This is a genomic window from Halorubrum xinjiangense (assembly GCF_900102375.1).
Classification (GTDB): Archaea; Halobacteriota; Halobacteria; order Halobacteriales; family Haloferacaceae; genus Halorubrum; species Halorubrum xinjiangense.
In genome coordinates, this window is record NZ_FNBO01000001.1 from 224343 (window position 1) to 446319 (window position 221977).

Sequence of the window (221977 nt, forward strand, 5' to 3'; positions counted from 1 at the left end):
GCGACCGGCGCTGACCTCGCGAGCGCGCTCGGCGTTTCGCGGCCGACGATAAGCGCCGCGGCCGCCGACCTAGAGCGCGCCGGCCTCCTCGACCGGACCGACGGCTACGCGCTGACCGAGCCCGAGCGGCTGCTCACGCTCGTCGTTCGCTACGCCGACTCCTTCGACGCCGAGGCCGTCGCGTTCGCGGACGACGCGGCGTCGCTGGTCGCATACGACCCGTAGGCGCGGCCGTCGAGACGATCGCCGGTCAGGCCGTGACCATCCACGTCGTCCCCGACGAATAGCCCCACTTCTCGACGTCGACGTCCGTGGCGGCGTCGGCGACGGCCCCCATGTTCGCGCCGACCTCCTTCGCCGAGAGGCCGAGGTCGTCGGCGATCAGCCGCGACTTGAAGTACGTTCGGTCGGCCGCGTTCTCGCGGAGGTACCGCAGGATACGCGCCTGTTTCGGGGTGAGGGCGGTCGACTCGGCCGCGACCGCGTCCGGGTGGGCAGTGCTCATACCGGTTCCACGTCGGCACGCCGCATAAGGCGGTTGGTAGACGGGGTTAACACGCCGCAGTCAGGCGGTTTTGCCTGTCATCGGGACCGTGAGAACCGGCCCACGGCCGGGTTTGGGTACGGCCTTCGAATCGCAGCGGTGCGGCGGTACGGCGGCACCGACGCGGCGCTGCCGCCGCACGGGGGTCAGTACAGGTCGGAGACGAACGGACCGAGCGCACCGCTCACCGCGGCCGCAAGCGCCTCGGCTCGGTCGACGCGGCCGTCCGTGAGCGCGCCCGCGGCGCCGCCACGCTTCGCGACCCCATCGGTGCCGAGGAGGTCGTCCATCACCGGCCCCAGCTCTTCCCCGTCGTCGATGCGGGCGGCGACGTCCGCCGGGAGTTCGAGGCTGGGACCGGCCGCGCGCCCGACGCGGTCGCCGTCCGTCACCGCCGCCCACATGATCAGGTAGCGGCCGTCGGTCCCGTGGAACTCCGCGACGCCGCCCTCGACGCCGACGCCGAGGTCGTACGTCGGTCCGGTCGCCGATTCCGCTTCGAGGGCCGCAGTCGCTCGGTTCTCGGCGCCGGCGACGGTCTCCGCGTGGCCCGTCGGCTGTTCGCTGACGCCGGAGTCGACCGGAACGGACTCGACCGCGACGCCGGTCGGGTCGCCGGGGAGGTCGGCGGCCGCCGCCGCGCCGAGCGCCAGTTCGACCGCGCGCCGCTTCACCGGGTTGCCGCTGCCGACGCCGACTCGTAGGGTCGTCATGCCCGCGAGTCGTCGCCCGCGGCCGAAAACGCCTCTGGATGGAGCAAGCGCGCCAGCCGCTCGACCCCGTCGAGGAGCGCGGGGCTCGGCTGATTGAGGAGGGAGTCGTCGAGGACGTGGACTGGGGCGTCGACCCAGTCGCGCTCGGCGACGGCCGCGGGGTCGACCCGGTCGCCGTGCCCGCAGACGTGGACGACGACGTGGTCGGGGTCGGCCCGCTCGACCGCGGCGGGGTCGACCTCCCGGGAGCGCTCGCCCGGCTCGACGAACGGGTAGCGGCCGCCCGCGGCGCGGACCGCGTCGGGGACCCAGTTGCCGGCCGCCATCGGCGGGTCGGACCACTCCTCGCAGTAGGCGGTCGGGCGGGGCCGGTCGGCGACGGCGTCGGCGATCCGAGCGAGTCGGTCGCGGGCGTCCGCGGCGAGTCGCTCGCCCGCCTCGGGCCGGCCGACGTCGCTCCCGCGGGCGGCGAAGCCGTCGACGGCGTCGTCAAGGGTCGCCGGCTCGCGGTGCGCGACGTTCAGGCCGCGGTCGCGGCAGTCCTCGGCCAGGTCGGCCTGGAGCCCGTCGCTCGTGAGGACGACGTCGGGATCAAGGGCGGCGACGCGGTCGAGGTCGGGGTTCAGCCAGCCGCCGACGACGGTCGGGGAGTCGGGTCCGTGCGCCGACCCCGCGTCGGCGTCGGCCGGGAGGTCGCAGTGGGCGGTGACGCCGACGAGGCGGTCGGCCGCGCCGAGCGCGGCGACCGTCGCTGTCGCGCTCGGGGCGAGCGAGACGACACGGGGCGCGGTCATGGCGTTCGTTCCGGCCGCGAGCGTGTCAACAGTTTCGGTCCTGGCCACGGGAGGGGGAGCCCGAGCTGAACGAGGCCGGACCCGAACCCGCAGCCACCGATCGGAAGCCCGGCATCGCCAGTGGGAAGTCTGTCGCCGCCGATCGGAAGCCCGACGCCGCAGAGCGGGAGACCGGCGAAAACACGTGATAGATCGTGTCCTTTCGTCGAGATTCGAGCGACACGTTCCGGTCGTTTTAAGTTGTGTTCCGCCGACGGTAGAGTAAGATCGCTTCGGGCGGTTTCAGTTTCCCGGGGCAACCGAGCTATGAGTGAACGACTACACACACGGGGGAGTCGCTCCCGAACAGAGACGAAGGAGGAAGAGTCGGAGAGCACTGACGAAACGCTGAGCTGTCCGGAGTGCGGCGGGCACGTCGTCAACGACGAGGAACACGGCGAGACGGTCTGCAGCGACTGCGGGCTCGTCGTCGAGGCCGACTCGGTCGACCGCGGGCCGGAGTGGCGCGCGTTCGACTCCCGCGAGAAAGACGAGAAGAGCCGCGTCGGCGCCCCGACCACGAACACGATGCACGACAAGGGGCTCTCGACGAACATCGACTGGCGCGACAAGGACGCGTACGGCCGGTCGCTCGGCGCGCGCCAGCGCCAGAAGATGCAGCGGCTCCGCAAGTGGAACGAGCGGTTCCGCACCCGCGACTCCAAGGAGCGCAACCTCAAGCAGGCGCTCGGCGAGATCGACCGCATGGCCAGCGCACAGGGGCTCCCGGACAACGTCCGCGAGACCGCCTCCGTCATCTACCGCCGCGCGCTCGACGAGGACCTGCTCCCCGGCCGCTCCATCGAGGGCGTCTCCACCTCCTGCGTGTACGCCGCCGCGCGGATGGCCGGCGTCCCGCGCAGCCTCGACGAGATCGCCGACGTATCGCGCGTCGAGAAGGCCGAGATCGCGCGGACGTACCGCTACGTCGTTCGCGAGCTCAAGCTGGAAGTGAAGCCGGCCGACCCCGAGCAGTACGTCCCCCGGTTCGCCTCCGACCTGGAGCTCTCCGAGGAGTCCGAGATGCGCGCGAAGAGCCTCCTGCGCAACGCCAAAGAGAAGGGCGTCCACTCGGGCAAATCGCCCGTGGGCCTCGCCGCGGCCGCCGTCTACGCCGCCGCCCTGCTCACGAACGAGAAGACGACGCAGGCCGCGGTCTCGGAGGTCGCCGACATCTCCGAGGTCACCATCCGGAACCGGTACCACGAGCTGTTAGAGGCCGAGGACGGCCTCGTCGCCTGAACGGACGCGCGTTTTCGCAGACTCGTTTCGCCCCCGCGGCCCGCACTAACCCGACCAGCTAAGACCCCGGCGCGGGAACCGCCGCGTATGTTCGAGGAGTTCGTTCTCGCCGCGAGCACGGCCGACCTCTCCGAGGAGCCGGCGGCTCGCGGCCACGCCGACGCGGTGGAGTTCCGGATGGACCTCGCGAGCGATCCGCTCGACCGGCTGGCGGGCTACGACGGCGACCTCCCGCTGCTCGTCACGAACCGAGCGTCGTGGGAGGGCGGCGAGGCGGACGGGCTCGGGCGGTACGACGCGCTCTCGGACGCGATCGGGCACGACGCGGTGGCCGCGGTCGACGTCGAGCTCGCCGCGCTGCGCGGGACGCACCCGGACCCGGTCGAGGAGTCGCACGCGACGGCGCTGCGCGACGCGGCCCGCGAGGAGAACGTCGAGGTTGTCGCCTCCGTCCACGACTTCGAGTCGACGCCCGAGCCCGCGACGCTCGTCGACCTGCTCGCCGACGCCGCGAGCGAGGGCGACGTGGGGAAGCTGGCGACGACCGCGACCGCGCCGGCCGACGCGCTCGCGATGATCGAGGCGACCCACGAGGCGACGGCGGCCGGCCACCGTGTCGCGACGATGTGCATGGGCGAGCCGGGGCGGCACACCCGCGCGGTCACGCCAGTGTACGGCTCGAAGATCGGCTACGCGCCGGTCGACCCCGCGGACGCGACTGCGCCCGGCCAGTACCCGCTCGCAACGCTCAGGGAGCTCGTCGACGGGCTGAGAGAGGACGGAACCCGCGAGTGATTGTTTATAAGTGGTCGGCCACGGTTGCGGCGGCTATTTATAAGTGAATGCGGTGCGGTGGCGCGTGCCTGCGAGCGGCCGCCCTCGGCGGCCGCGAGTCAGCACGCGCGAGGGAGTCGGGCGCGACGAGGGCGACCATAGGGAGCCCGAAGACGCGCCCGACGAGGCTGGGGAGGCGTGAGGCGCGGTGCGGTCGCGGTCGGGTGGGACTCAAAGGGGCAGCCGCGAGGACGAAGCACGCCGACGTAAGCACTGGAAGGAGCGAGCAACGCGAGCGACTGAAGCGCGCAACGAGGCGCGCGAATCGTCGCGGCTGGGGCTTTGGAAGTGATCTTCGCCGATCTGTCAGCACTCAGTTATAAGCGAGCGGCTGGGGCTTTGGCGGTGTTCGCCGCGATACCACCAAACACTATTTATAAACAATCACCGAGACCACCGACCGCCTCACAGGAAACCACGTATAGAGCCAAACCGCTTTACGACCGCCCCCGTAAGTGCCGGCAATGGCGACGTGCGACGTGTGCGGGGAGTACGAGAACCTCCCGTACCAGTGTAAACGGTGCGGCCAGACGTTCTGTGCCGAGCACCGACTGCCCGAGAACCACGACTGCCCGGGCCTCGCTGAGTGGGACGACCCCGGCGGCGTCTTCGACAGCGGCTTCGACGAGAGCGTCGAGGGCGAGTCGGGCGGCGGCCGCACCGGCGGCGGCCGCTCCGGCGGCGCCTCCGCGGGGGTCGTCGATCGTGTCAAGCGGCGGATCGACCGCGAGACGGGCACCGGAGGCGTCGTGGGGTACTTCCGTAACAACGCGACGTACGCCCTGCTGTTGGCGATGTGGGTCACGTTTCTCCTCCAGTGGGCGGTGACGCTGACGCTAGGCGAGGCGGCGCACAGCCAGATATTCGTGCTGCGCTCGGAGGCGGTCGCCAACGTCTGGACGTGGATCACCTCGGTGCTGTCGCACTCGCGGGTCGGGCTCTTCCACATCATCGGTAACAGCATCGTCATCCTGTTCTTCGGCCCCCTGGTCGAGCGCGCGGTGGGCTCGAAGCGGTTCGTCGGGTTCTTCTTCCTCTCGGGGATGCTCGCCGGCCTCGGCCACGTCCTCTTCGCGATCGCGACGAACGCCCCGCCGACGGGCGTCCTCGGCGCCAGCGGCGCCGGCTTCGCGATCTTAGGCGTCCTCACCGTCTGGCGGCCGAACATGCAGGTCCTCCTCTTCTTCGTGATTCCGATGAAGATCAAGTACCTCACGTGGGGGATCGCGCTCGTCTCGGCGGTGTTGGTGATCCAGAGCGGCACCGGCGGCGTCGGCGGTATCGCGCACCTCGCGCACCTGATCGGCTTCGCCATCGGCCTCGCGTTCGGCAAGCGCAACGAGGGCCTCGCGCGCTCCGCGGGCGGCATGGGCGGCGTCTCGATGGGCGGCGCGCGCGGTCCGCGGGGACCGGGCGGCCCCGGCGGTCCCGGCGGGCGGTTCTGATGGACCTCGCGCGGCCCGACCTCCGCCCGGACCCGTCGCTGTCGCGCGACGAGATGGAGGCCCTCCAGCGCGAGATCGCCGCGGCCGCGACGTTCGACGACGAGCACGCGCTCGACCCGGCCGCCGTCGCGGTCGAGGAGGCGGCCTCGCTCGCGGACGGCCTCCCGCCGGCGCGCGACGACGCGCAGGAGCAGCTGGGAACCGGCGCGGCCGGAGCGTCGACGGGCACGGCGGCCGACGCTGACGCGCCCACCGTCGTCGGCGTCGACCAGGCGTTCCTCACCGACCGCGGCGAGGACCGTCCCGACGCCGCCGTCTCCGCGGCGGTCGCGCTCCGCGGCGGAAGCGTGGTCGAGTACGCGAGCGCGACGACGCCGCTGTCGATCCCGTACATTCCGGGCCTGCTCGCGTTCCGAGAGGGGGAGCCGATCCTGGCCGCGCTCGACACGCTCGACACCGAGCCCGACCTGCTGGTCTGTGACGGCTCCGGCCGGATCCACTTCCGGGAGGCCGGGCTCGCGACCCACGTCGGCGTCCTCCGCGACGTCCCGAGCGTCGGCGTCGCGAAGAGTCTCCTCTGTGGCGAGCCCGACGAGTCGACGGCCGAACGCCCCGAGGGCTGGCGGACGCCGGTCCGCGCCGACGACGCGGTGACGACCGCCGAGCCGGGGACCGCCATCGGCCACGCGTTCCAGTCGCGCCAGTACCCGAACAGCAGACGGGTGAACCCCCTGTACGTCAGTCCCGGCCACCGCGTGTCCGCGGAGCGCGCGGTCGACCTCGTCGAAGCGCTGTGTGCGGGGTACAAGCTCCCTGAGCCGACCCGGCTCGCGGACGCCCACGCAGAGCGCGTGAAGCGGAACGCGGAGTGAGCACAGAGTGCGTGAAGCGGAACGCGGAGTGAGCACAGAGCGCGTGAAGCGGAACGCGGAACGACCGCGGAGACCGGCCGGCCGCGCCCCCGTGCTACTATTTGTCACGGACAGTCGGTTTTTATACGATCGCCCGTGAACGCGATCACATGGGAGACGACGACGCGGAGAGTGCGATGTCCGCAGAGGAGTTCCGGTCGCTGACCGACGGGCTGGTGCGACAGAGTTCGGGCGGGGGAACGACGGTGTATAAGAACGCGGCGGGCGTCGGCTGTCCGAACCCCGACTGCGACCGCGGGGTCTTCCAGACGCTGTTCGTCAGCGACCACGGCTGGCAGCAGATCGGCGCGACCCGCGACGGCATCGACCTCTGTCTGGTCAACACTGAGTCGAAGCGGCTGGTCTTCATCCACGACGACTGAACCGCGCCGCGGAGGCGGTGTCGGACCCTCAGTCGTCGTCGGCCGCGGAGCCGGCGTCCGGCTCGGCCGCGCAGCGGTTCGGCCCGAGTTCGAGTTCGATGGCGGCCGTCTCGTCCGCCGGCGACTCGACGCCGCGGTTGGCCGCGATCACCGACTCGTAGTTCGGCGGCTTCTCCGGCAGCGTCCGGGTGATCCGCTCGACGAAACCCTCCGCGTCGAGGCCGAGTATCTCGATCTGCCGGCGGGCGCTGCCGACCGTCGTGAAGACGGGCTCGCCGGGCTCGACGTCGCCGGTCGTCCCGTCGTTCGCGACCGCGAAGTGGCCGGGACAGACGACGACGGCGTCCGGCTGCGCGAGTAGGGTTCCGTGGAGCGAGTTGTACAGCCGGCGGGCCGCGCCCGCGGCGTCGGACTCTGACTTGTTTTTTTCGCCCTCGCCCGCCGAGAACTGGAGCTCCGTCCGTCCGACGCTGTCGGTGAACAGCGTGTCGCCCGTGAGGACCGTGGCGCCGCCGACGAGGTAGCTCGCGCCGTCGTCTGTGTGGCCGGGCGTCGCGAGCGCCTTCACGTCGACGCCGCCGACGTCGACCGTCTCGTTGCGCCCAACCGGCTCGAAGGCGTGCGCCACGTCGCGCCCGGCGGCCGCGGCTGGCAGGTAGTACGGGACGTCAAGATCGTCCGCGAGGGCTCGCCCGCCCGAGAGGTGGTCTGCGTGGACGTGCGTGTCGAGGACGGCCGCGATCGACGCGTCTCGCTCGGCGGCCGCCTCGATCCACTCGTCGCCGTGTCTGGAGACGTCGATAGCGACGGCGACGCGGTCGGAGCCGTCGGAATCAGCGACGGCGACGCGGTCGGAGCCGTCGGACGTAGCAGGAGCGTGATCCGCGTTGTCCGCCGCGCCCGGCTCGCGCCCGCCGACCACGAGGTAGCCCAGACAGCCCTTCGCGCGGCGCTGGATCTGGACCACGTCGAGCGGCTGGGCGGCGTCAGGCGCGTCAGGGAGGGGAACTTCGGTGCGGTCGTACACCGCCGACCAGCCGCGCATGCCGTCGTCGACGACGGTCACGTCGTCGTACCCGGCCGCGTCGAGTTTGGCGGCAAAGTCGTCGGAGGCCTTCCCTTTCGCACAGAGGGTGATAACGCTGTCAGCTGGCGAGAGCCCCGTCTCGCGCTCGAAGTCGTCGACGTCGAACTCGTGGAACGGCTTGTAGAAGTAGTGGACCGCGTCCGCCACGCGCCACCCTTCGAAGCTCTCCTCGGGCCGCGTGTCGACCACGGCGAAGGAGCGGTCGCCGCGCCGCCGCGCGTCGATCCTGTCGCGGAACTCGTCGGCGGAGATGGTCTCGACCATACTCGTGTCTCGGTCCGCTGGATCAAAAGCTCTCGGTGGACAGAAGTACGAGGGAATCTCCGGCGGCGAATCAGCGGTGAACGTTTCCGAAGCCCCAGCCGCTCGGTTATAAATGACTGATGGTAGCTCGGCGGCGAACGCCTCCAAAGCCCCAGCCGCTCGGTTATAAATGACTGATGGTAGCTCGGCGGCGAACGCCTCCAAAGCCCCAGCCGCTCGGTTATAAATGACTGATGGTAGCTCGGCGGCGAACGCCTCCAAAGCCCCAGCCGCGACGACTCGCGCGGCTTGCTGCGCTCCTCAGTCGCTCGTTCCACTCGCTCCCTGCGGTGCTTACTGCGCCGGGCTTCGTCCTCGCGGCTGCCCCTTTGAGTCCCGCCCCGCCCAGTACCGCACAGCACAGCACAGCACCTCACGCCTCCCCAGCCTCGCCGTTCGCTCCGGGCTCTCTTCGGTCGCCCGTCGCTCACGGCGTCCCTCGCGCGTGCTCCTCGCGGCCGCCTTCGGCGGCCACTCGGAGGCACGCGCCACCGCAACGAGTGATGATCGGTGTCGTCATAGCCGCGATGAATAGCTTTTATTCGGACCGCCGGGTGAGCGGGCGTATGGTCGAGGCGTTCGCGGTCGCCAGCGGGAAGGGCGGCACGGGGAAGACGACGAGCACGCTCGCGCTCGGGATGGCGCTCGCGGCCGACCACGACGTGACCGTCGTGGACGCCGACACGGGCATGGCGAACCTCCTCTTTCACGCCGGGCTCGACGACGCGGCGGTCACCCTCCACGACCTGCTCGTCGAGGGCACCGCGACGGACGTGAGCGAGGCCACCTACGAGCGGTTCGGGCTCTCAGTCGTCCCCTGCGGCACCTCGCTCGCCGGCTTCGAGGCCGCAGAGCCGGAGCGGCTCCGCGACGTGGTGGCCGAGCTCGCGCGCGACACCGACGTGCTCCTGCTCGACTCGCCGGCCGCGCTGGGCTCGAAGTCCGCCGTGCTGCCGGTCGTGCTCGCCGACCGCGTCGTGGTCGTCGTCGAGCCGACCATCCCCGCGCTCTCTGACGGCCTGAAGGTCCAGGAGTACGCGCGCTCGTACGGCACGGAGACGGCCGGCGTCCTGTTCAACAAGGTCCGGGACGAGGCCGACGACGTCGCCGCGCAGGCGGAGCGCCACTTCGGCGGTCCCGTCCTCGCGAACGTCCCCGAGAGCGACGCGGTCCGGGCGGCGCGCCGCGCGGGAAAACCCCTGCTCGCGCACGCCCCGGAAAGCGAGGCCGCCGCGCGCTTCCGGCGGGCCGCCGACCGGCTCGACGTGCGCGACGGCGACGGCGACGCGGTCGCCGACCGGTTCCGCAGCGCGGTTGTTCCCGACACGCCATGAGCGGGCGCCCGAAGGGCGACGGCGCCGAGTCGCCGGAGCTCACCATCCCGCGGGGGACGCTCCTGCGCTCGCGCGTGGTCTCCGACGTGGGGACGACCCTCTCTCGCGCGCTCGACCGCGAGCTTACCGGCTACGCGACGCTCGTGCCCCAGGAGACGCTGCTGCTGTCCGGCGAGGCCCGCGGCGTGATCACGTTCGAGGACGGCGTCCCCGTGCTGGCGTACAACACCGTGACGGACAACGGCGGTCCGGACGCGCTCGCGGAGCTGGCGGTCCCCGGCCCGTACCGCGTCGAGCTGTACGCCGTCGACGCCGGCGGGCTGGCGGCGGCTCACGAAGAGGAGGCGGTACGCGTCGCGCCCGACGCGGCCGCGACCGAGCTGGCCGACGACGTCGACCTCGCGGAGCGGACCCGCGAGGCGGCGCCCGAGGAACGCCTGCGGGATACCGCCGACGAGGACGACGCCGTCGCCGCGTTCCTCGCAGACGACGAGCGAATCGACGCAATCCGCGAGCAGGCCCGGTCCGAGGCGCGCGACCGCGCCGCGGAGTGGGGGCTCGACGACGCGCTCGACGAGCCGGAGGAAGTGGGAGAGCGCGACGCCGGGAGCTTGATCGAGCGCGACGCCGGCGGCTCCGTCGACGGCTGACGACCGAACGGTTATTTCGACTCGGCCCCTCCGATCGGTATCACGGTCCTCCGACTCCTCCGGCTGACGACCGCCACTGACTTCGCGGACTGGTACGAGGCCGGCCGCGCGTACACGACCGAGGTGGCCGAGGGCATGGGATTCGACGGCGTCGACGAGCTCGACACCGACCGAATCGCCCGTCGCCTCCGGACGGCGCCCGACGAGCTGACGCCCGACGAGGCGCGCTCCGTCGCGGCGACCCTGCTCGCGGACGGGGCGTTCTCGGAGCCGTACTGCGAGTGGCTGCCGACCTGGTACGAGCTCACGCTGATCGCGCCGGTCCGGTACGCCGACTGGCGGCTGCGACGGGTCGCCGGCGCGGTGGCCGAGCGCGCGGCCGTCACCGCCACCGCGCCGCGGTTCTCTCGCCCGACCGACGTCCGGATCGACGGCGCGCCGGCGCTGTCGCGGGTGTCCGGCTTCCGCGAGCGGTTCCTCCTCGCCGACTCGCTGCTCCACCTGGAGTGGTTCGACCACGTCGCCGCAGCCGACGGGATCGAGGTGCCCGACGGCCTCGTCGCGCGGACCCGCGAGGAGTCGCTGTCGTACTACGGCGGGGAGCGGGACCGCCTCTCGCCCGAGGTACGTCGGTTCCAGCGACACCTGTTCGCCGACGACCGCTGGGTCCGTCGCGTCGACGACGCCTACAGCCTCGACAGCACCCTGTTCGGACTCTGGGAGCGACTGCTGTGCGACGAGCGGCGGCGCCTCGACCGCGACTGATCAGCGCGGGGGATCAATCGCGACAGATCGGCAGCGACGGTCGACCGAGTCGGGACGCGCTCGGGTAGACACAAGTGTTACAACTTCTGTAACTAGTTACGGAGTCCGTTCGCGAAACCGGAGATAAGTATAGGCCGTCCTGTCCGTTACGAGGTGGTACGAACCGCGGTTCGGTTCGCTGTTCCCGACCTTCGGCCCTCTTTCGTTTGCGGCCGCGGCGCTCTCGTCGCGGCCGGGGTTTCACGCCGCTCCGTGATAGAAACGCGTGCGCACCACGATCCGGCTTGCGCGGCGGTCGCCGCGATCGGTAACGCGTCAGTGCCGCAGAAACGACGCGAAACACCGAATTTGGGGCCCGTCCCGACATCGATAGCCGCGCACGGACACAACTCGGCGGCGAGTAATCTTTTATTCAGCGTTGCGTACGCCGGAACCTTCATAGGTCGCCTCGCGGATCCTCCGAGTACACGAATGGCAGTACTCTTGCTGGAGGACGTCGACGCCGACGACGTCGGGACCGTCGGCGGAAAGGCCGCGTCGCTCGGTGAACTCATCGGTGCGGGGCTCCCGGTTCCGCCGGGATTCGCCGTCACCGCGGGCACGTATCGGACCTTCATCGAGGAGGCCGGGATCGACGCCGAGCTGTTCGACGCCGTCGACGTCGACCCCGAGGACTCCGCGGCGCTCCGCGAGGCGGAGGCGCGCGCGGAGGAACTCATCCTCGAGACGCCGTTCCCCGAGGAGGTGCGCGAGGAGATCCTCGAACAGTACCGGGAGATGGGCGAGGACGGCGAGGAGGCGTTCGTCGCCGTCCGCTCGTCCGCGACCGCCGAGGACCTGCCCGACTCCTCGTTCGCCGGCCAGCAGGAGACGTTCCTCAACGTCCGCGAGGACGACCTCCTCCGGCGCGTGAAGGAGTGCTGGGCCTCGCTTTTCACCCAGCGCGCGATCTACTACCGACAGCAGCGCGGGTTCCCCCACTCCGAGGTCGACATCGCGGTCGTCGTCCAGCGGATGGTCGACGCCGATAAGTCCGGCGTGATGTTCACCAGCCACCCCTCGACGGGCGAGCCGCAGGTCACCATCGAGGCCGCGTGGGGCCTCGGCGAGGCGGTCGTCTCCGGCACCGTCTCCCCCGACAACTACGTGTACGACCGCGGACGCGCCGAGGTCGACGACGTCACCGTCGCGGACAAGAAGGTGGAGATGGTGAAAGACGAGGAGACCGGCGAGACGGTCCAGCTCGACCTCGACGAGGACCGCCGACACGAGCGGGTGCTCTCCGACGCGGAGATCGGCGACCTCGTCGCGCTCGGCGAGCGGGTCGAGGACCACTACGGGTCTCCTCAAGACGTCGAGTGGGCTATCTACGACGGCGAGATATACATGCTCCAGTCGCGCCCGATCACGACGATCCGGGAAGACGCCGGCGAGGAAGACGGGACGGACGCAGGCGGAACCGGCGGCGAGACCCCGCGGAAGTCCGCTGTCGGGGACGCGGCGTCGGGCCAGCCCGGCGCGGCCGGCGGCGGATCCACCGGAGACGACGCCGACGTCCTCGTCGACGGGCTCGGCGCGAGCCCGGGGGTCGTCTCCGGCGCCGTCCGGATCGTCCACAAGCTCGACCACCTCGATCAGGTCCAGGAGGGCGACGTGATGGTGACGGAGATGACGATGCCCGACATGGTGCCCGCGATGAAGCGCGCCGCCGGCATCGTCACCGACGAGGGCGGGATGACGAGTCACGCGGCGATCATCTCCCGCGAGCTCGGCGTCCCCGCGGTCGTCGGCACCGGTAAGGGGACCCGCGTCCTCGAAGACGGCCAGCAGGTCACCCTCGACGGCGACAAGGGGACGATCCGAGCGGGCGAGTCCGAGTCCGCCGAGCCCGGCGAGGAGTTCGAGCCGGTGGAGGCCGCACGCCCCGAGACCCCCGTCAAGCCGATGACGGCGACGGAGGTGAAGGTGAACGTCTCGATCCCGGAGGCGGCCGAGCGCGCCGCGGCGACGGGCGCCGACGGCGTCGGCCTGCTCCGGATCGAACACATGGTGCTGTCGCTCGGGAAGACCCCCGAGAAGTACATCGCCGACCACGGCGCCCGCGCCTATCAGGACGAACTCATCGAGGGCGTCCGACGGGTCGCCGACGAGTTCTATCCCCGGCCGGTCCGGGTGCGGACCATCGACGCGCCGACCGACGAGTTCCGCGAGCTGGAGGGCGGGGGCGGCGAGCCCGCCGAACACAACCCGATGCTCGGCTGGCGCGGGATCCGCCGGAGCCTCGACAAGCCCGAGCCGTTCCGCCAGGAGCTGGCCGCGTTCGCGCGCCTCTACGAGATGGGGTACGACAACCTGGAGGTGATGTTCCCCTTAGTCAACGACGCGAGCGACGTCGAGGGGATCACGCGACACATGCGCGACGTCGGGATCGACCCCGAGACTCACCGCTGGGGCGTGATGATCGAGACGCCGGCGAGCGCGCTCCAGATCGAGGAGCTCGCCGAGGCGGGTATCGACTTCGCCTCCTTCGGCACGAACGACCTCACGCAGTACACGCTCGCGGTCGACCGCAACAACGAGCACGTCGCCGACCGGTTCGACGAGCTCCACCCGGCGGTGTTGCGGCTCATCGGCGACACGATCGAGACGTGCCGCGAGCTCGACGTCGACACCAGCATCTGCGGGCAGGCCGGCTCGAAGCCCGAGATGGTCGAGTTCCTCGTCGAGAAGGGGGTCTCCTCCATCTCCGCGAACATCGACGCGGTCCGCGACGTCCAACACGAGGTGAAGCGGACCGAACAGCGGCTCCTGCTCGACTCGGTCCGCTGAGGCCGTCCGAAGCGATTCGGCCCCGACGCGCCCCAGAGCGGAACGAGTAAGAGCCGTCCCCGGCAACAGGAGAGCAGATGCGACAGCCGGAACCGGAGCCGCAGTCGTTCGATCGGGTCCTCTCCTCGATGTGCACGGAGCCGCACCCGGACGCCCGCGCGGCCGCCGAGCGCTTCCTCGCGACGAACCCCGGCGACCCCGCGACCTACGACGCGGTGGCGGAGTTAGAGGCACGCGCGGTCGAGGGGCTCGCGGCGCTCGCAGCCCATCCGACACCGGCCGACGCCGCCGGGTACGTCACCTCCGGGGGCACCGAGGCGAACGTCCAGGCGGTGCGATCGGCGCGGAACCGGCACGGCGGGAGCGACGGCTCGCGCGGCGGGAGCGGCGGCGCGCGCAGCGAGCGCGACGTCAACGTCGTCGCGCCGGCGAGCGCGCACTTCTCGTTCACCAAGGCAGCGGCGCTGCTCGACGTGGAGCTACGGACGGTCCCCCTCGACGACGACTACCGGGCGGACGCGGAGGCGGTCGCGGCCGCGGTCGACGACGCGACGGCGCTCGTCGTCGGCGTCGCCGGCAGCACCGAGTACGGTCGGGTCGACCCGATTTCGGAGCTGGCGGCGATCGCCGAGGAGGCCGGCGCGCGGTTCCACGTCGACGCCGCGTGGGGCGGGTTCGTCCTCCCGTTCACCGACCGCGACTGGTCGTTCGCCGACGCGCCGGTCGACACGCTGACGATCGACCCCCACAAGTTCGGGCAGGCCCCGGTCCCGGCGGGCGGCCTGCTGGCCCGCGAGGACGCCGCGCTCGACGCGCTCGCCGTCGAGACCCCCTACCTGGAATCCCGGTCGCAGGCGACGCTCACCGGGACCCGGAGCGGCGCGGGCGTCGCCGGCGCCGTCGCGGCGATGGACGCGCTCTGGCCCGACGGCTACCGCGAGGCCGCGGAGCGCGCGGCCGACAACGCCGAGTGGCTCGCCGGCGAACTCGCGGCCCGCGGGTACGACGTCGTCGAGCCCGAACTGCCGCTCGTCGCGGCCGACGTGCCCGAGTCCGAGTTTCAGGCGCTCCGCGACGCCGGCTGGAAGGTGTCGCGGACCGGCTCCGGAGAACTCCGCGTGGTGTGTATGCCGCACGTGACGCGGGCGGCGCTGCGGGCGTTCCTCGACGACCTCGACGGGATCCGGCGGTAGGTCGTATTTAAATACGCGACCGCGGCGGCGACGCTCCGTTATAAATAGACGAGGCGGTGGCGCGTGCCTGCGAGCGGCCGGAGCGAAGCGGAGGCCGCGAGGAGCCCGCGCGAGGGAGTCGGTCGCCGAGCGAAGCGACGGCGACCGACGAGGCTGGGGAGGCGTGAGGTGCTGTCGCGGTGCTGTGGGCGGGACTCAAAGGGGCAGTCACGAGGCGGACGCAGGCGACGCAAGCACCGCAGGGAGCGAGTGAAACGAGCGACCGAGGAGCACAGCGAGCGTGCGTCCGCCTCGCGACTGGGGCTTTGGAGGTGTTCGTCGTCTTGTATTCAGCCATTTATAAACGAGCGGCCGGGATTCGGAGAAGTCCGCCGCAGGGCCGCGAACCGTTTATAAACAATCACGGGCACCGGGCGACCGACGATCCCGCGTTCGGATCAACATATTCACTACGGCCCGTTACGAACCGGGTGGTATGAGTTCGGACGACGTCTCTCGGCGCGCGTTCATGCGGACGGCCGGCGGTGCGGCGGCCGCCGCCGGCGCGGCGACGGCGACGGCGGGGACGGCGGCTGCACAGGAAGTGGCGCCCGATTGGCCGAGCGGCGCCGAAGGGAACGTCGGGTCGTACACCGACGCCCGCGGGCAGGACTCGGTGACCATCTCCGTCGGCGCCGGCGACCAGGGGCTCGCGTTCGACCCGACGCTGGTGTGGGTCGACGAGGGGACGACGATCACCTGGGAGTGGACCGGAAACGGCGGCGACCACAACGTCCAGACGGTCGAGGACGGCGGCCCGGCCAGCCTCGACAGCGGCGACCCCGTCGGCGAGGAGGGGTACACCTACGAGTACGAGACGTCGGGCGAGGACGCCGGCATCACCCACTACCACTGCGTGCCCCACACCACGGTCGGCATGCACGGCGGCCTCGCCGTCGGCGAGGACGTCGCCACCGTCGAGACCGGCGGCGGCGGGGAATCGAACGCGGTGTTCGTCCCGGACGCCGCCCGGGCGCTCGGCATCGCGACGTTCATCGCGATGGTGAGCACGCTGGGGCTGGCGTTCGTGTTCATGAAGTACGGCGGCACGATCACCCGGCAGGATCAGGCGTAGTCGCCGGACGCGGAGCGGCTCGGTGGCGGGGTAAGCGGCGGTCCCTCCGCCGGTCCGTTCGGGCGAGTCCGTGGGAGATTTTTATAAATACGCTAACTGTGCCGCAGAAACTGACTCATTCGTCGTGCCCATAGCAACGCGTATGAGTCCCCCGCGGACGGACGACCCCGGCGACGCATCGACCGACGACGCGAGCGACGGAGGGGTCCCCCCGGGGTACCCCGAGCGCGGGGGTATCGACGTCTTCGACTCCCTGCTGCTTCGGCAGCCGATCGCCGACGGGGAGACGGCGGCCGTATGGGAGTTACTCGCGGCTTGGGCCGACGACCACCGCGACGGAGACGTTCGTACCCTGCTGCCGGTCGACGGGGTGACGCTCGTCACGCTGTTCCTCGATGACGGCGGATTCGGGCGGACCGACGGCGCCGACCGCGATCCGGGGCGCGGCGACGCGCTGCTCTGGTACGTGGAGGTCGTCGACGCCGACGCCGACGCGTGGCGGACGCCGGACGCGACCGTCCGGGACGCGTCGCCGCTGTTCGAGGCCGGGCTGGCGGACCTGCTGGCCGGGGAGCCGACGGTCCACGCCGGCGGTCGCGACGGCCACCGGTACGTCACGCACGTGACCAACCCCCGCAGGCGGGAGCGGTACGCCGACGTGGTCGGGCGGTCCCTCGTCGCGCCCGTCGTCGGCGACGAGCTGCCAATCCCGGTCGCGATCGTCTCCCTCGCGCTGAGGCCCGGGGCGACCAGCGCGCTCGTCGCCCGCGCGATCGACCTCGTCAACTGGCTCAAACGGTTCGACCGCGTCCAGTCGTGGGCGCGCGACGAGACGGACACCGTCGAGGCGGAGGCGATGTACACCGAGTCGCTGCTGTTGGAGACCGTCGGAGACCGGCAGGTGGTCCACTACTACATGGAGACCGAGGACATGGACCGCCTCTTCGAGGCCTTCTACGAGTCCGACGACTGGGAGGCGCGCCTCTCGGAACGGCTGTTCCGGCGGGTGCTCGCGGACCCGGCGGCGTTCCTCGAACCCGCGCTTGAGACCGACTGCGAGGTTCTGATCCACGCCGTCGACCCCGAGCGACCGTGACGCGCCCCGTTCACTCCGCGCCGACCAGCTCCTCGTACAGCGCGACGTACCGGTCGATCACCGCGTCGTGGTCGAAGGAGGCGAACTCGCGGTCGACCGCGCGGCGTTCGAGGTCGCCGACCGCGACGAACTCGTCGGCCAACTCCGCCGGGCTCGTCACGAGCCGCCCGCGCTCGCGCCCCTCGACGAGCTCGTGGGCGCTGGAGTCCGCCTGGTACTCGACGAGGGCGACGCAGCCGCACGCGACCGCTCGCAGCAGGTCGATCGCGAACGTCTCCCACGTCGCGGTCGCGACGGCGACGTGGGTTCCCTTAAATATCGGAATCCGCTCTTCGACCGGCAAGTCCCCGAGGAACTCGACCCGGTCGTCGATCCGGAGGTCGCTCGCGGTCGCCTCGATCCGACCGCGCTCGGGACCGTCGCCGATCACCGCCGCGGTCCAGTCGCGGCCGCGCAGCTCCGCCAGCCCGAGGAGGAACGTCTCGACGTTGGCGTGGCGGTCGAGCCGCCGCGAGTACACCGCGTCGAACCGGTCGTCGACGCCCGCCGACTCGACGGCGTCGAAGTCGATGCTCTCGGGCAGGACGCGGACGTCGTCGCCGTCGGCGCCGTGTTCGCGGACGCGCGTCTTGGTGGTCCGCGAGGGGGTCGCGACCGCGTCCGCGCGCCGCGCGAGCGGCCGGTACCAACGGCGGGCGTCGGCGGGGTGGTCGCGCCACCAGTCGACGACGACCGGGACCCGCGAGAGCGACCCCCCGACCGTGGCGGCGAGCGCGGGCGTCGGCGGGCTGTTGACGGCGTGGACCACGTCGGGGGCGAGGCGGCGGAGGGCGGCCGGGAGCTTCGCGGCGAAGGCGGCGGGCGCGGGCTCAACGGTGACCGACCGGTACTCGATCCCGTCCTCGGAGAACGAGTCGTGGTCGCCGCCCCACCACTGCGCGCAGAGCCAGACGACGGCGTGGCCGCGTTCGGCGAGGGCGCGAGCGGTCCGCAGGGTTCGCGTTCGCGCCGGGGTCTCCCCGTGTCCGGGGGCGAAAAGCGAGACGAACGCGACGCGCATACGCCGACCGCACGGGGGGCGCCGGTAAAAAGACACGGCATCGCGGCGGGAGGCGGGGCGGCGACCGTGCGGGGCGGCGACCGTGCGGGGGCCGCCGGCGTCGTCCGCAGCGGGGGTCCGCCACCCGAAACGGTTTCACGACACGCGCGGAATCGGGCCCCATGCGACAGTACGACATCGAACGCTACCTCAACGTGCGGAACGCGGGCGGCGCCGACCTCGGCCCCGACGGCCGGCTCTCCTTCCTGCTCGACACGACCGGCACGGGGCAGGTGTGGTCGGTCCGCGAGCCCGAGTCGTGGCCCGAACAGCACACGTTCTTCGAGGAGTCCGTCTCCTTCGTCGACTCCTCGCCGGAGCGCTCCGAGGCCGTCTTCGGCATGGACGAGGGCGGCAACGAGCGCGCCCAACTGTACCGGCTCGACTACGAGTCGGGAGAGATCACGGACCTCACCGACATGCCCGAGGCGAAACACCGGTGGGGCGGTTGGAACTCGACGGGCGACCGGTTCGCGTTCGCGTCGAACCGCCGCGACGAGGCCGTCTTCGACGTGTACGTTCAGGGCCGCGACGAGACGGGCGACGACGCCGAACTGGCCTACGAGGGCGATGGGTGGCTCTCGGTCGCCGGCTGGTCGCCGAGCGACGACCGGCTGATCGTCCACGAGGCGCACTCCTCGTTCGACCACGACGTGTACACCCTCGATCTGTCGACCGGCGACCTGACCCACCATACGCCCCACGAGGGCGACGTCCGGTACGCCAGTCCGGAGTGGGGCCCCGACGGCGAGGGAGTCTACCTCGTCACCGACCGTGACACGGACACCCTCCGGTTGGAGCGGCTCGAGTTAGAGACCGGCGAGTTCGACGTCGTCGCCGACGGCGGCGAGTGGAACGTCGACGGCGTGGCGATAGACGAGGACTCCCGCCGGCTCGTCTACTCTCGGAACGTCGACGGCTACACCGAGCTCACCGCCGGCGAGCTCGTCGCGCCCGACCGGATCGACGAGTTCCCGACCCCTGACCTCCCGGACGGCGTCGCGGGCGGCGTGAGCTTCGGCCCCGAGGGCGACCGGTTCGCGGTGACCGCGACGGGCAGCACGCACAACGCGAACGTCTACGTCGTCGACGCGACCACGGGCGAGGCGGAGCGCTGGACGCGCGCCTCGACGGCGGGGGTCCCGCCGGACACGTTCGTCGAGCGCGAGCTGGTCCACTACCCGACGTTCGACGGCAGAGAGATCCCCGCGTTCTTCTCCGTGCCGGAGACGGAGCCGCCGGAGTCGGGCTACCCGGTCGTCGTCGACATCCACGGCGGGCCCGAGTCGCAGCGCCGCCCCTCCTTCGCCTCGGTCACGCAGTACCTGCTGAACAACGGGTACGCCGTCTTCGAGCCCAACGTCCGCGGCTCCTCAGGGTACGGGAAGGCGTACTCCGGGCTCGACGACGTGGAGAACCGGATGGACTCGGTGAGAGACATCCGCGAGGCGGTCGGGTGGCTCCACGACCACCCCGAGGTGGACCCCGACCGCGTCGTCGCGATGGGGGGCTCCTACGGCGGCTTCATGGTGTTAGCGTCGCTGACGGAGTACCCCGACCTGTGGGCCGCCGGGGTCGACATCGTCGGCATCGCGAACTTCGTCACGTTCTTAGAGAACACCGGCGACTGGCGGCGCTCGCTGCGCGAGGCCGAGTACGGCTCGCTGGAGGAGGACCGCGAGTTCCTCGAGTCCGTCTCGCCGATCAACAACATCGAGCGGATCGAGGCCCCCCTCTTCGTCCTCCACGGCGAGAACGACCCGCGGGTGCCCGTCGGCGAGGCCGAACAGATCGTCGAGGAGGCCCGCGAGCAGGGCGTCCCGGTCCGGAAGCTGATCTTCGACGACGAGGGGCACGGCTTCGCGAAGCTCGACAACCGGATCGAGGCGTACCGCGAGATCGTCGACTTCCTCGCCGAACACGTGTAGTCGAGGATATATTTTCGGCCGTCGCGGCTCGGCGATTGCCGGACTGACCGGAGCGGCCGTGACGGTTATACACGTACGCGAGGTAAAAGGAGGAGATGAGTCGGTCCGAACCGTACGGGCTGCTGCTCGACCAGGCGCAAGACAAGGTCGCGCTGCTGGACGAACTGGGAACCTACACCTACGTCAACGGGGCCGTCGAGCGGATCTTAGGCTTCGAGCCCGACGAACTCGTCGGGACGAGCGCTTTCGAGTACATCCACCCGGAGGAGCGGGCGGCCGTGCGGGACACCTTCGAGGGGGCAATTCGGGCCGAGGGGTTCACCGAGGTCACGGCCGAGTACCGCCACCGGACCGCGGACGGGTCGTGGGTCTGGCTTGAGAGCCGGATGTCGAACCTCACCGACGGCGCGCTCGACGGGTTCGTCGTCAGCTCGCGGGACGTCAGCGGCCGCGTTCGGGCGGAAGACGAGCGCGCGGAGACCGCCTCCTACCTCGAGGAGCTCGCGTCGGTCTCCAGCGACGTCCTCTGGATGTTCAACGCCGACTGGTCCGAACTGCTCTTCATGAACCCCGCCTACGAGCAGATATACGGCGCGTCGCTCGACGAGCTCGACGGGGACCCGGACGCGTTCCTCGACGCGATCCACCCGGACGACCGCCCCTGCGTCAGGGAGGCGATGGCGCAGCTCTCCGCGGGGACGGCGGTCGACGTCGAGTACCGGGTGAACGCCGACGAGAACTTCAACCGGTGGGTGTGGGTCCAAGGGGAGCCGATCACCCGAGACGGCGAGGTCGTCCGGATCACGGGGTTCACGAAGGACGTCACCGACCGCCGGCGGCGCGAGCGCCAGCTGGTCGTGATGGACAACCTCCTGCGGCACAACCTCCGGAACGACCTCAACGTCGTCCTCGGGACCGTCGAGGAGCTCGAGGCCGACCTGCCGGAGTCGGCCGAACACACCGCGGTGATCCGGCGGGTCGGCGAGGGGCTCCTCGAGACCGCACAGAAGGAGCGGGAGATAATCGAGCTCATCACCGACCACGGCGAACCCGGTCGGATCGACCTCCGGAGCGTGGTCACGGAGTGTGTCGAGACCGTGCGCGACCGGTACCCGAACGGCTCGATAACGGTCGACGAACTCGACGCGGTCGCGGCGGCGGGGCGCGCGGAGCTCCGGTCGGCGGTGATCGAGCTCTTAGAGAACCCGTTCCAGCACAGCGACGACGGGGCGCCGACGGTGACCGTGCGCCTCCGCCGCACCGAGACCGGCGCCGAACTCGTCGTCGAGGACGACCTCCCCGCGATACCCGCCGTCGAGGCCGACGTGCTCACCGGCGACCACGACATGACCCGCGTCTACCACAGCAGCGGTCTCGGGTTCTGGCTCGTCTACTGGAGCGTGGAGCTGTCGGGTGGAGCCGTCGCCGTCGTCGGCGACACGGCGGGCGACGGACGCGGCAACCGGATCACGGTGTCGCTGCCGCTCGCGTCGGAGTGAGACGGGAGTTCGCCGCGCCTACCAGTCCGGCCCGAAGTCGGGGTTGAGCTGGCGGTCGGTGCGCCCGAGCGAGTCGATCGCCTCGACGTCCTCGTCGTCGAGCGTGAGGTCGACGCTCGCGAGGTTGTCGCGGATGTGGTCGATCCCGGTCGCCTTCGGGATGGCGGTCACGCCCTTCTCCCGGAGCCACGCGAGGCTCACCTGCGCGGCGCTGACGCCGTGCTTCTCGGCGATATCGACGATCGCCGGATCGTCAAGGATCTCGCCGCGGGCGAGCGGCGAGTAGGCGACGAGTTCGACGTCGTTGGCGTCGGCGTACTCCCGCAGCGCCTCCTGCCGGAGCAGCGGGTGCATCTCGACCTGGTTCGCGAACGGCGCCTCGCCGAGGGCGTCCGTCGCGGCGTCGAGGTGTTCCGGCTCGAAGTTCGAGACGCCGATCCGGTCGATCAGGCCGTCGTCGCGCAGCTCGGCGAACGCCGGCAGCGTCTCCTCGGGCTCGTACTCCCCAGCCGGCCAATGGACGTACATGAGGTCGACCGCGTCGACGCCGAGTTTGTCGAGGCTCTCGCGGGTCGACGAGGCGACGTCGGCGGGCGAGAGGTTGTCGATCCACACCTTCGACGCGAGGAATATCTCGTCGCGGTCGACGTCGCTCGCGGCGATCCCCTCGCCGACGGCCGCCTCGTTGCCGTAGATCTGGGCGGTGTCGACGTGGCGGTAGCCGGCGTCGAGCGCGTTCGCGACCGACTCGGTGCACTGCGCGGGGTCGTCGTTCTCCCACGTGCCGAGCCCGAGAACGGGCATGCCGTTCCGGGTCGGGACCGCGGGCTGCTGCTGTTGATCTGTCATCGCTTCCGTCTACTCGCGTGAGCCGAAAATCGTTTGCGGTCGGGGCGGGCGCGGCCGCGTCTCGACGGCGACCTCAGTCCGCGGAGAGCAGCGCCCGCGAGGAGTTCGTCACGACGAGGAGGCTCGACGCGCCCATCGCGACCGCGGCGAACAGCGGGTTCAGGAGGCCGGTCGCCGCCAGCGGGATGGCGACCGCGTTGTAACAGAACGCCCAACCGATGTTCCCCTTCACACGTCGGCCCGCCGCCCGCGCGAGTTCGAAGACGGTCGCCACGGATCCGAGCTCGTCGTCGACGATCGCCACGTCGGCCGCGTCGGCCGCCATCGCGGTGCCGCCGCCGAGCGCGATGCCGAGATCAGCCGCGGCGAGCGCCGGCGCGTCGTTGGTGCCGTCGCCGACCATCACGGTGACGCCCCGCTCCTTCAGCCGCCCGACTGCCTCGGCTTTCCCCTCCGGCGGTACGCCCGCGAACACCGACGAGACCGCGTCGTGCTCGGCGAACACCGTCGCGGCCCGCTCGTCGTCACCGGTGAGGACGATCACTTCGACGCCCGACTCGTCGAGCGCCGTCACCGTCTCCTCCCACCCCTCGCGGAGCTCGTCGCCGACCACGACGAACCCCTCCGCAGCGCCGTCGCGGCCGACGGCGACCGGGACCCGCCCCACGTCGCGCGCGTCGGCGACCGCCTCGCGGATCTCGTCGGAGACGGTCCAGCCCCGCTCGTCGAACAGGTCGGGGTGCCCGACGACGACCTCGACGCCGTCGACGAGCCCGGAGACGCCGCGGGCGTGGCTCTCGAAGGACTCGACCGCGGGGGCGTCGCCGTCTGCCGCGGGAGCGTCGACCGCCTCCGCCCCGCCGTCGGCGACCGCCGTCGTCGCGCCGTCGTCGGCCGCCCCCCCGAGACCGGCGTCCGCGCCGTCGAGGTCGTCCCGCGCCGCCGCGACCGCCTGCCCGACCGGGTGCGCGGAGCGCGATTCGAGGGCGGCCGCGAGCCGGAGCAGGTCGTCGTCGACCGCGCGGTCGATCAGCCGCATCTCGCCGGTGGTTAGGGTTCCGGTCTTGTCGAAAACGACGGTGTCGGCGTCGCGGATCCGCTCGAAGACGGTGTCGTCGAAGACGACGATGCTGCGTTCTAAGGCGTCGCGGATCCCCGCGGCGACCGCGAGCGGCGTCGCCAGCCCGAGCGCGCACGGGCAGGAGACGATGAGCACCGTCAGCCCGACGAGCATCGCGTCGGTCGGGGCGCCGCCGAGCGCGAGCGACGCGCCGGCGGCGACGACCGCGATGACGAGGACCGCCGGGACGAAGGCGGTCGCGAGCCGGTCCGCGAGCTTCTGGACGCCGTGGTTCCCACTCTGGAGGTCGTAGACCAGCTCCGCGACGCGGTCGAGGCTGGACGTGGCGTCCGGGCCGACCGCGACCGTGAGCGAGCCGTCCGCGACGACGGAGCCGCCGACGACCGCGTCGCCGGCGACCTTCCGGACCGGGAGCGACTCGCCGGTGACGACCGACTCGTCGACCGCGGCGTCGCCGTCGACCGCCTCGCCGTCGACCGGGACCCGCTCGCCGGCGCGCACGAGCAGCCGGTCGCCCGGTTCGAGCGCCTCGACGGCGACCGACTCGGTCTCGCCCGCGTCGGTCAGCCGGCGCGCGTCGTCGACCTGGACCGCGGTGACCTCCGAGAGCAGCGCCGTCGCGCGGTCTTTCACCGAGTCCTCGTAGTGATTGCCGACCGTGACGATGACGATGATCGCGACGGTCACGTCGTAGTAGATGGAGGGCGACTCGACGAAGATCACCGCCAGCGTGCTGTAGAGGTACGCGCTCACCGCCGCGATGGCGACGAGCAGGTCCATGTTCGGCGAGCGCGTCTTGGCGCTGACGTACGCGCCGCGCAAGATTGGCTTCCCGGTGAAAAAGAGGACGATGGTGGTCAGGACGGCGATGACGATGAAGAAGTACGTTCCGGAGGTGGAGGCCATCGCCTCGTTGAGGTAGTCGAGGGTCCGTTGGTCGTAGAAGGGGAACGCGAAGTACGTCGGGTAGATTAAGACGATGTACTGTAGCATCACGGCCATCCCGACGAGGACGCCCGCCGCGAGCCGCGCGGTCGCCATGTTGCTCGCCTGCCGGCGCGAGAAGGCGTCGTCGCGGGCGTACGCGCTGTAGCCGAGCCCGCTCACCGTCTCGGTGAGCTCGTCGATAGAGACGGCGTCCGGGTCGCGGTCGACGCGCACCGTGTCCGTGACGTAGCTCGCGCTCGCGGCGCTGACGCCGTCGGCGTCGGTCGCGACCGTCTCGATGAACGCCTCGCAGGTCGCGCAGTGCATCCCGTCGACCTCCAGGTACGTCGGCTCGTGGCCGTCGGGGAGGTCGCGGTCGGCGTCGCCGGACCCGCTCGGCTCCTCGCCGCCCCGCTCCCGCCGGCGCTCGCGGACGGCGTCGGCGTCGACGTCGACGTCGCCGAGCGCGCCGTACACGTCGCGGCAGCCGATGCAGCAGAAGCGGTTGCCGTCGTCGTCGGTGACGTCGACGCCGTCGGTCGGGAGCTCGCAGAGGGTACACGCGCCCGGATCGTCGGCCGGCCCCTCGGACGCGTCGCCGCCCGCGCCCGGGTCGGGGGTCCGGCTCATCTCACATTCCCCCCATGCCGGCGTCGAGCGGGTTCCAGAACGGGAGCCGCGGGTGCGGCACGTGGACCCCGACGGACATCAACCCGTGGGCGAACAGCACGTAGCCGAGCGCGACGAACGCGACGCCGAGCAGCCGGTGGACTCGGCGGCGGTGGACGGGGTCGATGCTCTCGATCAGCGTCCCGTAGGCGAAGACCGCGGGGATCGTGCCGAGCCCGAGCGCGCCGAGCGCGACGCCGCCCGCGACCGCCGAGCCGCTCGCGAAGGCGTACAGGTACGCCGGGTAGAGGATCGGACAGGGAAGCAGGCCGTGGACCGCGCCGAGCGCGACGATGCCGGGGCCGTTCGCGAGCCGGTCGACGTACCCCGTGAGCCAGCCGGTGACGCGTTCGAGCCCGGGGAGGTGGACGCCGCCGGTCGCGCCGCCGAGGAGATACCGGACGCCGACGGCGATGACCGCCGCGCCGACGAGGAGCCCGACCCCGCCGCGGACGGCATCCGCGGTGCCGGTCAGGGTCGCGGTGGTGACGAACACCGCGCCGCCGAGCGCGCCTAGGAGGGTCCCGATCGTCGCGTAGCTCGCCGCGCGCCCAAGGTTGAACAGCGCGTGCTGGCGCACCTCGTAGGTGGTGAGGTGTCCCTCGCGGCCGGTCGACGCGCTCGCGGTCGAGGCGGCGCCCGCTCCGCCGCCGTCGGTCCGTCCGGCGTCGGCGTCCATCCGGCTCGCGTAGACGGTGACCAGCGGGCCGCACATCCCGATACAGTGGGCGCCGCCGAGCAGCCCGATCGCGGCGAACAACAGGACGTCGGTTCCGAGGAGCGGCGAGAGGTCCATGTCGATCAGTTACCTCCCGTTCGGGGCGCGGGCGGAAACGGATTTCGGCGGGTGGAAACGGCGAGGCGGGTCGCAGTTCGCCGGGCGGAAACGGCAGTGTTGGCCGCGGCTCGTCCGGCGGCGGTCCGGCCCGCGGCTCGTCCGGCGGCAGTCCGGCCCGCGGCTCGTCCGGCGGCTGCGAGGCGGGTCACGCCGGTCACTCCTCCACGACGACGGTCCCGAACATCCCGCCCTCGCGGTGGGGGATACAGACGTACTCGTAGGCGCCGGGCACGGTGAACGTGTGTTCGAAGCGGTCGCCGCTCTCTAAGATACCGCCGAAGTCGTCGTCCCACGCCGCCGCCGCGGTGTCGTAGTCGTCGAAGCCGCCCGACGCGAAGAACTCGGCGCCCTCCGGGATCCCGCCCTCGGTCGCGGTGACGGTGTGCGCCCGCGCGCTCGTGTTCTCCCAGACGACGGTGTCGCCGACCGAGACCGTGATCTCTCGGGGTTGGTAGGCGGACGCGAGCATCCCGACGTCGAAGTCCGGTTCGCCGCCGACGCCCGCACACCCGGCGAGCCCGACGGTCGCCGCCGCGCCCCCGACGGCGCCGGCCTCTCGGAGGAACCGTCTGCGATACATACCCCATCTGAGGGCCTGAGGGGTTTCAATACCGCGGTCGCCCCCGCCGCGTGGGAACAGATTTCTCGTCGCGATCGGGGCGCGACCGGCCCCGACCGATCCCGACTTCGACCCCGACCGATCCCGACTCCGACCCCGACCGATCCCGACTTCGACCCCGACGACCTCACCCGCCGACGAGGTCCTCGAAGACGCGACGCTGCGCCGCTGCGAGGTGTTCCGAGAACGTGGCGCGGGCGATGCCGATGGCGTCGGCCACCTCGGTCGCGCTCGCCCCGCGGGGGTATTCGAAGTAGCCGAGCCGGTGGGCGGTTCGGACGACCTCGCGCTGCCGCTCGGTGAGTCGCCCTCGGTCGACGACGACCGGGTCCGATCGGGTGTCGGCCCCGCCGGAGCTCGTGAGCCGCTCGAGCCGCACCGACCCGCCGGTCGCCTCCAGCGCGTCGATGACGTCGCCGACCGGGTCCGCCGCGGGCAGCGACAGCCGGAGCCGGACCCGGTCGGGCGCCGTCCGGACCGTGACCGACGAGACCGGGTACCCGAGCGACTCGACGGCGTCGGACGGGTACTGCCCCGGCGCCCGGCTCCGACAGCGGTAGACGCGCTCGTCGCCGCCGTCGAAGACGAGCTCGGCGTCGACCGCGCGGTCGGCGCGGAACTGCGAGACGACCGCGTCGTCGACGCGGACGCGGTCGACGTCCTCCGCGACGGCCCCGGGCGGCAGTGCCGCCGCCACCGGCGCGGGCGCCGGGTCGCGGACCACGATCTCGACGCGGACGCCGGCGTCCCCGGAGCGCGCCGTGGCGCGGGCCCGTTCGGCGCCTCGCGGCGCGTCCGAACCGCTCCGAGCCGCGTCTGTGGAGCCGACGACACCGGAATCGGTCGAGCCGGCGCCCCCGGATTCGGGGCGATCGGCGTGACCGGAGTCAGACGACCGCGACCGCTGTCCCATACCTCGATTCTGCGGTCGAAGCCGGAAAAAAAGCGAGCCGAACGAGTACGCGTCGCCGCGACTCCGCGGACAGACTGATAAAGGCCCGTCGAGAGTTGGAAACGACTCACACGGCGCGAGCCCGTACCACGCGCATGAACGAGCAGTCGCTCCGCGGGCGGTCGGTGGGAGTCGTCGGGGCGGGCGTCGGCGGGCTCTCCGCGGCGGCCTACCTCGCGGCCGCCGGCGCGGAGGTGACGGTGTACGAGCGCGCCGAGCGCGTCGGGGGCGTCGCCGGGCGGCTGGAGTTCGACGGGTTCCAGTTCGACACCGGCCCGTCGTGGTACCTGCTCCCGGACCTGTTCGAGCGGTTCTTCGAGGACTTCGACCGGTCGCCGGGGGAGTTCTACGAGCTGACCCGGCTCGACCCGCACTACCGCGTGTTCTGGGACGACGGCGACCGCGCCGACGTGCCCGCCGACCCGGAGTCGGCCGCGGACCTGTTCGAGGCGTACGAGCCGGGCGCGGGCGCGGCGTTCCGCGAGTACCTCGAGGACGCCGAGCGGGCGTACAACGCCGGAATGGAGCGGTTCGTTCTCCCCGGGCGGTCGCGGTTCCGCGACTACCTCTCGCTCGACGTCGTCGCCGGGGGGCGAGAGCTCGACCTGCTCTCCAGCCTCGACGAGACGGTGCGCTCGTACGTCGACCACCCGAAGCTCAGGCAGCTGCTGGAGTACACGCTGGTGTTCCTCGGCGGCTCGCCGCACAACACCCCGGCGCTGTACCAGCTGATGAGCCACGTCGACTACGGGCTCGGCGTCTACTACCCGATGGGCGGGATGTACGAGGTGATCGAGGCCGTCGAGTCGGTTGCGCGCGACGCCGGCGCCGACGTTCACACGGGTGTCGAGGTGACGGGGTTAACACCGGTCGACGGCGGCGTCGAGGTGGCGCTCGGCGGCGACCGCTACGTCCACGATCGGGTGGTCTGTAACGCCCCGCCCGCGCACGTCGAGGGCGAGCTGCTCCCCGACGACGCCGTGCCACGGCTCGGCGACTACTGGGGCCGCCGGACGTACGGCCCCTCGGCGCACCTGCTGTACCTCGGCGTCGAGGGCGAGCTGCCGGATCTGGAACACCACACGCTCGCGCTCCCGACCGATTGGGACCCGCACTTCGAGGCGATATTCGACGAACCGGCCTGGCCGACCGGGGAGACGGAGCCGGTCTTGTACGTGAACGTGCCGTCCCGGACCGACCCGTCGGTCGCGCCCGACGGCCACGAGGCGGTCGTCACGCTCGTGCCGCTCGCGCCCGGGCTCGATGACACGCCGGACCGGCGCGCGGCGCTCAGGGAGCGCGTCCTCGACGCGGTGGCGTCGCGGACCGGCGTCGACCTCCGGGACCGGATTGTCGCCGAGGAGTCGGCGTGCGTCTCCGAGTTCGCGGCGCGGTTCGACCAGCCCGGCGGGAGCGCGCTCGGGCTGGCGCACACGATGCGACAGACCGGCCCGCTCCGCCCCGGGCCGCGCGTCCGCGGCACCGACCGGCTCTACTACGTGGGCGGGAGCAGCAACCCCGGAATCGGCGTGCCGATGTGCCTGCTCGGCGGCGAGCACTGCGCGGCGGCGGTCGAGGCGGACGTCAGCGGGGGGGCCTTCGACCGGCTGCCGATGGTGGGTCAGTGAGCGGCGCCGGAGAACGACACTCGTCCACGGTCATCCGGCAGAGAACAAACATTTCAAAAAACCGGTCCAGATATCGAAAGCGGTCAGAAAACCTTACCAGTTAGGTTGGTACATTTAATAAATACGCGACGTGATCAGCAGTGTCGCATGATTGAAACAGCCGCGGCTGACTTACTCGCAAGCGGAACAGTCCCGCTCGAAATGACCCAGACCGAGATATTCCAATTCATTCAGAGCAACACGCTGTTGAGCGCGTCGCTCTGGGTGAACATCGCCCTCGCGGGCCTGTCGATCCTCCTGTTCGTCTATATGGGACGGAACGTGGAGGACCCCCGGGCACAGCTGATCTTCGTCGCGACCCTGATGGTACCGCTGGTGTCCATCTCCAGTTACACGGGGCTCGTCTCCGGGCTCACAGTGAGCTTCCTGGAGATGCCGGCCGGCCACGCGCTCGCCGGGGCCGGGGCCGGTCCGGAGGGCGGCGTGTTCACCCCGTGGGGCCGGTACCTCACGTGGGCGTTCTCGACGCCGATGATCCTCGTCGCGCTCGGGCTGCTGGCCGGATCGAACATGAGCAAACTGTTCACCGCCGTGGTGGCCGACGTCGGGATGTGTATCACCGGCCTCGCGGCCGCGCTGACCACGTCCTCCCTCCTGCTGCGGTGGGTCTGGTACGCGATCAGCTGCGCGTTCTTCGTCGTCGTCCTCTACATCCTGCTCGCCGAGTGGGCGCAGGACGCGGAGGTCGCCGGCACCGCGGACATCTTCAACACGCTGAAGGTGCTCACCGTGGTCCTCTGGCTCGGCTACCCGATCTTCTGGGCGCTCGGCGCCGAGGGGATCGCGGTGCTGGACATCGCGATCACCTCGTGGGCGTACAGCGGGATGGACATCATCGCGAAGTACCTCTTCGCGTTCCTCCTGCTGCGCTGGGTCGTCAACAACGAGCGGACGGTCGCCGACATGGCGTCCGGGCTCGGCTCGGCATCCCGCAGCGGCGCGGCGCCCGCCGACGACTGATCGACCGCGGCGCGGTCGCAGTCGGACTCTCGCGGATTTCTTTTTAGCCGGTTCCACCCCCGCCGGCCGCAGGTCTGCCGGCCGAGAGAAAAGCGCTAAACCCGCGGCGGCGGTGGAGACAGTATGAAACAGGCCATCGTCGCCCGGACGGACATCGGCATGGGCGAGGGGAAGCTCGCCGCGCAGGTCGCGCACGCGTCGCTGTCGGCGTACCAGGACGCCGGCCGGCGAGCCCGGAAGAAGTGGCAGGGCGAGGGGCAAAAGAAGGTCGTCCTGAAGGGGGACTCGGAGAGCCAGCTGTTCGAACTCGCCGACAAGGCCGACACAGAGGGGCTCCCGTACGCGATCGTCCGCGACGCCGGCCACACGCAGCTGGAGCCCGGCACCGTCACCGCGCTCGCGGTCGGCCCCGCACGCGACGACAGCGTCGACCGGGTCACCGGCGACCTCTCGCTGTACTGAATGACCCCCGAACGCACCCTCCGGGAGGCGCACCCGACCGAGTGCGCGGTCGGAATCGAGTACTACGTCAGCGACGCCGACGGCATCGGCGGGCGGCTTCGCGAGTCGCCGGAGGACTTCCGCGTCCGCGAGCTGGAGGCGTTCGACGCGGAGCCGCTCGACGCCGACCCTGGGAGCTACCCCGAACTGGTCGTCCGGGCGACGCTCCGCGACTGGGACACGAACGACTTCGCGCGTCGGCTCTCGGACGCGCTCGGAATCAGCCGCGAGCGCGTCTCGTGGGCCGGGACGAAAGACAAGCGCGCCGTCACCACGCAGCTGTTCACGGTCCGGGGCGTCGACGCCGACGAGCTCCCCGAGATCCGGGGCGCCGACATCGAGGCGCTCGGTCGGGCGGGGCGGAGCCTCTCGTTCGGCGACCTCGCCGGCAACGCCTTCGAGATCCGAGTCGCCGACGCGGTCGACGACGCCCCCGAGCGCGTCACCGACGCGGTCCGGGACCTGCGGGCGTTCGCGGGCGACGCAGGAGGCCCAGACGACGCCGCTGAGGGCGACAAACTCCCGATCAAGGCGACCGTCGGCGTCCCGAACTACTTCGGCCAGCAGCGGTTCGGCAGCCGGCGGCCGGTGACGCACCTCGTGGGGCTGGCGATCGCCCGGAACGACCCCCGCGAAGCGGTCCGGCTGTACGCGGGCAACCCGGCCGAGACGGAGCCGGACGACACCCGAGCCGCGCGCGACCGAGTGAACGAGGCGTTCGGCGTTAGCGGGGGCGAGTCCGCCGACGCCGACAACGATCCCGCCGCCGACGGCACGGGTGACGGCGACTGGGCCGCCTGCCTCGACGCGATCCCCGGGAAACTCCGGTTCGAGCGCTCGATGGTCCACCGGCTCGCCGACCGCGACGTCGACCCCGGCGCGCCGCCCGACGACGAGGACTGGTGGCACGCGCTGGAGGCGGTGCCCTCGAACCTCCAGCGGCTGTTCGTCAACGCCGCCCAGTCGTCCCTCTTCAACCGGGTCGTGAGCGAGCGGCTGCGCCGCAGGCTCCCCTTCGACCGGCCCGTCGCCGGCGACGTGGTCTGCTTCGCCGACGGCGACGCGCCCGGGGAGCTGTACGCGCCCGACACCGATCGGCTCCAACGGGTCGACGCCGACCGGGTCGACGTGGTCTCGCGGCACTGCGAGCGCGGGCGGGCGTTCATCACCGCGCCGCTCGTCGGCACCGAGACGGCGCTCGGCGACGGCGAACCAGGCGAGATAGAGCGCGAGGTCCTCGCCGACGCCGGGATCGAACCGGGCGACTTCGACCTTCCGGGCGAGTTCGACTCCAAGGGGACTCGGCGGGCGGTCCTCCTGCGCACGGACCTCGACGTGTCGTTCGCGGGCGGCGACCCGCGCTTCGCGTTCGCGCTCCCGAGCGGCTCGTACGCGACCGTGCTGCTCCGCGAGTTCACGAAGCGCGGCCCGCTTGACCTCTGATCGATCCGTATTCATGAATTGCTGAGTGGTTTCAGCGGTCGAAAACACCACGATACTGCGTCACGTTCCGAGTCGTTTTTGTGCGACAGCCCGCAATCGAGGGCATGACCCGGATCGTCGTCATCGACCTCCACGGCCAGTTCACCCACCTCGAGCGGCGGGCGCTCCGCGACCTCGGCGTCGACACCGAGATCGTCTCCGCGGAGACGCCCGCCGACGAGGTCGACGCGGACGGGGTCGTCCTCTCGGGCGGCCCGGACATGGACCGCGTCGGCAACGCGCCCGACTACCTCGACCGCGACGTGCCCGTCCTCGGGATCTGCCTCGGAATGCAGCTGATCGCCGCGGAGCTCGACGGCGCGGTCGGCGCGGGCGACTACGGCGGCTACGCCGACGTCGACGTCGAGATCGTCGACGACGAGGACCCGCTCGTCGGCTCGCTCGCGCCGGAGACGCGCGTCTGGGCCTCGCACGCCGACGAGGTGACCGACCTGCCCGAGGGGTTCGGCCGCACCGCCACCTCCGACGTCTGCGGGATCGAGGCGATGTCGAACCCGGACGCGGACCTGTACGGCGTCCAATGGCACCCCGAGGTCGCCCACACGGAGCGCGGCGAGGAGGTCTTCGAGAACTTCGTCGCGATCTGCGAGTCGGCGTAGGAACGTCGGGAGGGGCGGAAGACGAGCGCGTCAGGAAGGCCGCGGAGGCTACTCGCCGACGTGTGCCGTCAACACCGGGAGCTCGCTGTGTCGCACCACCCGCTCGGCGACCGACCCCGCCGTGACGAACCGGCCGATTCCGGTGCGGCCGTGGGTCCCCATCACGATCAGGTCGACGCCGTAGTCGGTCGCGGCGTCAAGGATCTCCTCGTGCGGGCGGCCGCGGCGGAGGTGGAGTTCGGCCTCGACGCCCTGCGCCGCGGCCGCCTCGGCGACCGCGTCGAGTGCGCGCTCGCCCCGCTCCTCCTCGCGTTCGACGACCAGGTCCCACTCGTCGGCGCCGGCGACGCCCTCGTCGACGACGAACAGCGCATGAACCCGGGCGCCCGTGAGCGCGGCGAGGCCGCAGGCCTGCTCGACCGCGGCGTCGCTCCCGGCGCTCCCGTCGGTCGGACACAGGATCGCGTCGTACATCGGGACGGTCTCGCGCCCCGCCTCAGAGTCGGTACCGCCGGACCGCTGTGTCGCCACAGCCGGGGCACTCGTGGCGGTACTCGACGGTCGCGCCCGTCGTCGCGGCCGCCCACTCGCTCTCCTCGTCGACGAACCCACATTCCTCGCAGGCGTGCGGCCGGCCGTCGAAGCGCGCCCGGAGCCGGTCGAACGCCGTGGTACCGCCGTTACGAGATGACATGTGCTAACGGTACACAAGTACATTATTAATAATTTACTACGAGGCGTGGCCGCTCGCGTCCGACATCGTCATTTGAAAAAACGGATGTGCCGCCCGCCTGACGAACCGGCGGGCGTGCCACCCGGCAGGCGGGCGCGCCGCCTACTCCGCGAACAGCTCGTCGACGGCCTCGCCCGCGGTCTCGACCGCCTCCTGCGCGACCGCCTCGCGGTCGGGCTCGGCGTCGTCGGGCGCGTTGAGGTAGACGTCGACGTCGAGGACGCCCTCCTCGAACGTGACGGTGACGTCGAGGTCCGTGACCGTCGACTGGTCGTAGTGTTTGAACACGATCCCCTCGGCCGCCTCGGCGGCGGTGCGAACGACCTCCTCGTCGCTCGGGTCCGCGTCGGCAGCGGCGGCGCCGGCAGCGTCGTCGGCTGCGTCGGCCTCGGAACCGTCGGCTCCGTCGTCGGTCACGGCCTTACGCGCCGCCGGCGCCCGGGCCGCCCGGTCCCATCGGGCCGCCGCCGCCCGCGCCGCCCTGGAGCATCTGCTGGAGCTCGCTCTGGAGGTCGTCGAACTGCTCTTCGACGCGCTCCTCCTGCTTTTCGAGCTGCTCGACGCGGACCTCGAGCGAGTCGACCTTGTTCTCGAGATCGTCGTAGGCGGACTCGTAGTCCGTCTCGACGAGGACCTCGCCGATCTCGCGGTACATCCCCGCGTCCTCGTCGACGTCTTCGAGGGCGTCGAGGGCGGTCTTGGACTCGTTGAGCGCGGACTGCGCCTGCTCCTTCTGCTCGGCGACCTGCTGTGCGGTCTCCTGAAGCTCCTGCAGTTCCTCGATCTTCTCCTGTGCCTCGGGCGGCATGTTCCCTTGCATGGTCGGACCGAGGCGACCCGGACAGAAAAACCCCCGACTTCTCCGACGAGACCCGATTCGGAGCGTAGCGCCCCGAAACGTCGCGTTATCGATGTTTCCGCGAGAGGCTCAATCGTGCTTCGGACCGACGCGCTCGGCGACCGCGACCAGCCGCGACCAGCTGTTGACGCCGGCGCGGAGCGCCACGAGGTCGTCGGCGAGCACGCGGACGCGGACCGCGTCGCCCTCGCGGTCGACGCTCGCGGTCGAACGGGCGTCGTCGATCTCGCCGACCTCGGGGCCGAGCGCGTCGGCCACGACACGGGCGCGCCGCTCGGTGGGGTAACTGAAAGAGAGGACCGTTTCGTGTGCGCGCGTCGCCGTCACGGTCCGAAATGGAGGGAGTCGCTTACTCGACGTTGACTTCCTTGATACCGCCGCCGCGCTCCTTCAGGAGGACGCGGTGGCCGCAGTACGGGCAGCGCACGCCGCCGTACTCGTCGAGGGTGACGTCGCGCTTACAGCGGGAGCACTTGTAGCTCATCGTCCTATTCCTCGTCGGCGAGCGCGGCGCGGATGGAGCGGCGGACGGTGCGACCGCCGGGCGTCTCGGGGCGGTACGCGCCGCCCGTGAACGTCTCGCCGGTCTCCTCGTTGACCCAGATGCCGGTGCCCTTGCGCGTGACGTCGTCGCCGTCGACGGTCGCGTTGCGCATCTCCGCTTCGATGTCTTGGACCCGCTTGCGGGAGACCCGGCCGTAGCGGGCGCCGAATCGGCCCGCGCTGCCGGTGCTTCGAGCCTTGTCCTCAGCCATAGTAGCCACTTCTACCGCCAGCGTAGGTAAAAAGGCTGCGAGTTGCGGCGGTCGGAAAGTCACACGCGACGATAGAAGACAACCGGACGCGGCGGTGGCGCGTGCCGGTGAGCGGCCGACAGGCCGCGAACCGCACGCGCGAGGTCGCCGGCGCTACGCGCCGGCTGCCAGAGGGACCTTCGGTCCCTCGCTGGAGTCGGTGGTCCGGAGCGAAGCGGAGGACCATCGACGAGGCTGGGGAGGTGTGAGGCGCGGTTGCTGTGCGGGGTGGGACTCAAAGGGGCAGTCGCGAGGTGGCCGCAGGCGACGTAAGCACTGGAAGGAGCGAGCACCGCGAGCGACTGAAGCGCGCAGCGAGCGTGCGGCCACCTCGCGACTGGGGCTTTGGAGGTGTTCGTGTCGGTAGCGTGCGTGCATCACCGAGCGACTGGGGCTTTGGCGGTGTTCGCCGCCATACTGCCGATGAGTGGTATAAATACGACACAGTCTCCACCGTAACAGCTAAAACAACCAAGTAATACTACCAAGTTGTATGGACGGATTCACCGGCTTCGCGGACGTGAGCGAGACCGACGTAACGAAAGCGATCGGCAACGAGTGGACCGACGGGTTCCTCGATTACACGGATTCGGAAGTGATCATCCTCGGCGGCGGTCCCTCCGGGCTGATGGCCGCGAAAGAACTGGCCGAGCGCGGCGTGAAGGTGATGATCGTCGAGAAGAACAACTACCTCGGCGGCGGCTTCTGGCTCGGCGGGTTCCTGATGAACACCGTGACGGTCCGGGACCCGGCCCAGGAGATCCTCGACGACCTCGACGTCGACTACGACCCGGTCGAGGACGTCGACGGCCTCTACACCGCGGCCGGCCCGGAGGCCTGCTCCGGACTTATAAAGGCGGCCTGCGACGCCGGCGCACGCGTCCAGAACATGACCGAGTTCACCGACCTCGTCGTCCGCGACGACCACGAGGTCGGGGGGATCGTGATGAACTGGACGCCGGTCCACGCGCTCCCGCGCGAGATCACCTGCGTGGACCCGATCGCGGTCGAGTCCGACCTCGTCATCGACGCCACCGGCCACGACGCCGTCGCGATCAGCAAGCTCGACGAGCGCGGCGTCCTCTCGGCGCCCGGCATCGAGCACGCGAAGGAGCACAACACCGGGATGGACCAGACGGGCGACGACCAGTACGGCGCCCCCGGCCACGACTCGCCCGGCCACGACTCGATGTGGGTCGGCGAGAGCGAGGACGCCGTCGTCGAGCACACCGGCGTCGTCCACGACGGCCTGATCGCCTCCGGCATGGCGGTCGCGACCGCCCACGGCCTCCCGCGCATGGGGCCGACGTTCGGCGCGATGTTGGTGTCGGGGAAGCGCGCCGCGCAGACCGCGCTGGACGAACTCGGCGTCGACGCCCCCGAGGTGTCGCTGTCGACCGGGAGCGCGCCCGCCCCCGCCGACGACTAATAAATAGATAAGCGGACCACCGGGACCGCAGTCGCTCGGGTATACATCACCGCTGACGCACTGATAACGGAGCCCTCCGACGCCTCAGTCGTTCATTTATAAATGACAAACTGTAGATCGCCGGCGAACACCGCCAAAGCCCCAGCCGGGAGGACTCGATGGGCTCGCTGCGGTCCTCGTCGCTCACTGCGTTCGCTCCTGCGGTCCTTGCGTCGCCCGTCTTCGTCCTCCCGGCTGCCCTTTTGAGTCCCACCCGACCGCGACCGCACCGCAGCCTCACACCTCCCCAGCCTCGCGGTTCGCTCCGGGCTCCCTTCGGTCGCCCGTCGCTCACCGCGTCCCTCGCGCGTGCTGGCTCGCGGCCTGCCGGCCGCTCGCAGGCACGCGCCACCGCGTGTTGATTTATAACCAGTCGCCGGGCTTCAGTGCCTAAACCCGCGTCAGGAGCGTTCTTCACGAACGTTTACTCGGAAGCGACGCAACCGGGTGCCTTTTTCCGCCGCTACGCCGAACCCCGCGGTATGCGAAACGCCAAGATCGTCTGTACGATCGGTCCCGCCTCGGACGACCGGGACACGATCCGCGGCCTCGCCGACGCGGGGATGTCCGTCGTCCGGCTCAACGCCAGCCACGGAACGACCGACCACCGGGAGACGGTGATCGAGCGTGCCCGCGCCGTCGACGACGAGATCGACGACCCCCTCGCGGTGATGGTCGACCTGAAGGGCCCGGAGGTCCGCACCGCCGAGATCGACGAGCCGATCGAACTCGCGACGGGCTCCGAGGTAACCTTCCTCGAGGGCGACGAGGCGACCCCCGACCGCATCGGCCTCACCCACTCGATCGGGGCCGCCGGGCCGGACGACACGATCCTCCTCGACGACGGCCGGATCGAGTGCCGCGTCGAGCGCGTCGACGGCGGGACCGTCGCAGCGACGGTCGTCTCCGGCGGGAAACTCGGCTCCCGGAAGGGCGTGAACCTCCCAGGGGTCGCCATCGACGTCGACCTCATCACCCCGGAGGACGAGGCCGAACTCGACCTCGCGGCCCGAACGGACGCCGACTTCGTCGCCGCCTCCTTCGTCCGCGACGCCGACGACGTCTACCAGATCGCCGACGAACTGGAGGACCGCGGCGGCGACGACATCCCGATCATCGCCAAGATCGAGCGCGCCGGCGCCGTCGAGAACCTCGAGGCGATCGTCGACGCCGCCGACGGCGTGATGGTCGCCCGCGGCGACCTCGGCGTCGAGTGCCCGCTGGAGGACGTGCCGGTGATCCAGAAGCGGATCATCCGGACCTGCGTCAACGAGGGCGTCCCCGTCATCACCGCGACGGAGATGCTCGACTCGATGGTCTCCTCGCGGCGCCCGACCCGCGCGGAGGCCTCGGACGTGGCCAACGCCGTCCTCGACGGCACCGACGCCGTCATGCTCTCGGGCGAGACCGCGGTCGGCGAGGACCCCGTCAACGTCGTTGAGACGATGGACCGGATCGTCCGGCAGGTCGAGGCGAGCGACGAGTACGCGGAGACGCGCGAGCAGCGCGTCCCGACAGCGGAGGAGGGGTCGCGCACCGAGGCGCTGGCGCGCTCGGCGCGCTACCTCGCGCGCGACATCGGCGCCTCGACCGTCGTCGCGGTCTCGGAGTCCGGCTTCACCGCGCGCAAGACCGCCATGTTCCGGCCGGGCGTCCCCGTCGTCGCCACGACGCCGGACGACCGCGTCCGCCGCCAGCTCGCGCTCTCGTGGGGGGTCCGCCCCGTCCTGACGGAGTATGCCCACGACATGGAGACGATCCTCGACAACGCGGTCGACGCCGCGCTCGACCGCGGCGGCGCCAGGTCCGGCGACACCCTCGTGGTCCTCTCCGGCATGCTCACCGAGCTCGAGGGGACGAACACGACGAACACGCTGAAGGTCCACGTCGCCGCCGAGACGCTCGTGACCGGCAAGGCGGTCGTCGCCGGCCGCGTCGCCGCCCCCGTCCACCGGACCACGGACGGCGACCTCGACGCGCTGCCGGACGGCGCAGTCGTCGCGCTCGGCCCGGACTTCGACGGCGAGTTCTCGGGCGATCTCGACCGGATCGCCGGCGTTGTCGACGCCCGCGAGGGGATGACCGGCTACCCCGCCGTCGTCGCCCGCGAGCTCGGCGTCCCGATGGTCTCCGGCGCCGGCCTGCCCGAGTCCGTCGCGGACGGGACCACGGTGACCGTCGACGGCGAGCGCGGCGTCGTCTACGACGGCGACGTCCTCCGGGCGGCCCGCGAGCGGTAGGGCGCTCCGCACCCGACCCGACCGCTGTACCCGGCGCTCCGCGTCGCGCCCGCCAGCCATTTATTACGGAGCCGCGTACATCCGCACATGAGCGACGAATCCGGCGACGACGCCCGCGAGGGGGACTCGCCCGACTCCGCGGAGTCGGCGGAGTTCGGCGACCGGAGCCGGGCCAACGACGCCGGCGACGAGGTGGCGGACGACGAGCGCGAGTGGCGCTTCTCCGTCGACGACGTCGGGCCGGACGGGGTCACCGAGGACACCGCCACGCCGGCCGACGAGCCGATCGAGCCGGGCGACATCACCCTCGAACACGCCGCCTTCGTCGTCCTCGGGGTCGCGCTCACCGTCGGCGTCCTGCTGGTCGGGTTCTGAACGCGACCGCCGGCGATCGGGCGCGAACCGCGCGGCGACGGCCGGCGACCCGAACGGCGCCGCGGCCGCGCCCACCACCACTTATCAGGCCGCGGCCGTAGGACCGAACATGAACGCGCTCGCACAGTCCGGCCTCCTCTCGCCGGACACCCTCCCGCTCCTGTTGTTGACGGCGGGGCTGTTGCTCTCGATGGCGGAGGCGCTCGCCCCGGGAGCGAACTTCATCGTCGTCGGCATCGCGCTCATCGGCGCGGGGCTCGGCGGGCTGGTGTTGGCGTCGCTCGGAGTCGCCGGCGCCCTCCTCACGCTGTTCATGGCGCTCCTCACACTCGTCTTCGGCGCCGCCGCCTTCTACGGCTACCACGAGTTCGACCTCTACGGCGGGAAGGGCCAACAGCAGACGAGCGACAGCGACTCGCTGAAGGGGAAGACGGGCACCGTCACGGAGCGCGTGACCACCACGGGCGGCGAGGTGAAGCTCTCCGGGGGCGGCTTCAACCCCCACTACTCCGCCCGGTCGATCGAGGGGACGATCGACGAGGGCGAGGAGGTGATGGTGGTCGACCCCGGCGGCGGCAACGTCGTCACCGTCGAGTCGATGGGGTACGTCGAGGACGACATCGACCGCGAACTGGCGGCCGACCGCGCCCGCAAGGCCGCCGCGAGCGAGGCGGAGAGAGAGGAGACCGACCCGGAGACCGAACTCGACCGGGAGTGACGGGCCGGCCGGGTGAACCGCGGAGCCGCGGTCCCGATCGGAAGCGAAAAAACACTTGTCCGTCGACGGCGACAGCCCGACGATGCCCTCCCCGTTCGCCGCCCTCGCGAGCCTGCCCGGAAGCCTCCTTGACCACGTCCGCGACGCCTTCGACTCCCCACGCGCCGGCGCGGTCGCGGTCTCGATGGTCGTCGTCGTCTCGATCGGGACCAGCCTCGGAATCGTCGCGCTCGGCGGGGTCTTCGACGCGACCGTCGACCGGCAGATCACCGTCGACAACCCGGACCGGCCCTCGGAGTCGACCTGCGAGACGTTCGGCGACGACGCCGATTCCGTGCTCGCCGACCGGTGCGACGAGCCGGAGCGCGTCGAGGTCGACGCGGGGGAGGAACTGCGGGACGCCGCGACTGGCTACCTCCACTACGGGCTGCTCGGCGTGCCGATCTGGTGGGCGCTGTTCGCGGTCGCGCTCCACGTCGGCACGCGCGTCGCGGGCGGCACCGGCTCCGTCGGCGACTCGTTCGTGATCGCGGGCTGGGCGCTCGGCGCGGAGCTCCTCCGGCTCGCGGCCGGGATCGCCGCGATCTGGTACTCGCTCTCGACCGCGGCGCTCGCGGGGTCGACGTTCGAGGCGCTCTCGACCGATATCGTCGCCGCGATCACGAGCGCGGCGGGCCCGCTGCTGGTCGCGTCCGCGGTCGCGATCGCGGTCCAGTGGGTCGTGGTCGTCGGCGGGCTGGAGGCGGAACACGACCTCGACCGCGGGACCGCGGCGGGGGTGGCGACGGTCTTCGCCGTCATCGCGCTGCTGTTGGCGGCCGTCTGACCCCCCCGAGCCCGGTCCCGTCGCGCTCGCCGGCCCGGCGCCCGCGGCCGCGGATTCGAGAGTTTTTAAGCCGCCGGCGCTCCCCCTGTCGGTATGATCCTGTCCGACGCCGACATCCTCGACCGGCTCGCCGAGGGCGACCTCGCGATCGAGCCGCTCGACGACGTCGACCAGCAGGTCCAGCCCGCGAGCGTGGACCTGCGGCTCGGCGAGCGGTTCTTGGAGTTCCAGCGCACCAACATCCCCTGTATCCACCCGACCGACGCGGGCGAGGTGAGCGAGTACGTGACGGAGACGACCGTCCCGGAGGGCGACGAGTTCATCCTCCACCCCGGCGACTTCGTCCTCGGGACGACCGTCGAGCGCGTCGCGATCCCGGACGACCTCGTCGCGCACGTCGAGGGGCGCTCCTCGCTGGGCCGGCTCGCGATCGTGGTCCACGCGACCGCGGGGCTGTGCGACCCGGGCTACGAGGGGCAGATCACCCTCGAGCTCTCGAACCTCGGCACCGCCCCCGTGGCGCTCTCGCCGGGCATGCGCGTCTCGCAGCTCACCTTTACGGAGCTGAAACGGCCCGCCGACCGCCCGTACGGCGCGGAGCGCGGCTCGAAGTACCAGGGACAGGACGGTCCCCAGGCGTCGCGGATCGGCGCCGACCCCGAGTTCGCGGGCGAGAGCGGCGAGGGCGGCGAGGGCGGCGACGCCGGCGACCGGACCGAGCGACCGGAGGGCGAGGACCGATGAGGTTCATCGAGGAGGTCGTCGTCGACGAGTTCCTCCCGACCGTCCGCTCGATGCTCGCGGAGGACCTCCGCGACCGCGGGTTCACCCAGAGCGAGGTCGCCGACGCGCTCGGCATCTCCCAGTCCGCGGTCTCGAAGTACGCCGCCGGCGACGTGGCGAGACATGAGGACGTCGTGGTCGACGAGCGCGTGCGAGATCTCGTCGAGCGCGTGGGCGAGGGGCTCGCGAGCGGCGACCTCACGCCCGTGGCCGCGCTCGTCGAGATCGAGGTGCTGATCCGCCAACTGGAGGAGGGTGACCTCCTCGCAGACCTCCACGAGGCGGCGATGCCCGCGCTCGCCGACGCCGACGTGGAGTTCTCGGTCCACGACCCCGACAGCGGCCTCCGGGAGCGCGAGCGCGTGCTCACCTCGGTCCGGCGCGGGCTGCGGACCCTGACGAACGCCTCGGGCTTCGCCGGGCTCATCCCGAACGTCGGCGCGAACGTCGCGGAGTGTCTCGCCGACGCCGCCACGGTCGACGACGTCGCCGCGGTCCCGGGCCGCCTCGTCGACGTGAAGGGGCGGGCGATGGTGCCCGGCGAGCCGGAGTTCGGCGTGAGCGAACACGTCGCGACGGTGCTGCTCGCCGCGCGCGAGGCGGGCGCGGACGTCCGCGGCGCCGTGAACCTCCGGTACGACCCGGAGACAGTCGAGGCGCTCGGCGAGTCCCACCCGACCGTCGAGTTCGACGCCGAGCGCCCGACCCGCGAGGCGGTCGCCGACGCGGTCGCGGCCGCCGACGTCCCCGCCGATTCGGAGACGCTCGTCCTGTACCAGACCGGCGCGGTCGGCGTCGAGCCGATCGTCTACGTCCTCGCGCCGACCGCCGCGGAGGCGGCGCGGATGGTCCGCGGGCTGCTGTGAGCGAAGGCGGGTCGACCGGGGCAGCCGCGGACCGACCGTGCCCCGCCGCGAGCCGCCCGGCGGCGACGCTTTTTAGACCGGACCGCACGAACCGAGGGGTGTGACTCGACTCCGGCGGTTCGGGATGCGGATGCGCTCCTTCTAGCGGCGGGCGGACCCGCCGCGGCGTCGCCGGCCGGTAGCGCGGTCGGCGCCGTCGCCGTGGCGAATCCCGTCGCCTCTCCGAAGCGCCCGGGCCGCCGCGCGTCTCGCGGCCGCGACCGCCTCGCGGACCGCACGATACGCGTCGGCCCCGAACCAGCGGGCTTTAGGCCCGTATCCACGACAACTCGATACACACACCACATGAGCCACGACGACTTCCCCACCGACGATCCGGCGGTGGTGACCTGTGGACTGCCATACGCCAACGGCGACCTCCACATCGGTCACCTCCGCACCTACGTCGGCGGCGACGTGTACAGCCGCGCGCTCGAACGACTCGGGCAGGAGACCGCGTTCGTCTCCGGTTCCGACATGCACGGCACCCCCGTCGCGGTCAACGCCGAGCAGGAGGGCGTCTCCCCCGAGCAGTTCGCGCTCGACTGGCACGAACGCTACGCCGAGACGTTCCCGAAGTTCAACGTCGAGTTCGACAACTACGGCCACACCCACGATGAGACGAACACCGAGATCACCCAGCGGCTCGTCCGCGACCTCGACGATGCCGGCCACCTCTACGAGAAGGAGATCATGGTGGCGTACGACCCCGTCGACGACCAGTACCTCCCCGACCGCTACGTCGAGGGGACCTGCCCGTACTGCGGGGCACACGCCCGCGGCGACGAGTGCGACGAGGGGTGTCAGCGCCACCTCGAACCCGGCGAAGTCGAAGAGCCCGAGTCGACGATTACCGGTAACCCGGCGGAGTACCGCGAGCGCACCCACCAGTTCTTCGCGGTCTCCGAGTTCGCCGACTACCTCTCCGACTTCCTCGACCGCCTCGAGGGCACGTCGAACGCCCGGAACCAGCCCCGCGAGTGGATCGAACAGGGGCTTCAAGACTGGTGTATCACCCGCGACATGGACTGGGGGATCGACCTACCCGGTGAGAACCCGCAGGACTTGGTCCTCTACGTCTGGGTCGACGCCCCGATCGAGTACATCTCGTCGACGAAGCAGTACACCGAGCGCGTCGGCGCCGACGCGTTCGACTGGGAGGCCGCCTGGAAGGAGGGCGCCAGCGACGACCACCCCGAGGGCGGCGAGATTGTCCACGTGATCGGCCGCGACATCATCCAGCACCACACGATCTTCTGGCCCGCGATGCTGGAGGCGACCGACCACGCGGAGCCGCGCGCGGTGATGGCGAGCGGGTTCGTCACGCTCGACGGCAAGGGGTTCTCGACCAGCCGCGACCGCGCGGTCTGGGCGGACGAGTACCTCGACGAGGGGTTCCACCCCGACCCGCTCCGTTACTACCTCGCCACCAACGGCGGGTTCCAGCAGGACGTGGACTTCTCGTGGGAGAAGTTCGCCGAGCGCGTCAACACCGAGCTGGTGGGGACCGTCGGCAACTTCCTCTACCGCTCCCTCCTCTTCGCCCACCGAAACTACGAGGACGGCCCCGACGCCGACGCCCCGAGCGACGACGTGGCGGCGCGGATCGACGAGGCGGTCGACGACGTCGCGGCCGCGGTCAACGACTACTCCGTCCGCGCGCTCGGCGATGCCGTCACCGACCTCGCGCGATACGGCAACGAGTACATCCAGCGTAACGAGCCGTGGAAGCTCGTCGACGAGGAGCCCGCGGAAGCGGAGCAGGTCATCTACGACTGCGTCGCGCTCGCGAAGGCGATCGCCGTCCTCTTCGAGCCGCTGGCGCCTGAGAAGAGCGAGCGCCTCTGGGCCCAGCTCGGCGAACCCGGCTCCGTCCACGACGCGACCGTCGAGGCGGCCCGCGAGGGCCCCGCCGGCGACCTGCGCGAGCCGACCGAGCTGTTCGAACAGATCGAAGACGAACGCGTCGAGGCGCTCAACGAGAAGCTCGAAGCGCGCGTCGCCGAGTCGGAGAGCGGCGACGACGGCGACGAGGAGAGCGAAACCGGCGGCGACGGGAGCGACGACGACGAAACTGCCACAACCGATGACACCGACATGACCGACATCGAACCCCTCAGCGACGACCGCATCAGCTTCGACGAGTTCCAGGAACTGGACATCCGCGTCGGGCGGATCGAGGACGCGGTCGGGATCGACGGCGCGGACGACCTGCTGAAGCTCACCGTCGACCTCGGCGCGGAGACCCGGACGATCGTCGCGGGGCTGAAGCAGCTCCACGACGTCGACGACCTCCCCGACACGAAGGTGATCGTGCTCGCGAACATGGAGAAGGCGGAGCTGTTCGGCGTCGAGTCCAACGGCATGGTCCTCGCGGCCGGCGAGGATGCCGACCTCCTCACGACCTACGAGGGCGCCGGACCGGGAACGAAGGTGAAGTAAGGCGACCGGGCGGGCGGCGCAGCGCCGCTCAGGCGTCCAGTACTTCGATCAGGTTCTCCTCCGGATCGCGAACGAACAGCACCGTCGTCCCGCTCTCGGTCGTCCGCGGCGGGCTCAGCGTCTCGACGTCGTCCGCGAGGTCGGCGTAGAACGCGTCGACGTCGTCGACGGTGAGGCCGAGGTGGGTCGCGCCGGGGCGGTTCAGCTCTGGCTCGTCGACCGGGTCGGCGTCCGGATCGTACGCGACGAGCTCGACGATCGCGCCGTCGGCGTCGAGGTGGGCGAACTCGGCCGCGGCGCCCTCGACGGCGACCGCCTCGGCGAAGGCGTCGCCGCCGACGGAGAACTCGGCGACGACGTCGAGGTCGAACGTCTCGGCGTAGAACTGGACGGCGCGGTCGAGGTCGGCGACGGTGATCCCGACGTGGTGTGCGCTCGGATCGGACACGGTCGGTCGGTGGGTCGGCGCTCGGTAAACGGTGTCGGGTGGGACCGACCGCCCCGACCGAAACGACCATTCCGCGTCCGGACGACCGTCGCGTATGCACGTGGTCGTCAACGCGGCCCAGAGCGTCGACGGGAAGCTCGCCACCCGCCGCCGGGAACAGCTCCGGATCTCCGGTTCGGAGGACTTCGACCGGGTCGACCGCGTTAGGGCCGCCGCGGACGCGGTGCTCGTCGGGGTCGGGACCGTCCTCGCGGACGACCCGCACCTCACGCTCGACGAGGAGGACCGTCGCGTCGAGCGCCTGCGGAACGGGCGGCCGGGCGACCCGGCGCGCGTCGTGGTCGACTCCACCGGCCGGACGCCGACCGACGCCCGGATCCTCGACGACGCGGCGACGACGTACCTGCTCGTCTCGGCCGCGACCGACCGGGATCGACGGGAGGCGCTCGCGGACGCCGGCGCCGAGGTGATCGTCGCCGGCGAGGAGCGCGTCGACGTCGACGAAGGGTTCGAGAAGCTCGCAAACCGGGGCGTCGACCGGCTGATGGTGGAGGGCGGCGGCGAGGTGATATTCTCGTGTTTTGAGGCGGGCGTCGTCGACGAGCTCCACGTCTACGTCGGCTCGCTCGTGATCGGGGGCCGCGACGCGCCCACGCTGGCGGACGGCGCCGGCTTCACCGAGAGGTTCCCCGACCTGACGCTCGCGGGGACGGAGCGGCTCGACGACGGAATCGTCCTCTCGTACGAGGTCGAGGAGGCCGGCGACGGCGAGTCGTGATCGGCGCGCCGTGAGTCAAGCGGCGCGTCGGAAAACGGGCCACGACCTCCGTGTGAACAGTAACCACGAAATCGCGGGGTACACGCCCCGTGGCACCGGTACGCACGAAAACCACCGAAGTATTTATGTATCGCCCGGGGGTAGTTGCTGGTACCAGAACGCCTCTGGCGCTGGTGGAATCGCACGCTGAAATGAACGGGAGTTCTTGCAGACGGCCCGACGCACCACAGCGAGCGTCCGCTATCGCCGGAGCGGTGATGGAGAGATAACAAATGGTAACGAAAGAAGAAGTCATCGAGCAGTACGACGTGGAACCGATGGACGGGGCGGACAACGTGGACCTTTCTGAGGACGACCTGGAGAACGGCTCCAAGGGTCAGCTCATCAAGCGCGCCGGTCAGCTGCGAGACCGACGCAACGAGCTGAACCAGATGGCGTCCGAGCGCGCCTCCAAGCGCGACGACCTCAACGCGAAGACGCGCGAGAAGGTCGACGAGGCCCAGGAACACCGCGAGAAGCGCGACGAGCTCAACGAGCAGGTCCAGGAACACAAGGACAAGCGCAACGAGCTCAACGCCGAAGCCAACGACCTGTTCGACGAGGTCGAGGAGCTCAAACAGGACATGGAGCTCGGCTCCGGCAAGTCCATCGAGGAGCTCGAAGAGGAGATCGAGGACCTCGAGTTCCGCCAGCAGACCGAAGTGCTCGACGCGGAAGACGAGCGCGAGCTCATCGAGAAGATCGACGACAAACGCGAGAAGCTCGCCGAGAAGAAAGAGAAGGTCGACGACACGAGCGAGCTCGACGACCTCGTCGAGGAGGCCGAGGAGGTCCGCTCCGAGGCGTCCCAGCACCACCAGAAGGTGACGGAGCTCGCGGACAAGGCCCAGGAGCACCACAACCAGATGATCGAGGCCTACCGCGAGGCCGACGACATCCGCGACGAGGCCGACGAGATGCACGAGCTCTTCGTCGAGGCCCAGGAGGCGGCCGACCGCCACCACGAGGACTTCGTCCGCGTCCAGAAGCGCCTGCGCGAGCTCGACAAGAAGGAGGAAGAAGAGCGGAAAGACGAGCGCGCCGAGAAGCGCGAAGAGGAGAAGGAAGAGGCCGAGGAGATCTACCAGAAGTTCAAGGAGGGCGAGACGCTCGACACCGAGGACCTGATGAAGCTCCAGAAGACCGGCCTCCTGTAGTTCGGTCGAAGCGACGTTTCTGCGGTTCTTTTTCAGCGCGCCGAGCCCCGGCTCCGTCGGCCGCCACGCCCGGGTGCGCGGGTTCCGGACTGCGGGTGGACCGTCCCGACCTGCGGTCGATCGGCGTCAGATCGACGCCGATCAGTCGGTTCGGGTCGGTTCGTCCTCGGCGACGTAGCGGTCGTACGCCGAGGTGAACTCTCCCTCCGCTTCGGCCGCGTTCTCCCACGCGGTGAGCCCGCGCTCCGCGGCCGTCCCCGCGATCGAGTTGTCGAGGAAGAACGCGACGATACCGCCGACGGCCATGCCCGTCGATCCGATGACATAGACGGTGTTCGCGACGACGTCGGCCCCGAGGAACGGTCCGAGCAGGAACGCCTCAGCCAGCCCCTGCTGGAGGGCGTCCGCGCTCCCGACACTCCGCATGTACTCCGGGACGGCCAGTCCGGTGAACAGCGCGATCCCGATGATGAAGATGTTGCGCGAGGAGTCGAGGTCGACGTATTTGAGATTCGAGAGGCCGACGCCGACGATCTGGGCGAACATGGCGATGTAGAGGCCGCCGATGATCGGGCTCGGGATGGTGGCGACGAGCTGTCCGAAGTAGCCCACAAACCCGACGAGGATCATGAGCGCGGCACCGATCTGGACGACGTATCGAGAGGCCACACCGGTCAGACCGATGGCACCGACGTTCTCGGAGTACGAGGTCGATCCGCCGGTACCCATCAGCCCGGAGAAGACGTTCATGAGTCCCTCCATCCCGATGCCGTGCGTCATCCGCTCGCTGCTGGGAGCGCCCATGCCAGAGAGGCGGGCCACGGCGTGGTAGTCGCCGATGGACTCGACGATCGAGGCAGCGACGCCGGCGAGCATGCCGATGACGAACGCGGGCGTGACGCTCGGAACGCCCCACTGAAGCGGGTAGATGGGGTGGACGGGGTCGGCCGCGGCGACGCTGGCCAAGTCGACGTAGCCGGGCGTCTCCGGTCCGAAGACGCCGAGGACCGAGAGCGACGCGGCGAGTATCCACGCGACGACGATACCGAGGAGGACCGGGAACAGCTGGAACACCTTCGACCGCTCTCCGAGGTACTGCGAGAACAGGACGATGGTGAGGAGCGTCAGCCCGACGAGCCACCAGTTCTGGCTGGTCGTGGTGATCTCGGGGGCGTTGAACAGCGACAGGCCGATGAGCACGATGACCGGCACGATGACGACCGGAGAGAGCTGTTTCCGCAGTCGGCCGACGAGTCCGAGGTAGCCGATCGCGACCTCGGCGAGCGCAGCGACGATGATCGCGCCCTGGAGTTGGAGCAGCGCCGCCCGCCAGGCGACGATGCCCTCCGGCGGGTTCGCGGTCACGACGCCGATAACCGCGAGCGCGGGTGCGAGCATCGAGAACGGCGCGCCCTGTACGATCGGGTAACGGTTGCCGAACGTCGTCTGCGCGAGCGTCGCGATCCCGGAGACGACGAAGAACGTGCCGACGAACCGCGGAATGACCGACTCCGGCATCCCCATCGCGCCGGCGAGGATGAGGGGCACGGCGATGTTCGCCCCCACCATCGTGAGGTAGTGTTGCGCGCCCAAGAGGAGCGATTTCCCGAGCGGGGGTCTGTCGTCGATGCCGTACTGAACGAACGCGTCCTCGTCCTCGTTCCCTCCCATCCCTGTCGCGTCAATCGACGCAGGGCTACAAAAATTCGGCCTTTGACGACCGTTCGACGGGGGCCGACCTCGTCGCCCCGCGCGGTGCGGGTCGGGGCCACGACCGAGCGACTGGACCGCCGCGGTCCGGATCGTTCCGAGGACCGAGGCCGCAACGCGCCCGCTCCGCGACGCGCGTCCGTCGCCGACAGTATATATAAACGGCCGCGCGCCCAACCGCCGGTATGGACGACGCGCCGGCGAACGGACGGAAGGGGTTGCTCGCGGCCGCCGCGGTTGGCGCGGCGACGACGATCGCGGGCCGCGCGGTGCTCGCACGGCTCACCGGGGGACGGTTCGGTGACGCGGACGAGTACAACACCGCGAAGGTGACCGTGTCGGGACCGATCCGGCGCAACCAGGGGCGGCCGTCGCCGCTGTCGGGCCCGGGCGGCGCGACCGCGGACGACGTGGTCGAGCAGATCGAGGCGGCCGACGAGGACGAGGACGTCGAGGCGCTGCTCGTCGAGCTCAACACGCCCGGCGGCGAGGTCGTGCCGAGCGACGACATCCGCCGGGCCGCCGCCGACTTCGACGGCCCGACGGTGGCGTACGCGACGGATCTCTGCGCCTCCGGCGGCTACTGGATCGCGAGCGGCTGCGACGAGCTGTGGGCGCGCGAGGCGAGCCTCGTCGGCTCCATCGGCGTCGTCGGCTCCCGGCCGAACGCGAAGGGGTTGGCAGACAAGCTCGGGATCTCCTACGAGCAGTTCACCGCCGGCGAGTACAAGGACGCGGGCGTCCCGCTGAAGGAGATCGAGGAGGACGAACGCGAGTACCTCCAAGGGATCATCGATGGCTACTACGAGCAGTTCGTCGAGACCGTGAGCGAGGGCCGTGACATGGACCCCGAGGAGATCCGGGAGACGGAGGCGCGCGTGTACCTCGGCGACGACGCCGCGGAGATCGGGCTCGTCGACGAGCTCGGCACCGAAGACGACGTCGAGGACCGGCTCGCCGACCTGCTCGGGGCCGAACTCGAGGTGCGCGAGTTCACCCCGGAGCGCGGGCTCGCCGAGCGGCTCGGGATCGGCGCCGAGCGCGTCGCGTTCGCCGCCGGGAGCGGCGTCTCGGACGCTTTCGTCGACGACGGCGGCGACATCGACGTCGAGTTCCGGTAGCGGGCGGCAGACGGCCCGCCGGAGCCGAACGGCGCGCGGCGGGCGACGGGGAGGATTTTTGTCCGGTCGCGGTATGGGTCGACACGTGACGACGCTGGTCATCTGCGTCGACCGGTCTGGGGCGATCGGCCGCGCCACCAACGTCCCGATGCCGGTCGCCGGCTGGGAGGCCGTCCGGTCGCTGGTCACGGACGCCGGGCTGGACGACCCCGAAGACGCCAGCGTGAACTGCCTGCTGGAGTCGCTGCGGGTCGCGCGCGACCTCCGGGACGAGCGCGAGGAGTCGGTCGTGGCGGTCGTCTCCGCCGAGAGCGACACCGCCGTCGGCGCGGACCGGTCGATCGCGGCCCAGCTCGACGACCTCGTGGAGCGGTACGACCCGCGGGCCGCGATCGTCGTCGTCGACTCCGCCGAGGACGAGCGCGTCCTGCCCGTCGTCGAGTCGCGGATCCCCGTCGACTCCGTCGACCGCGTCGTCGTCCGGCAGGCCCGCGACATCGAGTCCACCTACTACCTGCTCAAACAGTTCCTCGCCGACGAGCAGCTGCGGTCGACGGTTCTCGTGCCGTTCGGTGTCGCGCTGCTTCTGGTCCCCGCGCTGTTCTACTGGTTCTCCGCCGGCGAAGCCGTCGCCGGCGTCGCCGGCCTGCTCGGCGCCGCGCTCCTTTATAAGGGGCTCGCGATCGACCGGCTCGTGGCGGGGGTCCCGGAGCGCGTCCGCGAGGCGCTGTACGCCGGCCAGGTGTCCGTCGTGACGTACGTCGTCGCCGGCGGGCTCGCCCTCGTCGGCGGCTTCTTCGGCTTCCTCGCCGCCTCGGATCTGGGTCCCGGAGCGCCGCGGCTCGTCGAGGTCGTGGAGTTCACCTACGCCGCGGTCCCGTGGTTCGCGATCGCCGGCGTGACCGCGGCCGTGGGGCGGCTCCTCGACGAGCTGATCCGCGACGAGGGGATCCGGACGCCCTACCTCAACCTCCCGTTCGTCATCGCCGCGGTTGCCCTCGTCGTCCGCGGGTTCGCCGGCTACTTCCTCGCGCAGGAGGCGATCCACGAGCCGCTGTCGATGTACGGGATGACGATGACCCCGGTGCAGCAGCTCGCCGCGTTCATCGTCGGCGGCATCGTCGTGTCGCTCGTCGGCGTCAAGGTCGCCAGCGACGTCGGGACCGAGACCCTCGAAGACGTCATCGAGTCGGAGCGAGACGCCGAGGGGCAGCGGGAGTGAGACCGCGGTCGGAGCTGGGGAAGAAGAGCCGCCCCCGACCGACCGCCTTTTGTCGGTCGCGGCCGCGTGAGCGGGCATGGACGTGTACGGACTGATCGGGAACCCGGTCGGCCACTCGCTGTCGCCGCCGATGCACGAGGCGGGCTACGAGGCGCTCGACCTCGACGCGCGGTACGTGACCTTCGAACCGGACGCCGACGCCGCGGCCGCGGCGATCGCGGGCGCCGCCGACCTCGGCGTCGCGGGGCTCAACGTCACGGTCCCGTTCAAGCAGGACGCGCTGAGCGCGGTCGACGCCGCCCCGCTCGCCGAGCGCATCGGCGCGGTGAACACGGTCGATTACGGCCCGGTCCGGGCGGGCGAGGCCGACCGCCCGCGCGGCCACAACACCGACGCCGCCGGGGTGACGCGGGCGCTCGCGCACCACGACGTGACGGTCGACGGCCGCGACGCGCTCGTGGTGGGAGCAGGCGGCGCGGGGCGGGCGGCCGCGTTCGCGCTGGCCGACGCGGGCGCGACGGTCCACGTCGCGAACCGCACCGCGGAGCGCGCCGTCGAACTGGCCGCGGACGTGCCGGGCGCGACCGGCGGCGGCCTCGACGACCTCGGCGACCGCGTCGCGGCCGCCGACCTGCTCGTCAACGCGACGAGCGTGGGGATGGAGGCGCCCGAGGAGACGCCGGTCCCAGCCGACCACCTCCACAGCGACCTCGCGGTCCTCGACGCGGTGTACGCCCCCATCGAGACGCGACTGCTGCGCGAGGCCGCCGCCGCGGGCGCGACGACAGTTGACGGCGCGTGGATGCTCCTGTATCAGGGGGTCGAGGCGTTCGAGATCTGGACCGGCGAGGACGCCCCTGTCAACGCGATGAACGCGGCGCTGCGGGCGGAACTGGAGTGACGCGACTGAGCGATTGTTTATAAATAGACGATGCGGTGGCGCGTGCCTGCGAGCGGCCGCCGAAGGCGGCCGCGAGGCAGCACGCGCGAGGGAGTCGCGAACGCCCGCAGGGCGTGAGCGACGAGGCTGGGGAGGCGTGAGGCTGCGGTGCCGTGCGGGGTGGGACTCAAAGGGGCAGCCGCGAGGGCGGCGCAGGCGACGTAAGCACCGCAGGAACGAGCGAAGCGAGTGACGAGGAGCACAGCGAGCGTGCGCCGCCCTCGTGGCTGGGGCTTTGGAGGAGTTCGCCGCCGATCCACAGGCAGCCATTTATAAATGAGCGGCTGGGGCTTTGGAGGAGTTCGCCGTGCGGTCAACGATTCCCTAAAAGAGAGGATATGATAGGACGATTCTCATCCCTCGGAGCCCAACCCGAGAATCGTTCACTACGGGGTCGACATCGATCAGTCCCGAACGACGGAACCTGTCAGGGTTCAGTTGCCTGCCCGGTGGGAGTCTCCTCAAGCCAGCGTTCAAGCTCTTCTTCGTGTGCTTGCCACTCGGCGAGCAGCCGCTGGTACTCGTCACGGGCGGCCTCTGCACCCCGGTAGGCGGCGATGGATTTTAATCGATTTTTCAGCGCTTTCTGGCACATCGCTGTCTCATCATACCAGTCGTATCCACACTGCACTAAGATATCGTGGATGGCTGCCCAGAAGCCAATTTGCTTCGGATTCTCGTCGTGGCCATCGCCGACTATCGGGAGTGGCTCCTCGAATTCGCGGTAGTAGGCGAGCGAAAACTGCGTGATGAGCTGTTTCAGCCGGTACTCCCACTCGCCACCGATCTCCCCCTTCGCGTCGGTTTGCTGGTCCAAGAGGCTGTCATACCCTTCGGCTTCGTATCGCTGGAGGTGCCACGAGGTGAGGCCACTGAACTCGTCCCATCGGTCGGATTCAGACTCGACGAGCTCATCCGGAGCGCCCTCGAACACCAGCCGCACTAATCCCCCATCCGGTCCGGTATCGTACCGAGCGAACTGTCGATAGGCCCAAAACCAGCCGGCCGTCCAGTACTCGCTTGTCTCGAAGCGGTCCCACGCGTCTGTGAGGTACGTCCGGACGAATCGTTCCTCGTGTACGGGTGAATTGAAATGGAATTCGACAGTTCCGCCAGCCATGAGTCGGCCTCATGCGGGATTCTGATATACTTTCTGGCCGTCGAAGTGAGTTCAATCCCCTGCGAACAGTTCTATGACGCCGTTTAAAAGAGGTACTCAACAGCGGCGACTACTATTAAAACAGCGTCGGACTCGCGAGCAGCCCGGCCGTAACGATGAGTCCCACGGAGACGGCGGAGGCGCCGTAGAGGAACGGCTTGGCGTCGCGGGCGGGCTCGCGGAGCTTGTCGGCGTCGAGGCCCTCGGCCAGCTTCGAGCCGCCGACCTCGACGAGCCCGGTGCCGACGAACCACAGCGCCAGCATCGTCACCACGAGGTGGCCGCGCGGCGTGCTCGTCAGCGCCTCGAAGGTGTACAGCGTGCCGGCCATGTGCCCGCCAGTGACGACGAACGCGACCGCGCCGATACGGGTGATCCAGCGAAGGCGGCCGACGAGAGAGCCCAGCGCCGTCGTCCCGATGTCGCCGCGAAGGGCGGGCGGGAGGACCGCGAGAGTGACGAACAGCACGCTGCCGACCCAGAGGACGGCGAAGCCGACGTGGACCGACCACATGACCGGATTGAGAACATCCATACCGTCGGCACGGGCCGCCCCCACTTATAAACCGGCGAGACGGGAGCGGCGGTTGGTTGCGGCGGAGACGGTTTTTAAATATCTCGCACGTGTAGCCGCCGGCAATGGCTCTACTCCAGAAGCTCAAAGAGAAGCTCGGATTCGGGAGCGGTTCGAGCGAGCGCGAGTCCGGCGAGACGGAAGTGACGGTCGAGCGCGAATCGGAGCCGGCGGCCGACGCGTCCGCGACCGGCGACGGTCCGACCGGCGACGGTCTGACCGGCGACACAGAGGCGAGCGATCCGGTCGAGGCGGACGAAGCGGACTCGGCGGAGAGCGAGCCCGACGAAGACGACGAGATCGACGAAGACGACGAAGGCGAGGCCGAGGCAGACGACGAGATCGACAAAGACGACGAGGCCTACGAGCGCCCCGAAGACGAGATCGATTCGGGCTCCGAGAGCGACGACGAGGCCGACAACGAGGCGGTTGCCACCGAGACGGAGGCCGCCGCCTCGACCGAGTCGCTCGTCGACGACGAGGGCGCGGGGGCCGACGAGGCGGCCGAGCAGGCGGAGGCCGCGGGGACCAAGGCGGACAACGTCTCGGTCGACGACGAGGACGACGACCGCGGCCCGAGCGTCGAGGAGATCAAGGGTATCGGCCCGGCGTACGCCGAACGCCTCGCGGAGATCGGCATCGAGACGGTGGACGACCTCGCCGGCGCGGACGCCGCCGCGGTCGCCGAGGGAACGAGCGTCGGCGAGAAGCGCGCCGCGACGTGGATCGACCGCGCCAGCGAGTTCTGAGCGCGGGCCGGTTCGGGCGACCGCAACTGTTTCGTCGCCTCCGCCGAACAGCATCCCATGAGGCGAACGGAACACACCGACCGGGACCGGTTCCGCGCGGTCGCGGCCGCGGCGCCGGACGGCGCGCGGGTCCCGGTCGAACTCCGGGTCGCCGTCGACGACCCCTTCGCGGCCTACCGCCGGGCGCGGGACGGCCCCGGCGGCGTCTTCTACGAGACGACCGGCGGCCAGTCCGGCTGGGGGTACTTCGGCGTCGACCCGGTCGAGCGGCTGACCGTCTCCGGCGAGGCGGTCGTCGCCGGCGCGGGCGGCGACGGCGAGGCCCCGGAATCGGAGACGCAGTCGACGCCCGCGGGCGACTACCGGCGCCCGTCCCCGTCGCTTTCGGCGCTCGAGGGCGTCCTCGACGCCGAGACCTTGGCGCGCGGCGACTGCGACGTGCCGTACCCGTGCGGCGCGTTCGGCTGGCTCTCCTACGACGCCGCCCGCGAGCTGGAGGCGTTCCCGCCGGCGGCGCCCGCGGGCCCCGGCGCGGTCGACGACCGCGGGCTCCCGCGGCTTGAGGCCGCGCTCTTCGATCGGATCGCGGCGTGGAAGTGTCCGGTGGTGACCGGCGATAGCGACTCCGTCACGCTCCGCGTCACAGCCTGCCCGCGCGTCCCCGAGGGGCTCGACGACCCCGACGCCGACCGCGACGCGCTCGACGCGCTGTTCGACGAGGGACGGGCGCGGGCCGGAGACCTGATCGACCGGATCGAGACCGGCGACCCGGCCTCGGGACCGGCGCCCGAGCCGACCGCCGAGCGCGCGACCTTCGAGAGCGACGTCGGCCGGGAGGGGTACGCCGACGCGGTCCGGCGGGTCAGAGGGTACATTCGCGAGGGCGACACGTTCCAGGCGAACGTCTCCCAGCGGCTCACCGCGCCGGCCGTGGTCCACCCGGTCGAGGCGTACGACGCACTTCGGGCGGTGAACCCGGCGCCGTACTCCGGCCTGATCGAGTTCGGCGGCACCGGCGAGACCGGGGCCGACTCCCCGAGCGGCGTCGACCTCGTGAGCGCGAGCCCGGAGCTACTCTTGGAACGCGAGCCGACGGACGACCCCGAGCGCGGCGCGCGCCTCGTCACGGAGCCGATCGCGGGGACGCGCCCGCGGGGGGACACTGAGGGGGCGGACGCCGAACTGGAGACCGAGCTCACCGGCGACGCGAAGGAGCGCGCCGAGCACGCGATGTTGGTCGATCTGGAGCGTAACGACCTCGGCAAGGTGTCGCGGTTCGGCACGGTCGAGGTGAGCGAGTACCGCCGCGTCGACCGCTACAGCGAGGTGATGCACCTCGTGAGCCTGATCGAGGGCGAGGCCCGTCCGGACGTGGGGCTCGCGGACGCGGTCGCCGCCTGCTTCCCCGGCGGGACCATCACGGGCGCGCCGAAGCCCAAGACGATGGAGATAATCGACGAGCTGGAGCCGACCCGCCGCGGGCCGTACACCGGATCGATGTTCGCGGCCGGCTTCGACGGGCGCGCGACGCTGAACATCGTCATCCGGACGCTCGTGCGCCACGCCGGCGAGTACCACCTCCGGGTCGGGGCCGGGATCGTCCACGACTCGGACCCCGACGCCGAGTACGAGGAGACGCTCGCGAAGGCGCGCGCCCTCGTGAGCGCGGTCGACGAGGCGCTCGCTGCGGGCGGGATGGCGGTCGACGAGGCGGCCGAGGAATCCGCCGAGGAGGCGGTCGAGCGATGACGGGCACCGACGCCGGTGCCGAGGCGGAGCGTACAGCGGCGGGCGGCTGGCGCCCCGGCGCGGGCGACGCCGACGCGCGGATTCTCGTCGTCGACAACTACGACTCGTTCGCGTACAACCTCGTCCAGTACGTCGGCGAGGTCGCCGGCGCAGTGACGGTCCGGCGGAACGACGCGGTCGACCTCGCCGGCGTCCGCGCGCTCGACCCGGACGGCGTCGTCGTCTCGCCCGGCCCGGGCACCCCGGCCGAGGCGGGAGTCTCGACGGCCGTCTTCGAGCTCGACCGCCCGGTGTTCGGCGTCTGTCTCGGCCACCAGGCGCTGTGCGCGAGCCGCGGGAGCCGCGTGGGGCACGCGCCCGATGTCGTCCACGGGAAGCCCTCCACGATCACCCACGACGGCGAGGGCGTCTTCGCCGGCCTCCCCGACCGGCTCCGGGTCGGCCGGTACCACTCGCTTTGCGTCGAGCGCGAGGACCTCCCAGACGAACTGGTCGAGACCGCCCGCACCGCCGAGGAGCGCGAGGTGGTGATGGGCGTGCGCCACCGCGAGAAGCCGCACGTCGGCGTCCAGTTCCACCCGGAGAGCATCCTCACGCCCCGCGGGAAGCGGCTGGTGCGGAACTTCGTGGAGGTGTGCGAGGACCATGAGTGACGTCGGCGAGGAGTCCGAGGCGAGCGGCGACGACCCGCTACGGTACCACGTCGACGGCGACCTCGTCCCGGCCGCGGAGGCGACCGTCTCGGTGGAGGACCGCGGGTTCGCCTACGGCGACGCCGCCTTCGAGACGCTGCGCGCGTACGGCGGCGACGTCTTCCGGTGGGCGGCGCACGCGGACCGGCTCGCGGACACCTGCGAGACGCTCGGACTCGATCACGGAATCGGCGACGCGGAGCTGAAACGCCGGGTCGACGAGACGCTCGCCGCGAACGACCTCGCGGACGCGTACGTCAAGCTCTCGATCACGCGGGGGGTCCAGCCGGGGACGCTCGATCCGCACCCCGAAGTCGACCCGACCGTCGTCGTGATCGCGAAGCCGCTCCCGCGGGGCGGCGTCGGGAGCGACCCGGTCCACGACGGCCCCGCCGCGCTCCAGACCACCAAGACGCGCAAGCCGGCGGACCGCGCGATCCCGGCCGCCGCGAAGACGCACAACTACCTCAACGGAATCCTCGCCCGGCTCGAACTCCGGGTCACCGGCGCCGACGAGGCGCTCATGCTCGACCCGGACGGCAACGTCGCCGAGGGCGCGACCTCGAACCTCTTCTTCGTCGACGGGACCGCGCTCAAGACGCCGTCGCTCGAGGGGCCGATCCTCCCCGGCGTCACCAGGGCGACGGTAATCGATATCGCGGAGTCCGAGGGGATCCCGGTCGAGGAGGGAACGTACGCGCCGGACGCGGTCCGCGAGGCCGACGAGGCCTTCCTCACGAACTCGACGTGGGAGCTCCGCCCGGTGGCGACCGTCGACGGCATCGCGGTCGACGGCGACGGCGAGGGGGTCGCCGGCCCGCTCACGACCCTCCTCTCGCGGCTGTTCGACCGTCGGATCGAGGAGCGCCACTACGACGGCGAGCGGCTCTGACCGGGATGACGGGGGCCGAACCGGGCCCCAATCCATCGCCGAATCCGTCCTGAAAGTCATTATCAACCACACCGTTATCCGGCCGGAAGCCGAAGATCGGGGATGGCTGACGACAAGGACGGACGAGAGAAACAGGCCGCAGACGAGGACCGCCGACAGCGCGAGCGCGACGTCGAGGCGGAACTGGAGCGGGGCGACGAGCCCGAGCCCCCGATCGACCCCGACGAGGTCGACGAGTTCGAGGCGGCGCTCGAACCGCTGACGTTCCCGGCGACGGGGCGCGAGATCGTGGCCGCGGTGGGGACCCGCGAACTCGAGTCCGGGACCCGCGTGTACGCCGTCGCCGACCTGCTCCCCGACGCCGACATAGAGGCGTTCGACGCGCCCGAGACCGTCCGCGAGCGTATCCGCCGGCCGGCGGTCGCGACCGCGATGAAGCGGGTCGTCGAGGCGGCGGCGACGCTCGAGAACGAGGAGTTCGGCCGGTCGCAACACGAGGCGTTCGAGCGGACCTTCCGGGCGCTGAGCGACATCGACGAGCTCGACGACGAGGAGGGCGTCGAGGCGATCGCCGACTGGGCGGTCGACCGGATCGCGGAGAAGGAGACGGTCCCGGGGTCGCGGGACCTCCGCCGACAGGCCGCGAAGTACTGTCGGAAGCACGGCTACGAGGTCCGCAACGACGAGTGGCTCGGGGTCTGAGTCGGCCCCCGAACGGCGTCGCGGTCGAGCGACGGAGGACCGGGAATCTCGCGGCCGACGCGGGAACGCACAACGTTCAAGCCGGTCGCCGGCCTCGCTCGGACATGGACGAGCACCGCCGGATCGCCGGCGTCGAGGAGGTCCCGGAGGAGAGCACGCTGCTCGCGACGCTGCGCCCGGTCGACCCCACGGCGGTCGACGAGGGCGAGGGCGACGTCGGCGAGGGCGAGGACGACGGTCCCGAGGTCGAGGCGGTCCTCACGCGCGCCGCCGGCGAGGTGCGCGCGTTCCGGAACTACTGTCAACACTGGACGGACATCCGCCTCGACAAGGACGACGGCGCGTTCGTGCGCAACGGCGAGCTGTTCTGTCAGAAGCACGGCGCGACGTTCGAGGCCGACGGCGGCTACTGCAACTTCGGCCCCTGCGAGGGCGCCGTCCTCGAATCGGTCGGCGTGACGGTGGCGGACGAGGCGGTGTACCTCGACGACGACGCCTACGAGTTCGTCCGGCTCGGTCCCTCCGCGGGGAAGGGCGACGGCAGCGGCTCGCGGATCGACTTCACCGGGAACTGAGTCGCCGAGCGCGGTCGGTCGCCGCGGGCGCACCCGGTCAGAAGCGCGTGCGACCGCCGCCCCCGCCGCTCGCGTCGTCGCGGCCGAGCGCCTTCTTCAAGAAGTTCATCCAGCGCTTCCGGTCGGCGGCCTCCTGCCGCTTCGCCTCGGTCTCCGGGTCGGGCGCGTCGAGGCCCTCTAACGCCTCCAGCGCGCGGTCGATACCGATGATCGACGCGGCCAGCTCCTCGCCCTCCGCGTAGCTCACCTCGTTCTCCTCGATCGGCTCCAGCCGGTCGAGCCGCTCGCGGCGGAGGTTCCGCTTCGCGCGGTCGACGCGGTCGCGCTCGCCGGGCGGGACCGAGTCGCGGCGCTTGATCTCGAAGACGAACGACCGCAGGTCGATCGACTCGCCCTGGATCTCGATCGACTCCGGGATCTCGACGCCGATGGTCGAGGACTCTCGGTTGACCCGCTCTAAGAGCTGTTTCCGCTCGAACTCCTTCACGCCGAGTCGGTAGGCGACGGGCATACTTCGCTCCTTCGCCCGGGAGGTCGGCGCCGGCGGTCGAGCCGCGCGCGCGACCCCGAAAGGGACGGCGTTAACCGCGCCGCGCCGCAACCGGGAGGCATGGAGTCGCTCGAAGCCGAACTCGCCGCCGCCCGCGACCTCGACGTCGCGGAGCTCGCGGACGCCATCGAGTCAATCGGCTTCGAGTGCACGCGCTGTGGCGGCTGCTGTACGGGCTACGCGCCCGACGAGCCGGGCGGCGCGCCGGCGGGGGAGGGCGCTGACGAGACCGACGGCGCGGGAAGCGGGGAACGCGGGTCCGAGTGCCACGACCGCGACGGCAAGGACGCCGACCGCGAACCCCACACCGCGACCGTCTTCCCGGACGAGGTCCGGCGCGTCGCCGACGCCGCCGAGGAGATGTCCGGCGAGGCGTACGACTGGCGGGACGTGGCCCGGCCGATGCCGTTCGGCCTCGACGCCGACGCGGACGGCGAGCCGGTCGGCGAGACGTTCGAGTGGGCGCTCGCGACCGACGACTGTGGCGACTGTACCTTCTACGAGGAGTCCGACGGGCAGGGCGCGTGTACGGTCCACGACGCGCGGCCGCTAATCTGTCGGACCTACCCGTTCAGCGTCGCCCTCGACGGGACGAGCCAGCCGATGGGCGAGGCGGTCGACGAGGCGGGCGTCGTCCGCGCCCACGAGTGCGAGGGGCTCGGACGCGACATCTCCCGCGAGGACGCCGAGGAGCTGGCCGCCGCGCTGAAGGAGCGCGCCGTCAGGGAACTCGAAGAGGCGATCGGCGTCCGCGACGGCTACGACCCCGCGGCGCGCGAACGGGCCGACGGCGACGCCGTCGTCTTCGACTCCGAGGGTCCGAAGGCGGCCGACGGGACCCCGATCGGGGGAGAGTAGCGGGCCGAGTCCGGAGCCGCTTCGCTCCCGTCGCGCTCTCAGACCACGTCCAGCGCCGCGTCTACGTCAGCGCGAATTTCCTCGCGGGCGTTCTCGTCCGGGAGCGTGAGCGGCGGACGCACGGCTGGGTCCGGGATGAACCCGCGGTGGGCGGCCGCGACCTTCGTCGCGGGCGCGAAGCCGTGGTCGGCGCACCGGTCGAAAAGCGGCGCGACCGCGCGGCGGTGAAGCGCCAGCGCGCGCTCGTCGTCGCCGTCGCGGATCGCCTCGCCGAGGGCGACGAAGACCTCCGGAACCGCCTGCGAGAGCGCGTGGATCCCGCCGTCGACGCCGAGGCTCGCGCTCGGGTACAACAGCGCGTCGACACCCTGGAAGACGGTGAACTCGTCGGGAGTCCGGTCGACGGCGGCGTCGACCGCCGAGACGTCGCCGCTGGTGTCTTTCAGCCCGACGACCGAGTCGCGCTCGGCGACGGCCGCGAGGACGTCCGGATCGATCGGCTCGCCGACCGTCGACGGGATGTCGTAGAGGTAGATCGGGAGCGGCGCGTCGTCGGCGACCGCGTCGAGGAAGGCCCGCTGGCCCGCCGGCGCGGTCGAGGTGTGGTAGTACGGGAGGGTGACCAGCGCCGCGTCCGCGCCGAGCGCGTCGGCGGTCTCGAGGCGCTCGCGGACCCCCGCGACCGAGGTGTCCGCCGCGCCGGCGACCACCGGCACCCGCCCGTCGGCCGCGTCGACGACGGTCTCGATTACGGTCCGGCGCTCCGCGTCGGTGAGGCTCGCGAACTCGCCCGTGGTCCCGCACGGGACCATCCCGTCGAGCCCGGCCGCGACGAGCGCGTCGACGTGGTCCGCGAGCGCGTCGGTGTCGACGTCGCCGTCGGCGTCGAACGGCGTGACGATCGGTGGCGAGACGGCGCCGTGTCGGAACTCCGGAGCTGTCATGGACGCCGATTCGACCGGGTGTGACAAAGACCTTGGTCCGGTGGCAGGCGGTGCCGAAGAGGGCGCCGGCGGAGCGGGAGAAAGCGGCGGCGGAGGAGAAGAAGGCGGTGACAGAGCGGGAGAGAGCGACCGCAGCCGTCAGTCGACGTCGACCGGGTCGCGCTCGGGGAGAGTCTGGTCGGCCGTGCCGCGGTACCGGTCCCGGAGCCCTCCCGCGAGGGCGCCGAGGCCGAGCAGGAGGACGAGCAGGTCGACGAGCCCGCCGACCCACGGGAGCAGCCCGATCAGGGCGACCCCGCCGACGCCGATCAGGAGCGCCGCCCACCGGTTCCGGCCGCCGACGCGGCCGATCGCCCACGCGCCGAGCGCGTACCGGCCGTACACGGACCCGACCCAGAGCGCGACGCCGTAGGCCGCGGCCCCGGCGAGCGCCAGCGGGATCCCGACGATCGTGACCGCCACGAGGGCGAGGGCGATCGGGGCGAGGACCAGCGCGAGGAGACCGATCCCGCCGCTGACGAGCGGGTCGGCGCCGACGCGGTCCCCGACCGCCCGGGTGAACCGGGGGAACGCGAGCAGCAGGACCGCGCCCAACACGAGGTTGGCGGCGACGCCGTACGCGGACCCGGCCCACGGGGGGAGGCGATCGGCCCCGCCGGCGACGCCGGTACCGCGGTCGCCCCCGAGGCTCGCGTCCTCGACGACGCCGCCGGCGACCGCCGCGTCCGGGCTCTCGGTGAACTCGTCGGCGTCGTACCGGAACTCGCCGCCGACGTCCGCGTTCGGCCCGAGCACGACGGAGTCGGCGCTCGCGCGGACGTCGCCGCCGACCGCGCCGTCGACGCGGACCGACCCCGCACCCGCGTCGAGCGAGCCGTCGATACTGCCGGTCTCCGTCAGTTCGAAGGAGCCGGCACCGACCTCGACGCTCCCGTCGACCGTGCCGGCGACGGTTATCGACCCGGCGGCGGCGCGGACGTCTCCGACGACGCGGCCGGACTCCGCGATGCGGATCGACCCGGCCGTCGCCGAGAGGTCGCCGTCGACGGTCCCGTAGACGACCACCGTTCCGGCGACGCCGTCGAGCCCGTCGACCGTCTCGCCCTCCTCGACGACGACGGACCCGGACGGGCCCTGAACCGACTGGGCCGTCGCGAGGCCCGTCGCGAGCGGCGAGAGGAGCAGCGCCGTCGCGAGCACGACGGCGACGCGACGACGGGTGCTGGTATCTGAGAGGACGGTGCGCGGGGAATCGCTGTCGGGACACATTGGGTATCTGTTATTCGGAAACGGCCGGATCGGTTTCTTCGAGCGATTCGTCTCGCGTGCGAACGCGCACGCGCACCGGCTCGGCCGGCCGCGTGTTCGCGCTCGCCCGCACCGACAGGTCGGCCGTCACCGGCTCCAGCCGGAGCCGCCGGAGCAGCGTCGCGGTCGCGAGCCGGAGCTCCTGTCTCGCGAAGCGCATCCCGATACAGTGGCGCGGCCCGCCCCCGAACGGGAAGTACGCGTACTCCGGGCGCTCGCCGACCGCCGGCCCCGGAGCGTCGTCGCCGTGGGCGGGCCCCGCCGGCCCGTCGCGGAGCCAGCGCTCGGGGCGGTACGTCTCGGGGTCGTCCCACCACCGCTCGTCGCGGTGGACCGCCCACGGCGAGAGCGTCACCACGACGCCCGCCGGGACGCGGTGGCCGCCGAGCGTCACCGGCTCGGTCGGCTCGCGGAAGAAGGAGTGAACGGGCGGGTACAAGCGGAGCGCCTCGTCGACGGCCGCGGTCAGCGCGGGGCACTCCCGGAGGTCCGCCGGCTCGGGGTCGCCGTCGAGCGCCGCGACCTCGCGCCGGACTCGGTCCTGAAACGCGGGGCGGTCGGCGAGACAGTACAGCGTGTACGCGAGCCCGAGCGCACTCGTCTCGTGGCCGGCGAACAGGAACGTCACCGCGTTGTCGACGAGCCGGTCGTCGTCCATCGCCCCTATGTCGGCGGCCGCGACGAGGGTCCCAAGGAGGTCGTCCGCAGCGCCGGGGTTCGCGGGCGGGCCGGCCGCGCGGCGCTCGGCGACGAGGTCGCGAATTGTCGACCGGAGGGCGGCCAGCCGCCGCCGATACCGGCGGTTCGCCGGTGTCGGCACCCACACCGGCAGGAACGAGGTCAGCCGCCGCGTGTCGAACCGCTCGGTGACGCTCTCGGCGGCCGCGCGGACGGTCTCGCGCTCCCGTTCGACGTCGCTCCCGAGCAGGCTCTCGGCGAGGACGTCGAACGCGTACTCCGTCGCCGCGGCGTGGACGTCGACGACGTCGCCGTCGTCCCACGACGCCGCCGCGCGGCGCGCGTGGTCGACCATCGGACCGCCGTACTCGGCCACCCGCTCGCGGAAGAACGCGGAGCGGATCGCCGTCCGCTGCTCTCGCCAGTCGTCACCCTCGGCGAGGAACAGCCCGTCGCCTAAGAGCCCGCCGAGCTGGTCCCGGGGCATCGACCCCTTCTCGTACCGGTCGTGGTCGTCCACGAGGATCCGACGGATCGCCGCGGGGTCGGTGACGAGGTAGCTCTCCGTGCCGAACACGTCGTACCGGACGACGCCGCCGTGCGTCGCGGCGCGGCGCTCGTAGAACCCGAGCGCGTCGCTCGCTAGCTCGTGAACGTTCCCGAGCAGCGGGAGCCCCCCGGGCGCCGGCGGGCGCGTCGGGTCGGCGTCGCCTGTGCGCTCCGTCCCCGGATCGGCCTCGTCGTCCGCTCGGATCGTCGTCTCTCCCATACGGATCGATCGGCGCCGCGACGGACTGAGCCTTGGCACGGACTCGTCCGTGTATTTTACTTTGAAGTGTGCGGCACGGCGTGTGAGACCCATGCGCTACGTCCACGTCGAGTTCGAGTTCCCGCCGCCGGTCCGACACCCGATGCACGACTTCCTCGACGGCGGCGACGGCCGGCGCAGCGAGCTGGTCACGTGGCGGCGGCTGCCCGACGGGACGCTCGCAACGCTGTTCCGGGTCGCGGCCCCGCGCGAGCCGTACCTCGAGCGACTGCGCGAGGTCGACGCGATCGAGCGGTTCGAGACGGCGCCGGGGGAGGCGCCGTTCTACCTCAAGGCGTACGAGCGGCTGGGCGGGCCGACGGAGACGTTCCTCGACGCGTTCGTCGACACAGAGTTCCTCTCGGTCCCGCCGGTCACGTTCCGGCCGGCGGGCCGGCTGTCGTTCGGAGTGATCGGCCCGCCGGACCAGCTGCGCGACGCGCTCGACGCGGTTCCGGACCCGGTAGCCGTCGAGGTCGATCGCATCGGGTCGTACGGGGGCGGTCGGCGGCCGGCCGGAGTCCGGCTCACGGAGCGCCAGCGGGAGGCCCTGCGGGCAGCGCACCGCGTCGGCTACTACGAGGTCCCGCGGAGCGGGTCGGTGGACGACGTCGCGGCGGCGATCGGCTGCTCGTCGTCGACCGCGGGCGCGCACCTCCGCAAGGCCGAGGCGGCGCTGGTGGACGCGTTCTTCGGGTGACGGCGGGAGCCGCCGCGGCTCGGACCGGCGTGACGCCTGACTGTGTCGGCGGTACAACTATACTGGCCCGCGCCTAGCATCCGGTGGAGTCTACTATGGAAATCTCCGAGAAGCTCCTCTGTCTGTTCAGCGCGGAAGTTCGAGAGACCGACGGCGGCGAGTACGTCGTCGACGTGCCGAACCGCGAGATCGATGCCGGATCGCTGGAACCGGGCGAGACGTACCGCGTCGCGCTCGTCGCCCGCGACGGGTCCGCGTCGTCGACGGACGGCGCCGAGGCCTCTCCCTCGCGGAGCGACGACGGGCCGCAGCCCCCGGTCGAGCCGGGTGAGATGCGGTACGTCGAGATCGAGGACCTCGGCAAGCAGGGCGACGGGATCGCCCGCGTCGAGCGCGGGTACGTGATCATCGTCCCCGACACCGAGGTCGGCGAGCGCGTGAAGATCGAAGTGACCGAAGTGAAATCCAACTTCGCTGTCGGCGAAGTCGTCGAAGAGGCGGGCTGAGCGGCGGCAGTTTTTAAAACGTCGGGCGGCGGCGGCGCGTCTCGCCGCTCACTCCTCGTCCGGCACCCGAGCGTCCCAGTAGGACACCGAGGCGACGTAGTCGCCGGGGATCGTGTCGCCCGCGAGCTCGTCGAGGACCCGGAACGGTCTCGCGACGGGGCCCGGGAGCTCGCGGTAGAAGCCGTACGGCAGCACGAAGTCGTGCTCCTCGTTCGCGAGCGTGAGCCCCGCGTCGCCGAGCATGGCGGCGACCTGTCGCTCCGAGTAGAGCCGCGAGCCCATCGGGAGCAGCCAGGTGTACAGCGTCCGCAGGCTGCGGCTGTTGAACGTGTCGAAGAACACCTGATCGCGGCTCACCCGGCGGAGCTCCTTCGCGAACGGAACCGGGTCGTCCATCAGGTGGAAAAAGCGCATCGCGACGACCGTGTCGAAGTGGTCGTCCGGGAACGGGAGCCGCGAGGCGTCGCCGCGGAGGAACTCGACGGCGTCGGCGTGGCCGGCGGCGGCCACCTTCTCGCGGGCTTGTTCGAGCATCTCGCGGGAGACGTCGAGGCCGACGACGTCCGCGCCCTGGTCGGCGAGCATCGTCGTGAACCGGCCGGTGCCGCAAGCGACCTCCAGCACGCGGTGGCCGGAGTCGATCGGCCCCAACGCGGCGAGGACGGCCTCCTTCTCCCGGCGGTCGATGAGCTGTCCGCCGCCGGAGAAGCGGACGTCGTCGTACTCCTCGGCGACCTCGTCGGCCTGGTACCAGTCCTGTCCCTTCACGTTGTCCGTGATGGAGGCCGGACCGACAAAACCGTACTGGATGCGGTCGGGCGTCGGCCCCGGTGCGGGCGGTCGGAAGCGGTCGCGATCCCTCGGTGCGAGCAGCCGGAAGCGGTCGGGCGGCAGCCGCCTCTCACCCGCTGGTGGCGACGGTCTCGGCGGGTATTCTGACGATCACCCGCGCGCCCTCCTCCTCGTCGTGGTGCGGGTACTCGTCGACGCCGAAGTACCGGCGGGCGAGCTCGTCGATGTGCTCGCGTGCGCCCGCCTCCGTGAGTTCGGCCTCGCCGCGGACGGAGACGTAGCGATACGGGTCGTCGGGGTCGAGCACGCTGACGCCGACCTTCGGGTTGTTTCGGACGTTCCGCTCTTTGCGGCGCCCGCGGACGGTGTTAACGAGGACGTACTCGCGGTCCTCGTGGTCGACCCACACCGGGGTGACGTGGGGGAGCCCGTCCGGTCCGACGGTCGCGAAGTGCGCGTACGACTCGGCTTCGAGGATGTCGACGTGGGACTCCGGTATCACGCGCGGTGGTAGGGCCTCGCGTGGGAAAACATGCCTGATAGATCGTCAATGATACCCGACCGAGAAGTGATATTAACACATTATATTATCACAGGCAGATTCCCCTATATGTAGCCAACCTTTACCACTACTCACGGAATTCGTGTGAGACATGAGTACCAGTCCCGCGGAGACCGCTGACCAGGACCGCCTGTCGGAGACCGAGTACCGCGACCGCCTGCGCGAGCTGCCCCCGAGCGCGAAGCTCGTCGCGAAGGTACTGGAGGGGGACGCCCCCCTCTCGCAGGGCGGCCTCGCCGACGAGTCCCTGCTGCCCGACCGCACCGTCCGCTACGCGCTCAACCGCCTCGAGGAGGAGGGCCTCGTCGACTCGCGGTACAGCTTCAAGGACGCGCGCAAGCAGGTCTACTACCTGACCGTTTAAACGGCAGCCGACCCGGCTTCGCCGGTCGCAGTCGACGCGGCGTCGGCTCGGCTTCGCCGGTCGAACGCACACGCAGTCCTTTTTACCTCCTCGCCCCGATAGCGGCTCGTATGGACCTCTCGGTCGTCGTCCCGACGCTCAACGGTCGGGACCGGTTGGCCGCCTGCCTCGACGCGCTGGCGGCCAATGCGCCCGACGCCGAGGTAATCGTCGTCAACGGCCCCTCGGCCGACGGCACGACCGGCATGGTGCGCGACCGCGACGACGTCGACGTGCTGGTCGAGATCTCCGATCGCACGGTGAACGTCGCGCGCAACGCCGGCGTCGAGGTGGCGACGGGCGACGCGGTCGCGCTGGTCGACTACGACAACCGGATCGAGCCCGGGTGGCGCGACGCGGTCGCCGACGGCCTCGACGCGGCGCCCGTCGTCTCGGGACCGGTGACACCGATCCCGCCGAGCGAGACGGACGAGGGGGAAGAGAGCCAGACGCCGGAAGCTGAGGAGGGCAAGACGGCGGAGGGGGAGGAGATCGAGACGGCGGAAGCTGAGGAGAGCCAGACGGCGGAGGGGAAAGAGAGCGAGCCGGAACGCAGTCAGATCGCGGGCTGCGATGTCACCTACTTCGAAAGCGGCAACGTCGCGTTCCGGCGGGACGCCCTCCGGGACCTCGACGGCTTCGACGAGTACCTCCGGGTGGGCGGCGCGCGCGACGCCGCCCACCGGCTCGCGCGCATGGACCGCGAGGTTGCGTGGCGGCCGGCGATGGCCGCGCGGAAGGAGCTCCCGACCCCGACGGCCGCGGACGGCGGGCGCAGCGCCCACGAGTGGGGCTGGAAGTACCGCGGGCTCGCCTACCGGCTGCTGAAGAACTACGGCGTGCGGCCGACCGTCCTCCTCCGAACGGGGTCGCACGCGGTTGGCGACGCCCTCGCCGCGGCGAAGGACGTGGTCCGCGGCGAGTCGACGCCCTCGCGCTGGGCCGCGACCGGACGCGACGTGATGGTGGGGCTCACCGGCGGGACCTCGGACGGAATCGTCGCCCGGCGGCGGGACCGAAGCCCGGCGCGGAACCCGAACGGCATCTCGACGCGGGCGGACCGCGCCGTCGCGAAGTACGACCGGCGGGCGGAGGCGGACCGCGAAGCCGGGAGCGAAGCGGACCGCGGCGAGGGCGCCGAGACCGGAGCTGCCAACGAGGCCGACGGCGACGCCGAGTGAGCCCCGGGCGTTTTAACCGGGGCCGCGGCCAACGCTCCGCCAACGAATGGGACTCACGAAGCGTATCATCCCCTGTATCGACGTCGACCTCGACGACGACGGCGACGCCGCGGTGTATACCGGCGTCAACTTCGAGAACTTAGAGTACACGGGCGACCCCGTCGAACTGGCGAAGAAGTACAACGAGGCGGGCGCCGACGAGTTCGTCTTCCTCGATATCACCGCCAGCGCCGACGGCCGCGAGACGATGCTCGACGTGGTCAACGCGGTCGCCGACGAGTGTTTCATCCCGCTGACGGTCGGCGGCGGCATCCGCACCAAGGCCGACATCAAGGAGACGCTCCGGGCGGGCGCGGACAAAGTGTCGATCACGACCGGCGCCTTAGAGCGCCCGGAGCTGATCGAGGAGGGCGCGGCCGCGTTCGGCAGCCAGTGCATCGTCATCTCCGTCGACGCGCGGCGCCGGTACGACGAGGAGGGCGACCACTTCTACGAGGACGACGACGGCGAGACGGTGTGGTTCGAGTGCACCAAGAAGGGCGGCCGCGAGGGCACCGGCATCGACGCCGTCTCGTGGGCGAAGGAGGCCGAGGAGCGCGGCGCCGGCGAGCTGTTCGTCAACTCCATCGACAAGGACGGGACGAAGGACGGGTACGACATTCCGCTGATGAAGGCGGTCGGCGAGGCCGTCTCGACGCCGCTCATCGCGTCGTCGGGGTGTGGCGGCCCAGAAGACATGTATGACGTGTTTACCGAGGCGAACGCCGACGCCGGTCTCGCGGCCTCCATCTTCCACTTCGGCGACTACTCCATCGAGGAGACGAAGGCGTACCTCGACGAGCGCGGCGTGCCGGTTCGTCGCTGAGCGCAGCGTGCCGGTTAGACGTTAACTACCACTGTAGTGTGTGTTTTCTCGCGTCCGAAACCAACAGTTATTATCCGATCGGACGCGAAGCGTGACGTATGTCCACGTCCACGTCATCCGCACGTGTCCGCGACGAGTCGCCAGCGCTCGTCTGTAAACGGACCGACGGCGACGACGGCGGCGAGGTGACGTTCTTCGAACCGGACGTCGACCCGGACGAGCGGACCACCCGGTGGATCACGGTCCGCGAGTCCGACTGCGTCTCCCGCGACGACTGGCGATAAGAGAGGTGTTACCGTGGTTTTGGCGGTTATTTATAAGCTGCTACCAGTGACGCGGCGGAGAATACCTCCAAAGCCCCAGCCGGGAGGAGGCCGTACGCTCGCTGCGCTCCTCACTCAGTCGCTCACTCCGTTCGCTCCCTCGGTGCGGTGCTTGCGTCGCCTACGGCCTCCTCCCGGCTGCCCCTTTGAGTCCCACCCGACCGCGACCGCACCGCAGCCTCACGCCTCCCCAACCTCGTCGGCCTCCCTCCGCTTCGCTCCGGTCAGCCGACTCCCTCGCGCGTGCTCCTCGCGGCCGCCTTCGGCGACCGCTCGGAGGCACGCGCCGACAGCAACTGGTCGCTTATAAATAGTTGCCGAGGTCCAGTCAGTCGTCGTCCGCGGCGGCGCGGTCGGCGAACTGCGGCAGTTCCTCGTCAAGGAGGGCGACCGTCGCCAGTCGGATCGCGTGCGGCCAGCCGAGCGGAGTTGCGCTGTCGGGCGTCCCGTCGTCGAAGAACTGCTCGGGGAGGTACGTTGTCGGCTCGCAGAGGGAGCCGCCGGGCGAGACGTGCGCGAACAGGTCGCGGGCGCGGGCCGTCATCTTGGCGGCGCGCGGGTCGTCGTGGGCCGCGAGCAGCGCCGCGAGCTCCGCACAGGCGTTCGCGCCCCACGCGGTCGAGACGGTCCACACCTTCTCGGAGAGCTGGTCAGCCCGCCGCCACCCGTCGCCCTCGTAGCGGATCAACCCGGCGATGTCGTCGCTCTCGTGGGAGAGGCCGTCGACCACGGTCTCGACGTGCGAGACCAGCCGGTCGAGGCGCTCGTCGTCGACTGCGCCGAGCGCGTCGAACGAGCGGTGCGCGGCCGCGAGCGCCAGCGTCGCGGAGTCGAGCCGGTCGTCGATCCCACCGTCGAGCGTCTCGCAGACGGCGTAGCAGCCGCGCTCCGGCACCCAGAGGTCATCGAGCGCGTCGTACACCTCGCGGGCCCTGTCGCGGGCGTGCGCGGCGAGGTCCTCGGGCAGCGACGCGGCGCCGGGCACGGCGTCGGGGTCGTCGAGCGCGTCGACGGCGAGCCCCTCGCCGTGGCGGCCGAGCTCGCTGTACGCCTCTAAGAACGTCGCGGCGGTGTGCGTGAACCGGCCGGCGGAGTCCTCCCACGCGTTCTGACAGACGACGGGGCGGCCGTCCGGTTCGAGCGTCCGGTCAAGGCCCGCGAGCGCGGCGACCAGAGTGGCGTCGAGGCCGTCGACGTCGACACCGGCCGCGCGCGCCTCGGAGAGGTACGCGACGACGCTGCCGGTCTGGTCGGCCTGGTAGTCGACGTCCGGCCCGTCCTCGATGCGAGCGTTCGCCCAGCCGGGCGCGAGCGCGCCGTTCCGTGGCCACACCCGGTGGGGCCACGAGCCGTCGGGGCGCTGCGTGGCGACGTACATCCGCGCGGAGCGGGCGTGCCAGTCGTCGAGGTCGACGCCGACGGCGTCGGCGGCGCCGAGCAGGAACCCGGATATCTCCGCGTCGTCGCGGAACCACGTGTAGCCGTAGCCGCCGGAGTGCTCGTAGTAGGGGTCGAAGTCCGGCCCCGCGATCCGGAGCCCGGAAGGGGCGGCGAGCAGGGAGAGGACGCGCAGGTCGGCGACGACCGACTCGCGGGCGGGCGCCGACTCAGGCACCGCGGGGAGCGCGGCGGCGGCCGCGTCCGCGAGCGCGTCGACGCTATCGAGGTCGGCAAAGAGCGCGTCGAGCCGCTCGCGGGCCGCCTCGCGGTCGGTCTCCGCCTGGTCCGTCAGGAGTGTCGCGACGGTCGCGACCCCCTCGGCGAAGGGGACGTCGGCGATCACCTCGCCGGAGAGGCGCTCCTCCTCGTAGCGGTCGCCGTCGCGGTCGCGCGGGAGGTCCGTCGGGTCGTCGTCGAGCAGTTCGGGGAACGTCGCCGGGAGCTGGCCGCGGAGGTCCGCGAAGCCGGTCGCGCTCGCGAGGAAGTCGTGCTCGTCGGCGTGGTACACCTCGACGGCGTCGTCGTACCGGAGCTGTCCCACCCGGTCGTCGCGGCCGTCGGGCGCGAAGCGGGCGTAGACGACGAGCGAGGCGTCCGCGGGGTCGAGGGCGGCTTCGTCGTCGACGTCCGCACCGTCGGCGACTTCGGCCCCCTCACCCGGCGCGTCCTCGCCGAACTCGACCGACGCCCGGGTGACGTGCGCGTCGCCGAGCGTGGCGTCGTGGCGGGTCACCGTCGCTCGTGGCGTCTCGTGGACCGTCTCGACGAGCGCGGTGTCGCCGACGTACCGCTGGGTCGTGTCGGCCTCGTCGAGCCACGTGACCTCGTCGCCGACGGCGAGCCCGATCCGGGACCGAACGAGCCCGGTCCGGCCGGAGAGCGGGTAGCCGAAGTCGCGGAGTTCGCCGTCGTCGCCGACGTGGACGAGCCGACCGCCGCCGCCCGAGAATCGGCCGGAGACGGTGCGCCGCTCGCCGGGGAAGCGCGTCCCGTCGCCGGCGTGGCGCTTGTAGTCGTCGAGCGCGTCGCGGAGCTGCATTACGCGAACACACGCCGCCGCTCGGTATGAAGCTTTGGTGTAATTATTGTTCACTCGTTTAGCGAACGGAAACCCTCAAACCGCGGCGCGACGAGAGACGGGGCGTGCACGAACCCGGCCCCCCGCGAACGACGAGCGTCGGCGAGCCCGTCGAGCTGGCGCCGCGGTCTCCCGACTCCGACGGGACCTACCGCTGGACCGTCCGCGACGCCCCCGCCGACAGCGTTCTCAACGCCGGAGACGGCCCGGATCCGGACGCGACCGGGCCGCCGAGTTCGGCGACGGCGATCCGCGCCGGCGGCTCGGCGGCGGACGCGACTGCGCCCGACCGCCCGGCCGCGGTGCTGCGCGCGGGCGAGACGAGCCGCGACGACGCCCCGGTCGTCCACCTCGACCCGGACGCGCCCGGGACCTACGTCCTCGCGCTCGACGCGCCCGACGGGACCCACCGCCAGCGCGTGCGCGTCTTCCCCGACGAGCGCCGCGAGGCGGAGATCCGCGTGCCGGTCGACGACCTCGCCGCCGAGGACGGGGAGGTCGACCGTGTCTCCCTCCTGTGGCCCCACAACGAGAACCGGCTCGCGCTCGACCGGGCCGAGCGCGACGGCGACGAGTGGGTCGCGTCGGTACGCGTCCCGCCCGGGAGGCACGGCTTCGGCCTCGTCCCCGACGGCGACCGCTCGGCGGCGTTCCACGGGGAGTGCGAGGTCCCCGGCCCCGGCCGGCCGCGGCTCTCGCTCGACGCGACGGTCGTGGAGGCCGACGAGTCCGGCGCGAGCGACACCCTCCGCCTGACCGCCGCGGTCGAGCCCGCGCCCGCCGTCGACGACGTCGAGCGCGGGGGCGATCCGGACGCACTCGGCGCGACGTTCCTCGTCGACGACCGAGACGCCGACCCGGAGTCGATTGCGGCGATCGAGTCGCGCGCGGACGGCCGGACGCTCTCGATCTCACTCGACGACCTCCCGGACTCGGTCCGGATCCACGCGGTCCCGCACGGCGAGCGGTACGGGGCCGCGGAGACGGTGTGGATCGAGGCGGACGAGAGCGAGACGGACGGAACTGAACCCGGCGAGTCGGTCGCGGTCACCGACCCGAACCCGACACCCGACTGGGCCGCGTCGCCGACGATCTACGAGGTATTCGTGCGGTCGTTCGCGGGCGACACGCTGCCGACGACGTTCCGCGAGATCGAGCGCCGGGTCGAGTACCTCGACCACCTCGGCGTCGACGCGCTCTGGCTCACTCCCGTCCTCGCGTCGCCGACCGACCACGGCTACCATGTCACCGACTACGACGACACCGCCGCGGACCTCGGCTCTCGGGAGTCGTTCGAGTCCCTCGTCGACGCCTGCCACGAGGCCGGGATCCGGGTGGTCTTCGATCTGGTGATCAACCACACCTCCCGCGACCACCCCGCCTTCCAACTCCACTCGGCCGGCGTCGACGCGTACGCGGATCACTACCGGCGGACCGACGCGAGCGCCGACGTGACCGGGATCGACTGGGCCGAACTCGACGGCGGCGCGGCGCCCGACTACTACTTCGAGTGGGGGCGCATCCCGAACCTCAACTACGACAGCCCGGCGGTCCGCGAGTGGCTGCTCGACATCGTCGACGAGTGGGCGGCCGTCGTCAACGGCTTCCGCGCCGACGTGGCGTGGGGCGTCCCGCACGGCTTCTGGAAGGAGGTCGCCGACCGCGTCCCCGACGACTGCCTCCTCCTCGACGAGACGCTCCCGCACGACCCCTTCTACGGCGAGGGCGAGTTCCACCGCCACTACGACACCTCACTGTACGAGACGCTCCGCGCAATCGGCGCGGGCGAGGAGCCGGCCGACGCGGTCGAGGCCGCGCTCGCGCGCGGCGAGTGGCTCGGATTCGACGACCCCGGCGCGCAGATGCGCTACGTCGAGAACCACGACGAGGACCGCTACCTCGCGGAGTACGGCCGGGCGGCGCTCCGCGCGGCCGCGGCCGTGACGTTCACGCTGCCGGGCGCCCCGATGATCTACGCCGGGCAGGAGCGCGGCAACGAGACGTACCGCGGCCCGATCCGGTGGCACGACGGCGACAACGACCTCACCGAATTCCACCGCCGGCTGGCCGCGCTGCGCGAGGTCGAACCGCTCCTCCGCGACGGGGAGGTGTCGTTCGACGGGCGCGCGGCCGAGGCCCGCGTCGTCGAGGGCGACGCCGAGCGCGTGGTCGCCTACGAGCGGACGCCGTCGACAGACGAGGCGGCCGACGGCGGCGACGCCGACCGCGACCCGCTCCTCGTCGTTGCCAACTTCGCCGAGGCGCCGGCGACCGTCGCCGTGCCCGACGGTATCGAGACCGATCTGTTCGGGGGCGACGAAGCGGGAATCGGAGCGAGCAGCGCGAGCGACGATGACGACGCGAGCGACGGCGAGATCAGAATCGAGGTCGACGCGGTCGCGGTCCTCCGCTGACCGCCCCCGGGCCGCGGAGGGCGCCCGCGGGAACGCCGACGCGCCGCCGGCGCCGGCCGGACGGTCCGGACCGACCCTTATAAGTGTCGCTCGGCAGAGTCGTGCGTATGGACGACCGGACGCTGACCGACCTCCTCCGTCGCTTCGGGCTCTCGGACAAGGAGGTCGACACCTATCTCAGTCTGCTGGAACACGGCGAGGCGAAGGCGAGCACCGTCGCCGACGCGGCGGGCGTCTCGAAGCGGTACGTCTACAGCGTGAGCGAGTCGCTCGAGGAGCGCGGCTTCGTCGAGGTGAACGACCACGTCGTGCCGACGACGATCCGCGCGAACCCGCCCGACGAGGTGATAGACCGGCTCCGGTCCGACGTGGACGCGATGCGGCCCGGGCTGGCGGAGCGGTACTCCCGCGTGGAGCGCCACGCCGAGCAGTTCGAGGTGATCAAATCACGGGCCACCGTCATCAAGCGGATCCGCTCGCTGCTCGCGGACGCCGAGTCCGAGGTGGCACTGTCGATCACCGCGAAGCAGCTCCCCGAGGTGCGAGAGGCGCTCGTCGACGCAGTCGACCGCGGCGTCTTGGTCCTCCTCGTTGTCTCCGACGCGGCCGCGGAACTCGACGCGGAGGACCCCGGGCTGGCGGGCGTCGCGAACGTCGTCCGCACCTGGAGCGAGGCGATGCCGACGCTGCTCACCGTCGATTCCGCGGCCGGCGTCGTCTCCCCGCCGGAGCTCCTCCGCCGGGCGACCACCGACCGACAGGCGATCGCCTTCGCGCAAGAGCAGCTCGCGCCCGTGATCGTCGGCTCCTTCCTCGGGAACTACTGGCCCGCCGCGACCGAGCTCGCCGTCGCCGACCCGGCGCCGCTCCCGGCCGAGTACACCGACTTCAGGCACACCGTCCTCCAGGCCACCCTGCGGCTCCGCGCCGGCGACCCGCCGCGGGTGACCGTCGGCGGTCGGTGGACCGACGACGACGAGCCGGCCGAGGTCGTCGGCCGCGTCGTCGAGACGAGACAGGGGATGGTGGAGCCGACGAACAACGAGTTCCCGGTCGAGCACTCGCTCGTCGTCGAGACCGACGACGGCGAGGTCACCGTCGGGGGGCAGGGCGCGTTCGTCGAGGACGTCGAGGCCGACCTCGTCCGGATCGAGCCCGACGAGGAGTAGGCTGGCCGAGCGGACCGCCGAGCGGACCGCCGAGCGGAGCGGCGGCCGTCACTCCTCCAGACTCGGGTGCGTCTCCTGCGGGTCCGGGTGTGGCTCCGCGAACCGGTCGCGGGTCGCGTCGAGCGCGGCCGCCTCGCGCTCGCGGCGCTTCGCGGTGTCGATCTCCTCGCAGCCGGGCGGCACCTCGCGGTCGCGGTCGGTGAAGTACCCCTCGGGCGCGACCCAGTCGTGGTAGAACGGTTCGTCGGACTCCTCCAGCAGCGTCACGGCGACCTCGGCGCCGTGGCCCGCGCACACCGCCGCCTGATGCGGTTTGCGGGCGAGCCGCCCCGCGGCGTACAGGCCGTCGACGCCGGTCCGGCCGCGCTCGTCGGCGTCGACGTACGCCTTCCCGCGGTCGACGATCTCGACGCCGTCGAGATCCTCCAGGTAGCCCACCTCGTTCTTCGTCGCGGCGACGACGTGTCGCGCGCGGATCCGGTCGTCGCCGTCGGTCGCGACGACGAAGCGGGCGCCGCCGGGGGCGTCGTCCCCGGATTTTTCTTCATCCACATCGACCGGCGAGACCCGCGTGACGCGGGCGTCGAGGCGGTCCGCGCCGGCGGTCTCGGCCTGCTCGCCGAGCAGGTCCAACAGGCGGCGCGCATCGACGCCGAGCGGGAAGCCGGGGAAGTTCTCTAAGCGTGCGTTCCGGCGAAGGATCGAGCCGCCGGGGTCGACGACGAGCGTGTCGAGGCCCTGTCGGGCGGTGTAGACGGCCGCCGAGAGGCCGGCGACCCCGCCGCCGACGACGACGGCGTCGCGCGCGGCGGGTGCCCCGGTTCTCGGAGCGGTCGAGTCCCCGCGCGTCCCGGTCGTCTCCTCGGTCATCGGTCGATCACCCGTCGGTTCCGGCGGCGCCGGTCGGTCGGCGTCTCGGTCGAGTTCATACCCGCCGGCAGGGGCGCGACGACCTAGGGGCTTCGGTCGCGCGTCGCGCTCGGTCCCGGCGGCCGACCGGTCGGAGAGGCGCCGGTCACCGACGCACCCGTACCGGCCGCTCGGCCGTGATGAACGGCTCATCTCGGTCGGTCGCCGCGAACGCTATCTCGCCGGCCTCCCCGCGCTCGACGCGCCAGGTCGGCAGCGCCGGGACGTCGTAGTCGGTCGGGTCGCCGTAGGTCGCCGCGACGGCCCACTCGCGGGCGCGCATCTACAGGTCCCCGTTGATGGCGTCCGCGACGCGACCACGGTCGAACAGCCGCTTGCCTTCCGGGATCTCCGGGTACGGGCCCTCCTCGTAGCGGGGCCACTCGCCGAAGGCGTCGGGGTAGAGCTGCTTCGCGGTCATCTCCAGCTGGAAGAGGTTGAGGACCGGCCCCTGATACCGGGCGCCCTGCGGGTGGATCCGGTCGTTTTTCACCGCCGTGACCTCCGAGCCGACGGGGTCCTCCTCGAAGGCGGTCCGGCGGCCGGCCATGTCCGTCTCCGGCTCGAAGCCGCCGAGGTAGAGGATGACGTCGGGGTCGGCCTCCAGGATCGTCTCGAAGTCGACGACCGTGCCGGACTCGACGCTCCCCTCGAAGGCGTCGCGCGGCCCGAGCGGGCGCGTGTGCGCCGTGAGGAAGCCGGGGTTGCTCAGGGTGTACGCGTAGATCTGCTCGATGTCGGCGGCCGCGACCATGATCGCGGTCGGGCGCTCCTCCTCCGGCGGGAGCCCCGCTTCGACCGTCGCGAGGAGCTCCTCGCGGACCGCGGCGAGCGCCTCGTAGCGCTCGCGCTCGCGGAACGCCTCGGCGACGATCTCGAACTGCTCCCACAGGCCGTAGTACTGGTAGCCGTCCGCCCACTCCTCGGCGGGCTCCTGGTGGCGGTCGGAGAGGGAGTTGCCGAACCACGGCGAGACGCGCTCGGCGACCTCGTCGACGTCCTCGCGGTCCCACCCCTCCAGCCGCGTCACCCACGCCGGGTCCGCGAGGTGGACGTCGCTGTCCAGCTCGTACAGCGTCTCCTTGTCCGGCTCCCACGATGAGTAGAGCCCCGACCAGTCGAGCGAGACGCCCGGGAGCCGCGCGACGAACTGGTTCCAGAGGCCGTCGTAGTAGTCCGGCGCGTGCATCGCGGTGATCCCGTCGCTCCGCCCCAGCGCGAACGCCATGTCCGCGTGGTGAGTCAGGCGCGTGAACACCGTCTCGGGCGGCGACTCAAACGTCACCTCGCCGGTCGGCGAGATGGACGCGGTGTAGCCCTCTCCGGCGTCGTCCGTCGAGGAGTCATCCGAGTCGCCGTCCGTCGACCCGTTCTCACTCCCGTCGTCCCCGGCCGGGTCTGACTCCGCGTCGCCGCCCGTACAGCCGGCGAGCAGGCCGCCGAGCGCGACCGTACCGCCGTACTTCGCGAAAGTTCTGCGGGTCGGTTCCGTCGAGGTCTCGTCGACGTTGGGCATATTTTTAGGCTAGCCTAAATCAATTTAACCGTTCCGATCTTTAGGCCGACCTAAAATAGTCGGGCGCAGCGGTTCGAGACGCCGAGCAGGCTACTTCTCGTGTCGCGCGCGGATCGGCGTGACGCGCGGGCCGTCCTCGGTCTGAACCACGTCGGCGTCGACGCGGAACACCTCGGAGAGCAGCTCCTCGGTGACGACCGCCTCGGGCGGGCCGCGGGCACGGACCTCGCCGTCCGTGAGCGCGATCACGCGGTCGGCAAGCCGCGCGGCCTGCTCGATGTCGTGGAGGACGACGACGACGGTGACCTCGCTCTCGTCGCGGAGCGTCTCGATGATCTCCATCACCTCCATCTGGTGGTGTAAATCGAGGAACGTCGTCGGCTCGTCTAAGAGGAGGACGTCGGTGTCCTGCGCGAGGACCATCGCGATCCACGCCAGCTGCTTTTGCCCGCCGCTGAGGCTGCCGACCTCGCGGTCGCGCAGGTGACCGCAGCCCGCCAGGTCGATGGCGCGCTCGACCGCCTTGGCGTCCTCGGCGGTCGTCCGCTCGAAGAACCCGCGGTGCGGGTAGCGGCCGTGGTACACGAGGTCCTCGACCGTGATGCTGTCGGGCGACGTGCTCTCCTGGGAGAGCAGGCCGAGCCGCTTCGCGAGCGCCTTCGTGTCCATCGAGTGGACGTCGCTCCCGTCGAGCAGCACCGAGCCGTCCTCGGGGTCGATCTGGTTCGCGAGCCCCTTCAGGAGAGTGCTCTTGCCGGAGCCGTTCGGCCCGACGAGCGCCGTCACCGCGCCCGGCTCGGCCGCGATCGACTCGCCGTCGATCACGGGTTCCGGGGCCGTCGGGTAGCTCAACACGAGATCCTTCGCGTCGAGGTCGCTCGCGTCGGTCGCCGCGCGCGACTCGCTCGGTTCCGCCGGTTCGTTCGCGCCGCTCGATCCGTCCGACTCCGTCGCGTTCGCGCGTTCGATGGACATTCAGAGGTCACCCATGTTCTGCTGTCGCCGCATCAGGTACAGGAAGTACGGCCCGCCGACGAGCCCGGTGACGATCCCCACCGGGACCTGCGAGTCCGCGCCGGTCAGGACGCTCATCCCGAGGCGCGCCCCGACGTCGGCGCCGACCATCAGCGCCGGGCCGACGAACAGGCAGCCGACGATCACCCGCTTGTAGTCGCTGCCGACGAGGTTCCGGACGACGTGCGGGACGATGAGCCCCACGAAGCTCACGATCCCCGCCACCGCGATGCTGGCGGCGGCGGCCAGCACGGCGACGCCCGAGAGCGCGAACCGCACCCGCTCTATCGACATCCCCAGCGACTTCGCCGTCTGCTCGCCCAAGAGGAGGAGGTTCAGCTGCCGGGAGCCCGCGAGCGACAGCGCCACCGCGACGAGCGTCCACGGGAGCGCCATCCGGACCTGCTCCCAGTCGGTCCCGGTCAGCGACCCCGTCGTCCACTGGATCGCCGACTGGACGACGCCGATGTCGTCGGCGAAGAAGAACAGCCCAGTCTGGAGGCTGGTGAAGACGGTCCCGACGATGACTCCCGCGAGCACGAGCCGCACGGGGCTCGTCCCGTTCTTCCACGCGATGGCGTAGACGATCAGGAACGCGACCGATCCGCCGAGCGCCGCGATGAGCGGCAGGAACGCCGAGAGGCCGCCGAACACGACGAGCGTGAGCAGGATCATCAGCCCGGCGCCGGAGGAGACGCCGAGGATGAACGGGCTCGCGAGCTCGTTCCGCGTCACCGCCTGGAAGATGGCGCCGGAGACGGCGAGGTTGGTGCCGACGACGACGCCGACGAGCACCCGCGGCAGCCGGATGTTCCAGACGACGAGCGTCTCGCGCGCGAGCTCGGGCAGCTCGCCCCGAAACCCCGTGACCGCCCGCATCAGCTCCTCGCCGAGGAGGAAGTTGAGGAACCACCGCGGGTCGAGCAGGACGGCGGGGTCGAGGACGGCCCGCCACGCCTGTCTGACGGTCATCGAGTACGCCCCGAAGCTCACCTGGACGAGCCCGGCGGCGACGACCAGGACGAGGCTCCCCGCGGCGACGGTCAGCAGCCGCGGCTCGAACAGCCACCCGAGCCGGCCCCCCTCGGCCGGTCGCCGCGCGGCGGACTCGCCGCCGACCGCCCGGCCCTCGTCGCCGGTCACCGACCCCCCGTCGGTCGCCGGTCGCTCGCCGGTCATCGCGTACCCCCGTCGGCTTGCGGTGCGTCCAGCCCCTCCTCGCCCGCGTACGCCGCGACCGCCTCGTCGTCCATCGCGTCGAGCAGCACGTCGGCCCCGTGCGCGTCGACGACCGCGTCGGGGTCGAGGCGCTCGGCGAGCGCGCGGTGACCGGCCGCGGCGCGGGCCGTCTCCTCGTCCGCGTCGACGTACGCCGACAGCGCGTCGTCGACCGCGGCCTCGCGGACGCGCGCGAACCGCGCCGAGTTCGGGTCGACCGGGCCGTCGGCGTGCTCCGCGTCGAACCACTCGACCCACCGGCCGCGGTCGGCCCACTCGCCGTCGAGTTCGGCCTCGCGGCGGACCCAGTCGACCCCCTCCGCCGCCGCCGGCCACCAGCCGTCGTCGACCCGGGCGTCGGCGACGACCTTCTTTCCGACCCGGGCGCCGCGGCCCGCGGCCGTGACCGCCTGCCGGTCGGCCTCGGAGGGGGACGCGACGTACAGCCCGTCGACCGGCGTCGTCCCGTCGCGGTCGGCGTACTCGCGGTCGAAGTGTTCGTGCGTCTCGCCGCCGTGGTCGTGGACCTCGAACATCGCCTCGTCGCCGTCGAGGCCGCGGAGGTACTCGCCGTCGTAGCGCGTCGCCGCGACCACCCGTCGGGCGTCGACCGGATCGCCCGACTGCGGGGTGACGACGAACCGCGGTTCGTCCGGGTCGCCGGCGTCACCGGGCGCACCGTCCGCGCGCTCCACCGACTCCACGAGGTCCTCGACGACCGCGCAGCCCGCCCGCTCCGCCTGCGCGCGCATGAGTTCGGAGAGCGTCCCCACGTCGATCCCGGCCGGGAACCCGGGGTAGTTCTCCAGGTGCGCGCAGCGCGCGAGCGACGACCGGCCGCGGTCGAAGACGGCGACGTCGAGGCCGTCGCGCGCGGCGAACACCGCGGCGGCGCAGCCGGCCGGGCCGCAGCCGACCACGACGAGGTCGCGGTCGGGGACGCCGCTCATTCCGCCCCTCCGGCGACGATCGAGGCGACCTCGTCGCGGTCGAAGAGGCGCTCCTCGGCGGGGATATCGGGGTAGTCGTCGCCGTGCTCGTAGCCCGGCCACTCCCCGAACCGCTCCGGGAACAGCTGCTTCGCGGTCATCTCCAGCTGGAACAGGTTCATGATCGGTCCCTGGACCGGGTCGCCGGAGGGGTAGAAGTGGTCGTTCGCTATCGCGGAGAGCTCGCCGGCGACGGGGTGGTCCGACAGCGCCTCGCGGGTCGCGCCCACGTCGTAGTAGGAGGCGATCCCGTACTGGTGGAGGATTACGTCGGGGTCGACCTCCAGCAGCCGCTCGTGGTCGTAGGCCGTCTCGTAGGTGACCTCCTCGGCGGCGAACGCGTCGGGGACCTCGAACGGGCGCACGTGCGCGTTCGCGAACCCCGGCTCGTCGGTCCGGGAGGGGTAGTAGGTCCCGTCCGTGTAGATGAGCGCCGCGACCGTCGGGCGCTCCGACTCCGGCTGGAGGTCGCTCCGGATCGTCTCGACTACGTCCTCGCGGACCGCGTCGAGCGCGGCGAAGCGCTCCTCCTCCCGGAACGCGGCGGCGACGCGCTCGCCGATCTCGGGGAGTGCGTAGTAGTCGTAGTCGTCGCGGTACGGCTCGGGCGGCTCGGAGTGCCGCCGGCTGTAGACGTTCCCGAACCACGGTCCGACCCTGTCCCGGATCTCGGCCACGTCGCCCTCGTCCCAGCCGTCGAAGGAGGCGAACAGGGCCGGGTCCGCGAGGTGGAGGTCGGAGTCGAGCTCGTAGAGGAGCTCGCGGTCGACGGAGATCCCGCCGCCCGAGCCGGTGTTGAGCTGTTCGAGCCCCTCGCGGTCGAAGGAGACGCCGTCGAGGGCCGCGTAGTAGGCGTCGAGCGTGTTCCCGCCCGCGTCGGCGTCGAAGCCGAGCGAGTTGACCGAGTCGCCGTGGCCGAGCGCCACCGCCAGGTCGGCGTACAGCAGGCTGTACACCATGACGTCTTCCGGCACCGCGTCGAAGGTGACCTCGCCGACCGGGGCCATCGCGGCTGCGTACGATCCCGAACCCGCGTCCTCGTCAGACGGCTCGTCTCCGCCGTAGCCGTCGTCCGCCGAGCCGTTTCCGCCGTCGGAGTCGGATCCGCTCGGCGCCGATTCCGTCCCGTTACACCCGGCGAGCAGTCCCGCGCCGGCGACGGCGCCCGCGTATCTGATCGCGTCGCGTCGCGTGCCGACGAGTCGGTCCGCGTCTGGGTCCATACGATTTAGGCCACCCTAAACGATTAAAGCGGTTTCGAATCTTAGGCGTGCCTAAAAACTCGGCGCACGCCGGCGGTACCCGAGCGCTCGGCCCGCGACGAAGGGCGGTCGAGAGGCGGACGGGGTGAGCGAGACGCCGTACACCGACGGAGACGCGCTACGACGGCGACCGAAACCGAACGCGGATCGCCGCCGAGATCAGATTTCGTATCGCGCTATACAATTTATTCGGCGCCGAACGCCCGAACGCTCTCGAACGAGCCGCCGGCGATAGCGGCGGCGATCCCGTCGGTATCGGCGTCTCGGGGCACCTCGTGGGGATATTTCCGAGCGAAGTACCGCAGGAGGTTCTCGACGTCGCGTTCGAGGAACTCCCGGGCGTTCTCGTGGTCGACGGACACCGCCTGCGGCCAGTCGAAGATCGTCACGCCGCTCTCGGCGACCGCGACGTTGTGCTCGGAGGCGTCGGCGTGGATCCAGCCCAGCTCGTGGGCGGTCGCGAGTTCGCGGAGGATCAGGTCGAGAACGCCGACCGCCTGCTCTGGGTCGAGTTTCGCGCGCGAGAGTTCGACGCCCGCGAACTTCTCCATCACGATGGCGTGACGGTTGTGATCGACCGGGCGAGGGACGCTCACGTCGGGGTACAGCTCCTCCATCGCCTCGTACTCGCGTTCGGCCGCCTTGCGCGCGGTGTAGAGCCACGAGACGTGGTCGCGGTCGGCGGTGTACTCGCGCTCGCGGTTCACCTCGCGGAAGTTGGTGTACCCCTCGCGGTGGTACTTCAAGGCGAGCGGCCGGAACGACTGCGCCTCGTACACGTCGCCCTCCTTGCCGAGCCCGAGCGGCGAGCCCACGCCGTCTATCGTCTCGCGCTCCGAGAACGTCCGGAGCGCCAAGGCGTCGTACCCCTCGAAGGTGAGCTGGTACCCCTCGTACTGGATCGTCTTCCGCTCGATCAGCTCGCGGTCGAGGCAGCGGTCGATACGGTAGTCGACCTCCTCGCGCGTCAGGTCGGCGTACTCCGGGAGCTTGTCGCGGCGGACCCACTCCGAGAAGCGCATCCCCTGCTCGACGCCCGAGAGGAGGTAGAAGTCCTCGGGGTCGAGGTCGGCCATGTCGCCGGCGACGTTTCGCACCATACGCGCCCTTACTCTGGGGATTCCTAAAAGGGACGCGCGTTCGGGCGCCGCCGCTGATAAATGAGATACCGCGATAGCAAATCCGGATTCCGCCGCCCACGCGCCGAGCGCAACCGCTTTCGGCGCGGCGGCCGAGGAGGGCGATATGACCGCGCCCGCCGTCGACTGGCGGCTTATCCGCGAGGAGGCCCGCCCCGGCCCGATGCAGATGGCGTTAGACGAGGTCGCCGCCGAGACCGCCGCGGCGGGCGGCCCCGCCACGCTCCGCACCTACCGGTGGGAGCCGAGCTGCCTCACCCTCGGCCGGCACCAGGAGCCGGCGACTGTCGACTGGGCGTTCTGCGAGCGCGAGGGGATCGACGTCACCCGCCGGCAGACCGGCGGCGGCGGGATCTACCACGACGGCCGGGGAGACATCGCGTACTCGATCGCGGTCCCCGCCGAGACGGTGCCGGGTGAGCTGCTCGACTGCTACCACCTCCTGTGCGAGCCCGTCCTCGACGCGTTCGACCGGCTCGGAATCGACGCCGACTACGTCGACGAGCCCATGCCGGAGCTGTATCGCCCCGCCTGTTACCTCCGCGAACTCCACCCGGCGCACGACGTGGTGGCGAGCGGGGGAGCTGGGGCCGGCGGCGAGCGCGCCGACGGCGATCGGCGCCGGAAGATCGCCGGCAACGCGCAGTACCGCAAGCGGGAGGCGGTGATCCAGCACGGCTCGCTGACGTTCGCGGTTGACGCGGCGCGGCATCTCGGGGTCTTCGCCGACCCGCCGGTGACGCCCGAGGGGTTCCGCGAGCGCGTCGTCGGGATGGACGAGTTGGTCGATCTCGACCGCGCCGACGCGGTGGCGACCGTCGAGTCGGCGCTCTCCGACTGGGCGGACACGGCGCCCGAAGCGACCGTGGATGTCGACGGATCGTGGACGGACGCGGAACTGGAGCGGGCCGCCGAGCTGGTCGAGGAGAAGTACCGGGACGACGAGTGGATCCGGACGCGACCCGGAAGCGGCGGGGCGTAGGGGAGTTCGAGAGGATCATCGCGGATCCGCCCGGTTCCGAAGGGGCTTTTTCGACCGCCCTCGTGTGACCGGTATGAGTCTCAAGGTCGGCGCGCACGTATCTATTTCCGCTTCGAGAGCATCAAACGATCCGGAAACGCCGCCGCACGGGAACATCGCGAACGCGGTGTTCAGACAGAAGCAGTTCGGCGGCAACTGCGGACAGATCTTCACCCACTCGCCGCAGGTGTGGCAGGACCCGGACATCGACGACGAGGCGGCCGAGCAGTTCCGGGCGGAGACCGAACGCGACCTGGAGGGGCCGTGGGTGATCCACACCTCCTACCTCGTGAACCTCTGTACGCCGAAGGAGGGGCTCCGCGAGAAGTCGCTCGACTCGATGCAAAAGGAGGTCGACGCGGCCGACAAGCTGGGAATCCCGTACGTCAACGTCCACCTCGGCGCGCACACGGGCGCGGGCGTCGAAGGGGGCCTCGACAACGCCGCGTCGGTGATCGACGACCTCGACGTGCCGGACGGCGTCACGATCCTGATCGAGAGCGACGCGGGCGCGGGGACGAAGCTCGGCGGCGAGTTCGAACACCTCGCGGGAGTCATCGACCGCACGGAGACGGACATCGACGTCTGCGTCGACACCGCTCACGCGTTCGCGGCGGGCTACGACCTCTCGACCCCCGAGGCGGTCGATCAGACGATCGGGGAGTTCGACGACGTGGTCGGGTTAGAGCACCTGGAGTACATTCACCTCAACGACTCGAAACACGAGTGCGGCACCCACAAGGACGAGCACGCCCACATCGGCGAGGGCCACATCGGCGAGGCGGGGATGGAGCGGTTCCTCAACCATCCCGACCTGACGGACGTGCCGCTCGCCCTGGAGACGCCGACCGAGGACGGGAAGAGCTTCGCGTGGAACATCGACCGGGTGCGCGAGCTTCGTCACGACTGAGGCCCCTCGTTCTCCGCGGCTCTGGGTCGCTGTTCTCGCCGAGGACGCCGTCCGTCCGACGCGGATTTAAGTAACCCCGTGTGTGATCCACGGACATGCCCACCACGAAGGCGTTGCTCTTCGGACAGCGCCGCGACCGCGCGGTCGGGCTGGTGATCGGGTTCGCCGGCGCCGTGACGCTCGCGCTCGTCGTCGCGTTCGCCGCCGAGTCGGCGGGCGCCGCGACGGCGACGGCGCTGACCGACCGGCTCCTCCCGGTTCTGGTGTTCTACGCGCCCGGCCCGCTGGCCGCCGCCGGGGCGTACGCGCGCTGCGGCGGGCCGGCGTGTCTGGCCGTCGGCGTGGTGCCGGCGCTCGTTCTCGGGGGGTTCGTCCTCCTCGGGACGCTCGTCGGCGTTCCCGGCGTCAACGGCGGGAACCCGGCGATCGGCGACGTGACGGTGAGCTTCGCCGCGATCGGGATGACCAGCGCGTTCGTCGGCTACTGCGCCGGCGTGACCGCCGTCCTCGCCGCCGACCTGTTAGGAATCGGGGGCAGCGACGGAGCGGACGGCGACGGGGAGTGAGGCGGCGGCGACGAGTGAGGAACGCGACCGATCTCCGGACGTTTATTTTCGCCCGCGGCGAAGCGGGCCCGTGCGACGCTTCTCCGCCGAGTACCTCGAACACACCCGCCGCGGGATGTGGGAGGACGACCGCGACGCGCTCGCGGACCTGGAGTTGGCGAGCCGCGAGCGCGTCCTCGACGTCGGCTGCGGCACCGGCGAGCTGACGCGCGTGCTAGCCGCCGAAGCGGAGACGGCGGCCCGCGAACGCCCGACGACCGTTCTCGGGGTCGACGCCGATCCAGACCTCCTGGCTGTCGCGCGCGGGGAGGAACGGAGAGCGGACGCCGGCGCGCGGATCGACTACCTCGCGGGCGACGCGACGCGGCTCCCGGTCGGCGAGAGCGCGGTCGACCTGGCGGTCTGTCAGGCCCTCCTGATCAACCTCCCCGACCCGACCGCGGCGGTCCGGGAGCTCGCTCGCGTGTCCTCGGACCTCGTCGCGGCGGTCGAGCCGGACAACGCCGACGTCCGGGTGGCTTCGACGGTCGACGCCGAGGAGCGACTGGAGCGCGAGGCGCGCGAGGCGTACGTCGACGGGGTGGAGACCGACGTCGCGCTCGGCGACCGCGTGCGCGAGGCGTTCGACGAGGCGGGGCTGGTCGACGTGCGCACGCGGCGCTACGTCCACGAGAAGCGGACCGAGCCGCCGTACGCCGAGGCCGCGCTGCGCTCGGCGGCGCGGAAGGCCTCCGGCGCGGGGCTGGCCGACCACCGGGAGGAGCTGGTGGCGGCGACCTCGGAGGCGACGTACGACGACCTCCGCGGGCGCTGGCGCGAGATGGGCCGTGAAGCGGTCGACCAGATGGAGGCGGGCGAGTACGAGCGCGTCGAGTACGTCCCGTTCGACGTGACCGTCGGGCGAGTGGAGTGAGATAGGGGAGGCGAATCGGAGTGTCCGCGTAGTCGTTTATAAACAGCGAGCGGTAGCGTCGGCAGCGTCCAAGGCAGTTTATAAATGGATGACGGCGCTGCGGCGAACATCTCCAAAGCCCCTGCCGCTCGATTATAAACGTTTGACCGTGGATCGGCAGCGGACACCTCCAAAGCCCCAGTCGCGAGAACTCGCGCGACTCGCTGTCGTTCGAAAGGCGCTTCGCGCCTTTCGTGATGACGAGAGAGCTTCGCTCTCTCGAACCACGCTCCTCACTCGGTCGCTCCGCTCCCTCGTTCCGGTGCTTACGTCGTCGTGCTTCGTTCTCGCGACTGCCCCTTTGAGTCCCACCTCGCACCGCGCAGCACCGCACCTCACGCCTCCCCAGCCTCGTCGGTCGCCGTCGCTTCGCTCGGCGACCGACTCCCTCGCGGGCGGTTCGCGGCCGCCGGTGGCGGCCGCTCACCGGCGCGCCACCGCGGTTATTTATAGATAGCGTCGCGGCGGGTCCGTATCAGACCATGTCGCCGCGCACCGAGGCGCCCTCCTGCTCGGCGCGCTGTTGTTTGAGCACGTCCGCGGCCTCGTTCGCGGCCTCCTCGTCGGCGCCGAGCATCCCGAGCGCGGCGGGCAGCGTCGGCATCGCGAGCGAGGCCTCTCGCAGGCGGTCGAACGCCTCCCCATCGCGCTCGCCGTCGACCCACAGACAGACGCCGCGGGGGTCGAGCACCTCCTCGTAGGCGTCGCGGGCGAGCGCCCCCTTCAGGCGCTGGCGGACGTTGTCCTCAAAGCCCGCGTTACACACTTCGAGGTGGATCGGCTCCTCGTCGTCTACCAATTCAGACGCGAGACATTTCTCGGGCGCCGCGTACCCGTTGTCGCTCGTCCGGACGCGGTCCGGGTGGGCGTCGGCCCACGCGGCGTCGACCGTGGTGCCGACGCCCTTCACGCCGTACTCGGCCTCGAACGCGGCGGCCGCCTCGCTGTCGCCGCCCATGATCACGTCCTTCGTGAGGTAAACGTCGAGGCGGTCGACCGGGTCGAGCCCGAGCGCGACGTCGCCAAACGCCCACACCTCGCGGACGGGCACCGGCATCGGCTCGCTCGCGACGCTGTCGACGAGCGACTCCAGGCGGTCGACGGCCGGTTCGCGTTCCATTATCGAGGCGTAGGCGGCGGGCGGGCAAACCGGTTACGCTCACAGGTCGTCCAACCGCTCCGCGACGTCGTCCCAGTGCCCGCCCTTCCAGAACCACTGGCCGCAGTCCGCGCAGCGCCACCCGGGACGGCGCGAACCCACGTCATCCGGGACGTAGTCGGGTCGGTCGACCGGGGAGCCGTCCGTTTCGGGGGACGCGACGCGCTCGACGGGCCCGTTACAGGCGCCGCACCGCGTCGGCTCGTCGGCGAGCTCGACGGGGAAGCCCGCGGCGGCGAGCTCGCCGAGCTGGTCGACCACGTCGCGCTCGGTGAGAAGGACGGCGTCGGCCGCGGGGTCGCCGCTCGGGGCGCATTCCGCGAGGTCGCGGTCGCGGGTGAGGAGAACGCGGCCCTCGGCGGCCGCGAGCGAGCGGAGCCGGTCGTCGGCCTCGACCCCGCGGTCGAGTGCGTAGGCGGCGTCGTAGCCGCAGATCCGGAGGTAGGTGGCGAGCTTGCCGCACATGACGTCGACGAGGACCGGCGGGCGGTCGCCCGTCGGCGGGGCCGCGGCGTCGCGCTCCCGGTCCCCGGTCACAGCAGGAACGACCGGAGCCCGTTGAGCGACCGCGCGTTGAGCACGTCCCCGGCCCGCGCCCAGCCCCGCCGAGCAGTGTGGACACCGTAGCGCGCGTTATCGAGTTCGCGGGGCGCGTGCGCGTCGGTGTTGACGGCGATCGTCGCGCCCGCCTCGATCGCGGCCCGGACGAACTCGCCGTCGGCGTCGAGCCGGGCGGGGTTCGCGTTCACCTCGATGGCGGTGCCGGCCGCCGACGCCGCCTCGGCGATCGCCTCGACGTCCGGGTCGAGCCCCGGCCGCTCGTTGATGAGGCGGCCGGTCGGGTGGCCGAGGACGTCGACGTGGGGATGTTCGACCGCGCGGACCAGCCGCTCGGTGGCGGCCTCGGGGTCCTGCCCGAGCGCGGCGTGGGGCGACGCGACGACGATGTCGAGGGCGGCCAGCGTCTCGTCGTCGGTCGAGAGGCCGCCGTCGGCGTCGATGTTCGCCTCGATCCCGTGGAAGACCGGGATCTCGACCTCGTCTGCCGCCTCGGCTATCGCCGCGGCCTGCGCTTCGATCTCCGACTCGTCGAGGCCGACGCCGCCGACCATCCCCGGCCCGGTCGCGTGGTCGGTGACGAAGTGGTAGTCGTAGCCGCGCTCTTCGGCGGCCCGCGCCATCTCGGCGATCGAGAAGCCGCCGTCGGACCAGTCGGTGTGAGTGTGGAGATCCCCGCGGAGGTCGCCCGGCTCGACGAGGACCGGGAGGCGCTCCTCGGCGGCCGCCTCTACCTCGCCGCGGTTCTCGCGCAGCTCGGGGGGGACCGGCTCCATGTCGAGCGCCCGGTAGACCTCCGCTTCGCGCTCGCCTGCGATGCGCTCGCCAGCGCGGGTCGCGTCCGGCTCCTCGGCGTCGCCGTCCGCGGCGTCCCCGGCGTCGACCTCCTCGCCCTCCACGTCGCTCACGTCGAAGAGGCCGTACTCGTTCAGCTTGAGCCCGCGGTCAATCGCCCGGTTGCGGACGGCGACGTTGTGCGCCCGCGAGCCGGTGAAGTACTGGAGCGCGGCGCCGAACTCGTCCGGGTCGACGATTCGGAGGTCGACGCGGGTGCCGTCCGCGCGCACGCTCGCCTTCCCGGTGCCCGCCTCGATGGTCGCGTCCGCGGCCTCCCAGTCGGTGAACGCCTCGACGATCGGGTCGCGCGCCTCGCTCGCGACGAGCAGGTCGACGTCGCCGATGGTGGGCTTCCACCGCCGGATCGACCCGCACACCTCGACGGACTCGACGGCGTCGAGGGCGGAGAGATGCGTGAGCGCGTCGTCCGCGAGCGGTCGGGCGTCGCCGAGGCGGGTGCGCTCGCGGGACTCGCGGGCGAAGGGGATGTTGTCGAGGATGTTCTCCTCCGTCTTCGCGCCGAAGCCGGACACCTCCTGAACCTCGCCAGCCTCCGCGGCAGCCTCCAGCTCGTCGAGGTCGGAGATCCCGAGCGCGTCGTACAGCGAGCCGACCGTCTTCGGGCCGACGCCCTCGACCGCGGTCAGCCCGGCCATGTCGACCGGGAGCTCCTCGCGGAGCTCGGTCAGCTCCGCTATCTCGCCGGTCTCGACGTACTCGACGATCTTCGCCGCGATGGCGTCGCCCACCCGGTCGATCTCGGCGACCGCGTCCTCGCCCTCGGCCGCGAGCCCCTCGATCGGCGCCGGGTGCTCGCGGACGTTCTCGGCCGCCCGTCGGTAGGCGGTCGGCTTGTACTCGACGCCCGTCGCCTCGAGGAGGTCGGCGAACTCCTCTAACCGCGTCGCGACCTCGTCGTTCCGGCTCATCGATGGCTGTTCGGCGGGACGGTACTTATACCGCGGGGCGAACGCTCGCCGGGGAGCCGTCGCCGGGGCCACGCCGACCGGTCGCTTATTCCGCCCGAGGCCGAATCGAGCGACATGTCGAGCGACCACGGCGGTGACGACGCCCCCGGCGACCGCAACGTGTTCGGCGGCGAACTGGCCCCCTGCGGCCACGAGCCCACGACCGGCTACCTCCGGGACGGCTACTGCCGCGACGTCGACGGCGACGTCGGCGAACACACGCTCTGTGCGGTCGTCACCGCCGAGTTCCTCCGATACAGCCGCGACCGCGGCAACGATCTGATCACCCCGCGCCCCGAGTTCGACTTTCCGGGGCTGGAGCCGGGCGACCGCTGGTGTCTCTGTGTCGGGCGGTGGGTAGAGGCGGTCGAGGCGGGGGTCGCCCCGCCGGTCGTCCTCGAAGCGACGGACGAGTCCGTGCTGCGGGCGGTCGAGGCCGACCGCCTCCGCGAGCACGAGTTCGACCCGGAGGCGTTCGAGCCCGGGAGTCTCGACTGAGCGCCACGAGCGCCATGGGGGCGTTCACTCGGTCACCCACAGCCCGGTGGCGACCGCGGCCGCGAGCCCCATCGAACCGGCGAGCAGCGCGAACGCGGGGCGGAACCCGACCGCGTCGGCGATGATCCCGACCGCGCTCGGCGCGAGCGCGCCGGCGCCCATGAGGAGCGTCCGGACGACACCGAGCCCGCCGCCCGCCAGCCGCTCGGGGAGCAGCTCCATCAGGTAGGCGCTGCGCACGGGCTGGAAGCCGTGCGAGCCGAGGCCGAAGGCGGCGACGACGACCGCGGCTGCGACGGCGCCGAGTCCGAGGCTCGGGAGCGAGACGAGCGCGACGAGCGCCGCCGCCGCCAAGCCGAGCGTGCCGACCATCACGGGGAAGCGCCCGACGCGGTCGGAGAGGTCGCCGGTGACCAGCTGGACGAACGTCACCGCGAAGACGAGCGAGTAGAGGAGGTTCGCGGTTGACGTCGCGAGGTCGGCCGCCTCCGAGAGGTACAGCGGGAGGAACGCGACGAGGCCGTTGTGCGCGAACGAGAACCCGACGGTCACCAGCACGAACGCCGAGAACCGGGGGTTCCGGAACAGTCGGAAGTACTCGCGCGTCGCTGGCGAGTCGTCGCCGTCGTCGCCGTCGCCTCCGCCGGTCGCCGCAGGCGAGCCGGAGAGCCGGACCGCGGTCGCGACCGCGAGCCCGACCGCAAGGAGGCCGGTGAGGAGGAACGGCGCGCGCCAGTCGGCGCCGGGCAGGCGCGCGAGGACAGCCGCGAGCGCGGGCGGCGCGGAGAGGACAGCGACGACGACCGCGGGCGCGGCCACCCCGCCCATCGCGCCGAGCGTGTCGTGCGCGCCGAGCATCCGCCCGGTGCGGGCGGGGTAGACGCGGGCGATCAGTCGCACCGAGACGGTCTTGTGGACGCCCGTCCCCGCGCCGACGACGAGCATCGCCGCGACGAGGACCGCGAAGGGCGCGTCGACGACGATGGCGAGGGACCCCACGCCGGCGACGAGCGCGCCCGCGACGATCACCCGCACCGGACCGAGCCGGTCGGCGACCGCGCCGCTCGGGAACTGGAGGAGGGCGTACACGACCATGAAGCCGGTGAACGCGGTCCCGACGGTGGCGTTGCTCACGCCGTAGGCGCCCTGGATCGACTCGAAAAGTGGCGGGAAGAGGTAGCGGACGAACTTCCCGAGGAACCAGACGAGCGAGACGAGGACCAAGGCGTCGTACTCGCCGATCCGGTCGCGGTCCATCGCCAAGCCGTAGCTCGGTCACCCGTATAAAGGGCCTGAAGCGCTCGGTGGTTGCCGGGAGGTGATGTTTCCGCAGTGGCGCGTGCCTGCGAGCGGCCGCCCCCGGCGGCCGTGAGTCAGCACGCGCGAGGGACGCCGCGAACGCCCGAAGGGCGTGAGCGGCGAGGCTGGGGAGGTTTGAGGTGCGGTTGCGGTGCTGTGCGGGGCGGGACACAAAGGGGCAGCCGGGAGGCGGCCGCAGGCGAAGTAAGCACCGCAGGGAGCGAACGGAGTGAGCGACTGAGGGGCACAGCGAGCGTGCGGCCGCCTCCCGGCTGGGGCTTTGGAGGTGTCCTCCGCCGATCCGCAGTCGACCCATTATAAACGAATGACTGGGGCTTTGGAAGGATTCGCCGTCGCCCACGAGGGCGACGACTGATGACCAATTTGCGGCCAGTGGACTCTGTTGAAATCTTCAACAGAGGACATATTCTTAGAGGCGTGTTGAATAGAGGGCGCGGATGTGGTACGAATTGGGGTCGATTTGTGAAAAGGAGTGATCGCTCAGTACAGGGGACTCACGCAACGGTCAGTACAGAGGACGCAGTGACCGGTAATACTAATAGTCAGATCACCGATTATTGTGAATGTGAATCGGCGGGAGTTCCTGACAGTCGTCAGTGTAGGAATCGGAGGTATAGCGGGATATCTGTCTCCTTCGGAAGGAAATTCTCGAAGCGAATCCATACTTATAGTCGAAAACCAACGCGACAGCGAACAGGAAGTCGTCATTCGGTTTGAGGACGGAGATATTGTGTTGTTCGAGGAGACGTTCAGACTTGCTACTGGCGAACAGCATCGGGTAGAGGATGACCTGTCCCGAGGTGCTACGCAGGTTGACGTTTTTGTCGACGTCAGGAGTTCACAGGAAGCTATATATGAGGACAGTGTTCCGGGTGGTGTGCCCGAATATCGAGTCTCTCTCCGTTCAGACGGAGTCGATCTCGTGTGGGCTGAGAACTGATATCTGAATCAATACACGAAATTTGAATTAAAAACACGCAGTTCTCATCGACCAGCTGTTTCAAGAGATGATATGCCTAAAAATAGGATTTCAACAGCGCCTTTTCTGTTTAAATTGCCAGAAAACACGTGTTAGCAGACAAATAAAACCGTTTAATGTGCCGCCGAACCCTCTTCGGTGACTCGGTTCTCTCTCAATTACCGTCGTTTCAGACGGATGATTGTGAGATCCCAGTCTGGCATTGATTCATCATTATCAAGAAGTTCATACCCACAATCGCTTACGCTCACTCCATTCTGGTATGCCCGCCGGACAAGTTTGTCAAGGGATCCCTCTAATTCGGCTTTCGTACTTGGAGACCACTCACTCATTGGACAGATACGGAGCCGTCGCCGCTAACTGTAATTTCGTACCCGTTGTAGGGGAATGTCACTTGACCTTCCATTCTATCACCGGTCGGCGTACTGGCGAAGATCTGATTCAAGGCCTCGGGGTCGATTACTTCATTGAGCGGGGGAGTAACTTCGACAGGGTCAACGTCTTCTACTTCGGCTACTCGCGTAACTACTTCATAAGTTACATTATCGACGTGCGCTGTTGCGGCATTTAATTGGGCCATAAACCACTGTAGGCTCTCGATCCTTATGAAACTATTGGATATTTGATAACTTCCAGAGCGACTTAAGAGGGTCTGGAAATTAGCCAGAATCCTCTTCTTCCGTAAACTCTTCGCCGAAGTGGTTGTACGGGTTGGTGTGTTCCTGTTTCATCATCTCCATCCGCTCAATATCAACGCCAAGTGAGTCCAGAGCTTCAAGGGTATCCTCAATGTCTTCTGACGTGCGGCCCACTACTTCCAGCGACAGGTTCTCGTTGTTCGTCAATAGCTCTCGGATACTGACGATACCAGATACCTCCATGAGGTCGTCAACCATCTCTTCTCGTTCTTGGAGGGGGACTGTCGCGGTCACGAGGAGGTGGTGACCTAACCCCGTTTCACTGTACATTATGATGGGTTGATAACTGAGAATGACACCACGCTCCTCAAGACGGTTAATTCGATTAGCAACCGTACTGGACGAAACACCGACTTTCTCAGCCATGTCCTCGGTCGTATTGCGTCGGGCATCTTTCTGAAGAAGGTACAGGATGCCTTTATCCACGTTGTCGAGTTCCTTGGAAACCATCTTTAGAATTTAGAGGTCACATCGGAAAATCGTTTTCCCAGTAGCCACCAGATCAGCTCCTTGAACTGGCTGAGCTGTTGGTAGTCAATACGCAGGCATATTCTAACGGTTAGTACAAGCATCAAACGGTGAAAATAACGCAATCCTCGTGCTGACTACAACCTCTGTATCTCGCACGCAGCTTGTGTCAGTTCGAAGGATTTCAACAGAGCCGGATAGTAGATTATCTAAAACGGTCCCTTACCGCCGCCCATCATGTCGCCGAGACCGCCGCCCTCGCCGCCCATCTTCTTCATCATGCGCTGCATGTCGCCCTCGCCCATCCCCTGGAACTGACCGATCGTCTCCTCCATCATCGAGTGCTGCTCTAAGAGCTGCCGGACCGTCTCCTCGTCGGTGCCGGAGCCGCGGGCGATGCGCTCGACGCGCGACTGGCCGACGACGCGGGGGTTCTCTAACTCCTCCTCGGTCATCGAGTCCATGATGCGCTCGAAGCGGCGCATCCGGTCTTGGGTGACGTCCATCGCGTCGTCCGGGAGCTCGTCCATCATCCCGCCGCCGAGCCCGGGGATCATGTCCATCACCTGGTCGAGCGGCCCCATCTTGTTCATCGCGTCCATCTGCCGTTTCATGTCCTTCAGGGTGAACTCCCCCTTTAGCATGTCTTCCGGGTCCCAGTCTTCGTCCTCCTCCTGGGTCTCCTGCATCGCGCGCTCGACGCGCTCGGAGAGCTGTTTTAAGTCGCCCATCCCGAGCAGGCGGGAGATGAACCCAGACGGCTCGAAGCGCTCGATGTCCTGCACCGTCTCGCCGGTCCCGAGGAAGGCGATCGAGGAGTCGGTCTCGTTGACCGCGGTCAGCGCCCCGCCGCCCTTCGCGGTCCCGTCGAGCTTGGTGATCACGACGCCCTCGATGCCGATCGACTTCTCGAACTGGCGGGCCTGATCCTTCGCGCCCTGCCCGATCGCGGCGTCCAGGACGAGCAGCGAGCGGTCGGGGTCGACGACGCCCTCGATCTCTTCGATCTCGGCGATCAGGTCGTCTTCGAGCGCGTGCCGGCCCGCCGTGTCGACGATGTGGACGTCGGCGTCGGCCGTCTCTTCGAGGCCGGTGCGGGCGATGTCGACCGGGTCGTCGTTGTCGGGGTTCCCGTAGAAGTCGACCTCCGCGCGCTCGCACATCTGCTTCGCTTGGTCGTACGCGCCGGGGCGGAAGGTGTCCGTCTGGATCACCGCGGGACGGAGCCCCTTCTTTGAGAACCACCAGGCCATCTTCGCCGCGGAGGTGGTCTTCCCCGACCCCTGGAGGCCGGCCAGCAGGATCGTCTGGTTCTCTAAGGGGAGCTCAGTGGAGTCGCCGACGAGCTCGACCATCTCCTCGTAGACGATCTTGAGGACGTGGTCCTTCGCGGTGGTGCCGCCGGGCGGCTCCTCTTCGAGCGCGCGGGACTTGATCGAGTCCGACAGCTCCATCACGAGGGAGACGTCGACGTCGGCGGAGAGGAGCGAGCGCTGGATCTCCTTGACGATCTCCTCGACGTCGCTCTCTGAGAGTCGGGACTTCCCTTGGAGCTTATTGAGGCTGCTCCGCAGGGACGTGCCGAGGTCGTCGAGTACCATTTGCCGGAGCTAGGCGGGCGACGCGGTAAAGCTTTGTTCGTCGGCGGTTGCCTCGGGGAGGCCACGCCTCGTGACTTGCGAGGGGATCTGTTTAGTGGCGCACCGCCCGATCCGAGGTTACTGGCACCGATGGACCTCGACCGACTCCGGTACTACACGCGTTGGCACGCGTTCGCGAACGACCGGCGGTACCGGGTGCCGGCGGACCCGTGGACAACGATACGAATCGACCCGACGAACCTGAGACGCCACAACCAGCGTCTTCGCCTCGACCGAGGGGTCGGTCGCGTCGAGGGCGGCGACTGGGACGTCGACGGACAGGAACCATTCCGCGAGACGACGGTGTACCGATCAATTCGACGGCGGTACGAGGAGGGTGACGCGTGGGAGGAGACGCCCCTGTACCGCCGCGCGAAGGAGCGGTTCGAGGCCGGCGAGCGCGTCCGAGGGTACGAGAGCGGTGACGAGTATCGGCGGGTGCGCCTCGCGTATCTCGACGACCTGATCCGGTCGATCGAGGAGGAAGGATACCGGCCAAACGCCGAGACAGAACACGGGCCGGCGTCGGCCAAGAACGACGTCGAGGGAGCGTACGTCCATCGGCTCGAACCGGTCGTCGCAATCGGACGGGGCGGGAAGATCCAACTGTGCGAGGGGTTCCACCGGGCGGCGATCGCGTCGGTGGCGGGGCTCGACGGAATTCCGGTGAACGTCCTGTGTCGCCACGAGGAGTGGCAGCAGACTCGGGACGAAATCAAGCGCGGAGCGTCGCGGACGCCGACGGTCAACTGGCCGACGGGTCCGGAACAGCATCCCGACTTGGTAGGGGCGACCGGACCTGGGTGTCGGTGACTGGCTGTCGGCGGTTGTGCGCGGTCCCCGAGGGAGTCAGCGGTCGACGAGCCGCGCGCCCGCGGCGTCGATCCGACAGACCTCCGGGTCGTAACCCGCGTCGGAGAGCCCGGTGCCGAGCGCGAAGACGGTGCGCCCGAGCATCGCCATCGCGGCCCCGGGGTCGTCCCCGCCCTCCGTCCCCTCATCGTCGGCCGACTCGACCGCCTCGATCGCCGTCTCGACCTCCGAAACGAGGAGGTCCGCATCGCGGGCGAACGCCCGGGCCGCGTTCATCAGCGTCGGGAGCCGCGGGTCCGCGCGGAGGCGGTCGAGGGCCTCCGCCCCGGCCGCGGAGAGGGCCGTCGTGTCTCCTCCCAACACCTCCTCCGTCGACAGCTCGCCGAACGCCACGTACTCGACGCGCGCGGTCGCCGGGACGCCGTCAAGTTCGCCGACGCCCGGGGCGCCCGGTTCGAGCCGGACCGGGACCCCGCCGCGCGCCTGCGCGACCACGTCCCCGAGCCCCGTCCCGCGACCGACCTCCGCGGCGTGGGCGATCCGGACGAGGTCGTTCTCGGAGCATCCCCGGTCGAACGCCTCGTTCGCGGCGAGCGCGGCCCCCAGCGCCGCGGCGCCGGAGACGCCGAAGCCGGCGCCGATCGGGAGGTCGGTCTCGACCGCGACGTCGGCGCCGAGAGCGTCCAGTTCGGCGAGGACGTCGTCGACCGCGCCGATCGAACCCGCCTCGCCGTCGATGGTCGTCTCCCCCGCGTCGCCGGCGCTTCCCGGCGCGTCGACCGTACCCTCCGGGGCGTCGACCGCACCCTCCGGGGCGTCGACCGCGCCCTCCGGCGCCGACACGCGAACGGTCACCCCGTCGGTGAGCGTCACGCCCGCGCCGCGCGACCCGGCGACCGCCGGATCGTCGGCGGGGTGCGCGCTGAAGAAGGCGGTGACGTGGCCCGGGACGAACGCGGTCGCCCGCTGACTGCTCATGTGGCGCCCGACGAGCGGGCCGCGATTAACGGTTGTTATCCGGGCCGAGTCGGTCGGAGAGGCGACCACCGCGCGACGGCGACGACACCGCAGGCCTAAGTACCGGCCGGCCGAATCCCGGCCGTATGCGAAGCCAGTTGCGTCCCGTGCTCGCCGCCGTCCTCGCGCTGGTGTTCCCGGGGCTCGGCCACCTATCGTTGCGCCGGTGGGGGCGGGCGCTGCTGTGGCACCTGACGATCGTCGGCGGCGGGGTCGCACTGTTCACGCTGTACGACGTCGAGCCCGTCGACCCCCTCGCCGACCCCGCGGCGGTGTCGGCCGCGGTCCCGAGCGACGTGGCGCTGCCCATCGTGCTCTTATCAGCGCTGTCGGCGCTCGACGCGTACCTCGTCGGGCGGGCGGACGCCGCGGAGCGCGGCCGCGTCGACGCCGCCACCGAGGCGATGCGTCGGCGGGCCGCGAACGCTGACGGCGAGGACGGAGCGGGGAGCGCCGGACCCCCGCCGGCCGCCGCCGTGAGCGACGAAGACGGCGAGACGTTGGAGGTGACCTGTCCCAACTGCGGCAAGGAGGTCGACGCCGACATCGACTTCTGCCACTGGTGTACCGAGCCGCTCCCGTGGGCCGAGTCGGACGACCGGTAACGCGGGCGCCGCGCGTCGCGGAGGCGGCGGTTCCAGTGGCGGCCGCGCTACCGAGATCGGCGGTTTCAGCGCCGTCTCCACCCATGAGCCGGCCCCGGGCGTGGTTTCTCATCACTGATAACTGAGAGCCAACTATCATATAACCCCGCCGAGACGGTTCGGGTACGGACGCGAACGACGGACGGAAACATGAGTCTGAATCCACGACGGTACGACGTACGGGAGCTGCGCCGGATCGCGGACGCGCCGCGAGACGGTGCGGACGGGGCGCCTCGGGAGCGGGCGCTCCGGCGGCCGAACCGGAACCGGGCCGAGCAGGCGGCGCGCTCGGCCGCGTTCACGGAGCTGCTCCAGCGTCAGCGTGGTGCGCAGTTGAACGGCGACAGCGGGGACCGGCCGTACCTGACGGCGATCCCGGCGTCGCCCGCGGCGGAACGCGAGATCGGCGAGTGGCTCGGCTACCTCGTCGACGTCGGCGGCCACGTGCGGAGCCGGGACGCGCTGTCCTACTACGGCGAGCTCGACTGGGTCGGCGACGACGCGGTCGCGGCGCTTTCGCGCCGGCTGGAGGGGTTCGACGCCCCGACGCGCGACCGGCCGTTCATCCCCGCGGACCACCGGATCAGCCTCGTCTCCATCGTCCGAATCGCTTCGTGTGCGAGTGACCAATGAGCGACGACGAATCCACGGACATCAACGAATCGGACGAATCGGCAGCGGTCGGCGTGAAACTGGGTAGCACCCGAACGGTGCTCGACATCCCCGACGGTCGGGGCGGGCGCGAGCGCCACTCGGTGCTGACCTGTCTGGCGACCTACGAGGACGCCATCACCGGCGAGGAGAAGGTGCTGTTCGGCGAGGAGGCCGCGGTGGAGTACCCCGACCGCGTGCGATTTATGCTGCGGTCGGGCCTCCCCGAGGACGACGACAGCGTCGCGGACGCGGAGCGCTTCTTCGAGGCGGTCGTGGACGCCCACGACGTGCCCGAAGACAGCGCGGTCGTCTACGCGGTGCCGACCATCGACAACGAGGCGGGCGTCGAGAACCTCAAGTCGGTGATCGAGGGCTCCTCGATCGGCGAGGTCGAGACGCGGAGCTACCCCGAGTCGCTGTGCGGGGCGATCCCCGCCTACGGCGACGACCTCGACGCGATCGACGAGGTGTTCGTCTCGGTGAACCTCGGCTCGACGACGATGGAGGCGTGCGCCTACCGGCGCGGCGAGCAGCTCTCGCCGTTCTCGACCGGCTCGGTGACGGGCAACGAGGTCGACCGCCGGATCGTCGCCGCCGTCGAGGAGGAGACCCAGGGCCGGGTCCACATCGACCGGACGACTGCCCGGGAGTACAAAGAGCAGCACGGCGACGTGTACGACTTCGAGCCGTTCACGGACGTGGTTCAACAGCCCGGCGGCGGCAGCCACGAGTTCACCGTCGACCGCGGCGTGCGGGAGCCGATCGACCGCTACATCGACGAGGCGGTCGACGTGGTGGCCAACGAGTTCCTCCCCGAGCTCGCGAACGACCACATGAAGCCCTACCAGCTGGCGCTCGGCCGCCCCATCGCCGCCACCGGCGGCATGGCGTGTATCCCCGGGCTCACCGAGGAGTTCGAGAAGCGCCTCAGCGAGGAGCTCGACCGCGACGTCGAGGTCGTCTCGCCCGACGAGCCCGCGCTGGCAGCCGCGGACGGCGCGGCGCGCATCGCGGCGCGACTCGTCTGAGCGGCGCGCGAGCGGTTCGGTTTTTATCATTTTTAAGTCCAACAGCGGCTGATCCGCGCTACGCCGACCGGGACCGATGCGATGGCGTGCGCCTGCGAGCGGCCGGAGCGAAGCGGAGGCCGCGAGTCAGCACGCGCGAGGGAGTCAGTCGCCGTAGCGAAGCGGAGGCGACTGACGAGGCTGGGGAGGTGTGAGGCTGCGGTGCTAAGCGGTACGGGCGGGACTCAAAGGGGCAGCCGTGAGGGCGAAGGCGCGCGACGTAAGCACCGGAACGAGGGAGCGAAGCGACCGAGTGAGGAGCGCAACGAGCGTACCGAGCCCTCACGGCTGGGGCTTTGGCGGTGTTCATCGCCTATCTGCTCGCGTTTATTTATAAGCAAGCGGCTGGGGCTTTGGAAGTGTTCCCTGCCGATCCACAAGCAGCCATTTATAAACGATCGACCGCCACGGTGGCGACGCTCACACCCGATCCACTGCCCACTATCTAAACCTCAAAGAGCCGCTCGGCGTCGTCGGCCTGGCGGCGGTAGATGCCGCGCCCCTTCAGCCGCGGCACCTCGTGGCGGTGGAGCCGCTCGGCCTCGGCGTCGTACACGAGCGGGAACACGTTCGTCCGGCGCTTCGCGACGGTGAAGTTTGCCATTGCGTCGAGCACCGACGCGTCGGGGTCCGGAGCCGCGAACGTCACGTAGCCGATGGGCGTCGGGGCCTCGCCGCCGTCGGCGCGCCCGGGACGGGGATCGACGGTGTCGACGAGGACGTCGCGGAGCGACGCCGCGGTGTCCGCGAGCGTCTCCGCGTCTAGTCCCTCCGCCTCGACGAGCGTCGCCAACGCCACGACGGATCCGAGCGAGTCGTCCGCCTCGCGCGTCGTCCACAGGCGCTCGAACTCGTCCGTCCGCTCGTCGACCGCCTCGAAGCCGTGTTTTCGCCGGTTCGCCGCGACCGCCGCCCGGTAGTCGCTGAGGTCCATATGACACCCACGATCCGCATGGTAAAAAATGACACACATGGTTAAGAGGTGGACCGCTTCCCGACACCAAGGCTATAGGCGCGCCAGTGCTGTCGGACATATGACACCGACGCGACGACGCTACCTCCGCGGGGTCGGCAGCGCGAGCGCGGGCGGACTGTGAGCCCTCGCCGGCTGCGCGTCGACCGGCCCCGGCGGGGACGGGAACGGTAGCAACGGCACCGACGCGGGCGGCACGCGTCCCGAGGGGACCGGCGGGCCGGGGGTCTCGCTCGTCGCTGTCGACGACGACGCGGACTTTTGGGTCCAGTCGGCCGTCGAGGTCGTTCGGGAGGCCGCGACCGAGGCCCACCCGCCGCAGCTCCGCACGACGCTGACGAACGCGGGCGACGAGCCGATTCGCGTCGGCGAGGGGCGGGCCGTCCACTTCGAGTACGTTTCTGACGGGGACGGCGCGCTCGTGCTCCTCCCGGGCGGCGAGGAGTACCCCGCCGAACCCGGCTGCTGGCGGCTGACCGACGCCATTGCGATCACCGAGGAGTACCGGACGTTCGCGCTCGACCCCGGCGAGTCCAGCGAGCGCCTCGTCGACCTGTACGCGACGCCCGGCGAGGACGCCTGCCTCCCGGTGGGCGAGTACCGGTTCGAGACGACGATTTCGGTCGTCTCCGACGACGCCGAACCGCAGTCGTCGACGGCGTGGGGATTCTCCGTCGTGCTGGAGTGAGCGACGGTCGGCGGACCCCGCTCGTCGGCGACGAGGTCGCGCGGAATACATAGCGCTCTATAGTCCTCTTAGGAACCGTTAATCGGGTGCGCCGGAACGCACGGGTATGAACGACGACGACGACGTCGTGACATTCGGGTTCGTCTGCGTCCAGAACGCCGGTCGCAGCCAGATGTCGGCGGCCTTCGCGGAGCGCGAGCGCCGCGAGCGCGGCCTCGACGACCGCGTCGAGGTCGTGACCGGCGGAACGCATCCGGCCGACGAGGTCCACCCCGAGGTGGTGGAGGCGATGCGAGAACTCGACATCGACCTCGCCGACCGCGTTCCCCAAGAGGTCTCGACCGCCGAGCTCGACGCGTGCGACGTGGTCGCCACCATGGGATGTTCGACGCTGACGCTCGCCGACGGCGTCGAGGGCCGCGACTGGGCGCTCGACGACCCCCACGGACAGGACCTCGAGCGCGTCCGCGAGATCCGCGACGAGATCGAGGGACGCGTCCGAGATCTCTTCGACGAGTTCTTCTCGGATAAATAAACAGAATTACAAAGTTATTTTTCGATATTATATTTTTTATCGGAGTGTAGGATCCTGTGACAGTTCGCACAGAGCGGGATACACCGTTTGATTTCCTCCAAAATTCGCTGTTTTGATGCGGAATTCGATAACAACGTGGATATAGAATCGCCTTTCTCAATGCCTTCTGGATGGTGGAAGTCAATAGTTGCTGGATGATCTTCCCCGCATTCTACACACTGATACTGTGGTTTGATTTCATTTCTGTACCACTCACGTATTTTTTGCTTGCGTTTATTGGATCGTTCTATTTCCTCTTCTCGGTTTTTGTAGTAATACCGTTGGTACGATGTTAAATTGGACCAGTTGGTGTCATCTGGAAGAGATATAGAGACTGGCTTCTGATCAATTGAGTTCTTGTTTTTCAAACACTCATCACACAATTTTCTTTGCGAGTTTTTATCGTAGAATTCCGTGGCACAATTTAGACACGTTCGGTTAGGTAGTGGAGAATCATGTGCTTGAGTATGGTGTCGTCTAACACCGGTTTTACCATCGAATCCGGTATTTCCACAGGTTGGGCAGACAGCCATACGAGTCCGGGATTCACGCTGACATATAAATTTACTAGAATTTTAAACGCGGAGAACCACAAATAATTGATATTTGTGTGTGGTTTGGTATCTCTTCTGAATCTGGATTTGTTTAAATTGTTTTCTGTACGTATAGACGATATCGAATAGTCCCTGGCGGCGGTGGTATTTCGATTTTTGAATCTTTGAGTGAACCTACTTGCTCAACGCCACTCGAAGCCAACAGGTGAGCCCCACGGTAAGAAAGCCCGCGATGACGAGAGACATCATGACAATGAGAATCGTCTCAACTATGCCAGAGCCTAGAGAGAAAATCATGAAAAAAGCGGCTGAAACGAACACACCACCGGTCGTTATTTTGAGGCTTCTAGCCGTCTCATCATCGTGATCGCCCAAGCTCATCAAGACTGACTCTCCGGCATCAATCCTTCTTAATGCGGAGATAATGCCATGAAGGTATAGAAGTGGAATCGCGATGGTGAGCACAATAGTCGGTGAGAGTCCAATGACCCTGATCAGGTCGTTGATCCAGCCGTTGGCAATGATGACTGCCACAAGGAGGACAGTTAGTGCGAAAGCAGTGAGCAGGAGACCCATTCCTTCAATTCGATTAAGCGATTCTGACCACTCAGTTTTCTCAGCCTCCATCCTGACCTCCGAGGCAAAGTTCTGAACGATATCGCTGCCCGGCAGCAGAATTGCTTTCAACAGATCTAGGACGTCCGGGCGAGGGTCAGAATTAGACATAACGATTCATGGACTCCTGACCGTCTCCGTTCTGCGACCCATCAGACGAAGCGTGGGGGATAAGAATTCCCTTCTTGACCTCAACAAAGAGACCTGAGTAGATGAACCACTGGTACAAGCGCTTGGCTTTAGTGCTCACCGTACTCTCACTCCAGCCCTTATCGTACTCGTCATTGACTTCTGCCATCAACTCCTGATTTCGAAACTCCTCATTTGGTGCCAGTTCACAGTATTCTTGAACTAAATTCACGTTCCAGAGGGCATCCCGAATGAGTTGCTTCCGTTCCTCGTCTGACGCCCGGAGAACCTTTTCACCGAACTCGGTCAAGACAACGTCTCCAGCGTCTTTTTCAGCAATACCCAGCGAATAGCAGGTGGATAGAAGCTTGCTGGCGTAGCTATCTGAAAAGTCAAAGTGTTCGGCTAGTTCTGTTGAACTCTCGATCCCAGCGTCAATCATGGGTAGTGCTTCGAAGACCAGTTCCGGTCTCACCTTGGGGTACCCAGAACTCTCGTCTTTTGGACCCCGCCGCTGGTTACGTTCGGTGTCGGGAGGTTTCTCGGAGTAGAGCGTCTCATTCCCTGCGAATCCTAGTCTTAGGTAGTCGATCCAGTTGGCGTAGACACGGCCATATGTTTTGAATGTCCCACTGTCGATCGCCTTTGAATCAGTGTGAAAGGCAATGAGTCGGCCAATTCGCTCAGTGGACATCTGACCGCCGTTTAATTCATCAAGAATTTCACTCACTGCGGGCAGCTCAACAAACCTCTCTTTTAGTACGGTTCGATCTTCCAGTTGGAAGAATTTCATCACGTCATCTTGGTCACGGATAGTATACTCGCCGTTTTCGCGTCCAAGAAGACCGAGAGCCGTAGGATCATGAACACGATTATGAACGGTCCTCTCACCGACGTCCATCGCGTCGGCCAGTTCTTCCTGGGTGGTGTTCCCCTTGACAACGGCACGGAGAACCTCTATTGTCGAGCGAGGACCTTGATAGAGCCGGGGGAATCCATTCTTACGCATTTGTGTACCACCTCCATTTATTTGAATCCTGTGGCCGCCTATTTCGTTTTTGAGCGTTCGAGAGCCGTTTGAAGCGGCCCACGCAAGAAAGGTATGAAGAAGTATGGAGGTGGTAAAATGAAGAAAGGACCGTAAGTGGGAGAATAAAGAGCTGTTAGATGTGAAACCGAGGGGATCATGTCAACAGACCCGGGCTAGCTCGCTTATCACAGATAGGTCATTCTAGCTTTTCCTCAATTTTACCCAGATTCCACCTCTTTCTTTGTCTCTACCACCACCGCGCCAATCGCTAGTATCTATATTGCTTGTCCAAACGCCCTGTTAGAGTGGGAGAGAAAATGAAGCTGTGGTAACTTGATTGGTTCAGAAATCGATCCAACGAGAAGACAAAGAATCAGGCATAAAAAGCCAGTTTACGCTTTGAAGTGTACTTCAATTCAACAGTTTGCCGTAATCGTAACCAACGCGTGTTCTTAGTATTTATTTTTTGATATTTATGGCAAGCGTGAGCGACATCCACAATTTCAGCGACCAGTTCCAGTACCAACTCCGGAAGCTCGACGGCGCGGACATCGACGAGCGCGACCGAAAGGCGATCAAGGAGCTCATCCGCTACCAGGACACCCAGCGGAACCTCGCCGCGAGCACGAATGTCAACAACTGCTCCGACCTCCGTCTCAGCGCCGAGCGCGCCGACACCCCGCTGGTCGACATGGAACGGTCGGATGTCGACGAGCTGCTCTTCCGGTACAAGCACGAGCGCGAGATGGCGGAAGGAACGCTCCGGAACTACCGGAAGGCCTTTCGGAAGTTCTTCCGCTACCACGACCGCGAGTGGGCCGAGAACATCGAGATCGGCGCGATCCCGGACCAGGAGGTCGACGGCGCGCAGACGCTGGCGTGTGAGGATTCTAGACTCCGAAGGCATAGTCCCGGGCGGATTCGAACCGCCGTCAATGGCTGACTTCGGGCATCCGACGGGCGTTCTGGCAGGAACGACCGACAGCCGCGTGTGAGCCGCAAACGCGGACGGATTCCCTCCAAAGGCCATTATGATTGGCCACTACACCACGGGACTGCGAGTTCGGCTAACCGGCGGGCACTCAAGTACGTTACTCTCTTCGGCGCGTCTGGGACCGCTCCCCGCCTACGCTCCTTCTTCGATCCGGTCGAACCGCTCCTCGAAGTTCTCTCGACAGGAGCCACAACAGAAGTGGTACAGCGTCCCGTCGATCCGGGCCGACTCCCCCTCGGCGGTGACGGTGTTGCCGCACTCGACGCACTCGACCGCGAGGTCCGCGTCGCCGACCGCGGGCGACCACTCGTGGGCGTCGAGCGGCCGCACCGACAGTTCCTCAACGGTCTCCAATCCGACCGCGTCGTCGACGAGGTCGCGGGCGCTTCCCTCCTCAACGCGCGCGACGACCGTCACCTCGCCGTCGGCGGTGAGGAACGCGTGTTCGACGCGCTCATGGCCCGCGACCGCCTCGTGGACGCGCTCGGCGTCCGCGGGCGCGACGGCGAGCGTCGCGAGGACCCGCAGCCCGTCGGAGAGCGCGTCGCCGTCGATCCGGAGGGTGAACCCCTCGATGACGCCCACCTCGCGGAGCCGATCGACGCGGTCGGACACCGCGGGCGCCGACAGGTCCACGCGCTCGGCGATGTCGCTGTACGGGCGCCTGGCGTCGGAAAGCAGCAGTCGGATGATCTCTCGGTCCGTCTCGTCGAGGGTGCGCATGGCCGGGCGTTCGACCGGCGCGGGCAAAAGCCGTCCGGCAGGCGGGGGGTCAGAGAGAACGGGCCGGACCAGCGGCGTCCGGAAAACCGGTCGGCCTCGGGGGCGACGGAAAGGCAGTTGTGCCCGCGGCGCCTACGGCCGCGCATGACGACGATAGATGTCGACGGCATGTCGTGTACCGGCTGCGAGGACAACGTGACCGACGCGCTCGGCGAGCTGCCGGGCGTCGAGTCCGCGAGCGCCGACCACGAGGCGGGCACCGCGACGGTCGAGGGCGACGTCGACGTGGACGCGGTCGTGGCCGCCATCGAGGACGCCGGCTACGAGGCGTCGGCGTAGGAGGCGTCGGCGTAGGTAATCGAAACGCACGGACGACAACGCACGCGCGTCTCTCGCGGTCGAAACTCCGAACTTTTTCGCCCGATCTCTTTCACCCGAACACGCTCGCCGACGCGGGCCGACGAGATCAGGCGCGGTTGTCGCCTCCTTCGTCCGGCGTTGCCTCGCCACCGCCCGTCGATCGGGAGGCGGTCTCCCGGCCGTCCCCGTCCTCGATCACGTCGGCGGCGGCGCCGTGCTCGTCGTCCGGCGAGTCGCCGTCCATCGAGAGAGACGAGTCGGTCGCAGTCGAGTCCGCCGCCGGCGCGGGCGGGCGGTAGGTGTAGAGGAACTCGCCGGAGACCGCGTGGAACGCGCCGGTGTCGGGGTCCTCCACGACGCCGGTGTCGTTGTCGATCGCGAAGTCGACGAGGTCTCGCAGCGATCCCGCCTCGGCAGTCGGACGCTCGTGGACCGAGGCCGGGAGCCGGACCGTCGTGATCCACTCCGCGAACTCCGAGCGGTCGTCGCGGTACGAGAGGTACTCGCGCTCCGCGGGCGTGAGCGCGAGCTCGTACTCCCACCTCGCGTACCCGACTCCGCCGGCGCCGACGAGGCCGACGAGCAGGAGGAGCGGGCCGCCGAACGACCGGAGCACGCCGTACTCTCGCTCGACGGTCACCTGCTCGGTCCGCTCCGTGGTGTCGGACTGGACGCCGGGCTCGGAGACGGAGTAGGTGTCGCCGCCGTGGTCGAGCGTCATGTCGAGCGTCTGCGTCGACGCGGTCGGGACCCCGCCGATCGACCCGTCGACCGTCACCTCCGTCCTAACGAACGTCTCCGTCTCGCCGGGGGAGGCGCCGAGTTCGTCTTCGATCGACGCCACGCGCTCGTCTATCGCCGTGCTGTTGAGCGCGAACGAGGCGTTCACCGTCTCGCCGGGCGAAACGCTCGAGGACGTCTCCGACGCGAGCGGCTCCGTCTCGCGCCAGTAGACGGTCCCCTCCTCCCCGACGTTCCGCATCACGAGCGTGGAGCCGACCTCGACGGTCACGCTCTCGGCGGTCGGCGCGGCGTAGCTGGTCGCCACGGTCACGTCCAGTTCGGGGGCAACCCGCGCGAAGTACGTGTTTCGCTCGTCGAGCACCGTGCCAGTCTCGAAGACGGCGTTCGGCTCCGTCACGGTCGCGCTGTGGCGGTACTCGCTCTCGACGGTGAGCGACGAGACGGTGCGGCTCTCCGTCTCCGTCCCGGGGTCGACGTGCGTCGTGTACGCGAGCCCCGCCCCGACCGCGACGAGGAGGAGACAGACGACGAGGATCGCGGTGGACTGTGCGTTCAAGACGGCGCGGAGTCGGAGTCGACGTTCGTCGTGAGCTGAAGACATGTGTCACCTGTAGAGCTCGCGGAGGAGTCGCTTGTAGAGCGGGGGGCGCTCGCGGGAGTCGCGCGACCGGATCCGGGCGGGCTCGCCGCGCAGGAGCAGCAGCCCGATCCCGACGATACCGCCGCCGAGCAGCCCGTTTATCGCGACGAGCGGGGCCCAGGGGTGAACCCCGTACAGCTCGTCGACGACGCCGGGCGGCAACACCGCGAGGTAGCGGTGTTCGACGACGAACAGGCGGTAGTACCCCGTCTCGTCGGGCGCGGACAGCGTCACCGTCGTCGACGCCTCGCCGCGACTGCCGACCGAGAGCCGCTGCGGGTCGACGTCGACGCCCGGGCTCGCGGGCGTGACGTACGCGTACACGGGGACGAGTCCGGCGTTGGGGACGACGTACTCGAGCTCCTGGCTCGTGCCGCTCTCGATGACGGTCGGGTTCTCAGACTCGAACTCGGCGCTCACGACGCCGTACTCCTGTGTCCCACCCGGGACGACCATCGCCGCGGTTGCCGTCGCCATTAATACGAGCGCCAGCACGCCGAGGATCGCGAACACGGAGGTGCCGTCGTCGCGCGAGCGGTCGCGCGAGTCCCGGTCGCGCGAGCCGGCGTTGAGGTACCAGTCGACCGCGTACGCGACGACCGACAGCCCGAAGACGATGTACGCGAGCCCCTGCGTGCCCTGGAGCGAGCGGACGCCGAACGTCACCGCCAGCTGCGTCTGAACGGCGTCGAGTACGGACTGGAACCCCATGGCGACGGTCCCGAGGTGGGGGATCACGACGACGCTCCCGCCGACCTGAAGCGCCTTCGCCACCACGTCCGCGTCCTGAACGACCGGCTCGCCGCCGTCCTGATCGGTGAACGGATTGTTGTCCCCGCGGGTGATATAGCCGCGCTCGGTCTCCTCGACGACGCGGTGAGTCGTCAGCCCGCCGCCCTGGATCTCCTGTGCGTCGAACGTCACCACGTCGCCGGAGCCGATCCCGCCGGCGATCTGGGCCGGGATCGCGACGAACCCGTCGCCGGGGTTGAGCGTCGGCTGCATGCTCCCGGTCTCGACGTAGCTGAGGAGGATCGGCTGGCCGAGGAGCTGCCCGACGACGAGCGAGACGACGACCAGCACCGCGGCCGCCTGAAGGGCCACGGACAGCGTTCGGTTGATGGACATGGTGTCGGGCTCGGCTCGGAGACTATCTCGCAGCGGGCGCCGCCGCGAAACGGTTCGTGTCGTTCGTACGTCAGGTGGCCGTCGATAGCTGAACGGCGGCGTGCCCTAATAAGTTCGTGGGTGGAGGCGAGTCCGGAGGGTGGGGACGGTCACTCGTCGAAGACGCCGGCCGCGAGCAGCGCGAACGGGCCGATGAAGCCGAGACAGAAGCCGAGCAGGTGGACGTACAGGTTCACGACGCCCCCGCCGCCGACGGGGTCGGACGGGAAGCCGACGACCGGGTAGCCGACGACCACCACCGCGCCGACGGCGAGCAGGTCCCCGTAGCCGGGGCGCGCCGCAAGCGATTTCACCCCTGGCCGAACCGACCGCGGGAACCGCACCCCGCTGCTGGCTGCGTACAGGACCGCGAGGAGCGCGCCGGCGACGACAATCGCGAGCCCCGCCTGTCCGTCGCCCTCGGTCGAGACCGGCAGGGCCAGGAGCGCGATCCACCCGACGAGCGCGAAGAAGGCCGCGGGCAGCGCGCCGACCGAGGCCGCGGGCGCGAACCGGTCGCGGGCGTAGCAGAACCACAGGATCGGGAGCAGGCCGGCGAGCGCCATGTTGACGCCGGAAAAGCCGAAGCCGACCGCGTCCCGCGGGACGGCGAGGTTCAGCGCGGACAGCGCGAACGGGAAGGCGAGGAGGAAGGCGACGAGCGCCGTGAAAAAGAGCCGGCGGCGTCCGCTCAGGACCGCGAGCGCGTAGCCGACCCCGGCGAGGAGGCCGTACCCGGCGAGGTTCCCGAGGAGGTGGTCCGCGCTCAGGTGGACGTAGTGGGCGGTGAACGCGGACAGCGCGGTCGGATCCGCGTAGGCGAACGCAAGCGACCGCCGGGTCGCTTCCGGCAGCGCGAAGACCGCGAGGAGGACCGCCGGCACCGCGAGCAGGACGAGCAGGTCGATCGCGCGGACGCTCGCGAGCAGCTCACGGCGGAACGCGCGGTCCGTGCGCCGGTCGGCGGCGTCGGCAGCGCGGTCCCCCGCGTCTGTCGCGGACGGTGTCACGCGCTCGAAAAGGTCGACCAGCGGTTAAGAGCTGTCGGCGCGCGTCTCGGCGGTGACAGCCGGGGAGCGCCCCACACCAGTCGAGACGAGAGGCCGTCCCGGGAACCGTCGGCCCTCACGAGCGCGGCATCCGGCGGAACAGCGCGAGGGTAGCCACGGCGAGGGCGACCGCACCGAGCAGTCCGCCGAGTTCCACGAAGTCGATCCCGCCGGGCTCCTCGGTCGGGCCGTCGCCGGCGTCGGATTCGTCCGTCCCGCCGGATTCGTCCGTCCCGCCGGATTCGTCCGTCTCCCCGGCTCCATCCGTCCCGCCGGCTCCGTCCATCTCGCCGGCTCCGTCCGCCCCGGCGGAACTCCCCTCGTCGCCGCCCGCGGAGTCGTCAGCCGGGTCCCCGACGAGCAGCGTGCCGACCGGGGTGCCGTCGACCGCGAGCTCGTACGCGCCGGCGGTCTCGACGGTCGCGTCGAACGCCACCGTCGCCGTCTCGTTGGGCGCGAGCGCGACCGTCTCGTTCGCGATCGGGTCGCCGTCGGCCGTCAGCGTCACCGCGCGCTCGCCCGCCGCGCCGCCCCCGTTCCGCACGGTCGCCCGGACGGTGGCGTTCTCGCCGGGGTCGATCGCCTCGGGGGCGAGCGTCGCCTCGATCACGTCGAACCGGGGCTCGCGCGCCGCGACCGCGAACGTCGAGAACTCCGTGGTCCGCGCGCGGAAGTGGACGCGGTCCTCGGGGAGTCCGAGGATCTCCACGACATCCTCGTCGACGACCTCGACGGGCTTCGCCTCCCAGTCGCCCGCGTCCGTCTGCCGGTAGAGCGTCACGTCGGCGGGGTCGGTCCCGGTCTCGTTGAGGTGGGCTGGGTCCGCGCTGAACCGGATCGTCATCGCGTCGACCGCGTCGGGCGCGAAGTCGTAGTCGAGCGCGAGGTACCCGACCGGCCGGGGGCGCGTCGGCGCGGTCAGCGCGCTCCCGTTCGCGACGGGGTCCGGACTCCCCGCTGCGGTGAGTTCGACGCGCTCGTTCCGGACGCCCTCTAAGTCGATCCCTTCGAGCGTGACATCGTCGCGGTCGAGCTCCATCCCCTCGGCGCGGAACCGGACCTCCTCGCCGCGGTCGACGTCGCTCGCGACGAATCCGCGGTGGGTCGCGTTCGGGGACGTGACCGTCGTTGTCGCGCCGCCGCCGTCGGTCTGCTGTGTCGACGCGCCCGTTCCCGCCATTTCGTCGGGCTCCGCGATCTTCGCCTCGATGGAGAACTCGTCGGCGCCCAGTTGCGTCCCGGCGGCCTTCCCACGCGTGTCGAGCGCGAGGCCGATCGTGACCGTCTCGTTTGGCGCGAGCGTGACGTTGTTCGCCTCGCCCTCGATCGAGTCGCCGTCGGCGACGAAGGTGACGTTCTCGCTCGCGTACTCGATCCACACGTGCGCGTACTCATCGGCCGTGTACGTGATCGTGAACACGTCGTCGATCGTACCGGTCGAACCGACGTTGACGCCCTCGAAGGAGGGGTCCTTGATATTCGGATTCGACGCCGAGACGTCGATCGCGATCTCGTCGTTGTCATTTAAGTAGGCGTACCGCCCGTTCGGGCCGTCGGCCGGTTGGACCGCGAGGTCTCCGTCGGCGACGGTGTCGGCCGGACCGTCGATCACCGCCGCACCCGTGGCGAACGCGAGCGACCCTGCGGCTACGAGCAGCAGGGCGAGGGTCAGGGTGCGGCGGGTGGTAGGCATGGGCAAGTCACCTTTCAAATAATTATTTAAACATGGATAACGGCACTGAGCCGAAAATCAGATTTAGGGAAAAGAAACCCCACAATTTGGAAGTTTTTTATGTATCTGATTTTCTGTGGCTAGGCAGTTCCTTTTCAGTTGCTGTACTCTCCAGAGAGATCTCTCCGGAGATGTCATCATGCGCCTCATCCGCAGTAACGCGGAATGCTATGTTTATCGGGTTCCCCGGTGTGATGTTTCGAGCCGTTATACCCGCTTCGCTCTGTGAGTTATCAACTGTGAACTGTTTTTTGTTCTGGCCGGTTGGCTGCCAGCTGAAGAACCATCGCATAGAGGAACTTCCTATGTTGTCCTGATCCCAGCTATAACTGAACTCAACATTTTGAGCCTGCGAGCCTTTGTTCATCACTTGAATTGTAGGTGTAACGACCTTACTGGAAGGGTTCCAATCGCCGAACTCGTGAGTTGAGCCGGCTTTTACCCCCTCGTCGTCATCTCCTTCTGCGGCGTCAATGGTTAACCTGCCGTCATCAATTTGGATCGTGTCTCCCGAATAGGGGACCCTCAGCGATAGTAGCGCCTCGTTATCAGGGACGACTTTGATCGACACTTGCCGTTCAATTCGGGCGGTACTGAAAGCACCAGTTCCCATGGCCGACGCGCCTCCTCCAGTAGCAGCGGCCAAACCGAGTAGATAGGTTCGGCGCTTCATTTGAGGAGGTGTTGGATGTAGCTAGTAGCCTGTATTACGAGTCGGATCCGAGCACATCCGAGAGTTTAGCTTGATTGCCACCGGTAGCAGCGTGAATAGTCAGCGTTCCACCGACATTACCCGTCGTACCATCATCTTTTGTCTCAATAGTCATATCGACATCAACTTTGTCAGGCTGGACAAGCTTTGGCACGTTAGCCGTATCACTGTAGTCTTCGGCACGTAGAGAAGTTCCACCAGAGATATCATCTGCCTCACTTCCTTCTGCCGTGAGTTCAATATTTTCTAATTCGAAGCCAGTTGCTTCGATAACGACATACAGATCGCCTTGTCCAGCGCCATTCCTAACGCTGAATACCTCTTCAAAAGTGAACGTTGAGTCGGGGTTGAGCCCCTGAGCATCGCCAGCGATAACCCCAAGGCCAGAGTCACTGTTGAAATCCAGTTCGAGCTGACCATCGCTAGTACCAGAAGCGTACGTACTGTTCTCTGCCGCAATCTCAACGAAACCAGAACTGTCAGCAGCGACGTTCACATTAACCGTCCGCTCGGATGCGGAGGTCTCAAGAGCCCCCGTACCTACAGCAGCCGCACTACCCGTAGCCAATGCGCCCAGTCCGGCGATGAACTTGCGTCGGTTTGCCATTGTTGTTTACCTCGTTGACCGCACACGACCCGCGAGCCGTCGACGCGAGACATCCCGCGTCACCCGGGGTCGCTCTACTTCACCCATGGGGCCTATCCCATATCGTTATGAATTTCCAGAAACAGTTCCGGGCGAGACTGAAACCTCGGTCGCCCGGTTCCGCCCCCACCTGAATCCGGGGTGGATCGGTTCAAGCCGATCCTGAGACCGCGTTCAGGCCCGTCCTGAAACGACAATCAGGGCTTTTTCGGCGCGGTTATAATTACTATAATATGATAGTAAGGAGTCAAAATTCGTATCTGCGAGGCGTATGACCCCATTTATCGGGTTCTTAGCCCGTGAAACGCGGGAAATCGCGTTCGAACTGGCTACGCTTTGAACGGCGAGAAAGTTTAGCAGATTATCATAACCACGGGATTTATGTTGGCCGATTCATATGTGTCTGACAGAAATGGCGTCGGCACAGCAGATCGACGGGGGAGGGGCAGAACCGGCGACGGAGGTGTCCGAAGACGAGCTGTTCGACGTGCTGGCGAACCAGCGGCGACGGTTCGCAGTCCATCTGCTGAAGCGGGAGGAGAAAGAGCGGTTCGAGATCGGCGACATGGCCGAACAGATCGCGGCGTGGGAGAACGGGATCGACACGGCCGAGATCACGGGCGACGAGCGCAAGCGCGTGTACACTGCGCTCCAGCAGTCCCACCTGCCGAAGATGGACGACGCGGGCGTCGTCGACTTCAACAAGGACCGCGGCGTCGTCGAGCCGACGCCCGCGATCCAGAACGTCGATTTATATATGGACGTCGTCGAGGGGAAGGAGATCCCGTGGAGCACCTACTACCTCGGGCTCTCGGGCGTCGCCGTCGCGCTCACCGGCGCGGTGTGGCTCGGCGCGTGGCCGTTCATCCTGCTGCCCGACATGGCGTGGACGGTCGCCATCGTGGTCGCGTTCGCGTTCTCCGCGATCACGCACAAGTACTACACCGCGGAGATGAAGGTCGGCGAACCGGACGAACCGCCGGAACTGACGTAGGGCGGGCAGTTTCAAGCGGCGCCTGTCAGGGATTCCGGCGCCGCATAACCTTAGGATCCGGACGCGTTGTGTCGAGTGAACGAACCGTGCGACCCCATCGTAAATGAAACGACGAAACCTCATCCTGCTGCTCGGCGGCGCGAGCTCCGGCGCGATGAGCGTCGGCACCGGCGCGTTCAGCAGCGTCGAGGCCGAGCGCGGCGTAGAGGTGAACGTCGTGGAGGACGAAAACGCGTATCTGGGGCTGGAAGAAGGATCTGGCGAGGGGTTCGTCCGGATCAAAAACCAGTTCGCTGGAGACCTCGGTCTGACCGTGACCGCGGCGCTTCCGTCGAGCGAGGGCGAAGTCGAAATCGAAGCCGAAGAGAACGACGAAATCGAGATCGAAGTCGAATCTGACGGAGGTGACGAGAAAGACGGCGACGACGATTCTGTCGGCGTGGATATTCCGACAGGTGAGTCCGCCAACGTGATCGCCGAATGCGACGAGGACGGATCGCTGGATCTCAAACTCACTTTTACAGGCGAAGTCGACGAAACTGGGACGAGCGTGGACAAAACGCGGACGTTCACAGTCGAGTGCGAGGAAGACGACGACGAAGCCAACGAGGACGTGACGGACAAAGTCGAGAAAGTGAAATTCTTCGGAAGCGCGGAGAAAGTCCGCGTCCTTACGACCGAGAACGACGGCGGCGGCAACGGGAGCGACGGAACCGTTAGTGCGAAACTGTACTGCGGCGACGAGGGGAATACCGAGAGCGAGAGCTTTGAGACGGTCCATGTGAACGAAGATTTGTGGATAGATAATTTCGATGACGACGATCTCGAGGGCCCCATCGCAGGAGTGGAGGTCGAGGGAATCGGCGTCTTCGAGAATCCGGATCCCGGGAGCGGAAATACCGTTGACGAAGCCCATCCCAGCGACGATTCATCCTAAGTTCCGTATCGCTCTCAAAAAACTGGACTCACTCGAGGACCGATTGCGGACTACTCGATCGACCTCGCGTTCATCTCTCCGCATGTTCCGTATCGAAATCCGCTGCCTCGTCGAGTTCCGCTCGCGCGAACTCCCGGATCCGCTTTGTGTCCTCGGCGCTCACGTCGACCGCCTGCGCGCTCTCGATCTGTCCGTTCACGACCGCGTTCTGCTGTGGGCCCCACACCTCCGGCGGCTGTGCTTTGATGTACTCGGCCCACCGGATCACCTGCTCGTAACGGGGCGGTCGCTCGGGACCGTCGTCAGCTCCGGCCGAGCCCTTCTCAGGCGTTCGTGAGTCGCTCATAGCGGTCCTCGACGTCGAGTCGTTCGACCCACGTTTCGAGCCGGTCCCGGGAAAGCGTTTCTCCGAAGAGGGTGTAGAGGTGCGCGGCGTCTTCGAGGTCGGTTCGACCGCCGAGCGAGAGCTTGTACGCGATCTGGAGTTCCAGCGGTCCGATGGGAACCGTGCGGTCGCCGACGTGCGCGTCCACGGCGTTCGCGAGGGACGCGTCGTCGAACTCGTCGCTCGGGAACTTCACCTCGAGGTGCGGCGTCATCTCGCCATCCGGAGCGACCCAGATATTCGTCCCTTTAGAGAGGTTACCGTACATCTCGGAGAGCGGCATCGCGGGGCCCCAGTATCCCTCCTGTTCCAGTTCGGCGACGAGTTTGTCGATCCGCTCGGCGGGACAGCGCTCGATGAACACGTCGATGTCCTCGGTCGACCGCGATCGGCCGGCGAGGATCGCGACGTAGCCGGCGACAAAGACGTGGTCGATATCGAGTCGAGAGAGAATCTCGGAGAAGCCGACCGCAAGTTCGTCGAGCCGGTTGGGCTCGCGGTCGACGACGAGTCCACGATCGGTGAGTTCGACACCGGTCATACGTGTCGGTTCACGCACCGTCTAATAAATCTCCCCGAGAACGAGCCGACGGGAGATCGCATTCGTCGCTTCTGCTGTTCCGTTCAGGTGGCCTTATGTATCCCCCGGCCGGATCCGCGAGCATGGACGACCACTCGCACGAGCCCGACCCGGACGCACGCGTGACCGCCCCGATGCAGGAGTTCGGGAGCCGCGAGGTCGGCATCGGCGCGGCCGTCACGCTCGTCGGCCTACTGATCGCGTACGCGGTGCCGTTCCTCGCGACCTTCTGAGCGCCGTCGCTCGTCGTATTTTATCCGACTCACGACCCGCCAGTAGCGGCTCGCTTACCGCGGGTACCAGGCGAGCGGGTGGTCCGCGGTGAGCTCTAAGGTGACGGGCTCGTCGAGGTCGAACTCCTCGACGTGGTTGTGCAGGCAGTGGACCGCCTCGCCGGAGTCGAGCTCGACCCGGTAGACGAACGAGGGGCCGACGTACTGCCGCGAGGTGACGACGCCGTCGGCGAGCTCGCTGGCCGCGGGCGTCGCGCGGAGGTCATCGGGGCGCACCAGAACGTCGACGGGCGCGCCGTCGTAAACGGTGTCGTACCCCTCCAGCGTTACGGCGTCGAAGCGGCCGATCCCGGTCTTGACCTTCCCGTCGCGGAGCTCGCCTTCGAGGAACGACGCCCGGCCGAGGAAGGAGGCGACGAACTTCGACTCGGGGCGCTCGAAGACGGACTCGGGGCGGCCGACCTGCTCGATCTGCCCGTCGTTCATCACGGCGACGCGGTCGGAGATCGAGAGCGCCTCCTCCTGGTCGTGGGTGACCGAGACCGCGGTGACGCCCGCCTTCTTCAGGATGCGGCGCACCTCCTCGCGCATCTCCACGCGGAGGCGCACGTCGAGGTTCGAGAACGGCTCGTCTAAGAGGAGCACCTCGGGTTCCGGCGCGAGCGAGCGCGCGAGCGCGACTCGCTGCTTCTGTCCGCCGGAGAGCTGGTCGGGCGTCTTCTCGCCGTGGTCGACCATCTCGACCAGTTCGAGCAGCTCGTCGACGCGCGCCTCGCTCTCGTCGGCGTCGGCGTCGGTCAGCCCGAACGCGATGTTCTCCCGGACGGTCAGGTGGGGGAATAAGGCGAAGTTCTGGAAGACGATCCCCACGTCGCGCCGCTCCGGCGGGACGAACGACCCGTCGCCGGCGACGACCTCGTCGCCGAGGGTTATCTCCCCCTCTGTCGGCTCCTCGAGGCCCGCGATGGTGCGGAGCGTCGTCGTCTTGCCGCACCCGGAGGGGCCGAGGAACGTCAGCAGCTCACCGGAGTGGACGTCGAGCGACACGTCGTCGACGGCGGTCTCGGGGCCGAACGCCTTCGTGACGTCCGACAGCGATAAGACGGGGTCCGCGGCGGCGCTCGACTCCTCGTCGGAGGCGGCGCTCGCTCGGCCGTCGACCGCGGAGTCGTCCGACCCCGCGGCCGTCGCGTCGTCCGACTCGACCGAGCGCGTCGTGCCGACTGGTTCCGTAGATGCCATCGATGAGGGCGGGCGCCGAGTCGACCGGCGTCCCGCGGTTGCCGCCACATACTTTAGGAGTACCTAAAAGCGTATCGCTCGCTCTCGCGGCGTCGAAATCGCCCGGAGGAGTCGTCGAACCGCCGCGTCGCGAGCGCTCAGGCGAGTTCGCGTTCGATCACGTCGCGGCGGTCGCGGACGGTGTCGGCCGAGAGCGCGACCGACTCGTCGCCGACCGCGAGCGAGAGCGTGCCGTCGGTCGTCACGTCGCCGATCCGGAAGACGGGGAGGTCACCGGCCGCGGCCGCGACGGCCTCGGGGTCGGTCGTCTGGACGAGGAGGCGCCCCGGCGTCTCGTCGAAGGCCGCGACGCGGTCGGGGAGGGTCGCATCGACCCCGGCGTCGTCAGTGATCAGTTCCGCGAGCGCGACCGCCAGCCCTCCCTCGCTCACGTCGTGGGCCGCCAGCGTCGACTCGTGGCGGGCGGCCGCCGCGAGCGACGCGACGAGGCCGCCGAGGTCGTCGGCCGCGCCGGAGTCGTCGGGCAGCGTCGGGAACCGGTCGCTGCCGCCAGCGTGCGCGAGGTACTCGGAGCCGCCGAGCGCGTCGCCGCCGGCGCCGACGAGCAGCAGTTCGGAGTCGGCAGCGCGGTCGGCGTCGAGCGCGGCCGGCGGGGCGTCGTACCCCCGCGTCGTGCCCAGCACCGCGAGCGTCGGCGTCGGCGGGATCGGGCCCTCGACGCTGTCGTTGTACAGCGAGACGTTGCCGCCGACGACGGGCGTTTCGAGTGCCGAGCAGGCGTCCGCGAGGCCGTCGACGATCCCCTTGAACGCGCCGTACACGTCCGGCTTCTCCGGGTTGCCGCCGTTGAGGCAGTCGACCGCGGCGAGCGGGACCGCGCCGGTCGCGGCGAGGTTCGTCGCGTTCTCCAGCGCGACCGCACGGGCGCCCTCGTACGGCGCGACCGCGGTCCACTTCGGGTTCGCGCCGGAAGCGAGCGCGAGGCCGACGCCGTCGGCGGAATCGTTCTCACCCTCCGTCTCGCGGACAGCGAGCAGCGCGGCGTCGTCGCCGGGCTTCACCGCGGTGCGCGTCCCGACCTCGTGGTCGTACTGGCGGTACACCCAGCGCTTGCTCGCGGTCGACGGGGCCGCGAGGACGGCCTCGACGGCCTCGGCGAGCGGGGGCTCGTCGTCGGGGAGGTCCCTGGCGGGCTGGCTCGGCGGCTCGCTCGCGAGGTCGTTCATCGGGGCGCCGTCGGCGAGGAACTCGGCGTCCGCGTCGACGACGACCTCGGACTCGGCGTCGTCGCCGTTGCCCTCCGCGTCGCCATCGCCGTCCGCGTCGCCCGCGAACTCGCAGACGTAGTTCCCGTCCGTCACCTCGCCGATGACCGAGCAGCCGAGGTCGAACCGCTCGGCGAGGGCGGCGACGCGGTCGACGTCCTCGGGCGTGACCTCGTAGCACATCCGCTCCTGGCTCTCGGCGAGCAGGATCTCGGTGGCGTTCATGTTCGGCTCGCGCTGGTGGACCCGGTCGAGATCGATCCGCGCGCCGAGCCCGCCCTTCGCGACGAGCTCGGAGGAGGCGCCGCCGAGGCCGGCCGCGCCGAGGTCGCGGGCGGAGAGCACGAGGTCCTCGTCGACCAGCGCCTCGTTACACTCGATCAGGCGCTTCTCGGCGTAGGGGTCGCCGACCTGGACCGCGGGGCGGTCCTCGGTCTCGGCGTCCTCGGCGAGGTCCTCCGAGGCGAAGGAGGCCCCGCCGAGCCCGTCGCGCCCGGTGCCGTTCCCGACGAGGACGAGCTTGTTGCCCGGCTCCTGGGCGGTCGCCGTCACGAGCCGGTCCTCGTTCGTGACGCCGACGCAGGCGACGTTGACGAGGGGGTTCCCCTCGTAGCCGCCGTGGAAGGCGACGCTGCCGCCGACCGTGGGGACGCCGATGCAGTTGCCGTAGTGGGAGATGCCCTCGACGACGCCCTCGAAGAGGTACCGGGAGCGCTCGCGGTCGAAGCCGCCGAAGTACAGCGAGTCGAGAAGGCCGATCGGGTACGCGCCCATGCTCATCGTGTCGCGGACGATGCCGCCGACGCCCGTCGCCGCGCCGTCGAACGGGTCGACGAAGGAGGGGTGGTTGTGGCTCTCGACGCCGAAGGTGACGTAGGTGTCGCCGTAGTCGTCGGCGTCGCGGTCGGCCGCGGGCCGGTCCGCGGCGTCCGGTTCGGGCAGCGCGAGGACGGCGGCGTCGTCGCCGGGGCCGACCACGACCTGGTCGCCCTCGCTGTCGAACGCCGACAGCAGGGGCCGCGAGGAGCGGTAGGCGCAGTGCTCGCTCCAGAGGTTCTCGAACAGCGCGGCCTCGGCCGTCGTCGGCTCCCGACCGAGCTCCGCGGTCACGAGCTCGTGGTCCGCATCGGACAGACTCATTCACTTACGTGGTTACCGAGCCGGTTCTAATGCTTTTCTATACGCACGTTCATGTGTATCCGGCGACCGCGACGCCGACACGGACGCGACACGAGACGACCCCACGTCGCTGTGCGGTGGCGCGTGCCTGCGAGCGGCCTTTTGGCCGCGAGCAGCACGCGCGAGGGAGTCAGTCGCCGGAGCGAAGCGGAGGCGACTGACGAGGCTGGGGAGGAGTGAGGTTGCTGTGCTGTGCGGTCGGGTGGGATTCAAAGGGGCAGCCGCGAGGGCGCAGTAGGCGACGTAAGCACCGCAGCGAGCGAAGCGAGCGAGGAGCGCAACGAGCGTACTGCGCCCTCGCGGCTGGGGCTTTGGAGGTGTTCGCCGTCGACCTCCAATCAACCATTTATAACCGAGCGGCTGGGGCTTTGGAGGTGTTCGCCGTCGACCTCCAATCAACCATTTATAACCGAGCGGCTGGGGCTTTGGAGCTGTTCGCCGTCGACCTCCAATCAACCATTTATAACCGAGCGGCTGGGGCTTTGGAGCTGTTCGTCGTCGATCCGTACTCAATTAGTTATAAACGAGCGACTGAGCCTCAGAGCTGTTCGCTGCTTGCTCAGTAAGGGTATTTATAAACGACGAACCGCATTCCGGCAATCGCTTATAACAGAACGCTCACCGCACCGAAGACGATCACCGTTCCGACCGCGCCGATCGCCACCGCCTTCGCGTTGAGCCGGACCGCCTTCTTGCGGTCGGCGGCGAGCGCCGCCTCGTTCTGGACTTCGTTCGTCCCCTCGCCGACGTCGAAGACGCCGACACCGGCGAAGCCGATACAGAAGCGCTCGCGGTACTGTAACGCGCCCATCGCGGCGCCGTACAGCGGGAACACCGCGAGGACGAGCGCCCACTGCGGCCACGCCAGCGCGACGACGGCCGCGACGTAGACCGCGGCGAGCGCGAGCGACGCGACGCCGAGGAGGAGCCGCCGTCGCTGTTGGGTCGGTCCGATGTTACACACGCCCGGTTGGTACTCCATACGGTGCGAACGGACGGGAGAAGCAAAGCCCCAACGGATCGGGGGCTGAGGACAGAACGAAGCCCGAAGGACGGCGGAGCGGCGCGACACCCGGCGACCGCGAAACGACCCGACACCCGGCGGACGGAGGTGCGGCGCCGCGCCCAACGATGGTTTATTACCGGTCAGACGGGATCAGAATACGAACACAGATGGGCGAGCGCGATGAGGGTCGACGAGCGCGCGACCTGCGTCGGTACGAGACGATCCTGGAGTCGCTCGACGACGCCGTCTACGCCATCCGGCCCGACGGCACGATCGTCTACGTCAACGAGCGGTACGCGGAGATGAAGGGCGTCGACCGCGAGGAGCTGCTCGGGACGGATATCTACGACTGGGTGAGCGAGGAGACGGCGGAGCGGGCGCTCCGGGAGCGCGCGGCGATGCGCGAGGAGGCCCGCGAGACCGGCGCGATCGAGTACGAGTTCGAGCCGGTCGAGGGCGACCCGTTCCCCGCGGAGATGCGGTTCGGGCAGACCGACCCCGACGTTAGGGAGGAACTCGGCCGCGTGGGCGTCATCCGCGACGTGAGCGAGCGGAAGCGGCGCGAGCGCGAGCTGGAGCGGCAGAACGAGCGGCTCGACGAGTTCGCGAGCATCGTCTCCCACGACCTCCGGAACCCCCTCGACGTGGCGCGGGGACGCCTCGACCTCGTCCGCGAGGAGCGCGACTCGGAGCACCTGGAAGCGGTCGCGCGGGCCCACGACCGCATGGCGACGCTCATCGACGACCTCCTGACGCTCGCACGCGAGGGGGTCGACGTTGAGTCGCTCGAACCGGTCGCCCTCGCGGCGGTCGCCGAGGAGTGCTGGGCGAACGTCGACACCGCGGCGGCGACGCTGCGCGCGGAGACCACGCTGACGGTCCGCGCGGACCGGAGCCGGCTCAAACAGCTGCTGGAGAACCTCCTGCGGAACGCCGTCACGCACGGCGGCCCGTCGGTCACCGTCACCGTCGGCGAGCTCGACGGCGGCTTCTACGTGGAGGACGACGGGCCGGGGATCCCCGAGGGCGAGCGCGACGACGTCTTCGAGGCCGGCCACACGACGGACCCGGACGGGACCGGCTTCGGGCTCGCGATCGTCGAGCGCGTGGCCGAGGCGCACGGCTGGGCGGTCGCGGTCACCGCGGGCGCCGAGGGCGGGGCGCGCTTCGAGTTCACCGGCGTCGACGTCGAGTAAGCGCTGACTCCCGAACGGACGCGCCGCGGTGGAAACGGTGAAATGCCCGGCCGGCGAGTGGTCCGTGTGAAACGGATTCAGCTCGGCAACACCGTCTTCGAGGGCGCAAACGACGTCTACCTGCTCGACGGCGAGACGACCGCGCTCGTCGACACCGGCGTCGCGCTCCCGGACGTGCGCGGCGAGTTGGTCGACGGCCTCGCCGAGTACGGGGTCGCGTTCGCCGACGTCGACGCGGTCGTCCTCACCCACTGGCACCCGGACCACGCGGGGCTCGCGGGCGAGATCCAGGCCGCAGGCGGCGCCGACGTGTACGTCCACGAGGCGGACGCTGGCCTCGTCGACGGGACCGAGACGCCGCTGTTCGCCGACCGCGACCTCCAGCGCGAGACGTTCGAGCGGTGGGGGATGCCCGCGGCCGACCGCGAGCGCCTGACCGACTTCTTCGACGCGGTCAGCACGGACCTCTCCGGGGAGCCCGCCGACGTGACGACGTTCGTCGACGGCGACGCGATCGAGGCGGGCGGCGTCGAGCTGGAGGCTCTCCACCTGCCGGGCCACACCGCCGGACTCTCCGGGTTCGCGTTCGACCCGCGGATGGTGCCCGACCACGAGCCGGTCGCGGGAGACGACGCGACCGAGGAGGCGTTCACGGGCGACGCGCTGCTCCCGAAGTACACCCCCAACGTCGGCGGCGCGGACGTGCGCGTCGAGGGGGCGCTCGCCGCCTACGGGGAGAGCCTCGCGCGGATCGTCGCCCGCGACTTCGACGCCGCCCACCCCGGCCACCGCTGGCGGATCGACGAGCCGAGCCGCCGCGCGGCGACGATCCTCGATCACCACCGCCACCGGACCCGCCGGGTGATCGGCGTGCTCGACGAGTCCGGGCCCGCGACCGCGTGGGAGGTCTCGGCCGCGCTGTTCGGCTCGCTGGAGGGGATCCACGTCCTCCACGGCCCCGGCGAGGCGTTCTCCCACCTCGACCACCTCGCGGCCGCCGGCGTTGTCGAACGTGATGGGACCGCCTACCGCCTCGTCGACCCCGACCCCGACGTCGACGCGCTGTTCCCGACGACGCCGCTCGACGACCTCGTCGACGGGAGCGACGACGCGTAGGCGGACAGATCCGAGGAGTCGACCGCGTCCCGCCCGCCGAAAGCTATTCCCGGCGGCCGGCGTATTCGGGGACGTGAAGCGGGACGCCCTCGCTGCGGTCGCCGTCGCCCTCCTCGCTCTCGTCGCGCTCGGCGTCGCGGCCGCGACGCTGGACACCGCCGTCGACGTCGGCAGCGGCGGGTTCGGCGGCGGCGGCGGCGAGGCCTCGAGCGTCGGCGAGGACGCCGGTGACCCCGGCGTCCTCACGTCGTCGGGCGAGGCGGGCGAGTTCTCCGTCTCGGGCGTCTGTTTCCCGTTCCTCAGAGAGCCGCCCGCCGTGCTCGCGCTGCTCGCCGGACTGACGCTGATAGCCGGAGTCACCTACCGCGACACCGCGTCACCGTTCGCGAGCCTCGCCGTCACCGGCGTGCTGGGCGTCCCGATCGGGGCCCTCTTCTGGATCCTGTCGACGTGCCGGTCGGTCGCGCAGAGCCTCTCCATGTCGCTCGGACTCGGCGGCAACGAGACGGGGCTGTTCCCGGCCGGCGCCGCCGGCGGCGGGTTCGGGGGCGGGGAGGGCGCGGCGTCGGCGCCGCAGGCCCTGTTCGCGCTCGTCGTCGTCGCCGCGGTGATCGCGAGCGCCGCCGCGCTCCTCCTCGCCGGCGGCGACGACGAGGGCGACGCCGCCGAGGGCGGCCAGTCCGACGGGCCGGAGGAGGAGCCGCCGGACCTCGACGCGATCGGCCGGACGGCCGGCGAGGCCGCGGACCGGATCGAGTCCTCGGACGCGGACAACGAGGTGTATCGGGCGTGGCGGGACATGACCGACGTCCTCGACGTCGACCGCCCGGCCTCCTCGACGCCGGCCGAGTTCGCGACCGCCGCGGTCGACGCCGGCGTCGACGAGGAGCCGGTGACCGGGCTCACCGAAGTGTTCGAACGCGTGCGCTACGGCGGCGAGGACGCGACCGACGACCGCGAGCGACGCGCCGTCGAGGCGCTGCGCCGGATCGAGGAGCGACACGGGGGCGACTCGTGAACCGGGGGCGAACCGCGGCCGCGGGCGCCGACGCCGACGGAGGTGATCCGTAGTGCGACCGCTCGCGGTCGCGGGGGTGGTGGCGGTCGCCGTCGGCCTCCTCGCGGCGCTCGACCGCGGCATCGCGGCCGCCGTCTCCCCCACCTCGGCGGTCGTCACGCTGCTCGGCGTCCTCGGCGTGGTTCAGGGGGTCAGGTACGCGAACGCGCGCCGCGACCGGCGTCGGCTCCTGACCGAGCCCGGCGAACCGGAGCGGCGCGCGCCGGCCGCGGTGCCCGGCTCGGCCCTCGACGAGCGGATCGCGCGGGCCGCCGACCCGGCGCCGGGCGGGTACCGGGACCGCCGGGACCTCCGCGACCGGGCCCGGGAGATCGCGGTCGACGCCGTCGCCCGCGACCGCAACTGCTCGCGGGAGGCCGCGGCGACGGCCGTCGGCGACGGGACGTGGACGGACGATCCCGCCGCGGCCGCCTTCTTCGGCAGGCGGGCCGAGTACCCGCTCCGAGTCCGGCTGTCGGCCGGTATCCGAGGGCGCTCGAACTACTGGTACGGGCTCCGGGCCGCGATCGACGAGATCGAACGGATCGAGGAGGGCGAGCCGTGAGCGATTCGCGGGACGCCGCGGTCGCGGCCGAGCCGGACGGGTCCGAAGGCGACGGGACACGGCCCAGCGGCGCGGACCGAAACGACGCGACCGGATCGGACGCAGAGGACGGTAACGCGACCGGAGCGGCTGGCGACGGCGAGAGGAACCGGAACGCGACCGACCCGGCCGCGACGCGGTCAGCCGAGCCCTCGACCGAGGGGAACCACCGGCGCGAGGTCGCGACCGACCGCTGGCTGGGGATCGCCGGCGCGGCGCTGGCGCTTGTCGGCCTCGGCGTGCTCGTCCGGCAGCCGTCGCTGGTGCTCGCCGGCGCGGTCGGCGTCGGCTACGCGGTGTACGCCCGGACGGGCGAGGCGCCGACGCCGACGCTCGCGGTGACGCGCTCGGTGAGCGACGAGGCCCCGGCGCCCGGCGACGAGGTGCGCGTGACCGTCCGCGCGGAGAACGCGGGGGAGACGGCCCTCCCGGACCTCCGCCTCGTCGACGGCGTCCCGCCGGGACTGGCGGTCGTCGACGGCCCCGCGCGGGTCGCGACGGCGCTGCGGCCCGGGGCGGCGGTGACGTTCGAGTACACCGTCCGCGCGGCCCGAGGCGACCACGAGTGGGAGCCGCTGACCGCGATCACGCGCGACGTCGCGGGCGCACGTGAGCGCACGACGACCCTCGACGCGCCGACCGCGATCGCCTGTACCCCCGAACTGGCCGCCGGGGGTGACCTCCCCTTGCGCGGGCTGACGACCGTCCACCACGGCAGAGTGCCGACCGACGTGGGCGGCGCCGGCGTCGAGTTCCACGCGACGCGGGAGTACCGCCGCGGCGACCCGCTCAAGCGGATCGACTGGAACCGGCGGGCGCGGACGGGCGAGCTGTCGACCGTCGAGCTGCGCGAGGAACGCGCCGCCACCGTCGTGCTGCTCGTCGACGCCCGCGAGTCCGCGTACGTCGCGGCCGACCCCGACGCGGAGACGGCGGTAGAGGCGAGCGTCGCGGCCGCCGGGCAGGCGTTCTCCGCGCTCCTCGACGGCGGCGACCGAGTGGGAATCGCGGCGCTGTCGCCGCTCGACTGCTGGCTCCCGCCCGGCAGCGGGACCGTCCACGCCGCCCGCGGGCGCGAGACGCTGGCGACCGACCCGGCGTTGGCGCCCACGCCGAGCGGCGAGCGGTTCTACCGGTCGCTGTGGCTCCGCCGGTTCCGGCGGCGGCTCCCGGGCGACGCGCAGGTGTTGTTCTTCACGCCGCTCGTCGACGACACGGCGGCGACGCTCGCCCGTCGGATCGACGCGCACGGGCACCTCGTGACGGTCCTCTCGCCGGATCCGACGACGACAGAGACCGCCGGCCGGCGGCTGACCGCCTTCGAGCGCCGCCAGCGGCTCCGGACGCTGCGGTCGGCGGGGATCCGGGCACTGGAGTGGGGCGACGACTCCTTCCCGGTCGCCGTCGCGGCCGCGACGAGGCGGTGGTCGCGATGAGCGGCGAGGCGTCTGCGGGCGTGGCGAGCGACGCGGGGTCGGCGAGCGAGGCGAGCGGCGACGAATCCGCGGGAACAACAGCCGGCGACGACGCGCTCGTCGACTTCCACGAGACGGACTCGCGGCCGCCGACGGTCGCGATAGTCGCGAGCCTCGCGGCCGCAGGGGTCGCGGCGACCGCCGCGCTGGTCGCGAGTCCGGTCGGCGGCGCGCTGCTCGGCGTCGCCGCGCTCGGGCTCCTCGGCGGGTCGCTCCGGAGTTCGACGCGGGTCTTGGGGTGGGGCGCGGCCGTCGGCGTGGTCGGCCTCGCGGTCGCGGGGTACCGCGGCGCGCCCGCCGAGGCGCTGCTCGTCGCCGCCGTCGGGCTCGCGGTCGCGTGGGACGTCGCCGACCACGGCGTCGGCCTCGGCGAGCAGGTGGGTCGGGGCGCTCGGGTCCGGCGCAACGTCGCGGTCCACGCGGGCGCGAGCCTGCTCGTTGGCGCGCTCGCGGCGGCCCTCGTCTACGGCGTCTCCCTCGCGGTCGGCGGCGGCCAGCCGGTGGCCGCGCTCGCGCTGCTGTTGGCGGGCGGCATCGCGCTCGTCTCGGCGCTGCGGTGACGGCGGAGTCACGGGACGGGGGGCGTCGACCGTGAGCCGGCCGCTCCGCTCGCGTCGCCCCGCGACGCCGGAGCTAAACCCTTATCAGCGCGCGGGTGGCAGGTACGCTCGTATGAGCGACCTCCCGGACGACTTCGACTGCACGCTCACCAACTGGGAGTACATCTACGGGCTCTGCCGCAACGTCTCCGACGCGGTGAAGCGGGCCGACTTCGAGCCGGACGTGGTCGTCGCCTTGGCCCGCGGCGGCTGGTTCGCGGGGCGCTGCGTCTGCGACTTCCTCGGGCTCAACGACCTCACGAGCCTCAAGATGGAACACTACGTAGGGACCGCCGAGAAGAGCGGCGAGCCCCAGATCCGCTACCCGATGCCGGAGGGGAGCGTGGAGGGGAAGAACGTCCTCATCATCGACGACATCGCCGACACCGGCGGCTCGATCCGCCGCGCCGAGGAGTACGTCGACGACCGGGACGCGGCCGAGATCCGCACCGCGACGCTCCAGCTGCTCGGCACCTCCGAGTTCCAGCCCGACTTCGTGGGCGAGCGGCTCGAACAGTGGACGTGGGTCGTCTACCCGTGGAACTTCCTCGAGGACATGGTCGACCTCACGGAGGGCGCGATGGAGCGCGCCGACGAGTCGGCGTTCTCGCGGGAGGACCTGCGCCACTACTTAGAGGAGTTCCACGGCATCGGCCGGATCGAGATGGAGGTCGCCCAGCCCGACCGCCTCGGCGAGGTCATCGACGAGATGGTCCGCCGCGACGTGGCGGAGCCCGTCGGCGAGGACGTCTGGGCGCTCGCCGAGTAGCGGGCCGGAGCGATGGCCGGAGAATCGAACGATGACGACAACCGCGAGGCCGCGCTCGACGCCGTCCTCGCCGCCTACGACCTGAAAGACGAGCGGCGCACCGGCTGGCAGCTCCGCGGCGTCGACAAACCCGAGTCCGTCGCCGCCCACTCGTGGGGGGTCGCGTACCTCGTCGTGACGCTCGGCGACCGCTTCCGCGAGGACCTCCCGGGCGTCGACCTCGACCGCGCCCTGCGGCTCGCGGTCGTCCACGACGTGGCCGAGGCGGAGACCGGTGACGTGGCGACCCGGGCAGATTCCACCGCCGAGGGAGTCGACCGCGAGGCGAAGGTCGCCGCCGAGCGCGAGGCGATGGCGGCCCTCGCCGGCCCGCTCCCCGAGCGCGTGCGGGACGCGTGGGAGGCGTACGAGGCCCGCGACTCGCCGGAGGCGGTCCTCGTCAAGGAGTGCGACCTGCTCGACACCTGCCTCCAAGCCGTGACCTACGAGCGGGACGACCGGTACGACCCGGAGCGGGGCGACCCCGGCGCATTCCGCGAGTACGACGACTTAGACGAGTTCTTCGCGACGACCGAGCCGCGGCTCCGGACCGAGACCGGGACGGAGCTGTTCGCGGCGATCCGCGAGCGATACCGGACCGCGCGCGACGGGACGTGAGAGACGGGGCGTGAGGTCAGTTCGATGCCCCCCAGGCGGCCGCGGCGGCGTCGATCACTTCCAACGCGTCGCGGGCGCCGTCCGCGTCCCCCTTCTCGAAGTCCTCCTCGGTCTGCCCCATCTGGTTCGTCACGTGCGCGAAGCAGACGACCGGCCGGTCTCGGACGTCGGCGAACGCGTACAGCGCCGCCGCCTCCATCTCGACGGCGAGGATCCCCTCGGACCGGGCGCGCTCGATCGCGGCCTCCGTCTCGCGGAAGGGCGCGTCGGTCGTCCACGTCGCGCCCGCGAAAACCGGACGCGACACCGCTTCGCACGCGCGCTCAACCGACTCCCGGAGGTCGGGGTCGAGGCGGGCGTAGCGGCCCGCCGACCGGTAGTGGTGACTCGTCCCCTCGTCGCGAAGCGCGCGCTCGACGAACACGAAGTAGGGCGGGTCGTCCTTCGGGACGATCCGTCCCGAGGAGGTGACGCTCACGAGGAACTCGCAGCCGGCGGCGAACAGCTGCTCCGCGACGAGGACCGCGAACGACGCCCCGACGGCGCACCCCACGATCCCGAACTCCTCGCCGTCTCGCTCGAACCGGTAGAGGTCGGTGTGATAGCCGGGCCACGTCTCGTCTTTTTGCGCCGTGCCCGTGGCCGTCAGGTGGCGGACGACGTCCCCGTCCGGGTCGAGGACGCAGACGTCTGGGACCGAGCGCTCCGGGAGGGCCTTCTGTCGGCGCGCGTTCTCGAGGAGGGCCTCCGGGTCGAAGACGGACGGTTCGTCGAACGCCTTCGCCTCGAAGAGCGGGGACGCCTCCGGACCGGGGGAGTCGGGCATACGCCGGTGTTCGCGGAACCGACGAAAGGGCGTTGCGGTCAGTCGGTCAGCCCCGCCGCGCGCTCGGTCGGCGTCCCGCCGTCGACGCCCGCAAGTCCGCGTGCGCGGCCGAGCTAGTCGGCCGCTCGTTCGGTCCGGCGCGTCTCCTCGACCTCCAGCGGGTCGCCCGTCGCCGTCGCGGTGACCAGTCGCAGGTACTGTCCCGCGTTCGTGAGCAGCTTGTTCTCCGCCTTCCGGAGGTGTTCCTCGTACGTCGAGCGAGCGACCGCCGTCTGGTCGGCGAGCTCCCGCAGCGAGGTCTTCCGCGGCTGCGTGTAGTACCCGCGCTCTAAGGCCAGCTGGAGCGCCGCCAGCTGGCGGTCGGTGATTTCCTCGAACAGCTGGCTCGCCGGCGCCAGCATGCTGTGCGGGATCTGCTGTTCGGAGATCGAGGTCTTCGAGAGCAGCTCGATGTCCCTGTCGGCCCGCAGGTCGCCGAGCAGCTCCCGGACGTCCGCCTCGTCGAACGCGACGACCGTGTAATGCTCCCACCCCTGCCGGTAGATCGTCGGCGACTGATACAGGCAGTTGTGCGCCTCGAAGCGGTCGATGACGGACTCCTCGAACGAACAGAGACAGGACTGCGTGACGACGTGGTACCCGTCGTCGTCCGCGGACTCATGGAGGACGGTCCCGATGCGGTCGATCTCGTCGAGCAGCGCGTCCGTCGGCGTCGTCTCCGCGGTGATCTCGAGCACCTGGCAGTCGCTCAGCGGCCACTCCCGGATGGTGAGGTCCGGGTGCCGCTCCGAGATCTCCCGGTACGGACACTCGTGTTTGACTCGTATCGAGGCCTCGTACAGACTCATACGGGGGGTTGGAACTGCCGCTGATTAATGGTGCCGGTCATGTCCGGCAGCGGCCGTATCCCCCTGTTCCCGCTATTCCGGAGTACGATGCAGGAGCTATCGCCGGACGCGCTCAGCGAACGGCTGCGAGACGACGACGAGGGGACGCTCGTCCTCGACGTCCGCCACGAGACAGCGTTCGAGGAGTGGCACGTCCCGGGCAGCGTCAACGTCGACGTGTACGACGAACTGACCGAGGACCTCGGAAGTGAAGAGCCGGAACGCGGACCTCGCTCGCGACCGCGAGTCGTTCGTCGCGGCGCTCGCCTCGGACGTTCCGGACCACCCGCCGAACTTCGAGCGCGTCAAGCGCACGAACGTGGGACAGGAGTCGGTTCCGGCGGACGAACTGGCCGAGCTGGAGCTGGGCCCGAACAACTGCGCGGCCGAGTGATCCATGAGCACGGCAACTGATATCAAACAGGGAATTCGCGAACACCTCGGCCAGTTCTCGCTCCACGTCCTGCTCGTCTTCGCGACCGGGCTGACGATCGGGTCCGAGCGCACCGTCGTCCCCGCGCTGGGCGAGGACGTCCTCGGCGTCGAGTCGTTCCTCGTGATCGGCTCGTTCGTCGTCTCCTTCGGGGTCGTGAAGGCGATCCTCAACCTCTACGCGGGGAAGTGGGGCGAGGAGTACGGCCGCAAACCCGTGCTCGTCACCGGGTGGGTCACGGCGCTCCCGCTGCCGGTCATCCTCATCTTCGCCCCCAGCTGGGGCTGGATCACCGTCGGGAACATCTTGCTGGGGATCAACCAGGCGCTGACGTGGAGCATGGCGATCAACGCCAAGATCGACCTCGCGAGCCCCGACCAGCGCGGCCTCGCGGTCGGCATCGACGAGTCGTTCGGCTACACAGGGGTGGCCGTCGGCGCCTGGGTGACGGGCGTCATCGCCAGCCGGTGGAGCCTCCGGCCGGAGCCGTTCTACTTCCTCGCTATCGTCGTGGCCCTGGCGCTCCTCATCTCGGTGTTCCTGATCAAAGAGACCGTCCAGTTCGCGGAGGCGGAGGGAGACGACGACGACCGCGACGCGAACCTCCCCTTCACCGAGGTGCTGAAGCGGGCGACCTACGGCGACCGGACGCTGTTCGCGGCGGCGCAGGCGGGCCACGTGGAGAACTTCGTCGACACGCTGTTCTGGATCGCCGTCCCGCTGTACCTGCTGAACCAGGGCCTCGACATCGCGGCGGTCGGGGCCGTAGTCGGCGTCCACAGCGCGATGTACTTTCTGCAGATCGGCACCGGCGGCCTCGCGGACCGGATCGGCCGACGCCCGCCGGTGATCGCCGGGATGTTCCTCGCCGGCGCGGGCGTGCTCGGGATGGTCCTCGTCGAGGGGTACCTCCTGTGGGCCGCGCTGGCCGGCGTCTCCGGGCTCGGGATGGCGCTTCTGTACCCGAACCTGATGACCGTCCCGAGCGACGCCGCCCATCCGACCTGGCGGTCGGCCGGGATGGGGGTCTACCGGATGTGGCGCGACGCGGGCTACGCCGTCGGCGCGGTCCTGATCGGCCTCTCGATGGAGTTCGTCGACGCCGAGGCGGCGTTCTACCTGACCGCCGTCCTGATGTTCCTCTCCGGCGCGATCGTGGTCGTCTGGATGGAGGAGACGCATCCCAAGTTCGGGACTCACGAGCCGCCCGCCCCCGCGCCCGAGTCGCCGGCCGAACCGACCGCAGACGACTAGCAGCCGACGGGCGCGTTCTCGGACGGCGATCGTTCGACGTTCGTCGAACCTCAAAAACGACGAATGTAGGTCCTCTGTCGGCCGATTAGCGGCGAGAGATAGCAAGAACGTTAACGGGGGAGCGTGTCTCGTGAGGTGAGCTTTCACCACGCATGTCTGACACCGATCTCGTAATCATCGGCGGGGGGATAAGCGGGGCGTCGCTTCTGTACACGGTCGCGAAGTTCACCGACGTCGACGACGTCACGCTGATCGAGAAGGAACGAGAGATCGCCGCGATCAACTCCCATCGCACGAACAACTCCCAGACGCTCCATTTCGGGGACATCGAGACGAACTACACGCTCGAAAAGGCCGAGGAAGTCAAGGAGGGCGCCGAGCTGCTCGCGGGCTACCTCGAGGGCTCTGACCCCGACCGCGAGATGCACAGCAAGCGGAGCAAGATGGTCCTCGGCGTCGGCGACGAGGAGGTCGCCAAGCTGGAGGAGCGCTACCGCGAGAACGGGTTCGGCGACCTGTTCCCGAAGCTGCGCGAGATCGGCCGCGAGGAGATCGCGGAGCTGGAGCCGAAGGTCGTCGAGGGGCGCGACCCCGGTACCGAGCTCAAGGCGCTCCAGACGCCCGACGGCTACGTGGTCGACTACGGCGCGGTCGCGGAGTCGTTCGTCGACGCCGCCCGCGAGGAGGAGGGCGTCTCCGTCCACCTCGGGACGACGGTGACCGGCGTCGACGACCGGGGCGACGGGTTCGTCGTCGAGAGCGACGACGGCGAGTTCGACGCCGAGGCGGTCGTCGTCGCGGCCGGCTCGCACAGCCTCCAGTTCGCCAAGGAGATGGGGTACGGCGAGGGGATGTCGCTTCTGCCGGTCGCGGGGAGCTTCTTCCTCGCGGACGACCTGCTGAACGGGAAGGTGTACACGCTCCAGATGAAGAAGCTCCCGTTCGCGGCGGTCCACGGCGACGCCGACGTCCACGACGGGAGCGTCACCCGCTTCGGGCCGACGGCGAAGCTCGTGCCCGCGCTGGAGCGCGGCCACCTCTCGACGGTGAGCGACTTCGTCGACGTGTTCGGATTCAACCCCGACTCCGTGCTGAGCTACGTCAACATCCTCTCGGACAAGATCCTCTTCCCGTACGTCGTGCGCAACCTCGTGTACGACCTCCCCGCGGTCGGCAAGCGCGCGTTCCTCCCGAACGTCCAGAAGGTCGTGCCGAGCGTGGACATCGACGACATCGACCGCGCGAAGGGGTACGGCGGCGTGCGCCCCCAGATCGTCGACACCGAGACTAAGGAGCTCGACATGGGCGAAGCGAAGATCGTCGAGGACGGGGTGCTGTTCAACATCACGCCCTCGCCCGGCGCGTCGACCGCGCTGAAGAACGCGATGACGGACGTCGAGACCGTCCTCGACTTCTTCGAGGAGGACTACGAGTTCGACGAGGCGGCCTTCCGCGACGCGACGATCGAGAACTTCCCGCGGCCCGACGACGCGGCGGAGACGGGCGCGGCGGAGACGGACGCGGAGGAGTCAGAAGCGGCGGAGGCGGAGACGGAGAAGGCGGACGAAGATAGCGGTGCGGGCGAGGCGGAAGCGGACGCCGAGGACGTCGCCGCCGAGGCGGACGACTGATCGGGATCCGACGCGAGCGACACGCGTAAGTAGCGCCCCGGCCGATTCGCCGCCATGGTATCGAACGGCGACGAGGGATCGGGGGCCGACCGCTCGACGGCCGGCGCCGGCGGGCTCGTCGACCGCTGGACCGCGCTCGACCGCGGCTGGCAGGCCCTCGCGCTGGGGCTCGGGGTCGTCGCCGCGCACCTCGTCGGACAGGCGCTGTGACGGGGGTCGCCGAGGCGGTCCGGGCGCATCTCCCGGGGCTCGCGCTGCTCGCGGGCGGCGCGGTCGCGGCGACGCTCGTCGCGGGCGCGGTCCCCGGCCTCCAGCCGCTCGTCGTCGCCGTCGCGCTCGGCGTCGGCGTCGGGAACACCGTCGGGATCCCCGCGGTCGCGGAGCCGGGCGTGAGCGTCGACAAGCTGTTCTTGGAGACCGGTATCGTCCTTCTCGGGGCGGCGGTCGCGGTCGAGGAGTTCCTCGCCGCCGGTCCGACCGTCCTCGGACTGGTGGTGGCGTTCGTCGGCGGCGGACTCCTGTTCGCGGAGGTCGTCGCCCGCGGCATCTTCCGGATCGAGTCGCCCACCTCCTCGCTTTTAGCGGCCGGGGCGAGCATCTGCGGCGTCTCCGCGGTCGTCGCGATCGGGAGGGTGCTGGACGCGCGCGGGGCCGCGATCACGTTCGCGGCCGCGACGATCCTACTCTTCGACGCCGCGACGCTCGTCGCGTTCCCGCTCGCGGGCGAGTGGCTCGGCCTCACCGGCCGGCAGTTCGGCGTCTGGGCGGGCGTGAGCATGTTCTCGACCGGGCCCGTCGCGGCCGCGGGGTTCGCGCACTCGCCCGAGGCGGGCCAGTGGGCGACGGTGACGAAGCTGGCGCGCAACTCGCTTCTGGGCGGCGTCGCGGTGGCGTACTCGCTGGCGTACACGGCGCGGTCGGCCGCCGACCCGGGCGTCCGACGGCTCTGGGCGGAGTTCCCGAAGTTCCTGCTCGGGTTCCTCCTCGTCGCGGCCGTCGCCAACACCGGGCTGCTCTCGCCGGCCGCGCTGGCGTCGATCGGCCGCGTCTCGGACGCGCTGTTCGCGCTGGCGTTCGTCGGCCTCGGCCTCTCGATCCGGGTCGACGACATGCGCGCGGTCGGCGCCGCGCCGGTCGGCGCGGTGTTAGTCCACCTCCTCGTCGTGAGCGCGGTCGCGCTCGCGGCGGTGCGCTGGCTGCTCTGAGCCTCTTCGACCGCGCGCTGCCTCCCCGAGCGGCGACGCCGGTTCACGCCTTATAAGTAGCGAGCGGGCGCACTCCGGGTATGGGAACCATCGGATTCATCGGCGGCAGCGGCATCTACGAGGCGCTCCCTCTCAACGACGTGCGGGAGGTCGAGTTCGACACGCCGTACGGCGAGCCGAGCGACGCGGTGACGATCGGCGAGTTCGGCGACACGGGCCGCGAGGTGGCGTTCCTCCCGCGGCACGGCTCGGACCACGGCGTCTCGCCGACCGACCTGCCGTACCGCGCCAACATGTACGCGTTAAAGAAGGCGGGCGTCAGCCACATCTTCGCGTCGAACGCGGTCGGGAGTTTAAAAGAGGAACTGGAGCCCGGTACCCTCGTCGTCCCGGACCAGATCTACGACCGGACGAAGGGCCGCGACCTCTCCTTCTACGGCGACGGGGTCGTCGTCCACCAACCGTTCGCGGACCCGTACAGCCCCGAACTCGTCGACCACCTCACCGAGGCGGCGGAGTCGGCCGCGCCCGAGGACACGAACGTCGTGAAGGGCGGCACCTACGTCTGCATCGAGGGGCCGCAGTACTCGACGCGCGCGGAGTCGGAGTTCTACAAGTCCCAGGGCTGGGACCTGGTCGGCATGACCGCGATCCCGGAGGCGAAGCTGGCCCGGGAGGCCGAGATCGCGTACGCGACGATCGCCGGCGTCACCGACTACGACGTCTGGAAGGAGGACAGCGAGGTGACGCTCGAAGAGGTGCTCGAAAACGCCGAAAAGAACCAAGCGGCGATCAAGGCCGCCGTCGAGGAGGCCGTGCGGACGCTGCCCGAAGACCTGGCGTGCGAGGCGCACACCGCGCTCGAAGGAACCGTCAACACGCCGACCGAGGCGATTCCGGAGGAAACGCAGGAGCGCGTCGAGCCGCTGCTGGGCGATTACTTATAAATAGACGAGGCAGTGCGGTGGCGCGTGCCGGTGAGCGCCGCACCGCGGCGCGAACCGCACGCGCGAGGGACGCCGTGAGCGACGGGCGACCGAAGGGAGCCCGGAGCGAACGGCGAGGCTGGGGAGGCGTGAGGTGCGGTCGCGGTGCTGTGCGGGGCGGGACTCAAAGGGGCAGCCGCGAGGCCGCAGTAGGCGACGTAAGCACCGCAGCGAGCGCCGCGAGCGAGGAGCGCAACGAGCGTACTGCGGCCTCGCGGCTGGGGCTTTGGAGGAGTCCGTAGTCGATCCGGCAGAGTCTATTTATAAGTAAACGGATGGGCTTTAGAAGTGTTCTCTACGGGCGCAACGACGCACGGCCGAGCGGCCGGGATTCGGGAGCGTCTGTGTATCGCCGAGCAGCGCTGGACTATTTATAAACGAGCGGTCGAGGATTCGAGAGCGTCCCGATAAGTGTCGCTTACGGCTCGTCTCGCGACCGCTTCGTTCACGTAGGCGGCCCGAAACGGGTATCCCCGCGCGACCGCAAGCCGACATCGATGGAGTGCGACAAGTGCGGGGCCGACGCGATCCACCACGCCGCCTACTCCGGGGCGCACCTCTGTGGCGAACACCTCCGGCAGTCGGTCGAGAAGCGCGTGAAGCGTCGGGTCCGCGAGGACGGCCTTCTCGATCCGGACGCGACGCCTGACGACCCCGACCGCTGGGTGATCGGGCTCTCGGGCGGGAAAGACAGCGTCGCGCTGACGCGGATATTAGACGACGTGTTCGGGAAAGACCCCCGCGTGGAGATGCTCGCCTTAACGATCCACGAGGGGATCGAGGGGTACCGCGACGCCAGCGTCGACGCCTGCGTCGAGCTGGCCGACGAGCTCTCCTTGCGCCACGAGCTCGTCTCCTACGAGGAGGAGTTCGGCGTCCGGATGGACGACGTCGTCGAGGACGACCCCGAGAACATGGCGGCCTGCGCGTACTGCGGTGTGTTCCGCCGTGACCTCTTAGAGAAGTACGCCGCCGAGTTCGACGCCGACAAGCTGCTCACCGGCCACAACCTCGACGACGAGGCCCAGACCGCGATGATGAACTTCCTCGAGGGCGACGTGCGACAGGTCGCGAAACACTTCGACGCCTCGCTCGGCCCCTTCGACGAGCGCGAGGCGACCGACGCGTTCGTCCCGCGCGCCAAGCCCCTCCGCGACGTACCCGAAAAGGAAATCGCCTTATACTGCCACGTCCGCGACCTCCCCACGCACATGGCCGAGTGCCCGCACGCCGAGGAGGCGTACCGCGGCGAGATCCAGTCGACGATCCACGAGCTCGAGGCGAACCACCCCGGCGCGCGCCACTCGATCATGGCCGGCTACGAGGAGCTGTCCGCGCTCGCGGCCGACGCCTACCGCGGGGGCGACGGGGACGACGCCGACGGCAAAGAAGACGGCGAGAAATCCGCGCTCGGCGAGTGCGAGCGCTGCGGCTCGCAGACGAGCCGCGACGTCTGCCGGAAGTGCCGGCTGCTGGAGTCGATCGAAGCCGTCTAAGCGGGCGAAAAATCGTTCCGCGGACAGCGTCGAAAACGCGGGTTCGTCGCCTGTTCTCCGGGGAAACGGGTGCGACTCAGCGGATGACGTCGAGCCCGTTGTTCTTCTCGATCGGGTCGCTGCCGCCGTCGGACTCCCAGCCGCGGTCGGTGCCGCCGGAGACCGCCGGCTCGCCTCGGTTGCCCCCGCTCTCGTTCGCCTCGGCCGCCCGCTGGCGCGAGTCGCCGAGGTCGTCGCCGTTGACCGCGGCGCGGGACTTGTCCGCCTGCTTCTGGGTGGAGGGGCCGAGCACCTGCGCGCTCTGGACGCCCGTCATGATCGCCATGACGCGCACCTTCCCCTTGTACTCCTCCTGGATGCGGGCGCCCCAGATCACGTTGGCGCTCGCCTCCAGCCGCTCGGTGATGTTGTTCGCGATCCCCTCGGCCTCCTTCAGCGTGAGGTCCGGGCCCCCCGTGATGTGGACGAGCCCGCCCGAGGCGCCGCGGTAGTCGACGTCGAGCAGCGGGTGGTTCATCGCGTCGTTGACCACCTCCTGGGTCTTGTTCTTGTCCTGCGTCTCGCCGACGAGCATGACCGCGACGCCGCCCTGGTTCATGATCGTCGACATGTCCGCGTAGTCGAGGTTGATGAGGCTCGGCTGGGTGATCGTCTCCGAGATCCCCTTCACCGTCTCCGCGATGATCTGGTCCATCACGGAGAACGCCTTCCCGATCGGCAGGTTCGGAACGTAATCGAGCAGGCGGTTGTTGTCGAGGACGATGATCGAGTCGGCCTCGTTGCGGAGGTCTTCGAGCCCCTCCTCGGCTTTGACCGTGCGGGCGCGCTCGACGTTGAACGGCGTCGACACCATGCCGACGACGATGGCGCCCTGCTCTTTGGCGATCTTCGAGACGACCGGCGCCGCGCCGGTGCCCGTGCCGCCGCCCATCCCGGCGGTGACGAAGACGAGGTCGGCGTCGCCGAGCACCTCCTTGATCGTGCCCTGGGCCATCTCGGTGGCGCGCTCGCCCATCTTGGGGTCGCCGCCGGCGCCGAGCCCCTGCGTGAGCGACTTACCCACGAGGATCTTGGTGTCAGCCTCGATCATCTTGAGGTGCTGTTTGTCCGTGTTGATGGCGACGGTGTCGGCGCCGTCGACGCCGATGTTGTACAGCCGGTTGACCGTGTTGTTCCCGGCGCCGCCGGCACCGACGATGACGATCCGGGGGTCCCCGAACTCGTCGTCGTCCATGTCGACGTCCATGTCCCGCTTCTCCGCTTCCGCGTTGTCGAGGGCATCCTGAACGAGATCTTGCATCAGTTTACACCTTCGCCCAGTTGCGGTTGCGGCCGCGCTCGTCGCGCTCGCCGTCCTGTTCGTTCAACATGTCGCGGACGGCCGACCGGATCGCCTCGCTCCGGTTCGGGAACTCGCCCGTCTCCACCATCTGTTCGACCTCGTCGATCTGCTGTTTCGGGATTCGTAGTGTCACACGCTCCATTGGTATTCCCCCGGTAAGACGGCGAACACGCGACGCGTGTGTCTTACAGCGCGAAACCGCCCGACTGCGGGGCGACACCCCGCATCGGACGCCTGCTGTAAGACGACCGTCTTACGCAACTGAAGTCACCGAGGCTACCATTATAAAACTATCGGAGGCTGTAAGACAGAGCGTGAAAACGCCCGAGTAGTCGCGTATACAGGCCCCTACAGCCGATTACGGATCTTTCAGGACGTCCGCAGCCGGGGTCCGACGCCCGCAGCTAGGGCAGAACGCCCAGTCGGTGCGGAGCTCGTCGCCGCACTCACAGAAGGCCCTGTGGGATTGTTTCTCTCCGCAGTTCGGGCAGTATACGTGGTCAGACGGGACGATTTCGCCACATCCGCCGCAAGCGTTTTCGCGCGTTTGCGCGCCCGGACTGGCGTCTGTCTTACGCGTATTCGTATCCACCTCGCCGGCCGTCTCACGCGTCACACGCACGTCGTCGTCCCGGTCGTCGGAGTCGGCGCTCGGGGCGTCGAGCGTGACGTTTACGTTGATTTCGCCGGCGTTTCCGGGCGTATACGCCCGCGTCGCTGCGCCGCTCGCCGGACCGAGCCGCTCGTCTAACGCGGCGTCGAGCCGCTCCGCGATCAGCTCGTCGACGCGTTCGGCGAGGACGTCGTCGACGCTCCCGGCCGCCGCGTCGGACGCGTCGGACGCGCTCCCCTCCCCGTCGAGGTGCGTCCGGAGCGCCTCCCGCATCACCTCGCTTTTGGAGGCGTCACACGCTTCCAGCCGGTCGACGAGATCGTCGTCCGCCCGGAAGGTGATCTTGCTCATACCGAAGGGGTATCCCCGGTCAGTACAAGTATCTTCCCCTGTCGTCTGACACGTTTCACGACGCCGAGATGTTCAGCGGACGGCGGCAGAATCGTGCGGGTTGGTCACACGTGTGTCTGACGCAGATTTATACGCGTCGCGCGAGCATGCGTGTGTATATGAGTAACCGCGTCGAGGACCTCGAACGGCAGGTCGCGGAGCTACAGGCGGCGGTCAACGGGCTCACCGAGGAGCTCGTCGAGATGAAAGAGCGCGTCCGACAGCTGGAAGACGAGCGGTCGGTCGCGGTCGAGGCCGGCGCCGCCGGGGCGACGGCCGGCTCCGAGACGGCGGACGCCACGGCGGACGACGCGGCGAGCGACCGACCTTCGGGGGACGACGCCGCGGAGGCGGCCGGCGGCGAGCGGACGACCCACTCCGACGACCACGTCGACGTCTTCGAGTCCGTCGAGGAGCCGTCCGACGGCGCCGAAGCGGAGGCGGCGACGGCGGACGACGCGGGCGAGGGAGACGACGTCATCGTCCCCGAGCAGTCGGCGACGACGCCCGACGCCGACGCGGCGGCCGAGGAGTCCGCCGAGGACGACGAGGGCGAGTCGAGCGAGGGCGACGACATCATCGTCGCGTAAGCGGTCGTCAGACCACATGCACATCACTGAAGTCGTTCTGGACGGGTTCAAGAGCTTCGGGCGAACGACGAGAATCCCCTTTTACGAGGACTTCACCGTCGTCACCGGCCCGAACGGCTCCGGGAAGTCGAACATCATCGACGGCGTGCTGTTCGCGCTCGGGCTCGCCCGCACCCGCGGGATCCGCGCCCAGAAGCTCACCGACCTCATCTACAACCCCGGCCACGACGACGGCGAGGCCGCCGACGGGCCGAGCGAGGCCTCCGTCACGGTCGTGCTCTCCAACGAGGACGGCACCCTCGACCGCTCGCAGGTGGTCTCTGCGGCCGGCACGGAGAACGTCGGCGACGTCTCCGAGATCACGATCAAACGGCGCGTGAAGGAGACCGAGGACAACTACTACTCGTACTACTACCTCAACGGCCGGTCGGTGAACCTCTCTGACGTCCAGGACCTGCTCGCGGCCGCGGGCGTCACCCCGGAGGGGTACAACGTGGTGATGCAGGGCGACGTCACCGAGATCATTAACATGACCCCCTACCAGCGGCGGGGGATCATCGACGAGATCGCGGGCGTCGCGGAGTTCGACGAGAAGAAGGAGGCGGCCTACGAGGAGCTCGACACGGTCGAAGACCGGATCGGCGAGGCGGACCTCCGCATCGGCGAGAAGCAGGACCGGCTCGACCAGCTCGCCGACGAGCGCGAGACCGCCCTCCAGTACCAGGATCTCCGCGACGAGCTCGAGGAGTACCGCGGGTTCCGCAAGGCCTCCGAGCTCGAGGAGAAGCGCGACGCGCTCGCGGGCGTCGAGGGCGACATCGACGAGGCCGAGACCGACCTCGAAGGACTCCGCGAGGAGCTCGACGCCAGACAGGGGAAGCTCACTCGCTTGGAGGAAGACTTAGCGGACCTCAATCACGAGATCGAGACGAAGGGCGAGGACGAACAGATCCAGATCCGCTCGGAGATCGAAGAGATCAAAGGCGAGGTCTCGCGGCTGGAGGACAGGATCGAGTCGGCCGAGTCGCGCGCCGAGTCGGCCGAGAACGACCGGCGCCAGGCGTTCGTCCAGATAGACAGGAAAGAGGAGAAGATCGAGGAACTCGACGCGGAGATCCGCGAGACGAAAGTGGAGAAGGCGTCGGTGAAGTCGGAGCTGGCGACGAAGCGCTCCAAGCTGGCCGACGTCGAGGCCGAGATCGAGGGGGCCGACACCGAGTTCGACGAGCTGAAAGCCGAGCTGTCGGAGAAGAAGGAGGCGATCGAGACGCTCCGCGAGGAGAAAAACGAGACGCAACGCGAGAAGGACCGGCTGCTCGACGAGGCCCGCCGCCGCTCGAACGCCGTGAGCGAGGCCCGCGAGGAGTTAGAGGCGGCCCGCGAGTCGCTCCCGGAACACAAGGCGCGGATCTCCGAGCTGAAAGGCGAGCTCGACAAAGCCGAGAAGAACCAGGCGACCATCGAGGACGCGGTCGCCGACCTGTTCGCCGAGAAGGCCGAAAAGCAGGAGCGGTTAGAGGATATCGAGGGGACGCTGCGCGAGAAGCAGAACGAGTACGCCAAGCTGGAGGCGGCCGCCGACCAGCGCGGCGACGCCTCCTGGCCCCGGGCTGTCACCGAGGTGAAGAACGGGGGCATCGACGGCGTCCACGGCGCCGTCGGCGAACTGGGGTCGGTCGAGGCCGAGTACGCCGAGGCCTGCGAGACCGCCGCCGGCGGCCGGCTGGCGAACGTCGTCGTCGACGACGACGGCGTCGGCTCGACCTGTATCGACTACCTCAAACAACGGAACGCGGGGCGGGCGACGTTCCTCCCCATCACGAAGATGGACGACCGGAGCCTGCCGCGGAAGCCCTCGCTGCCGGGCGTCGTTGACTTCGCGCGAAACCTCGTCGACTACGACGCCGAGTACGAGTCGATCTTCTCGTACGTGCTCGGCTCGACGCTCGTCGTCGAGGACATGGCGACCGCCCGCGAGCTGATGGGCGACTACCGGATGGTCACGCTCGACGGCGACCTCGTCGAGAAGTCCGGCGCGATGACCGGCGGCTCCGGCGGCGGCTCCCGCTACTCGTTCACGAAGTCCGGCGGCGGGAAGCTCGAACGGCTCGCGACCGAGATATCCGACCTCGAAGACGAGCGGCAGTCGGTCCAGTCAGAGATCGACGCGCTCGACGACGACATCGAGGACGCGCGCGACCGCAAGGCCGACGCGGCCGAGCGCGTCCGGTCGCTGGAGGCGGACGTCGAGCGCGCCGAGGACGACCTCGCCGAGGCCGAAGCCCGGATCGAGGAGCTGGAGGCCGAGCTGGAGGAGCTTGAGGCCGAACGCGAGTCGGTCGACGCGGAGATGACGGCCTTAGACGAGCAGCTCGCGGAGACCGACGCGGAGATCGACGAGGTCGCCGCCGAGATCGACGAGATCGAGGCCGAGCTCGCCGACTCGAAGATCCCGGAGCTCTCCGAGCGCGCCGACGAGATCCGCGCCGAGATCGGCGAGTTGGAAGGCCGGATGGACTCGCTCGACGGGCGGATAAACGAGCTGGAGTTAGAGAAGGGGTACGCCGAAGACGCCGTCGACGACCTCCACGACGACGTCGAGGAGGCGCAGAACGCGAAGGCGGAGGCCGAGGAGGCGATCGCCGACCACGAGGCCGCGATCGAGGAGAAGGAGGCGGAGTTAGCGGAAAAGCAGGAGGCGATCGCCGACTTAGAGGAGGAGCTCACGGAGCTGAAATCGGAGCGCGAGGAGCTCCGCGAGGAGATCCGGGAGGCGACCCGGAAGCGCGACGAGCAGCGGTCGCTCGTCTCGGAGGCCGAGTCCGACCTCTCCGATCTCACCGACCGCCGCGACCGCCTGGAGTGGGAGATAGACGAGCTGGAGTCGCAGGTGGGCGCCTACGACGCCGACGAAATTCCCGACCTCGACGAGGTGGAGTCGCGGATCGAGGCGCTCGAGTCGGAGATGGAGGCGCTCGAACCCGTGAACATGCTCGCGATCGACGAGTACGACGAGGTCCAGGCGGCCCTCGACGAGCTTCAGGAGCGCCGCGACGTCCTCGTCGAGGAGCGCGACGCCATCGAGGAGCGCATCGAGGGGTACGAGGCGGCGAAAAAGGAGACGTTCATGGAGACGTTCGAGTCGATCAACGACCACTTCCGGGACATCTTCGCGCGGCTCTCGGCCGGGACCGGCGAGCTCGTCTTGGAGAACCCCGAGGACCCGTTCGAGGAGGGGCTGACGATGAAGGCACAACCCGCGGACAAGCCGGTCCAGCGGCTCGACGCGATGAGCGGCGGGGAGAAGTCGCTCACCGCCCTCTCCTTTATTTTCGCCGTCCAGCGGCACAACCCCGCCCCGTTTTACGCCTTAGACGAGATCGACGCGTTCCTCGACGCGGTCAACGCCGAGCGCGTCGGCGAGATGATCGAGGAGCTGGCCGCGGACGCGCAGTTCGTCGTCGTCGGGCACCGCTCGGCGCTTTTAGAGCGCTCGGACCGCGCCATCGGCGTCACGATGCAGGGCGACAACCTCTCGGCGGTGACCGGGATGCAGTTCGGCGACGACGCGGACGAGGAAGGGGTGAGCGCGGATGACTGACGAGGACGACGGCGCCGCCGACGGCGGCGTTCCGGACCTCGACCTGACGAGCGAGCGCGACGGGGCGGACCCCTTCGCGGACGACGCCCCGGGAGGCGACGGACCCGACTCGGCCGACGAAGCCGACGCGGGCTCGGCCGGCGGTTCCGGCGCCGACGAAGCCGACGCGGACATCGCCGACAAAGCCGATGCGGACGTCGCCGACGCTTCCGACGCGGACTCGACAGACGAACCCGACCCGGACGTGCCCAATGTTACCACGCCGGGCGAGGCCGACGACGACGAGGTCGAGCCCGTGGAGCTCCTCGTCCAGCTCGCCGAGGAGGGCGAGATCGAGCCGTGGGATATCGACATCGTCCAGGTGACGGACGCGTTCTTAGAGAAACTCGACGAGACGGACCTCCGGACGACCGGGCGGGCGCTGTTCTACGCCAGCGTCCTGCTCCGGATGAAAAGCGACGGCATGCTGGCGGACGACGACGAAGAGACGGAGCCCGAGCCGGAGCCGTGGGAGGTCGCGATGGAGGGCGGCGCGCCCGACCCGGCCGACGGCGACTTCGACCCCGTCGACAAGCTGGAGGCCGAGATGGACCGCCGGCTCGACCGCAAGAACACCCGCGGGTCGCCGGAGACGCTCGACGAGCTGGTCCGCGAGCTGCGCGAGGCCGAGCGCGGCTCGTGGTGGAAGGACTCCCGCGAGTACGACACCTCCGAGTCGCCCCACGGCCACGCCCGCGGCACGCAGACGCTCGACTACCACGCCGGCGACGAGTTCCGGCAGGACGGGGAGCCGACCGCGGGCGAGGCGACCGACCGCACCCACGACGAGGACATCGAGGAGGTGATAGTGGAGATCGACACCGCCCTCAGGACCCACTTCGACCGCGGGCGCACGGAGGTCCTGTTCGCGGAGATCGAGACCGCGGGCGGCCGCCCGTTCATAACGTACCTCGCGCTGCTTTTCATGGCCCACCGCGGCTCGGTCCGGCTCCAGCAGGACGACCTGTTCGGCGACCTGTGGGTGAAGGACCCGACGGCGATGACCGGCGAGTCGGAAGCGATCGCGGACTAACAGCTTTTCGAGAACACAGCAGCAGGTCTCCAGTACGTGTGTTCTGCTACATCGACGGTGAACACCGCCAAATCCCCAGCCATTCGTTTATAAATAGCCGACAGCTGATCGGTGACACCGACCTCCAAAGCCTCAGCCGTGAGTCCCGCCCGGCACGGCGACCGCACCGCAGCCTCACGCCTCCCCAGCCTCGCGGCTCCCTCCGCTTCGCTCCGGTCGCCGCGTCCCTCGCGCGTGCGACTCGCGCCCTCCGGGCGCTCGTCGGCACGCGCCACCGTGGGTCGTGTGAGCGAGCGTCCGACGTCGACAACCCCCGGCCGGTTGTCGCCGGTTCCGACATCGGTTTGTCGCCGGGCCGCCGCGGATCGCCGTGAGCGATTCCCCGACCGGGGTCGACCGCGACCCCGACCCGCGACCGTTGCGCGAGGACCCGCCGGCCGAGAGCCGCCGGACCCGGCTCTGGCGGCTCGGGTTCAACCTCCTTCCCGCGTACCGGGGCACGGGGGCGCGCGTCGACCACATCGCCGCCGACTGGCGCTACATCCGGATCCGCGTCCCGTTCAACTGGCGCACGCGGAACGCGGTTGGAACGGTGTTCGGCGGCAGCATCTACGGCGCGATCGACCCGGTGTACATGACGATGCTCCGACGGATCCTCGGTGACGACTTCACCGTGTGGGACAAGTCGGCCGCGCTGGAGTTCATCGAGCCCGGTCGCGAGGCGCTGTACGCGGAGTTCGACCTGCCGGTCGCGGAGACGGAAGCGATCCGCGACGCGCTCGAGCCCGGCGAGTCGACCGACCGCAACTACCTCGTCTCGCTCGTCGACGAGGCCGGGGAGGTCCACGCGGCCTGCGAGAAGACGCTGTACGTGCGCCGCGACGCCTGAATCGGTCCCGCCCCGAATCAGGCCGTCGCGCCCGCGACGAGCGCCTCCTCGACCGTTTCGACGAAGCGCTCGGGGTGTTCGACGTGGGGGAGCAGCCGCGCGCGGTCGAAGACGACGAGGCGCGCGTCGGCGGCGTCCGCGAGCTCGCGGCCGTCGGTGAGCGGGCTCACGGTCGCCTCCCGGCCCCAGACGATCGTCGGGGGCACGTCGAGGTCGGCGAGCGCGGCGGCGAGGTCGATGTCGCTGTTCAGGCTTCCCGAGACGAACGACGCGGGCGCGAACCGCGCGTTCTCGACATGGGTGGTGCGCCACTCGTAGTCGGTCCACTCCGCGCTCGGGTTCGCCGGATCGTCGTAGCCGTGGTCGGCGTTGAAGTAGCGGATCGACGGCTTCGCGGTGATGACGTTGAACAGCGCCCGTCCGACGAGCGGGGCGCGGAGCAGCTCGCGGAGCCACGCCTTGGCCGGGCTCGGCCCCGCGGTCGCCGTCGGACAGACCGCGACGAATCCGCTGAGGGTGACGCCGTCGTCCCCGTCGCCGCCGTCGACCGCCGCGGCGGCGTACGCGGCCGAAAGCGAGGAGGCGACGACGGCCGGCTCGTCGAACTCGGCGAGGAAGTCGTGCGCGAAGTCCTCGTACAGCGCGGCGGAGTACCGGAGCGGCGGCCGGTCGGAGCGGCCGTACCCCGGGAAGTCGGGCGCGACGACGTGGTACTCGTCGGCTAAGTCGTCGAACACCGCGCGCCACTCCCCCGAGGAGCCGGCGGCGTTGATCCCGTGGAGTAAGAGGAGGTCCGGGTCGTCCGGGTCGCCCGCCTCGGTGTACGCGACGTCCATCCCGCGCCAGCGGAAGACGCCGTCGTCGCCGTCGAGCGGGGACTCCAGTTCGCCCTCGTACCGGAGACCGGTGTTGAGCGCCGCGAGCGCGCCGACGCCGAGGACGGCGCCGCCGAGGAGATTCCTGAGCTTCATAGAAACCTGTTGGTTCGCTGGCGACTTATACCCGTGGGACGCGGCGACGGATCCGGCGAGTGTGGGGGCGGCCGTCAGTCGTCGCGGTCGCCGTCCCCGGCCTCGTCGACGCAGTCGGCGATCGGCCCGACGATCGCCTCCGCGACCGCGTACGGGTCCGTCTCGCGGTCGCGGACCCGCTCCGCGAGGCGCTCGATCCCGCCGCGGCGCTCGATCTCGGCGGTCGCGAGCGCGCCCACGTCCGCCCGCACGAGCGTCCGGATCTCCGCCGCGTACCGGCGGCGCTGGGTCGTCTCGATCTCGCCCGACTCCCGGAGGTACGCCGCGTGCGCGTCGAACGCCTCGATCAGGGCCGCGACGCCCTCGCCGCTGTTCGCGACGGTCTCTAAGACATCCGGCGTCCACGACTCGTCCGAATTGCCTGCGCCGTGCGCGTCGGAATCACCCGCGCCGTGGGCATCGGACTCGCCATGCTCGGAACCGCCCGCGTGATCGCCGTCGTGGTGGCCGTCGCCGTGGCCCGCCGCGGAGTCGCCGCGGCCGGTCGAGGCCATCGAGGCCGCGCCGTGGTGGCCGGCGCCGCGGCCGGTCGTTCCGCCCTCGCGGCGGTGGACCATCTCCTCTAGCTCCGCGACGGTCCGCTGTGCGCCGTCCATGTCGGCCTTGTTGACCACGAAGACGTCGCCGATCTCCAAGATGCCGGCCTTCAGCGTCTGCACGTCGTCGCCGGAGCCGGGCTGGACTAACACGGCGACCGTGTCGGCGGTGCGGACCACGTCGACCTCGTTCTGCCCGGCGCCGACCGTCTCTAAGACCACCACGTCCTTCCCGAAGGCGTCGAGCGCCTTCACGGCGTCCGCGGTCGCGGTCGAGAGGCCCCCGAGCTGTCCGCGCGCGCTCATCGAGCGGAAGAACACGTCCATGTCGCCGACGTTCGACCCCATCCGGATCCGGTCGCCGAGGACGGCGCCGCCGGTGTACGGCGAGGAGGGGTCAACCGCGATCACGCCGACCGTGTCGCCGCGGTCGCGGTAGGCGGCGGCGAGCTTGTCGACGAGCGTCGACTTCCCGGCGCCCGGCGAGCCCGTGATCCCGATCACGTCCGCGCCGCCGGTGTGCTCGTGGAGCGCGGAGACGATCGCGCGGTACCCCGGCGTCCGGTTCTCGATCTTGGTGATGACGCGGGCGAGCGCGCGGTGGCTCCCCGAGAGGAGGTCCTCGACGAGCGCCGCGTCGTCGTCGGAGAGCGTCGGCGCGTCCGCGAACGCCGGTTCGTCCGGCCCGGCCATCTACGCGCGCTCCGGGACGTTGTTCCGGATGAACTCGATCGTCTCCTCCATCGGCGTCCCGGGGCCGAACACCTCGGCGACGCCCTGCTCTTTCAGGTCGGCCTCGTCCTCGTCCGGAATGATCCCCCCGACGAGGACGAGGGTGTCGTCGAACGCGTCGTACTCTTTCAGCCCCTCGATCACCTTCGGGATCAGCGTGTTGTGCGCGCCCGAGAGGATCGAGATGCCGAGCACGTCGACGTCCTCTTGCACCGCCGCCTGGACGATGTCCTCCGGCGCGCGGTGGAGCCCGGAGTAGACGACCTCGAAGCCGGCGTCGCGGAACGCCCGCGCGATCACGTGTGCGCCCCGGTCGTGGCCGTCGAGCCCGACCTTCGCGACCAGACACCGGACGGCCCGCTCCTGCTGTTCGGCGCTCATACCCCACGATGGGTCGCGTGCCCGCTTGATTCTAACGGACGATAGGGAAGGTTCGGTGAAAGCGGCGTCGCCCGAGACGGGGCCGCGACCGACGCGTTGAACGCGCGGGCGACCGTAGGCCGGCCAATGACCGACACCGACGACGACTCCGCGGTCGGCTCTGCGGGCGACTCCGCGGACGCCCGCGCGGACCGACTTCCGGCCGAGACGCGGATCGGCCGCGTCGCGCTCCGGGTCGCCGACCTCGACGAGACGACCGCGTTCTACCGGGATGTGGTCGGCCTCGCCGTCCTCGACCGCGACAACGAACGCGCCGTTCTCGGGGCCGGAGCGACCCCGCTTCTGGTCCTACAGCGCGACGCCGACCGCCCCGCCCGGAGCCGGACCGACGCCGGCCTCTTCCACACCGCGTTCCGGGTCCCCTCGCGGGCCGCGCTCGGCGAGGCGCTGGCGCGCGTGCGGAAGCGGTGGCGGCTCGACGGCGCCTCCGACCACCTCGTCAGCGAGGCGCTGTACCTCGACGACCCCGAGGGGAACGGCGTGGAGATATACCGCGACCGCCCCCGTGAGGAGTGGCCCGTCGACGGCGACGGAGCCGTACGAATGGCGACCGACCCGCTCGACGTCGAGGGCGTCGCCGCGGCGGCGTCGGCCGTGGGTGGCGCTGATTCCGCCGCCCTCGTCGACCGCGCTCCCGCCGGTACCGACGTCGGCCACATGCACCTCGAAGCCACCTCGCTGGCGGCGTTCGAGGCGGTGTACGTCGACGGCCTCGGCTTCGAGGTCGGCATGGCAGGGCCGGACGTCCGGTTCGTCGCCGCCGGCGGCTACCACCACCACCTCGGCGCGAACACGTGGCGGGGCCGGACGACCCCCGCCGCGAGACGCGGCCTCGCGTGGTTCGAGGTGGTCGTGCCCGACGCGGCCGCGCTGGACGCGATTCGGGCTCGACTCGACGCGGTCGCGGCCGGGCACGACGCCGAGTTCGCGGTCGAAGAGCGCGAGGAGGGGATCGCCGTCACCGACGCCGACGCGATCGAGGTCCGCGTTCGGACGGAGTAGCCGAGCACTCCGGACGCGATCGTGGCCCGGGCCGCCTCACGGGCCGATCATCCGACGATCGTCCGGAGCGTCGACTCGGTCAAGAACGCGGTGATCCCGAGCGCCTCGGTCGTCATCCAGCCGAGGAAGGCGACGTACATCGCGAGGAAGACGTACCCCTCCTCGGTGGTGATCTCGAAGTCCGTCGCGGCCATCACCACCACGACGAGGGTGGTGTAAAACAGGAACAACAGGAGCGGCACGGAGGTGAGGAAGCCGATCGAGACGCCGCCGGCGAGGATGACGCCGATCGGCAGCGCCGCGACGAGGTTGAACGTGTTCGTCCCGAAGACGTTCGCGACCGCCGCGCGCTTGTCGCCGGCCTTGCCCATCTTCACGCCGACGAGCAGGTCGGGGAACGAGCTCAGCACCGACAGCACGGTCACGGAGACGAGGAACGACGGCGCGCCGAGCGCCTCGGAGAGCTGTACGGTCATGGTGACCATCGACTCGACGCCGACGAGCACGACGACCAGCCCGCCCGCGAACAGCCCGGCCTGCTTCGGGACGTTCGTCGATTCCGTCCGCTTCATGTCCGACGCGCCGCTCTTGCCGCCGGCGAGGAGGATGACGTACACGCCGTACAACACCAGCAGGCCGACGCCCATCTGGGGGGTGATCCGCGCGAGCTCCCGCCCGTCGGTCCCGAGGACGCCGAGCGCGATCACGCCGAAGAGGGCGAGGACGGCGACCATGTAGAAGATGGCGTCGCGGTAGACGATCCCCTGCGTCGTCGTCGTGTCGCCGCTCGTGATGGAGACGGCGGCCGGGATGACCAAGATGTTGAACACCGCCGTCCCGATGAGCGCGCCGGCGCCGACGCCGAAGTCGCCGAGGAAGACCACCGAGATGACGATGATCGCGAGTTCGGGGAACGACGTGGCGGCCGCAACGATGAGCCCCCCCTGGATCGCCTGCGAGACGCCGAAGTGGTCGCTGATCTTCGAGGTCGTCGACTCGATGACGTTCGCTCCCCTCCAGGTCAACAGGAACCCGATCGCGCCCAACACGATCCAGACGACGAGCGACTGGTCTCCGATGAGCTCCTGCAGTACAGTCACGTCTGGTCACTCGGCCCGGAGTCGATTATGGGTTCCGGAGACACGGCGGGGAAAGCCGGTCAGTCCCGATCGGGTCGCGTCCGGCAGGTCGGAAGGGAACACAAAAGAGAGACCTGTCGACGGCGCGAGCGTCCTACTCGTCGTCGCGCTTGCCGAACCGCTCGTCGAAGACGGCGACCACGCGGCGCTCGACCTCGTCGCGGATCTCGCGGACCGCCTCGATCGGTCGCTCGCCCGGGTCTTCGAGGGCCCAGTCGTCGGTGTCGACCTCGTCGAGTTCGAGCGTCGAACACCCCATCGTCGCGACGAAGTCCGACTCGGCGAGCGACTCGTCGGCGATCGCTCGCGGCGTCCGGCCGTTCACGTCGAGGTCGACTTCCGCGAGCGCCTCGACGACGACGTCGTGAACGCTGTCGGCGGGCGCGGTGCCGCCGGTCCGGATCTCGACGCGGTCGCCGAGCCCGCGCCGGTCGCGCTCGCGCTCCGCGAACGCCGTCGCCATCTGGCTGCGCCCGGCGTTGCGGACGCACATGAACGTGAGGATAGTCGTCTCGTCGGTCGCCTCGTCGTCGGTCGTGTCGGTGGGTGTCGTCATCGTGGATCGGTGGGTGCCGGCATCGTGGATCGGTGGGTGCCGGCATCGTGGATCGGTGTGTGTCGGTGCCGCGGGCGCGGACCGCCCGCCGCAAACCGCCCGCCTCAGTAGATCAGCTCGTCGTCGTTCTCGATCATGTACAGCGTCCGCGCCGCGACGTTGACCGCGTGGTCCGCGATCCGTTCGAGGTCGCGCACCGCGAGCAGCGCCTGCGACACCTCGTCGAGCGAGGTCTCGAGCGCCTCGCCGTCGGTCGGTGCCGGCCCGTCGCGCGCGGCGTTGCGGGCGCGGTCGGCCTCCAGCAGCTCGCGGACGACAGCCTCGCTCGCCCGCCGACAGCGCTCGTCGAACTCGTCGTCGCGGGCCGCGATCTCGCGGCAGGCGTCCGGGTCGCGCGCCGCGTAGGCGTCGACCGCGTCCGCGACCATCTCGCGGGCGCCCACCCCGAGGTCGCGCACGTCGACGGCGTCGTGGACGCCGCCCTCGGGGCCCCCGTACGCCGCGACGTTCGTCGCGAGGTCGGCGACGCGTTCGAGGTCGGTGATGATCTTGAAGGAGGCGGCGACGAGCCGCAGGTCGCCGGCCACCGGCTGTTGGAGCGCCAAAAGCTCCGTACACTCGTCCTCCAAGGCGAGGTACGTCTCGTTAACCTCGTGGTCGGTCTCGATCACCGACCGGGCGAGCTCCTCGTCGCCGGTCACCGCGGCCTCGACGGCGTCGTCGAGCCGGTCGCAGACGGTCTCGCCCATCGCGACCACGTCCTCGCGGAGCTCGTCGAGCCGCTCTTGGTAGTTCTCGCGGGGCATTATCCGAACTTCCCCGTGATGTAGTCCTCGACGCGCTGTTCTTCCGGATCCTCGAAGATCTTCGTGGTGTCGTCGTACTCGACGAGCCGGCCGCCGGTGAGGAACACCGCGGTCCGGTCGGAGATCCGGGCCGCCTGCTGCATGTTGTGCGTGACGATGATGACGGTGTACTCCTCCGCGAGGTCGTCGATGAGGTCCTCGATCTTCGAGGCCGCCACGGGGTCTAACGCCGAGGTCGGCTCGTCCATCAGGATGACCTCCGGGTCGGGCGCGATGGCGCGGGCGATACAGAGCCGCTGTTGCTGGCCGCCGGAGAGGTCGAGCCCGGAGGAGTCGAGCTGGTCTTTCACCTCGTCCCACAGCGCGGCGCTCTTCAGCGACTCCTCGACGCGGGCGTCGACGTCGCCGTCGAACCCCTGGATCTTCAGCCCGTACGCGACGTTGTCGCGGATCGACTTCGGGAACGGGTTCGGCTTCTGGAACACCATCCCGATCTTCCGGCGGAGGGCGACGGGGTCGACGTCGGCGTCGTACACGTTCTTCCCGCCGAACTCCACGTCGCCCTCGACGCGGCACACCTCGATCATGTCGTTCATCCGGTTGATACACCGGAGGAACGTCGACTTCCCGCAGCCCGAGGGGCCGATGAGCGCGGTCACGCGCTTTTCGGGGATCTCGATCGACACGTCGTCGATCGCCTGTTCGTCGCCGTAGTAGACGTTCAGGTCGCGCGCGGCGACCGCGGTCCGATGCGAGGGGGCGGTCCGGTCGTTCGATTCGGTCTCTACGTCCGTCGTGATGAGCGAGTCGCTCGGTTCCGTCTTGGTTTCGGTGTTACTCATATCAGTCACCCCGCTCCGCGCGGTTCCGCAGCAGTATCGCCGTCCCGTTCATACCGACGAGGATGATCAACAGCGTAATAACGCCTGCGGCGACGACCCCGTAGCGGAACTCCGCCTGCGGGAAGTTCGCCCACGCGTAGATCTGCATCGGCATCGCGCTGAACTTGCTGAACAGGCTGCTCGGCGGGCTGAACACCGTCGTCGCCGCGCCGACCATAATGAGCGGCGCGGTCTCGCCGATCGCCCGGCCGAGCGCGAGGATCGTCCCGGTGAGAATTCCGGGGAACGCCTCCGGGAGGACGACGTTCTTCGTCGTCTGCCAGCGGGTCGCGCCCATCGCGTCCGACCCTCGGCGCAGGTCGTCCGGCACCGACCGGATCGCCTCCTGTGCGGAGATGATCGTGATCGGGAGGATGAGCAGCGACAGCGTCAGCGACACGGTCACCGCGGTCCCGAACCCGAACCCGAGGAGGTTCGCGAACAGTCCCAGTCCGAGCAGTCCGTACACGACGGACGGGACCGCCGCCAGGTTCGCGATGTTGATCTGAAGCAGCCGCGTCAGCGCGCCGACGATGCCGGTGTCCGCGGTGTACTCCTCGAGGAACACCGACGTCGCGACCCCGAGGACGAACGACAGCACGGCGACCATCGCGATGATGATCACCGAGCCGACGATCGCCGGATAGAGTCCCGCCTCGGTGGCGTTTCTGGACGGCGCCTCCGTGAGGAACGTCTCGCTGACCCACGGGCTCGGCGTCGGGATCCCGAACGTTTCGACGACGGCGGCGCCGGCAAGCGCGCCGGCGATGAGAAGCACCGGGAGGGTGAGCCCAATGACGCCCTCGCCGACGTCGAACACCCGGTCGAGATACACGGCGACCGGGACGCCCGCAACGGCGATGACCAGCAGCGCGTTCGGGCCGCCGACACCGAGTCCGATTGCGCGTCCGAAGAGCCCGACGACGGCCGCAAGTCCGAGCGGAACGCCGCCCGCGAGGACCGCTTTGGGCCGACTCGATCGCGCGTCGACGACGAGGGCTCCCGCGGCCGCGATCGGGATCGCCAGCGTCCAGAGGTAGATGAACACCGTGGTCGGATACGTGTCGATAATGGGGCGTAGGAACACCGCGAGCAGCGTGCCGAGAATGGCAGTCGGAAGCGCGGCCGTCAGAGCGGACGAGACGTCCCGAGTGTGCCCGTATCCGTAGACGAGAGCGGCCGGAACGACCCCGAGCGTGTACACGAGGAACCACAGCCGCTCGTCGAACACTAAGAAGAGGACGCTGAACGCCATCCCGATAGCGGCTCCACCGATCAGCCGTCCGATGAGCCCGAACCCGACCGATCCGGGACGACCGCGCGCGCCCATGTAGACGAGGTATCCAGTGAGCGGGACGACGACGACGAAGAGGTACGTGAGCTGCCAGTTGAGCCGCGGAATCTGGCCGACGAACGTCTCGATCGCGGTGAAAACCGCGGCGACCGCGACGAGTCCGCCGCCGCCGACGGCGACCGCGCGGCGCGTCAACGTCGGGTCGCGGGCGCTGTATAGGCAGAATCCGAGGAACGGCACGACGAGCGTGAGGAAGTAGGTCAACAGCCATAGCGGGTTCGCCCCCGCGAGGTCGAACGCGTCGATCGTGACGTAGATGAGCAGCACAGCGAGCGCGAAGATCCCGAGCACGCTCGCCCCGAGCGAGAGGTATTCGAAGGCGATCCCCCGGACGCGGCTCACCTCGCCGAACCCCTCGACGCGACTGGCGTCGGTGTCGGTCGCCATCAGTACTCCTCCCGGTAGCGTTCCGCGATAATGTCACTGAGAACGTTCATTACGAGGGTCACCACGAACAGCGTGAGTCCGAGCGCGAACATCGCGTCGTACGGGATCGTCCCGCCAGTCAGGTCCCCGCCGGCGATCTGTACCATCGCGACGGTGATCGTCATTCCGGAGTCGAGAAGCGTGTCGGCGGGGTTGATGTACGGGACCCCGAGGAGCCCCTCCCGGACCGCGGGCATCTGCGCCTGCGCGCCCATCGCGACAACGACGATCATCGTCTCGCCAATTGCGCGCGAGACGGCGAGGATATACGATGAGGCGATCCCGGAGATAGAGGCCGGAACCACAATACCGGTCGACACCTCGAACTTCGTCGCGCCGAGCCCGTAGCCGGCCTGCCGTAAGTCGTCCGGCACGGCGCTCATCGCGTCCTCGGAGATCGACGACACCATCGGAATCGTCATGATCCCGACCATCAGCGACGCCGACAGGGCGTTGAACGTGCTCATCTCCGGGAACATCGTCGCCTTCAGTGCCGGGGTGACGTACACCAGCGCGAAGTACCCGTACACGACCGTCGGGATGCCGGCGAGGATTTCCAAGAGCGGTTTCAGTATCGAGCGCGCGTTCGACGTCGCGTACTCGCTGAGGTATATCGCGGTCAGCGTTCCGACCGGCAGCGCGACGAACGCGGCCGTGATCGTTACGGTGAGCGTCCCGATCACTAACGCGACGATGCCGAACGTCTGCCCGCCCCCGCGCGGGTTCGGGCTCCAACTGGTGCTGGTCAGGAACTCGCGGATCGGTACCTCGGCGAAAAACATCACCGCGTCCGACAGCAGGGTCGCGATGATTGCGACCGTCGTGAGCAGCGTGATCACCGCGCACGCGGCGAAGAACCCGCCGTAAGTTCCCTCCTTCAGTCGTGTGAGCCCGCTCCGTCGCTGTAGATCCGGACTCTCGGTGCTATCTGTCACGGACGGTCGGGTATCGCACGCTGTCGTAAATCAATACACCGGTTCATGACGCGGGTCTCAGCCCTGCGCCTGCTCGATCGCGTCTTCGAGGATCTGCATCTGCTCTTCCTGCGTCTCCTCGGTCGCGGGGACGTACCCGACGTCGCCGGCCACGAGGTCCTCGTTCGTGGTCTGGCTGACGAAGTAACGGGCGAACTCCGCGATGTGCTCTTCGCCGAGCGCCTCGATCGACGGATACGTGAATAGCGGCCGCGAGAGCGGGGCGTACTCGCCGGAGGACGCGGTCTCGAGGCTCGGCTTGACCGGTCCGTCACCGTTGTCGATGGCGACCGGTGTGATCTGGTCTTGGTTCTGGAACCAGTACGCGAACCCGAAGTACCCGATCGCGTACTCGCTGCCCTCGACCCCCGAAGCGATGGTGTTGTCCTGCTCGGTGGCCTGGTAGTCGTCGGTGTGGCCGTCCTCGCCCATGATGTTCTCGATGAAGTAGTCGTACGTCCCCGAGGTGTCGGCGGCGCCGAACCGCTCGATCTCCTCGTCGGGCCACTCGTCGCGCACGTCGCTCCACAGCTCGGCGGCGTCGGACTGCCAGATCTGCGAGAGCTCGTCGACGGTCATCTCCGTCGCGAAATCGTTGTCGTTGTTGATCACGACGGTGAGCGCGTCCGTCGCAGCGATCAGCTCGACGTACTCGACGCCGTTTTCGGCGCACAGCTCCTCTTCTTCCGGCTGGATCGGCCGGCTGGCGTTGTTGAAGTCGGTCTCACCGACACAGAAGAAGTTCGAGAAGCCGCCGCCCGAGCCCGTGGAGCTGATGTCCGGGTCGACCTGCGGGTGCTGCTCGGCGAAGTCCTCCATGACCGCGCTCATCAGGGGGAACACCGTGCTCGACCCCGCGATGTTAATTGCGCCCGACAGGGAATCGGAACCGTCGGAACCGTCGGAGCCGTCGGAGCCGTCGGAGCCGTCGCCCCCCTCGGTCTCGGTACACCCTGCGAGTCCGAGTACCCCTGCGCCGGCGAGCGCCGCAAGCGATTTCCGCCGCGTGATTCCCGCTGTGTCCGCGTCGTGGCTTGAAGCCATCACCTGTGATTGGGCGAGTTCCGGTTAAGTAGTATGCTATGAGGGGTACTGGGGGACGCGTACGGCCCGGTACGGCAACGTTCCGGTATATACGATATATAGAGATATATAGCAGATCGAACCGCGGTCGACAGTGACGGGCGGTGACGCCGGACGGCACCGCGGCGTCGCCCCGACCGCGAACCGAGACGTGGTTTTAAGTCCCCGTACCGGGAGAAGCCGGACGAATGACCCCTCCCACGACCGACGGGCCGCCGGCGCCGACGACCTCCCGGGAAGAGGCGTGGGTGGCCCACGCCGCGCTGGTCGACGCCGCGCGGAACGCGACCGCCGAGGACCCCGCGTACCACCGTCCGATCGAGTCGATAGAGCGCGGCGCGGCGCTCGACGACGAGGACGTCGCCCTACTGCGCGACGCGCTCGTCGACTACCTCGGCGACGCGCCGGTCCGCGACCGCGCCCCCGGCCGCGCGCTGTTGCGGCGCACCGACGACGCGACGGACGCGCGGTCGCGGCGCGCGTAGGTCGCGGGCGAAAAGAGCGACTCTCGGCCGCTACGCGCCGACTCCCGGCCGCGACGCGCCCGCCTCCACCGCCTCGATCAGCAGCTCCGCGACGTCGACGATCTCGATCTGCTCTTCGAAGTCCCCCGTCTTCCGGCCGTCCTCGAACATCGTCGTACACATCGGACAGGCGACGACGAACTTCTCGACCGCCGCGCCCGCGTCGGTATCCTCGACGGCCTCGCGGAGGCGTTCCTCGCTCGGCTTGACTTCCTCGTCGTGTTCGGTCCAGAGCCCGCCCCCGCCGCCGCCACAGCAGAACGAGTCGTCCCGCGACCGGGGCATCTCGTGGAGGTCGGCGCCGGTCGCCCGGATGAGCTCGCGGGGCGCCTCGTACTCGTCGTTGTACCGGCCGAGGTGACAGGGGTCGTGGTAGGTGACGGTGTAGTCTAACTCGTCGCCCGAGAGGCCGAGCCGCCCCGCCTCGACCAACTCCTCGACCACCTGCGTCCAGTGGAACACGCCGACTTCCCCCGCCGAGTTCCACGGCTCCTCGCGCTCGAACGGCATCATCGGGTCGTCCGCGAACTCGGCGAAATCGACCTCGGGGTACTCGTTTTTGATGGTGTTATACGAGTGCGGGTCGGTACAGACGATGTTCTCGAACTCGCAGTCCGCGAACGTCTCCACGTGGTGGCCCGCGAGCTCGAGGTAGAGGAACTCCTCGCCGATCCGGCGGATGTCGTTGCCGTCGGTCTTCTCGTCGTCGAAGAGAACCCCGAACGAGACGTCGGCCTCGTCGAACAGGCGGGCGAGCGCGCGGGCGACCTTCTTGTTCCGGTCGTCGAAGCTCGGGTAGTCGCCAACGTACCAGAGGTACTCCACCTCGGTCTCGCGGGCGTCGGGGACCTCGACACCGTCGAGGTCGTCCGCCCAGTCGCCGCGGTTCGCCTGCGACTCGCCGAAGGTGTTCCCCTTCTGCATCACGTCCTGGAACACGTCTTGGAGGTTCGAGTCGACTGCCCCCTCGTCGACGAGCTGGCGGTTCATCTTCGTGAAGGAGGTGAGGTGTTCGATGTCAACCGGGCAGGCGTCCATACACGCCATACAGGACATACACGACTCCATCGACTCGGCGTCGATGACGCCGCCCTCGTCGGCGACGATTGGGACGGTGCCGCCGTCGTTGACGGCGGCGGAGCCGGCCACGCCGCCGTCGGTGGCGACCGTGTTCCCGCCACCCGACCCCGCCACCGGGTCGTCGCTCACCGACTCGCGGTACGCCTTTAAATCGAGGATGACGTTCCGCGGATCGAGGTTGCGACCGACCGTGTCGGCGGGACAGGCGTCCGTACACCGCCCGCACTTCGTACAGGCGTCGCCGTCGAGCAGCTCCTTCCAGGTGAAGTCCTCGAGCGACTCGGCGTTGGTGTGATCGAGGTCCGCCGGGACGTTCGGGAGCCGCGCGCCCGCCCGTTCGTCGCGGGCCACGACGTTCGCGAACGAGGAGATCATGTGGAACGGCTTCGCGTACGGGATCCACGCCACGAACGCGAACGCTAGAAGCGAGTGGCTCCACCAGAGCGCGCCGTATATCGCCTCGGCGCCCGCGGCCGTGAGTCCGGCCGTCTCCAGCCCGATCGCGAGCGCCATGCCGACGAAGCTCACCGTCTCGGTCGCCCGCTGGGGTTGCCCGACCATGCTCACGCCCTCGACGAGGAAGCCACCGACCCCGAGCAGGAAGAGGGTCCAGACGAACGCGTCGTCCTCTAGCGAGGTGTGTTTCCCCCACAGCCGGCCCTCGCGGCGCCGGTACCGGCGGTAGCCGGCCATGCCGACGCCGACGACGAACAGCAGGCCGAACGCGTCGACGGCGAACTGGTAGGCCAAATAGAAGTCGCCGACCCAGAAGGACTCGCCCGTGAGCGGGCGGTAGAGGTCGATGTCGATCCCGAGGATCGTCGTCGCGACGAGTAAGACGAGGAACCCCCACAGCACGAACGTGTGCATCACGCCGGTGTACAGGTCTCCGTCGAACTGGTTCTCGTTCGCGAGGACGGTCTTCGTCGCCGCGACGACCCGGCCGGGGAGGTCCGACAGCCTGTCTCGCGGGTCCGCGCTCCCACGCGCGTACGCGGCGAACCGCGCGTAGACGCCGTACAGGAAGACGAGGACCGCGACGGCGGCGAGCCAGTAGAACGCCGCCTTGCCCACCGGACCGATGGTCCAGAAGGTCTCTCGGGTGGCAGCCTGCAAGGGAATCATGATCGATCACCCGGATACGGTCGGGTTAAAACTTGCCACAACGCGGCGTTCGTCGCTCGTCGTTCACGTTGTTTCGGGGCTCGGGCGATGCTTCGCCGGCGCCCCGCCGTATCACGCGATCCGCAGGACCGCGGCCGCGAACATCGACGCGGCGAGTGCCAGCGCCGGGGCGTCGACGCGGCGGAACGCCAGCCGCGGGAGCGTCGGGTTCCACGCGAAACACCGGGCGACGAGCGCCGTCCCGAGCCGGTCCGCCCGGGAGAGCGCGCGGTCGATCCCCGCGACGGCGACGATCCGCATCCGGTCGCGGACGGGGCGCTCGTCGCCGAGACGCGCCCGCATCGCGTCGCGCGCCGTGAGCAGATCGCGCCGCAGGAGCGGGAGGAACCGGAAGACGAGCGCGACCCCCGCCCCGAGGAAGACGCCCGGTCGGCCCGGGACCGTCCGCTGGAGCGCCGCGCGCGACTCCCGGACCGGCGTCGACCGGACGTACGCGGCCGCGACGACCAGGATGAGGAAGATGCGGTAGCTCGCGAGCGCCGTGGCCGCCGCGCGCTCGACCCGAAACCACGGTGCGCCCAGGGTCGCGCCGGCCACGACTGGCGCGACGAGGAGGAAGGGGAGCGCGACCCGATACGCCCACAGGTCGCGGGCGCCCCCGTCGGCCGCGAGGAGACAGGCGGCGGCGACGGGAGTGAGAATGGCGAGCCCCCGCGGCGTGGTGTACGCGTACGCCGCCGCCGCGAAGGCGACTTGCACGAGCAGCTTCGAGCGCGGGTCGAGGCGGTGGCCGACCGAATCGCCGGGGACGTACGACAGCGTCATCCGTCGCTCTGGCGGGGCTTGTCGGAGGCGCGGTCGGGGACGCGCACGTCGAGCCCCGGTAGTGCCGCGACCGCTTCGGCCGGCGGGGCGTCGACCGCGACGCGCCCGTCCGCCAGTCCGACCACGCGGTCGGCGATCCCGAACACGTCCCGGAGGTCGTGCGTGACGACGACGACGCCGGTCCCCTCGCGGCGGAGTTCGCGGAGCCGCTCGACGACCGAGCGCCGCGCGGGCTCGTCGAGGCCGGTGAACGGCTCGTCTAAGACGAGGTGGTCCGGCTTCATCGCCAGCGCGCCGGCGATGGCGACGCGCTCGCGCTCGCCGCCAGACAGCGACGCGATCCGGTCGGTCTCGCGGCCGACCATGTTGACGGCGTCGAGCGCAGTCTCGACGCGGCGGTCGATCTCTGCGTGCGCGAGGCCGAGATTCTCCGGGCCGAACGCGACGTCGGCGCCGACGGTCGCCGCGACGAACTGGTCGCGCGGGTCCTGAAACACCATCCCGACCGCGGTCCGGGCCGCGACGAGGTCCTCGTCGACCGGGATCCCGTTGACCGAGACCGTCCCAGCGTCCGGCTCGACGAGACCGTTGAACGTCCGGACCAGCGTCGTCTTCCCCGAGCCGTTCGCGCCCGCGACGATCGCGAACTGGCCGTCGGGGATCGAGAGGGAGACGTCGTCGACGGCGGTGACGCCGCCGTCGTCACCGGAGCCGCCGTACCGGCAGGTGACGCCGTCGACCTCGATCACGGGCTCACTTACTCGGCCGCGATCGCGTCGGACCGGACGATGCCGACCGCCGCTGCCATCTTCGCGCCCTCCGCGGGGAGGAAGACGACGGCCCCCTGAACGAACGCTTCGACGAGCGTTAGCTCCAGCGTCAGGTAGAGACCGACGACGCCCATCGCGTAGACGACGACCGTTCCCGCGGCCATCGCACCCACGAGGACCGGGGCGGAGACGGCGTCGAGGTCGCGGAGCCGGGCGCCCCGGTGGACGAGCGCGCCCACGAGCGCGGCCGCGATCGGGTACGACCAGAGGTACCCGGCGGTCGAGCCGACCAGCTCTCCGAATCCCGCCTCGCCCCCGGAGAACACCGGCGCGCCGAGGGCGCCGGCGACGAGGTAGAGGACGAGCGCCGCGCCGCCCCAGACCGGGCCGAGGAAGATCCCGGCGAGGAACACGCCGAGCACCTGAAGCGTGACCGGCGCCGGCGACACCGGGAACGGGAAGGACACGTACGCGAACGCGCCGACGAGCGCCGCGAACAGCGCGGCGCGGGCGAGGTTCGTCGCCGCCTCGTCGCCCACGAGGTCGACGGACTCCGTGTTCGTTGCCATGGCTCAACGGACTCGTAAACCCACTTCAACGTATCGGTTTACGAGTTCGGAGCCGGCGAGGCGGGGGCGACAGGAGTGACACGCGGCCGTCACGAGCATTGAGAGAGTCTCTCGATAATCTTCAGATAATAACGTTCATGCCCGGCCGGCGTCCACGACGCGAGTATGCCGAAGATAAGCGTCGAGATCCCGGCGGAGCTGTTGGCCGACCTCGACGAGCACGTCGGTGACGACGGGAAGTTCGTGAACCGCAGCGACGCGGTGCGCGCGTCGATCCGCAAGAACCTCGACCTGCTCGACGAGATCGACGCCCGACACGACCGGCTCGACGGCGACGCGCCGTCGACCGCGGCCGGGTCGGGGGAGGGGAGCGATGAGTAGCCGAACCGTGAGCGGCGGGGACGGTCCCTTCCGGACCGACCCGCTGGACCGGTCGGCGGTCGCGGCGGTCGGGCTGATCACCCTGTTCACGGTCGCGCTCGCGACCTCGCAGCTCACCGCCGCGAAGGTGCTGGCGCTGCCGCTCCCGTTCGCGCTGCCGGTCGTCGGCCCGGAGATACTGCTGCCCGGCGCCGCGCTGGCGTACGCGCTCACGTTCCTCGCCTCCGACTGCTACGCCGAGCTGTACGGCCGGCGGGCGACGCAGGTCGTCGTCAACGTCGCGTTCCTCGCGAACTTCCTCGTGTTAGCGCTGGTGTGGTCGACGCTCGCGGCGCCCGGGGTCGACCCCGAGGTGTCGGCCGCCTTCCAGACCGCGCTCGGCCCGGCGGCGAACATCGTCGCCGGAAGCCTGCTGGCGTACGTCGTCAGCCAGAACTGGGACGTGTTCGTCTTCCACGCGATCCGCGACCGGACCGGAAAGCGCATGCTGTGGCTCCGCAACCTCGCGTCGACGTCGACGAGCCAGGCGCTCGACACACTCATCTTCGTCGGCGTCGCCTTCTACGTCGCGCCGCTCGTTCTCGGCGTCGGTCCCGTCTTCGATCCGCCGGCGCTGCTCGCGCTCGGCGTCGGCCAGTACCTGCTCAAGCTCGCGATCGCCGTCCTCGACACGCCGGTCGTCTACCTCGTCGTCGGCGCGGTCCGAAACTGACGACACCGCCCGCGCTCGGTCCGCGTCTCCTTCCCTCCGCTCGGATCAGGCGACGGCCAGCGCCCGCGCCGCCCGGTCCGGGAGGTTGACCGGGACCTGCTCGAAGGAGTCGCCCGCGTCGCGGGTGACGAAGAGCCCGCGGTCCGAGAGCGCCCAGATCTCACCGGCGGCTCGACCGGCGGCCAACGCGGCCCGATAGGTGCCTTCCCTCGTCGGGAACCCGCGATCGTCGAGGCGCTCGAACCCTTCGCCGCGACGATAGCGGTACAGGTACGCCTCGCCGCTGCGGTGGGCGGCCGTCGCGCCCTCGGCCGCGCTGACCAGGGCGGTGTCGGGGTCGCCGGGGTCGACCGCGAGCCCCCAGACGTAGCCGTGATAGAGGCCGGCGTCGCGGACGCGCCACGAGTCGCCCCGGTCGTCGCTCTCGGCGAAGCCGTCGCCGGCGGCGGCGTAGACGCGGTCGGGGGCGTCCGGGTGGGTCGCCATCGCATGGGTGTCGCGGCGCGACCCCGGCGGGCGGTCCGTCCACGTCTCGCCGCCGTCGGCCGTCACGACGAGCGCACCCGCCTCGATACCGAAGAGCCACCGCTCCGGGTCGGCAGGGCAGGGCTCGATCCACCGGACGTGGTGGGTGTCGGGTCGCGGCGGGAACGACCACTCGTCGGCGGAGGAGAGGTCGGTCAGCCCGCCGACGCGCTCGGCCGTCTCGCCGCCGTCGACGGAGCGGTACGCCCGCGAGGGCTCCGTGCCGATCCAGACGACCGCGGGGTCGTGCGGGCTCGTCGCGACCGCGGTCACCGCGTCCGGGCCCGCCCCCTCGGGGCCGAGCGTCGCGGCCGCCACGCACGCGAACCGGTTCCCGCCGTCGACGGAGCGGAACAGCCCCGCGCCGAACGTCCCCGCGAGAACGCGCGGCGGGTCGGTCGCGTCGGCCGCGTCCGCCCTGTCCGCCCCGTCGGCGTCCACCCTGTCCGCCCCGTCAGCGTCCACCCTGTCCGCCCCGTCGGCGTCCGCCCCCTCGTCGCCGCCCGGGGCGGGGTTCGCGATGGAGAGGCACTCGACGCGCTGGCCGGAGAGGCGCGTCTCGACCGCGCCGGTCGCGGGGTCGACGATCCGGAGCCCGTCGTCGTACGCCGCGTAGATGCGCATGGTTCGGCGTTCGACGGGGAGGCTGAAAAGCGTACGCCGGGCGGGGGAAAGCGGCGGCATCGATCCGTTGGCAGTCGTATGGGCGGGAAACCGGGGCTCCACGAGCGCAAGAGACTTATCGGCCGCTCCCGTGCCAAGAGTACGCATGGATCTTCGCGTACAGGGGGACGTTCCCCCCGACCCATTTCTCGGCGCCGCGGACCTCTTCGAGACCGAGCGATCCGTGGAGGCGCCGGTCCGCGTCGTGGTCCGCGAGGACCCCGACGAGCGGACCTGGGCCGGCCACTACGACGACCACCACGTCCTGAACGTCTCGCGGCGGGCCGCCACGAGCGCGATGGCGCGCGAGCTGGCGATCCACGAGCTCGCGCACATGGCGCGCTACGAGGAGGGCCACCCCTCGCACCTCCAGTCGACGGAAGAGGCGTTATACCTCGGCCTCTCCGGCGAGACGGTCGAGCGCCGCAAGCTCGCGCACTGCTATCAGATCGCGAACCACATGAAGGACATCTACGCCGACGACATCACGCTCTCGGTGGCGCCCGCGGACAAGCTGCTCGGGTTCCTCGAATCGACGCTGGCGGCCGCGGTCGCGGACCGCCCGGACGTGTCGCGCACCGGCTCGCCGCCCGTGACGGCCGGTGCCGACCCGGAGATAACGGCCGTCAACGCGGCGTTCGCGCTCGCCCTCGTCGAGCGACACGACATCGCCGGCCCCGACCACCGCATCTACGACCTCGCGCGCGCGGCCGGCAGCGACACCGACGCCGTCGACGTCGACGCGTTCAAGAACAGGTTCCTCGACCTCGGCCACGACCCCTCCGAGAGCGACTACCGGAAGGCGCTCGTCGCGGCCGCCCGCGCCTACGCGGTTTAAAAACGGAACGCGGCACGCGGACGGTCGAGTTGCGGACTACGCCGTTTCCAGAAGCGACCGACCGCGACGATCACTTATAAACGAAACAGCGGTGGCGCGTGCCTGCGAGCGGCCGCCGAAGGCGGCCGCGAGGAGCACGCGCGAGGGACGCGGTGAGCGCTCGGAGAGCGCGAGCCGCGAGGCTGGGGAGGCGTGAGGTGCTGTGCGGTGCCGTGCGGGGCGGGGTTCAAACGGGCAGTCGCGAGGACGGCGCAGACGACGTAAGCACCGCAGCGAGCAGCGCGAGCGAGGAGCGCAACGAGTCTGCGCCGTCCTCGCGGCTGGGGCTTTGGAGATGTTCGTCACCGATCCGCGATCGCACACTTATAAGCAAGCGGCTGGGGCTTTGGAGATGTTCGTCACCGATCCGCTATCACTCATTTATAAGCGAGCGACTGGGGCTTTGGCGGTGTTCCCTGTCGATGTACTATCGGATTGAGCAGAATGGTCGATCAAGACCGCAAAACCGCCACCGGCCGCATCTTGACATCCTCTCCGCCCTGAATGGCGAAGATTCCCACGGCACCGCACCGCTGAGTTGGGATGTTTATGGGTTGTAGCGGCCTCGAAAGACGGCTACTGGCTGTGCCAACCAGCCGTTACTCCTATCCCGGCATGGGATTCAGAGATACTTTTCCTGCCTACATCCCGAAATCCACAACAGAAAGGGATGCTTTCTGCGTGGAATCGGAGAATCCCGATATTGTCCGATTAGGTGGGCGGGCAGGCCGCCTCGGTAACCTATTAAGACGGTAATTACTCACGTAAAACATCCGTTGAGAACATAGAGCGTGGCTTGTAGAGGGGTTGTCGGATTCATCCCCGCGCTGAAGCACGGGGCTTTCTCCTTGAATTTCCGTAAGCGGTCGCCCTATTCCGCGCCGTTCCGGCTGGGGCCGCCGTCGCCGTCCGCCTCCGCCGTTCCGCCCCCCTCGGTCGAATCCGTCGCCTCGACCGGGGCGCTCGAATCCGCCGCCCCCGCCTCGCCATCGAGGACGGTGACGCGCGCGGACATGATCCGGGTGTTGTCGACGCGCTCGATGCGGATCCGGATGCTGTCGAACTCGATCTCCTCGCCCTCCTCGACGAGGCGGCCGGCGCGGTTGAACACGAAGCCGGCGAGCGTCTCGAACTCCTCGCCCTCGGGGAGGTCGATGCCGAGGATCTCGTTGACCTCGTCGATGTTCACCTCGCCTTGGACGACGGCGACGTTGTCCTCTAAGAACTCCACCGGCGCCTCCTCGTCGCCCTCTAAGATTTCGCCGACGATCTCCTCGACCATGTCCTCCAAGGTGATGATCCCCTCGGTGGTCCCGAACTCGTCGATGACCGTCACCATCTGGAGGCGGTTGTCTTGCATCTCCGCGAGCAGCTCGTCGGCGTTCTTCGACTCGGGGACGTGGAGCGTGGGCTTGACGACGCGCTCTAAGGAGGGCTGGCCCTCGGAGTAGCGCAGTTCGCGGACCAGATCGCGCACGGTGACCACGCCGATGATGTTGTCGAGGTTCCCCTCGTAGACGGGGACGCGCTCGTGGTCGGCCTGGATACACGTCTCGATCGCCTCCTCGACGGAGTCTTCTTTCGCGACCGCGGTGACGTCGAGTCGCGGCGTCATCACCTCCTTGGCGATGGTGTTGTTAAACCGGAAGATGCGGTCGAGCATCTCCCGCTCCTCCTCCTCGATGACGCCCTCGCGCTCGCCCGTCTCGATGATATCTTGGATCTCGTCGCGGGTGACGTACGTCGACTCGATGGCCGCGGAGCCGCCGATGACGGCGTTGACGCCCTTGACGATGTAATCGAAGAGGACGACGAGCGGGTACAGCGCGTACTCCGAGAGCTTCAGCGGGCGGGCGATCCGGAGCGCCCACGACTCGGTGTTCTCGACGGCGTACGACTTCGGGGCGCTCTCGCCGAAGATCAGCACGAGCGTCGTGATCCCGAACGTCGTCGCAAGCACCGACTGGCCGCGGGAGAGGTAGATCCCGAACAGCGCGGTGGCGATGGAGGTCATCGCCACGTTGACGATGTTGTTGCCGACGAGGATCGTCACCAGCAGCCGGTGGGGGTTCTGTTTCATGTCGCGGATCGTCTCCGCGCCCGTCACCCCCTCGTCGACGAGGCTGTCGATGCGGTGTTGCGGCAGCGAGAACATCGCGATCTCGGACGAGGAGAAGAACGCCGAGAGCCCGACTAAAAAGAGGATCGCGGCGACGCCGAGGGCGGTCACGACCCCGTTGCCCGGCATCGGTATCTGGAGGACGTCGACCAGCGGCGCAGTAGACGACAAGCCCATGTTCGTATGTCTTCCGTCGGCCCGCGATTAAAGCGTTCCCTTCGAGTACCCGCGGAGCGCCCGCCCGTCGCCGCGACGCGCGCCGCCCGCTGCCGGTCTGACCCCCCGTGTCCGAGGGGCGCCAGTGCCGGTCCGACCTCACGTGCCCGAGGGGTGCCGCTGCCGACACGATTACCCGTCTCGCGGGCGAATCACGGGACATGAGCGATCCACAGATCACCCTGTACCGGCTCCAGGCGTGTCCGTTCTGCGAGCGCGTGGTCCGGACGCTGAACGAACTCGACGTCGAGTACCGCTCCCGGTACGTCGAGCCGATGCACTCCGAGCGCAACGTCGTCAAGCGCGTCTCCGGCGCCCGGAGCGTCCCGGCGATCGTCGACCGCGAGACCGGCGTCACCATGTCCGAGAGCGCGAACATCGTCGAGTACCTGAAGGGGACGTACGGCGACGCCGCGACCGACGGGGGCCGCGCGGTCGACGCCGAGGGAGGTGCCTGAGATGGTCGACTTCGACGTCGTCTCCCTGCCCGAGACGGATCACGTCGCCGAGGGCGACACGGCGCCCGACTTCACCCGCCCGCTCGTGAACGGCGAGTACTGGGAGGACCGCGCGCTCGCCGACGTCGTCGACGGGCCGACCCTCCTGCTTTTCCACCCGATGGACGGCGCCTTCCAGGGGACGTACCTCTACAACACGGTCGACGACCACGGGTGGAGCGACGACGTCGACGCCCTCGGCGTCTCGATCTCGACGCCGTACGCCCACAAGCGCCTCCTCGCCGAGCGCGCCGACGGCGTCCGGATCTTCTCGGACCCCAGTGCGGCCGTGATCGAGGAGTACGGCCTCGCACACGAGATCGACGGGATGACGGGGATCACGGAGAGCCGCCCCGCCGTCTTCCTCCTCGATTCCGACCGCACCGTCGAGCACGCGTGGGTCGCGAGCGAACACCCCGAGTTCCCCGACGCCGAGGCGATCGACGACGCGGTCGCCGACCTCGTCGACTGATCGGCGCCGCGCGCTCTGCCCTCGTCGACTGACCGGCGCCGCGCGCTCTGCTCTCATCGACTGACCGGCGCCGACCTCGTCGGCCGGAGCGGAAACCACACACCCACTCGTCACCCTTTTTCAACTCGCCGCCGAACGGACGCGCGTGACCGCCGACACGAGCGACGACCGACCGGACCGATCCGAGGAGCTGCGCGCGGCGGCCGCCGCCGTCGACCGCGGCGACCTCGTCGTCTACCCGACCGAGACGGTGTACGGGCTGGGCGCCGACGCGCTCGACGCCGACGCGGTCGAACGCGTCTTCGAGCTGAAGGGCCGCGACCGGTCGAACCCACTCTCGCTCGGCGTCGCGAGCGTCGACGACGCGCTCCGCTACACCCGCCCGACGGAGCTGGCCGTCGCCTTCGCCCGGGCGTTCCTCCCGGGGCCGGTGACCGTCGTCGTCGACCGCGACGACCGGGTGCCCGACGCGCTCACCGCCGGGCGCGACCGCGTCGGGATCCGCGTGCCGGACCACGACCTCGCGCGCGCGCTTCTCGCCGAGACCGGTCCCCTCACGGCGACGAGCGCCAACGTCTCCGGCACCGGCAGCGTCACGAACCCGGCCGACCTCGCCGACCGGATCCGCGAGGGCGTCGCCGCCGTGATCGACGACGGGGAGACCCCTGGGGCAGAGAGCACGGTCGTCGACCCAGATGCGGGGACGATCCACCGGCGCGGCGCGATGGCCGGCGCAATCGAGGCGTGGCTGGCGGACCCGCCGCTGGACGACTGAGGAGCGCCGGCGGAAAAGGCTTGTTCGGACCGGTCAGACAGACAGCTCGCCTTTCGCCTTGATCACGTCGAGGTCCTCGGCGTCGACCGTTTCGACGTCGAGCCAGTGGGGGACGTACTCGCGTTTGTCGTACGCCTCGCGCTCGTCCTCGGTGCCGACGGTACACCAGAGCTGCGGCTCGTCGGGGCCGTGCCAGCCGCCCTGAACGTTGATTCCGAAACAGACCAGCTCCTCGCCGTCGTGCTCGATCACCGCGTCCTTCCGTATGTCGGGGTCGCCGCGGATGATGAGATGGTACATGTGCCGGCGTTCGCGTGTTCCGGGCTTAATCGCTTCGATAGTGAGGATCGGATCGCGGCGACGGTCCCGAGGTGCGCGGGGCCCTGCCGGCCTCAGCCGGAGTAGTAGTACTCGCCGTCGCGCTTCTGCTGGCTGTCGAGCTGCGACCCCGGCTTGTTGATCCGGGGGCGGCCCGTGCGCTCGTCGCGGCGGAAGGTTATCTCGAGGTCGGCGAGGAACTCGTTCATGCCGTCGCGCATGTCCTGCGGCGGCGCGGCGCGCCCGCGCTCGGCCGGCTCGCCGTCGAACACCATCAAGCGGTCCGCGAGGAGGTCGATCATGTAGATGTCGTGGTCGATCACCATCACCGTCGCGTCGTGGTTCTCGGCGTACCGGCGGATCGCGGTCGTCGCCCGCACGCGCTGCTCGACGTCGAGGTGCGCGGACGGCTCGTCGAGCAAGTAGAGGTCGGCGTCGTCGGAGAGGCACGCCGCGATGGCGACGCGCTGGCGCTCCCCGCCCGAGAGGTCCGAAAGGTTCTGCTCCATCACGCGCTCCAACTGGAGCGGCTGGGCGATCTCGGTGTTCCAGTAGGAGGAGCCGAACTCGTCGGTGATCGAAGAAAGGAACGCGTCGACCCGCATGTGCTGGTCGATGTCGATGTACTGCGGCTTGTAGGAGATGTCGAGCGCGAAGTCGAGCGTCCCCTCATCGGGCGCTAAGTCGCCGGTGAACAGCTGCGCGAGCGTGGACTTCCCGATCCCGTTCGGGCCGACGACACCGAGCACCTCGGAGCGGTTGATCTCGCCGCCCTCGACGCGGAGCTCGAACTCGCCGTCACCGTACGACTTCCGCAGATCGGGGTACTCGATCAGCGTCTCGCTGCGCGAGGCGACCCGGGGCGCGTGCTCCTCGAAGGTGATCGCCGACGGGCGGATCCGCATGTTCTCGTTGTCGAGGTACCCCTTCAGGTACTCGTTTATTCCCTTCCGGACGGACTTCGGGTCGGTGATGACCCCGTACGCGCCCGGCTCACCGTACGCGACGTGGAGGGTGTCCGCCAGCAGGTCGAGGATGGCGAGGTCGTGTTCGACGACGAGCATCGACCGGTCGGCCGCGTCGTCGTCCGCCAGCTCGCGGATGAGCCGGGCGACGATCATCCGCTGGCCGATGTCGAGGTACGGCGTGATCTCGTCGAGGAAGTAGAAGTCGGCGTCGCGGGCGAGACACGCCGCGATGGCGACGCGCTGGAGCTCGCCGCCGGAGATGGAGTCGATGTCCTGGTCCATCACCGGCCGGATGTTGAGCCGGTCGACGAGGTCGTCGAGGGCGCCGCGCTCGTCGGTGCGCTCTAACAGCTCTCGGGTGTTGCCGTCGAACTGGTTGGGGATCTGGTCGACGTACTGCGGCTTGCGCGCCACCGTCACGTCGCCCGCCTTCAGCGACTCGAGGTAGTTCTGGAGGCCGGTGCCGCGGAAGCGGTCGAGGACGCGCTCCCAGTCGCCGTCGGCGGCGTGGTCGCCGAGGTTCGGGACCATCTCGCCGGCGAGCGCGTGGACCGCGGTCGACTTCCCGATCCCGTTCGGGCCGAGGATGCCGGTGACACTGCCCGGCTCCGGCGTTGGGAGGCCGTACAGCGAGAACGCGTTGTCGCCGTAGCGGTGGACCGGGTCGTCGTCGAGCTCGGAGGGGAGGTTGATGATCTCGATCGCGTCGAACGGGCAGGAGTTGACGCAGATACCGCAGGTCTCGCCCAGACAGATCTCCTCGGAGATGTGGATCTGGTCGGGGTCGCCCTCCTCGGCGTCCTCGCCCCGCTGCGTGATACACTCCTTGCCCGTCCGGTTGGGCGGGCAGTCCTTCATACACTCGTAGTTACAGCGGTCGGGCTGACACCGATCGAGGTCCACGACCGCGATGCTGTCGTCGGCCATCTCAGACCCCCAGGTCGACGGCGGACGTCAGCAGGACGGTGTAGCTGATGAACCAGAGGGTGAACGTGAGAAACGCCACGTAGAGGTTGTCTTTGATCCCGAGGTCGCCGACGCCGACCGCTTTGAATATCGGGTACTGCGCGATGACGAACGCCCCCAGCACGAACACCGCGGTCGTGCTCGCGGCGGCGGCTGGGTCGGTCCCGACGTAGACGGCCGAGACGACGCCGGCGGCGATACCGGCGAGACAGCAGATGGTCGTGACGACCACGCCGCGCGCGTGGTCGGACAGGCCCGAATCGTCGCTCATGCGTTCGGATCCGCGAGCGCCCGTGAAAAGCCGTTCGTTCCGGCCGTCGCTCCCGGCCGCGACGGGACGGCCGCGGGGACGCTCCGCTCGCCGGTCCGGCGCGCGCCGGCGCCAGTGAGGCGCGCCCGAGCCGAATAGCTGACTGACTGGTCAGTCTAGCAGCCGGAAGCAGGACGATGTTGCCGGTAGAGGGCACGCAAACCGGCTAATTTCTCCGGTATTAGGCGTTCTGGCGGGAAAGCTCCATCAACATTTATGAGCGTGTGCGGTTTCGAATCGTAACGATGGAAGGAACTCAAACGGAGGGGCTCGACGACCTCCCACCGAGCGCCAAACTCGTCTTCAAGGTGCTCGAGTACAACGGACCGCTGACCCAGAAGGGGATCGTCCAAGAGTCGATGCTGTCGGCCCGCACCGTCCGATACGCGCTCGAACGGCTCGAAGGGATCGGCGTCGTCGACGAGGACGTCTACTTCGCGGACGCGAGACAGAACCTCTACAAGCTGACGGAGCCGGCACAGGAGTTCACCGCCGACGAGAGCGAGGCCTCCTGTACCGCCGACTGACGCTCTACCACCTGACGCTCAGCCGCCGCTCGTCCGCGCGAACCCCGTCTGTTACGTATCCGCAGCGGCGACTCCGACGGCGCGTCGCCGTCACTCCGGCCGCTCCGCGGCTCCCTGGCGCGCGCCGCGGACCGCCGCCGCAATGGTGAGGACGACCGCGATCGACAGCGCCGACGTCGCCGCTAGCACGAACGCGAGCAGGAGGAACCAGACGTCCGGCCCGAACAGCGGGTAGTCGCGCGTGTCGATCACCGGTCCGAGCAGCTCGAGGGTTCTGACGAGGTACAAAAACGCCGCGAGCAGCGCGCCGGCAGCGGCCCCGACGCGGACGTTGCGATAGAACGACAGCGACTCCAAGAGCACCAGCATCGGGGGCTTCGAACTGTCCTCGCTCACGCCCGAGCGTACGGTCGGCGGCCGCAAAGAGGCATCGGAACGCGACGCGCGGAGCGGGAGTCCCGCGCGCGGAGCGAGAGTTCCTCACGATCGAAACGGACGTATTCGGACCTAACGCCGTCAGTGATAGCCGTCAAGTGGGTCGGTGAAAGAGGAGACGTATGCCCAAGGTATTGCTGTCGGCGTTCCCGATGATAGACCCGGAGACGTACCGCGAGGTCCTCGCCGACGCGGTCGACGAGCCGGTGGAGATCGAGGTCGCGGAGCTGGGGTCGACCGAGCGGCTGGTCGAGGCGGCGAGCGGCGCCGACGCGGTCGTCACCGACATCAACACGCCCGTCACCGAGGCGGCGCTCGACGCCTTGGATCTCCGGGTCGTCGTCCGCTCGGCCGTCGGCGTGGACAACATCGACGTCGCCGCGGCCGCGGAGCGCGGCGTTACCGTCACCCGGGTGCCCGACTACTGTACCGACGAGGTGGCGACCCACTCGGTCTCGCTGCTTTTCGCCTGCCTGCGCTCGCTGAAGCCGTACGACGATTCGGTCGCCGCCGGCGACTGGAGCTGGGAGGCCGGCACCCCGGTCCGGCGCGTGAGCGCGTCGACGATCGGCCTGCTCTCGTTCGGTCCGATCGCGCGGCGGGCGGCCGAGCAGCTCTCCGGGTTCGGCGCCGACCTCGTCGCGCACGACCCGTTCGTCGACGCCGACAAGATGGCCGACTACGGCGTCGAGAAGGTGGCGTTCGAGGCGCTGTTCGACCGCGCCGACCACGTGGGCGTCTACGCGCCCCTGACGGACGCGACGCGGGGGATCGTCGACGCCGACGCGCTGGCGCGGCTGAGCGAGGACTCTGTCGTGGTCAACGTGAGCCGCGGTCCGGTCGTCGACGCCGACGCGCTGCTCGACGCGCTGGAGGGAGGCCAGATTAAGGCCGCCGGCCTCGACGTCCTCGCCGAGGAGCCCCCGGAGGACGACCCGCTCGTCGGGCGCGACGACACGGTCGTCACGCCGCACGCGGCGTGGTACAGCGAGGAGGCGAAAGACGACCTGAACCGGAGCGGCGCGAACGACGTGGCGGCCGTGTTGAACGGCGAGACGCCCGACGGCCGGGTCGACCCCGACGCGGACTGGCTGTAGGCGCGGCTGGGAGTTTCGGAAGGTGGACGAGAAGGGCTAGAGGCGGTCGAGCGCGTCGAACTCGTCGTCTCCGTCGAGCCCGTCGTCTCCGTCGAGCCCGTCGCCGTCCCCTGAGTCGTCCGAATCGTCGGAGACGAGGGAGTCGTCGCCACCGGGATAGCTCGCGTCGAGCCCCGCCGCCAGCCCGGCCCCGAGGTCGTAGGTGTCCCGGACCGTCTGCGCGAGGACGCCGTCGCGGTCGAAGACGACGTAGACGGCGACGAACTCGTGATCCGCGGGTCGCAACACGAACACCTCCCGCGGGTCGTCGTCCGCTCGCGACTCGTTCACGCGCGCGACGAGCGGCTCGATCGGGAGCCGCCCCGTGCGGACCTCCGCGAAGGTGTCGCTGCCGGGCGCGTCGGCGAAGAGGTACAGCGCGCCGTTGGGGTCGCCGTCGTTCGACCGCGTCGTGATCGAGCCGACCGGCTCGCCCTCGGCGCGGATCTGCCGCCAGGTCTCGACGGCGGCCTCGAACATCCCCTCGACTTCGTCGGCGAAGCGGAACCGGGTCTCGCGGACGATTTCGACGTCGCGGAACCGCGCGGAGCCGTCGGTCCACGCCAGCGTCGCGTCGACGACGAAACCGGAGCGGAGCGCGTCGACGGCGTCGGCGAGGTCGCCCTCGTACCCCTCCGCGGTGGCGTAGAGGGGGTCGTAGCGGTCCTCGGCGTCAGGGGCCGTCGGGTCGACCGGCTCGTCAGTGAGTTCGACGAGGACGAACTCCTCGGCGTCGGCGGCGCCAGTCGCGTCCGCCTCGTCGTTGGCGCCGGTCGCGTCCGCCTCGTCGTCGACATCGGTCGCGTCCGCCTCGTCGTCAGCATCGGTCGCGTCCGCCTCGTCATCGACCGCGTCGGGACCGTCGTCGATCGCCGGCCGCTGGCGGCGGTCGTGGACGCGGAACCGGCCGCTCGTCGTCGGGTCCATATTCGACGGTGGGGCGGCGGGCGGAAAAGCCGGTCGGAAGCGGACTGACCCGGTCGTCCGCGCCGCGTCCCGGTCGTGGATCCGCGCCGCGCCCCGGTCGCGGATCCGTGTCGTTATGGGGCCGCCGGCCCAAGGAACCGGTAAATGGGGATCCTCGAGGACAAGTCGAACGCCCGGCTCTTCTACAAGTACCTCTCGAAGGTGTACGACCGGATCAACCGCTTCAACTGGAACGAGGAGATGCGCACGGAGGCGCTCTCGTGGCTGGAGTTCGGCGACGACCCGACGGTGCTCGACGTGGGCTGCGGCACCGGGTTCGGCACCGAGGGGCTGCTCGAACACGCCGACGACGTCCACGGCCTCGACCAGAGCGTCCACCAGATGGAGAAGGCATTCGAGAAGTTCGGGAAACACGACCTGGTGAACTTCTACCGTGGCGACGCCGAGCGACTCCCGTTCCGCGACGACACCTTCGACGTGGTGTGGTCGTCCGGCTCCATCGAGTACTGGCCCAACCCCGTCGAGGGGCTGCGCGAGCTCCGCCGCGTCGCAAAACCCGGCGGTCAAGTCCTCGTCGTCGGGCCCGACTACCCGCACAACCCGATCCTTCAGCGGGTGGCCGACGCGATCATGCTGTTCTACGACGCCGACGAGGCCGACCGGATGTTCGAGGCGGCCGGCTACGAGGAGTTCGAACACCACATCCAGCGGGCGACCCCGCAGAGCCCGCGGGCGATCACGACCGTCGCTCGGGTCCCGGGCGGCGACCACGCGATCGACGGGTCGGCATCGGACGCGCCCGAGACGGACCCCTCTGTGCCGGACGCCGAGTAACGGCGCGGGCGCGGATTTTACCCCGACTCGACGAAGGTCTCCAGCGTCGCGACCGGCTGTCCGTCGGCCGTGATCTCGACGGTGACCGTCCGGCCCGGTTCGAGCGTCGGCTCGTTGGTGTCCGCGACGCGGAGCGTCGCCGTGTCCCCGACGCGCAGCGTGTCGTCGCCGGCGGCGTTGAACGGGCCGGTGGGACCGGGGTGGAAGCCGGCCGCGGAGAAGAACGGGACCGGCGGCTGTTCGTCGAGCGGTTCGCCGTCGACGCTGACGCGGACCGTCACGGACGCGACGTGGATCGGGTCGCCGCCGCGGTGCTCGATCGCGATCCGGTCGTCGGTCGCCGACAGCGACAGCACCGCCGACGGCGGCACCGTCGCGCTCGGCCCGTCGAGCGCGGCGGCCGCGACGCCGCCGGCCAACACGACCGTGATCGCGATGAGCAGCACGCCCGCGACGGGCGCCATCCCTTGATCGGCGCGGCGAGCGAGTAGTGGCACGGCGGGGCTGCGGCGGGTTCGGATAAAAGGGTCGGCCCGGGGAGCGCCGCCCCGAGGCGGGCGGTCAGTCGTCGTCGACCGGCCTCGGCGTCGGGAGCGGATCGATGTCGCCGAGGACGACGACTCGGGGCTCGTCGACGACCGTGATGCGGTACGTCTCGGCCGGCGAGAGCGTCCGGACGACCCCGTCCCCGTCCGTCGTCCCGATGGCCTGACTGTCGCCGCCGCCGACGGACTTGGTGACGGTGACGTCGGAGACCGGTTCGCCCGTCTCTTCGTCGCGGACGGTCACGGTCACCGGGCCGCCTGAGTAGGTCCGCTCGACGGTGACGTTGAACCCGTCGCCGGTCGCCGTGACAGCGTCGCTGTCGGGGAACGCGGAGAGGTCGATACGCTGGTGTTCGACGAACACCTGTTCGGTCCCGCCGCTAACGAACGTTCGGAGGGTGCCGATCTCGTGCGGGATCGTGATCCGCTGGACCGCGCCCGCGCCGAAGGCGTCCGGCTCGCGGAGCGCGGCCGTCTCGGGATACGCCTCCTCGGTCACGTTGATCGCCACGTCGTTCGAGATGTCGCTGCCGCCGCGGTCCCAGCGGTCCGTCCGGAACACCTCGCGGACGTACTCGCCGTCGACGATCGTCGCGAGCACGACGGCGTCCTGACTCGACGCGACGTACAGCTCGTTCGGGGAGGACTGCCCGCGAGCGGTCGCGAGCGCGCGGTCGCGGACCGGCCCCTCGTACACCTGGAGCGCCACCTGGAGCTCGTCGAGCCGGCCGGGGGAGCTGAACCCGTCGGTCTCCTCGGCGAGCGCGTCGATCTCGTCGAGCCGCTCGTCGTACTCGCGGGCCGTCGCGGCCACGCGGACGAGCTCGTCGACGAGCTCGCGGTCGCTGATCTCACCGGCGGCGTGCGCGCTGAAGGCCTCGGCCTGCCGGCTGGACAGCGCCACCTCGGCGCGCTCGACGCGGTTGATCTCCGCGAGGATCTGCTGCTGGCGCTCGACGCCCCCCTCGGCGCGTTCGATCCGGTCGACGACGGCCGCGGTCTCGAAGGCGGCGTCCGTGTCGGCGGTCGCGAACCCGAGCGACGAGCCGAGGTCGGGGCCGCGGGTGTACGCGCTGACGCGCGTCGACGCCCCGACCGGCGTCGAAAGCGTTCGGAGCGTGAGATTCGCCGTGTCGATCTGCGGCATCGTCTGTCCGGCGGTCGTCACCGGCGGATCGGCGGACTGCGCCGGGGTGGCGACTGGCGGAGAGTCGGCGGAGGAGACCGAGCCGGCGGACGGCGAGACGGCGCCCGGGGCGGTGACGCCGGCGACCGGGGCCACGAGCAGCAGCACTGCGACCACGGCGATCGGGAGGGCTCTCATCATCTGCGGGTTCGACGCACGATATAAAAAATCCACCCACTGCGATCGGCCGGCGGCGTCGCCCGGATCGGCGTCGCCGTCGGCGTCGTCGGTCCCGTCCGCGGGGACGAGCGGCGGTTCGACCGGGTATCGTGTCAAAAAACAGCGTATGGAAAGCGTTTTGCCCGGCGCGCGAGTGGCCCGAAACATATGCGGAACCCCGTCCTTCGCGCGCTTCTCGTCGCGCTCGTCGCGTTCGCGCTCGTCGCGAACGCCGGCGGCGCGGCGGCCGGCGCGGCCACGATCCCCTCCACCCCCGCTCCGGACGACACCTCGGTCCACGCGGCGGCTGGCGCGGCTACGATCCCCTTCACCCACGCCGCAGCCGTCGGTGACGATCAGGGCGTCCGCGACGCGGGCGCGGACCGCTCGGGGGCGATCCGCCAGCAGACCCGCGACGGCATCACGTCGCCGTCGACGACGCGGATCCGAATCGGGTTGAATCCCGACCGCAGCGCCGACTGGACCGTCGCAGTGCGGTACTCGCTGGCGGACGAGAACGAGACGAGGGTGTTCAGAGACGCCGGCGACCGCTTCCGCGAGGGGGAGGTCGGCCCGAGCGCCGAGCTGTTCGAGGGGTTCCTCCGCGAGGCGAACCGCAACGTCGACCGATCGATGGCGATCGAAGACGTCGAGCGCGAGGTCGTCGTCCACGAAGAGCCGGGCGAGTTCGACGTCGCCACCGAAGAGGCGGTCGCGGTCGGCGAACTCCGCCTGCGATTCACTTGGACGGCGTTCCTCGCGCAGGACGGCGAGAGCCTCGTCCTCGGCGACGTGCTGACGACGCCGGGCAACGAGACGTGGCTCCGCAGCCTCGAGTCGACCCAGACCTTGGAGGTGGCGACGCCGGAGGGGTACACGGTGACCGGCACGCCGAGCAGCGCCGTGACGCAGCTCTCCGACGGCGACGTGATCATCGAGGGGCCCCAGACGTTCGAGGGGGGCGAGCCCGTGGTGATAGTGTACGGCCCCGCGGACGTCGGCGGTCCGCCGTGGACGATGTTGATGGCCGCCGTCTTGCTCGCGGCGGTCCTCGTCGCCGGGAGCGTCGTCGGGTACCGTCGGATCGGCCCCGAAGGTGACGACGCCGGCGACCCGGTCGCGAACGGCGACGGGGAGTCGACGAACGAGACCGAGCGGGACGCCGCAGCCGGCCCGGTCGCGGGGGGCGGCCCCGGAACCGACGCGGTCGATGACGACGCCGAGGAGGGCGACGACGAGCCGGATCTCTCGCTGCTCTCGGACGAGGAGCGCGTCGAGCGGCTCCTCGACGCGAACGGCGGCCGGATGCGGCAGGCAGACATCGTCGCCGAGACCGGATGGTCGGACGCGAAGGTGTCGCAGCTGCTCTCGGCGATGGCCGACGAGGGCCGCGTCGAGAAGCTCCGACTGGGCCGCGAGAACCTCATCTCGTTGCCGGACGACGCGGACGGCGAGGGCGGTGGCGGCGACGAGAACGGTCGCGGCGACGCCGGCGAGTAGCGAGCCGATCCCTGCCGCGTCGGTCGGCGGCCGAGTGTCGACCGGACGCCGACCGGACCGTGCGGAAACGGCCGGCCCGCCGTCGCCCGTTCCGAAAACCATTACAGGGCGAGCCACCGAGTATCGATCATGAAAGTTCTGGTGACCGTCAAGGAGGTCGCGGAGGCGGACGACGACTTCGCGATCGAGGGGACCGATATCGCCGAGTCCGACCTCGAGTACGACCTCAACGAGTGGGACGACTACGCAGTCGAGGCCGCCGTCCAGCTCGCTGAGGCCGGGATCGCGGACGAGGTCGTGGCCGTTACCGTCGGGCCCGAGCGCGCCGAGGAGACGATCCGGATGGCGCTCGCGAAGGGCGCGGACCGCGCGGTGCGCGTCTGGGACGACGCGCTCGACGGTGGGTTCGCGGACGTCGCCTCGAAGGTCGAGCTGTTCGAGGCGGTCGTCGACGAGGAGGAGCCAGACCTGATCCTCGGCGGCGTTCAGGCCGCGGACACCGGCTTCGGCGCGACGGGCGTCGCGCTCGCGGAGCGGATCGGCTTCGAGCACGCCGCGGTCGTCAACCACCTCGACGTCGACGCTGACGCGGGCGTGGCGCACGTCCACCGCGAGCTGGAGGGCGGCGTCGAGGAGCTGACCGACGTCGACCTCCCGGCCGTGTTGACGGTCCAGACGGGGCTCAACGAGCCGCGATACGCGAGCCTCCGCGGGATCCGGCAGGCGCAGCGCAAAGAGATCGCCGCGAAGGATCTGTCCGACCTCGGGCTGACCGCGGACGACGTCGAGAGCGCGCTGACGGTCACCGGGATGTACGAGCCGGAGAGCGAGTCCGACGCGGAGATCATCGAGGGCGACGCCGGGGAGTCCGCGGGTCGCCTTGCGGAGGTCCTCCGCGAGAAGGGGGTGAGCGCCTGATGTCGGACGTGCTCGTCGCCGCCGAACACCGGCGCGGCACGCTCCGAGACGTCTCGTACGAAGCGATCACGGCCGGCCGAGAGCTCGCCGACGCGCGCGGCGGGGACCTCCACGTGGCCGTCGTCGGCGGCGACGTCGACGGGTTCGCGGAGGACCTCAACCGCGACGGCGTCGACGCGATCCACACGGTCGATGACGGCGAGGAGTTCGACCACAACGCCTACCAGGCGGCGGTCTCGACGCTCGCGGACCGGATCGACGCCGGCGCGGTGGTGCTGCCGAACTCCGTCAACGGGCTCGACTACGCGCCCGCGCTCGCTGAGGCCCTCGCCGTGCCGATCGTGACCGACGCGGTCGGGATCGACTACGACGGCGGGCTCACCGTCACCCGCGAGATGTATGGCTCGAAGGTCGAGACGACCGTCGACGTCGCCGGCGACCGGTTCGTCCTCACGGTCCGCGGCGGGGAGTGGCCGCCCGCGGATGGCGTCGGCGACGCGACCGTCGAGGCAGCCGACGTCGACATCCCCGAGTCGGGCGCCCGCGTCACGGGCTTCGAGGAGGTCGGCGGCGGCGACGTGGACATCGCCGACGCAGACGTGCTCGTCTCGGTCGGCCGCGGCATCGAGGAGGAGGAGAACCTCGAACTGGTCGAGGAGCTCGCGGACGCCCTCGGCGCGACGCTGTCCGCTTCCCGGCCGATCGTCGACAACGGCTGGCTGCCGAAGAACCGACAGGTCGGCCAATCCGGAAAGGTCGTCACGCCGGACGTGTACATCGCGGTCGGCATCTCCGGCGCGGTCCAGCACGTCGCCGGGATGAAGGGGTCGGACACGATCGTCGCGATCAACACCGACCCGAACGCGCCCATCTTCGACATCGCCGACTACGGGATCGTCGGCGACCTCTTCGACGTGGTTCCCGAGCTCATCGACGAGTTCGCCTGAGCCCGTCGACGAGTTCGTATAGGGCGGCCGCGACGGCGCGGAGCCCGGACAGCGGCCGGCGTCGCAGGCAGCCAGTCCCGGAACCAGTCGCCGGAGAAACACCTATGAGGGTCGTCCAAGATATGACGGTTATGCCACATATTCGGGGGACGATCCACGGCGTCGCCGCGATGGTGATGCTCGTTGCGGGGTCGATACTGACGAACACGATCCGCGAGGAGTACGAGCTGTTCGCGCAGGTCGGCGTGACGACCACGCACCTGCTCGTCGACGTCGCGGACCTACCGGTGTCGCGAGAGATCGCCGAGGTGGTCGTCCCCCTCGGCGTGTTGATGGGTATCTGGGTGTTCGCCTACGAACTCCAGCGAGTGTCGCGGAGCGACTGACACCGAGGAAGGCGGGTCAGTCTCGGTTCGTTTATCACCCCGCCGACCCTCAGATCGGGCAATGACCGAGGCCGACGAGCAGCCGGCTGCGACCGCCACCGGCCGGGAGATCTGGATCGAGAAGTACCGGCCGCAGACGCTCGACGACATCCACGGGCAGGAGGAGATCGTCGAGCGCCTCCAGAGCTACATCGCGCAGGACGACGTGCCCCACCTGCTCTTTTCAGGGCCTGCGGGTATTGGAAAGTGTGTGACCGGAGACACTCCGGTTTTGACCGATGCCGGCATACGGCTGATAGAGGACGTAGTCGGTGACACGGACGGCTTCGACGAGCCGGAAGACGGGCTTCGGGTCGCGACGATGACGGATCGGAACGGGTTCGAACACGTCGAGCCGTCGCACGTGTTCGGGAAGCAGACTGAGGAACTCGTCGAAGTGACGACCCGTGACGGCGCCGAGTTTCGGGTGACGCCGGAACACAGGCTCCGAGTCATCACTCACGACGGGTTCGAGTGGGTTACGGCCGGAGAACTCTCGGACGGAGATCGGATCGCTCGACCCAGCCAACTGCCGACGCCCGGTTCGACGACAAAACGGACGCTACGCTGGTACGACGAAATGAACCCGGAGCGGACAGAGGTGACGCTTGCCGCCGAGCGCGCGGAAGAGATGGCCCTCGACCGGACGGTTTCACTCGCAACGATCCACGCGGCGACTGACGACGCGAATACGTGGGTAGACGATGTCGAAGCGATCGAGCACGTCAGGCAGGGCCGTCGCTCCAGATCGATTACCCCGCCGACGGACGTGACACCGGAACTCGCGCGGTTCGTCGGCCTCGCGATCAGCGAAGCGAGAATCGAGGGCGGTCGGATCAAGTTCTACAACACCGACGACGGGCTCCTCGACGCGTTCGAGTCGGCCGCACACGACGTGTTCGAGGTGGAAACGAGACGGGGAGTACAGAAGGAGGTCCCCTACGTCGAAATCGGTTCCCGGACGCTGACGCACTACCTAGAATCAGTGTTCGACGCGTTCGCCAGCGCAAAGAAGGGCGAGGGGATCGGTTCATCCCTCGTCACAGCCGGAGACGACGCGCGTGCCGCGTTCCTTCGAGCGATGTTCGACGCCGAGGCGCATATCAGCGCCAACGGACTGATCGAGCTGACGCAGCGAAATCGCGACCATATCACGCTGCTTTCGTACCTCCTCTCGACGTTCGGAATCTCTTCCCGTCGGAAGAAAGTGCGGAAGTCCGCGACCAACGGGTCGGGAGTCGAACGGACGTACCACGCCCTGTACATCTCGGGCGCACGGGATCTACGGCGATTCAGAGGTGCGGTCGGATTCTCGATTACTCACAAGTCCGAGCGGCTTGCCGAACACGCTGAAAAGCGATCGAACCCGAACTACGACACGATTCCGACGCAAGCTGTCCTTCGGGATCTCTGTCGACAACTCGATATTCCGATCACCGATCACGTACCCAAGAGCATTAATCCGGAGTCACCCGGAAGAGAGCGCTACTGCTCGATTCTCGACGACGTAGTCGATGCCGCAACGGAGCGGATCGAGGACACGCAGCGGGCGCTCGAACGCATCGAAGCGCTTCGACCGGAACTCGAAGCGGTGACGACCGTGCCGGCACAGTGGGTCGAAAGCCGCGAGGAACTCGCACCGATCGAGGTCAGAAAGGAAGTCTCCGAGGAGGTCGGTGCGCGTTCGGACCGCCTTCTGGAGTACAGCGACGGTCGTCGGACGCCGCGGGCACATCGGACGGTACAGATACTCGGAGAGCTGGATCAACCCGTCGAGGATACCGACATCGACCGGGTGGAAGCGGAACTGAACGAGTGTATCGATCTGCTCGGCGTGGAGTACGCCGAGGTCGTAGACGGTCTTCAGATCGAGACGCCGGACCTCACGAATCTGCTTCGCTCTAACGACTCGACGTTGACATCCCTCACCCGTCTCGAAACGGTTGCGGAGCGCCTCAAAGAGATCGCCGCGGAGCGGCTGTCATCCGAGACCGTCGAGCTCCTTGATGAGGCGTCTCGGATTGCGAACGCGGACCTACGGTACGACGAGATAGAAACGGTCGAGCGCGCGGAGACCGACGAGCGCGTCTATGATCTGACGGTCCCGGAGACGCGGAACTACGTCGCAGGCGAGGTTCCGACAGTGATGCACAACACGACCGCGGCCACCGCGATCGCCCGCGAGATCTACGGCGAGGACAACTGGCGCGGGAACTTCCTCGAACTCAACGCCTCCGACCAGCGCGGCATCGACGTCGTCCGCGACCGGATCAAGGGGTTCGCGCGCTCGTCGTTCGGCGGCGACTTTCGGATCGTGTTTCTCGACGAGTCGGACTCGCTCACGGATGATGCGCAGTCAGCGCTCCGTCGCACGATGGAGCAGTTCTCCGACAACACCCGCTTTATCCTCTCGTGTAACTACTCGTCGAAGATCATCGACCCGATCCAGTCGCGCTGTGCCGTCTTCCGGTTCTCGCCGCTCTCCGACGAGGCGGTCGGCGGGATGGTCCGCGAGATCGCGGCGGCCGAGGGGATCGAGGTGACCGACGCGGGCGTCGACGCCCTCGTCTACGCGGCCGACGGCGACATGCGCCGCGCAATCAACTCGCTTCAGGCGGCGGCGACGACCGGCGGCGTCGTCGACGAGGAGGCGGTGTACGCGATCACGGCGACCGCGCGGCCGGAGGAGATCGAGTCGATGGTGACCGACGCGCTGGACGGCGACTTCGCGCGGGCGCGCTCGACGCTCGACACGCTGCTCACGGAGACGGGGATGGCCGGCGGCGACGTGATCGACCAGCTCCACCGCTCCGTCTGGGAGTTCGACCTGAGCGAGCGCGAGGCGGTGCGGCTCATGGAGCGCATCGGCGAGGCCGACTACCGGATCGCCGAGGGCGCCAACGAGCAGGTCCAACTGGAGTCGTTGCTCGCGGCGCTTACATTGGACGAATAGCGATAGAGCGGTTTCGGGTCTCTACTCGGCTCTTTATAAATCGTGGACCACGGATCGACGACGAACACTGCCAAAGCCCCAGCCGCGAGGCGGGCGTACACTCGCTGCGCTCCTCACTCGGTCGCTCACTTCGTTCGCTCCCTCGTTGCGGTGCTTGCGTCGCCTGCGCCCGCCTCGCGGCTGCCCCTTTGAGTCCACCCCACAGCACAGCACCGCAGCCTCACGCCTCCCCAGCCTCGTCGGTGGTCCTCCGCTTCGCTCCGGACCACCGACTCACTCGCGCGTGCTCCTCGCGACCGCCTGCGGCGGCCGCTCGGAGGCACGCAGGGAGGCGCTACGCGCCTCTGGCAGCCGGCGGCGGAGCCGCCGGCGACGCCACCGCGGCAGACGCGCTTTTTAAATCACGGCGGCGCCGACGGCCGGTATGCTCGTCGTCGTCTCCGACACGCACGCACGCGAGGAGTCGAGGCTTCAGGGGCGGACCGCAGAGGCGGTCCGCGAGGCGGAGCTGGTGATTCACGCGGGCGACTTCTACCGCGAGCCGGTGCTGGACGCCTTTCAGTCGGCCGCCGCGAGCCTCCGCGCCGTCTACGGCAACAACGACGATGCCGCGATCCGCGACCGGGTCCCCGAGGTGCGGACCGTCGAGTACGCCGGGGTTCGGTTCGCGGTCACGCACCGCCACCGGAGCGGCGACACGGGGCTCGTCATGCTCGCTCGCGGCCGCGACGCCGACGCCGTGATCTGCGGCCACAGCCACCGCCCGCGGTTCGACGACTCGGGCGGCCTCCCGATACTGAACCCCGGCAGCCACGCGCAGCCGCGCGGCAACCGCGCGGCGCACGCGGAGCTGACTCCTGCGGAGGGCGAGGACGGAAGCGGGAGCGCGCTGGACGGGGAGCTGGTGACGCCGGACGGCGAGCCGTTCGAGAGGTTTCGTATCGAGGGCGGCGGCGCGGAATAACGGCGCGAGTAACGGAGAAAGGCCGAAGCAAGGTGCCGGCGTGCGGCCGCGGGACGCGGTCACAGCGCGTGGCCGCCGCGTCAGCGAGGACCGATCGCGACGCCCCGCGTACGGCCGGGCCGGCCGACGGTCGTGTGCGCGGTGACGGACCCATATCGGTGCGGGCGGAGTCGCCGGCAGTCGGACGGGGCGGCCGGGGAGAGGTACCGGGAGGGGAGGTACCGGGCAGGGAGGGAGCGGCCGCGAGTCCGATCGGCCGGCGGTCGGCCGGCGTTTCCGAGCGTGTGAGGGCCGAAGCGGGGGGTCGCGACTACACGTAGTCCGGGTACCGATATATACGTGGCTGAGAGACAAAGGGGCGTTTTAGTCACCGCAGGTCGTCCGCACTCGGGCGCGTTACGGAGGGGCGCGGCCACGCGGCTCGAAAATTATAACCGCGTGCCGACGGATTCGGTCGTATGCTCCCGGTCCAACCGCTGTTCGTACTCCTGTTGGTGGGTCTTCTCGGGCTGTTCTTCTTCGGGTTCCTCCTCGTCCGGCGCACGGTGGCCGGGCTGAACGAGGGGTACAACGACGGGCGAAACTGATGGTCTTCGTCACCGCCGCGACGCTGCTCGTCGCCGCCGGCGCCAGCCTCTTTATGGCGTGGTCGATCGGCGCCGGATCGTCGGGGTCGACCCCGTTCGCGCCCGCGGTCGGCGCGAACGCCATCTCCGTGATGCGCGCCGGCCTCGTCGTCGGCGTCCTCGGGCTGCTCGGCGCGATACTTCAGGGCGCGAACGTGACGGAGGCGGTCGGCACCGAGCTCATCGGCGGCGTGACGCTGACGGCCGCGGCGGCCATCGTCGCGCTCGTCACTGCCGCAGCGCTGGTCGCGATAGGCGTGTTCGCGGGCTACCCGATCGCGACGGCGTTCACCGTCACCGGAGCGGTCGTCGGCGTCGGCCTCGCGCTCGGCGGCGACCCGGCGTGGCCGAAGTACGCCGAGATCATGACGCTGTGGGTGCTCACGCCGTTCGTCGGCGGCGGCGTCGCCTACGGCGTCGCCCGGTCGCTCATCGGCGAGTCGCTCCCCGAGCGGCCGCTCACGGCCGTGCTCGCCGGACTCGTCGGCGCGATCCTCGCGAACGTCGGGTTCGCGCTGCTCGGCCCCGCGGGCGAGCAGGCGTCGGTCGCGACCGTCCTCGGGTCAGGGCTCGGGATCGGCGGCGCAGGTCCCCCCGCGGTGAGCCTCGCCATCGCCGCGCTCGTCGCGGTCGCGGTGTACGCGGACCTCGGCCGCGACCGCGAGGGCGCGCAGCGCCGGTTCCTGCTCGCGATGGGCGGGCTCGTCGCGTTCTCGGCTGGCGGGTCGCAGGTGGGGCTCGCGATCGGCCCGCTCGTCCCGATCTTCAGCGAGGTCGGCGTCCCGCTGTGGGCGTTGCTCGTCGGCGGGGGCGTCGGGCTGCTCGCCGGGTCGTGGACCGGCGCGCCGCGGATGATCAAAGCGATCGCCCAGGACTACGCCTCGATGGGGCCGCGGCGGTCGATCGCGGCGCTCATCCCGTCGTTCGCGATCGCCCAGACCGCCGTCGCCTTCGGGATCCCCGTCTCGTTCAACGAGATCATCGTCTCGGCGATCGTCGGGGCAGGTTATGCCGCCGGCGACGCGGGCGTGAGCCGCAAGAAGATGGGGTACACGGTGCTCGCGTGGATCGGGTCGCTCGTCGGCGCGTTCACGCTCGGGTTCGTCGTCTTCTCGGCGGTCGACTTCGTCGTCTGAGGGGCTCCGAACGTTCTGCCGGCCCTGCTCTCCCGTCTCAGACGCGCAGTTCCGGATACGTCGGCAGCCGCGCGGACCCCGCGCTCCCGTCCACGAACGGGAGGTCGACGGCGGTGGCGGGGACCTCCTCGCCGTCGACGCGGACGGTGACCGCCCCGTGGTCGGCGTCGAACGCGACGAGCGCCAACGCGACCGGCACGTCGGTCGCGGGGCCGACAGCGGCCCGGGTGACCTCGCCTATCGCCTCGTCGCCGTCGAAGACGGCCGCGCCGGAGTCGGGGAGCGCGTCGTCGATCCCCTGCGGGTCCGCGTTCGCGTCGACGCCGGCGACCGCCTCCGTCAGGCCGTCCAGTTCGAGGCCGACGAGCCGCCGGCTCGGCCGCCCCTGGTTCTCCACGCGCGAGACGACCTCCTGCCCGACGTAACACCCCTTGTCGAAGTCGAGCGCGTTCCGGATGCCGAGGACGTTCGGGACCGTCCCCGCCAGCTCGTACTCGAAGAGGGGCGTGCCGGCCTCGGTCGCGAGCGCGTCCCACGTCCGGTAGCCGAACGGCGCGGCGTTGAGCCCGCGGTTGATCAGGGTGTCGAACACGTCGCCCGCGTCGGCGGCCGCACAGACGATCTCGTACCCCTCCTCGCCCAGCGGCGCGTCCGTCGCGATCACGGTGACGCCGGCGTCGACCATCGACCCGCGGACGAACGAGAGCGGCCCCTCGGGGGCGCCAGGACCGCCGAGGACGGAGGCGACCTTCTCGGTCGATTTCGGGCCGTGAACGCCGAACACGCCGAACTCGTCGGAGACGTCGTCGATCTCGACGTCCTGGATGAACACGTTCTCCGCCCAGTCTGCGGCGACCGACTCGACCCGTTCCGGGGGGAGGAAGACGAGCAGCCGCTCGTCGGCGTTGTACACGTACATGTCCGTCTCGATCCCGCCCTGCGGGTCGAGCAGGAGGGCGTACGTCCCCTCCCCGTCATCGGCCGGGACGCGGTTCGAGACGGCGTTGTCGACGAACTCGACGCGGTCGGCCCCCCTGACGGCGAGGACGCCGTACCCCATCTCGATCACGCCGGCGACGTTGCGGACCGCCTTGCCGACGCGGACGGGCTTCCCGTAGTGGTCGACCACTTCGCGGCCGCCGCGGTCGCGGTACACGGCGCCGTGCGCGTCGTGGGTGCCGGAGACGAGCGTCATGGTCGGAGGGACGCGATCGAGGGCCAAAAGGCCGCCGTCTCCGGCGGCTACAGCCCGAGGCGATCGCGGATCGCGTCGACCAGGCCCGCCGACGGGTCGTCGGGCGCCTCGGGGTCCGGAACGACCCGGTCGTGAGCGTACACCCGGACGCGATCCTCGGACTCGACGGTGATCAGCGAGTCCTCCTTCAGCGCCGAGAGGGCTTCCTCGACGGCGTCGATGTCGGCGTCGACGGCCGCGCGCAGTTCGAGGACGGTCATCCCCTCGTCGCCGCGGTCGACGAGCGCGTCGAGCAGCGCGACCTCGACGTCCGGCCGGTCGCGGTATTCCGGCTTTGCGGCCATACGTGCCCTTTACGCGGGGCGGACTTTACGTCTACCGGCGGATCGGCGGGCCGGGAGCGAGAGCCGGCGAGCAGCAGGCGCACCGAGCGCGCCGCGTCAGCGGACCAGCCGCGAACAGGTGCCACAGAGGTTCTCCTCTTTCACGTCGACCTCGCGGACGGTGGGCGAAAACGACATCACGCACTTGCTGTTGTCGCAGTGTTCCAAGCCGAGGGTGTGGCCGATCTCGTGGACGACCTCCTTGCGGACGCGGTCGCCGAAGACATCGACCGCGGGCCGAGAAGAGACGCCGCCGTCGGAGGAGGTGCGGAGGCGGTGGGTCGAGATGACCGAGCCGCTGCCGTTGAGGTACGCGAGGCCGAACACGTAGTTCCGCCGGCGGTAGTAGAGGTCCTCGGGGGTTATGCCGATGTTCTTCTCGCCGCCGCCGACCCGCGTGACCGTCTCGATGAGGTCCTCGGCGCGGTACTGGCCGCGGTCGCTGTCGAACGCGGAGTCGGGGATCGCCTGATCGTCGTGGACCGTCACGTCGCAGTCGTACACGGAACGCAGCGCACCGGAGGCCTCCCGTTTCACTTGGGGGGTGACCTCTCCGACCGGGACGATGTCCACGAGCATGGAACCGCTTTTGACCGCCGCGGTCATAAAGGCCGCGCCGTGGTCTCATCCCCACCGTCGGAACGGGCGCTGGTCGCCGCGCTCGACCCGTACGAGCGGCCGATCGAGGTCGGCGTCGGGCGGCGCCCGGATGTCGCCCGCGCGCTCGCCGACCGCGGGCGCGAGGTCGTCGCGTTCGACGTCGAGGTGAGCGAGGACGCGCGCGACGCCGCGGCTGCGACCCGGACGTCGAGCGCGGGGTCGCTCCGCGTCGTCGCCGCGGACGTGACGGCGCTGGCGACGGCCGGCGGGGATCGCTTGATACGGGACGCGCTCGGGCTCGACGCAAGCAACGAGGACGAGCGGGACGCCTCGAACGCGTCCACCGGCGTCGACGCCGTGTACGCGCGAAATCTCCCCGCCGAGCTCCAGCGACCGACCGTCGCGCTGGCGGAGCGGCTCGACGCCGCCTGTCTGTTCACCACGCTCGGGTTCGAGGAGCCGGTCGTCGACGTCCGCCGCCGGTCGACGGAGTCGGGGACCGTCGTGTACGTCGCGCGCTGACGAGCCGCCTTGGCAGTTTCCCCCGCGACGCCTCCCGAACCGGCGACGTCGGCCGCGAACCCGAACGTTCATTCCGCCGCCAACCGGGGTAGCGGTATGCAGGTCGACGCAGTGGTCCTCGACATCGACGGGGTGTTGGTCGACGTGGCGGACTCCTACCGTCGGGCGATCCTCGAATCGGTCGACCGCGTCTGCGGCAAGCCGATCGACCGGGACGCGGTCCAGGCGTTCAAAGACGCCGGCGGGTTCAACAACGACTGGGAGCTGACGGACGCCGCCGCGCTGTTCGTGTTGGCCCGCCGCGAGGGGCTCCGGATGGACGTCGACGAGTTCACCGACCGCGTCCGCGAGCTCGGCGGCGGCCTCGACGCGGCCAAGGAAGTCGTCGGCGATCTCCCGCGGGTCGCGCAGGCCCGCGTCCGCGACCAGTGGGACAGGGACGCGCTCCGCGAGACGTTCCAGGCGCTCTACCTCGGCGCGGAGCTGTACCGCGAGCTGGAGGGCGGCGAACCCCCCATCGAGGCGGAGGGGTACATCCACGACGAGCCGACGCTCGTCGACCCCGAGACGATCGCCGACCTCACCGCACGGTTCGACGTGGGCGTCCTCACCGGCCGGCCGGCCGCGGAGGCCGACATCGCCTTGGAGCGCGTCGGCCTCGACGTGCCCGCGGACCGACGGTTCACGATGGACGACTGGGAGGAAGGGAAGCCGCACCCGCGGGCGCTCGTCGAACTCGCCGAGCGGTTCGACGCGGAGCGCGTCGCGTTCGCGGGCGACACCCTCGACGACGTGCGGACCGCGCGCAACGCCGACGAGACCGACGAGACGCGCGTCTACTACGGTATCGGCGTCCTCACCGGCGGACTCACCGGCGAGGCGGGCCGCGAAAAGTTCGCCGGGAACGGGGCCGACGCGGTGATCGACGACGTGAACGAGCTAGTAGCGTTGTTGGAGTAGTCGGCGGCGTGCCGTGGCTGTGGCTCGTGTGAAACGAAGACGGAAGGTGGGCCTTGCCGGATTTGAACCGGCGATCACTCCGTTATGAGCGGAGGGCTTTGAGCCAGACTAAGCTAAAGGCCCGGCAATCGCAGATATACGAGGGATCTTCTTTAGGTTACCGCATTACCCCGACCGGAGCCCGTCGAGAACCGTATCGAGCCGGTACTCCGCGTGCCAGTTGACGTTCGCTCGGTTGTTGTTTGCGGCGGGCTCGTAGCGGATCGTTGTCACCGCCGATCCCGTGTCGTCGATCGAGACGAGATACACCTCCTCGGTTCGGACGTTCAAAACCGCGAAGTAGTCGATCTTTCCGTCATACCCCTCCCGTTCGTATCCGTCGCTTTTCGTTCGGACGCTTCGAGTCCGGAACTCCACCGCGCCGTCACTTTTCCCGTCGTACGCCGTCTTGACCTGTAACCGGTAGAATTCGCCGTCGACCCTTATGACGAGATCGTACGGTTCGTTGTCGTACGCCGGCGTGAGGACGGAAACGTCCCGGGAGATCAGTTCCGCCGTGACGATCGCTTCCGTGGCCTGTCCGCGCTTCTGTGGTTCTTCGAGGCGGTCGTACTGCTCAAAGCGAGACATGCGACGACCTGAGTCGGTACTGTACAAAACAATCGGCCGCGAGCGAAGAGAGACGCCGAAGCCAGGACTCGAACCTGGGACCGCCTCGTGACTGTGACGGCCGGGGGAAGTTCCGCCGAGCGTCGTAACAGCGAGGCGCTCTACCAACTGAGCTACTTCGGCTCACTTTTGCGTACTCGCGTCGTTTTGATATGGCTTTCGTTTCCGCCCGACGGAGCGATATTTGATGGACGCGGGCGGTGCGAGAGGCTACCGTGACGCCCGCTCGCCAGCCGCCGATCCGACCGACACGTTTTCGGCCGGACCGCGAGACCGTTCGGTATGGACGAGTTGGAGGCGGTGCTGTCGCGAGTCCGCGAGCGCGTCCTCCCGGAGCCGGCGGAGCGCGAGCGGCTTCGCGAGGCGGCCGTGACGCTGACCGACCGGGCCCGGGAGGCCATCGCCGACCTCCCCGTCGACGCCGACGTGGTCCAAGTCGGGTCGACCGCGCGCGGGACGTGGGTTGCGGGCGACCGCGACATCGATCTCTTCGTCCGGTTCGACGCGGCCCTCGACCGCGCCGAGCTGGAGGAGTACGGGCTTGCGGTCGGCCACGCGGTCCTCCCGGACGGCCACGAGGAGTACGCCGAACACCCGTACGTGAAGGGAAGCTACGAGGGGTTCGACGTCGACCTGGTCCCCTGTCACGACGTGGAGGCGGCGGCCGAGCTGGTCTCCGCGGTCGACCGCACGCCGTTCCACGACGCGTACCTCTCCGCGCGGCTCGACGACGACCTCGCGGCGGACGTGGTGGTCGCGAAGGCGTTCCTGAAGGGGATCGGCGCGTACGGGAGCGACCTCCGCACCGAGGGGTTCTCGGGGTACCTCACGGAGCTGCTCGTGTTGGAGCTCGGTGGGTTCGTCCCCCTTGTCGAGTCGGCGCGGAGCTGGCACCCGCCGGTGGAGTTCGACCCCGAGGGACACGCCGAGCGCACGTTCGAGGACCCGCTCGTCGTCGTCGACCCAACCGACCCGACGCGGAACGTCGCCGCGGTGCTGTCGGCGGCGAACCTCGCGCGGCTCCAGCACTACGCGCGGGAGCTGCTCGCGGCCCCGAGCGAGGCGCTCTTCGAGCCCGATGACCCCGAGCCGCTCGACTCCAAGGCGGTGCGCGCCCACCTCGACCGGCGGGGGACGACGCCCGTCGCGGTCGTCTTCGACGCGCCCGACGTGGTCGACGACCAGCTGTGGCCGCAGCTCCGGCGCTCGCTGGACGGGATCGTCGGCGGGCTGAACGACCGCGGCTTCGACGTCCTCCGAGCGCGGGCCATGACGGACGCCGCGAAACCGTCAGGCGCCGTCGGGGCGAACGACGCCGAGAGAGTGACCAAGCGCGACGGGGTCGAGGAGGCGACGCGGGCCGCGCTGTACGCGGAGCTGGAGGTGACCGAGCGGCCGGCGGTCGAGCGCCACGAGGGGCCGCCGGTCGCGGTCCGGAAGCACGCCGCGAGCTTCTACGAGTCGTACGTCGACGACGTCGACCCGGACACCTACGGACCCTTCATCGAGGGGGGCCGATACGTCGTCGAGCGGGAGCGGGAGTTCGCCACCGTCCGGGAGTACTTGGAGAGCGAGGCCGCGAGCGACGTGGCGCTCGGCGCGCAGGTGGAGCCGGCGTTCGCCGACCGCGACGTGCTGGTCGGCGAGGCGGTGGCGACGCTCGCGCCCGCGTTCGGGCGGCCGCTCCGGGAGTTCTACGAGCCGCGACCGTGAGGTCGCCGGCGGGAGGTGACTCGACCCGCGGGGCCGGACAGAGACACCGGCGAGCGACCGGGCGTCAGCGAGCGGCGCCGTCGAGGAGCCGGTAGACGAGCGCGGCGACCGCGGCGACGATCAGCGCGACCGCCGAGAGGAGGCCCGCGACGCGGGGGAACGACAGCCAGAACGCGGCGTAGAAGGCGAGCGCGAACGCGAACAGGCCGACGACCAGCAGCCCCCGAGAGGGGTTCTGCGCGGCGGCGACGAACGCGCGCTGGGGGATCGAGAGGTCGCCGAACTCGGGGACGTCCTCGGGGTCGACGCCGTCGGAGAGGGGGGCCGAGTCGGCCGGATCCCCCGACTCGGCGTCGACGGAACGGTCGGTGTCGGTCACGCTCTCGAATACGGGCCGAAGGATCCTGTACCTATCGCTTGCCGAGCCGGCGGCCGTCAGGCGGCGCGGAATCGCCGGTCAGCCGACGACCGCAGCGACGAGGAACGAGCCGAGAAGAAACGCGGCTAGGGCGGCAGCGAGGTTCGACGCGGCGATCGTCGCGGCGGCGCGGGCGCCGGTCTCGCTCGCCGCGCGGACCGTCCCGACCGCGAACGACGAGAACGTCGTGAACGCGCCACAGAAGCCGACGCCGAGGAGCAGCGCCGCCGTCGATCCGATCGGCGCGGCGGAGACAGCGCCGAGGGCGAAGCTCCCGAGCGCGTTGACGAGGAGGACCGACCGGCGCCCCTCGACTCGGAGCCCGACCGCGTGCCGGGAGACGGCGCCGAGCGCGCCGCCGACGCCGACGAGCGCCGTCGCGAGGAGCGGTGCGGCGGTCATCGCCGGCGCCACCCCCCGGCCGCGAGGCCGAGCGCGGCCGCAACGAACCCGGTCGCGTAGCTGACGGCGACGTACCAAGCGCCGGCGGGCGTTCCGAGCGCGACCGCGTCGGAGACGAACGTGCTGTACGTCGTGAACGACGAGAGCGCGCCGGTCCCGACGAACAGGCGGACCCGGTCGCTGGACGCGCGGGTCAACAGGAGCCCGAGCGCAAACGACCCGGCGACGTTCGCGACGAGGGTTCCCGCGCCGGTCGGGAACCCGCCGAGGATCTCGGGACTGGTTCCGGCGGCGGCCGCGGCGAGGGCCGCGGCGACGCCGACGTCGACCGCGTGTCTGGCGACCGCGCCGAGGAATCCCCCGGCGGCGACGAGCAGGAACCCGTACGGCGTCCGTTCCATGGGCGTCAGTGAGGCCGGGGCGGCTTGTGCGTTCTGAACCACGTCACCGCGACTCCGCGTCCGACAGCCGACTCGCGCGCGGGCTCTCCCCCTCGTGCGGCGTTCGCCGCTCTCGGACTCGGACCGTGTGGGCCGTCTCGGTGGCGTCGTCGACCACGAGCGCCTCGCCGACGCCCTCGGGGAGCCGCGAGGCGAGGTCGCCCGCGAGGTACGTCGCCTCCGCTTCGGCCAGTCGGTCCACGTCGCGCGCGGCCGTGAGCCGGTGGGAGACGAGGAGGTCGGACTGGGAGACGGCGACGCTCGGCAGCGCGGCCGGCCGCTGGGTCGCACAGACCAGCGAGACGCCGGGCGCGCGGCCGCGGGTGAGCAGCGTCCGGAGCGCCGGGTCCGCGATCCCGCCGAAGAAGGCGTGCGCCTCGTCGACGAGTAGCCACGGAAGTCGCGGGAGGTCCCCGGCGATCCGGGCGTCGTAGAGCCCGCGAGCGACCGCGCGGACGACGGCCGCCGCGGCGGCGTCGGGAACGCCGGCGAGGTCGAGGACGGCGGGGTCGCCGTCGGCCGCGAGCGACGCCACCGGTGGCGCGTCGGCGTCGAAGACGCCCCACGACTCCGCCAGCCGGAGGTGATTCGCGGCGGCGCGCCGCGTCTCCGCCGGAGCGTCGGCCGCGGCGACCGCCTCGCGGAGCGTCGCGAGCGACGGAGAAGAGGGCTCGCTCCCGGCCGAGTCGGCCTCGTCTCCGCCCTCGCCGTCGACCGCGTCCGCGCCGACCGCGTCTGCGACGACGCGCCAGACGAGACTCCCCGGACCGCCGGCCGGATCGAGCCCGAGGAGGTCCGGCCACGCGGACGGCGGTATCGAGGCGGGGCGAACCTTGGGGTCGACGACGCGGCCGCCGACCGCGTCGAGGCCGGCGAAGACGCCCATGGGGTCGACGACGATCGGGACGACGCCGTCGGCGTCGGCGAGTTCCTCCGCCAGGACGCCGAGCGTGTACGACTTCCCGGTCCCGCGCTTCCCGAAGACGACGCCCGCGTGCGGGCGGTCGAGGTCGACACCGACCGCCGCGCCGGCGCTTCCGTCGCGAGCGAGGAACGAGCCGATCCGGGCGGTGTGGGGCGGACGGTCATCGTCGCGGTCGGTTCCGCCGTCGAGGTCCGACTCTCCGCGGCCGAGTACGTACACGCGACCAGGTGGCTCGGTATCGGATAAAAACGGTCGGGAGGGCTAGCCGGCTTCGTCGGCGGCGAGTGCGTCTCTCGGGCGCCTGTCTCGGCACCACTCGCTCCGTCCGACTCTTTATAAGTGATGCCGCGGCCAGCGGGCCGTATGTCCGATCGAACACACGACTCGCGCACCGCGAACCGCCGGACGTTCAGCACCGACACCCGCGCTATCGAGGGGCTCCCGGTCCGGCTCGTCATCGCGCTCGTCGTCGGCGTTGCCAGCCTCAGCGTGATGATGGGGATGATCGGCGACATCGACGGGCTGGCCGCGACCGAGCTCGACGCGCAGCCGCAGCCGGAGGTGACGACCCCCGGCGACCAGTCGATCGACGTCGCGGTCGTCGACCCCGACGGCTCCCGCGTCGCGGACGCGACGGTCATCGTCCGCGGCGGCTCCGCGCAGCTCGACGGCGTCGTCACCGCGGAGACGAACGCCGAAGGGATTGCGACCGTGGACGTCGGTCCCGAACTCGGGCCGAACCAGGCCGACGGCACGCTCACGATAGACATCAAGCCGCCGGCGGAGGGCGACTACGTCGACGAGCGGGGGAACACCGAGGTGCTCGTCGTCGAGGAGTGAGGCCGCGATCGAAGAAGACGCGGCGGACCGGTCAGAGCCGGTCGTCCCAGTCGATCCAGTCCTGTTCCCAGCCGTGTCGACGCTGACGGCCGCGCTCGGCGCGTTCGGCGTCCTCCCGCCGAGTTCGGTTTCTCTCCGTCCCAGGCTGTTCGCCGTCGACGAGCATCGGCTGGAGCCGTGCGGGGCCGTGCGTCTCGACCGTCTCGAACCCCGCCGGTGCCGGATCGTCGTCCGCGTCGCCGTCGGGCTCGCCGTCAGGCGCGGGCGGAGCAGTCGGATCGGGTTCCGCGTCGGAGACCGGCTCGATCGCCGCGACCGTCTGAACGCCCGCGCCGCGCGGGTAGACGATCCGACCGCCGGGCGCCAGCTGTTCCCGAAGGGGACGCGGCGGCTCGACGACGGCGGTCTCGAGGAGAATTCGGTCGTACGGCGCGTACGCCGGGAGCCCGTCGGCGCCGTCCGCGCGGTCGACGAGGACCGCCCCGTAGCCGGCCGCGTCGAGGTTCGACCGCGCGGCGGCGACGGCCGCGCGGTCGATGTCGACCGCGTGAACGCGACGCGCGCCGGCGATTTCCGCGAGCATCGCGACCGAGTAGCCGATCCCCGCGCCGACGACGAGGACCGAGTCGCCCTCGTCGACATCGAGCGCGGTGACCAGCCGGACCAGCGTCGCGAGCGAGAGCGAGTGCGGGTCGTCGCCGTCGACGGCCCCGCCGCGGGGCGAGTCGTCGACGAAGGGGTCTCGCGGGACGCGCTGGAGGGCAGTCAGCACGGGCGGCTCGATCGGCTCGCCGATCTGGTGTTCGAGCCCCTCGATCATGTCCGCCCTGAGCGACGCGTCGTCCATGACGGGTTTCGGAACTCGGTCCTCTAAAGCTGTGCGTTCGGCGGACCGGCGGCGGTCCGGGTACGGGCACGCGGGCGGCGCGCTCGGTTACCGCATCGGGACGAACCGCACGCCGCCGTGGTCCTCGCGGTCGGTCCCGCCCTCCCGGACCGTGAGTCGGACGAGCCGCTGGCGTCCGCCTTCGCGGACGGGGGCGACGACGCGGCCGCCCGGCAAGACGCGATCGACGATCTCGTCTGGGATCGACCCCGGCGCGGCGCAGGTGAGGTAGGCGGCGTCGAACGGGGCCTCGTCGTCGAACGCCTCGCGCCCGTCAGCGGCCGCGACGGTGACATCGTAGCCGAGCCGGTCGAGCCGCTCGCGGGCGGCGGCGGCCAGCTCCGGGACGCGCTCGGCCGAGAAGACGTTCCCGGGGCCGACGACCTCGGCGACGACGGCGGCGTGGTAGCCGCAGCCGGTCCCCACCTCGAAGACGCGGTCGCCGCGCTCGACGCCGAGGAGGTCAGTCATCACTGCGACCATGTGCGGCGCGCTGACCGTCTGATCGTGACCGATCGGGAGCGGGCGGTCGTCGTAGGCCGCCGCGCGCTGCGACGCCGGGACGAACTCGTGGCGCGGGACGGCGCGGATCGCCGACAGCGTCCGCTCGCTCGCGTCGAGGCGGTCGCGGAGCGCGTTCACCAGTTCGCGCCTGGCGGCCGCGTGGTCGGCGTCGTTCATGTGGGCAGTTAGCACGGGGAGCGTGGAGAAAGCATCGGCCGGGAAGAAAACGGTGGTCAGTCCACGTCGATCCGGTGTCCCTCGTCCGCGTCGAGGGCGTCGAGCGGGACCGTCACGGTGAGCACGCCGTGGCGGTAATTCGCGGTCGCGTCCTCGAGACGGGCGGTCGCGGGGAGGTCGACGGTCCGGGTGACGGACTCGTGGCGGCGCTCGCGGCGGAGGTACCGTCGGTCCGCGTCCTCGCGTTCAGCGTCGCGCTCAGCGGCGATGGTGAGTCGGCCATCGTGGGCGCGAACGTCGATCTCCTCTCGGTCAAATCCTGGGAGGTCGGCCATCACGACGTACTCGTCGTCGTACTCGGCGACGTCGATGTCGGCGGTCCGGAGGTCGCGGCCCCAGGCACGCTCGCCCGCGAAGGGTGTGCGGCCGAGGAACTGCTCGATCTCGTCGAAGGGATTCGTCGCGTTCATACCGACAGGAACGCGCCGTGAGGTATTAAACGGCGAGTGACGCGTGCTATCTCGCGTTCGCGGCGGGATCCGACGCCGATCACGACGGCGCCGGCGCTCAACTGACGTCGATCGTGTGCCCGCGGTCGTCGTCGGGCGAGCGCTTGGGCAGCGTGACCGTGAGCACGCCGGCGTCGAAGGACGCCGTCGCCGCGTCGGCCTCGACCGGCTCGGGGATCGGGACCCGTCGGGAGACGGACCGGAGGCGTCGTTCGCGCCGGTGGTAGCGGACCTCGTCGGCCTCGCCTGTGTCGTCGGCAGCGTCGGCCGCGCTGTCGGCGTCGCCCGCGTCGTCCGCGTCGTCCTCTGCGCCGCCGTTGCCCGCGTCGGCGATATCGAACTCGGCCGACTCCTCGCGGGATCCGGCGATGACGAGCGCGTCGTCGCGCAGTTCGACGTCGACGTCGGCGGCGTCGAATCCGGGGAGGTCAGCGACGACGGTGATCGCCTCGTCGTCCTCGATCACGTCGACGTCGACGTCGCGGGCGCCGGGGAAGCGCGGGACCTCGGGACCGGTCCCCCCCAGCGTGCCGCCGAGTTCCTCGAACTCGCGGCCCATCCGTTCGAGCAGGTCTTCGATCTCGTCGAAGGCATCTCGTCGGGTCATACAGGTCAGGATTCGTGACGGAGCGTCTTGAACGTACTGGCGGAGGCGGAGCGTGGCGGCGCCCGAGCGCGGCGACAGACACTATCCGTTCGCGCCCTAGGTGATCGTATGCGCCTGTTCTGGCACCGAGGCGACGCGCGGACGCGGGACAACGCCGGCCTCGCGGCCGCGGCTCGAGACGGAGATGTCGTGCCGGCGTTCGTGTACGATTCCGACCTGCTCGCGACGGTCGGCGCGCGCCAGCGCGCCCTCTTCCTCCGCAACGTGAAGCGACTGGAGGAGCGGTACCGCGAACTCGGGAGCGACCTGATCGTCCGCGCGGGCGATCCCGAGGCGGTCCTCGTCGACCTCGCCGGCGAGTACGACGCCGAGACGGTGGTCTACAACGACCACTACCGGCCGGCACGGCGGAACCGACAGCGAGCGGTCGAGGACGCGCTCGCCGAGGCCGGCGTCGAGATGGACTCGCGGACCGACCTCGTGTTGGTCGATCCCGGGCGGCTGGAGGCGCGCTATCCGAACCACAGTCAGTTCCACGGCGATTGGGAGGCCGTGCCGAAGCGCGGGCCGTACGCGGAGCCCGACCCGGACGCGCTGGCCGATGTACGCGACGGGAAGACCGTCCCCGAGCCCGACGTCGACATCGACCTCCCGGAGGCGGGATACGAGGCCGCCCGCGAGCGGTTCGAGGAGTTCCTCGATTACGGGATCACCTCGTACAACGACACCCGCGACGACCTCGCGCGGGCGGTGGAGGCGCCGACCCACGCCGTCTCGCGGCTGTCGCCGTACATCGCGACCGGGGCGATCGGGATCCGGGAGCTGTGGGCCGGCGCGAGCGACGTCTACGAGGCCGTGACCGGCGGCGAACGCCGCAACGTCGACAAGTACCGGTACGAGCTGTCGTGGCGCGAGCAGATGTACCACCTGCTGTACTACAACCCGGAGCTGGCCGTCTCGAACTACAAGTCGTTCCCGAACGAGATCGCGTGGCGCGACGACGACGCGGCGTTCGAGGCGTGGACGCGCGGCGAGACCGGCTACCCGCTCGTCGACGCGGGGATGCGCCAGCTGAACGCGGAGGGGTACGTCCACAACCGCCCGCGGCAGGTCGTCGCGAGCTTCCTGACGAAGCACCTCCTGATCGACTGGCGGCGCGGCGCGCGCTACTTCACGAAGCAGCTGATCGACCACGACTACGCCTCGAACCACGGCGCGTGGCAGTGGACGGCCTCCACCGGCACCGACTCCGTCGACGTGCGCATCTTCGACCCGGTGAGCCAGATGGCGAAGTACGACGAAGACGCGCGCTTCGTGAAGGCGTACGTCCCGGAGCTTTCGGACGTGCCGGCGGGGAAGGTCGTCGACTGGCCGACCCTCTCGCGCGGGGAGCGCGAGGAGCTGGCGCCCGACTACCCGCACCCGATCGTCGACCGGAACGAGGGGTACGAGCGGGCCCAGCGCGTCTTCGAGGAAGCGCTCGGGAAGCGGTGAGGCCGGGTAGTAAACGCGTCTGTACCGGCGTTCCGAAACCGAGTTCTTTTGCGGGGACCGGGCGAACACCGCGCCCATGTCCCCGGTCACGATCGACGACGTCGAGGCCGCCGCCGGGCGGCTCGCCGGCACCGACATCGTCCAGCGGACGCCCGTCGAGCGGAGCCGGTCGCTAAGCGAGCGGTGCGGCGCCGACGTGCGCCTGAAGATGGAGCACCTCCAGCGCACCGGCTCGTTCAAGACGCGCGGCGCGTACAACGCGATCTCGCTGGCGATCGGCGGGTCGGGAGCGGGGAACGACGAGCCCGCGATCGAGCGCGTCGTGGCCGCGAGCGCGGGCAACCACGCGCAGGGGGTGGCGCTGGCGGCGGCGGACGCCGGGATCGACGCGACGATCGTGATGCCGGAGTCGGCGCCAGCGGCGAAGATCGAGGCGACCCGCGCGTACGGGGCCGAGGTCGTCCTCCGCGGGAACGCCTTTTCGGAGGCGATGGCGCACGCACAGACGCTGGTCGACGACCCGGGGACGCGGTTCGTCCACGCGTTCGACGACCCGGACGTGGTCGCCGGGCAGGGGACGCTCGGCCTGGAGGTGCTCGACCAGGTGCCCGACGTCGACACGGTCCTCGTCCCGGTGGGCGGCGGCGGGCTCGCGGGCGGCGTCGCGACCGCAATAAAGGCGCGCTCGCCCGAGACGCGCGTGGTGGGGGTCCAAACCGAGGGCGCCTCCACGCTCTCGGAGAGCCTCGCGGCCGGCGAGCTCGTGACGCGCGACGAGCCCGACACCATCGCCGACGGCATCGCGACCGGCGGGCTGAGCGACCTCACGTTCGGCCTCCTCGACGAGCACCTCGACGAGGTGGTCGTCGTGAGCGACGACGACGTGGCGGCCGCCATCCTGCTGCTCTTGGAGCGCGCCAAGCAGCTGGTCGAGGGTGCGGGCGCGACCGCCGCGGCCGCCCTGCTGAACGACGACGCGCTCGACGAACTCGAGTTGGCCGGCGAGACGGTCGTTCCGCTCCTCTGTGGCGGCAACATCGACGTGACGACGCTGAAGGAGGTGGTGACCCACGCCCTCGTCGACCGCGACCAGCTGATCGAGCTCGCCGTCCGCATCGACGACACCCCCGGGACGATGGGCGAGATAGCGACTTTGATCGGCGGCGAGCGCGCGAACATCCGGACGGTGCGCCACGAGCGGAGCCGCCCGGACCTGCCGGTCGGCGACGCTGACCTCGTGTTCGAGGTGGAGACGAACGGCCCGGCCCACGTCGACCGCGTCCTCAAGGCGGTGCGCGAGGCCGGCTACGAGGTGGAGTGGACGACCCAAGAGGCGTGAGAGGCGGGATCGTTGATTTATAAATAGAATCACGGTGGCGCGTGCCGACGAGCGCCCGCAGGGCGCGAGTCGCACGCGCGAGGGACGCCGCGAGCGACGCGGGCGACCGAAGGGAGCCCCGAGCGAGCGGCGAGGTTGGGGAGGCGTGAGGCTGCGGTGTTGTGTGGGGCGGGACTCAAAGGGGCAACCGCGAGGGCGCCGGAGGCGACGTAAGCACCGGAACGAGGGAGCGGAGCGACCGAGTGAGGAGCGCAACGAGCGTCCGGCGCCCTTGCGGTTGGGGCTTTGGCGGTGTTCGTCGGACCGCCATTGGAGAGCTAGAAGCGGACTGCCAGACCAATCCCGCGAATTACTATCCTCAAATCATGTACTGTAGAAAATATTATCAATGTGCCGTAAATTATCCCAGATATGGGAAACGGTTCCAAGACGGATCTACAGCGGGAGATCCTCCTCACATGGCGGGAAAATCCAAACGCCACGAACCAGGAAATCGCGGACGCGTGTGACTGTTCGGCGTCGTACGTCAGTCAAGTCAAGAATCGATTCGACGGGTACGACGAGTTCGACGCGATGATGGACAGAGAGGACGCCGAATTAGAGCAGATGTTCGGAGAAAACATCTTCGGGGGCAGCGGAACTGTACCGGGGGCAGTGGAGTCGGAAGGAGCCGGGATCACAGAGCAGTGGGAGGATATCCCCAACAATATTCCGGGGTTGCTGATCAAGCTCATCGTTGTGATGGTGCTCGGATACGCGGTGGTCCAAGTGGGGATGATACTCTTTCTCTGAGTTTTGAAGGACACGAACGCGGAGAACGGTGGGGTGGGTCCGTTTGATCCGACGATTTAAAAGCTCACCTCGGCAACCGTCTCGTAATGAGTCTCGTCGTTACCGACACCCTGGAAGACGAGCGCGTCGAGTTCACGGCCGACGGCGACGTCACGCTGTACGTCTGCGGCCTGACGGTGTCGGACGACCCCCACCTCGGGCACGCTCGCCTGTGGTTCCACGCCGACGTCCTCCACCGGTGGCTCGAACACGTCGGCTACGACGTTCGCCACGTCGAGAACGTCACCGACGTCAACGAGAAGATCACGGCCCGCGTCGGCGAGCGCGACGACTGGGCCGCGGAGCGCGACGTGGCCGAGACGTTCACGGCGACCGTCTTCGATTCGATGCGCGGGCTGAACCTGAAACGGGCCGAGGTGTACCCCCGAGTCACCGAGCACGTCCCGGAGATCGTCGACCTCGTCGAGACGCTGATCGCGAAGGGGTACGCCTACGAGTCGAACGGCTCCGTCTACTTCGACGTGACCGGCTTCGACGAGTACGGGAAGCTCTCGAACCAGGACGTCGAGGACCTCGAGGCGCAGGGCGAACCCGACGAGCGGTCCGAGAAGCGAAACCCCGCCGACTTCGCCCTCTGGAAGGCCGACGGCGTGAGCGAGGCCGCCGCGCGCGAGCACGCGAAACACGACCACGGCGGCGAGACGCCGAGCGGCGAGACGTGGGACTCGCCGTGGGGCGAGGGGCGTCCCGGGTGGCACGTCGAGTGCTCGGCGATGTCGACGACGCACCTCGGCGACACGCTCGACATCCACATGGGCGGGCGCGACCTCGTCTTCCCGCACCACGAAAACGAGATCGCACAGTCGGAGGCGGCCACCAGCGAGGCGTTCGCGCGCCACTGGCTCCACGTCGGCCTGTTAGAGATGGACGGCGAGAAGATGTCCTCGTCGATCGGTAACTTCTGGACCGTGCCGGACGCCTTAGAGGAGCTCGGCGTCAACGTGATCCGCACGTTCTACGCCGGCGCCGCCTACCGCTCCGAGCAGGCGCTCACCGAGGAGACGATCGCCGAGGCCGAGGAGCGCTGGGAGCGCCTCTCGCGCACCTACGACCGCGCGGTCGAGGCGCTGGACTCGACCGAGGCCAGCGCGAAGGCGGCGGATTCAGACCTCCGCGAGGCGGTCGAAACCGCCCGAAAAGAGTTCGTGGCCGCGATGAACGACGACCTCAACCTCCGGGAGGCGACCGCGGCGCTCTTGGACCTCACCGACGCGGTGAACCGGCACGTGGACGCGGTCGACGAGGCGGCCGCAGACGCCGACTCCGCGTACGACTACCGCGGGCTCCGCGAGGCGGTCGAGGCGTTCGAAGCGCTCGGCGGCGACGTGCTCGGCCTCCAGTTCGAGTCGCCGAGCGAGGGCGACGTGGACCTCGCCGGCGAGCTGGTCGAGCTGGTGCTGGACGTGCGCGCAGCAGAGCGCGAAGCGGGGAACTACGAGCGTGCCGACGAGCTCCGCGACGCGCTTCGCGAGGTCGGCGTCGAAATTGAGGACGGCCCCGACGGCGCGACGTATCGGTTCGAGTAATACGCTGATTCGATTCTCGTTGAAGTAGCCGTTAGAACGGTGGTAGTTGCTGAGTCCTCGGCGATTACTTATAAACTGTTGCCAGCGGATCGACGAGGAACACCGCCAAAGCCCCAGCCGCGCTCGGCTCCCACAGCTCGCTGCGCTCCTCAGTCGCTCGCGCTGCTCGCTCCTTGCGGTGCTTGCGTCGCTGGGGTTCGCCGAGCGCGGCTGCCCCTTTGAATCCCACCCTTACCGCACAGCAACCGCACCTCACGCCTCCCCAGCCTCGTCGGCCTCCCTCCGGTCGGCCGACTCCCTCGCGCGTGCGACTCGCGCCCTTTGGGCGCTCGTCGGCACGCGCCACCACACAAGTAACAACGTTTTTAATGAGTAGTAGAATATCTGAGACTGTCTTCCCACCGTCGTAGCCGTAGCACCGTGCTGCGGGCGGCCGGTTGTCACCCGTCATGTGACGCTAGAACCATGTCTACGGAGATTACCACCAGACTCGACGCACAATTCGACACGTGTAGTGTGGTCCAGCAGATTCACGACGTGCCGCCACACGCGGTGTACGAGGTGACTGTCGATGGACGGCGTGCCGTTTACAAGACAGATACCGGACAAACTGGACGTGCCGCAATGGAGGGGCACGTCACGAGATTCGTCGGCGAAAATACGACGATTCCCGTTCCGGAGACGCTGTACGTCGGAGACGACTACTATGTCGCCGCGTGGCACGACGACGCACCTGCGCCGGACGATGGGCAGACCGCAGACGAAGACTGGGCATTCGCCGCCGGAGCGGGATTGGCACGACTCCACGACGAGACGGCTCCGTTGGTCGACAGCTACGGTGCGTTCCGATCGACTGCTGGTGGACTCTCCGTCGATGGACACGAGCAGTGGCACGAGGCTGCCACCGACTACGTACGTGGTCGCCGACCAGTGCTCGACCGACACGGCCATGCCGACATGGCGGATCTTGTCCTCAAGTATCTGGAGGCGCATCCCAACGCGTTCGCCGGGGCCGGTGAGGCGGTCTGCTGTCACGGGTGGGCGACACCCGACCACGTCTCTGTGGTTGACGAAGAGATCGCCTGTCTCTTAGATTTCGAACACGCGATCGCCGCGCCGGTCGAATACGATTACTGGCGGGCTGTCGGACCGACGTTCGGACCCGACAGCGACGATGACGCCCGAAACGCGTTCCGCAAAGGCTACGAATCTATCCGCTCGCTACCGGACGAGTTCGACCGACGCGCTCCACTGTATGCCCTCTTGAATTTCGTCTTCTTCTTCGAGTCGCTGTATGTTCAGGATCAGCATGGTCCAGCCGAAACGGCTGAGAAAGCAGCGCAGTTCCGGAAGACAATCAATAACATCCTCGACGACCTCAAAGCGTAGCATCACGCGTCGACGAGAAGAGCAGTCAGCGAATATCGGATCGGCGGCGTCGGGCCGCCGTCTTCCGAGGTCCAGGCCTCAATCCAGCACGTGTTCCGTGTCGTACGAGCCGAGCACCTTGACCCAGCCGTTGTCCGCGATGGCCTCGACGTCCTCGACCGCCTTCGCCATGTGGTCCTCGTAGAGACCGGCGTCGACGTCGAAGTGGAATAGGTAGTCACCGAGACGCTCGCCGCTCGGGCGCGACTCGATCCGCGAGAGGTTGAGGTTGCGGTCGGCGAACGCCTCCAACAGTTCGAGCAGGAGCCCGGGGTAGTTCGCGTTCGGGTAGACGATCAGCGTGGTCTTCCCGCCGGCGTCGGAGCGCGCGGACTCGGGCGCGACGACGAGGAACCGAGTCGCGTTCGAGGTTCGGTCCTGAATGTCCTGCGCGAGGATAGAGAGGTCATCGCCGGCGTTGTCCGGGTGACCGATCCCGGCGACGCGGGCGTCCTCGCGGGCGCGCTCGACCCCGCGGGCCGTCGAGGCGACCGCTTCGAGGCCCGCGTCGGGGTAGTTCGCCTCCAGCCAGTTGCGACACTGCGCGAGCGCCTGCGAGTGGCTCGCGACGACGTCGAACCCGTCGTCCTGCGCGAGGAGGGCGTGGCGGATCGGCGTGACGACCTCGCGGGTGACGGCGACGTCGTAGTCGGCGAGCGCGTCGAGGCTCTCCGTGACGGAGCCCTCGATGCTGTTCTCGATGGGGACGACCCCGCGCTCGAACTCGCCGTCTGCGACGGCGTCGACGATGGCGGTGACCGATTCGCGGAACGACACCTCGGCAGCGACGGCGCGGGCGGCGCGGTGCGAGTACGTGCCGGCGGGGCCCAGCGTGACGGCGTTCATTACGCCAACGTATCGGCGGCGGTGAGAAAAGCCTGCGGGGCGCGGCGATGTTTCCGGTCCGGTGCGGTCGGCTCCGATCCCCGGAGGGGTCACTCCGCGTCCGGGTCGGTCGGCACGCCGCCGAGGTTCCCCTCGTCGTCGAACCGCTTGGCGCGGAGGAAGCGCGCGCGGTAGCGGTTCGCGCCCTCCTTCGTGTCCGCCTCGCGGATCTCGTCGGTCCGGCCGTCCGCGACCGCGTCGATAATGTCCTCCACCTGCTCCTTCTCGCTCGGGGTCAGCTCGAACTCGTACGTCCGGGGCTGTTCGCTCTCCAGCCGCGTCCACTTGCGCGCGGCCGACACCACCACGGAGCAGGGCTCGCGGCAGGGGAAGGCACCGTCGCCGCCGTCGACGTCGAGGTCGGTGTCCTCGTCGTACTGCCACTCCCGGCGCTTGAGACACTGCGAGTCGTCACAGCAGGCCTCCGCGACCCAGTTGACGTGTTCGTACCCCTCGCCGCGGTCCCACGTCTTCACCACGCCGTAGATGCCCGACTGGCGCTCCATCGTCTCACGCCAGTGGGTCACGTCCAGCTCGCCCTCGCGCTCGCGGTGCCAGTTGGCGACCGTCGCGGGGTAGATCGTCTCCACCGTCTCGTAGAGGTCGCGCGGGCCCAGATCGGGGAAGACCCACCCGCCCGCGAGCGACGGGGCCGTCTTGAGCGGGCGGTACCGCCCCTTCTCGTCGAGAGTGACCAGCTCGCGCGCGCCGAGCGGGTCCTCGTGCGTCTCCAAGTCGTCGACCGGGACGCCCGCGTCGTCGGCGTGGCGCAGGTCGTAGCGGCGCTCGCCCCGGTCCGTGATCGTGGCCGTGATCTTCAGCTCGCCCCAGGCGCGCTCGATCCCCTCCGCGAGCGCGGCGTACCGGGTCGCGACGGTCTCGCCGTCGGCGTCCTCGATCCAGCGGAGGAAGGCGCGGCGCGGCCCGAACTCGCCGACAACGCGCTCGAAGGCGTACCAGTCGGTGACGGCGGCGGCGCGCTCAGACAGCGCCTCGTGAAGCTCGCGCTCCGTCAGGGGCTCCGGGCGGCCGCCGTCGGCGAGGACGTACCCCCCATCGTCGTCGCGCGCGACGCTGAACCCCTCGAACCGGAGCGGTTCGTCCGGGTCGCGGTCGTCGAGCGCGTCGAGGACCGCGTCGAAGGCGTCGCCCGGAAGATCGATTACGGGGACTTCGGGCCCGTCAGCGTCCGCCGCGTCCGCAGAGTCCGCGGCCTGCGGCTGGTCGCTCACGGTCAGTCCCCCGTGGCGACGCGGGTCGTCTCGCGCACGTCGTCGAGCGCGCTCCCGAGGTCGGCGCCGGCGTCGGCGGCGCGCTCTAAGACCACGTCGGCCATGAGCGGCTCCGTCCCCACCGCGCCCGCGTACCAGATCCGGGTGCCGTCGACCTCAGTGGGCACGTCGTACCCCTCGGTGTGGTCCTCGCAGAGCCCCACGTCCTCCGGGATGTCTTCCTGGGTGTGGTAGCCGTCGGCGATGAACAGCGGGACCAGCACCACGTCGTCGCTCTCGAAGAACTCGGGGAGGTCGTCGACCTCCGGGTCCTCGTCCATGTACAGCGCCTTCACCTCGTCGAAGCGGTCGCGCTCGGCGATCCGGTCGGCGTGGTACTCGATCGCCTTCGCCGAGTTCTCGTTGCGCTCGGTGCCGTGGCCGACGACGGCGAGGCCGAAGTCGTCGCCCACGTCGGGGTCGTCCGTCACCGACTCCGCGCGCCGGACGATCACGTCGGTCATCGCGCGGTGGGTCCCGACCGGGCCGCAGTAGTGGACCTCGCGGTCGATATCCTCGGCGACGAGGGTGGCCTGATCGGCCGAGAGCCCGTCGGAGTCCCACTCGGAGACGTCCCAGCCGGCGAGCCGGAGCTCGCGGGGGATCACCTGCTCGGTGAAGTACCCCTCCGAGATGAAAAGCGGGACGACGTAGATCTCGTCGCCCTCGACGGTGCGCAGCACCTCCCGGAAGTGCGGTTCCTCCTTCCAAAACCCGGTGCGGACCTCGTCGAGGGCACCGGTAGCGCGGATCGTGTCGGCGTGGTCGTACGTCGGCGCGCTCGACTCGGGGTTGAGGTGGGAGCCGTGCGCGACGATGACGAGCGACTGCATACCCGTACTGGGGCCGCGCCGCTCTTAGGGACTTCGGAGGCTGCGAGCCGCCGAGAACGCGAGCCGCCGCCGGCGAACGCCCCGACCGAAACGATCTTGCCCGGCCGACGCGCAACCCCGCGCATGTCGCTGGCAGCCGAGACGCGCGAGGCGGTCAGAGCACACCCGTTCGTCCGCGACGCGCTCCGCGCCGGACTGGTGAACCACAGCGCAGCCGCGACCTGGCTCGCGGAGCGCGCCGACCTCGACGGCGACCCGGACGCGATCGCGGCCGCGCTCCGCCGGTTCCGCGAGGACCTGCCGCCGTACGAGGCCGACGCCCGGACCGCGAGCGTCTCGATGCGGAGCGGGGTGGGCGTAGTTGACGCCGCGGACGACAGCCGCACGGGCGAGCCGGACGACGGCCGCACGGACGACGCTCCGCTCCTCCGCGTCGGCGACGCAGCGGTCGTCGACGGCGGCGACCAGACGGCGATCCTCGCGACCGGCGACGTCGACCCCGCGGCGCTGGCGAGCGCGCTCGACCGGCTCGCGGCCGCGGACGTCGAGGTCGCGGCCGCGGGCGTGTCCGGCGACGCGCTCGTCTGCGTCGTCTCCCGGCGCGACGGCGCAAGTGCGGTGCGCGTCGTCGAGGCGACGCTGGAGGCGGTGCCAGGCGACGAGCGCTGACCGGTCGGCGGAGCACCAACCGGACGGCAGTGCGCGGACCGATCCTGTCCGGGAAGGCCTTTATGCCGCCCTCTCCCCCACCGGATCCCGTGTTGCTCACGACCGCCTTCGTCTTCCACGTGCTCTCCGGCGCGCTGTGGACCGGCGCGACGCTGTACGTCGTCTACGCCACCCTGCCGCGGGCGGCCGACGGGACGCTCGGTCGCCCCGCGTTCGTCGACGCCGCGCACCGCCTGCTCATGATCACGCGCTGGACGGGGGTAGTCCTCCCCGTCACCGGTGCGTACATGGTCTGGCGGCTGTACACGCCGCTCGCGGCCCTCGCGACGACCCGGCGCGGATGGGCCGTGCTCGCGATGCTGTCGCTGTGGGGCGTCATGAACGGGCTCGTCGAACTGGGCGTCCTCCGGATGCGCCGCGAGGTCGACCCCGAGATCGGGTGGGGCCGATACATGGCCGAGGGGTTCCCGGTCGACGCGGTCGCGGGGACGGGGAGCGTCCCGGGGTCCGCCCGGTTAGCGTCCGTCGGCCGACCCTACCTGCTGGCGAGCGCGGGCCTCGCCGTCCTGTTACTTGTCGACGCCGCACTCCTCGCCGGCGGGGTTCCGGGGTGACGGGGCCAAGTGGAGTATATAAACGGCGTCGAATTAGCTATCTCGCAGCGACAGAGATCAATGCTAACTCCCCGCATGAATTGAAGCCGAACGTCGCCGAGTCGTGTGTTTTTGTGCGAACAGCCTCGTCGCAGGCAGTCTGCGCGCGCCGGCCTTTCACCGAGTCATTTATATAGAATCACAATCAATCAAACGCTGTATGAGTCAGCGAATGCAGCAGGGTCAGCCGATGATCATCATGGGCGAGGACGCCCAGCGCGTCCAGGACAAGGACGCACAGGAGTACAACATCTCCGCGGCGCGCGGCGTCGCCGAGTCCGTCCGGTCGACGCTCGGACCGAAGGGGATGGACAAGATGCTCGTCAACTCGATGGGCGACGTCACCATCACCAACGACGGCGTCACCATCCTCCAGGAGATGGACATCGACAACCCGACCGCCGAGATGGTCGTCGAGGTCGCCGAGACCCAGGAGGACGAGGCCGGCGACGGAACGACCAGCGCGGTCGCCATCGCGGGCGAGCTGCTGAAAAACGCCCAGGACCTCCTCGAACAGGACATCCACCCGACCGCGGTGATCAAGGGGTTCAACCTCGCGAGCGAGTACGCCCGCGAGCAGGTCGACGAGGTCGCCACGCAGGTCGACCCCGACGACACGGAGACGCTGAAGAACGTCGCCGAGACGTCGATGACCGGCAAGGGCGCTGAGCTGGACAAGGACGTGCTCGCCGACCTCGTCGTCCGCGCGGTACAGGGCGTCACGGTCGAGGCCGACGACGGCTCCCACGTGGTCGACTTAGCGAACCTCAACATCGAGACGCGCACCGGCCGCGCGGCGGGCGAGTCCCGCCTGCTCACCGGCGCGGCGATCGACAAGGACCCGGTCCACGAGGACATGCCGACCGACTTCGAGTCGGCGAACGTCCTCCTCCTCAACGACCCGATCGAGGTCGAGGAGGCCGACGTCGACACCTCCGTCAACGTCGACTCCCCGGACCAGCTCCAGAAGTTCCTCGACCAGGAGGAAGAGCAGCTCCGCGAGAAGGTCGACCAGATCGTCGACTCCGGCGCCGATGTCGTCTTCTGTCAGAAGGGCATCGACGACCTCGCGCAGCACTACCTCGCGAAGGAGGGCGTGCTGGCGGTCCGCCGCACGAAGAAGTCCGACCTGACGTTCCTGAAGAACGTCCTCGGCGCGCCGATCGTCACGGACCTCGACTCCCTCTCCGCCGACGACCTCGCGGTCGGCTCGGTCGAGCGCGACGACGACGAGGAGCTGTTCTACGTCGAGGGCGAAGACGCCCACGGCGTCACGCTCCTCCTCTACGGCACCACCGAGCACGTCGTCGACGAGCTCGAACGCGGCATTCAGGACGCGCTCGACGTGGTCTCGACGACCGTCTCCGACGGTCGGACGCTGCCCGGCGGCGGCGCGGTCGAGGTCGAGATCGCGCGTCGCCTGCGCGACTACGCCGACTCCGTCGAGGGGCGCGAGCAGCTCGCGGTCGAGGCGTTCGCCGACTCCCTCGAACTGATCCCCCGCGTGCTCGCCGAGAACGCGGGCCTCGACGCGATCGACCTGCTGGTCGACCTGCGCGCGGCCCACGAGGCCGGCGACCAGAACGCCGGGCTCGACGTGTTCGCCGGCGAGGTCGTCGACACGGCCGACGCGGGCGTCGTCGAGACGGCCCACGCGAAAGAGCAGGCGATCGCCTCCGCGGCCGAGGCGGCGAATCTCGTGCTGAAAATCGACGACATCATCTCGGCGGGCGACCTCTCGACGGCCGGCGACGGCGACGAGGGCGGCGCCCCCGGCGGCGGCATGGGCGGCATGGGCGGCATGGGCGGCGCGATGTAGGAGAGGGAGTACGAGACTCACCCCCGATCGCCGTACCGACGACCGACCGACAGTAACCGCGTTCACACGCTCCGTTTTCCCCCGTTTTCGCGCACCGTTCCGTAGTGTCCACCAGGCCCGCATCCGCGCCCGTGATGTCCCCGGCCGCCCGTGCGCGACGGACGCATCCGCGGCCGCACCTCTTTACGGATCCAAGCCGTACATGACGGTGATGGCGAACCTAACGCTCTACGAGCTCGAAGGCTGTCCGTTCTGCGCGAAGGTGAAGACGAAGCTGGCCGACCTCGAGTTGGAGTACGACTCGATCATGGTGCCGCGCTCGCACGGCGACCGCACGGAGGTCGAGGAGGTCTCCGGGCAGACCGGCGTCCCCGTCCTCGTCGACGAAGAGCACGGGGTCGAGGGGATGCCCGAGAGCGACGACATCGTCGAATACCTCGAAGAGACGTACGGGAACGCGAGCTGATCCCGACGCGACCGACGACGCGCCCGGCGGCGCCGACCGAACGAGAGGCTATTTATCCGCCCGCGGCGAGGTGGCGGGCGTGCGACTCGTACACCGCCCCGAGTCGGGGTCCGAGACCGTCCTCGCGAGCGACGTCGACGTTGCGCGCTCGACGCTCGAACAGGCCCGCGGGCTGATGTTCCGGCGGTCGATTCCGGACGACTACGCCCTGGTCTTCCCGTTCGACGAGCCCGAGACGCGGTGGCTCCACATGCTGTTCGTGCCGTTCGCGATCGACGCGGCGTGGCTCGTCGACGGGGAGGTGACGGCGAAAAAGCGGCTCGCGCCGTTCGTCGGGCTGGGTCGCGGCCGCGCCGACACCGTCGTCGAACTCCCGGCGGGCGCGGCGGAGCCGGTGGCGGTCGGCGACGAGCTGCGGCTCGACGAGTGAGCGAGCTCCTCGACCGCCCTACGGCGCGTCCGCTGAGTCGTCGGGACCGAACAGCTCCGCGTCCTCGGGCGGTTCCTCGTCCGCGGCGCGAAGCGACAGCTCGATCCGGCTGCCGCCCGCTTTGCTCTCGGCGATGTCGAGGCTCCCGCCGCCCGCGGTGACGATCCAGTTCACGTACCAGAGGCCGAGCCCGCTCGCGTGTTCGAGCGGCGTCTCCTCGCCCGTGAGGACGGCCCGCTCGGCCGGTGGGATCCCCGGTCCGTCGTCGGCCACGACGAGCGAGACCCACGACTCGCTGGGCAGCTCCGCGGCCGAAATTCTGACTCGGGGGTCGTCCGCGTCGTTGTGGCGGACCGCGTTATCGACGAGTTCGCTGATCGCCTCGGGGAGGAACGCGACCGCAGAGACGGCGAGGTCCGTCGGCACGTCGACGTCCACGGCCGCCCGAGCGCGGATCTCCTGGTCAAGCGATTTCAGGCCCGCGTCGACCGCGGACGCGAGCGCGACCGGCCGCGGCGAGGGGCGCTGGGAGAGCAGCCGCTCCACCTTCCGCGAGGTCTCGCCGAGGCGCAGCAGCCGCTCGGCGGTGTCGACGACCCGTTCGAGCTCGGTGACGAGGTCGGGGTCGTCGACCGCCTCGATGGCCCGCCCGGTGAACCCCGTGACCACGTTGAGGTCGTTCCGGAAGTTGTGCCGCAGCACGCGCGTCAACACCGCGAGCCGCTCCTCCCTGAGCGACGCCTCGGTGAGGTCCTCGCCGACGCCGACCGCGCCGACGACCCGGTCGCCGTCCGTCACCGGGCCGATCGAGAGCCGGTAGGGGACGCGCTCGCCGGAGCGCGTGAGCAGTCGGGGCTCACAAGAGACGGTCTCCCGTTCGCGGTACACCCGGGAGAGGGACTCGCTCACGAGCGCGCTCGTCTCCTCGTCGAACAGCGAGGTGAGCGCCGTCCCGGACAGCGAGGCGGGCTCGTAGCCCGAGTCGGCCGCAAGCCGGCCGTTCCACCGCGCGAGCGTCCCCTCTTCGGTACAGCGGAACAGCGCGAGCGGGACGGTCTCGGCAAGCGCGTCGACGAGCCGGCGCTCGGCGTCGCGCTCGGTCTCGGCGGCGACGCGGGCGGTGGCGTCGGAGAACCCGACGACGAGCCACTCGTCGCCGGCGATCGTCGCCGCGTGGAGCGCCGCGTCGACCCGGAGACCGGGGTCGCCCAGCCGGAGGTCCCACTCGAACCGCCGGACTCCCCCGCCAGCCCTCTCGGGATCGGTTCCGGCCGCAGAGGCGGCGATGTCGGCGATCGGCTCCCCGGCCACGGTGACGTCGTCCTCGCCGAGGTCGGGGAGCCCCATCAGCGTCAGCGTGCCGCGGTCATGTCCAAGGAGATCGACCGCGGGCGGATTCGCGGCGCGGACCGCCAGCGTGTCCGGATCGCAGACGAGCGTCGGGGTCGGGATCGCCTCGACGAACGCCCGGAGGATCCCGCTCGCGCCGGCGTCGCCGCTCGACGCCGGTCGGTCTGCGGTCGGCGGCTCCGCGTCGCGGTCACCCATCTATCGACTCACGACGCGCTCCGCATTTATTTGTTTGTGGGTCTAGGTGTCTTCCGAGCGCCTCGCGACGACGCCGAGGGGCGACGTCGCTCGATGCGGCGTGACAAATCGGTCAGCAGTCGGTCGGTCAGCGGCCGGTCGGTCGGCGGTCGGTCAGCGGCCGGTCGGTCGGTGGTCGGTCAGCGGCCGGTCGGTCGGCGACCGCTCGGCGATTGGTCAGTCGGCCTTGGCCTGCCAGTCGCGGACGGTGTCGGGACCGACGCCGTCGACGTCGGCCGCCAGGTCGTCCGGGTCGGCCGACTTGAGCGAGTCGACGCCGTCGACGCCGGCGTCTTTGAGCTTCGCCGCGGTCTTCTCGCCGATCCCCTCGACCGCCTGGAGCTCCGACCCCTCCTGGCGGGCCGTGAACTCCCGGTAGTTACAGATCGGACAGCCCAGCTCCCACGGTTCGTCGCCGGAGTGGACCCGGAGGTGCGGGAGGTCGTGCTCCTCGCAGGTCTCGTCGGTGATCTCGATCTCGCCGCGCCGGGGGAGCGGGAGCGAGTAGTCGCAGTCGGGGTAACGCGTACAGCCGACGAGCCGGGAGCCGGAGCGGAGGCGTTTGATCGCGAGCTCGCCGCCGTGTTCTCCTCCGCAGTCGGGGCAGACGCCGATCACCTCGTCCTCCTGCTCGTCCGCCTCGTCCGCCTTACACTGCGGGCAGCCGTGGACGAACGTCTTCCGGCCCGCGAGCATCTTCACGTGGCGGAGGTCGTGCTCCTCGCAGCTCTCGTCCAAGATGAGCGGTTTCCCGGTCGAGGGGAGCGGGAGGGTGTACTCACAGTCGGGGTAGCCGTCGCAGCCGACGAAGTACGACCCCTGCCGCGACTTCCGGACGAGCAGGTCCGAGCCACACTCCGGGCACGGGCCGAGCGTCTTGTCCGCCTTCAGCGAGTTCTGGAGGTGGTCGCCGACCGCCTCGCGCGACTCCGTGAGGTCGTCGAACACGCGCGAGAGCAGCCCGCGGGAGGCCTCTGTCACCTCGTCGTACGCCTTCTCGCCGGCCGCGATGGCCGCCATGTCCTGTTCGAGCTGGGCGGTCATCTCCTCGCTTACGATCCGGTCGGCGAACTCCTCGGCGGCCTCGACGACCGCCTCGGCGAGCCGCGTCGGGCGGGGTGGGTCGCTCTCGACGTAGTTGCGGTCGTACAGCTTCTCGATGGTCCGGTGGCGGGTCGCCTTCGTGCCCAGCTGCCGCTTCTCCATTTTCTCGATGAGCCGCGACTGGCCGTAGCGCCGCGGGGGCTGGGTCTCCTTGGCCTCGGTGGTCCGGTCCGACAGCGACAGCGTCTCGCCGACCTCGACGTCCGGGACGATCCGCTCGTCGCTGGAGCGGTACGGGTAGACGTCGTGGTAGCCGGCCTCCAGCAGTCGCTTCCCGTTGGCCTTCAGCCGCAGGCCGCCGTCGGCGACGAGGTCGGCGGGGCCGCTCGCCTCGTCCGAGTTCCGGAGCGCGGCGAGCCCGTCCGCGCCCTCGGCGATGGGCGTCGCCTCGCCGTTCGCGAGCGCGACGACGCGCAGGCGCTCCCACGTCGCGGGGTCGGCGCAGGTGGCGAGGAACCGGCGGACGATCAGCTCGTACACCTCCCACTCGTCGTCGGAGAGGTCGGCGGCCGAGGGGAGCTCGCCCGTGGGATGGATCGGCGGGTGGTCGGTCGTCTCCTCGTCGCCCTCGGTGGGCTCGATGTCTCGGTCGCCGTCGAGCAGGCTCGCGGCGTCTTTCCCGAACGTCGACGCCGCGGAGAGATCCTCGATCAGCTCCTCGGGCTCCAGATCGTCGGGATACACCGTGTTGTCGGTCCGCGGGTAGGTGACGTAGCCGGCGGTGTAGAGGTCCTCCGCGAGCGACATGGCGCGCTGCGCGGAGTAGCCGAGCGACCCCGCCGCGCGGATGAACGCGGTGGTGTTGAACGGCGTCGGCGGGTCATCGGTCTGGGTCCGGCGGTCAACGTCGTCGACGGTCGCCTCGTCGGCCGCGTCGAGCGCCTCGGTGAGCGTCTCGGCGGCCGCCTCGTCCCAGACGCGCTCGCGCTCGTTGCCCTCGTCGTTTAAGTAGAAGTAGCGCGCCTCGAAGGGGTCGCCGCTCGTCTTCGCCAGCTCGCCCGTCAGCTCCCAGTAGGACTCGGGGTCGAACGCCTGGATCTCGCGCTCGCGGTCGACGATGAGCTTGAGCGTCGGCCCTTGGACTCGGCCTACCGAGATGAAGTCGTCGCCGAGCTGTCGGGCCGAGAGGGAGAGGAACCGGGTGAGCGCCGCACCCCACGTGAGGTCGATGGTCTGGCGGGCCTCGCCGGCGGCCGCCAGCTCGAAGTCGAGGTCGTCGGGGTTCGCGAACGCCTCCTGGACCTCGTTTTCCGTGATCGAGGAGAAGCGCACGCGGTCGACGGGGACGTCCTCGTTCACCTCGCGGACGAGCTCGTACGCCTCCTTGCCGATGAGTTCGCCCTCGCGGTCGTAGTCGGTCGCGATGACGACGCGGGAGGCGTTGCGCGCGAGCCGGCGGAGCGCGGCGACGATCCCCTCCTGCGTCGGGGTCTTGGTGACGGGCGCGTCGATCAGCTCGACCGGCTCGACGTCGCGCCAGTCGTTGTACTCGGCGGGGAAGTCGACGCCGACGACGTGGCCGGAGAGGCCGATGCACCGCTTGCCGCCCCACTCGTAGACGTTGACGTCGTTCATCCGCTCCGCGGTGGCGGACTCGCCGCTCAGGATGTCGGCGATGCGCCGCGCAGCGTTGTCCTTCTCCGTGATTATCAGCTCGGGGCCGCGACTCATTGCGCCGAGATAGGCCGCTCCCGGGTCTAAAGCTTTCGCGACGCGATATTACCGGCAGGCTCGGGGACGGACGGCCTCAAAAAACGAATCGGCGCGCGACCGTCACCGGGCCGCGTCGTCGGACTCGGCGAGGAACTCCGCATCTGTCGCCTCGCGGTACGGTTCCGGCGGTTCGTCGTCCGCGTCGAGTTCGCGCCGTGCGAGGTGGTTCTCGAGTTGGCGGCGCTTGTTCCTCCCTTTCCGCTCGCGACCCGATTTCGTGTCTGGCATCGTCACCCGTGACAACAGTTCCCATACATATGAATCTTGTGTCGGTGTGCGAATATATCCGCGAAAGACGGGAGCAGACGCCATCGAAGCAGAGCAGCCCGATACCGGGGGCTGAATATTTAACTGTCGACGGACAGCAGCGACGATTACTTATAAATAAACGATGCGGTGGCGCGTGCCGACGAGCGGCCGACAGGCCGCAAGTCGCACGCGCGAGGGAGTCGGTGGTCCGGAGCGAAGCGGAGGACCACCGACGAGGCTGGGGAGGTGTGAGGCTGCGGTTGCGGTGCGGGCGGGTCTCAAAGGGGCAGCCGCGAGGGCGACGTAGGCGATGTAAGCACCACAGGGAGCGAACGGAGTGAGCGACTGAGGAGCGCAGCGAGCGTACGTCGCTCTCGCGGCTGGGGCTTTGGCGCTGTTTGCCATCGATCCGCAGTCAACCGTTTATAAATAACTAACAGCGACGCCACCCGGTTAGTTATAAACGAGCAATTGGACAGGATCGTCGACGTCGGACTCGCTCATCGCTAGCGCTCTTCGCTCGTAGTCGGCGTCGACAGAACGCCAGGAGAGGGATTTGAACCCCAGTCGTTCCGCTCGCTACGCTCGCTCCACTCCCTGGTTCAAATCCGTAGACGCTTCGCTGTCGCGGTACTCGCTCGTCGCTGTCGCTCCTCGCTCGTTGTTGCGACAGCGAAGCGCCAGGAGAGGGATTTGAACCCCCGATCCCGGATGGGAACACGCTTTCCAGGCGTGCGCCTTACCACTCGGCCATCCTGGCTCACGCGGAGATAATCCGGTGCGACTGTTAAGTCCTTCTTTTCGCACGCACCCGGACCTCGGCGAGGTACGTGATACCGGCCGACGCGACGGCGACGCCGACCGCGACGAGCGCCAGCCCCGCGAGACCGAGCGGTAGCGACCCGGGACCGACGAGTCGGTACCCCTGCGCGAGCGCGAGGAAGGCGAACCCGCCGACGACGCCCCACAGCGCCGCGGACCGCGCTCTGGCGCGCGGCGTCGCGAGCGCGCCGGGAGCCTCGGCCGATTCCGCCCCGCTGTCGGCCATCTACTCGACGACGGCGACCGCCTCGATCTCGACGCCGGCGCCCTTCGGGAGCGCCCCCGCCTCGACCGCGGAGCGGGCCGGCGGCGACTCGTCGAAGTAGCCGGCGTACGTCTCGTTCATCTCGTCGAAGTCGCCCATGTCGGCGAGGAACACCGTCGTCTTAAGCACGTCCTCGGGTCCGGCGCCCGCCTCCTCTAACACCGCGAGGAGGTTGTCGAGCGCCTGCTCGGTCTGGACCGCGATCGGCGCGTCGTCGAGGAGGTCACCGTCGGGCGTCAGCGGGATCTGCCCGGCCGTGAACACGAGGTCGCCGTCGGTCGTCGCTTGGCTGTACGCGCCCACCGCCGCCGGAGCGTCGTCCGTGTGAATGGTCTCCTTCATGCGGGTGCGCCTTCGACCGGCGGACTCAAGAGTACTCTGGAGGGGAGTCGTCGGATCCATCCAAGCCAAGCCGCCGAACCGAATCGACCCCACCGCCAGACACAAGCGGCTGGGATGGTAACACGACACGTATGACGGGTGATCAGCTCCTCCCGCTCGCCGCGATCTTCGCCGGCGTGGTGGCGCTCAACCTCGCGGTGACGTGGCTGCTGGTCCGGCGGAACCGCGACCCCGCGGAGCTGTTCGGCTCGGTTGCGACCCGCTCGTCGGACGCTGACGGCGACGGGGAGGACGTCGGGCCGACGCTCGCGCTCGACCGCGACCCGGACGCCGACGGGACGGACGGGACGGGTGAGTCCGATACCGAGGGCGGTCCCCCGCCGCTCGACGCCGACGGGGAGACCGTCGTCTGCCGGCACTGCGGCGCCGAGAACCGCGCCGGCTACCGGTACTGCCGGTGGTGCGCCCAGTCGGGGTTCGTCGACGAGGACGCCGACATCACCGCGGGGACCGCGATGACCGATCGGTCGCTGTAGGCGTTCTGCGGCGGTTGTGGCGGTCTCGGACCGCTGTGTTAGGCCGCGTCGATCTGACAGCCGGCGGCGTAGTCGATCCCCTCGATGGTGTCGATGCCGTCGTCGCCGCAGACCGGACAGTCCGGGTTGCGCGCGTACGGCACCGTCTCGAACGAGAGGTCCATCGCGTCGTAAAACAGCATGCGCCCGACGAGCGGGTCGCCCACGTCCATGATCAGCTTCACCGTCTCCGTCGCCTGAAGGCAGCCGACCGTCCCGGGGAGGACGCCGAGGACGCCGGTGCTGGCGCAGTCGGGCACCGTCCCGGGCTCCGGCGGCTCCGGGAACAGACAGCGGTAACAGGGGCCCTCGGGCGACAGCGTCGTCACCTGTCCCTCGAACTTGTAGATGGCGCCGTGCGAGACCGGCACCTCCTCGATCCGGGCGGCGTCGTTCACCACGTAGCGGGTGGCGAAGTTGTCAGAGCAGTCGACGACGACGTCGTAATCCGCGATCAGCTCGCGGGCGTTGCCCGCGTCGAGCCGCAGCTCGTGGCGCTCGACGTCGACGTCGGGGTTGAGGTCGGCGACGAACGCGGCCGCCGAGTCGACTTTCTTGCGCCCCACGTCGCCGTCGCCGTGGATGACCTGTCGCTGGAGGTTCGACCGCTCGACGACGTCGTCGTCGACGACCCCGATCGTCCCGACCCCCGCGGCCGCGAGGTACTGGATCGCCGGGGCGCCGAGCCCGCCCGCGCCGACGACGAGGACGCGGGCGTCGAGCAGCCGCTTTTGCCCCTCCGGGCCGATGTCGTCTAAGATGACGTGCCGGGAGTAGCGGTCGAGTTGGGTCGCGTCGAGCGAGAGGCTCATGTCCGTGCCCAGTGCCGGCGCGGATATAATCGTGTTCCCGGAGCGGCGGTCGGGACGCCGCGGCCGGCGCTTCCCGAGGCGCCGCCGCGTGGTCGGTTCACTCCGTCGTCGCCCCCACGGCGTCGGTCATCCAGCAGTCGTCGACGTCGCCGAGGGAGGTGTCCGTGTCTCCGCTCCCGCCGCCGACCCGGACGAGTCGGAACTCGTAGCGGCCGGTGACGCTCCCGTTCTCGCGCGTGACGACCTCGACGGTCGCTTCGCTGTCGGCTATCTCGGGCACCGAGTACTGCGCCGTGTCGTACGTGAGCATCGGCGCGTACTGCTCCGTCTCGAACAGCTCGACGTACTGTCCGGTCGAACCGACGACCTCCCTGTTCTCCGGCGACGCGAACGCCCGCAGGGTCCGGACGCCGTCGTTCGTCTCGTCGTCGTTGTAGCGGAGCGCGTTCATCTGGATCTGAACGACCTGCAGCGCGGACCGATCGCAGGTGGGAGAGCGGGCGGTGTTCCTGGCGGCCTCGCCGGTCAGGTCGCCGTCCGTGACCGCGACGGTATTCCCGTCATCGTCCCCGGTGGACCCCTCGCTCCCGCCGTCGCTGCCGTTCGTCGACCCGGTCGCGTCCGCGTCCGTCGCCGACGGGTCTGCCGTTCCGTCGTCTCCGACGCCAGCGAGCCCGTCCGGACCGCCGACCCCGGCGGTACCGGCAGCGAATCCGGCTCCGGCTGCCGCGACGAGGAGCGCGACGACGGCGACGGCTGCGAGGACGGTCCGCGGAGAGCGCCGATCGCTGTTCGCGTCGGGGGCACCAGAGTCGGTCGCCCTCGCTCCGTCGCTCGGATCGGGCGCAGCGGCGGCGTCACCCGGTCGGTCGGGAGTCCGCGAACCGGCGGCCGATTCGGCGCCGGTTCGGTCGGTGGGTGGCGGAGTGGTATCGCCTCCCGTCACGCCCGACGCGACGGCGCCCACCGCTCCGCCGTCATCAGCCGCCGTTCCGTCGTCATCCGACTCGTCGCCGTCCGACTCGTCGCCGTCGACATCGGTCACACCGTCCCCTTCGTCGTCGACCGCGGCGGCGGCAGAATCGGTCGCGCCTTCGTACGCTTCGGACCGGACCGGGACGCCGAGGATACGGTCGGCGATGGCGTTCGCCTTCGCCGCCGGCACGGCGTAGAGGAGGCGGTCTCGGAGGTCCGCCGGCGTCACCACGTCGGCGTCGAGTCCGGAATCCGAGTCGTCGAGTAGGCCGTCGCTCGCGACGACGACCGCGTCGACCGAGTCGGCGGGGACGCGCTCGGTCGCGGCCGAGACGACGAACAGGTCTGTCCGTCGGTCTCCCTCCGACACCGTGA

Annotated in this window: 224 protein-coding genes, 4 tRNA genes and 4 pseudogenes (2 of these 232 only partly in view); 118 read left to right on the forward strand and 114 right to left on the reverse strand. The window is 69.8% G+C overall.

Annotation, left to right across the window (positions count from 1 at the left end; translation table 11 throughout):
• A protein-coding gene (locus tag F3H13_RS01050; protein ID WP_149797219.1) for a winged helix-turn-helix transcriptional regulator crosses the window boundary here: on the forward strand, positions 1-225 show its final stretch. Its footprint begins 384 nt before the window's first position; only the last 225 of its 609 coding nucleotides appear in the window; the start codon falls outside the window, past its left edge; its stop codon occupies positions 223-225.
• Positions 226-250: 25 nt separating this feature from the next.
• Here the strand turns inward: F3H13_RS01050 and F3H13_RS01055 are convergent, their stop codons facing one another.
• The 3 genes from F3H13_RS01055 to F3H13_RS01065 all read right to left on the reverse strand — a co-directional run bounded on the left by F3H13_RS01055 (position 251) and on the right by F3H13_RS01065 (position 2051).
• Entirely contained in the window at positions 251-505 is a 255-nt protein-coding gene (locus tag F3H13_RS01055; protein ID WP_149797220.1) for a DUF7123 family protein, read from the reverse strand.
• A 185-nt stretch (positions 506-690) separates the two neighbouring features.
• The gene (locus F3H13_RS01060; protein WP_149797221.1) at positions 691-1257 is read right to left on the reverse strand and encodes a DUF84 family protein; all 567 of its coding nucleotides are present in this window, start codon (positions 1255-1257) and stop codon (positions 691-693) included.
• On the reverse strand, positions 1254-2051 hold the full coding sequence (locus tag F3H13_RS01065; protein ID WP_149797222.1) for a cobalamin-binding protein: 798 nt from the start codon (positions 2049-2051) through the stop codon (positions 1254-1256). The genes F3H13_RS01060 and F3H13_RS01065 overlap by 4 nt, the downstream gene beginning before the upstream one ends.
• 306 nt (positions 2052-2357) lie before the next feature.
• On the opposite strand from F3H13_RS01065, the gene F3H13_RS01070 reads away from it, so the two are divergent.
• The 5 genes from F3H13_RS01070 (at position 2358) to F3H13_RS01090 (ending at position 6905) form a co-directional block, all read left to right on the forward strand.
• Positions 2358-3332: a transcription initiation factor IIB gene (locus F3H13_RS01070; RefSeq protein WP_149797223.1), complete on the forward strand. Its 975-nt coding sequence runs from the start codon at positions 2358-2360 to the stop codon at positions 3330-3332.
• Positions 3333-3419: 87 nt separating this feature from the next.
• Entirely contained in the window at positions 3420-4127 is a 708-nt protein-coding gene (locus tag F3H13_RS01075) for a type I 3-dehydroquinate dehydratase (RefSeq protein WP_149797224.1), read from the forward strand.
• Between the two features lie 503 nt (positions 4128-4630).
• Positions 4631-5611, forward strand: a complete 981-nt coding sequence (locus tag F3H13_RS01080; RefSeq protein ID WP_149797225.1) for a rhomboid family intramembrane serine protease — start codon at positions 4631-4633, stop codon at positions 5609-5611.
• Positions 5611-6483 carry an endonuclease V gene (locus tag F3H13_RS01085; protein WP_149797226.1) on the forward strand — a complete coding sequence of 291 codons (873 nt, stop codon included), beginning with the start codon at positions 5611-5613 and terminating at the stop codon, positions 6481-6483. The genes F3H13_RS01080 and F3H13_RS01085 overlap by 1 nt, the downstream gene beginning before the upstream one ends.
• Positions 6484-6632: 149 nt before the next feature.
• Positions 6633-6905, forward strand: a complete 273-nt coding sequence (locus tag F3H13_RS01090) for a DUF7385 family protein (RefSeq protein ID WP_149797227.1) — start codon at positions 6633-6635, stop codon at positions 6903-6905.
• Positions 6906-6933: 28 nt separating this feature from the next.
• Here the strand turns inward: F3H13_RS01090 and F3H13_RS01095 are convergent, their stop codons facing one another.
• The gene (locus F3H13_RS01095; protein WP_149797228.1) at positions 6934-8256 is read right to left on the reverse strand and encodes an MBL fold metallo-hydrolase; all 1323 of its coding nucleotides are present in this window, start codon (positions 8254-8256) and stop codon (positions 6934-6936) included.
• A gap of 605 nt (positions 8257-8861) precedes the next feature.
• On the opposite strand from F3H13_RS01095, the gene F3H13_RS01100 reads away from it, so the two are divergent.
• From F3H13_RS01100 to F3H13_RS01135, 7 genes are all read left to right on the forward strand, one after another.
• On the forward strand, positions 8862-9629 hold the full coding sequence (locus F3H13_RS01100; protein WP_149797229.1) for a nucleotide-binding protein: 768 nt from the start codon (positions 8862-8864) through the stop codon (positions 9627-9629).
• On the forward strand, positions 9626-10279 hold the full coding sequence (locus F3H13_RS01105) for a hypothetical protein (RefSeq protein ID WP_149797230.1): 654 nt from the start codon (positions 9626-9628) through the stop codon (positions 10277-10279). The genes F3H13_RS01100 and F3H13_RS01105 overlap by 4 nt, the downstream gene beginning before the upstream one ends.
• A 135-nt stretch (positions 10280-10414) precedes the next feature.
• Positions 10415-11044, forward strand: coding sequence for a hypothetical protein (locus F3H13_RS01110; RefSeq protein WP_149797231.1), 630 nt, complete (start codon positions 10415-10417; stop codon positions 11042-11044).
• Positions 11045-11515: 471 nt separating this feature from the next.
• A complete protein-coding gene (gene ppsA, locus F3H13_RS01115) occupies positions 11516-13873 on the forward strand; it encodes a phosphoenolpyruvate synthase (protein ID WP_149797232.1) in 2358 nt (785 codons plus the stop codon).
• Positions 13874-13950: 77 nt separating this feature from the next.
• On the forward strand, positions 13951-15066 hold the full coding sequence (gene mfnA / locus F3H13_RS01120) for a tyrosine decarboxylase MfnA (RefSeq protein ID WP_149797233.1): 1116 nt from the start codon (positions 13951-13953) through the stop codon (positions 15064-15066).
• 475 nt (positions 15067-15541) lie between these two features.
• On the forward strand, positions 15542-16180 hold the full coding sequence (locus F3H13_RS01130) for a halocyanin domain-containing protein (RefSeq protein ID WP_149797235.1): 639 nt from the start codon (positions 15542-15544) through the stop codon (positions 16178-16180).
• A gap of 142 nt (positions 16181-16322) precedes the next feature.
• The gene (locus F3H13_RS01135; protein ID WP_149797236.1) at positions 16323-17276 is read left to right on the forward strand and encodes a hypothetical protein; all 954 of its coding nucleotides are present in this window, start codon (positions 16323-16325) and stop codon (positions 17274-17276) included.
• Between the two features lie 10 nt (positions 17277-17286).
• Here the strand turns inward: F3H13_RS01135 and F3H13_RS01140 are convergent, their stop codons facing one another.
• Entirely contained in the window at positions 17287-18336 is a 1050-nt protein-coding gene (locus tag F3H13_RS01140; protein WP_149797237.1) for a glycosyltransferase, read from the reverse strand.
• 161 nt (positions 18337-18497) lie between these two features.
• Here F3H13_RS01140 and F3H13_RS01145 point away from each other — a divergent pair, with 161 nt between their 5' ends.
• Together F3H13_RS01145 and F3H13_RS01150 are read left to right on the forward strand one after the other, a co-directional pair.
• Positions 18498-20303, forward strand: a complete 1806-nt coding sequence (locus tag F3H13_RS01145) for a S9 family peptidase (RefSeq protein WP_149797238.1) — start codon at positions 18498-18500, stop codon at positions 20301-20303.
• A gap of 95 nt (positions 20304-20398) precedes the next feature.
• Positions 20399-21802, forward strand: a complete 1404-nt coding sequence (locus F3H13_RS01150; RefSeq protein WP_188127968.1) for a PAS domain-containing sensor histidine kinase — start codon at positions 20399-20401, stop codon at positions 21800-21802.
• 18 nt (positions 21803-21820) lie between these two features.
• On the opposite strand, the gene F3H13_RS01155 is transcribed toward F3H13_RS01150, so the two are convergent.
• From F3H13_RS01155 to F3H13_RS01175, 5 genes are all read right to left on the reverse strand, one after another.
• Positions 21821-22606 (reverse strand): aldo/keto reductase, encoded by a 786-nt coding sequence (locus F3H13_RS01155; protein ID WP_149797526.1) that lies wholly within the window; start codon positions 22604-22606, stop codon positions 21821-21823.
• A gap of 118 nt (positions 22607-22724) precedes the next feature.
• Positions 22725-25289: a heavy metal translocating P-type ATPase gene (locus tag F3H13_RS01160; protein ID WP_149797239.1), complete on the reverse strand. Its 2565-nt coding sequence runs from the start codon at positions 25287-25289 to the stop codon at positions 22725-22727.
• A gap of 1 nt (position 25290) precedes the next feature.
• Positions 25291-26124, reverse strand: a complete 834-nt coding sequence (locus F3H13_RS01165; protein WP_149797240.1) for a sulfite exporter TauE/SafE family protein — start codon at positions 26122-26124, stop codon at positions 25291-25293.
• Positions 26125-26320: 196 nt separating this feature from the next.
• Positions 26321-26746: a cupredoxin domain-containing protein gene (locus F3H13_RS01170; RefSeq protein WP_149797241.1), complete on the reverse strand. Its 426-nt coding sequence runs from the start codon at positions 26744-26746 to the stop codon at positions 26321-26323.
• A 166-nt stretch (positions 26747-26912) separates the two neighbouring features.
• Positions 26913-27698 carry a helix-turn-helix domain-containing protein gene (locus F3H13_RS01175; RefSeq protein ID WP_149797242.1) on the reverse strand — a complete coding sequence of 262 codons (786 nt, stop codon included), beginning with the start codon at positions 27696-27698 and terminating at the stop codon, positions 26913-26915.
• A gap of 134 nt (positions 27699-27832) precedes the next feature.
• Here F3H13_RS01175 and F3H13_RS01180 point away from each other — a divergent pair, with 134 nt between their 5' ends.
• From F3H13_RS01180 to F3H13_RS01200, 5 genes are all read left to right on the forward strand, one after another.
• Positions 27833-29365 (forward strand): phytoene desaturase family protein, encoded by a 1533-nt coding sequence (locus F3H13_RS01180; protein ID WP_149797243.1) that lies wholly within the window; start codon positions 27833-27835, stop codon positions 29363-29365.
• 201 nt (positions 29366-29566) lie between these two features.
• A complete protein-coding gene (locus F3H13_RS01185) occupies positions 29567-30385 on the forward strand; it encodes a bacteriorhodopsin (protein ID WP_149797527.1) in 819 nt (272 codons plus the stop codon).
• A 123-nt stretch (positions 30386-30508) separates the two neighbouring features.
• Positions 30509-30847, forward strand: coding sequence for a peptidyl-tRNA hydrolase Pth2 (pth2, locus tag F3H13_RS01190; RefSeq protein ID WP_149797244.1), 339 nt, complete (start codon positions 30509-30511; stop codon positions 30845-30847).
• Positions 30848-32329, forward strand: coding sequence for a tRNA pseudouridine(13) synthase TruD (gene truD, locus F3H13_RS01195; RefSeq protein ID WP_149797245.1), 1482 nt, complete (start codon positions 30848-30850; stop codon positions 32327-32329). It abuts the gene before it with no gap.
• 104 nt (positions 32330-32433) lie between these two features.
• Positions 32434-32988, forward strand: a complete 555-nt coding sequence (locus F3H13_RS01200; RefSeq protein WP_149797246.1) for a GMP synthase subunit A — start codon at positions 32434-32436, stop codon at positions 32986-32988.
• 48 nt (positions 32989-33036) lie between these two features.
• Here F3H13_RS01200 and F3H13_RS01205 read toward each other — a convergent pair whose 3' ends face one another.
• The 7 genes from F3H13_RS01205 to F3H13_RS01235 form a co-directional block, all read right to left on the reverse strand.
• Positions 33037-33462 (reverse strand): universal stress protein, encoded by a 426-nt coding sequence (locus F3H13_RS01205; RefSeq protein WP_149797247.1) that lies wholly within the window; start codon positions 33460-33462, stop codon positions 33037-33039.
• A gap of 22 nt (positions 33463-33484) precedes the next feature.
• Entirely contained in the window at positions 33485-33682 is a 198-nt protein-coding gene (locus F3H13_RS01210; protein WP_149797248.1) for an HVO_0649 family zinc finger protein, read from the reverse strand.
• Between the two features lie 141 nt (positions 33683-33823).
• On the reverse strand, positions 33824-34138 hold the full coding sequence (locus F3H13_RS01215; RefSeq protein ID WP_149797249.1) for a DUF3194 domain-containing protein: 315 nt from the start codon (positions 34136-34138) through the stop codon (positions 33824-33826).
• Between the two features lie 4 nt (positions 34139-34142).
• Entirely contained in the window at positions 34143-34529 is a 387-nt protein-coding gene (locus F3H13_RS01220) for a prefoldin subunit beta (protein ID WP_137688977.1), read from the reverse strand.
• 120 nt (positions 34530-34649) lie between these two features.
• Positions 34650-34907, reverse strand: a complete 258-nt coding sequence (locus F3H13_RS01225; protein ID WP_149797250.1) for a KEOPS complex subunit Pcc1 — start codon at positions 34905-34907, stop codon at positions 34650-34652.
• A gap of 22 nt (positions 34908-34929) precedes the next feature.
• Complete coding sequence (locus tag F3H13_RS01230; protein ID WP_121561748.1) at positions 34930-35064, reverse strand: DNA-directed RNA polymerase subunit P; 135 nt, start codon at positions 35062-35064, stop codon at positions 34930-34932.
• Between the two features lie 4 nt (positions 35065-35068).
• Entirely contained in the window at positions 35069-35335 is a 267-nt protein-coding gene (locus F3H13_RS01235; RefSeq protein ID WP_007994537.1) for an eL43 family ribosomal protein, read from the reverse strand.
• 532 nt (positions 35336-35867) lie between these two features.
• On the opposite strand from F3H13_RS01235, the gene F3H13_RS01240 reads away from it, so the two are divergent.
• The 8 genes from F3H13_RS01240 to metG all read left to right on the forward strand — a co-directional run bounded on the left by F3H13_RS01240 (position 35868) and on the right by metG (position 45131).
• Positions 35868-36803 (forward strand): sulfide-dependent adenosine diphosphate thiazole synthase, encoded by a 936-nt coding sequence (locus tag F3H13_RS01240; protein WP_149797251.1) that lies wholly within the window; start codon positions 35868-35870, stop codon positions 36801-36803.
• A gap of 521 nt (positions 36804-37324) precedes the next feature.
• On the forward strand, positions 37325-39082 hold the full coding sequence (pyk, locus tag F3H13_RS01245; RefSeq protein WP_149797252.1) for a pyruvate kinase: 1758 nt from the start codon (positions 37325-37327) through the stop codon (positions 39080-39082).
• Positions 39083-39169: 87 nt separating this feature from the next.
• On the forward strand, positions 39170-39457 hold the full coding sequence (locus tag F3H13_RS01250; protein ID WP_149797253.1) for a DUF7312 domain-containing protein: 288 nt from the start codon (positions 39170-39172) through the stop codon (positions 39455-39457).
• Between the two features lie 109 nt (positions 39458-39566).
• The gene (locus tag F3H13_RS01255) at positions 39567-40175 is read left to right on the forward strand and encodes an NfeD family protein (protein ID WP_149797254.1); all 609 of its coding nucleotides are present in this window, start codon (positions 39567-39569) and stop codon (positions 40173-40175) included.
• A gap of 82 nt (positions 40176-40257) precedes the next feature.
• Positions 40258-41001 carry a YIP1 family protein gene (locus F3H13_RS01260; RefSeq protein WP_149797255.1) on the forward strand — a complete coding sequence of 248 codons (744 nt, stop codon included), beginning with the start codon at positions 40258-40260 and terminating at the stop codon, positions 40999-41001.
• A gap of 93 nt (positions 41002-41094) precedes the next feature.
• Positions 41095-41745: a dCTP deaminase gene (dcd, locus tag F3H13_RS01265; RefSeq protein WP_149797256.1), complete on the forward strand. Its 651-nt coding sequence runs from the start codon at positions 41095-41097 to the stop codon at positions 41743-41745.
• Positions 41742-42650 (forward strand): thiamine-phosphate synthase family protein, encoded by a 909-nt coding sequence (locus tag F3H13_RS01270; RefSeq protein ID WP_149797257.1) that lies wholly within the window; start codon positions 41742-41744, stop codon positions 42648-42650. The genes dcd and F3H13_RS01270 overlap by 4 nt, the downstream gene beginning before the upstream one ends.
• A gap of 345 nt (positions 42651-42995) precedes the next feature.
• Positions 42996-45131 (forward strand): methionine--tRNA ligase, encoded by a 2136-nt coding sequence (gene metG / locus F3H13_RS01275; protein WP_149797258.1) that lies wholly within the window; start codon positions 42996-42998, stop codon positions 45129-45131.
• Between the two features lie 28 nt (positions 45132-45159).
• Here metG and F3H13_RS01280 read toward each other — a convergent pair whose 3' ends face one another.
• Positions 45160-45579 carry a VOC family protein gene (locus F3H13_RS01280; RefSeq protein WP_149797259.1) on the reverse strand — a complete coding sequence of 140 codons (420 nt, stop codon included), beginning with the start codon at positions 45577-45579 and terminating at the stop codon, positions 45160-45162.
• 94 nt (positions 45580-45673) lie between these two features.
• Between F3H13_RS01280 and F3H13_RS01285 the strand changes: the two genes are divergently transcribed.
• A complete protein-coding gene (locus F3H13_RS01285; protein ID WP_149797260.1) occupies positions 45674-46357 on the forward strand; it encodes a 2,5-diamino-6-(ribosylamino)-4(3H)-pyrimidinone 5'-phosphate reductase in 684 nt (227 codons plus the stop codon).
• Positions 46358-46629: 272 nt separating this feature from the next.
• Positions 46630-47553, forward strand: coding sequence for a coiled-coil protein (locus F3H13_RS01290; protein ID WP_149797261.1), 924 nt, complete (start codon positions 46630-46632; stop codon positions 47551-47553).
• Positions 47554-47694: 141 nt separating this feature from the next.
• Here the strand turns inward: F3H13_RS01290 and F3H13_RS01295 are convergent, their stop codons facing one another.
• Positions 47695-49224 (reverse strand): uracil-xanthine permease family protein, encoded by a 1530-nt coding sequence (locus F3H13_RS01295; RefSeq protein ID WP_149797262.1) that lies wholly within the window; start codon positions 49222-49224, stop codon positions 47695-47697.
• Between the two features lie 224 nt (positions 49225-49448).
• Here F3H13_RS01295 and sppA point away from each other — a divergent pair, with 224 nt between their 5' ends.
• From sppA to F3H13_RS01310, 3 genes are all read left to right on the forward strand, one after another.
• Positions 49449-50384 (forward strand): signal peptide peptidase SppA, encoded by a 936-nt coding sequence (gene sppA / locus F3H13_RS01300; RefSeq protein ID WP_149797263.1) that lies wholly within the window; start codon positions 49449-49451, stop codon positions 50382-50384.
• Between the two features lie 85 nt (positions 50385-50469).
• Positions 50470-51606 carry a DUF373 family protein gene (locus F3H13_RS01305; RefSeq protein ID WP_149797264.1) on the forward strand — a complete coding sequence of 379 codons (1137 nt, stop codon included), beginning with the start codon at positions 50470-50472 and terminating at the stop codon, positions 51604-51606.
• Positions 51607-51682: 76 nt separating this feature from the next.
• A complete protein-coding gene (locus F3H13_RS01310) occupies positions 51683-52507 on the forward strand; it encodes a shikimate dehydrogenase (protein WP_149797265.1) in 825 nt (274 codons plus the stop codon).
• A 466-nt stretch (positions 52508-52973) separates the two neighbouring features.
• Here the strand turns inward: F3H13_RS01310 and F3H13_RS01315 are convergent, their stop codons facing one another.
• Together F3H13_RS01315 and F3H13_RS01320 are read right to left on the reverse strand one after the other, a co-directional pair.
• Complete coding sequence (locus F3H13_RS01315) at positions 52974-53666, reverse strand: hypothetical protein (protein WP_149797266.1); 693 nt, start codon at positions 53664-53666, stop codon at positions 52974-52976.
• Positions 53667-53781: 115 nt separating this feature from the next.
• Positions 53782-54240 carry a transporter gene (locus F3H13_RS01320; RefSeq protein ID WP_149797267.1) on the reverse strand — a complete coding sequence of 153 codons (459 nt, stop codon included), beginning with the start codon at positions 54238-54240 and terminating at the stop codon, positions 53782-53784.
• A 104-nt stretch (positions 54241-54344) separates the two neighbouring features.
• On the opposite strand from F3H13_RS01320, the gene F3H13_RS01325 reads away from it, so the two are divergent.
• The 6 genes from F3H13_RS01325 to F3H13_RS01350 all read left to right on the forward strand — a co-directional run bounded on the left by F3H13_RS01325 (position 54345) and on the right by F3H13_RS01350 (position 59638).
• Positions 54345-55028, forward strand: coding sequence for a helix-hairpin-helix domain-containing protein (locus F3H13_RS01325; RefSeq protein WP_149797268.1), 684 nt, complete (start codon positions 54345-54347; stop codon positions 55026-55028).
• Between the two features lie 57 nt (positions 55029-55085).
• The gene (locus F3H13_RS01330; RefSeq protein WP_149797269.1) at positions 55086-56777 is read left to right on the forward strand and encodes an anthranilate synthase component I family protein; all 1692 of its coding nucleotides are present in this window, start codon (positions 55086-55088) and stop codon (positions 56775-56777) included.
• Positions 56774-57430 (forward strand): anthranilate synthase component II, encoded by a 657-nt coding sequence (locus F3H13_RS01335; protein WP_149797270.1) that lies wholly within the window; start codon positions 56774-56776, stop codon positions 57428-57430. The genes F3H13_RS01330 and F3H13_RS01335 overlap by 4 nt, the downstream gene beginning before the upstream one ends.
• The gene (locus tag F3H13_RS01340) at positions 57423-58361 is read left to right on the forward strand and encodes an aminotransferase class IV (RefSeq protein WP_149797271.1); all 939 of its coding nucleotides are present in this window, start codon (positions 57423-57425) and stop codon (positions 58359-58361) included. The genes F3H13_RS01335 and F3H13_RS01340 overlap by 8 nt, the downstream gene beginning before the upstream one ends.
• Before the next feature lie 102 nt (positions 58362-58463).
• The gene (locus F3H13_RS01345; RefSeq protein WP_149797272.1) at positions 58464-59063 is read left to right on the forward strand and encodes a DUF5789 family protein; all 600 of its coding nucleotides are present in this window, start codon (positions 58464-58466) and stop codon (positions 59061-59063) included.
• Positions 59064-59167: 104 nt separating this feature from the next.
• The gene (locus F3H13_RS01350) at positions 59168-59638 is read left to right on the forward strand and encodes a Rieske (2Fe-2S) protein (RefSeq protein WP_149797273.1); all 471 of its coding nucleotides are present in this window, start codon (positions 59168-59170) and stop codon (positions 59636-59638) included.
• A gap of 37 nt (positions 59639-59675) precedes the next feature.
• On the opposite strand, the gene F3H13_RS01355 is transcribed toward F3H13_RS01350, so the two are convergent.
• Positions 59676-60125 carry a DUF5788 family protein gene (locus tag F3H13_RS01355; protein WP_149797528.1) on the reverse strand — a complete coding sequence of 150 codons (450 nt, stop codon included), beginning with the start codon at positions 60123-60125 and terminating at the stop codon, positions 59676-59678.
• A gap of 123 nt (positions 60126-60248) precedes the next feature.
• Between F3H13_RS01355 and F3H13_RS01360 the strand changes: the two genes are divergently transcribed.
• Positions 60249-61046: a YkgJ family cysteine cluster protein gene (locus tag F3H13_RS01360; protein ID WP_149797274.1), complete on the forward strand. Its 798-nt coding sequence runs from the start codon at positions 60249-60251 to the stop codon at positions 61044-61046.
• A 38-nt stretch (positions 61047-61084) separates the two neighbouring features.
• Here the strand turns inward: F3H13_RS01360 and F3H13_RS01365 are convergent, their stop codons facing one another.
• The 3 genes from F3H13_RS01365 to F3H13_RS01375 all read right to left on the reverse strand — a co-directional run bounded on the left by F3H13_RS01365 (position 61085) and on the right by F3H13_RS01375 (position 64745).
• Positions 61085-61990, reverse strand: coding sequence for a dihydrodipicolinate synthase family protein (locus F3H13_RS01365; protein WP_149797275.1), 906 nt, complete (start codon positions 61988-61990; stop codon positions 61085-61087).
• 138 nt (positions 61991-62128) lie between these two features.
• The gene (locus F3H13_RS01370) at positions 62129-63259 is read right to left on the reverse strand and encodes a bactofilin family protein (RefSeq protein ID WP_149797276.1); all 1131 of its coding nucleotides are present in this window, start codon (positions 63257-63259) and stop codon (positions 62129-62131) included.
• Between the two features lie 10 nt (positions 63260-63269).
• Complete coding sequence (locus F3H13_RS01375) at positions 63270-64745, reverse strand: cytochrome P450 (protein ID WP_149797277.1); 1476 nt, start codon at positions 64743-64745, stop codon at positions 63270-63272.
• 91 nt (positions 64746-64836) lie between these two features.
• Here F3H13_RS01375 and F3H13_RS01380 point away from each other — a divergent pair, with 91 nt between their 5' ends.
• Both F3H13_RS01380 and F3H13_RS01385 read left to right on the forward strand, forming a co-directional pair.
• Positions 64837-65484, forward strand: coding sequence for a helix-turn-helix domain-containing protein (locus tag F3H13_RS01380; RefSeq protein WP_149797278.1), 648 nt, complete (start codon positions 64837-64839; stop codon positions 65482-65484).
• Positions 65485-65579: 95 nt separating this feature from the next.
• A complete protein-coding gene (locus F3H13_RS01385) occupies positions 65580-65990 on the forward strand; it encodes a TRAM domain-containing protein (protein ID WP_149797279.1) in 411 nt (136 codons plus the stop codon).
• 48 nt (positions 65991-66038) lie between these two features.
• On the opposite strand, the gene F3H13_RS01390 is transcribed toward F3H13_RS01385, so the two are convergent.
• Positions 66039-66758 (reverse strand): class I SAM-dependent methyltransferase, encoded by a 720-nt coding sequence (locus F3H13_RS01390; protein ID WP_149797280.1) that lies wholly within the window; start codon positions 66756-66758, stop codon positions 66039-66041.
• Between the two features lie 133 nt (positions 66759-66891).
• Positions 66892-67284: a PPOX class F420-dependent oxidoreductase gene (locus F3H13_RS01395; RefSeq protein ID WP_149797281.1), complete on the reverse strand. Its 393-nt coding sequence runs from the start codon at positions 67282-67284 to the stop codon at positions 66892-66894.
• A gap of 151 nt (positions 67285-67435) precedes the next feature.
• On the opposite strand from F3H13_RS01395, the gene F3H13_RS01400 reads away from it, so the two are divergent.
• The 4 genes from F3H13_RS01400 to F3H13_RS01415 all read left to right on the forward strand — a co-directional run bounded on the left by F3H13_RS01400 (position 67436) and on the right by F3H13_RS01415 (position 70077).
• A complete protein-coding gene (locus F3H13_RS01400) occupies positions 67436-67708 on the forward strand; it encodes a MarR family transcriptional regulator (RefSeq protein ID WP_149797282.1) in 273 nt (90 codons plus the stop codon).
• A gap of 110 nt (positions 67709-67818) precedes the next feature.
• Complete coding sequence (locus F3H13_RS01405; RefSeq protein ID WP_149797283.1) at positions 67819-68928, forward strand: glycosyltransferase; 1110 nt, start codon at positions 67819-67821, stop codon at positions 68926-68928.
• Positions 68929-68974: 46 nt separating this feature from the next.
• Entirely contained in the window at positions 68975-69793 is an 819-nt protein-coding gene (gene hisF, locus F3H13_RS01410; protein ID WP_149797284.1) for an imidazole glycerol phosphate synthase subunit HisF, read from the forward strand.
• 98 nt (positions 69794-69891) lie between these two features.
• Positions 69892-70077 carry a DUF7511 domain-containing protein gene (locus F3H13_RS01415; protein WP_149797285.1) on the forward strand — a complete coding sequence of 62 codons (186 nt, stop codon included), beginning with the start codon at positions 69892-69894 and terminating at the stop codon, positions 70075-70077.
• Between the two features lie 367 nt (positions 70078-70444).
• Here F3H13_RS01415 and F3H13_RS01420 read toward each other — a convergent pair whose 3' ends face one another.
• Positions 70445-72595, reverse strand: a complete 2151-nt coding sequence (locus F3H13_RS01420) for a glycoside hydrolase family 15 protein (protein ID WP_149797286.1) — start codon at positions 72593-72595, stop codon at positions 70445-70447.
• 104 nt (positions 72596-72699) lie between these two features.
• Here F3H13_RS01420 and F3H13_RS01425 point away from each other — a divergent pair, with 104 nt between their 5' ends.
• Together F3H13_RS01425 and F3H13_RS01430 are read left to right on the forward strand one after the other, a co-directional pair.
• Positions 72700-75048: an alpha-amylase family glycosyl hydrolase gene (locus tag F3H13_RS01425; protein WP_149797287.1), complete on the forward strand. Its 2349-nt coding sequence runs from the start codon at positions 72700-72702 to the stop codon at positions 75046-75048.
• Positions 75049-75155: 107 nt separating this feature from the next.
• Positions 75156-76217 (forward strand): TrmB family transcriptional regulator, encoded by a 1062-nt coding sequence (locus F3H13_RS01430; protein ID WP_149797288.1) that lies wholly within the window; start codon positions 75156-75158, stop codon positions 76215-76217.
• A 48-nt stretch (positions 76218-76265) separates the two neighbouring features.
• Here the strand turns inward: F3H13_RS01430 and F3H13_RS01435 are convergent, their stop codons facing one another.
• From F3H13_RS01435 to F3H13_RS01465, 8 genes are all read right to left on the reverse strand, one after another.
• Positions 76266-77087: an FAD-binding protein gene (locus F3H13_RS01435; protein ID WP_149797289.1), complete on the reverse strand. Its 822-nt coding sequence runs from the start codon at positions 77085-77087 to the stop codon at positions 76266-76268.
• Between the two features lie 145 nt (positions 77088-77232).
• Entirely contained in the window at positions 77233-77409 is a 177-nt protein-coding gene (locus F3H13_RS16040; RefSeq protein ID WP_188127969.1) for a hypothetical protein, read from the reverse strand.
• Entirely contained in the window at positions 77410-78642 is a 1233-nt protein-coding gene (locus F3H13_RS01440) for an ABC transporter substrate-binding protein (RefSeq protein WP_149797290.1), read from the reverse strand.
• A gap of 90 nt (positions 78643-78732) precedes the next feature.
• Positions 78733-79617, reverse strand: coding sequence for an ABC transporter ATP-binding protein (locus tag F3H13_RS01445; protein ID WP_149797291.1), 885 nt, complete (start codon positions 79615-79617; stop codon positions 78733-78735).
• Positions 79618-80835: a FecCD family ABC transporter permease gene (locus F3H13_RS01450; RefSeq protein ID WP_149797292.1), complete on the reverse strand. Its 1218-nt coding sequence runs from the start codon at positions 80833-80835 to the stop codon at positions 79618-79620.
• On the reverse strand, positions 80832-81824 hold the full coding sequence (locus F3H13_RS01455) for an FAD-dependent oxidoreductase (protein ID WP_149797293.1): 993 nt from the start codon (positions 81822-81824) through the stop codon (positions 80832-80834). Before F3H13_RS01455 ends, F3H13_RS01450 begins: the two co-directional genes overlap by 4 nt.
• Positions 81821-83086, reverse strand: coding sequence for an ABC transporter substrate-binding protein (locus F3H13_RS01460; RefSeq protein WP_149797294.1), 1266 nt, complete (start codon positions 83084-83086; stop codon positions 81821-81823). Before F3H13_RS01460 ends, F3H13_RS01455 begins: the two co-directional genes overlap by 4 nt.
• Positions 83087-83310: 224 nt before the next feature.
• The gene (locus F3H13_RS01465; RefSeq protein ID WP_149797295.1) at positions 83311-84225 is read right to left on the reverse strand and encodes a serine/threonine-protein kinase RIO2; all 915 of its coding nucleotides are present in this window, start codon (positions 84223-84225) and stop codon (positions 83311-83313) included.
• A gap of 145 nt (positions 84226-84370) precedes the next feature.
• Between F3H13_RS01465 and F3H13_RS01470 the strand changes: the two genes are divergently transcribed.
• The 4 genes from F3H13_RS01470 to F3H13_RS01485 all read left to right on the forward strand — a co-directional run bounded on the left by F3H13_RS01470 (position 84371) and on the right by F3H13_RS01485 (position 87674).
• The gene (locus F3H13_RS01470; protein WP_149797296.1) at positions 84371-85246 is read left to right on the forward strand and encodes a lipoate--protein ligase family protein; all 876 of its coding nucleotides are present in this window, start codon (positions 84371-84373) and stop codon (positions 85244-85246) included.
• A gap of 73 nt (positions 85247-85319) precedes the next feature.
• Positions 85320-86195, forward strand: a complete 876-nt coding sequence (locus F3H13_RS01475) for a deoxyribonuclease IV (RefSeq protein ID WP_149797297.1) — start codon at positions 85320-85322, stop codon at positions 86193-86195.
• 95 nt (positions 86196-86290) lie between these two features.
• A complete protein-coding gene (locus F3H13_RS01480) occupies positions 86291-86761 on the forward strand; it encodes a hypothetical protein (RefSeq protein WP_149797298.1) in 471 nt (156 codons plus the stop codon).
• Between the two features lie 70 nt (positions 86762-86831).
• Positions 86832-87674, forward strand: coding sequence for a class I SAM-dependent methyltransferase (locus F3H13_RS01485; protein WP_149797299.1), 843 nt, complete (start codon positions 86832-86834; stop codon positions 87672-87674).
• A 514-nt stretch (positions 87675-88188) separates the two neighbouring features.
• On the opposite strand, the gene F3H13_RS01490 is transcribed toward F3H13_RS01485, so the two are convergent.
• The 3 genes from F3H13_RS01490 to F3H13_RS01500 all read right to left on the reverse strand — a co-directional run bounded on the left by F3H13_RS01490 (position 88189) and on the right by F3H13_RS01500 (position 91196).
• Positions 88189-88833, reverse strand: a complete 645-nt coding sequence (locus tag F3H13_RS01490) for a DUF7095 family protein (protein ID WP_149797300.1) — start codon at positions 88831-88833, stop codon at positions 88189-88191.
• Between the two features lie 39 nt (positions 88834-88872).
• Entirely contained in the window at positions 88873-89337 is a 465-nt protein-coding gene (locus tag F3H13_RS01495) for a Mut7-C RNAse domain-containing protein (protein ID WP_149797529.1), read from the reverse strand.
• A 68-nt stretch (positions 89338-89405) separates the two neighbouring features.
• The gene (locus F3H13_RS01500) at positions 89406-91196 is read right to left on the reverse strand and encodes a helix-hairpin-helix domain-containing protein (protein ID WP_149797301.1); all 1791 of its coding nucleotides are present in this window, start codon (positions 91194-91196) and stop codon (positions 89406-89408) included.
• Positions 91197-91310: 114 nt separating this feature from the next.
• Between F3H13_RS01500 and F3H13_RS01505 the strand changes: the two genes are divergently transcribed.
• Positions 91311-91733 (forward strand): DUF2237 family protein, encoded by a 423-nt coding sequence (locus F3H13_RS01505; RefSeq protein WP_149797302.1) that lies wholly within the window; start codon positions 91311-91313, stop codon positions 91731-91733.
• Between the two features lie 24 nt (positions 91734-91757).
• Here the strand turns inward: F3H13_RS01505 and F3H13_RS01510 are convergent, their stop codons facing one another.
• Positions 91758-92990 carry an MFS transporter gene (locus F3H13_RS01510; RefSeq protein ID WP_149797303.1) on the reverse strand — a complete coding sequence of 411 codons (1233 nt, stop codon included), beginning with the start codon at positions 92988-92990 and terminating at the stop codon, positions 91758-91760.
• Positions 92991-93618: 628 nt separating this feature from the next.
• Here F3H13_RS01510 and F3H13_RS01515 point away from each other — a divergent pair.
• Positions 93619-93993: a hypothetical protein gene (locus tag F3H13_RS01515; RefSeq protein WP_149797304.1), complete on the forward strand. Its 375-nt coding sequence runs from the start codon at positions 93619-93621 to the stop codon at positions 93991-93993.
• Between the two features lie 367 nt (positions 93994-94360).
• Here the strand turns inward: F3H13_RS01515 and F3H13_RS01520 are convergent, their stop codons facing one another.
• The 3 genes from F3H13_RS01520 to F3H13_RS01530 all read right to left on the reverse strand — a co-directional run bounded on the left by F3H13_RS01520 (position 94361) and on the right by F3H13_RS01530 (position 96799).
• A complete protein-coding gene (locus F3H13_RS01520; RefSeq protein WP_149797305.1) occupies positions 94361-94612 on the reverse strand; it encodes a HalOD1 output domain-containing protein in 252 nt (83 codons plus the stop codon).
• A 79-nt stretch (positions 94613-94691) separates the two neighbouring features.
• Positions 94692-95180, reverse strand: a complete 489-nt coding sequence (locus tag F3H13_RS01525) for an Lrp/AsnC family transcriptional regulator (protein ID WP_149797306.1) — start codon at positions 95178-95180, stop codon at positions 94692-94694.
• Between the two features lie 227 nt (positions 95181-95407).
• Positions 95408-96799: a signal recognition particle protein Srp54 gene (locus tag F3H13_RS01530; protein ID WP_149797307.1), complete on the reverse strand. Its 1392-nt coding sequence runs from the start codon at positions 96797-96799 to the stop codon at positions 95408-95410.
• A gap of 129 nt (positions 96800-96928) precedes the next feature.
• On the opposite strand from F3H13_RS01530, the gene F3H13_RS01535 reads away from it, so the two are divergent.
• Positions 96929-97651, forward strand: a complete 723-nt coding sequence (locus tag F3H13_RS01535; protein ID WP_149797308.1) for a hypothetical protein — start codon at positions 96929-96931, stop codon at positions 97649-97651.
• A gap of 36 nt (positions 97652-97687) precedes the next feature.
• On the opposite strand, the gene F3H13_RS01540 is transcribed toward F3H13_RS01535, so the two are convergent.
• Positions 97688-98629, reverse strand: coding sequence for a pantoate kinase (locus tag F3H13_RS01540; RefSeq protein ID WP_149797309.1), 942 nt, complete (start codon positions 98627-98629; stop codon positions 97688-97690).
• 125 nt (positions 98630-98754) lie between these two features.
• Here F3H13_RS01540 and F3H13_RS01545 point away from each other — a divergent pair, with 125 nt between their 5' ends.
• The 3 genes from F3H13_RS01545 (at position 98755) to F3H13_RS01555 (ending at position 100994) form a co-directional block, all read left to right on the forward strand.
• Positions 98755-99273: a zinc ribbon domain-containing protein gene (locus F3H13_RS01545; RefSeq protein WP_149797310.1), complete on the forward strand. Its 519-nt coding sequence runs from the start codon at positions 98755-98757 to the stop codon at positions 99271-99273.
• 189 nt (positions 99274-99462) lie between these two features.
• On the forward strand, positions 99463-99945 hold the full coding sequence (locus tag F3H13_RS01550; protein ID WP_149797311.1) for a FlaD/FlaE family flagellar protein: 483 nt from the start codon (positions 99463-99465) through the stop codon (positions 99943-99945).
• Complete coding sequence (locus F3H13_RS01555) at positions 99942-100994, forward strand: hypothetical protein (RefSeq protein ID WP_149797312.1); 1053 nt, start codon at positions 99942-99944, stop codon at positions 100992-100994. Before F3H13_RS01550 ends, F3H13_RS01555 begins: the two co-directional genes overlap by 4 nt.
• Before the next feature lie 484 nt (positions 100995-101478).
• On the opposite strand, the gene F3H13_RS01560 is transcribed toward F3H13_RS01555, so the two are convergent.
• Positions 101479-101967: a hypothetical protein gene (locus tag F3H13_RS01560; protein WP_149797313.1), complete on the reverse strand. Its 489-nt coding sequence runs from the start codon at positions 101965-101967 to the stop codon at positions 101479-101481.
• Between the two features lie 100 nt (positions 101968-102067).
• Between F3H13_RS01560 and F3H13_RS01565 the strand changes: the two are divergent.
• Positions 102068-102694, forward strand: a pseudogene (locus F3H13_RS01565) (hypothetical protein).
• A gap of 106 nt (positions 102695-102800) precedes the next feature.
• On the forward strand, positions 102801-103229 hold the full coding sequence (locus F3H13_RS01570) for an arsenate-mycothiol transferase ArsC (protein WP_149797314.1): 429 nt from the start codon (positions 102801-102803) through the stop codon (positions 103227-103229).
• A gap of 767 nt (positions 103230-103996) precedes the next feature.
• Here the strand turns inward: F3H13_RS01570 and F3H13_RS01575 are convergent.
• The 5 genes from F3H13_RS01575 to F3H13_RS01595 form a co-directional block, all read right to left on the reverse strand.
• Entirely contained in the window at positions 103997-104509 is a 513-nt protein-coding gene (locus F3H13_RS01575) for a hypothetical protein (protein ID WP_149797315.1), read from the reverse strand.
• Positions 104510-104540: 31 nt separating this feature from the next.
• Positions 104541-105575, reverse strand: coding sequence for an AAA-associated domain-containing protein (locus tag F3H13_RS01580; RefSeq protein ID WP_149797316.1), 1035 nt, complete (start codon positions 105573-105575; stop codon positions 104541-104543).
• 394 nt (positions 105576-105969) lie between these two features.
• Entirely contained in the window at positions 105970-106503 is a 534-nt protein-coding gene (locus F3H13_RS16045) for a hypothetical protein (protein ID WP_188127970.1), read from the reverse strand.
• Positions 106503-106653, reverse strand: a tRNA-Gln gene (locus F3H13_RS01590). Before F3H13_RS01590 ends, F3H13_RS16045 begins: the two co-directional genes overlap by 1 nt.
• A gap of 69 nt (positions 106654-106722) precedes the next feature.
• Positions 106723-107313: an AsnC family transcriptional regulator gene (locus tag F3H13_RS01595; protein ID WP_149797317.1), complete on the reverse strand. Its 591-nt coding sequence runs from the start codon at positions 107311-107313 to the stop codon at positions 106723-106725.
• Positions 107314-107457: 144 nt separating this feature from the next.
• On the opposite strand from F3H13_RS01595, the gene F3H13_RS01600 reads away from it, so the two are divergent.
• Positions 107458-107652, forward strand: a complete 195-nt coding sequence (locus F3H13_RS01600) for a heavy-metal-associated domain-containing protein (RefSeq protein WP_007344879.1) — start codon at positions 107458-107460, stop codon at positions 107650-107652.
• Between the two features lie 127 nt (positions 107653-107779).
• On the opposite strand, the gene F3H13_RS01605 is transcribed toward F3H13_RS01600, so the two are convergent.
• From F3H13_RS01605 to F3H13_RS01630, 6 genes are all read right to left on the reverse strand, one after another.
• Positions 107780-109018, reverse strand: a complete 1239-nt coding sequence (locus F3H13_RS01605; RefSeq protein WP_149797318.1) for a DUF5305 domain-containing protein — start codon at positions 109016-109018, stop codon at positions 107780-107782.
• Positions 109019-109021: 3 nt separating this feature from the next.
• Entirely contained in the window at positions 109022-110185 is a 1164-nt protein-coding gene (locus F3H13_RS01610) for a signal peptidase I (RefSeq protein WP_149797319.1), read from the reverse strand.
• Between the two features lie 149 nt (positions 110186-110334).
• On the reverse strand, positions 110335-111255 hold the full coding sequence (locus tag F3H13_RS01615; RefSeq protein ID WP_394349058.1) for a hypothetical protein: 921 nt from the start codon (positions 111253-111255) through the stop codon (positions 110335-110337).
• 94 nt (positions 111256-111349) lie between these two features.
• Positions 111350-112966 carry a CARDB domain-containing protein gene (locus F3H13_RS01620; protein WP_149797321.1) on the reverse strand — a complete coding sequence of 539 codons (1617 nt, stop codon included), beginning with the start codon at positions 112964-112966 and terminating at the stop codon, positions 111350-111352.
• Between the two features lie 97 nt (positions 112967-113063).
• A complete protein-coding gene (locus F3H13_RS01625; protein ID WP_188127971.1) occupies positions 113064-113618 on the reverse strand; it encodes a hypothetical protein in 555 nt (184 codons plus the stop codon).
• Between the two features lie 94 nt (positions 113619-113712).
• A complete protein-coding gene (locus F3H13_RS01630) occupies positions 113713-114324 on the reverse strand; it encodes a DUF1102 domain-containing protein (protein ID WP_149797323.1) in 612 nt (203 codons plus the stop codon).
• 451 nt (positions 114325-114775) lie between these two features.
• Between F3H13_RS01630 and F3H13_RS01635 the strand changes: the two genes are divergently transcribed.
• Positions 114776-115357, forward strand: a complete 582-nt coding sequence (locus F3H13_RS01635; protein WP_149797530.1) for a DUF7344 domain-containing protein — start codon at positions 114776-114778, stop codon at positions 115355-115357.
• 103 nt (positions 115358-115460) lie between these two features.
• Positions 115461-116294 (forward strand): hypothetical protein, encoded by an 834-nt coding sequence (locus F3H13_RS01640; protein ID WP_149797324.1) that lies wholly within the window; start codon positions 115461-115463, stop codon positions 116292-116294.
• 70 nt (positions 116295-116364) lie between these two features.
• Here the strand turns inward: F3H13_RS01640 and F3H13_RS01645 are convergent, their stop codons facing one another.
• Positions 116365-116640 carry a hypothetical protein gene (locus tag F3H13_RS01645; RefSeq protein ID WP_149797325.1) on the reverse strand — a complete coding sequence of 92 codons (276 nt, stop codon included), beginning with the start codon at positions 116638-116640 and terminating at the stop codon, positions 116365-116367.
• Positions 116618-117220, reverse strand: a complete 603-nt coding sequence (locus F3H13_RS01650) for a hypothetical protein (protein ID WP_149797326.1) — start codon at positions 117218-117220, stop codon at positions 116618-116620. The genes F3H13_RS01645 and F3H13_RS01650 overlap by 23 nt, the downstream gene beginning before the upstream one ends.
• 122 nt (positions 117221-117342) lie before the next feature.
• On the opposite strand from F3H13_RS01650, the gene F3H13_RS16050 reads away from it, so the two are divergent.
• Positions 117343-117492: a DUF7550 family protein gene (locus F3H13_RS16050; RefSeq protein ID WP_188127972.1), complete on the forward strand. Its 150-nt coding sequence runs from the start codon at positions 117343-117345 to the stop codon at positions 117490-117492.
• Between the two features lie 54 nt (positions 117493-117546).
• Here F3H13_RS16050 and F3H13_RS01655 read toward each other — a convergent pair whose 3' ends face one another.
• From F3H13_RS01655 to F3H13_RS01670, 3 genes are all read right to left on the reverse strand, one after another.
• Complete coding sequence (locus F3H13_RS01655) at positions 117547-118734, reverse strand: ABC transporter ATP-binding protein (protein WP_149797327.1); 1188 nt, start codon at positions 118732-118734, stop codon at positions 117547-117549.
• A 137-nt stretch (positions 118735-118871) separates the two neighbouring features.
• A complete protein-coding gene (gene purL, locus F3H13_RS01660; RefSeq protein ID WP_149797328.1) occupies positions 118872-121139 on the reverse strand; it encodes a phosphoribosylformylglycinamidine synthase subunit PurL in 2268 nt (755 codons plus the stop codon).
• Between the two features lie 643 nt (positions 121140-121782).
• On the reverse strand, positions 121783-122160 hold the full coding sequence (locus F3H13_RS01670) for a hypothetical protein (RefSeq protein ID WP_149797330.1): 378 nt from the start codon (positions 122158-122160) through the stop codon (positions 121783-121785).
• A gap of 191 nt (positions 122161-122351) precedes the next feature.
• Between F3H13_RS01670 and F3H13_RS01675 the strand changes: the two genes are divergently transcribed.
• The 8 genes from F3H13_RS01675 to F3H13_RS01710 all read left to right on the forward strand — a co-directional run bounded on the left by F3H13_RS01675 (position 122352) and on the right by F3H13_RS01710 (position 129657).
• The gene (locus tag F3H13_RS01675) at positions 122352-123380 is read left to right on the forward strand and encodes a PAS domain-containing sensor histidine kinase (protein WP_149797331.1); all 1029 of its coding nucleotides are present in this window, start codon (positions 122352-122354) and stop codon (positions 123378-123380) included.
• A 66-nt stretch (positions 123381-123446) separates the two neighbouring features.
• Positions 123447-124496 carry an MBL fold metallo-hydrolase gene (locus F3H13_RS01680; protein WP_149797332.1) on the forward strand — a complete coding sequence of 350 codons (1050 nt, stop codon included), beginning with the start codon at positions 123447-123449 and terminating at the stop codon, positions 124494-124496.
• Positions 124497-124569: 73 nt separating this feature from the next.
• Positions 124570-125514 carry a DUF4129 domain-containing protein gene (locus tag F3H13_RS01685; protein WP_149797333.1) on the forward strand — a complete coding sequence of 315 codons (945 nt, stop codon included), beginning with the start codon at positions 124570-124572 and terminating at the stop codon, positions 125512-125514.
• A gap of 52 nt (positions 125515-125566) precedes the next feature.
• Positions 125567-126118 (forward strand): DUF7269 family protein, encoded by a 552-nt coding sequence (locus tag F3H13_RS01690; RefSeq protein ID WP_149797334.1) that lies wholly within the window; start codon positions 125567-125569, stop codon positions 126116-126118.
• Positions 126115-127593 carry a DUF58 domain-containing protein gene (locus F3H13_RS01695; protein ID WP_149797335.1) on the forward strand — a complete coding sequence of 493 codons (1479 nt, stop codon included), beginning with the start codon at positions 126115-126117 and terminating at the stop codon, positions 127591-127593. The genes F3H13_RS01690 and F3H13_RS01695 overlap by 4 nt, the downstream gene beginning before the upstream one ends.
• A complete protein-coding gene (locus F3H13_RS01700) occupies positions 127533-128192 on the forward strand; it encodes a DUF7519 family protein (RefSeq protein WP_149797336.1) in 660 nt (219 codons plus the stop codon). Before F3H13_RS01695 ends, F3H13_RS01700 begins: the two co-directional genes overlap by 61 nt.
• 112 nt (positions 128193-128304) lie before the next feature.
• Positions 128305-129000, forward strand: a complete 696-nt coding sequence (locus tag F3H13_RS01705; protein ID WP_149797337.1) for a phosphoribosyltransferase — start codon at positions 128305-128307, stop codon at positions 128998-129000.
• 12 nt (positions 129001-129012) lie between these two features.
• On the forward strand, positions 129013-129657 hold the full coding sequence (locus F3H13_RS01710) for an HD domain-containing protein (RefSeq protein ID WP_149797338.1): 645 nt from the start codon (positions 129013-129015) through the stop codon (positions 129655-129657).
• 16 nt (positions 129658-129673) lie between these two features.
• Here the strand turns inward: F3H13_RS01710 and F3H13_RS01715 are convergent, their stop codons facing one another.
• A complete protein-coding gene (locus F3H13_RS01715; protein ID WP_149797339.1) occupies positions 129674-130483 on the reverse strand; it encodes a nucleoside phosphorylase in 810 nt (269 codons plus the stop codon).
• 113 nt (positions 130484-130596) lie between these two features.
• The gene (locus F3H13_RS01720) at positions 130597-131331 is read right to left on the reverse strand and encodes a helix-turn-helix domain-containing protein (protein WP_149797340.1); all 735 of its coding nucleotides are present in this window, start codon (positions 131329-131331) and stop codon (positions 130597-130599) included.
• A gap of 87 nt (positions 131332-131418) precedes the next feature.
• On the opposite strand from F3H13_RS01720, the pseudogene F3H13_RS16625 reads away from it, so the two are divergent.
• From F3H13_RS16625 to ncsA, 8 genes and pseudogenes are all read left to right on the forward strand, one after another.
• Positions 131419-131508, forward strand: a pseudogene (locus tag F3H13_RS16625) (hypothetical protein); the annotation flags it as partial.
• 67 nt (positions 131509-131575) lie between these two features.
• Positions 131576-131764, forward strand: a pseudogene (locus tag F3H13_RS16335) (MBL fold metallo-hydrolase); the annotation flags it as partial.
• A gap of 3 nt (positions 131765-131767) precedes the next feature.
• Complete coding sequence (locus tag F3H13_RS01730) at positions 131768-133057, forward strand: MFS transporter (protein ID WP_149797342.1); 1290 nt, start codon at positions 131768-131770, stop codon at positions 133055-133057.
• Between the two features lie 152 nt (positions 133058-133209).
• A complete protein-coding gene (locus tag F3H13_RS01735; protein WP_149797343.1) occupies positions 133210-134688 on the forward strand; it encodes an FAD-dependent oxidoreductase in 1479 nt (492 codons plus the stop codon).
• 54 nt (positions 134689-134742) lie between these two features.
• Complete coding sequence (locus F3H13_RS16055) at positions 134743-134898, forward strand: hypothetical protein (RefSeq protein ID WP_188127973.1); 156 nt, start codon at positions 134743-134745, stop codon at positions 134896-134898.
• Positions 134895-135893 (forward strand): YeiH family protein, encoded by a 999-nt coding sequence (locus F3H13_RS01740; RefSeq protein WP_149797344.1) that lies wholly within the window; start codon positions 134895-134897, stop codon positions 135891-135893. The genes F3H13_RS16055 and F3H13_RS01740 overlap by 4 nt, the downstream gene beginning before the upstream one ends.
• 80 nt (positions 135894-135973) lie before the next feature.
• Positions 135974-136840 carry an S-methyl-5'-thioadenosine phosphorylase gene (gene mtnP / locus F3H13_RS01745; RefSeq protein ID WP_149797345.1) on the forward strand — a complete coding sequence of 289 codons (867 nt, stop codon included), beginning with the start codon at positions 135974-135976 and terminating at the stop codon, positions 136838-136840.
• 536 nt (positions 136841-137376) lie between these two features.
• Positions 137377-138375 carry a tRNA 2-thiolation protein NcsA gene (ncsA, locus tag F3H13_RS01750; RefSeq protein ID WP_149797346.1) on the forward strand — a complete coding sequence of 333 codons (999 nt, stop codon included), beginning with the start codon at positions 137377-137379 and terminating at the stop codon, positions 138373-138375.
• A gap of 76 nt (positions 138376-138451) precedes the next feature.
• Here ncsA and ftsZ read toward each other — a convergent pair whose 3' ends face one another.
• The 3 genes from ftsZ to F3H13_RS01765 form a co-directional block, all read right to left on the reverse strand.
• Positions 138452-139675, reverse strand: a complete 1224-nt coding sequence (gene ftsZ / locus F3H13_RS01755) for a cell division protein FtsZ (RefSeq protein WP_149797347.1) — start codon at positions 139673-139675, stop codon at positions 138452-138454.
• A 4-nt stretch (positions 139676-139679) separates the two neighbouring features.
• Entirely contained in the window at positions 139680-139859 is a 180-nt protein-coding gene (locus tag F3H13_RS01760) for a ribbon-helix-helix domain-containing protein (RefSeq protein WP_004595187.1), read from the reverse strand.
• Between the two features lie 216 nt (positions 139860-140075).
• A complete protein-coding gene (locus tag F3H13_RS01765; protein WP_149797348.1) occupies positions 140076-140681 on the reverse strand; it encodes a double zinc ribbon domain-containing protein in 606 nt (201 codons plus the stop codon).
• A gap of 158 nt (positions 140682-140839) precedes the next feature.
• Between F3H13_RS01765 and F3H13_RS01770 the strand changes: the two genes are divergently transcribed.
• From F3H13_RS01770 to F3H13_RS01790, 4 genes are all read left to right on the forward strand, one after another.
• The gene (locus F3H13_RS01770) at positions 140840-141310 is read left to right on the forward strand and encodes a DUF7518 family protein (protein WP_149797349.1); all 471 of its coding nucleotides are present in this window, start codon (positions 140840-140842) and stop codon (positions 141308-141310) included.
• Positions 141311-141326: 16 nt separating this feature from the next.
• Entirely contained in the window at positions 141327-144911 is a 3585-nt protein-coding gene (gene smc / locus F3H13_RS01775) for a chromosome segregation protein SMC (protein ID WP_149797350.1), read from the forward strand.
• The gene (locus tag F3H13_RS01780; RefSeq protein ID WP_149797351.1) at positions 144904-145983 is read left to right on the forward strand and encodes a segregation and condensation protein A; all 1080 of its coding nucleotides are present in this window, start codon (positions 144904-144906) and stop codon (positions 145981-145983) included. The genes smc and F3H13_RS01780 overlap by 8 nt, the downstream gene beginning before the upstream one ends.
• Before the next feature lie 370 nt (positions 145984-146353).
• Complete coding sequence (locus tag F3H13_RS01790; RefSeq protein ID WP_149797353.1) at positions 146354-146872, forward strand: DUF4442 domain-containing protein; 519 nt, start codon at positions 146354-146356, stop codon at positions 146870-146872.
• Between the two features lie 17 nt (positions 146873-146889).
• Here F3H13_RS01790 and F3H13_RS01795 read toward each other — a convergent pair whose 3' ends face one another.
• From F3H13_RS01795 to F3H13_RS01805, 3 genes are all read right to left on the reverse strand, one after another.
• Positions 146890-147843, reverse strand: coding sequence for an alpha/beta fold hydrolase (locus F3H13_RS01795; protein ID WP_149797354.1), 954 nt, complete (start codon positions 147841-147843; stop codon positions 146890-146892).
• Between the two features lie 74 nt (positions 147844-147917).
• Entirely contained in the window at positions 147918-149132 is a 1215-nt protein-coding gene (meaB, locus tag F3H13_RS01800; protein ID WP_149797355.1) for a methylmalonyl Co-A mutase-associated GTPase MeaB, read from the reverse strand.
• Positions 149133-149552, reverse strand: coding sequence for a cobalamin B12-binding domain-containing protein (locus F3H13_RS01805; protein WP_149797356.1), 420 nt, complete (start codon positions 149550-149552; stop codon positions 149133-149135).
• A gap of 126 nt (positions 149553-149678) precedes the next feature.
• On the opposite strand from F3H13_RS01805, the gene F3H13_RS01810 reads away from it, so the two are divergent.
• Complete coding sequence (locus tag F3H13_RS01810; protein ID WP_149797357.1) at positions 149679-150614, forward strand: VOC family protein; 936 nt, start codon at positions 149679-149681, stop codon at positions 150612-150614.
• Positions 150615-150661: 47 nt separating this feature from the next.
• Here F3H13_RS01810 and F3H13_RS01815 read toward each other — a convergent pair whose 3' ends face one another.
• The 7 genes from F3H13_RS01815 to F3H13_RS01845 form a co-directional block, all read right to left on the reverse strand.
• Positions 150662-151714, reverse strand: a complete 1053-nt coding sequence (locus F3H13_RS01815; RefSeq protein WP_149797358.1) for a sodium:calcium antiporter — start codon at positions 151712-151714, stop codon at positions 150662-150664.
• A gap of 133 nt (positions 151715-151847) precedes the next feature.
• Entirely contained in the window at positions 151848-152309 is a 462-nt protein-coding gene (locus tag F3H13_RS01820; protein ID WP_149797359.1) for an arsenate-mycothiol transferase ArsC, read from the reverse strand.
• A 104-nt stretch (positions 152310-152413) separates the two neighbouring features.
• Positions 152414-153115, reverse strand: coding sequence for a phosphate signaling complex protein PhoU (gene phoU / locus F3H13_RS01825; RefSeq protein ID WP_149797360.1), 702 nt, complete (start codon positions 153113-153115; stop codon positions 152414-152416).
• Positions 153115-153957, reverse strand: a complete 843-nt coding sequence (pstB, locus tag F3H13_RS01830; protein ID WP_149797361.1) for a phosphate ABC transporter ATP-binding protein PstB — start codon at positions 153955-153957, stop codon at positions 153115-153117. The genes phoU and pstB overlap by 1 nt, the downstream gene beginning before the upstream one ends.
• Before the next feature lies 1 nt (position 153958).
• The gene (pstA, locus tag F3H13_RS01835; protein WP_149797362.1) at positions 153959-155737 is read right to left on the reverse strand and encodes a phosphate ABC transporter permease PstA; all 1779 of its coding nucleotides are present in this window, start codon (positions 155735-155737) and stop codon (positions 153959-153961) included.
• Positions 155737-156711, reverse strand: coding sequence for a phosphate ABC transporter permease subunit PstC (gene pstC / locus F3H13_RS01840; protein ID WP_149797363.1), 975 nt, complete (start codon positions 156709-156711; stop codon positions 155737-155739). Before pstC ends, pstA begins: the two co-directional genes overlap by 1 nt.
• A gap of 57 nt (positions 156712-156768) precedes the next feature.
• Positions 156769-157794: a PstS family phosphate ABC transporter substrate-binding protein gene (locus tag F3H13_RS01845; RefSeq protein WP_149797364.1), complete on the reverse strand. Its 1026-nt coding sequence runs from the start codon at positions 157792-157794 to the stop codon at positions 156769-156771.
• Positions 157795-158021: 227 nt separating this feature from the next.
• On the opposite strand from F3H13_RS01845, the gene F3H13_RS01850 reads away from it, so the two are divergent.
• Complete coding sequence (locus F3H13_RS01850; RefSeq protein WP_149797365.1) at positions 158022-158318, forward strand: DUF7853 family protein; 297 nt, start codon at positions 158022-158024, stop codon at positions 158316-158318.
• A gap of 30 nt (positions 158319-158348) precedes the next feature.
• Here the strand turns inward: F3H13_RS01850 and F3H13_RS01855 are convergent, their stop codons facing one another.
• The 4 genes from F3H13_RS01855 to F3H13_RS01870 form a co-directional block, all read right to left on the reverse strand.
• Positions 158349-160562 (reverse strand): (Fe-S)-binding protein, encoded by a 2214-nt coding sequence (locus F3H13_RS01855; RefSeq protein WP_149797366.1) that lies wholly within the window; start codon positions 160560-160562, stop codon positions 158349-158351.
• A gap of 111 nt (positions 160563-160673) precedes the next feature.
• Positions 160674-161387, reverse strand: a complete 714-nt coding sequence (locus F3H13_RS01860) for an energy-coupling factor transporter transmembrane component T family protein (protein WP_149797367.1) — start codon at positions 161385-161387, stop codon at positions 160674-160676.
• The gene (locus F3H13_RS01865) at positions 161384-162136 is read right to left on the reverse strand and encodes an energy-coupling factor ABC transporter ATP-binding protein (protein WP_149797368.1); all 753 of its coding nucleotides are present in this window, start codon (positions 162134-162136) and stop codon (positions 161384-161386) included. Before F3H13_RS01865 ends, F3H13_RS01860 begins: the two co-directional genes overlap by 4 nt.
• 8 nt (positions 162137-162144) lie before the next feature.
• Entirely contained in the window at positions 162145-162726 is a 582-nt protein-coding gene (locus tag F3H13_RS01870) for a biotin transporter BioY (protein WP_149797369.1), read from the reverse strand.
• A 165-nt stretch (positions 162727-162891) separates the two neighbouring features.
• On the opposite strand from F3H13_RS01870, the gene F3H13_RS01875 reads away from it, so the two are divergent.
• Positions 162892-163107 carry a ribbon-helix-helix domain-containing protein gene (locus F3H13_RS01875; RefSeq protein WP_149797370.1) on the forward strand — a complete coding sequence of 72 codons (216 nt, stop codon included), beginning with the start codon at positions 162892-162894 and terminating at the stop codon, positions 163105-163107.
• Positions 163100-163819, forward strand: coding sequence for a queuosine precursor transporter (locus tag F3H13_RS01880; protein ID WP_149797371.1), 720 nt, complete (start codon positions 163100-163102; stop codon positions 163817-163819). Before F3H13_RS01875 ends, F3H13_RS01880 begins: the two co-directional genes overlap by 8 nt.
• 45 nt (positions 163820-163864) lie before the next feature.
• Here the strand turns inward: F3H13_RS01880 and F3H13_RS01885 are convergent, their stop codons facing one another.
• The gene (locus F3H13_RS01885) at positions 163865-164968 is read right to left on the reverse strand and encodes a beta propeller repeat protein (RefSeq protein WP_149797372.1); all 1104 of its coding nucleotides are present in this window, start codon (positions 164966-164968) and stop codon (positions 163865-163867) included.
• Between the two features lie 145 nt (positions 164969-165113).
• Here F3H13_RS01885 and F3H13_RS01890 point away from each other — a divergent pair, with 145 nt between their 5' ends.
• The gene (locus F3H13_RS01890; RefSeq protein ID WP_149797373.1) at positions 165114-165845 is read left to right on the forward strand and encodes a DUF5781 family protein; all 732 of its coding nucleotides are present in this window, start codon (positions 165114-165116) and stop codon (positions 165843-165845) included.
• A 910-nt stretch (positions 165846-166755) separates the two neighbouring features.
• Here the strand turns inward: F3H13_RS01890 and F3H13_RS01900 are convergent.
• Positions 166756-168180 (reverse strand): hemolysin family protein, encoded by a 1425-nt coding sequence (locus F3H13_RS01900; protein WP_149797375.1) that lies wholly within the window; start codon positions 168178-168180, stop codon positions 166756-166758.
• Between the two features lie 200 nt (positions 168181-168380).
• On the opposite strand from F3H13_RS01900, the gene F3H13_RS01905 reads away from it, so the two are divergent.
• The 3 genes from F3H13_RS01905 (at position 168381) to F3H13_RS01915 (ending at position 169963) form a co-directional block, all read left to right on the forward strand.
• Complete coding sequence (locus F3H13_RS01905) at positions 168381-168677, forward strand: glutathione S-transferase N-terminal domain-containing protein (protein ID WP_149797376.1); 297 nt, start codon at positions 168381-168383, stop codon at positions 168675-168677.
• Position 168678: 1 nt separating this feature from the next.
• Positions 168679-169188, forward strand: coding sequence for a redoxin domain-containing protein (locus F3H13_RS01910; protein WP_149797377.1), 510 nt, complete (start codon positions 168679-168681; stop codon positions 169186-169188).
• A 145-nt stretch (positions 169189-169333) separates the two neighbouring features.
• Positions 169334-169963, forward strand: coding sequence for an L-threonylcarbamoyladenylate synthase (locus F3H13_RS01915; RefSeq protein ID WP_188127974.1), 630 nt, complete (start codon positions 169334-169336; stop codon positions 169961-169963).
• Positions 169964-169996: 33 nt separating this feature from the next.
• Here F3H13_RS01915 and F3H13_RS01920 read toward each other — a convergent pair whose 3' ends face one another.
• The 3 genes from F3H13_RS01920 to F3H13_RS01930 form a co-directional block, all read right to left on the reverse strand.
• Positions 169997-170263, reverse strand: a complete 267-nt coding sequence (locus tag F3H13_RS01920) for an HAH_0734 family protein (RefSeq protein ID WP_086220801.1) — start codon at positions 170261-170263, stop codon at positions 169997-169999.
• A 92-nt stretch (positions 170264-170355) separates the two neighbouring features.
• Positions 170356-172176 carry a ribosome biogenesis/translation initiation ATPase RLI gene (locus F3H13_RS01925; protein ID WP_149797378.1) on the reverse strand — a complete coding sequence of 607 codons (1821 nt, stop codon included), beginning with the start codon at positions 172174-172176 and terminating at the stop codon, positions 170356-170358.
• Position 172177: 1 nt separating this feature from the next.
• On the reverse strand, positions 172178-172486 hold the full coding sequence (locus tag F3H13_RS01930) for an EMC6-like membrane protein (RefSeq protein WP_137686975.1): 309 nt from the start codon (positions 172484-172486) through the stop codon (positions 172178-172180).
• A gap of 284 nt (positions 172487-172770) precedes the next feature.
• On the opposite strand from F3H13_RS01930, the gene F3H13_RS01935 reads away from it, so the two are divergent.
• Positions 172771-173052 carry a MarR family transcriptional regulator gene (locus tag F3H13_RS01935; RefSeq protein WP_004598013.1) on the forward strand — a complete coding sequence of 94 codons (282 nt, stop codon included), beginning with the start codon at positions 172771-172773 and terminating at the stop codon, positions 173050-173052.
• Between the two features lie 90 nt (positions 173053-173142).
• On the opposite strand, the gene F3H13_RS01940 is transcribed toward F3H13_RS01935, so the two are convergent.
• On the reverse strand, positions 173143-173448 hold the full coding sequence (locus tag F3H13_RS01940) for a DUF7536 family protein (RefSeq protein ID WP_449405056.1): 306 nt from the start codon (positions 173446-173448) through the stop codon (positions 173143-173145).
• A 161-nt stretch (positions 173449-173609) separates the two neighbouring features.
• On the opposite strand from F3H13_RS01940, the gene F3H13_RS01945 reads away from it, so the two are divergent.
• A complete protein-coding gene (locus F3H13_RS01945) occupies positions 173610-174584 on the forward strand; it encodes a C-terminal binding protein (protein ID WP_149797379.1) in 975 nt (324 codons plus the stop codon).
• Positions 174585-174620: 36 nt separating this feature from the next.
• Here F3H13_RS01945 and F3H13_RS01950 read toward each other — a convergent pair whose 3' ends face one another.
• Positions 174621-175550, reverse strand: coding sequence for a DUF6663 family protein (locus F3H13_RS01950; protein WP_149797380.1), 930 nt, complete (start codon positions 175548-175550; stop codon positions 174621-174623).
• A 144-nt stretch (positions 175551-175694) separates the two neighbouring features.
• Here F3H13_RS01950 and F3H13_RS01955 point away from each other — a divergent pair, with 144 nt between their 5' ends.
• Positions 175695-176384, forward strand: coding sequence for a methyltransferase domain-containing protein (locus F3H13_RS01955; protein ID WP_149797381.1), 690 nt, complete (start codon positions 175695-175697; stop codon positions 176382-176384).
• Between the two features lie 17 nt (positions 176385-176401).
• Here the strand turns inward: F3H13_RS01955 and F3H13_RS01960 are convergent, their stop codons facing one another.
• The gene (locus F3H13_RS01960; RefSeq protein ID WP_149797533.1) at positions 176402-176848 is read right to left on the reverse strand and encodes a type IV pilin; all 447 of its coding nucleotides are present in this window, start codon (positions 176846-176848) and stop codon (positions 176402-176404) included.
• 97 nt (positions 176849-176945) lie between these two features.
• On the reverse strand, positions 176946-178253 hold the full coding sequence (locus tag F3H13_RS01965) for a DUF7094 domain-containing protein (protein ID WP_149797534.1): 1308 nt from the start codon (positions 178251-178253) through the stop codon (positions 176946-176948).
• Positions 178254-178442: 189 nt separating this feature from the next.
• On the opposite strand from F3H13_RS01965, the gene F3H13_RS01970 reads away from it, so the two are divergent.
• The 8 genes and pseudogenes from F3H13_RS01970 (at position 178443) to F3H13_RS02005 (ending at position 187743) form a co-directional block, all read left to right on the forward strand.
• Positions 178443-179774, forward strand: coding sequence for a helix-turn-helix transcriptional regulator (locus tag F3H13_RS01970; RefSeq protein ID WP_149797382.1), 1332 nt, complete (start codon positions 178443-178445; stop codon positions 179772-179774).
• Positions 179775-179903: 129 nt separating this feature from the next.
• Positions 179904-180692 (forward strand): electron transfer flavoprotein subunit beta/FixA family protein, encoded by a 789-nt coding sequence (locus F3H13_RS01975; RefSeq protein WP_149797383.1) that lies wholly within the window; start codon positions 179904-179906, stop codon positions 180690-180692.
• The gene (locus tag F3H13_RS01980) at positions 180692-181639 is read left to right on the forward strand and encodes an electron transfer flavoprotein subunit alpha/FixB family protein (RefSeq protein ID WP_149797384.1); all 948 of its coding nucleotides are present in this window, start codon (positions 180692-180694) and stop codon (positions 181637-181639) included. Before F3H13_RS01975 ends, F3H13_RS01980 begins: the two co-directional genes overlap by 1 nt.
• Before the next feature lie 131 nt (positions 181640-181770).
• Entirely contained in the window at positions 181771-182025 is a 255-nt protein-coding gene (locus F3H13_RS01985) for a hypothetical protein (protein ID WP_188127975.1), read from the forward strand.
• A gap of 61 nt (positions 182026-182086) precedes the next feature.
• Positions 182087-185017, forward strand: a complete 2931-nt coding sequence (locus tag F3H13_RS01995; protein WP_223174354.1) for a replication factor C small subunit — start codon at positions 182087-182089, stop codon at positions 185015-185017.
• Between the two features lie 424 nt (positions 185018-185441).
• On the forward strand, positions 185442-185981 hold the full coding sequence (locus F3H13_RS02000) for a metallophosphoesterase (protein WP_149797385.1): 540 nt from the start codon (positions 185442-185444) through the stop codon (positions 185979-185981).
• A 455-nt stretch (positions 185982-186436) separates the two neighbouring features.
• Positions 186437-186568 (forward strand): annotated as a pseudogene (locus F3H13_RS16475) (DUF7859 family protein); the annotation flags it as partial.
• Positions 186568-187743, forward strand: coding sequence for an inorganic phosphate transporter (locus tag F3H13_RS02005; protein ID WP_149797386.1), 1176 nt, complete (start codon positions 186568-186570; stop codon positions 187741-187743). The pseudogene F3H13_RS16475 and the gene F3H13_RS02005, both read left to right, overlap by 1 nt.
• A 37-nt stretch (positions 187744-187780) precedes the next feature.
• Here F3H13_RS02005 and ygfZ read toward each other — a convergent pair whose 3' ends face one another.
• From ygfZ to F3H13_RS02020, 3 genes are all read right to left on the reverse strand, one after another.
• Positions 187781-188938, reverse strand: coding sequence for a CAF17-like 4Fe-4S cluster assembly/insertion protein YgfZ (ygfZ, locus tag F3H13_RS02010; RefSeq protein WP_149797387.1), 1158 nt, complete (start codon positions 188936-188938; stop codon positions 187781-187783).
• A 47-nt stretch (positions 188939-188985) separates the two neighbouring features.
• The gene (locus F3H13_RS02015; protein ID WP_149797388.1) at positions 188986-189282 is read right to left on the reverse strand and encodes a DUF6432 family protein; all 297 of its coding nucleotides are present in this window, start codon (positions 189280-189282) and stop codon (positions 188986-188988) included.
• A gap of 96 nt (positions 189283-189378) precedes the next feature.
• Positions 189379-189900 (reverse strand): archaemetzincin family Zn-dependent metalloprotease, encoded by a 522-nt coding sequence (locus F3H13_RS02020; RefSeq protein WP_149797389.1) that lies wholly within the window; start codon positions 189898-189900, stop codon positions 189379-189381.
• A gap of 39 nt (positions 189901-189939) precedes the next feature.
• Here F3H13_RS02020 and F3H13_RS02025 point away from each other — a divergent pair, with 39 nt between their 5' ends.
• Together F3H13_RS02025 and F3H13_RS02030 are read left to right on the forward strand one after the other, a co-directional pair.
• Positions 189940-190443 (forward strand): UPF0146 family protein, encoded by a 504-nt coding sequence (locus F3H13_RS02025; protein WP_149797390.1) that lies wholly within the window; start codon positions 189940-189942, stop codon positions 190441-190443.
• Positions 190444-190539: 96 nt separating this feature from the next.
• The gene (locus F3H13_RS02030) at positions 190540-191403 is read left to right on the forward strand and encodes a TIGR01548 family HAD-type hydrolase (RefSeq protein WP_149797391.1); all 864 of its coding nucleotides are present in this window, start codon (positions 190540-190542) and stop codon (positions 191401-191403) included.
• 47 nt (positions 191404-191450) lie between these two features.
• Here the strand turns inward: F3H13_RS02030 and F3H13_RS02035 are convergent.
• The 3 genes from F3H13_RS02035 to F3H13_RS02045 form a co-directional block, all read right to left on the reverse strand.
• Positions 191451-191526 (reverse strand) — tRNA-Ile (locus F3H13_RS02035).
• A 42-nt stretch (positions 191527-191568) separates the two neighbouring features.
• Entirely contained in the window at positions 191569-192033 is a 465-nt protein-coding gene (locus F3H13_RS02040; RefSeq protein WP_149797537.1) for a group I intron-associated PD-(D/E)XK endonuclease, read from the reverse strand.
• Positions 192034-192086: 53 nt separating this feature from the next.
• A tRNA-Asn gene (locus F3H13_RS02045) sits at positions 192087-192195 on the reverse strand.
• A gap of 159 nt (positions 192196-192354) precedes the next feature.
• Here F3H13_RS02045 and cca point away from each other — a divergent pair.
• Positions 192355-193785: a CCA tRNA nucleotidyltransferase gene (cca, locus tag F3H13_RS02050; RefSeq protein WP_149797392.1), complete on the forward strand. Its 1431-nt coding sequence runs from the start codon at positions 192355-192357 to the stop codon at positions 193783-193785.
• Between the two features lie 64 nt (positions 193786-193849).
• Here cca and F3H13_RS02055 read toward each other — a convergent pair whose 3' ends face one another.
• The 4 genes from F3H13_RS02055 to F3H13_RS02070 all read right to left on the reverse strand — a co-directional run bounded on the left by F3H13_RS02055 (position 193850) and on the right by F3H13_RS02070 (position 196189).
• Positions 193850-194164 carry a hypothetical protein gene (locus tag F3H13_RS02055; protein ID WP_149797393.1) on the reverse strand — a complete coding sequence of 105 codons (315 nt, stop codon included), beginning with the start codon at positions 194162-194164 and terminating at the stop codon, positions 193850-193852.
• A 78-nt stretch (positions 194165-194242) separates the two neighbouring features.
• Entirely contained in the window at positions 194243-194605 is a 363-nt protein-coding gene (locus F3H13_RS02060) for a CrcB family protein (RefSeq protein ID WP_149797394.1), read from the reverse strand.
• Positions 194602-195006 carry a fluoride efflux transporter FluC gene (locus tag F3H13_RS02065; RefSeq protein ID WP_149797395.1) on the reverse strand — a complete coding sequence of 135 codons (405 nt, stop codon included), beginning with the start codon at positions 195004-195006 and terminating at the stop codon, positions 194602-194604. The genes F3H13_RS02060 and F3H13_RS02065 overlap by 4 nt, the downstream gene beginning before the upstream one ends.
• Before the next feature lie 43 nt (positions 195007-195049).
• On the reverse strand, positions 195050-196189 hold the full coding sequence (locus F3H13_RS02070) for an ATP-binding protein (protein WP_149797396.1): 1140 nt from the start codon (positions 196187-196189) through the stop codon (positions 195050-195052).
• Positions 196190-196333: 144 nt separating this feature from the next.
• On the opposite strand from F3H13_RS02070, the gene F3H13_RS02075 reads away from it, so the two are divergent.
• Positions 196334-196810 carry a DUF7382 domain-containing protein gene (locus F3H13_RS02075; protein WP_149797397.1) on the forward strand — a complete coding sequence of 159 codons (477 nt, stop codon included), beginning with the start codon at positions 196334-196336 and terminating at the stop codon, positions 196808-196810.
• Between the two features lie 31 nt (positions 196811-196841).
• Here the strand turns inward: F3H13_RS02075 and F3H13_RS02080 are convergent, their stop codons facing one another.
• From F3H13_RS02080 to F3H13_RS02095, 4 genes are all read right to left on the reverse strand, one after another.
• Positions 196842-197657, reverse strand: coding sequence for a protein-L-isoaspartate O-methyltransferase family protein (locus F3H13_RS02080; protein WP_149797398.1), 816 nt, complete (start codon positions 197655-197657; stop codon positions 196842-196844).
• 87 nt (positions 197658-197744) lie between these two features.
• Entirely contained in the window at positions 197745-198377 is a 633-nt protein-coding gene (locus F3H13_RS02085; RefSeq protein ID WP_149797399.1) for a protein-L-isoaspartate(D-aspartate) O-methyltransferase, read from the reverse strand.
• A gap of 56 nt (positions 198378-198433) precedes the next feature.
• Complete coding sequence (locus tag F3H13_RS02090; protein WP_149797400.1) at positions 198434-198847, reverse strand: Hsp20/alpha crystallin family protein; 414 nt, start codon at positions 198845-198847, stop codon at positions 198434-198436.
• A gap of 97 nt (positions 198848-198944) precedes the next feature.
• Positions 198945-199493, reverse strand: a complete 549-nt coding sequence (locus F3H13_RS02095) for an Hsp20/alpha crystallin family protein (protein ID WP_149797401.1) — start codon at positions 199491-199493, stop codon at positions 198945-198947.
• A 108-nt stretch (positions 199494-199601) separates the two neighbouring features.
• On the opposite strand from F3H13_RS02095, the gene F3H13_RS02100 reads away from it, so the two are divergent.
• The 5 genes from F3H13_RS02100 (at position 199602) to F3H13_RS02120 (ending at position 206093) form a co-directional block, all read left to right on the forward strand.
• Entirely contained in the window at positions 199602-200987 is a 1386-nt protein-coding gene (locus F3H13_RS02100; protein ID WP_149797402.1) for a cryptochrome/photolyase family protein, read from the forward strand.
• 76 nt (positions 200988-201063) lie between these two features.
• Positions 201064-202326 (forward strand): threonine ammonia-lyase, encoded by a 1263-nt coding sequence (gene ilvA, locus F3H13_RS02105; RefSeq protein ID WP_149797403.1) that lies wholly within the window; start codon positions 201064-201066, stop codon positions 202324-202326.
• A gap of 411 nt (positions 202327-202737) precedes the next feature.
• Positions 202738-203118 (forward strand): MarR family transcriptional regulator, encoded by a 381-nt coding sequence (locus tag F3H13_RS02110; protein ID WP_149797404.1) that lies wholly within the window; start codon positions 202738-202740, stop codon positions 203116-203118.
• A gap of 86 nt (positions 203119-203204) precedes the next feature.
• The gene (gene cysS, locus F3H13_RS02115) at positions 203205-204704 is read left to right on the forward strand and encodes a cysteine--tRNA ligase (RefSeq protein ID WP_149797405.1); all 1500 of its coding nucleotides are present in this window, start codon (positions 203205-203207) and stop codon (positions 204702-204704) included.
• 465 nt (positions 204705-205169) lie between these two features.
• Positions 205170-206093, forward strand: coding sequence for a phosphotransferase family protein (locus F3H13_RS02120; RefSeq protein WP_149797406.1), 924 nt, complete (start codon positions 205170-205172; stop codon positions 206091-206093).
• Between the two features lie 78 nt (positions 206094-206171).
• On the opposite strand, the gene pheA is transcribed toward F3H13_RS02120, so the two are convergent.
• The 3 genes from pheA to F3H13_RS02135 all read right to left on the reverse strand — a co-directional run bounded on the left by pheA (position 206172) and on the right by F3H13_RS02135 (position 209121).
• Positions 206172-206978: a prephenate dehydratase gene (gene pheA / locus F3H13_RS02125; protein WP_149797407.1), complete on the reverse strand. Its 807-nt coding sequence runs from the start codon at positions 206976-206978 to the stop codon at positions 206172-206174.
• 89 nt (positions 206979-207067) lie between these two features.
• Positions 207068-208249, reverse strand: a complete 1182-nt coding sequence (locus F3H13_RS02130; protein ID WP_149797408.1) for a DR2241 family protein — start codon at positions 208247-208249, stop codon at positions 207068-207070.
• Positions 208250-208251: 2 nt separating this feature from the next.
• Positions 208252-209121, reverse strand: a complete 870-nt coding sequence (locus tag F3H13_RS02135) for a CbiX/SirB N-terminal domain-containing protein (protein ID WP_149797409.1) — start codon at positions 209119-209121, stop codon at positions 208252-208254.
• 123 nt (positions 209122-209244) lie between these two features.
• On the opposite strand from F3H13_RS02135, the gene F3H13_RS02140 reads away from it, so the two are divergent.
• The 5 genes from F3H13_RS02140 (at position 209245) to F3H13_RS02160 (ending at position 213158) form a co-directional block, all read left to right on the forward strand.
• Positions 209245-209790 (forward strand): DUF7523 family protein, encoded by a 546-nt coding sequence (locus F3H13_RS02140; protein WP_149797410.1) that lies wholly within the window; start codon positions 209245-209247, stop codon positions 209788-209790.
• 89 nt (positions 209791-209879) lie between these two features.
• Positions 209880-210404: a copper resistance protein CopD gene (locus F3H13_RS02145; RefSeq protein WP_149797411.1), complete on the forward strand. Its 525-nt coding sequence runs from the start codon at positions 209880-209882 to the stop codon at positions 210402-210404.
• A gap of 211 nt (positions 210405-210615) precedes the next feature.
• Complete coding sequence (thsB, locus tag F3H13_RS02150) at positions 210616-212262, forward strand: thermosome subunit beta (protein ID WP_149797538.1); 1647 nt, start codon at positions 210616-210618, stop codon at positions 212260-212262.
• 211 nt (positions 212263-212473) lie between these two features.
• Positions 212474-212728 carry a glutathione S-transferase N-terminal domain-containing protein gene (locus tag F3H13_RS02155; RefSeq protein ID WP_149797412.1) on the forward strand — a complete coding sequence of 85 codons (255 nt, stop codon included), beginning with the start codon at positions 212474-212476 and terminating at the stop codon, positions 212726-212728.
• A gap of 70 nt (positions 212729-212798) precedes the next feature.
• Positions 212799-213158, forward strand: coding sequence for a DUF192 domain-containing protein (locus F3H13_RS02160; RefSeq protein WP_149797413.1), 360 nt, complete (start codon positions 212799-212801; stop codon positions 213156-213158).
• Between the two features lie 18 nt (positions 213159-213176).
• On the opposite strand, the gene F3H13_RS02165 is transcribed toward F3H13_RS02160, so the two are convergent.
• The 6 genes from F3H13_RS02165 to F3H13_RS02185 all read right to left on the reverse strand — a co-directional run bounded on the left by F3H13_RS02165 (position 213177) and on the right by F3H13_RS02185 (position 219240).
• The gene (locus F3H13_RS02165; RefSeq protein WP_149797414.1) at positions 213177-214706 is read right to left on the reverse strand and encodes a PAS domain-containing protein; all 1530 of its coding nucleotides are present in this window, start codon (positions 214704-214706) and stop codon (positions 213177-213179) included.
• A 216-nt stretch (positions 214707-214922) separates the two neighbouring features.
• Entirely contained in the window at positions 214923-217520 is a 2598-nt protein-coding gene (locus F3H13_RS02170) for a DNA topoisomerase I (protein WP_149797415.1), read from the reverse strand.
• 102 nt (positions 217521-217622) lie between these two features.
• A complete protein-coding gene (locus tag F3H13_RS16060) occupies positions 217623-217790 on the reverse strand; it encodes a hypothetical protein (protein ID WP_006111840.1) in 168 nt (55 codons plus the stop codon).
• Positions 217791-218489: 699 nt separating this feature from the next.
• Positions 218490-218571: transfer RNA gene (locus F3H13_RS02175), tRNA-Ser, on the reverse strand.
• A gap of 27 nt (positions 218572-218598) precedes the next feature.
• Entirely contained in the window at positions 218599-218859 is a 261-nt protein-coding gene (locus tag F3H13_RS02180) for a hypothetical protein (RefSeq protein WP_149797416.1), read from the reverse strand.
• Positions 218860-219240: a Rid family detoxifying hydrolase gene (locus F3H13_RS02185; protein ID WP_149797417.1), complete on the reverse strand. Its 381-nt coding sequence runs from the start codon at positions 219238-219240 to the stop codon at positions 218860-218862.
• A gap of 131 nt (positions 219241-219371) precedes the next feature.
• Between F3H13_RS02185 and F3H13_RS02190 the strand changes: the two genes are divergently transcribed.
• Positions 219372-219776 carry a zinc ribbon domain-containing protein gene (locus F3H13_RS02190; protein ID WP_149797418.1) on the forward strand — a complete coding sequence of 135 codons (405 nt, stop codon included), beginning with the start codon at positions 219372-219374 and terminating at the stop codon, positions 219774-219776.
• A gap of 38 nt (positions 219777-219814) precedes the next feature.
• Here the strand turns inward: F3H13_RS02190 and ubaA are convergent, their stop codons facing one another.
• Complete coding sequence (ubaA, locus tag F3H13_RS02195) at positions 219815-220627, reverse strand: SAMP-activating enzyme E1 (protein WP_149797419.1); 813 nt, start codon at positions 220625-220627, stop codon at positions 219815-219817.
• A gap of 97 nt (positions 220628-220724) precedes the next feature.
• Positions 220725-221977, reverse strand: the 3' portion of a protein-coding gene (locus tag F3H13_RS02200) for a hypothetical protein (protein ID WP_149797420.1). The gene runs 136 nt beyond the window's last position; the window shows 1253 of its 1389 coding nt (coding positions 137-1389); its start codon lies off the right edge, out of view; its stop codon occupies positions 220725-220727.

Bases quoted from the DNA above. Each gene is read 5' to 3' on its own strand.
- F3H13_RS01930 (WP_137686975.1), bottom strand. From the start codon at position 172,486: ATGAGCGACGATTCGGGCCTGTCCGACCACGCGCGCGGCGTGGTCGTC.
- meaB (WP_149797355.1), bottom strand. From the start codon at position 149,132: ATGGCCGGGCCGGACGAACCGGCGTTCGCGGACGCGCCGACGCTCTCC.
- F3H13_RS01820 (WP_149797359.1), bottom strand. From the start codon at position 152,309: ATGACGACACCCACCGACACGACCGACGACGAGGCGACCGACGAGACG.
- F3H13_RS02065 (WP_149797395.1), bottom strand. From the start codon at position 195,006: ATGGAACGGACGCCGTACGGGTTCCTGCTCGTCGCCGCCGGGGGATTC.
- F3H13_RS01525 (WP_149797306.1), bottom strand. From the start codon at position 95,180: ATGGTTTCCAAGGAACTCGACAACGTGGATAAAGGCATCCTGTACCTT.
- F3H13_RS01845 (WP_149797364.1), bottom strand. From the start codon at position 157,794: ATGGCTTCAAGCCACGACGCGGACACAGCGGGAATCACGCGGCGGAAA.
- F3H13_RS01365 (WP_149797275.1), bottom strand. From the start codon at position 61,990: ATGACAGCTCCGGAGTTCCGACACGGCGCCGTCTCGCCACCGATCGTC.
- smc (WP_149797350.1), top strand. From the start codon at position 141,327: ATGCACATCACTGAAGTCGTTCTGGACGGGTTCAAGAGCTTCGGGCGA.
- F3H13_RS01175 (WP_149797242.1), bottom strand. From the start codon at position 27,698: ATGGGACAGCGGTCGCGGTCGTCTGACTCCGGTCACGCCGATCGCCCC.
- F3H13_RS01240 (WP_149797251.1), top strand. From the start codon at position 35,868: ATGGACGGATTCACCGGCTTCGCGGACGTGAGCGAGACCGACGTAACG.
- F3H13_RS01600 (WP_007344879.1), top strand. From the start codon at position 107,458: ATGACGACGATAGATGTCGACGGCATGTCGTGTACCGGCTGCGAGGAC.
- mfnA (WP_149797233.1), top strand. From the start codon at position 13,951: ATGCGACAGCCGGAACCGGAGCCGCAGTCGTTCGATCGGGTCCTCTCC.
- F3H13_RS01625 (WP_188127971.1), bottom strand. From the start codon at position 113,618: ATGGGAACTGGTGCTTTCAGTACCGCCCGAATTGAACGGCAAGTGTCG.
- F3H13_RS16060 (WP_006111840.1), bottom strand. From the start codon at position 217,790: ATGCCAGACACGAAATCGGGTCGCGAGCGGAAAGGGAGGAACAAGCGC.
- F3H13_RS01295 (WP_149797262.1), bottom strand. From the start codon at position 49,224: ATGGGAGGGAACGAGGACGAGGACGCGTTCGTTCAGTACGGCATCGAC.
- F3H13_RS01110 (WP_149797231.1), top strand. From the start codon at position 10,415: ATGGGATTCGACGGCGTCGACGAGCTCGACACCGACCGAATCGCCCGT.
- F3H13_RS01090 (WP_149797227.1), top strand. From the start codon at position 6,633: ATGGGAGACGACGACGCGGAGAGTGCGATGTCCGCAGAGGAGTTCCGG.
- F3H13_RS01270 (WP_149797257.1), top strand. From the start codon at position 41,742: ATGAGGTTCATCGAGGAGGTCGTCGTCGACGAGTTCCTCCCGACCGTC.
- F3H13_RS01455 (WP_149797293.1), bottom strand. From the start codon at position 81,824: ATGAGCGGCGTCCCCGACCGCGACCTCGTCGTGGTCGGCTGCGGCCCG.
- F3H13_RS01610 (WP_149797319.1), bottom strand. From the start codon at position 110,185: ATGTCCATCAACCGAACGCTGTCCGTGGCCCTTCAGGCGGCCGCGGTG.
- F3H13_RS01475 (WP_149797297.1), top strand. From the start codon at position 85,320: ATGAGTCTCAAGGTCGGCGCGCACGTATCTATTTCCGCTTCGAGAGCA.
- F3H13_RS01210 (WP_149797248.1), bottom strand. From the start codon at position 33,682: ATGTCATCTCGTAACGGCGGTACCACGGCGTTCGACCGGCTCCGGGCG.
- F3H13_RS01500 (WP_149797301.1), bottom strand. From the start codon at position 91,196: ATGAGCCGGAACGACGAGGTCGCGACGCGGTTAGAGGAGTTCGCCGAC.
- thsB (WP_149797538.1), top strand. From the start codon at position 210,616: ATGCAGCAGGGTCAGCCGATGATCATCATGGGCGAGGACGCCCAGCGC.
- F3H13_RS01715 (WP_149797339.1), bottom strand. From the start codon at position 130,483: ATGCCCGACTCCCCCGGTCCGGAGGCGTCCCCGCTCTTCGAGGCGAAG.
- F3H13_RS02170 (WP_149797415.1), bottom strand. From the start codon at position 217,520: ATGAGTCGCGGCCCCGAGCTGATAATCACGGAGAAGGACAACGCTGCG.
- F3H13_RS01105 (WP_149797230.1), top strand. From the start codon at position 9,626: ATGAGCGGGCGCCCGAAGGGCGACGGCGCCGAGTCGCCGGAGCTCACC.
- F3H13_RS01185 (WP_149797527.1), top strand. From the start codon at position 29,567: ATGACCCAGACCGAGATATTCCAATTCATTCAGAGCAACACGCTGTTG.
- F3H13_RS01635 (WP_149797530.1), top strand. From the start codon at position 114,776: ATGGCGTCGGCACAGCAGATCGACGGGGGAGGGGCAGAACCGGCGACG.
- F3H13_RS02000 (WP_149797385.1), top strand. From the start codon at position 185,442: ATGCTCGTCGTCGTCTCCGACACGCACGCACGCGAGGAGTCGAGGCTT.
- F3H13_RS01935 (WP_004598013.1), top strand. From the start codon at position 172,771: ATGGAAGGAACTCAAACGGAGGGGCTCGACGACCTCCCACCGAGCGCC.
- F3H13_RS01140 (WP_149797237.1), bottom strand. From the start codon at position 18,336: ATGCGCGTCGCGTTCGTCTCGCTTTTCGCCCCCGGACACGGGGAGACC.
- F3H13_RS01780 (WP_149797351.1), top strand. From the start codon at position 144,904: ATGACTGACGAGGACGACGGCGCCGCCGACGGCGGCGTTCCGGACCTC.
- F3H13_RS01385 (WP_149797279.1), top strand. From the start codon at position 65,580: ATGGAAATCTCCGAGAAGCTCCTCTGTCTGTTCAGCGCGGAAGTTCGA.
- F3H13_RS02020 (WP_149797389.1), bottom strand. From the start codon at position 189,900: ATGCTCGTGGACATCGTCCCGGTCGGAGAGGTCACCCCCCAAGTGAAA.
- F3H13_RS16055 (WP_188127973.1), top strand. From the start codon at position 134,743: ATGGTATCGAACGGCGACGAGGGATCGGGGGCCGACCGCTCGACGGCC.
- pth2 (WP_149797244.1), top strand. From the start codon at position 30,509: ATGAAACAGGCCATCGTCGCCCGGACGGACATCGGCATGGGCGAGGGG.
- F3H13_RS01360 (WP_149797274.1), top strand. From the start codon at position 60,249: ATGGAGTCGCTCGAAGCCGAACTCGCCGCCGCCCGCGACCTCGACGTC.
- F3H13_RS02155 (WP_149797412.1), top strand. From the start codon at position 212,474: ATGGCGAACCTAACGCTCTACGAGCTCGAAGGCTGTCCGTTCTGCGCG.
- F3H13_RS02090 (WP_149797400.1), bottom strand. From the start codon at position 198,847: ATGAACGCGACGAATCCCTTCGACGAGATCGAGCAGTTCCTCGGCCGC.
- hisF (WP_149797284.1), top strand. From the start codon at position 68,975: ATGGGACTCACGAAGCGTATCATCCCCTGTATCGACGTCGACCTCGAC.
- F3H13_RS01530 (WP_149797307.1), bottom strand. From the start codon at position 96,799: ATGGTACTCGACGACCTCGGCACGTCCCTGCGGAGCAGCCTCAATAAG.
- F3H13_RS02095 (WP_149797401.1), bottom strand. From the start codon at position 199,493: ATGACCCGACGAGATGCCTTCGACGAGATCGAAGACCTGCTCGAACGG.
- F3H13_RS01155 (WP_149797526.1), bottom strand. From the start codon at position 22,606: ATGCCCGTTCTCGGGCTCGGCACGTGGGAGAACGACGACCCCGCGCAG.
- F3H13_RS01435 (WP_149797289.1), bottom strand. From the start codon at position 77,087: ATGACCGAGGAGACGACCGGGACGCGCGGGGACTCGACCGCTCCGAGA.
- F3H13_RS01150 (WP_188127968.1), top strand. From the start codon at position 20,399: ATGAGTCGGTCCGAACCGTACGGGCTGCTGCTCGACCAGGCGCAAGAC.
- F3H13_RS02080 (WP_149797398.1), bottom strand. From the start codon at position 197,657: ATGGACGACGCGTCGCTCAGGGCGGACATGATCGAGGGGCTCGAACAC.
- ppsA (WP_149797232.1), top strand. From the start codon at position 11,516: ATGGCAGTACTCTTGCTGGAGGACGTCGACGCCGACGACGTCGGGACC.
- sppA (WP_149797263.1), top strand. From the start codon at position 49,449: ATGGACGACGCGCCGGCGAACGGACGGAAGGGGTTGCTCGCGGCCGCC.
- F3H13_RS01950 (WP_149797380.1), bottom strand. From the start codon at position 175,550: ATGGACCCGACGACGAGCGGCCGGTTCCGCGTCCACGACCGCCGCCAG.
- F3H13_RS01645 (WP_149797325.1), bottom strand. From the start codon at position 116,640: ATGAGCGACTCACGAACGCCTGAGAAGGGCTCGGCCGGAGCTGACGAC.
- F3H13_RS01890 (WP_149797373.1), top strand. From the start codon at position 165,114: ATGGATCTTCGCGTACAGGGGGACGTTCCCCCCGACCCATTTCTCGGC.
- F3H13_RS01375 (WP_149797277.1), bottom strand. From the start codon at position 64,745: ATGGGAGAGACGACGATCCGAGCGGACGACGAGGCCGATCCGGGGACG.
- F3H13_RS02100 (WP_149797402.1), top strand. From the start codon at position 199,602: ATGCGCCTGTTCTGGCACCGAGGCGACGCGCGGACGCGGGACAACGCC.
- F3H13_RS02075 (WP_149797397.1), top strand. From the start codon at position 196,334: ATGTCCGATCGAACACACGACTCGCGCACCGCGAACCGCCGGACGTTC.
- F3H13_RS01325 (WP_149797268.1), top strand. From the start codon at position 54,345: ATGGCTCTACTCCAGAAGCTCAAAGAGAAGCTCGGATTCGGGAGCGGT.
- F3H13_RS01855 (WP_149797366.1), bottom strand. From the start codon at position 160,562: ATGATTCCCTTGCAGGCTGCCACCCGAGAGACCTTCTGGACCATCGGT.
- F3H13_RS01595 (WP_149797317.1), bottom strand. From the start codon at position 107,313: ATGCGCACCCTCGACGAGACGGACCGAGAGATCATCCGACTGCTGCTT.
- F3H13_RS01065 (WP_149797222.1), bottom strand. From the start codon at position 2,051: ATGACCGCGCCCCGTGTCGTCTCGCTCGCCCCGAGCGCGACAGCGACG.
- pheA (WP_149797407.1), bottom strand. From the start codon at position 206,978: ATGAACGCCGTCACGCTGGGCCCCGCCGGCACGTACTCGCACCGCGCC.
- F3H13_RS01320 (WP_149797267.1), bottom strand. From the start codon at position 54,240: ATGGATGTTCTCAATCCGGTCATGTGGTCGGTCCACGTCGGCTTCGCC.
- pyk (WP_149797252.1), top strand. From the start codon at position 37,325: ATGCGAAACGCCAAGATCGTCTGTACGATCGGTCCCGCCTCGGACGAC.
- F3H13_RS01075 (WP_149797224.1), top strand. From the start codon at position 3,420: ATGTTCGAGGAGTTCGTTCTCGCCGCGAGCACGGCCGACCTCTCCGAG.
- F3H13_RS01405 (WP_149797283.1), top strand. From the start codon at position 67,819: ATGGACCTCTCGGTCGTCGTCCCGACGCTCAACGGTCGGGACCGGTTG.
- purL (WP_149797328.1), bottom strand. From the start codon at position 121,139: ATGAGTCTGTCCGATGCGGACCACGAGCTCGTGACCGCGGAGCTCGGT.
- F3H13_RS01850 (WP_149797365.1), top strand. From the start codon at position 158,022: ATGACCCCTCCCACGACCGACGGGCCGCCGGCGCCGACGACCTCCCGG.
- F3H13_RS01970 (WP_149797382.1), top strand. From the start codon at position 178,443: ATGCGGAACCCCGTCCTTCGCGCGCTTCTCGTCGCGCTCGTCGCGTTC.
- F3H13_RS01145 (WP_149797238.1), top strand. From the start codon at position 18,498: ATGCGACAGTACGACATCGAACGCTACCTCAACGTGCGGAACGCGGGC.
- F3H13_RS01445 (WP_149797291.1), bottom strand. From the start codon at position 79,617: ATGTCCATCGAACGCGCGAACGCGACGGAGTCGGACGGATCGAGCGGC.
- ilvA (WP_149797403.1), top strand. From the start codon at position 201,064: ATGTCCCCGGTCACGATCGACGACGTCGAGGCCGCCGCCGGGCGGCTC.
- F3H13_RS01710 (WP_149797338.1), top strand. From the start codon at position 129,013: ATGGCCGGAGAATCGAACGATGACGACAACCGCGAGGCCGCGCTCGAC.
- F3H13_RS01430 (WP_149797288.1), top strand. From the start codon at position 75,156: ATGGACGACCGGACGCTGACCGACCTCCTCCGTCGCTTCGGGCTCTCG.
- F3H13_RS01260 (WP_149797255.1), top strand. From the start codon at position 40,258: ATGCCCTCCCCGTTCGCCGCCCTCGCGAGCCTGCCCGGAAGCCTCCTT.
- F3H13_RS02190 (WP_149797418.1), top strand. From the start codon at position 219,372: ATGACGGGTGATCAGCTCCTCCCGCTCGCCGCGATCTTCGCCGGCGTG.
- F3H13_RS01550 (WP_149797311.1), top strand. From the start codon at position 99,463: ATGAGTCTGAATCCACGACGGTACGACGTACGGGAGCTGCGCCGGATC.
- F3H13_RS01870 (WP_149797369.1), bottom strand. From the start codon at position 162,726: ATGGCAACGAACACGGAGTCCGTCGACCTCGTGGGCGACGAGGCGGCG.
- F3H13_RS01170 (WP_149797241.1), bottom strand. From the start codon at position 26,746: ATGTATCGCAGACGGTTCCTCCGAGAGGCCGGCGCCGTCGGGGGCGCG.
- F3H13_RS02005 (WP_149797386.1), top strand. From the start codon at position 186,568: ATGGTCTTCGTCACCGCCGCGACGCTGCTCGTCGCCGCCGGCGCCAGC.
- F3H13_RS01505 (WP_149797302.1), top strand. From the start codon at position 91,311: ATGTCGAGCGACCACGGCGGTGACGACGCCCCCGGCGACCGCAACGTG.
- F3H13_RS01255 (WP_149797254.1), top strand. From the start codon at position 39,567: ATGAACGCGCTCGCACAGTCCGGCCTCCTCTCGCCGGACACCCTCCCG.
- F3H13_RS01770 (WP_149797349.1), top strand. From the start codon at position 140,840: ATGAGTAACCGCGTCGAGGACCTCGAACGGCAGGTCGCGGAGCTACAG.
- F3H13_RS01605 (WP_149797318.1), bottom strand. From the start codon at position 109,018: ATGTCTTCAGCTCACGACGAACGTCGACTCCGACTCCGCGCCGTCTTG.
- F3H13_RS01555 (WP_149797312.1), top strand. From the start codon at position 99,942: ATGAGCGACGACGAATCCACGGACATCAACGAATCGGACGAATCGGCA.
- F3H13_RS01495 (WP_149797529.1), bottom strand. From the start codon at position 89,337: ATGTGCGGCAAGCTCGCCACCTACCTCCGGATCTGCGGCTACGACGCC.
- F3H13_RS01070 (WP_149797223.1), top strand. From the start codon at position 2,358: ATGAGTGAACGACTACACACACGGGGGAGTCGCTCCCGAACAGAGACG.
- mtnP (WP_149797345.1), top strand. From the start codon at position 135,974: ATGGGAACCATCGGATTCATCGGCGGCAGCGGCATCTACGAGGCGCTC.
- F3H13_RS01205 (WP_149797247.1), bottom strand. From the start codon at position 33,462: ATGTACGACGCGATCCTGTGTCCGACCGACGGGAGCGCCGGGAGCGAC.
- F3H13_RS01880 (WP_149797371.1), top strand. From the start codon at position 163,100: ATGAGTAGCCGAACCGTGAGCGGCGGGGACGGTCCCTTCCGGACCGAC.
- F3H13_RS02140 (WP_149797410.1), top strand. From the start codon at position 209,245: ATGTCGCTGGCAGCCGAGACGCGCGAGGCGGTCAGAGCACACCCGTTC.
- F3H13_RS01220 (WP_137688977.1), bottom strand. From the start codon at position 34,529: ATGCCGCCCGAGGCACAGGAGAAGATCGAGGAACTGCAGGAGCTTCAG.
- F3H13_RS02180 (WP_149797416.1), bottom strand. From the start codon at position 218,859: ATGGCCGACAGCGGGGCGGAATCGGCCGAGGCTCCCGGCGCGCTCGCG.
- F3H13_RS01730 (WP_149797342.1), top strand. From the start codon at position 131,768: ATGAGCACGGCAACTGATATCAAACAGGGAATTCGCGAACACCTCGGC.
- F3H13_RS01540 (WP_149797309.1), bottom strand. From the start codon at position 98,629: ATGAGCAGTCAGCGGGCGACCGCGTTCGTCCCGGGCCACGTCACCGCC.
- metG (WP_149797258.1), top strand. From the start codon at position 42,996: ATGAGCCACGACGACTTCCCCACCGACGATCCGGCGGTGGTGACCTGT.
- ygfZ (WP_149797387.1), bottom strand. From the start codon at position 188,938: ATGACGCTCGTCTCCGGCACCCACGACGCGCACGGCGCCGTGTACCGC.
- ubaA (WP_149797419.1), bottom strand. From the start codon at position 220,627: ATGAGCCTCTCGCTCGACGCGACCCAACTCGACCGCTACTCCCGGCAC.
- F3H13_RS01795 (WP_149797354.1), bottom strand. From the start codon at position 147,843: ATGAAGCTCAGGAATCTCCTCGGCGGCGCCGTCCTCGGCGTCGGCGCG.
- F3H13_RS02185 (WP_149797417.1), bottom strand. From the start codon at position 219,240: ATGAAGGAGACCATTCACACGGACGACGCTCCGGCGGCGGTGGGCGCG.
- F3H13_RS01490 (WP_149797300.1), bottom strand. From the start codon at position 88,833: ATGGAACGCGAACCGGCCGTCGACCGCCTGGAGTCGCTCGTCGACAGC.
- F3H13_RS01235 (WP_007994537.1), bottom strand. From the start codon at position 35,335: ATGGCTGAGGACAAGGCTCGAAGCACCGGCAGCGCGGGCCGATTCGGC.
- F3H13_RS01655 (WP_149797327.1), bottom strand. From the start codon at position 118,734: ATGGCATCTACGGAACCAGTCGGCACGACGCGCTCGGTCGAGTCGGAC.
- F3H13_RS02120 (WP_149797406.1), top strand. From the start codon at position 205,170: ATGTCTACGGAGATTACCACCAGACTCGACGCACAATTCGACACGTGT.
- F3H13_RS01100 (WP_149797229.1), top strand. From the start codon at position 8,862: ATGGTCGAGGCGTTCGCGGTCGCCAGCGGGAAGGGCGGCACGGGGAAG.
- F3H13_RS01330 (WP_149797269.1), top strand. From the start codon at position 55,086: ATGAGGCGAACGGAACACACCGACCGGGACCGGTTCCGCGCGGTCGCG.
- F3H13_RS16050 (WP_188127972.1), top strand. From the start codon at position 117,343: ATGGACGACCACTCGCACGAGCCCGACCCGGACGCACGCGTGACCGCC.
- F3H13_RS01350 (WP_149797273.1), top strand. From the start codon at position 59,168: ATGGACGAGCACCGCCGGATCGCCGGCGTCGAGGAGGTCCCGGAGGAG.
- F3H13_RS02030 (WP_149797391.1), top strand. From the start codon at position 190,540: ATGCAGGTCGACGCAGTGGTCCTCGACATCGACGGGGTGTTGGTCGAC.
- F3H13_RS01875 (WP_149797370.1), top strand. From the start codon at position 162,892: ATGCCGAAGATAAGCGTCGAGATCCCGGCGGAGCTGTTGGCCGACCTC.
- F3H13_RS01060 (WP_149797221.1), bottom strand. From the start codon at position 1,257: ATGACGACCCTACGAGTCGGCGTCGGCAGCGGCAACCCGGTGAAGCGG.
- truD (WP_149797245.1), top strand. From the start codon at position 30,848: ATGACCCCCGAACGCACCCTCCGGGAGGCGCACCCGACCGAGTGCGCG.
- F3H13_RS02165 (WP_149797414.1), bottom strand. From the start codon at position 214,706: ATGGGTGACCGCGACGCGGAGCCGCCGACCGCAGACCGACCGGCGTCG.
- F3H13_RS02085 (WP_149797399.1), bottom strand. From the start codon at position 198,377: ATGAACGACGCCGACCACGCGGCCGCCAGGCGCGAACTGGTGAACGCG.
- F3H13_RS01955 (WP_149797381.1), top strand. From the start codon at position 175,695: ATGGGGATCCTCGAGGACAAGTCGAACGCCCGGCTCTTCTACAAGTAC.
- F3H13_RS16040 (WP_188127969.1), bottom strand. From the start codon at position 77,409: ATGCGCGCCCGCGAGTGGGCCGTCGCGGCGACCTACGGCGACCCGACC.
- F3H13_RS01925 (WP_149797378.1), bottom strand. From the start codon at position 172,176: ATGGCCGACGACAGCATCGCGGTCGTGGACCTCGATCGGTGTCAGCCC.
- pstB (WP_149797361.1), bottom strand. From the start codon at position 153,957: ATGAGTAACACCGAAACCAAGACGGAACCGAGCGACTCGCTCATCACG.
- F3H13_RS01995 (WP_223174354.1), top strand. From the start codon at position 182,087: ATGACCGAGGCCGACGAGCAGCCGGCTGCGACCGCCACCGGCCGGGAG.
- F3H13_RS01130 (WP_149797235.1), top strand. From the start codon at position 15,542: ATGAGTTCGGACGACGTCTCTCGGCGCGCGTTCATGCGGACGGCCGGC.
- F3H13_RS01085 (WP_149797226.1), top strand. From the start codon at position 5,611: ATGGACCTCGCGCGGCCCGACCTCCGCCCGGACCCGTCGCTGTCGCGC.
- F3H13_RS01960 (WP_149797533.1), bottom strand. From the start codon at position 176,848: ATGGCGCCCGTCGCGGGCGTGCTGCTCATCGCGATCACGGTCGTGTTG.
- F3H13_RS02015 (WP_149797388.1), bottom strand. From the start codon at position 189,282: ATGGCCGCAAAGCCGGAATACCGCGACCGGCCGGACGTCGAGGTCGCG.
- F3H13_RS01535 (WP_149797308.1), top strand. From the start codon at position 96,929: ATGGACCTCGACCGACTCCGGTACTACACGCGTTGGCACGCGTTCGCG.
- F3H13_RS01165 (WP_149797240.1), bottom strand. From the start codon at position 26,124: ATGGACCTCTCGCCGCTCCTCGGAACCGACGTCCTGTTGTTCGCCGCG.
- F3H13_RS01570 (WP_149797314.1), top strand. From the start codon at position 102,801: ATGAACGACGACGACGACGTCGTGACATTCGGGTTCGTCTGCGTCCAG.
- F3H13_RS01200 (WP_149797246.1), top strand. From the start codon at position 32,434: ATGACCCGGATCGTCGTCATCGACCTCCACGGCCAGTTCACCCACCTC.
- F3H13_RS01465 (WP_149797295.1), bottom strand. From the start codon at position 84,225: ATGGTGCGAAACGTCGCCGGCGACATGGCCGACCTCGACCCCGAGGAC.
- F3H13_RS01620 (WP_149797321.1), bottom strand. From the start codon at position 112,966: ATGCCTACCACCCGCCGCACCCTGACCCTCGCCCTGCTGCTCGTAGCC.
- F3H13_RS01055 (WP_149797220.1), bottom strand. From the start codon at position 505: ATGAGCACTGCCCACCCGGACGCGGTCGCGGCCGAGTCGACCGCCCTC.
- F3H13_RS02040 (WP_149797537.1), bottom strand. From the start codon at position 192,033: ATGTCTCGCTTTGAGCAGTACGACCGCCTCGAAGAACCACAGAAGCGC.
- cysS (WP_149797405.1), top strand. From the start codon at position 203,205: ATGAGTCTCGTCGTTACCGACACCCTGGAAGACGAGCGCGTCGAGTTC.
- F3H13_RS01440 (WP_149797290.1), bottom strand. From the start codon at position 78,642: ATGCCCAACGTCGACGAGACCTCGACGGAACCGACCCGCAGAACTTTC.
- F3H13_RS01670 (WP_149797330.1), bottom strand. From the start codon at position 122,160: ATGGAGTACCAACCGGGCGTGTGTAACATCGGACCGACCCAACAGCGA.
- dcd (WP_149797256.1), top strand. From the start codon at position 41,095: ATGATCCTGTCCGACGCCGACATCCTCGACCGGCTCGCCGAGGGCGAC.
- F3H13_RS01720 (WP_149797340.1), bottom strand. From the start codon at position 131,331: ATGAGTCTGTACGAGGCCTCGATACGAGTCAAACACGAGTGTCCGTAC.
- F3H13_RS01335 (WP_149797270.1), top strand. From the start codon at position 56,774: ATGACGGGCACCGACGCCGGTGCCGAGGCGGAGCGTACAGCGGCGGGC.
- F3H13_RS01640 (WP_149797324.1), top strand. From the start codon at position 115,461: ATGAAACGACGAAACCTCATCCTGCTGCTCGGCGGCGCGAGCTCCGGC.
- F3H13_RS01480 (WP_149797298.1), top strand. From the start codon at position 86,291: ATGCCCACCACGAAGGCGTTGCTCTTCGGACAGCGCCGCGACCGCGCG.
- F3H13_RS01520 (WP_149797305.1), bottom strand. From the start codon at position 94,612: ATGGCCCAATTAAATGCCGCAACAGCGCACGTCGATAATGTAACTTAT.
- F3H13_RS01975 (WP_149797383.1), top strand. From the start codon at position 179,904: ATGAAAGTTCTGGTGACCGTCAAGGAGGTCGCGGAGGCGGACGACGAC.
- F3H13_RS01560 (WP_149797313.1), bottom strand. From the start codon at position 101,967: ATGGACCTCAGCGACTACCGGGCGGCGGTCGCGGCGAACCGGCGAAAA.
- F3H13_RS01160 (WP_149797239.1), bottom strand. From the start codon at position 25,289: ATGAGCCGGACCCCCGACCCGGGCGCGGGCGGCGACGCGTCCGAGGGG.
- F3H13_RS01285 (WP_149797260.1), top strand. From the start codon at position 45,674: ATGCACGTGGTCGTCAACGCGGCCCAGAGCGTCGACGGGAAGCTCGCC.
- F3H13_RS01945 (WP_149797379.1), top strand. From the start codon at position 173,610: ATGCCCAAGGTATTGCTGTCGGCGTTCCCGATGATAGACCCGGAGACG.
- F3H13_RS01985 (WP_188127975.1), top strand. From the start codon at position 181,771: ATGCCACATATTCGGGGGACGATCCACGGCGTCGCCGCGATGGTGATG.
- F3H13_RS01580 (WP_149797316.1), bottom strand. From the start codon at position 105,575: ATGCGTAAGAATGGATTCCCCCGGCTCTATCAAGGTCCTCGCTCGACA.
- F3H13_RS01420 (WP_149797286.1), bottom strand. From the start codon at position 72,595: ATGCAGCTCCGCGACGCGCTCGACGACTACAAGCGCCACGCCGGCGAC.
- F3H13_RS01735 (WP_149797343.1), top strand. From the start codon at position 133,210: ATGTCTGACACCGATCTCGTAATCATCGGCGGGGGGATAAGCGGGGCG.
- F3H13_RS01370 (WP_149797276.1), bottom strand. From the start codon at position 63,259: ATGTGTCCCGACAGCGATTCCCCGCGCACCGTCCTCTCAGATACCAGC.
- F3H13_RS01980 (WP_149797384.1), top strand. From the start codon at position 180,692: ATGTCGGACGTGCTCGTCGCCGCCGAACACCGGCGCGGCACGCTCCGA.
- F3H13_RS02110 (WP_149797404.1), top strand. From the start codon at position 202,738: ATGGGAAACGGTTCCAAGACGGATCTACAGCGGGAGATCCTCCTCACA.
- cca (WP_149797392.1), top strand. From the start codon at position 192,355: ATGGACGAGTTGGAGGCGGTGCTGTCGCGAGTCCGCGAGCGCGTCCTC.
- F3H13_RS01380 (WP_149797278.1), top strand. From the start codon at position 64,837: ATGCGCTACGTCCACGTCGAGTTCGAGTTCCCGCCGCCGGTCCGACAC.
- F3H13_RS01910 (WP_149797377.1), top strand. From the start codon at position 168,679: ATGGTCGACTTCGACGTCGTCTCCCTGCCCGAGACGGATCACGTCGCC.
- F3H13_RS01400 (WP_149797282.1), top strand. From the start codon at position 67,436: ATGAGTACCAGTCCCGCGGAGACCGCTGACCAGGACCGCCTGTCGGAG.
- F3H13_RS01095 (WP_149797228.1), bottom strand. From the start codon at position 8,256: ATGGTCGAGACCATCTCCGCCGACGAGTTCCGCGACAGGATCGACGCG.
- F3H13_RS01460 (WP_149797294.1), bottom strand. From the start codon at position 83,086: ATGGACCCAGACGCGGACCGACTCGTCGGCACGCGACGCGACGCGATC.
- F3H13_RS02135 (WP_149797409.1), bottom strand. From the start codon at position 209,121: ATGCAGTCGCTCGTCATCGTCGCGCACGGCTCCCACCTCAACCCCGAG.
- F3H13_RS16045 (WP_188127970.1), bottom strand. From the start codon at position 106,503: ATGCCTTCGGAGTCTAGAATCCTCACACGCCAGCGTCTGCGCGCCGTC.
- F3H13_RS01805 (WP_149797356.1), bottom strand. From the start codon at position 149,552: ATGAGCGCCGAACAGCAGGAGCGGGCCGTCCGGTGTCTGGTCGCGAAG.
- F3H13_RS01315 (WP_149797266.1), bottom strand. From the start codon at position 53,666: ATGGCTGGCGGAACTGTCGAATTCCATTTCAATTCACCCGTACACGAG.
- F3H13_RS01310 (WP_149797265.1), top strand. From the start codon at position 51,683: ATGGACGTGTACGGACTGATCGGGAACCCGGTCGGCCACTCGCTGTCG.
- F3H13_RS01230 (WP_121561748.1), bottom strand. From the start codon at position 35,064: ATGAGCTACAAGTGCTCCCGCTGTAAGCGCGACGTCACCCTCGACGAG.
- F3H13_RS01675 (WP_149797331.1), top strand. From the start codon at position 122,352: ATGGGCGAGCGCGATGAGGGTCGACGAGCGCGCGACCTGCGTCGGTAC.
- ncsA (WP_149797346.1), top strand. From the start codon at position 137,377: ATGGAGTGCGACAAGTGCGGGGCCGACGCGATCCACCACGCCGCCTAC.
- F3H13_RS01765 (WP_149797348.1), bottom strand. From the start codon at position 140,681: ATGAGCAAGATCACCTTCCGGGCGGACGACGATCTCGTCGACCGGCTG.
- phoU (WP_149797360.1), bottom strand. From the start codon at position 153,115: ATGCCCCGCGAGAACTACCAAGAGCGGCTCGACGAGCTCCGCGAGGAC.
- F3H13_RS02060 (WP_149797394.1), bottom strand. From the start codon at position 194,605: ATGACCGCCGCACCGCTCCTCGCGACGGCGCTCGTCGGCGTCGGCGGC.
- F3H13_RS01250 (WP_149797253.1), top strand. From the start codon at position 39,170: ATGAGCGACGAATCCGGCGACGACGCCCGCGAGGGGGACTCGCCCGAC.
- F3H13_RS01450 (WP_149797292.1), bottom strand. From the start codon at position 80,835: ATGACCGGCGAGCGACCGGCGACCGACGGGGGGTCGGTGACCGGCGAC.
- ftsZ (WP_149797347.1), bottom strand. From the start codon at position 139,675: ATGCAAGATCTCGTTCAGGATGCCCTCGACAACGCGGAAGCGGAGAAG.
- F3H13_RS01510 (WP_149797303.1), bottom strand. From the start codon at position 92,990: ATGGACCGCGACCGGATCGGCGAGTACGACGCCTTGGTCCTCGTCTCG.
- F3H13_RS01290 (WP_149797261.1), top strand. From the start codon at position 46,630: ATGGTAACGAAAGAAGAAGTCATCGAGCAGTACGACGTGGAACCGATG.
- F3H13_RS01905 (WP_149797376.1), top strand. From the start codon at position 168,381: ATGAGCGATCCACAGATCACCCTGTACCGGCTCCAGGCGTGTCCGTTC.
- F3H13_RS01705 (WP_149797337.1), top strand. From the start codon at position 128,305: ATGAGCGACCTCCCGGACGACTTCGACTGCACGCTCACCAACTGGGAG.
- F3H13_RS01545 (WP_149797310.1), top strand. From the start codon at position 98,755: ATGCGAAGCCAGTTGCGTCCCGTGCTCGCCGCCGTCCTCGCGCTGGTG.
- F3H13_RS01885 (WP_149797372.1), bottom strand. From the start codon at position 164,968: ATGCGCATCTACGCGGCGTACGACGACGGGCTCCGGATCGTCGACCCC.
- F3H13_RS01650 (WP_149797326.1), bottom strand. From the start codon at position 117,220: ATGACCGGTGTCGAACTCACCGATCGTGGACTCGTCGTCGACCGCGAG.
- F3H13_RS01630 (WP_149797323.1), bottom strand. From the start codon at position 114,324: ATGGCAAACCGACGCAAGTTCATCGCCGGACTGGGCGCATTGGCTACG.
- pstA (WP_149797362.1), bottom strand. From the start codon at position 155,737: ATGGCGACCGACACCGACGCCAGTCGCGTCGAGGGGTTCGGCGAGGTG.
- F3H13_RS01415 (WP_149797285.1), top strand. From the start codon at position 69,892: ATGTCCACGTCCACGTCATCCGCACGTGTCCGCGACGAGTCGCCAGCG.
- F3H13_RS01860 (WP_149797367.1), bottom strand. From the start codon at position 161,387: ATGACGCTGTCGTACGTCCCCGGCGATTCGGTCGGCCACCGCCTCGAC.
- F3H13_RS01760 (WP_004595187.1), bottom strand. From the start codon at position 139,859: ATGGAGCGTGTGACACTACGAATCCCGAAACAGCAGATCGACGAGGTC.
- F3H13_RS01345 (WP_149797272.1), top strand. From the start codon at position 58,464: ATGGCTGACGACAAGGACGGACGAGAGAAACAGGCCGCAGACGAGGAC.
- F3H13_RS01180 (WP_149797243.1), top strand. From the start codon at position 27,833: ATGAACGAGCAGTCGCTCCGCGGGCGGTCGGTGGGAGTCGTCGGGGCG.
- F3H13_RS01900 (WP_149797375.1), bottom strand. From the start codon at position 168,180: ATGGGCTTGTCGTCTACTGCGCCGCTGGTCGACGTCCTCCAGATACCG.
- F3H13_RS01340 (WP_149797271.1), top strand. From the start codon at position 57,423: ATGAGTGACGTCGGCGAGGAGTCCGAGGCGAGCGGCGACGACCCGCTA.
- F3H13_RS01810 (WP_149797357.1), top strand. From the start codon at position 149,679: ATGACCGACACCGACGACGACTCCGCGGTCGGCTCTGCGGGCGACTCC.
- F3H13_RS01470 (WP_149797296.1), top strand. From the start codon at position 84,371: ATGACCGCGCCCGCCGTCGACTGGCGGCTTATCCGCGAGGAGGCCCGC.
- F3H13_RS01965 (WP_149797534.1), bottom strand. From the start codon at position 178,253: ATGAGAGCCCTCCCGATCGCCGTGGTCGCAGTGCTGCTGCTCGTGGCC.
- F3H13_RS01920 (WP_086220801.1), bottom strand. From the start codon at position 170,263: ATGTACCATCTCATCATCCGCGGCGACCCCGACATACGGAAGGACGCG.
- F3H13_RS01135 (WP_149797236.1), top strand. From the start codon at position 16,323: ATGAGTCCCCCGCGGACGGACGACCCCGGCGACGCATCGACCGACGAC.
- F3H13_RS01080 (WP_149797225.1), top strand. From the start codon at position 4,631: ATGGCGACGTGCGACGTGTGCGGGGAGTACGAGAACCTCCCGTACCAG.